Origin of the sequence: Kangiella spongicola (assembly GCF_003194565.2) — a bacterium.
GTDB lineage: Bacteria > Pseudomonadota > Gammaproteobacteria > Enterobacterales > Kangiellaceae > Kangiella > Kangiella spongicola.
In genome coordinates this window covers 402533-633218 of sequence record NZ_QICH01000002.1, presented here as the reverse complement: position 1 = coordinate 633218, position 230686 = coordinate 402533, and the positions used below count along the sequence as shown (strand labels likewise).

The window sequence follows — 230686 nt, the reverse complement described above, 5'->3', positions numbered from 1 at the left end:
AACTATGCAAAACGCCAGCAAGGTAATAAAGTATTTGCAGCTCAAAGTAGCTTCTTACCAATGAAGTTAAACATGGCGGGTGTAATCCCTGCTATTTTTGCTTCTAGTATCGTGTTATTCCCAGGCACACTGTTGTCATGGTTCGGTAACGCGGGCGAAGTTAATTGGTTAACTACTTTGTCGCAGAACTTACAACCTGGTAATCCGGTTTATATGTTGCTGTACGCAGCGGGTATTATCTTCTTTGCTTTCTTCTATACAGCATTGACGCAAAACCCACGTGATACAGCGGATAACTTAAAGAAATCCGGTGCGTTTATTCCAGGTATTCGTCCTGGCCAGCAAACAGCTAGCTATCTTGATAAAGTGACTACTAGACTTACGTTCTGGGGTGCTCTTTACATGACAGCCGTATGTTTGTTACCAGAGTTCCTGATTTTGCTATTTGAATATCCGTTCTACTTTGGTGGTACGTCGTTATTGATTATTGTAGTTGTCGCTATGGACTTCATGGCTCAAGTACAAGCTCATTTAATGTCGCAGCAATATGACTCGGTATTGAAGAAAGCAAATCTTAAAAAGCATGGCCCATCCGGTCGTGTTCGTCGCTAAGCATGTTGGAGTAACAAATGAAAGTTCGTGCTTCTGTTAAGAAAATGTGCCGTAACTGCAAAGTGATTCGTCGTCACGGCAGTGTTCGCGTTATCTGTGTTGACCCGCGCCATAAACAGCGTCAAGGTTAATTCGATAATTGTTTGATTTTTAGGCGTGAAGTGGCTAAAATAGCCGCCCTTTCACGCCTGCTTATTTAATTTAGGAGATATTGTTAAATGGCTCGTATAGCTGGTATTAACATTCCGGTACATAAGCATGCTGATGTCGCACTGACCGCTATCTATGGTATCGGTCGTCCTCGTGCACAGAAAATCTGTGCTGATGCAGGGGTTGAACCTACTGCAAAGATCAAAGATTTGAACGATGACCAAATTGAGAATCTACGAAACGAGGTGAGCAAATTTACTGTCGAAGGTGATTTGCGTCGCGAAATCAACATGAATATTAAACGTTTGATGGACTTGGGTTGTTTCCGAGGCATCCGTCACCGTCGTAACCTACCTTTGCGTGGGCAACGTACGAAGACAAATGCCCGCACCCGTAAAGGTCCTCGCAAACCGATTAAGAAATAGTTTGGTGGAACATAATGGCTAAAACACCTCGTACTAGTAAGAAAAAAGTTAAAAAGACCGTAGTTGATGGAATGGCGCATATCCATGCTTCATTTAATAACACCATCATTACGATCACAGACCGTCAAGGTAATGCTCTTTCATGGGCTACTTCTGGTGGTTCTGGCTTCCGTGGTTCACGTAAATCTACTCCTTTCGCTGCACAGGTAGCTGCTGATCGCGCTGCTCAAGTAGTAAAAGAAATGGGTATGAAGAATGTTGAAGTATTCGTTAAGGGTCCTGGACCAGGTCGTGAATCAGCGGTTCGCGCACTTAACGCTGCTGGCTTTAAAGTCACCAACATTACTGACGTGACACCTATTCCACACAATGGTTGTCGCCCGCCTAAAAAGCGTCGTGTGTAACAATAACGGGAGTTTATAATGGCTAGATATCTAGGTCCAAAACTTAAATTGTCACGTCGTGAAGGTGTCGATCTAGGACACAAATCAGGCGTTCGTGCAATTGAGACCAAATGTAAAATTGAAGTTGTTCCAGGTCAGCACGGTGCTCGTCGTAGCCGCCTATCTGACTACGGTCTACAGCTTCGCGAAAAGCAAAAAGTTCGTCGTATCTATGGTGTTCTTGAGCGTCAATTCCGTAACTACTATAAAGAAGCTGACCGTATCAAAGGTGCGACTGGTTCGAACTTGTTACGTCTTCTTGAGTCACGCTTAGACAACGTAGTTTACCGTATGGGTTATGCTTCAACTCGTGGCGAAGCTCGTCAACTTGTTAGTCACAAAGCAATCATGGTTAACGGTGAGTCGGTTAATATTCCTTCTTACACAGTTAAAGCTGGTGACGTTGTTTCTGTTCGTGAAAAATCACAGAAACAAGCACGTATCGTTGCAGCTCTTGAGTTAGCAGCACAGCGAGATAAGCCTGAGTGGATTGAAGTAGATGCTAAGAAAATGGAAGGTACGTACAAGCGTCTTCCAGAGCGTACAGAACTTGACGCTAGCATCAACGAAAACCTAATCGTAGAGCTTTACTCTAAGTAATTTTTAATCCTTGAGAGGGATAATATGTCAGCAACTGAATTTCTGACTCCGCGTCAAATTAAGGTCGAATCAGATCAGGGTACTAAAGCCCGCGTTATATTGGAGCCTTTCGAGCGTGGATTTGGACACACTTTGGGTAACTCACTGCGTCGCATCTTATTGTCTTCAATGCCAGGTGCCGCGGTGACAGAAGTAGAAATCGACGGCGTACTTCATGAATACTCAGCAATTGAGGGTGTTCAAGAAGACGTGATCGATATCCTTTTGAACTTAAAAGGGTTGGCAGTTCGCCTTGAAGATAAAGAAGAAGTTACTCTTACTTTACAGAAAAAAGGCGAAGGCGTCGTGACTGCTGCTGACATTGAAGAAGTTTCAGGTGCAGAAGTAGTGAACAAAGATCACTACATCGCTACTTTAAATAAAGGTGGCGCTTTAACCATGCGTATCAAAGTTGTTCTTGGTCGCGGTTATGAAGCATCAAATACTCGTAAGTTACCAGAAGGTGAAGATAAGCCGATTGGTGTTTTACAAGTAGACTCTTCTTTCAGCCCAATGAGAAAAGTATCTTACACCGTAGAGTCTGCGCGTGTAGAGCAGCGTACAAACTTGGATAAGTTAGTTCTTGATCTTGAAACTAACGGAACTATTGACCCTGAAGAAGCGATTCGCCGTAGTGCTACAATCCTTCAGCAGCAATTAGCAGCTTTCGTTGACTTAAAAGATGAAAAACAAGCTGAGCCAGAAAAAGAAGAGCCAGAAATCGATCCGATTCTATTACGTCCGGTTGATGATCTGGAGCTGACTGTACGTTCTGCAAACTGTTTGAAAACTGAGAATATCCATTACATTGGTGACTTAGTACAACGCACCGAAGTTGAGTTACTTAAGACTCCAAACCTCGGTAAGAAGTCTTTAACTGAAATCAAAGACGTTCTTGCTTCTCGTGGTTTGTCGCTAGGTATGCGTTTAGAAAACTGGCCTCCATCAAGCATCTTAGGCGAATAGTCTAACGCTTGACGTCAGTAACAAAATAAGCTGGATACTTTCTACTTTTCTAAAGTTATGAGTATCCAGTTTTTTTAATCGAAGTAATTATTGTTTGATGATTATTTCAGTAGGTAGGGAACCCGTTCTCTACATAACCATAAGCAATTTTGCTTAGTAAGCTTTCCTAGTACTACAGTAGGCTAGGATTAAATAGAGTGAGGACTCAATATGCGTCATCAAAAATCAGGTCGTAAATTAAACCGTAATAGCTCACACCGTAAAGCTATGTTCCGTAACATGACAGCGTCATTAATCGAGCATGAGCTTATTCGTACTACTTTGCCAAAAGCAAAAGAGTTACGTCGTATTGCTGAGCCATTAATTACTTTGGCGAAAAAGGACACTGTTGCTAACCGTCGTTTAGCCTTTGCACGTCTACGTGACAATGCTGCGGTAGCAAAACTTTTCACTGAGCTAGGTGTTCGTTATCAAGAACGTCCAGGTGGTTACCTTCGCATTTTGAAGTGTGGCAACCGTCCAGGCGATAACGCCCCTATGGCTTATGTTGAGCTAGTTGACCGTCCAATCGTTGAAGAAGATGACTTTGAAGTTGAAGAAACTGAAGAGTAATTTAGTTTCTTGATGGATTATAAAAAAGCCCGCTATGCGGGCTTTTTTATTGCTTGTTTTTTCTTTGTTCTGATTGTGGCACTGGCGCTTCGTAAGCCTTCTTTACAAACAAAATTGTAAAAAAAGCACCCATACCTATCATAAAGAGTATTACAATCGCACTCATTATACCGAACGAGCTAGAAAACAGTTCTTTTAATAGTTCCATAGTTGGACTCCTGCGTTTCAAGGGTACCACTATAGTCTAACTATGCTACCGGATATGTTCTTGATCCAGATCAGTTTTAATCGCTTATATCAGGGTTTCTGATGTGCAATATCTCTCCTTCAAAGTATTCTGGCTCGCTGGCATACCAGTCTAGTAACTCGCAGTCAGGGTATTTAGATAAGCATTGTTCAGATAAAGCATAAAAAGGCTCACGACCGGGATCGGCAATTACGATTTCTCTTACTCCTGCCTTGAATGCGCGGTTTACCAAGTTGTAGTGTATTTTGGATAACTTATCCCAGAAACACACATCTGCACCGATTATGATATTAAAATTGGCCAGTTGTTTTTTAGTTAACTTCTCGAAGCTGGCTTGTTTTGTGGTTACTTCTACTTCATTTAAGGCTGCTTGAACCTCTAAAAAGGGGAATACTTCGTTATCACGATCAACCCCAGTCACTTTAGCCGAAGCATGTTGTGCGCAAAAAATACTGGCTGGTCCCCATCCGCAACCGAGCTCTAGAACATTCTGTTCAAAGCCCAGAGTTTCGTTATGTAAAAAATAATCCATTAACAAATAACTACTGTTCCAGGTTTTATGGCCGTGAATTGACGGTGTGTAGTGTTTTTTGAGTTTTCGTACAAAGCGATGGTTATTTTGCAATAACAAGATGCCGTATGCCTGAAATATGTTTTTGTCTGGAAGCTCTTGAAGTAAAGGCATTATTTAGTTCCGGTGCGTTTGGTTTGTGCAGTTTAATCTTTGTTTCTCAATTTGTTAAGTTTTCGCCGTGCTTGATCTATATGCCAATCGTTTATTGACTTAGTGACTTTCGCGATTGCTATCGTCAATACTGAGAGGTCGTCAACTAGACCACCAGGCAGAATATCTGGTATAGCATCTATGGGCATTATGAAATAGCCTAGCGCTACAAGTATAATTGACTTTTCCTTGGCGGGTGTTGCCGGATCTTTAAAGCAGTAATATAGAATCAATACTTTTTCTAAAGCTTCTAAAGTCGCTTTTTTAGCAAATTTAGATATTTTGTGCCAAAAGCCTTTGTCAGAATAAAACCGACTGGCTTTTTGTAATTGAGGCTTTATCTGCTTTTTTGTGGTTTTCATTCTAATATACTGCTTTAACAGCTGTGAAATTGAAAGTGGGGTTAATGCTTTTTTACAAAGGTTTCGCATACTTGCTATAGTCTCAGCTAGGGCTTTGATGATTCACTCTTCTATTAGACTTATGAGGTGTATATGCATAGTCATGGTCACAGCCATGCTAATGATGATGAAAAGCATGAGCATCCGGTAGCCAGCCGTAAGCAGATGCTATGGGCGGTATTACTGACTGGCAGTTTTATGCTGGTAGAGGTTGTTGGCGGACTAATTTCTGGTTCATTGGCGTTACTGGCTGATGCGGGGCATATGCTGACGGATACCGCAGCCTTATTGTTAGCATTTTATGCAATAACATTAAGCACCAAGCCTGCGGATAATAAGCGAACTTTTGGTTACGGGCGCTTACAGGTTCTTGCTGCCTACACCAATGGTATCTTTTTGATCTTATTAACCGGCTGGATCCTCTGGGAAAGCATACAGCGATTTTATCAGCCAAACCCAATTCAAAGCATGACCATGTTAGTGGTCGCAATTCTTGGCTTAGTGGTCAACCTCATTGTCTTTAAAATTCTTCACAGCGCTAGCGACTCCAATATCAATGTTCGTAGTGCTTTGTTGCATGTTATCGGTGATTTATTGGGTTCGGTAGGGGCTATCGTTGCAGCACTCATTATTTGGCAGTGGGGTATTTTGTGGGTTGACCCCTTACTTTCGATTGTTGTCTCTATGTTAATTTTGCGTAGCGCTTACCGCATCATCAAGGATTCATCACACATTCTATTAGAAGGAAAGCCACAAGAAATGGATTCGCACCTGATCAGGCAGGATTTAATGGCCTTAGAAGGCATTGAAGATATTCATCATATCCACCTTTGGAGCATAAGCGAGCAAGAGCCTTTAATGACGTTTCATGCGGTAATTTCCAATGGTTTTGATAAAGATGTGATGATCGATAAGATGCTTGAACTACTTCAGCAAAAACATGGAATTACTCACGCGACTATTCAGGTTGAATCTACAAGCTGTGCAGAGGAGCTTAACCCTGTAGGTTGCGAGGAAAGGGCCTAGCTTTACTGAGTTGCGTAAGCTTATTTTTGTAAGTCAGACAAAAAGCGACGCTGTTTATCGATTCCGTCGAGTTTTCGTGCAAGTTTATGCTCTAGTTCTTGCAGGCTTTTTGAGTGTGGTGCGGCTTCTTTTACCAGCTGTTGTGCCTGGTTGGTATATTTAGAGAGAACTCTTGCCAGTTTTAACAGCTGCTGATGAGTGAAAAATTGGCCTTTACTGTATAGCGAGCGCTTTATGCTATTAAACATAGCGTCAGCTTCTTCGTCATGCTTAAAAAAGAAAGGAAGTTTTTGCCTTTTTATCCAACTAGAAATAGTAGCGTCTTTGTCTTGCGAATAAACAATAATAGTTGCTCGATCTGACATCAGGCTTTGTACCTTGCGCATCATCGGATAGCCTAAGGAGTTATTAAGGCTTACCACAACGATTTGTACAGACGGGCGAGAAAGGCGCAGAAAATTAAAGGCAACTTTATAGTCATCAACATAATCATACTTATAGCCGGCCTGCTCCAATTTTTCGGCAGTGTCTGCTAAGATGCGTGTACTGTCGTCGATTAACAAAATCGTGCTCATATAAATTGCCTAGGGCATAACCTGTAAAATTGTCTGATGAAAACGGTTTAATATTCTACGCTAGCAAATGGAACCCAATAGTTCCAATTTAAGCTATTAAATAGTTGATTCGGTGGCATTTTAGCATTGATCGAATCACGATAAATTCATTTACTCATAAAATCTTGTTAGAAAATGTGAAAGGATACGTTTTTGAAAATAAAAGTGTTAATAATACTGACAATCTGTGGCGCTTTGAGTTCATGCGCAACTTATAAACCGAGCAACGTCAATGACCTGTGTAATGTCCTTTCGGAAGCTAGCTGGTATGAATCCGCGCTAGATTCACAGAAAAAATGGGGAACTCCGATCCATGTGCAACTAGCGATTATGCACCAAGAGTCAAAATTTAACCGCACCATTCGCCCTGATATGGAATGGTTTCTCGGTATTATTCCCACTGGACGCCCTTCGAATGCATACGGTTATGCTCAAGCCTTAGAAGGAACGTGGGAAACCTACATTCGCTCTACCAAAAACTGGAACGCTAAACGTGATGAGTTTGATGATGCGATAGACTTTATTGGATGGTATACCTACCAATCACATAAGAAATTGGGTATTTCAAAGTGGGATGCTAAAGCCCAGTATTTAGCCTATCACGAGGGTTGGGGCGGTTATAAGCGTAAGACCTATGATAAGAAAGCGTGGCTGATAAAAGTTTCTGACAAGGTTAAAAGGCGCTCGCTAGAATATGCTCGACAATACAAAGGCTGTAGGGCGCAATTAGATGATAATATTCGCGGCTGGTTTTAAGTGATTAGCGCGTCAATAAGGACATAAAACCGACCTTGCAAAAGTGGTAGAATCAGCCTTATTTAGGGCGCATTTCGCTATCGGATCGGTTAGAATGAGCGCAACTATTTCATATAACATTAGAGGAATTTAGGTATGTTGGGTAATACGACCTCTTTAAGAGATTTTGACCCGGAATTAATGGCTTCTATTGATGCAGAAGAAAAGCGTCAGGAAGCACATATTGAGTTAATCGCGTCTGAGAATTACACCAGCAAGCGAGTCATGGAAGCGCAAGGTTCTGTGCTGACTAACAAGTATGCTGAAGGCTATCCTGACAAGCGCTATTATGGCGGTTGTGAGTATGTCGATGTTGCGGAAAAATTAGCAATTGAGCGTGTTAAAGAGTTGTTCGGTGCCGATTACGCAAACGTCCAGCCTCACTCAGGTTCGCAGGCAAACGCCGCTGTTTATATGGCATTAATCAAGCCGGGCGATACGATTTTAGGTATGAGCCTGAATGACGGCGGCCACCTAACTCATGGTTCTAAAGTGAGTTTCTCTGGCAAAATCTATAACTCAGTCGAGTATGGCGTTGACGACAAAGGTTATATCGATTACGAAGAAGTCGAGCGTTTGGCGCTTGAGCATAAGCCACAAATGATAGTCGCTGGTTTCTCAGCCTATTCGCGTGTTGCTGACTGGGCCAAATTCCGTGAGATTGCTGACAAAGTTGGCGCTTATTTGTTTGTAGATATGGCGCACGTTGCGGGCTTAATTGCAGCTGGCGAATACCCAAACCCACTTCCTCATGCTCACGTTGTAACCTCAACCACGCATAAAACATTAGCTGGCCCTCGTGGCGGCGTTATCTTGTCGAAAGGCAATCCTGATTTAGAGAAGAAACTAAACTCAGCAGTGTTCCCTGGTGGCCAGGGCGGTCCTTTGATGCACGTTATCGCAGCAAAGGCAGTGGCTTTTAAAGAAGCGTTAAGCGATGAATTTAAAGCGATGCAAAAGCAAGTTAAAGCCAACGCACAAGCAATGACAAAAGTGTTTGTCGAGCGTGGTGTAAACATTGTTTCTGGCGGCACAGATAACCACTTGTTCTTGGTCGACTTGATCAGCAAAGATATTACCGGCAAAGACGCAGAAGATGCTTTGGGTCGCGCCAATATTACTGTAAACAAGAACACAGTTCCGAACGAGCCACGTTCACCGTTTGTTACTAGTGGCTTACGTCTTGGTACGCCTGCAGTGACCACGCGTGGTTTTAAAGAAGCCGAAGTGACTGAGCTTGCTGGTTGGATTTGTGATATTCTTGACGACATCAACAATGAGCAGGTCATTAGCGACGTTAAAGCTAAAGTTATGGAATTAACGAAACGTTTCCCTGTATACAAGTAACCAAATAGGAAGGATTAACGGCCATGTATTGCCCATTCTGCGCTCACCCAGATACGAAAGTGATTGATTCGCGATTAGTTGCTGATGGAAGTCAGGTACGTCGCCGCCGTGAATGTTTATCGTGCGGCGAACGATACACGACGTTTGAAAGCGCAGAATTGGTCATGCCAAAAATCATCAAGTCGGACGGCACGCGAGAGCCGTTCGATGAGCTGAAGATGAGAACTGGCTTGGCTAAAGCCGTAGAAAAGCGTCCGGTTAGTGTTGAGGACCTTGAAGCGGCTATTAATAAAATCCTATCCAATCTCCGTGCGCTAGGGGAGCGAGAAGTTCCAGCGAGTGTGGTCGGAGAAGAAATCATGAAAGCATTGCGCGCTTTAGACGATGTTGCCTATGTGCGCTTTGCTTCTGTTTATCGTCGCTTCCAAGATGTTCAAGCGTTCCGAGAAGAGATTGATAAACTTCAAAGCGACAAGTAAAACTTGAGCCACTTTGAGGGCTGCTTGCTCACAAACTATGAGTTTTAATTCAAACGATGCGCGCTTTATGGCGCGAGCCATTCAACTAGCTCAAAAGGGCTGGTATACCACTCGTTCTAATCCACGAGTCGGTTGCGTGTTAGTACAGATAATCAATCAAGAAACACAAATCATTGGTGAAGGTTGGCATCAAAAGCCAGGCTTAGCCCACGCTGAAGTGAACGCCATCGACAATGCTCGCGAGAATGGTCACGAGGTTAAAGGCGCGACCGCTTATGTAACCTTAGAGCCGTGTTCGCATTTTGGTAAAACCCCACCCTGCGCACAAGGGCTTATCGATGCGGGTGTTTCAAGAGTGGTTTGTGCCATGACCGATCCGAATCCACAGGTTTCTGGGCGTGGTATGAAGATGTTGCGCGAGGCTGGTATTAGCGTTTCGAGCGGCTTGATGGAGCAAGAGGCAAAAAACTTAAATCTAGGCTTTATTAAACGAATGACCAAAGGCCTGCCGAGAGTTGTGGCGAAGACAGCGGTTAGTATCGACGGTCGTACGGCGATGGCAAGTGGCGAAAGTCAGTGGATCACGGGCCCCGAAGCCCGAGCTCAAGTGCAGCGTCTTCGCGCCCAAAGTGGTGCCGTTATAACGGGCTCAGGCACGGTACTGTTTGATAACCCGTCGATGAATGTTCGAAGTACAGAATTTACGGGTAATCCCTATTTTGAGCAGCCAATTCGGGTCATTATTGACTCGAAACATCAAATACAGCCGGATGCGTCGATTTTTAAAAGTGATGGCAAATGTTGGTTAGTCTCTGCATCGCAGCGCGAACTACAGATAAGTAACGACGCTAACGTTAATCTTGAGTTGCACCAAGTCGTAAAAAGTCAGGACGGTTTTGTTGATTTAGAAGCCGTATTGCGCGAACTGGGCAGTCACGGTGTGAATGATGTGCTGATAGAAGCTGGCAGTGAGCTACTAGGCGCGTTTTTGCAACGCAGCTTAGTCGATGAGCTTCAGGTATTTATGGCGCCTAAGTTACTAGGTAGCGCCGCAAGAGCGATGGCAAATTTGCCATTTGAGAGCATGAGTCAGGCAATTAATTTAGAGTTCAAGGATGTGCGACAAGTCGGACAGGACGTAAAGTTAACCTACAACCGAGTGGACTAAATTGTGTTTACTGGAATTATTGAAGCAACGGGTTTTATCGAAAGCATAGAGCACAAAGGTGGCGACGCGCGCTTTGTTTTTAACACGGGTAAATTGGCGCTAGACGATGTTGCGCTAGGCGATAGCATTGCCTGTAATGGCGTCTGCTTAACGGTAATTGAAAAGTTTAAGCAGGGTTTTGCCGCCGATGTGTCGGTTGAGACGATTGATGTCACCTGCATGAAGTTCTACTTACCTAAGCAAGTCGTAAACTTTGAGAAGGCTATGTTACCGACCACTCGCTTCGGTGGTCACATGGTTAGTGGTCATGTTGATGCGATTGGCGAGATAGTCTCGATCGAGGAAGCCGCGCGCTCTATTCAGTATAAAATCAAAGCGCCACAAGAAGTGTTAAAATATATCGCTATTAAAGGCTCGATAACGGTTGATGGCACAAGTTTAACCGTGAATGACCTTGAAAAAGACCAGTTCAGCCTTAACTTAGTACCACATACGTTACAGGAAACTATCGCCGATAGTTATGAGGTAGGGACGCAGGTTAATTTAGAAATTGACCTTATCGCGCGCTATCTTGAGCGCTTAATGCACGCAGACAAAGCCGAGTAGGCCAGGGTTATGAAGCTAAACACAATTGAAGAAATCATCGAAGATATTCGTCAGGGTAAAATGGTTGTCCTTATGGACGATGAAGACCGTGAGAATGAAGGTGACTTAGTTATGGCGGCCAGTCAGGTTCGCCCAGAAGATATTAACTTTATGGCGCGTTATGGCCGCGGTTTAATTTGTATGCCAATGACGCGTCAGCGTTGCGAGCAGATTAATTTACCGCTGATGTCAGCCAACAACGGTGCTAAGTTCAGTACAAACTTTACGGTATCTATTGAGGCGGCGGAAGGCGTGACAACCGGTATTTCAGCAGCCGATCGCGCGCGCACTGTGCAAGCAGCGGTAGCGCCGAACGCTAAGCCTGAAGATATCGTGCAGCCAGGCCATATTTTCCCGATTATGGCGCAAGAAGGTGGTGTTTTAAATCGTGCCGGTCACACCGAAGCGAGTTGTGATTTAGCGCGTTTAGCCGGTTTTGAGCCTGCGGCTGTGATCGTTGAAATCTTAAACGAAGATGGCACCATGGCACGTCGCCCAGACTTAGAAGTGTTTGCAAAAGAGCACGGCTTGAAGATGGGTACTATCGCTGACTTAATCGAGTACCGTACTGAGAAAGAGCATACGGTTGATAAAATCAGCGAATGTCACTGGCCAACAGAGCATGGTGACTTTAGGTTACATACCTTTAAAGACACCATTGATGAGCAAATCCACTTTGCTTTAGTAAAGGGTAAACCTTCTAAAGACAAGCCGACGTTAGTGCGTGTTCACTTAACCGACAGCCTTTCTGACTTACTTGAGTCGCAGCGTGGCAAAAGCAAAAGCTGGACGGTGAGTGAGTCGATCGAAAAGATCGCGGAAGAGGGCGAGGGAGTGCTTGTCTTGATCGCTAAGAAAGAGTCGAGCGAAGAATTACTCGAGCGAGTGCGCAAGTTTGAGCGGGAAGATCAGGGTGAAACCTTAACCCAAGAGCAACAGCGTAAAAAGAAACGTACGGTCGGTATCGGCTCGCAGATTTTAGTCAACCTTGGCGTAAAAGATATGCGTTTATTGAGCTCTGGAACGCAATATACGGCGTTAGGCGGCTATGGCTTAGAGATTGTTGAGCATATCACTCCCCAAAAGTAGCTAGAAAAATTGTCAAAAATTAGTGATTTGAGCACGGTTATAATACAATACGGCCTTATAACCGTGGTCAATTCAGCTTGATCCTCATTATCCTTCGTAAGAGCCCAGTGTCACATGAGCGACTTTAAATTAGACTTTACCAAGACTCAGTATCAAGGTGGCAAAATTGCTATCGTCCATGCGCGTTTTAACCAACCGATTATCGATATGATGATTGAAGGTGTGGAGCAAAAATTTGCAGAGCTTGGCGTGCCAGCAGAAAACGTCTCGCGTTATGATGTTGCAGGTGCTTATGAGCTTCCGTATGCGACGCAGCAGGTTGCGATGAATGGTAACTATGACGCTGTCATTGCGATTGGCGTAGTGATTCGCGGCGATACACCACACTTTGATTATGTGTGTGCCGAATCCAGCCGAGGTTTGATGGATGTTTCCATTAAACACAACTTGCCGGTGATTTTCGGCATCTTAACCGTCAATAATGATGAGCAGGCAGAAGAACGCGCTAACCCTAAAAAGATGAACAAGGGTGGTGAAGCCGCTGCGACTGCAATTGAAATGATTAATTTAACTCGTAAACTAGGTTCGTAAGACCCAAGCTAACTGAGAATAAGAGCGCTAAATATGGAACAAAATTTTAAACCAGCAGCACGTCGCAAAGCTCGTGAATACGCGATGCAGGCGATATATCAGTGGCAAATGACGGGTAACGCTTTGAACGAAATCGAAGCACAGTACCTAAGCACTATGAACAGCAAAAAAGTGGATATTGTTTACTTTCAAGAGTTGTTCAACGGTGTATTAACAGATCTTCATGATATTGATGAGGTTGTGGCACCAGCTATCGACCGCGAAATGGAGGATATCGATCCTGTTGAGCGAGCCATTATTCGCCTGTCAGGATTTGAGTTAAAACACCGCATTGATATCCCACGTCGAGTAGTGATCAATGAAGGTATTGAGTTAGCTAAGACTTTTGGCGCAACCGATGGACACAAGTTCATTAACGGTGTGCTCGATAAGATTAGTAAAACACTGCGTCCTCACGAATAAGTCGAGGAATGTAAGTTGAAACGGTATGGCCGAATTTGATCTGATTGAACGATACTTTACTTTCGAATACGACTTTTCCGAAGACTCGAAAGACACCTCGGCCAACTCACCTTCAGCAGAATCATCTAAAAAGCCCCACGTCGTCAAAGGTATTGGCGACGATTGCGCCATATTTGAAATCCCTAGTAAGTACCAATTAGTCACTTCCACCGACACCTTAGTCGATGGTGTGCACTTCTTTTCTGACTTACAGCCTGAACTTATAGCCCATAAAGCGCTCGCTGCTAATGTCAGCGATTTAGCCGCCATGGGAGCTAGGCCACTAGCATTTACGCTATCGATCAGCCTGCCCGACGTCAGCGAGGAATGGTTAGAAGGCTTTAGCACCGGAATAAAACGCGCCAGTGAGACTTTTAATATTCCGTTAGTGGGTGGTGATACTACTCAAGGCCCACTTAATATTAATATCACCGCTTACGGCACCGTAAAAAAAGGCCGCTTGCTCGAACGAGATAAAGCACAACTAGGCGATGATATTTGGGTAACGGGACACTTAGGTGAAGCGGCTGCTGCATTAGAGCTTAATCAGAAGGCTCTCGAAAACAAAGAAACACTTTCAACTAGTGAGCAAGTTTTATGGGATGCTTTAACCAAACCTAAGCCACCTTTGAAGTTTGCACGAAAGCTCACTAAGCTTTCTAGTTGTGGCCTCGATATTTCTGACGGGCTTGCTGCCGATGTGGGGCATATACTGAAGAAAAGTCGCTGTGGAGCCACGCTAAACGTCGAGTTATTGCCGGTGTCTGATGCTTTAAAAACAGTTGTCGGGAGCGAGCAGGCGCCTCAGTATGCACTAAACGGTGGTGACGACTATCAGCTCTGTTTTACCGCGCCACAAAATAACCGCGATAAAATAAACAAGCTCGCTGCGCGCCAGGGTGTAAAAGCCAGCCGAATTGGTACCATTACCGACAATGGGCTTAAAGTGTTACTTCATGGTAAGCCGTTTAAGAGTGAGCGTAAAAGTTGGCAACACTTTAACAGCGATAACTAAAAGGATATAAAAACTACAATGACAGTCCCACTGGCCAAAAAACAACTGATTAAACGCATGGTGTTTACCAACCCATTACACTTCCTATCCTTTGGCTTTGGTTCAGGTCTGATGCCAAAAGCACCAGGAACCTGGGGCACGGTTGTCGCCATTCCGGTTTGGTACGGATTATCCTTTTTAACCCTTCCTTACTATCTAGTCGCAACCCTAATGTTGTCGATTATAGGCATTGGGCTATGTCATTACACCGCCAAAAAACTCGGCGTTCACGACCACCCAGGAATCGTCTGGGACGAAATTTGTGGCTACCTCATCACCATGATAGCCATCCCCAGCACCTGGCAGTGGGCGCTCGCCGGCTTTGTTCTTTTCCGCTTCTTCGACATCCTTAAGCCTTGGCCGATTAAATGGCTCGACAAAAAGGTACATGGAGGATTTGGGATCATGGTGGATGATCTTTTGGCTGGTGTGTTTTCTTTGGGGGTTTTGTACTTGGCATTTTTTACTTTAAGTTAATATATTATTTCGTGACTGTTTCGCTTTTTTAGCGACCTACTTTTTCTTAGATGCGTAAGAAAAAGTAGGCAAAAAGAACCGCACCCCGATATTGAGGTTATTTTTCAAATAACTTCCTTCGCTCCACTCAAGCCACTTAACGCACCGTGAAATACAGCCCATCCATGGTCTGGATTTCACTATTTGAATCATCCACGATTCAAATTGCTATGCCTTTCATTCTGCTCAGCTCAATATAGGGGTATTTGGTGCAAGCCTGTTGGTATGTACTAGATAGTCGATAGTATTTAAGTCATTGAGGTCTATAGCTCCCCCCTTAAAGTTAGCCGAGTGAGGAAAAGTTATAGCGTAAATTAGGCATGGAGCCTAATTTAGCTAAGACGAAACATGGATGTTTCGTTTAGTGGCGCGTGAGTAACTTTTAAGAACGAGGGAAGTCCGAAGGACCTAACGTCTGGGGCGTGTTTCTCTTTGGTTACTTTCTCTTGCTCGTAGAAGAGAAAGTGACTCGCCGAGGGGCGAAAAAACAAAGTTAAACTTAGATTCCAAGATTCCAAGATTCCAAGATTCCAAGATTCCAAGATTCCAAGATTCCAAGATTCCAAGATTCCAAATTAAATTTGGAATGACACTAGCCAAGGTCGCTGGATCCCGTGGTTGAACCACGGGATGACGAGATAAAAGGAAGGTTAAGAAACAACCTTAACAATATCATCGGCTGTTAAGCCAATACGTTCCAGCAAATCCCCTGTACTTCCGTGTTCGATGAATCTATCGGGTAGCCCTAGGTTTCTGACTTTGATCTGAAGATCGTTGTTTAAAATAAACTCGTTGATTGCTGAGCCTGCGCCACCTTGGACGGCGTTTTCTTCAATCGTAATGAATAAGTCATGGCTGTCGGCTAGTTCACGAATGAGCTGTTCATCGAGCGGTTTTACAAAGCGCATATCGGCGACGGTGGCATCGATTTTTTCGGCGGCTTCTAGTGCTGTTTTGACCATTGAGCCAAAAGCTAATATAGCAACTTTCTCGCCTTGTTGTTTCGTACTTTCTTTAACGAGACGCCCTTTACCAATTTCAAACGCTGTAAAGTGTTTTTCTGGTTCGATGCCTGAGCCCATGCCACGTGGGTAGCGTACGGCAACAGGGCCTTCATATAAGTAGCCAGTGTATAAGCATTGGCGACATTCGTTTTCGTCGCTTGGCGCCATGATAACCATGTTCGGAATACAGCGCAGGTAGCTTAAGTCGAAGGCACCGTTATGCGTGGCGCCGTCGCCACCGACTAGTCCGCCACGGTCGACGGCAAATAAGACGTCGAGGTTTTGCAGTGCAACGTCGTGGATTAGCTGATCATAACCACGCTGTAAGAAGGTGGAGTAGATAGCACACACGGGTTTAAAGCCTTCGCAGGCGAGGCCGGCTGAGACAGTAACGGCGTGTTGCTCAGCAATACCAACATCGTGGTAACGCTCTGGGAATTCTTTAGAGAATCGAATTAAGTCTGAGCCTTCGCGCATTGCTGGCGTGATACCCATAACTCGCTCGTCCTGGGCGGCTATATCACACAAAAAGTCGCCAAAGATATTGGAGTAAGTTTTTGGCTTAACACCTTTCGGTAACTCGTCAATTTTCGGGTCGAAAATTGGTACGCCGTGATAAGCGATAGGATCGTTTTCTGCTGGCTCGTAACCTTTACCTTTACGCGTGACTACGTGTAAAAATTGCGGACCTTTAAGCGATTTAATATTGCTTAGAGTGCTCAGTAGCGTTGGTAAGTCATGACCATCAATAGGACCATTGTAGTTAAACCCTAGCTCTTCGAATAATGTACTTGGAAGCATCATGCCTTTCATGTGTTCTTCTGCACGGCTGACAAATTCAGACAAAGGCTTAATACCATGAAGCGCTTTTTTACCTGTCTCACGAACACGTTGATAAAAGCGTCCAGCCAAGAGTTTGGCTAGATAACGGTTCATGCCACCGACGTTTTCTGAAATCGACATTTCATTGTCGTTCAGGATTACCAGTAAGTTAGCATCGGTGTCAGCCGCGTGGTTCATTGCTTCGAAGGCCATTCCGCCAGTTAAAGCACCGTCACCAATCACGGCGACACACTGGCGGTTTTCGCCACTTTGTTTAGCCGCTAAAGCCATACCAAGTGCCGCGCTAATAGAAGTACTCGAGTGACCTACGGCAAAAGTGTCATACTCAGATTCGCTGCGTACTGGGAAGGGGTGTAGCCCGTCAGTTTGGCGAATGGTGTGTAATTGCTCACGGCGCTCTGTAAGCACTTTGTGCGGGTATGCTTGGTGACCTACGTCCCAAACGATACGGTCGTCTGGCGTATTGAATATGTAATGAAGCGCAACGGTTAACTCTACCGTGCCCAAACCTGCGGCGAAGTGGCCACCACACTGACTGATAGTATTAATAAGGTATTGTCGAAGCTCATTGGCCACGTCACCCAACTGACTTTTGTTGAGTTCTCTCAAGTCATGTGGGTTATTGATCTGCTTCAATAAAGGGTATAAATCAGTGCTCATAGGTTCGGTAGATCCGTTAGGATTTTCGATGGACAATAAATTTAGCCAAATCGGCCAATAACTGGGTATTGTAGGGTAACTCAGCCAAAGCTTGTAGCGCTAATTGTAACAAATCTGTCAGCTTTCGGCGGGAACCTTCTATTCCAAGCAACGCAGGGTAGGTGCTTTTATCTTTGGCCAGATCTGAGCCTTGAGGTTTTCCTAATGTTTCAGTGTCCGACTCGATATCAAGAATGTCGTCTTTAACTTGAAAAGCAAGCCCAATGGCATCGGCAAAATCATTCAATGCTTGGCGTTCTTTTTGTTTCAAGGGCCCAGCACACAAAGCTCCAAGCAGTACACTCGCTTTAATCAAAGCGCCGGTTTTCATGCGGTGCATGTTCTCTAACATGGCCAAATCGATAGCTTTTTGCGTTGACTCTAGGTCAATCGCTTGGCCGCCTCCCATGCCTTGTGAGCCGCTAGCTTCCGCTAAAATACGAATCATTTCAAGCTGTTGCGGTTGTGCTTGTGAGCTAAATTCAAACGACGATAATTCTTGAAAGGCTTGGGTATGGAGTGCGTCACCCGCCAAAATAGCCGTCGCTTCATTGAATTCAATGTGGCAAGTGGGTTTTCCACGGCGTAAATCATCATCGTCCATAGCCGGCAAATCGTCATGCACTAAAGAGTAGCAATGGATAAGCTCTACGGCCAACGCCGGCGCGTTGAGATCATCAATATTGGCTCCCAATGCTTCGCCAACGGCGTAAACTAAGATCGGACGAATACGTTTACCACCGTTTAATGCCCCGTAGCGCATCGCTTGGTGCAAGGTATGTGGCATCGTTTCGGGCTGTGGCAAGCGCGTTTCAAGAAGCTGTGCGACTTGGCTTTGCCACTGCTGCAAATGGTTCTCAATAGTCATGATGAAGATTATTCTTGCTCGGAGCTGTCGAAGTCTTGTTCTTCGCTCTTCATTGAGTCACTGCCCATCAAGATAGTGACTTTCTGCTCAGCTTCAGACAGTAATTGCTGACATTGGCGAGACAATTTAACCCCTTTTTCAAAGACTTTTAACGCATCTTCCAACGGCAATTCGCCCGACTCTAATTGATCAACAATAGACTCTAACTCGGTTAGTTGAGTTTCGAAGTTTGTTTTGGAAGATTGTTTTGTAGGCATAGGTCTTTTTATGAGGATTCATTAAGGGTGGCTATTGTCCTATATTGTAACAAAAAAGAAAAGCGACAGCGTCAATACACCAGTTGCTACAGTTAGCGCGGTTAGCTACTATGTCAGAATAGTCATGGAAAAATCATAATCATCAACAACTTAACCAACGTGCGTGGGGCCTTGCAATAGCTAATGAGTGGTAGCCAATATCAGATCAAAAATGACGGTGATGCTGGTCAGCTGAGGCTCTCGGGGCGCTGGACGATTAATTGCGACAGCCAAGTTGCTGATTCTATTCTTAATGATTTTAGGCAAGAGCCTTTTGGCACCATCGATGGCGGCTCTATTGAGGCGTGGGATAGCTCCTTAGTCAGCCTCTTATTGCGACTCGATCAAGAGGCGCAGCAGCGCGATCTTAGCTTAAAGTTTCAAGCTTTTCCGCAAGGTGTGCTCGAGCTTCTGAAATTGGCGCGAACCGTACCTGAACGCGAAGGCTCCGGCAAAAACAAAGAAGAACAATCATTTCTATCTTTTCTTGGCGATAAAGCGATTACGGATTATCGCGAAGCAATCAGTTTTTTCTGTTTTCTTGGTGAAAGCGTCAAAAGTTTTTATCGCTTGTTACGAGGGCGTGCACGTTTTCGAGCAACAGACTTAAGAGACATCTTATCCGATACTGGGCCAGAAGCCTTGCCTATTGTGACTTTGATCAGCGTTTTGGTAGGGATAATTTTGGCCTTTGTCGGCGCGGTGCAGTTAAAGCAATTTGGCGCTGAAATTTATGTCGCTGACTTGGTCGGTATCGCTATGGTACGTGAAATGGGCTGCATGATGACTGGCATTATCATGGCTGGTCGAACGGGCGCTGCCTTTGCCGCCAGAATCGGCACCATGCAAGTTAACGAAGAAATCGATGCCTATAGAACTTTGGGTATATCCCCAATGGACTTTCTTGTTCTGCCACGGATCATCGCATTGGTCATTATGATGCCGCTGTTATGTTTGTACGCCAATGTCCTTGGGATCCTCGGTGGTGCCGTGATAAGTATTGGCGCTATGGGCTTGAGCTTTACAGAATATTGGCAGCAAACCTTAAATGCTGTCGATATGACCGATATTAGCTTGGGGCTAATAAAGGCCTTTATATTTGGTATCGTGATTGCCATAACTGGCTGCATGAACGGTATGCACTCAGGGCGAAGCGCCTCGGCTGTGGGTGATGCTGCAACTTCTGCTGTAGTCGCTGGTGTGGTCTTTATCATTGTTATCGATGGGCTTTTTGCCATCATCACTAGCTTATTAGGGATTTAATAATGACCCAACCAACGGACAACAGCATTATTAAAGTCGAAGACTTAACCATGGCTTATGATAACTTTGTGGTGCAAAGGGATTTAACTTTCGATATCAAGCCACAGGATATTTTCATCATTATGGGGGGCAGTGGCTGCGGAAAAAGTACGCTATTGAAGCATTTTATTGGCTTAAAAGAGCCGGCAGCGGGACGCGTTTTGTTTCGAAGCGACGAGGCGATTGGCCAAGATGGTAGTGAGTACGTAGATTTTTGGCAGACCCAGGACTCAAAGCGCCAGGCGCTGATGCAACGCTGTGGGGTGTTATACCAAAGCGGTGCTTTGTGGAGCTCCATGACGCTTGCGGAAAATATCGCCTTGCCTTTAGGCGAGTTTACCGATTTATCACCGAGTGATATCAAACACTTAGCTTCGTTAAAGCTGGCTTTAGTCGGTTTAAGTGGTTTCGAAGATTATTACCCTTCGGAGATTAGTGGTGGCATGCGCAAACGTGCGGGGTTGGCTCGTGCGCTGGCGCTTGAGCCAGAGTTATTGTTTTTAGATGAACCTTCGGCAGGGCTCGATCCGATTAGCGCTCGCATGCTGGATGATCTAATATTACAGCTAAGAGATAATCTTGGCTGCACTTTTGTGGTGGTGACACATGAGCTCGCGAGTATTTTCGCCATAGGCAATAACTCGGTGTTTTTGGATGCTGACAGTAAAACAATGCTCACTACTGGCAACCCTAATGATTTGGTGAGCAACTGTGAAAGCGAGACTGTGCGAAACTTCCTAACTCGTGGTGAGGGTGGTTAGAAAACAATGACTAAAAAGGTGTTTACGTGAAGAGAGCTATAAAGGATGAGTAATAAATCTCAATCGACGGCAATCGGTGGCTTTGTTTTAGGCGCTATTGTTCTGCTTGTGGGCGCTATTGTGCTTTTTGCAAAGGCTCGATTTAATGAGCCTGTGAAAGAATTTGTGATGTTTTTCGATGGCTCTTTAGCCGGTCTCGACCAAGGCTCGCCAGTGGTTTATAAAGGCGTCAAAGTCGGCTCGGTCAAAAAAATAGAAGTGATTTCAGACCCCAATACTTTGGATATTTTTACACCTGTTTACGTCAATATCTACCCCGACAGCTTCAAGGGGCTTAATGATCACGATGAGAAGATAGAAAATATTACTGAGCGCATTGTCGAAAAGGGTTTAAAAGGCACCTTGGAAACGCAAAGTTTAGTCACAGGAAGAATGCGCATCGCTCTGGAATTCAGGCCCGACATCCCGATCAGAAAGCTTGGCGTAATTAAGGATATTCCTGAGTTTCCGACTGCCCCAAGCGCATTAAGTCTGTTTGCAGATGAAGTTTCAAAGCTACCACTGGCGGACGTTGCCAATAATATGAATACCTTGTTGGAAAACGCCAATAGCTTAATCTCAGAAACTGATTTACAGAGCAGTTTGAATAACTTCAACGCGACCATGATCCAATACCGACAGGTTGCGGATACCTTTAATAAGGAAATAAAACCAGTCGCAGCAGAGTTTAAACAAACCATGGACGAGTACCAAACACTGGCGCAAAGCTTAAATCAACGGGTACCTAAGTTAGTCACCAGTTTGGAGCGAAGCTTTAGCAGTTTAGAGCGGGTGCTTAACGACACCGAAAAATTGGTGAACTCAATCGAGCACTCCTATGGCCAAGATTCTGAACTGCAGTATCAGCTTAATCAAACCCTTGAAGAGCTTTCTAAAGCCGCACATTCGATTCGAGTATTGACGGATTATGTTGAAAGACACCCTGAGGCGTTAATTTACGGTAAGGATAAGCAATGAAGTATCTTTTGATTGGTTTGTTTATGGCACTTACGTTAGGCGGCTGCTCGACTCGCTCGCCAAGCGCTAATTTTTACTTACTGGAAAATGAATTTAGTGATGCTGAGAAAACGGGCAACTTGCGTGTCGGCCTAGGCCCGGTATCGGTGGCGGATTATTTACAGAAGCCTCAAATAGCGATTCGAACCAACTCAAGCCAAATCATCTTTTCGGAGTTTGACCGCTGGGCTTCAGACTTACGCGGCTTGATTATCAGCTCGTTACAGCATGACTTAGCGATCGAACTCAACACCAACAATGTATTTGAGTTCCCGTGGCGTAAATCTGATCAGGTTGAGGTGTCGATTCAGTTAGACATCAAGCGGCTCGACGCCAGTTTTGATGATTCTTCAGCTTTCCTTGAGGCCAAAGTGACCTTGAGCAGAAAGGATGGCCCATCGGTAGTACGCTCTTTTGCCTTGCGAGAGGCTCTCGAAGGGGATGGTTATGCTGCCGCGGTAACTGCTGAGCGTCTTCTTATAAAGCAGCTGGCGAAGAAAATAGCGCAGCTTATCCAACAACCCTAAGCTTGCTTTTTTACGCTCAAGCCCCACATTTAGCCTAATAGCTATCGCATTAGGCCTTAATTCTCGTTAAAATCGCTAGCTTGCGTTATACATTTGCCGATTCTTAGGCTAGCAAGCCTTTGAGCTTAGTTTAATCAACTTGATACTGTGTGAGCAATTCCAATATGTCAGAGACAAAATCAACGGAAAAAACCACTGAAAATTCAACGCCAACCAACTTTATCCGCAACAAGATCAACCAAGATCTGGCTGAGGGTAAAAACGATGGGCGAGTTCATACGCGTTTCCCGCCAGAGCCAAACGGTTATCTGCACGTCGGTCACGCCAAATCGATTTGTTTGAATTTTGGAATTGCCGAAGACTACCAAGCACCCTGTAATTTACGCTTTGACGATACAAACCCGGCCAAAGAAAGCGAAGAGTTCGCGCGTTCTATTCAAGAAGACGTCAGCTGGCTAGGCTTTGAATGGGAAGGTGAAATTCGTCATGCCTCGGATTATTTTGATGATTTGTATAATTTCGCTGAAGAGTTGATCAATAAGGGCTTGGCTTATGTTGATGAGCAGCCAGCGGAAGATATAGCTAAAAATCGTGGTAACTTCCAAACTCCAGGCAAAAACAGCCCTTATCGTGATCGTCCGACGGAAGAAAGCCTAGAGCTTTTCCGTAATATGAAGGCCGGCAAATATGCCGATGGGCAGATGGTCTTGCGCGCAAAGATCGACATGGCGCACCCGAATATGTTGATGCGTGATCCGGTTTTATACCGAATTCGTCGTTTACACCATATCCGCACAGGCGATAAGTGGTGCATCTACCCGATGTATGACTTTACGCATTGTATTTCTGACTCTATTGAGCACATTACTCACTCCTTGTGTACGCTCGAATTTGAAGTCAATCGACCGCTTTATGACTGGGTACTTGACAATATTTCGGCTCCATCGCGCCCACAACAAATTGAATTTTCACGACTTAACCTCGCTTACACTATCACTTCTAAGCGTAAACTGACTCAACTGGTTGAGGATGGCAAGGTTGATGGCTGGGATGATCCTCGTATGCCAACGATTGCGGGTATGCGCCGTCGCGGTTATACACCACAATCAATTCGTAATTTCTGTGCAGCGGTGGGTATAAGCAAGGTCAATAGTGTTACCGACATGACGCTTTTGGAAGATGCCGTGCGTAATGACTTAAACGATACGGTTGAACGTCGTATGGCGGTGTTAGATCCGATCAAGGTTGTTATCACCAACTACCCAGAAGACAAAGAAGAAATGTTAGAAGGCATGAACCATCCGAAGATTGAAGAGATGGGGACGCGTGAATTACCGTTTACGCGCGAGCTGTATATTGATCGTGCCGATTATCGCGAAAGCGCCAATAAAAAATATAAGCGTTTGGTTAAGGGTGGTGAAGTTCGCCTGCGTAATGCTTATGTTATCCGCGCCGATGAAGCGATTTTAGACGAGAACGGTGAAGTTAAAGAGCTTCATTGTACCTACGACCCAGATACTTTGGGTAAGAATCCTGAGGGGCGTAAGGTTCGTGGCGTGATCCATTGGGTGTCTGCGAAATACGCCAAAGAAGCGACAGTCCGCCTTTATGACCGTTTGTTTAATGTTCCAAACCCAGGAGCAATGGATGACTTTAACCAAGCACTTAACCCTGACTCGTTAAAAGTGATTAAGGCGATGGTAGAGCCGAGTGTGGCGGAAGCAGAGCCAGAGACACGATTCCAGTTTGAACGTGAAGGCTATTTCACTACCGATCGCTATGAGCACAATGCGGATAGTTTGATTCTGAATCGAACGGTTACGTTACGTGATTCTTGGAATGGTTAATTATAGGCTTCGTTGAATCCTACTAGCAAAATAGTTAAGCACAAAAAAGAAAGGCCACCCATATGAGGTGGCCTGATTCTTTTGACTAACAACTTTTAAGTAACAACTCTTTACATCAACTCTTTAAAAACAGTCCTACAACTTATCTATCACACGACATTTCCAATTGTAGAACTTCGGGCTAACAACTTATCTATTAAGTTAATAAACAACAAAGATTTTTAACAACAATTTTTTACAACAACAAAGAATATCTTATCTATTCACTAGGTTAGTCCACAGATTTTACAAATAGTTCAAACAAATCGTGAGAAATTTGGTTGGAACCTTGCTCAACTAGCGTTACTCTAAGATATACATCCCAACTTATTGATATTGCGAGTGATTATGAAACGATTGTTTAAATGGATATTGGGCATTGTTAGCACATTAATTGTCCTAATTTTAGCTTTAGGCATTGTCGCTGTGATTTTCTTCAATAGTGACGAGCTCAAAAATCAGTTAGTTAAGAAAGTCAAAACTGAAACCAGCGCAGACTTAGTCATTGAGCAGGAGTTGTCACTAAGCTTTTTCCCGTGGCTGCATATTGAAACGGGTGGTATCACCTTATCTCAACCACAAAGCTTTAAAAGCGATAAACACTTGATGAAAGTGGATCAAGTGGCGGCCAGTATCAAGCTAATGCCTTTATTTAGTGGCGACATTGAAGTTGGCGCAGTCGAGTTGTCTGGCGCTGAGTTAAATCTGCTTCGCGATAATCAGGGACGCTCTAATATAGAAGCTTTAGTTAATGCCAAGGAGTCAACGCCTTCTACTAAGACAAGCGATACAAAAGAAGCATCAGAATCCTCAAACTCAAAGCAAGGAAGTCTAAGTTTAGAAAGTTTGGTGCTGACAGATTTTACACTGAACCAATACGATTATTCTGAGAAGTTAAGCCAAAGTTTCCACTTGAACAAACTCGAAGTTAACGACTTTGCGCCAGGGTCGAGTACGCCGATTTCAGCAACAGGAACTTTGCAAGCAGATGGCGCTAAGACGGAGTGGGGGTTATCTGGCGATCTTTGGGTCGGTGCTGATTTCAAAAAGTTTAAAGTGAGCCAATTAGAGGCTGAACTTGAGGGGCTAAGCGAACAGTTAAAGGAAATTGCCTTAAGCGGAGATCTTGAGCTTAGTATGGCGGAGAAAACCACACAGCTTAGTCATCATGGCGTGGTTAGACTAAACGGTCAACCAATCAACATCCAGTTAAATGCTGGCTTCAGCTCTTTTAAAGACATCGATGTTAAGTTGAGCGCAAAGCGTTTAGAGCTTGAAGGATTGATGGCGGCGACAGCTAGCGAGGAAAAACCGAAACAGACTAAGCCACTCGATTTATCGCCAATTGCCGATTTCTTAAAGCGTGCACGGGTCAAAGGGCAGTTAGAGGTTGATGAACTTGTTTTGAAAAACGCGACTTTTAACAAAGTATCGGCGAACCTTAGAAATAAAGGCACTACGCTATTTCTCGATCCTTTTAAAGCGGATGCTTTTCAGGGGCATATGGAAACCATAGCCAGTATAAACTTTGTGGCTAAGCCTCTAGCCTTGTCAATACAGCCAGATTTTAACAATATTCAAATTGGCGATTTATTGGCGGCATTTTTTGAACTGGATAAGTTGTCAGGATTAGGCGAGCTTGACCTGAACATGAAAACCAAGGGGGCTGGCGTAAAAGAAATGCTTCAGAACCTTAGCGGTACAGGTAATTTACAATTAACGGACGGCGCCTTTAACGGAATTGATATTGAGAAACTCATCCAGTCTGGCTTGAGTTTGGAGTCGTTGAACAAGCAAAACTACAGTGGCAAAACCAGCTTTGCCAATTTGAGCAGTAATATTAAAGCCAATAAAGGATTAATCGAGCTACCGGACTTCAAACTTAACTCACCAGTATTTGATCTGGTGGGAAAAGCATCGACCAATGCTAATCAAGAAACCCTAGCGGGTAATTTCCAGCTATCCTTGAAAGGCAAGCTTAAAGAGCTGGTCGAGCAGAAATACCCAAAACTCCAAGGCAAAAAGTTACCTTTTGAGCTAAGGGGAACATGGGCGGAGCCAAAAGCGAGCATTGATATTGAAGCTTTGTTGAAGGCTGAGTATCAAGACAAAATCGACAAAAAGAAAGAAGAGCTTGAAGATAAGGCAAAAGATAAGTTGAAGGACAAGCTCGGCGATATTTTTAATCGTAAGAAATAACAACTAAACCTTTTTGCTACCGTTTGCATCAAAAGAGTAAATGGTAGCAATAATTGAGGTAAAACATGAACACAATGCAAAAGTGGGTTGGCCTTGTTTCAGCGGTAGCTATAGGTTTCGCTTCGTTAGCGCTTCAAGCTGATGAAACGAAAAGTTACTCTGAAACCTATGATTTTGCTGAGAATGGCAATATCAACTTAGGCAATATTAACGGTAGTATCGAGGTTACAGGCTGGGATAAGGATGAGATCGAGCTAAACTACACGGTTCGTGCTGATAGCGCTGATGATTTGGAAAACGTAAAAGTTGAGGTTAAGCATTCCAAGCAGGACCTTGATATAGAAGTCGACATAAGCTCCGGTGGCTTTATGAACTGGGGTGGCTCTTCCGGCGAAGTTTCTTTTGAGTTAAAAGTGCCTAGAGGTGTGAGCATCAACTCAATAGAGTCAGTCAACGGTAGCATCAATATTTCCGGTGTTTCTGGTGAGATAAAAGCTGAAACCGTGAACGGCAAAATCGTTATTGATAATGTTGCTAATGACGTTAAATTTGGCACCGTTAATGGCAATGTCAAAGTGTATGTGGATAAACTCAGTAGCTCAAGCCGTCTAAAAGGCGATACTGTGAACGGTGATATCGAAGTCTATTTACCTGAAAATGATGGTTTCGATCTCAAATCGGATACGGTCAATGGTGATCTTAGTAATGACTTCGGAATTGAGGTCGATGAAGGTCAGTATGTTGGCGCGGATATGAAAGGAAGTTACAAGAATGGCGGGGCGCGCCTAAAATTCGATACCGTAAATGGCGATATTGACGTCAACAAGAAGTAATGCTTCATCGCAAATATTCGATATAAATTAAAAAGCGGCTGTTTGGCCGCTTTTTTTTTGTGCATGCACCAAATAGATCATTAACGCTTATAATTTCTGCAAAATTACGGTATCAGAGCCCGGAAATTCGATGTCATAGTTGAATAAATTAGCTATCCAATAAAAAGTCTTTTCTGAGAAAAAGCAGATGTGCGTCTGATCATTTTTATAATGCCAGCGAGAAAAAGCCTCCAAGTTAGTCGGCCGTTTGGTCATAATGCCTAAGTAGCCACCAGAGCGCAGCAACGAGTCTAATAGCTCAAGCTCCTTTCTTGGTTGATTAAAGTGCTCTATGGCTTCAGTGGTGGTGATGAAATCGTATTTTTTTAGCAGAAGCTTTTCCTGCTTGTAGTAATAAATGTCGTAGTTATCTACCTTAAATCCTTGCGCTTCCAACATCGGTTTTATGGTTGGGCCTGATCCGCAGCCAAAGTCTAATCCATGGGCTTGTGGCGTAAGCTTTTGACTTAGCGGAATTAGAAGTTTGTTTAGAAAACCTCGATAACCCTCATCCTCAGGAGAGTTCTGATGTAAGTCATAGATCTCCTTTTCCACTTGGTTAGTGACGTGATATTGCTCTGGAACAAAGATTAACTGGCACACGCTACAGTTACGATAACTCCGCATTTTGTCTTCAAAATAATGGTGTGTATCTAAGGAATAGCAAAGAGGGCAAGCGATAGTCATGGTTTTAAGTTAAAATGGCCTAAAATTTTTATGATGTATTTAAATGTCTTTAGTTACTTTACAGCAAGTTGAGGTTGGCTACGGCGGGCCAGCACTCCTAAATAAGGTCGATTTCGCTATTGAACCTGGCGAACGTATCTGTATTATTGGCCGAAATGGGGTAGGTAAGTCAACGTTATTAAAGGTTGTTAACCGAGAAATCATTCCTGATGATGGCTCTCTGCGCTTCCAAGAAGGCGTAAAAGTAGCCAAACTTACCCAAGAAGTACCGTCCGATACTAAAGGAACAATCTTCCAAGTGGTGTCCTCGGGTTTAGGCCATGTCGGTGAATTATTATTAGAGTTCCGACAGCTCATCACAAACGCTGATGAAGCTTCTATGGAGAAGATGGCTCGAGTCCAGCAGAAAATTGAAGCTGAAGATGGCTGGGCGATGGATCAAAGAGTCCAATCAGTGATTAACCGTCTTGGCTTAGATGCGGATATTGAGTTTGAGGCCCTGTCAGGCGGCATGAAGCGTCGTGTTTTATTAGCTCAGGCTTTAGTTGAGCAGCCAGATGTCCTACTACTCGATGAGCCCACTAACCACCTGGATATCGAGTCGATTGAATGGTTGGAAGGTTTTCTAAAAGCCTATAAAGGCAGCATTCTATTTATTACTCACGATAGGCAATTCTTGAAAAGCTTAGCCACTCGAATCGTCGAAATTGATCGCGGTCAGCTGACTTCATGGCCGGGTGATTACGATAATTATTTACGTCGTAAAGAAGAGCGCCTAGCGGCTGAAGAAAAGCAGAACAGTGAATTCGATAAAAAATTAGCACAAGAAGAAGTTTGGATCCGCCAGGGTATTAAGGCTCGTCGCACCCGCAACGAAGGGCGAGTTAGACGCCTAGAAGCTGCACGAAAAGAGCACTCTGAGCGACGCAAACTTATCGGCAATGTTGATATGAAGGCGCAACAAGCCGAGCTTTCCGGTAAGAAGGTGATTGAAGCGACGGATATCAGTATGCGCTACCAAGGTCGCCAGCTGATAGATAATTTCTCTACACTTACCATGCGAGGCGATAAAGTCGGTATTATTGGTCCGAACGGCTGTGGTAAATCGACTTTAATCAAAATATTGCTGGGTAACCTAAGCCCAGATCAAGGAACTGTAAAACTAGGAACTAAGCTCGACATTGCTTATTTTGATCAGCACCGCGCACAGCTCGATGAAACGAAATCTGCGATGGATAACGTTTCAGAGGGTAAGGATATGATGATGATCAATGGCAAAGAGCGCCACGTCATCAGCTATATGCAGGACTTTTTATTTACGCCAGAGAGAGCTCGAGCGCCCATTACAGCTTTGTCAGGTGGTGAAAGAAACCGTTTATTGCTTGCTAAAATATTAGCCAAGCCAGCGAACCTGCTGATTCTCGATGAGCCTACTAACGATCTCGATATTGAAACCTTAGAGCTCCTCGAGGATATGCTTGAGAATTACACGGGTACTATGCTTCTTGTTTCCCATGACCGTGATTTTATTAATAATGTTGTGACGAGCTCTATTGTGTTTGAAGGCGATGGACAGGTTAATGAGTATGTCGGTGGCTATGATGATTGGTTACGCCAAAGAAAGGCAAAAGAGCCTAAAAAGTCCGCGACCCAGTCTTCAGACAAAGCGAAGCAAACGAGCGAAAAAACTCGCCGAAAAACTGCTAAGTTAAGTTATAAAGACCAGCGTGAACTGGATCAGTTACCAGCCAAGATAGCTGAGCTAGAGCAAAAAATAGAGCAAGTTCAAAACACTATGGCAGAACCAGATTTTTATCAGCAAGACCATGAAAAGGTAGCATCAGTTAGCGCAGAGTTAGACAGTTACGAGTCCGGGTTAGAGCAATTGTTTGAACGTTGGGAAGAGCTCGAAGCTATGAAGGAAGGGCTAGAATAATTTATTACGGCTCGATAACTATTTTGCTTGCAATGAAACATCGAACTTATAGTGATTATGTAAAGCGGTAACCTTATGTCTCAAGATGATTTTGATTTATTCAAGAAAGAACTTAGCGGTGTTAAACCGATAAAAAATGATCGGGTCAACCTCCATAAGCCGAATAATGAGCCATCCATATCGCAGCTTGCTAGGAAGGAAGCTGCGCTTGGACGCAAACCAAATCATGATCCTAACTATTTAAGCACAGATTTTATTGAGCCGGTTGAGCCGAATTCTTGGCTAGAGTATAAAAGTTCAGGCGTGCAGGATGGCGTTTACAAAAAATTGAGGTTGGGTAAGTATGATATCCAGGCCCACACTGATTTACATCGGCTAACCGTTAAAGAAGCGCGCGATGAGGTGTTTTATTTCATCAAAGGTTGCGTAAAGCGTGGTAAGCGAACTGTGCTGATTACTCATGGCAAAGGTGAGCGAAGTCAGCCCCAGGCTGTGTTGAAGAGTCATGTAAACCACTGGCTGCAACAACACGATTTAGTCATGGCTTTTCATAGCGCACAACAAAAGCACGGTGGCTTAGGTTCAGTTTATGTGTTGTTGAAGAAAAATGAACTGGAAAAGCAGCTTAATCGCGAAGCTTACAATAAAACGTTATAGGGGCGCTGATCATGGCAAGCAGGGAAAAACAAATAGTTGTCACCGCTAATAAGTCTTCAGGATTATGGCGTAAAACACGTAATTTATTGTTATTGCAAGTGAAGCTCTGGGTAGACGCGATTCGAGACTTCGCACTTATGCCGGTTGGTTTAATCTGTTACTTGCTCGATTTGGCGAGTGACAGTAACGATGAGCGCTATTGGAACAAGCTGATGAAGTGGGGGCGTAAAAGTGATCATCATATTAATTTGTTTCAGCACCAAAGCTTTGAGCAGAAGCGTTCCGTCACCATCGATGATGTCGCCGATATTGTCGAGGATGTTTTAAAAACCGACGTTAAGCAGTCGGAAAATACTCAGCAGTTGGTTGAAACGATTAAGCATCGAGTTAAAACACGCTTTACTCAAGATTGAGTTAAGGAAATCTATACCCCATGAATCTCCACAAAATTCTACTCTTCGGAGCTTTCTGCCTATCATCTGTTTCGCTGCAAGCTATTGAGCTGGCCGATACCGATCTTAAGCCAAACTCCAAGCAACACTCTAAGCCAGATAGAGTGCAATCGGTAGACGAGGTTGGCTCATTCGCAACCCTAACCCTTGAGAATGATTTGTTTGCCGGGAAAGACGGTGGTTATACCAACGGCATCGGCTATAGCTGGGGTTACGGCCCTTACACTGACTTTTCTGAAAGCAATGCGCCGAGCTGGCTAGTGGATATGGGAGAGTTCTTATTTATCGACGCCAGTGATGATAAAGAAAAAGCGGTTAGCTACAGTATCTTCCAAGGCATGCAAACGCCGGAAGATATTGAGTCTGAAGAGCTTATTGAAAACGACCTGCCCTATGCGGGGCTGTTAGGCTGGCGAGGAACGCTATATGCTTGGGATAATGACGTCGCCGATCAGTTTTCCTTAATCATGGGTATGGTTGGCCCCGCTTCCCTTGCAAAAGATACGCAAAAAGCCGTACATCACATTACCGGCTCGGACAAACCGCGAGGCTGGAAAAATCAATTACACAATGAGTTTGTGTTTAGTGTTACTGGGCAGCGCAGTTGGCGCTTCGCTATGGGCAATGGTGATGGAATGGGGATGGACTTTTTGACCTTTGCTAGTGCTAGCGCAGGAACCTATAACTCAGAAGTCGCTACGTCAGCCATGTTCCGTTATGGCTCTGGCTTGGAGCAATCCTTTCCTGCGGTGAGCATCTTGCCTGGTCGCGACATCAACCCCTTGGCAGGGGCGGAGAGTGAGCACTTTTATATGTTCTTTGGAGCTCAAGCACGTTATGCCTTCAATGATATATTTGTAGATGGCAACACTTTTAGAGACAGCCACTCAGTGACACTTAAAAACGAAGGCTTCATCCTTTCAACTGGCGCGGTCTGGAGCTGGCAACAGTGGGGCATGATATTCTCGCTAGCCGAAACCAGCTCAACGTTCGAGGAACGCCCTGGTAAAGCACGCTTCGGCTCCTTGAGTATTAACTATCGGTTCTAGATGAGATGGCTTCTCCTAGCCTAGACGGGTCTAAAAACATTAACTCTACTCGTGCGGGCTTGGGTATTCGATATCGACTATCCATAATTTTTTTGTTTCTTCGGGCAGCCTCACGATTACTTCATCGTCTAGCTGCTTGCCCAATAGTGCTCTAGCCATTGGTGAGTCAACGCTGATATAGGTTGGCTCTACGTCAAATTCATCGGAGCCGACGATACGGTAAACCGTTTCTTTGTCATTTTCATCAGCAACCGTCAATCGCGCGCCAAAATACACCTTGTCTTGATTGCTAGGGGTGTGCTCGATAACTTGCATCTCAGCCGTTCGTTTTTGCAAGTAACGCACACGGCGATCAATTTCTCGCAGTTGCTTTTTGCGATAAATATATTCTGCATTTTCGCTTCGGTCGCCTTCTGCGGCGGCCGCATTAATCGCGCGAGTGACTTCTGGGCGAAGGTTTTTCCATAGATGCGCTAGTTCGTTACGCAAGCGAACAGCCCCAGCGGCTGTAATCAAATTTGAGCGTTTCATGTTTCTAAATAACTAATTATCGTCGTCTTTATTTGGATTGGCTTCTAGTTGTTTATCGATATTGTCAATACGCTTATTCATCTCGTCTTCAACTGCTTTAGCTTTGTCGAGCTGACGCTTTTTATAATCGCTAAGCTCAGTGCGCTCCTCAGGCTCAGAATTACAGCCAGAGGCCAAAGCGATAGAAGTCGCCAATAATAGGTATGTTAAGTATTTCATGTGGATGCCTTTAATCATGCCGAATCCTATTATAGGAAGCTCTTCAGTTATCAACAATAGGTTCGGCGAAACTATTCAGGGCATTGTCTGCAGAACTTCCTATATTTCACAGCAAGATGTAACCTGCTGATATTTAAAGTGTTTAAAGAGGGGGGATTATGAGTTTTTAAGTATAAATACGCCTATAAGACTTGCGTATTAGCAGAGTTCCAAAAAAAAACATAAAAAAGCAGAAAACATTATGGTAATCATTCTCATTTAGATTTATAATCCCGCTCAAAACTTAAACCCAACAATTTTGTTAGGAAAAACACAATGAAACCTACATTTCGATTAAGCCTTCTAGCTTCTGCTATTATCGTAGGAATGACCTCAACCAGCTCTGTTCTTGCTGAAGAAAAAGCGAGCGATGATCTGGAAGTGATTACCATTATTGGTGATAGCTCAAACACTAAAAAAATCGCGGGCTCTGCACATATCGTGACTGAAGCTGAACTTGAGCAGTTTAAATACAGTGACGTTAATCGTGCTGTACGTCAGGTGCCAGGTGTTTATATCCAATTGGAAGATGGTTTAGGTTTACGTCCAAACATCGGTCTTCGTGGCACAGGTACTAGTCGTACTGGTCGCGTAAGCTTGATGGAAGACGGTGTTTTAATCGCGCCGGCGCCATATGCCGCATCTTCTGCATATTACTTCCCAACTTTTGATCGAATCACAGGCATCGAAGTCTTAAAAGGCCCTGCTAACATTAAGTATGGTCCCTTCACAGTGGGTGGTGCAGTAAACTTGATTTCACGTCAGATCCCACAAGACGGCGAAGGTCAGTTAAAGCTTGAGAAAGGCCAACATGAAGAACTACACGGTTACTTCTACTACGGCGATAGCTTTGATAACTTCGGTTATTTAGTTGAAGTTAACGACCATCAATCTGACGGTTTTAAAACGATCGATCGTATTGGCCAAGAAACAGGATTCGAAAAGGCAGATCAAGTTGTAAAGCTGCGTTTTAACACTGATACAGATGCAAATGTTTACCAACAGTTAGACATTAAATTGCAAAACTCTTATGAAGAGTCTGATCAGTCGTACATGGGCTTAACCGATGTGGATTTCGCTGCTAACCCTTACAGAATGTACGGTGTTTCAGCAGGTGATAACTTCAAAGGTAAGCACCAGCAAGTTGTCCTAAACTACTTTGCTGATCTGAACGATAACTTTGACCTAAACGTAACGGCATACCAGAACGATTTCGCACGTAACTGGTACAAAACGGGTAAATTCTACGTTGAAGATAACGCTAACCCAGGTAGCTACAACAGCGTAAGCTGGTCATCAGTGGTTGGCGAAATCAACTCTAACCGTGGCAGCGCCCTAGCAAACTACTACCAGTCAATTCTTAACGGTGGTAACAGTGGCAATGACCTAATCGACAAAGTAGACGGCAACCGTGCTTATTTAAGCGAAGGCGTTCAAGCTCGTTTGGACTGGAGCTTTATGACGGGTAGCGCTGATCACTTTGTACAGTTGGGCGTGCGCGTGCATGAAGATGAAGCCGATCGTTTCCAACGCCGTGGTTATTTCAAGCAAGAAAACGGTCAGTTAGTATCTGTTGACCCAGGTGTATGGGGCGATGCGGGCAACCGAATCGACTCTGCTGAAGCAACGTCATACTACTTAACTGACGTTATTACATGGGGCGACTGGACATTAACCCCAGGCGTTCGTTATGAAGACGTGGAGCTAAGACGCGATAACTGGGGCTCAGCGCCAGACCGCTCTGCGGCGGCTAGTGTGCGCACTAACAGCGTATCAGAAGTGCTTCCAGGCTTTGGTGCTGTGTGGGCAATTAACGATACTACTAGTGTTTTATTCGGCGCACACAAAGGTTTCGCACCTCCAGGAAGCAGCGCAAACGACAAACCTGAAGAAAGCTGGAACTACGAAATGGGCTTACGCTTCAGTGGCTCACAATACTCAAGCGAATTAATTGCCTTCTACAGCGATTATGAAAACTTGTTGGGCGAATGTACGCTAGCTAACAGCGGTTGTGACATCAACAATGAAGGCGACAAGTTCAACGGCGGTAAAGCTGAGGTTAAAGGTGTTGAGTTGCTTGTAAGCGGTGAGTTTGCTGAAAACTGGCCAGCGCGTTTAAGCTACACTTTCACAGACACTGAGTTCGGTAGTTCATTCGACAGCAACGTTTGGGGTTCGGTAGACGCGGGGCAGCCAATTCCATACATTCCTGAGAATCAAGCTCAATTATTGATGGGCTATGATAATCAGAAGTGGAGTGTTTTAACCAGCATCAACTACACTGACAGCGTTTGTACTAAGCCGGCGTGTGGTGAGTTCCAGCGTACAGAAGAAAGAACGATTGTTGATGTTTCTGGCGAAGTTCAAGCGAATGAGAACGTTGCATTCTACGCGACTATCGAGAACATCACAGACGAAGATACGATTGTCGCTCGCGAGCCTTATGGTGCGCGTCCAGACAAGCCAAGAACAGCGAAGATTGGTGTGAAATTATCATTCTAATCTGACCCTTGTGTCGAAAAGCCCGCTTGTTGCGGGCTTTTTTATGGATAGAAACTATATAACCCCATAAACCCAGAGCGAAAACACCTAGCTGAGAGGCTCTGTAAACGAGTTTAAAATGGTGTAAAATTAGCAGTATCAGTTGAGAAAACTAACGCTTATGAAACAAATTGATTGGTTTGAAGAATACTTAAAAGTTTTTGATCGCATTGAGAAGCGGTTAATTGAGTTAGATTTGTGGTCTGAAAAACGCCCGGCAGCAGAAGCTTTTGAAAGCACTATGCCGTTTTGTGTGGATACTTTAAAGCTCGAGCAGTGGATTCAGTTTATTTTCTTACCAAAAATGCGCCGCAGCGTAGAGCGTAACGAATTGCCGCCGGGTCCCGCTAAGCTCGCACCTATCGCGGAAGAAGCCTTTAAAGAAACCGAGGACGCAGAAAAGTTAATTAAAGCGATAGAGAAGTTTGACGAAGTGTCTCATCTGAGCCATTTGCATTAAGCCAAACACACTAAGTCGAGTGACGGCTTAGTGTTGTACTGGGTGACGTCATACAGAGCCGTTCGATGAAACGGTTAGCGAAAAAAATCTTCGGCATTAATGCCTTTTGTTGGCTTGGGGTTTACTTCTTGTAACGGATGTTCCCAAGCGTATTGTTTTAAATCCACTTTTCCTTTGACTACCTTAACCCCTTCTTTTTCGAGCAAAGACTGCTGAATGGCATAATGATCGCTATCTGGGGAGAAAGCAATTTTTCCGTTAGAGCCGATCACTCTTTGCCAAGGAAGGTTTTGTCTGTCTGGTGCCGCGCCGAGCGCTTTACTGACGTGTCTGGCGTGTCTTGGGTATCCTGCTAATTTAGCAATGTAGCCGTAACTCGTGACTTTGCCACAGGGGATTTTATTCACCCAGTAATACACTTGCTGGCGGAATTGCTCCATGTCGCTACTCATGCTGCTCTCTACTGCTCTGAAGGTCTCTGTTTAAAATCTTAACACAAGGTTTTTGCCAAGGGCGATAGCTAGGCGTATATTGGTATTTTTATAAAAGGTGAAAGGAGTTTTCATGCAGGATTTAATCAATATGGTTTTGGGGGCAAATAACAAAGGTGCTGTTGAGCAAATTGCCAACCAATTGAATCTAGATAAACAGCAAACGAGTAATGCGTTAGAGCAAGTTTTACCTGCCTTGCAACAGGGCATGAAGCAAAACGTCCAAAGTGAAGGTGGTTTATCATCACTTCTTGGCGCTTTATCCAGTAGCAAGAATCAGCAGTATGTCGATAACCCACAACAACTGGCTGAGCCACAAGCAGTGGACAATGGTAATGCGATTCTGGGGCACCTGCTTGGTAGTAAGGAAACCAGTCGCCAAGTAGCGGCACAGGCTGCCAGTAAAACGGGGCTTGATAGCGGTATTCTAAAGCAACTGCTACCGCTAGCGGCTAATATGTTTATGGGTTCATTAGCCAAGGAATCTAATACTGGCTCTAATCAGCAAGGTTTCTTACAAGGAATGCTAGACGCAGATAATGACGGCTCAGTGTTGGATGATGTCGCTGGTATGGCGAGTAAACTTTTTCGCTAGTCTTTCAAAGTAATACTAAGCCCTGCTTGCAGGGCTTTCTTTATGATTACAACATAATTTCGTGCTTTGAAATTAAACGGTAAAGACTGGTTCGTGAAATCCCCAAATCTTTGGCCGCCTGAGAATGGTTATAGCCAGCTTGGGCAATGGTTCTGACTACTATATCTTTTTCCACCCTATCTTTGGCGTCCTTTAGCGTCAGGGTGTGAAGGTGATTGTCGTTGGGTAGCTCAAGGTGACTTTCATTGATGATATCATCGTTGGCTAAAATAATTGCTCGTCGAATTCGGTTCATCAGCTCTCTAACGTTACCAGGCCAATGATATTGTTGCATGGCGCCAAATGCACACTGGGTAAAGGCTTTTGCTTCATTTTTCGGGCAAAAGTGGTCTAAGAAATATTGTGCCAAAGGCTTTATATCTTGATGACGTTCACTCAGTCTAGGCGCCTCAATTGTGGTTGTAGATAAAGCGTTATACAAAGCTTCGCTGAAAAGATTTTTTTGTACCAGCTGACGAAGATCACTACTGCTGGTTGCAATAATACGGCAGCTACTACTCGACGCCTTGTCTGAGCCTATGGGGTAAAAGATTTGCTGCTCGAGATATTGAGTTAAACTCGATTGAACGGATAGTGGAAGATCTTCTATATCCGTTAACAATAAAGAGCCCTGATGGCACTGCGTAATTTTTCCAATTTTGGCTTCGCAGTTGGGGTAAAGGCTTCCTTGTTCATGCCCAAATAGCTCTGAGTGAAGCAGAGACTCCGAAGCAGCACCGCAGCTTATGGTCTTGAAAGGACCGGTGGCAAACTGTGAGTTTTTGTGGAGCAAGCGACCGAAAAAGCTTTTGCCAGTGCCACAATCTCCAGTTATCAAAACGGACTCTTTCCCTCGTGCGACAACTGATATGCGGTTTCTTAGTTTTTCTGTTTCTTTAGAGTGTCCAATTAAGTCATCTCGGTTATTTTGAACTTTGTAATGCTCCAGCTTTTGACTTTGAAGTTGGGCCATGCCGAAGGCGTGACCTATGGTTGCCAGTAAGTAATCATAGCGAAGAGGTTGGCGATGATAGTCATAAAATAGGTGACTGAATAAAATGCTTGGGTGGGTCTCAAGCCACTCCTCGGAAGGAACTATCGCTATCCATTTAGTAATAATGTTTAGGCTGGAGAGAGTTTCTAGCTCTGAGGCGTCAGGGATTTGCTCTTGGTCAAAATAAATAATGACCACTTCAAAACGCTGCTGCTTAAACAGTTTTTTGAATTCCTTTAAGTTAGGTGCAATATGGACGCACCAACTCCTTGCTTCAAGCTTTTGTCGTAATGTCGTCGACACATCCCCGTAATCGAGGATTAATGTTGCGCGAGCCTGTCCGTTAGGCTCCAGTAAATGGTTCACTGCTGCCCCTCCTATATCACAAATCCATCTAGAGTCTTATGGGTTAAATCAGTACATCGAATTAACGGACTCTTAGTATTTAAAACTATCCTTTGCCTAAATCATGCCACAGCTGTGGCCGTTTGTGTATAGAGGAAGTGTATAAGTTATTGACACTTATACACTAATTAGCAGAAGTTATAAGATTTTCATTACAATATGCGGCTAAGAACGTCAGTGTTTTTGTCTTTATCAATGAAACGGTGCTTGAGCGAGCCTAAAACATGAAGCACTACGAGGCCGAGCAAAATGTAGGGCAAGATTCCATGTGCCGAAAGAGCTTTTTCTGAGTTATCCATGTTATCGGGGACAAATCCAGGCACTTCTATACCAAACCACTCCACAGGAAACCCGGCAAAGTCAGACATCAAATAGCCAGAAATAGGGACTAAAAGCATCAGCAGATACAGTAAGAAATGGGTCGTTTTGGTGAGTATTTTTTCCCATCCCGCCAATTCGCTCGGTAATTTTGGAATTGGGCTAAAGAAGCGCACCAAAAGGCGCAGGACAATTAGGGCTAATAAGCTGATGCCAATTGATTTATGGACTGGATAGATATCATATTTAGTTGGGTCTTCGTCAGGGAGCCCCGCCATATACCAGCCGACAGCAATCATGCCGAGAATTAAAAGCGCAATAAGCCAATGCAGAATTCGCATCAGCAATGTGTACTTGTTAGTGTTTGAGGCCATAGTTCTGACTCCGATTGCTTGAGTTAAAAAGCGCCAATATTTATTGCACCTTATAAACATTATTTCTTTTGTGCCAAAGGTGCTCCCATAGTCGTTGGCGCATAAGCTTTCATGTTGGCTTCCCACTCAATCGTGTCTTTAGGGAACAGTAAAATAACCGTTGAGCCAAGCTTAAAGCGACCCATTTCAGCACCTTTTTCTAATTGAATATCCTTGTCGTTGTAATCCCAAACTTTGATATCGTCGCGAGTCGGTGGCGTGATTGTGCCTTCCCAAACGGTTTCAATGCTGCCAACAATGGTCGCGCCGACGAGCACCATGGCCATAGGTCCGATTTCAGTATCGAACATAGCAACGACACGCTCATTACGAGCAAATAGGTTTGGTACATTTCGCGCTGTCAAAGGGTTCACGCTAAACAGTTTGCCAGGCACATGTAGCATTTTTGTTAGTTTGCCTGCCATCGGCATGTGAACACGGTGGTAATCTTTTGGTGATAAATAAATCGTCGCGAATTCGCCATCTTCAAAAGGCTTTGCTAACTCTGCATCGCCACCAAGCAGGGTCTTAGCGCTGTAACGATGACCTTTTGCTTGGAAAATAAAACCCTGCTCAACAGGGCCAAGCTGGCTCACTTTACCATCGGCTGGATTAACGATAACCTCGTCGCCTTCAGCAATAGGGCGCACGTCAGGCTTAAGGCTGCGCGTAAAAAAATCGTTGAAGGTTTCATAATCTTCAGGGTTTTCACGCTCGGCAATACTCATATCAATGCCGTATTTCTTAATAAACCACTTAGAGAAAGTGTTTTTAATAGTGGCATTTCTACTTTCCGCGATTTTGCCCATCAATAAAGACAAGCCGTGCTGCGGGATAAGGTACTGTAATAAGACTTTTAATTTATCAGCCATGTTGGTTTTGACCGTTACTATGGTAGTGGTTACTTTAATTGATTGAATTGTAACTTAAATATTGTATTCAGACTACGGGTAGTCTTTTTACCCTTTTCTTTGCTCGTCCAAAGAAAAGGGCTAAAAGAAAAGACGCCCCATGACGTTAGGCCCTTTGGGCTCTGCTTGTTCATAAATTATTGACATTTGATTAAACGAAATTGCTGAGATTAGTTTTGCACAAATCGTTCTATTTTTGATTCGTGACTCTGCGGGATCACCGTTGACACCTCAGGGACCTGCCGATAAGATTTGAAGCGTCCTCACTGAGGCGAACTATAAAAACTAAGAACCAATAAGGACAGAAACAGAAGTATGAATATTAGTCTAACTGTAGCAGTAAACTTTGTTTTAATATGGGTGTTAATCGCTACGTCTCTTGCTTACTTTCTTGGGAAATCAAGAGTTAAAGATTTGAAAGCAACGGTTATTTTGCATTTCTTCTTGGGCTTTTTTCCCCCGCTTAGCATGATTTGTTTGGCGATACTCGGCAGCAAAAAAGAAATTACTGCGTAACTTCTTTTTTGATGGCTTGGTTAAGCTTGTTAACTGAACTGCTGATCGTAATTCTGAATAAGGTGGTGATAGTTTTTCATGCGTGATGGTGCTATCTCACCATTTTTCGCCGCTTCAAGCACAGCGCAGCCAGGCTCTTTGATGTGCTTACAATCTCTAAATTTACAGTTCTCGGCAATTTTATAGATCTCGATAAAACCTTGTTGGATGTCATGGTCTTCAAGATGCCACAGGCCAAACTCACGAACTCCCGGCGAGTCGACAAGAAAGGTTTCTTGATCTAAGCGGTATAAACGCGAGGCGGTGGTGGTGTGTGTGCCTAAACCTGAATTTTCCGAAATATCGGCGGTGGCTACGTCTAAATCAGGGAATAGATATTTAATTAAGGTTGATTTACCAACCCCCGATTGCCCTGCTAATAACAACTGCTTTCCGCGAAGGTCTTCAACTAGCTGTTCAACTTTGTGGCCATGTTTAGCGCTAATAAAGTATATCGGGTAGCCGATGTCTTTATAGATCTGCAGGCGCTTCTGGATCTCGTCTTTTTCTTGCTCGTCAAGCAAGTCCCACTTGTTGAAAATCAACCAGACTGGAATATTGCTGGATTCGGCGGCCACTAAATAACGGTCTAGGAGCATTTCAGAAAAACCAAGTTCTGGTGCAAGCAAAAGTGCAATTAGGTCAATATTGGCGGCTACGGGTTTAATTCCGTGATGCGGGGTTGGGCGCTTCAGTAGGGATTTGCGTTCCTCAAAACGCACCAGTACGCCAGTATCGAGTTTATCTTGTCGCTGGAAAGTGGCTTTGTCGCCAACCACAGGCACTTCTTTGGCGCGTCTCAAAAAGCATCGAATGGTATTGAAGTCTTGATCAGCGATATCGACTTGCTGACCAAAACGACTAATGACGATGCCATGCTCTTCAGGACCGAGGCTGTCTCTCTCTATTGGTGCCGGCTCGATTGAATCTGCCGCTATTGAGGGAGTCTCAGCTTTAACCGGACTGTTCTTAGCATAGCTTCTTTTTCTCTGTTTGCTCTTTTGAGGAGTTTGCTTGCGTTTCTTTCCCAAAGTTTGGCCTTTTGCTGTGGTTGTGCGGCTATCGTTTAATCTTGGAAGTTCGGGCCAAACGAGCCATTATTGTCTAAGGCGTCGATGTGCGCGGCACAAATCAGATCGTTTAAGCATAAGCTGTTACCAGCATCATGAGTGGTGTAACGCACTAAGCAGTGACCATAGCTCACCTCTAGATCAGGGTGATGCGCTTGTTTGTTAGCGATCCAAGCTACAGCGTTCACAAACGCCATGGTGTGGTAGTAGTTTTTGAATTTAAACTTTCGTGATACTTCGCCTTTTTCAGCATCATAGTTCCACTCTGGAAGCTGCTCTTTTAACAAAGAATCGCGAGTGTCGTTATCCAGTGGTTTTTTTGAATCATCGTTATGTACGCACTGTTGAGTCGAAAGTTGCATTGATGCTACCTGCTCCATAATTACTCCAAAAATCGTTAAAGTTTGTGGCCAGCGCCACATGTGTTTAAATTATTGTCTATAATAACGTAACTAGCAGCATATTTTTAGCAAAACTCAAATAACAGGAGTGTTTTGTGGCACAAAGTGCGGATAATTTAATTTGGGTCGATCTTGAAATGACGGGATTGGATCCAGAAACCGATAAAGTCATCGAAATCGCGACTATTGTTACCGATAAAGATTTGAATATTTTAGCGGAAGGGCCGGTTATCGCGATTCATCAAGATGACGAGACTCTAGAGAACATGAACGAGTGGTGCGTGGTTCAGCACGGTAAGTCAGGACTTACTCAGCGCGTCAAAGACAGCACCATTGACGAAGCCGAAGCTTCAAGGCTCACCATCGAGTTTCTTAAAGACTGGGTGCCAGAAGGTAAATCACCAATGTGTGGCAATACAATCTGCCAAGATCGCCGTTTTATGGTGAAGCATATGCCAGAGCTAGAGCGTTATTTCCACTATCGCCATGTTGACGTCAGCACCTTAAAGGAACTGGCGCGTCGCTGGAAACCAAGTATTCTTCCTGGCTTTACTAAAAGTGCAACTCACCTAGCGCTGGACGATATTCGCGAGTCGATTGCGGAATGTGCTTATTATCGTGAGCACTTTATCGACCTAACTGAATCAAGTGCTGAATCGGACTAAAGAAACCTATGCAGCCCTTATTTTCTGTCGATAGCATTAAACGCATTGAACGTTCCTTCGTAAAACAGGAAGGCATCGAGCTCTATGAGTTAATGCAAAGGGCGGGGGCTAGTGCCTTTGAGCAAGCGAGACGACTGTGGCCACAAGCTAGTCACTGGATAATTGCTACTGGAGCTGGCAATAACGCAGGGGATGGGCTCGTAGTCGCGCGGCATGCGCTGTTGGCAGGCTTTGACGTGACGCTGGTTTCTTTAAAGCCCTACAGCGAATTTAAGGGCGATCCGCAAAAAGCATGGCAAGAGTTACTCTCGATAAAAAAAGATTCGCATCAAAGCTTTGACATCCTTGGCCTTGAACAAGCGCTCGATACGGACTTATCCAGTGCAGACTTAGTCGTTGATGCTCTGCTTGGGACTGGCGTAAAAGGCGAGTTAAAGGACGAGTACTGCCAGATTCTCAGTAAATTGAATTCTTTATCAAGTGCGAAAGTAGCGCTCGACATCCCCACAGGGATTTATGCGGATAGTGGGCTTTGCGCGACTAAAAACGGTCAAAATACCGTATTTCGAGCCGATGCGACAGTTAGCTTTGTGGCTTTGAAAACCGGCCAGCGTTTAAATCAGGCTTTGCAGTACCAAGGCGAACTTATACTCGAAACTTTGGGCGTACGCCATGCCTTAAGTTTCGGGGAAGAGCCTGAAGCTTATTGCAGTAATTTACAGCAGCTCAAAGAGAAGCTTCCTACTCGACATGACGTAGGTTCTAAGTTTGATTGTGGGCATGCGCTATTAATCGGCGGCGGTGCGCACTTGGGCGGTGCAGTCATTTTGGCCGCTAGCGCTGCTTTGAAGTCTGGTGCAGGGATGGTATCTGGCTGGATCCACCATTCTCAGCAAGTCGCTGGCTTGAGCGTGTGTCCAGAAATTATGTGGCGCGGTTACAACAGTCATACAGATTTTCAAGAGCTGGCAGATCTGAGTCGCTATCAGGCAGTAGGCTTCGGCCCTGGCTTAGGGCGAGATTCGACCGCGGAACAAATCTTCTTAGATGTGATAACTAAGCTGCAAACGACTGATATTCCATGTGTTTTGGACGCCGACGGTTTATACTGGCTATCTAAATATACGTCAGTGCCGTTGCCGGTACAAAGCGTATTGACGCCGCATGCGGGTGAAGCGTGCCGCCTATTGAATGCGCAAGAAGAAGACGTGTTTTCGACGGGGCGGATCGAGCCACAGTTAAGCGTGGATACAGCTTACGTCACGCAGAATCGCATTAAAGTTGCTCAAACACTGGCAAAAAAATATAGTGCTATCTGTGTGTTAAAAGGGGCGGGCACTGTTCTTAGCAATGGCGAAGAAACAATTGTTTTAGCCGGCGCCCATGCTGCAATGATGACCGCAGGCCTCGGCGATGTATTAACGGGCTTAATCACCAGCTTCATTGTCCAAGGAGCGAAACCTTTGGATGCGGCGTTGCTTGCGACGCAAATTCATTATGAAGCTGCGATCAGTGCTGCCGGCGAGCGCCGTCGAGGTGTAACCGCGAGCGAGGTCATAGAGGCAAGCTCGAAACTGATTAACCAACTCGATCAAGCTAATGATAGGCACTTTTAAATCTGTGCTTGTGGAGAATGTTAGATAAGAACTGGGAATCTTGAGTGGAAAATAAAACAAACGAACAACCGACGCTGAGTTTCTTGTTAGACGGAGAGCATGAGACCGTTGCCTTAGGGTTTGCTCTTTCCAAATTGTTGCCGAAATCATTCGTACTCTACCTCTATGGTGATCTGGGCGCGGGTAAAACCACCTTTGTGCGTGGTGTTTTACAAGGCTTGGGCCACCAAGGTGCAGTAAAAAGCCCAACTTATACCTTGGTAGAGCCGTATCAACTTCAGCAAAAAAGTGTCTACCATTTTGATCTTTATCGTCTGGCAGACCCCGAAGAGCTTGAGTATATTGGCATTCGTGAGTATCACGAAGACGATGCCTTATTAATCTTTGAGTGGCCGGACAAAGGGGCTGGAATGATTCCTGAGGCTGATCTTGTGATTGAGCTCGAGTATCAAGGATTAGGCCGCAAAGCTGAATTTACTTTTACCGATGAAGTGCTTGGGCAAGAAATTGCACAAAAAATGCGCCAAATAATCGGCTAACGCTAGCCAAACTACGTAAACTTGTGCCAAAATCAAATGGAGTCGTAACTGCAAAGTGACAATGATAAAAAAGCATCTGACGAAAACATTATTCGCCACAACCTTTTGTGCCACAGTATTGATGTCCAGTTTTGCAGCACAGGCTGCCGTCATCAAAAGCATGAGGTTTTGGCAATCCCCAGAATCGACCCGTGTGGTTTTTGATTTAACCTCTCCTGTCGAGCATGAGCTATCTGTCCTTAAAAATCCTGATCGAATTGTCGTTGATATCCCCGACTCTCGAGTTTCTGTAGATTTAAATCAGCTAGAGATTAAAAGTGACTTGGTCAAGCGAGTGCGCCAGAGCAAGCCGCCAAGAGAAGGGGTGTTGCGTTTGGTTTTGGATCTCAACAAAAGTGCTGTACCAAAAAGCTTTTCTCTAAAACCCTATCAAGAATACAGCGACCGCCTTGTCATCGACCTGTTAAATGAAAAGCGCGAAGCCATTAAACCACCTGAGTCAGCGGTTGGTTCGAATCGCGATATCGTGGTTGCGGTTGATGCCGGGCACGGTGGTGAAGACCCTGGCGCCCTAGGGCCTAGCGGAACACGAGAAAAAGATATTGTACTTAAGCTATCTAAAGAATTAGTCGACGCTATTAATGCTGTCGATGGCCTAAAAGCGGTTATGGTGCGAACTGGTGATTATTATATTCCACACCGCAAAAGAACCGATATTGCTCGCAAGAATCGCGCCGATTTATTCGTATCGGTTCATGCCGACGGCTTTAAAAGCCCGAAGGCGCGAGGTGCTTCGGTTTGGGTTCTGAACTTGTATGGTGCAAAGTCAGAAGTCGCGCGTTGGATGAAGTTGCAGGAAGAAAAGTCGGAACTCTTGGGCGGTGTTGATAGTACCGTTGTGTTATCTGAGTATGACAACTCTGTGCGCTCAGTGCTTTTGGACCTGCAGATGGAAAGCTCAATTGCAGAAAGCTTTAAAGTGGGCAGGAAGGTACACTCGGCCATGAAACGTGTGGCACCGAAAATGCACAAAAACTACGTAGAAGAGAACTCTTTGCTAGTGCTTAAAAATCCAGATATTCCTTCAATTTTGGTCGAGTCTGGTTTTATTTCTAACCCCACGGAAGAGCGACTGTTAAAGACTAGCAGTTATCGCAAAAAGCTCGCCAATTCGGTCAAAGACGGCATTGTTGAATATTTTAAAAGTCATGCCCCTGATGGCACAAAATTTGCTAATCTTTATCGTAAAAATATCTACCACGTAAAACGGGGCGACAGCCTCATTAAGGTCGCAAAGCGTTTTAATACAAGCGTCAGTGAAATTAAAAAAGCCAATAAAATGAACTCGAATACGGTGCGTATTGGGCAGAAGCTTGTTATTCCTAACTAGTGATCCATAATAGTTGTAGAAATTTTGGCTGACACCGCTCGAACTTAAGTTTGGTAGCAACACCGAACAATACTGTCCTAAGTGATTGATATGCAAATTAAAAAGCTTTCCCCATTATTAGCGAACCAGATTGCTGCCGGTGAGGTCGTCGAGCGACCTTCTTCGGTGGTGAAAGAGTTGCTGGAAAACGCAATAGATGCTGGGGCCAAGCGAATTCAAGTCGACATCGAACGCGGTGGTGCGCGATTAATCCGCATAACTGACGATGGTCACGGTATTGAGCGAGAGCAATTAGAGCTTGCCTTAGCGCGTCACGCCACCAGTAAAATAACTCAAACCGAAGACCTGAAAGCGATTCATACATTAGGCTTCCGCGGTGAGGCTTTAGCCAGTATCAGCTCTGTGGCAAAACTAACTCTAAGCTCTAAAGCTCAGTCAGCCAGCGACGACAGTGCAGGCTGGTCTGCCATAGCTCAGGGCCAAGATATGGCGGTAGAAATTCAGCCATGCCCGATGCCGATTGGCACCATTGTCGAAGTGCGCGATTTGTTTTTTAACACACCCGCCCGTCGTAAGTTTTTACGAGCGGAACGGACGGAATATGTGCATATTGAAGAAACCATGAAGCGGGTGGCTTTAGCTTCACCAACGGTAGCTTTTACCTTGAAACACAATGGTAAAGTCACTAAACGAATTCCAGCAGCGCAGTCCGATGAGCAACAAAAACAACGTATCGGTGCGATAGTGAGTAATAACTTTTTACGTCATGCCCTGCACCTAGATACTGCAATCGATCGCTTGCGCTTGTGGGGCTGGTTATCGAGCCCTGAACATCACCAGAATTCAAACTTGAGTCAGTATGTTTTTGTGAATGGCCGCGCCGTCCGTGATAGAACCTTAAATCATGCGATTAAACAGGCCTACCAAGAACTGTTGCCCGTGGGTCGTGTGCCTGCTTATGTTCTTTATTTAGAGCTCGATCCTGAGAAGGTGGATGTGAATGTTCATCCAACCAAGCATGAAGTGCGCTTTTCTGATGCGCGACAGGTGCATGACTTTATTTCTCGTGCTGTGGCGGAAGCTTTAGAGCCACAGACTGAAACACTTCTTGCTGATGATTTATTACAAGTCGAAGAAGTAGAAAGAGCCTATATTCCGCAAGATAACCATTTTAAAGATCAGCCTAAAGATGAGTATTATCATCCGCGTTTAGAGGGAGGAGTTTCGATTGATCAAGAGACTCCTTCGGTTTCGAGAACGCAGGTTCAGCGTGAGCGCCACTACAGCTCGTATGCACCTAAAACCGCAAGTTCTAAAGGCAATCACCAGCACGGCCAATATATCCAAGTGGCAGATCGCTTTTTGCTGCAGCCTATCGAACAAGGCGTTTTACTGCTTGATTTTAAAGCCTTTTGGCTTGATTACAGCGCACAGCTTATGCAACAAGAGTGGGCGAGTGAAGCGGTCAAAGTGAAGCCTTTATTGATCCCCGAGCGCTTGGGGATTCCGGTCGAAACTGTCGCGGAGTCGTATTTAGAGCTTTGGACTAAGCTTGGATTTGATCTGAATTTAACTGGCCCGAAATCAGTAGCGCTGCGAAAGATTCCTGCATCTTTGATGCATATTAATATCAAACAACTGACGCAACAGGTTTTGTACGAAACAGCGAGCGATTCGCACAATATTTCGCTAAAAGAAATGCAGTCGCTATTATTAGAAAAGCTAACACATCATTGGCAACCCGAGAGCAACCAGTCGTGGTTAGAACTGTTGAATCCGCATCCTTGGCAAGAGTCTCAGCATTGTCAATTATTGTCTGAGTCTGATTTAGCCAGGTGGCTCGTGTCAAAGCCAAACTCAGATACATTTTCTCAAACACAAATACACTCAGCTAACTCGAAGCATTAATTAGGTGAACAGTTTGTCATCTTCCACAAACACAAAACCCAAAGCCATATTTATCATGGGGCCCACTGCCTCGGGCAAAACAGATCTCGCTATTCGTTTGGTACAAGAGCATCAGTGCGACATCATCAGTGTCGATTCGGCCATGGTGTATAAGGGGTTAAATATAGGCTCGGCCAAACCGTCCGCAGAAGAGTTAGCGCTAGCGCCGCACCGTCTAATCGATATTTGTGATCCGTCGGAGCCTTATTCTGCGGCACAATTTCGAGAAGATGCGTTAGCAGAAATGGCGGATATAACCGCTAAAGGGAAGACGCCACTGCTAGTCGGCGGAACCATGCTTTATTATAAAGCGCTACTTGAAGGCATGAATAATTTACCCGACTCTGATCCTGCTATACGAAAACAGCTACAAGCACGTTTAGAGACTGAAGGTTTAACCAGTCTTCATCAAGAACTGTTACAACTTGATCCTGAATCGGCCAAGCGCATCCACGAAAATGATCCGCAAAGAACCCTGCGCGCGCTAGAGGTTTACTACATTACTGGTAAACCACTTTCTGTATTGCACCATGAGCAAAAGCAGGAAGAGTTCCCGTATGACGTTACGCAAATAGCTATAGCTCCTGAAAACCGTGCGTTTTTACATGCTCGAATTGAGAAGCGGTTCCAAATAATGATGGAACAAGGCTTGCTTGATGAAGTCAAAGCTTTATACCAGCGTGGTGACTTGAAGAGCGATTTACCAGCTATTCGTTCGGTAGGTTATCGACAAATGTGGCAACATTTAGAAGGTGAGTTGACGCTAGAGGAAGCGGTTGAGCGAGGCATTATTGCTACTCGTCAATTAGCTAAACGACAGTTTACTTGGCTAAGAAGTTGGCCAGATTTACACTGGGTTAACTCCGAACAGGGCGAATCTAAGATATATCAAGACGTGACGCAATTGTTAAAAATGAGTTAAATAAGGGCATATCCTATTGATATATCTCGATCTGCCTGATTAATTCATGTACACTTTGATTTGGAATTCGTTCCAAAAATGATTTGTAGTAGTACTAAAAAGAGTTGGCTTTAAAGGCGTTTTTTTGCATAAAAAAAGCTAATCCAATAAACATAAATTAATAATGACGGGAGAGTGAAATGTCAAAAGGGCAATCATTACAAGACCCTTTCTTAAACGCACTGAGACGTGAGAAAGTACCTGTATCGATTTATCTAGTTAACGGTATTAAATTACAAGGTCAGATCGAGTCATTCGATCAGTTTGTAATTTTACTGAAAAACACAGTTAGCCAGATGGTGTACAAGCACGCAATATCGACTGTGGTACCTATCCGTAACGTTCGTGGGCATTACCAGAATGAAAATGGTGGTCAACGTGACGACCAAGGTGGCCAAGGGGGTATGGGCGGTCCTAGCGGTGGCATGGGTGGTCCTATGTCTAGCGGTAGCGGCGGTGGTTACACTGGCGGCCCAATGGGTGGACTCTAAGCGACAAAAGTCTTAACTATCTGTTAAGATTCAAATCATCGACTCGCTGGTTTATTTCAGCGGGTCGGTCTACACTATTCACTATACATTTCATAAAAACTGCCGAATTTTGAGGTTGCCTATTGTTTGACCGTCACAGTGGTGGTGATGCCGCCATCTTGGTTCACATCGATTTCGATCAAGAATCAAATCAAGAAGATTTACACGAGTTTGTTGAATTAGCACGTTCTGCCGGTTTAGAAGTGATGGATATCATCACCGCTAAACGCCATTCACCTGATCCCAAGTACTTTATTGGTAAAGGTAAGATAGAGGAAATTCAGAGCGCTAAACAAGCAACAGACGCCAACGTCATTATTTTCAACCATAATCTCGCACCGTCTCAAGAACGCAACATCGAGAAAGTTGCCAAATGTCGGGTAATCGATCGCATCGGTCTTATTCTCGATATCTTCGCCCAGCGAGCCTTTACTTTTGAAGGTAAGCTTCAGGTTGAACTCGCCCAATTACGCCATTTATCAACTCGTCTAGTCCGAGGCTGGACTCACCTTGAGCGCCAAAAGGGTGGTATTGGTATGCGTGGCCCTGGTGAAACCCAGCTTGAAACCGATAGACGATTAGTGCGTGACCGCATCAAGCACATTGAAAAGCGCCTCGATAAAGTGGGTCGTCAACGTGAGCAAGGGCGTCGTTCGCGTAAAAGAGCAAATATTAAGACCGTTTCGATTGTCGGTTACACTAACGCTGGTAAGTCGACCCTATTCAACTTATTAACCGAGTCTAAAGTTTTGGCGGAAGACAAGCTGTTCGCCACCTTGGATCCGACCTTACGTCGGCTGGCTCTGCCACAAGGAAGCGACGTCATATTAGCCGACACGGTAGGTTTTATTCGCCACTTGCCACATGAACTGGTCGCTGCTTTCCGTGCAACCCTTGAAGAGTCTGTTGAAGCGGATATTTTATTGCACGTTATTGATGCAGCCAGTGAACGCCGTGACGAAAATATTGAGCAGGTAATAGAGGTACTGACTGATATTGGCGCTAACGAAATTCGCACTTTAGAAGTCTATAACAAAATTGATATGATAGACGGCGCTGAGCCGCGTATCGAGCGAGATGATGAAGGTATACCTATCCGCGTTTGGACTTCGGCAGTTAAAGAGCAAGGTATTGATTTATTGCTTGAGGCGCTCGAAGAGCTGGCTGAGGAAAAGCAGTTTTCAGCAAAGCTACAATTGCCGCCACAGGAAGGACGTTTGCGCGGCCTACTGTACGAGCTACAAGCCATTGAAAACGAAAGTGTTGCTGATAATGGCGATATGCTTCTGGAGATTCGCTTAGAGCAAGCAGACTGGGTTCGATTGGGGCGTCAGCTAGAAAAAGATTTGGAACAGTTTGTTCTCAGTTCGTGATATTATAAGCACAGAATATCAAAGAACGAATAACTAGGGCTTATAAGCCCTTGTTTTATTTGTGATTAACATTAAACGTAATTGGAGAAGTGTCTATGGCCTGGAATGAACCGGGTAATAACAATCAAGACCCATGGGGCAAAAAGCGCCCAAATAATAACAATGACATCGACGAAATGATCAAAAAGGCTGGTGAAAAAGTCAGCAGCATTTTTGGTGGTGGCAACAAAGGTGGTGGCGGTAGTATCGGCATTATCCTTGGATTGTTGATCGTCATTGCAGTCTATTTATTCAAGTCTGCTTATATCGTAAACGAAAAAGAACAAGCGTTAGTGCTAACTTTTGGTGAGCATACGCGTACCGATAGCGCGGGTTTGCACTTTGCTTTTGCGCCAATCCAACAGGTTTATTTTGTTGATGTTGAAAGTATTAAAGATATTGAGATAGAAGGCTTAATGTTGACCCAGGACGATAACGTGGCGACTGTTAAGGTTAAAGTCCAATATCGTGTGGGCGACGCTATGGCGTTCCAATTTAACGTTGAAGACCCGGTTGAAACATTAAAGCACGCTACTGAAGCTGCGCTACGTCAAGTAATTGGTCATACTAACCTGCGTGATGCGCGTACTGATGGTAAGCAGTTGGTTCGTTCGAACGTGGCGAAAGAATTAAACTCGATTCTTGAGCCATACCAGACGGGGATCGAAGTTTTCCGCGTAAACTTAATTGGTAACGTCGATGTTCCGCCATCGGTTAAGCCAGCTTTTGATGATGCGATTAAAGCAGAAGAAGATCAGCAAGCGTATCAAGATCAAGGTGAAGCATACCGCAGTAAGCAGATTCCTTTAGCGGAAGGTGATGCGCAAAAAGTGATTCAAAAAGCAAATGCTTATAAATCACGCATTACAGAAAAAGCTCACGGTGAAGTTGCACGATTTAAAGAGTTATTGCCAGAATATAATGCGGCTCCTGAAGTAACTCGTAAGCGTTTATACCTTGAAACCTTAGAGCAGGTTTTAAGCAAAACGTCTAAAGTGATGCTAGATACTGATGGTGGTAATAATATGACGTATATTCCGCTCGATAAAATTATGCAGCGTAGTAATGCGAAATCTTCACAGTCTAAAACTAACAATCAATAAAGGGGGCTAACGATGAATAAATTAATCAGTATTTTAGTGATCATAGTAGTTGGCCTTGCGGTATTCTGGACTTGTACTTTTAAAGTAAAAGAGTGGGAAACGGCGATTGTTCTACAGTTTGGTGACGTAAAGAAAAACGACGATGGCACAGCTAAAATATATGGCCGTGGCTTACATTTCCGTTGGCCGGTTGCTGATAAAGCCATCATTATGGATAAGCGTATCCAAACCTTTGATGGTGAAGCCGATAGAATATCGACTTCTGAGCAGAAAGACTTGATCGTAGACAGCTATATCAAGTGGAAAGTCTCAAACTTTGATAAGTTTTACCGTAAAACTAACGCTAACTTCCGTGCCGCAGAGCGTCTACTGGATAACACCGTAGAAAACACTTTGCGTGAAGAGTTCGGTCGTCGCACCAGAACCCAGGTGGTTTCAGGTGAGCGTGAAGAAGTAATGGGCTTAACCCTGGAAGAAGTAAAGAAAAGAGCGCCAGAGCTTGGTATCGAAGTTATTGATATTCGAGTTAAAACGATTAACTTGCCAACAGAGGTGAGTGAATCGATTTATAATCGTATGCGTACTGAGCGTTTACGTGTTGCCAACGAGCACCGCTCGGAAGGTGAGAAGGAAAAGCGTATTATCATCGCTCAAACCGATGCGGAAGTTCAGCGCATCTTGGCGGAAGCTGACCGTGAAGCGCGTGAAATTCGTGGTCAAGCCGATGCACAAGCGGCAAAAATCTACGCAGAAACCTATAACAAGAACCCTGAGTTCTATGCGTTCTTACGCAGTCTAGATGCATACCGTGAATCCTTTAAAGATTCAGGTGACATCTTAGTAATTAAGCCGGACAGCGAATTCTTTAAGTATTTTAAAGATGCTGAAGGTAGCAACTAATCTTTCGATTAGTACTAAGGCCAGCATAGCTGGCCTTTTTTATTGGTGTTTATTTAGGAAAACGGGAAAGATAAAATGTCTGAAGAATGGTTAATAGCCTTAGGTTTGGTGCTAGTTCTTGAAGGGTTGTTGCCAACACTCGCACCAAAATCCTGGAAAAAGATGGTCAGTGATATGGCGAGTCGTTCGGATGGGCAGCTGCGTGCTGTTGGTCTGGTGATGATGATCGTCGGGCTAGTCTGGGTATTTCTCGTAATCTAGTCGTTTGGATTCCTCAAATAACGTTAATAACACAAAATAACTTATTGATATCTTGTAGCAAATATTGAAGAGCAAAAACAGCTGGTGGAAATTTGACCTTTTTTAGAAAAAAAGGGGGATTTTCGACAGAGATAAAGGTAAAATGCGCGGTTTGGTGTCCCTGTTGGGACAACGAACTAATCATCTACAAAAGTAGGGTAAGAGTTTAGTAATGGCACAAAGTGTTGTGGTTTTAGGCACCCAATGGGGTGACGAAGGTAAAGGTAAAATTGTTGACTTATTGACTGAGAAGGCTGGTGCCGTAGTGCGCTACCAAGGCGGTCATAACGCGGGTCACACTTTAGTAATTCACGGAGAAAAAACCGTACTCCACTTAATTCCATCAGGTATTTTGAATGATGACGTGATGTGTTACATCGGTAACGGTGTGGTGCTTGCTCCTGATGCATTAAAGAAAGAAATGGACATGCTGAAAGAGCGCGGCGTTCCGGTTGAAGAGCGTTTACGAATCAGCGCCGCCTGCCCATTAATTCTGCCTTACCACGTAGCACTTGATGTTGCGCGTGAAGCGGCTCGCCATCCAGAAAAGAAAATTGGTACTACTGGTCGTGGTATCGGCCCTGCTTACGAAGACAAGGTTTCACGTCGCGGATTACGCGTAGAAGACTTGTTCGATGAAGAGCATTTAGAAGAAAAATTACGTGAAGTTATGGAATTACATAACTTTGCTTTAACTCAGTATTACAAAACTGATGCTATTGATTTCGACCAAACTTTAGCCTTATGTAAAGAGTATGCTGAGTGGTTAAAGCCAATGATTGCAGACGTTCCAGCGACTTTGGCAGATATGCGCCGTGATGGTCAGAAGTTGATGTTTGAAGGTGCGCAAGGCACGCTACTTGATATCGACCACGGTACTTATCCTTATGTGACTTCGTCAAACACAACCGCTGGTGGTGTTGCCACTGGTGCTGGTGTTGGTCCTCGTCATATTGATTACGTCTTAGGTATTACTAAAGCTTACACTACGCGTGTCGGTGGTGGTCCTTTCCCAACTGAATTGTTTGATGATGTGGGTGCTGGCCTAGCCAAGCGTGGTAATGAGTTTGGCGCAACCACTGGCCGAGCGCGTCGTTGTGGTTGGTTAGACGCGGTAGCTCTAAAACGCGCCGTGGACATCAACAGTGTTTCAGGTCTTTGCATGACTAAGCTTGACGTACTTGATGGCTTAGATACTGTAAAAATCGCGGTTAAATATAACTGCCCAGTTCGAGGCGAACTAGCCAACACACCAAACGGTGCTGAGGATTACGAAAAGCTGGTTGCTGAGTATATTGAGCTTCCTGGCTGGAGCGAAACAACTTTTGGTGCGAAATCGCTAGAAGAGTTACCAAAGAATGCGATCGACTTTATCGCCAAGGTTGAAGAGTTAGTTGGCGTACCAGTAGATATTATTTCTACAGGCCCAGATCGAGTAGAGACTATTATTAAGCGTCATCCTTTCGAAGCTTAATACAGATTTACTGCTAGACAATTAAAAGCGACTTTCGAGTCGCTTTTTTTGTGTCTGCTAAAAATGTATATTATCTGCTCAAATAAAAAACAAGGTATAAGGATATGACGCAGCCTTTAGCGGCAGAGTTTAAAACGTCACGACTGACTAGCTTGGATGTGCTTCGTGGTGTGGTGATTCTTGCCATCCTAATTATCAATATCAATTATTTCTCAACGCCGGATCTCATCCGCTATAACCCATTAGCTTTTGGTGACTTTAATGTGGCCGATAAGTGGGCTTGGTTTTTAGAGTATGCCCTAGTGAAGCAGCGCTTTATGACCTTGCTCGCTTTGTTATATGGCGTCGGTATCATGCTTTTCGTGGCGAAGTATAAGAAATTGGGCGTCAATCCTGCGAAGCCCTTTATCGCACGCTCGGTGTTATTAGTGGTGTTTGGCCTAGCGCATGCTTATTTGATCTGGGATGGTGACATCCTAGTTGCTTATGGATTGTGTGGCTTACTCGTTTTTTGGCTTAGAGGATTACCCGCAATTTGGTTGCTGATACTTGGCTTGTTGCTCGCCTTTGGTGCAGTTGCTCCTAGCATTTGGGATGCAGTGTTAGCGGTGCTACATCCACCAGAACCTCCTCAATACTGGCTGCCAATTAACGGCGCGGAGGCGCAACAGGCTGCGTTACAACAGTACCAAGGCTCCTGGTGGGATTTGACTCCTGAACGTGTTGTTAAGGCATGGCAGCGTCAATCCTCAGACTTCCTGTTGTTCACTTTGTGGCGTTGTTGTGGCTTGATGATGTTGGGTATGGGATTATGGAAATGGGGTGCCTTACAGTCGAATAAAGTATTAAAGCAACTGGCTACTTGGGGGCTCGCGCTGGGCTTAATGATTTCCTTAGGAGCGACTTGGAGCTTTGTTTCCTCAAATTTCGATTACGGCATTTTTGCTGGAATCAATAGCCTTGGTTTTTATATTGGTAGCATCGTCTTGGCGCTTGGTTATTTAGGCTTGATATTATGCTGGGGTAAGGGGAATTTCCTACAGCCATTACAAAACCTTTTAGCCAAAGTCGGACGAATGGCCTTCACGCTTTATATTATGCAGAGCGTTATCTGTGCGGTGATATTCTATGGCTATGGCTTTGACTTGTTTGGAAAAGTCAGTCGAAGTGAATTGTGGTTATACGTTATTGGAATTTGGGCTTTTCAGTTAGCGTTTGCCGCTGTATGGTTCAAATATTTTAAGCGAGGCCCGTTAGAAGCAATATGGCGCAAAGGCTACGAATGGGTCGCGAGGGATTAATTTCGTAATAGTAGAGAGTTATGACTGAAAATTACAGCAAAGAAAAAAATAGTGACAGTGAAGAACCTAGTTTGAAGCTGGGTATTTATGAGCATTTTAAAGGTCAGCGATATGAGGTTCTGAACCTAGCGAAGCATACTGAAACAGGGGAGTGGCTGGTGGTTTATCGGGCTCTTTATGGTGAGTATGGGATCTGGGCTCGGCCGCTTGATATGTTTGATGAGACAATTGTTAGAGATGGTAAAACCATCAAACGGTTTCAGTATCTTGACCACAGCTAGTTGTGGCTTGAATAGGTTGAAGTGAAGGATATCGCTTTTATGATTAATTATTTATATCGTTATTATAATAATTACACAATATAACTATCGTTAGTTTGTTGTTACAGTAGTTCATAGTAGACAGCCATGGAGGTATACATGGTGTTGTCCATGGATAACATGATTTAGAACAGAAGAGGACCGACTTATGAGCAAAGACGATAAAAAAACTGGCTGCCCTTTTATGACGCAAAGCAATGGAGCGCCGGTTGTTGATAATCAGAATTCGATGACCGCGGGACCAAGAGGGCCACTATTACTTCAGGACGCGTGGTTCTTAGAGAAGATGGCACACTTCGACCGTGAGGTTATTCCAGAGCGTAGAATGCATGCTAAAGGCTCTGGCGCCTACGGAACTTTTACCGTTACTGATGATATTACCAAATACACTAAAGCAAAGATTTTCTCTGAAGTCGGCAAGAAAACCGATGTTTTCGTACGTTTTTCGACAGTTGCCGGTGAACGCGGTGCGGCCGATGCGGAGCGTGACATCCGAGGCTTCGCCATTAAGTTTTATACCGAACAAGGCAACTGGGATCTTGTGGGCAATAACACGCCAGTCTTCTTCCTGCGCGACCCACTAAAGTTCCCAGATCTAAACCACGCAGTTAAACGTGATCCGCGCACTAACATGCGCTCTGCAAACACAAACTGGGACTTCTGGACTTTGCTTCCTGAAGCGCTTCACCAAGTAACTATCGTTATGAGTGACCGTGGTATCCCGAAAAGCTATCGCCACATGCACGGATTCGGTAGCCATACCTTTAGTTTCATAAGCCCAGATAACAAACGCTATTGGGTTAAGTTCCACTTTGAGACTCTACAAGGAATTGAAAACTTAACCGATCAAGAAGCTGAAGAGCTGGTGGGTAAAGATCGTGAATCGCACCAAAAAGATTTACTCGAGAGTATTGATAATGGCGATTTCCCACAGTGGAAAATGCGGGTTCAGATCATGCCCGAAGAAGATGCCGAAAAGTATCACATTCATCCGTTTGACCTAAGTAAAGTGTGGCCACACGGTGACTACCCGTTAATTGACGTGGGTGTGTTGGAGCTTAACCGTAACCCAGAAAACTATTTCGCAGAAGTTGAGCAAGCGGCCTTTAACCCTGCGCATGTGGTTCCTGGTATCGGTTTCTCACCTGACAAAATGCTGCAAGGTCGACTGTTCTCTTATGGTGACGCACAGCGTTATCGTCTAGGTGTGAATAATGCACACATTCCAGTGAATCAGCCGAAATGCCCAGTCAACAGTTATCATCGTGATGGCGCTATGCGCACGGATGGCAACTATGGCGCAACCAAAGCTTATAACCCAAACAGCTATGGTTTATGGGAAGAGCAGCCAGACTTTGCCGAGCCACCATTAAAAATTAATGGTGATGCTAAAAACTGGGACTTCCGTGAAGATGACGACGATTACTACAGCCAGCCAGGCGACTTGTTCCGCTTAATGTCGAAAGAGCAACAGCAAGTCTTGTTTGAGAATACAGCTCGTGCAATCAACGGCGCGGAAGAGCACATTAAAATTCGCCATGCGCAAAACTGTTACAAAGCCGATCCTGCTTATGGTGAAGGTGTTGCAAAAGTCATGGGTGTTGATTTAGAAAAAATTAAGTCCTAACGGCACTACAAAAAAGGGCTAGTAAATCTAGCCCTTTTTTATTATGGGTTTTAATCCGCGCGGCTCATAAACTTCTTTTCTTCGACATTTATTTTTACCTTTTCGCCAGTCGAAATGTATTCAGGAACTTGAATAATTAAACCTGTATCGAATTCTGCGGGTTTGGTTCGAGCGGTCGCCGAAGCACCTTTAATCGAAGGATCGGTTTGTTTAATGACCATTTCGACCGACTGAGGAAGCTCCAAGCCAACCACTTTGTCGTCAGCAGTAACGACTTTTAAGTCTTGGATGTCGTCAGTAATAAACAGCAACTCTTCTTCAATATCTTCGCGATTGAAGGTGTATTGGCTGTAATCTTCGCTATCCATGAAGATAACCGTATCGCCTTCTTCATAAGAATAAGTCGCAGGATGCTTGCTTAGGTCAACCAAAGTCAGCTGATCGTCACCTTTAAAAGTGTGCTCCACTTTAGAGCCCGCCTGCACATCAGTAAAACGCATTTTATACAAAGTCGCTGCGCCTCGTGCGCTTGGGCTGCTGACTTCGATATTCTTCACCACTAATAATTTACCGTTATATTCAACGGCCATGTTTCTTTTGATATCACTAGCTTTAGGCATCGTATAATCCCGGAGTTTTAAATTGAAACCATTCTATGGGGAATCTAGACTTTTTGGAATACTTAAATCTGGAGGAATGGCTTTTGATCCCCCTTGGGAGTTAGCTGAAAGCATTCAAGTTATAGCGTAAATTGGGCAGGGATAGCCCAATTTAGCCAAGACGAAACAGGATGTTTCGTTTGGTGGCGCGTCAATAACTTGAAAGATTGAGGGTAGCCCGAAGGGCCTAACGACTGGGGTGCCTTTCTTTTGGTTCCTTTTCTTGGGCAAGCAAGAAAAGGAACATTAAAAAACTACTAATATTGAGGAGTGCTGAGCCTACAGTGATTTCTTGAAGAATTCCGCTAAATCTTGCTTTAATTTAATCAAATCATGCTCACGCACATACATCATGTGGCCTGATTTGTAGTAATGCATATGAACATTGTCTTTAAGTTCTTTTGGTAGACCCATGTGTGAGAAGGTGTATTCTGTTGCAAAGAATGGCGTGGCGAAGTCGTAATAACCGTTACCGACATAAACTTGCATATCTGGGTTGCGTAACATGGCGCTTGTGAGCTTGTCGCTGATGTCGTTGCTCTGACGGTTGAACTCGTCGTAATTCCAGCTTTTAACACCGCCACCTAAAATATGGTACGGCAAGTCAGACTTGTAATTCAGCTCTTTAGAAAGATAGGTCATCAAGGTTTCTGTGTAAGTACCATGAATTGCCATATAACTTGGATCACGATAGCCACGTTTATTCATAGCGTCTAATTCTGGCGTTGTGAAACGACCGTCTAGGCGACCAATGGTTTCGCCTTCTTTGCGCTTTACGTTATGTAAAAAGTCATTCAAAGTAATGCGCAGGTTTTTCTCTAGCACCAGGTCTACAGAAAGGCCTGTGAAGTCAGCCACACGCTCGGCGATGGCTAGTTTGCGACGAGGCTCTAGGTTGTCACCTTGCAGTAAGGCCAGCGCATAGTCGTTCATGGCGAACTCTTTGGCCTGCTCGATGGAGCTTTCTAGGTCACTGCTTAAAGGCGCTTTAAGTTTGTTGTGATACCAAGCAGCAGCAGTATAACTCGGTAACATGGTGACTGGCGCTAGAATGCCGTTGCGATCACTAAAGTCATCAAGACGGAAGTCAAGCACGCTTGAAATCAGCATAATGCCATTAAAATAAACGCCGTGATTTTGCCCCATGTGGTAAGCAATACCAGCCGAGCGAGTGGTGCCGTAGCTTTCACCCGCTAAAAATTTAGGGGAGCTCCAGCGCTCGTTTCGCGTCATATAAAGACGAATAAACTCTGAAACGGAGCTAATATCTTCCCAAACACCGTGAAAATCTTTGTCAGTACCTTTGTCGTGCGCACGACTGTATCCAGTGCCTACTGGGTCGATAAAGACGATATCGGTGAGATCTAAAATTGAGTATTCGTTATCGATGTATTCGAAGGGGGGCTTTAAGGCAAAACCTTCTTTATCCATGACTACGCGCTTTGGGCCTAAAGCGCCCATGTGTAACCAAACAGAGGCAGAGCCTGGGCCGCCGTTGTAGGTAAAAGTGATAGGGCGTTTTTTCGGATCGGCGCCTTTTTTGGTGTAAGCAGTGAAGAAAATCGAACCGATAACTTCGTTTTTATCGTTGTATACAAAGGAGTTACCTGTAGTGGCGGTGTACTTTATAGTTTTGCCACCGACTTTAGTGGTGTGTTCAGTGACCACTGTTTTTTCTTCAGGATAAGGATTTGGTGTTGTATCTTTTTTCTCATCAGCCAAAGTGATTTGGCTAAAGGTTAGACTCACTGCGAGTAGCGCAGAGTAAGCAAGCTGTTTCATGGTGTCTCCCCAAAACATACATAATCGTGCAATAAAAGGTAAGACTACCAAGTTCGTCAGCGATAACAAAGTTAGAAGGAGTTTGCTGATGATTGAAATCGTAACAAGATGTAAAAGTGGGGCGAAGCAAGCGGATTTCACATGATAAGCACAAATAAGATCAGTGACTTAGCGAAAACTGGGGTTTTCAACTTTACTGCTCGCTCTAAAAAGAATTCAAAAGACTATCAAAATTATATTTACAGCGATTATTTTTAGGTGTAGATTTGCAAGGCTTTCTAGCGAAAAGGTCACTAAAGACCACCAATGACGATTAAGTAAATACTTAGGCTTTCACAGAAATGACATTAGTAACAAACTTACATTCAGCACAAGTTGCTACAGTACAGCAGCGACGTCGCAGCCGCATCCAATCGGCTGGGAAGAGCATCGTGTTGTCCAAATAATCGTCACACAACAGAATTTAAAACCCAGCCATCGGCTGGGTTTTTTTATGCACCTCTAAAATCTCCCCTCCGATGGCATGACTAACAGGAATTGCCATGAAACATTTTTTAAGTACCGAGCATTGGTCGCAAAGTGCTTTACAAGAAATGATCGACTTTGCAGTGGAGCTGAAGCAAAACAAGTTTCAGCCTCTGCTTAAGAATAAATCAGTAGCATTATTATTTTTTAACCCATCGTTACGAACTCGTACTAGCTTTGAACTCGGAGTGCATCAGCTTGGCGGGCAAGCCGTGGTATTACAGCCGGGAAAAGACGCTTGGCCTATTGAATTTGAGCTAGGCTCTGTGATGGATGGTGAAGCCGAGGAGCACATCAAGGAGGTAGCTCAAGTTCTGTCCGCATACTGCGATCTGATTGCAGTAAGAGCTTTCCCCAAGTTTGAAAACTGGCAAGACGACCGTCAGGATTTGTTGATTAAAAGTCTCGCCCAGTTCTCGACTGTGCCAGTGGTCAACATGGAAACTATTACCCACCCCTGCCAAGAGTTAGCGCATATTATGGCGCTACAAGAAAATCTTGGTGACCTAAAGGGTAAGAAATATTTACTCACTTGGACCTATCATCCAAAGCCCTTGAATACCGCGGTGGCAAACTCGTCTTTAATGATTGCCACTAAGTTTGGCATGGACGTGACTGTGCTTTGCCCGAATGAAGACTATTTATTGGATGAGCATTACATGCAGCTAGGGCAGAGCTACAGCGCACAACACGGAAACAAACTGACGATTTCCCATGATATCGACAGTGCTTATGAAGGGGTTGATGTTGTTTATGCCAAAAGTTGGGGAGCTCTGCCATATTTTGGGCAGTGGCAGAAGGAAAAGCCTATCAGAAATCAATACAAACACTTCATGGTTGACGAAAACAAGATGGCAAAAACCAATAATGCATTGTTTAGCCACTGCTTACCGCTGAGACGAAATATCAAAGCGACAGACGGCGTGGTCGATTCGAAAAACTGCATTGCGATTCAAGAAGCCGAAAACCGCCTGCATGTGCAGAAATCCATGATGAATACATTAATTAATCATTCTTAAGGTGAAAGTTGTGAGTAAAGAAAAAGTAGTTTTAGCATTTTCAGGTGGTTTGGATACGAGTTTTTGCGTGCCTTATTTGTTGGATCAAGGATTTGAAGTGCATACTCTATTTGTAAATACCGGTGGCATCAGCACTAAAAGTATCAACGACATCGAACAAACCGCGATGACATTAGGCGCGACAAAACATTGGACAGTCGATGGGCAAAAAGAGTTGTGGGACTCCATCATCAAGCCTTTGGTTTGGGGCGGGAGTCTTTATCAAGATCAATACCCAGTGTTATGCGCCGATCGTTATTTAATTGCGAAAGAAGCTGTTCAACTGTGCAAGAAACTTAAAACCCAATACGTTGCCCACGGCTGTACTGGCATGGGCAATGATCAAGTTCGTTTTGATCTATCGATAAAAGCTTTAAGTGACTTAGTCATTTTATCGCCAATCCGTGATATTCAAAAAAACGTCACAGACGTTAGGCAGTATGAAATTGACTACCTCAAAGAAAAAGGCCATCAAGTTTCAGCTGTTCATAAACAATACAGCGTAAATGAAAACCTGCTGGGCGTCACTGTATCTGGTGGTGCGATTGATAAGTGGCAAGCGCCAGAAGATAACACTTACATTATTACCAAGCAGCCGCATCAGGTCAGTAAAACTTCTGAAACAGTAAGCCTAGAGTTTGCCCAAGGCGAGCTAGTGAAACTTAACGGTGAATCGGTTGATGGCGTGAGTGCCATGCAGCAGTTGAATAGCCTGCTAGGCGACTACGGAATTGGTCGAGGCATTTATACTGGCGATACCATTATTGGCTTAAAAGGACGGATTGTTTTCGAGGCGCCGGCTTTAAAAGGACTGTTTGTGGCGCACAAAGCCTTAGAGGAAGTGGTATTGACCCAGCAGCAAAACCATTTCAAACCTATTTTAAGCAAAAAGTGGGTTGACCTTGTGTATCAAGGTTTTTACTTCGACCCACTAACGAACAATATTCAAGAGTTCCTTCAAAGCTCGCAGCAGAATGTCAGCGGTATGGTCGAATTAAAGCTTTCGCCAGGCCACTTAGAAGCGGTGGCTGTTTCTAGTCCTCACATGATTATCAATCAGGAAGTTGAGTATGCGCAAAAAGCAAACTGGGGCATAGAAGAAGCGACTGGCTTTATCAAACTGTTTGGACAAAGTACCGCCACTTGGTCGAGCGTTCAGCTGGCCAAAGGAGGTGCTTCATGACTGTTGCATGCAACAAAACTGAAGGATTAGCGACGCCAACAGTGCAACAGGTTAAAAAACATTTAGCCGCTTTGGTTAGTTTTGATACCAGCAATCCACCAAGGAACATTAAGGCCTCAGGGATTATCGAGTACCTACGGAGTCAGCTACCGGGTGCAACCGTTGAGGTGATGGATTATGGCAATGGCTCGATTAATATTTTGGCAACGAAAGGTCAGCCTCAATACTTGTTCAACTATCACATCGATACGGTTCCGGTAACCGACGGTTGGGACTCAGATCCTTTTACGCTGATAGAAAACGATAATAAGTTATACGGTTTAGGGGCTTGTGATATTAAAGGTGCGGCCGCCTGCATGTTGGCGTGTATTGAATGTGGCGCGGAAGATTATGCGGTTTTATTTTCGTCGGACGAAGAGCACGGTAACAGTTTATGTATTCGCTCTTTTTTGGAAAAGGAGCACGCTTATAAAGGAATCATTGTCGCCGAACCAACCCAAGGAAAAGCAGTTTTAGCACATCGTGGAATTATAACCGCTACGGCAAATTTTAACGCAGAAAGCGGCCATAGCTCTGAGCCCCGCGCCTTATCAGAAAACAGTAACCACCAAGCTGCCCAGTGGATGAGTAAAGCGATTGATTGGGCTAAGCATCAGTTGAGCGAGGGCTTCGAAGATCTTAAAGGCAGTTGTTTTAATATTGGTAAGCTTGAGGGCGGTATTAAGCCTAATATTATAGCTCCAAACACAGAGGTAAAGTTTGGCCTTAGACCTTTGCCTGGCTGTGATGTTGAGGGGACTTTAGTCGACCTGCTTGAGCAATCCGACCTTAGTCTGGAGCAAGTGACGGTTGGTTTTAAAGCACCTGCGCTACCTTCTAATAACGGTTATGAAAAAAACCTTCATTTGGCCACAGAGTTAGAGCTACCAATTGGCGGAGCCGTGAACTTTTGGACAGAGGCCGCACTTTTTTCAGAAGCCGGGTTTCCGGCGCTCGTCTTTGGTCCCGGCTCTATACAGCAAGCTCACACGGCCAATGAATGGGTTGAAATCAGTCAGTTGGAAGCTGTTCTGGCTGCTTATTGGAGGATGTTAACTCATGGCTAATTCAGTCAAAGACACCGTCTATAAGCTATTGACAGTAATCGATAGCGAAACCCAAATTAGAAAGTATTTGAAGCGCTTTTCCTCGGAGCAAGGCTTAAAGTTTGCGGTGATTAAAGTTGGCGGGAAAATCCTACAAGAAGAAATGCCAAAGCTTGTAGCATCGCTAACTTTCCTCAAGCAAGTAGGCCTAACTCCAATTATTGTTCACGGCGCTGGACCACAGCTAACCCAGCATCTAAACGATAAATCAATTAAGGTCGATTTTATCGAAGGCCAAAGAGTAACAAGCCCCGAAGTATTAAAAGCGGCGAGAGACGTTTTTATTGGCGAGAATCATAATTTAACCTCGCAACTCAAAGAAGCGGGTGTTGATGCCACACCTTTTTATTCGGGGATTTTCGAGTGTGAATTACAGCATGAAAATACGTTAGGTTTGGTCGGCACTATCACTGCCGTCGATAGCGAGCAGTTATTGAAAACGATCCGTAAGGGTAGGGTGCCTGTGGTGAGTCCGCTAGGTGAAACGGCTCAAGGTCAGATAGTAAATGTTAATGCAGACTCCGCTACTTTTAGTCTGGCGCAAGCGATCGAGCCCTACAAAATTATTTTCTTAACGGAAACCGGTGGCGTACTCGATGATAGCGGGGCTATTATGCCGAATATCAGTATTGTTAATGATTATCAGCATTTAATAAAACAGCCTTGGGTTCATTCAGGTATGAAGCTAAAGCTTGAGAAAATTAAGGAGATCTTAGAGGAGATGCCATCGGCGACTTCTGTGTCGATAACCAAGCCAGAGCATCTCGCAAAGGAGCTGTTTACCGATAAAGGCTCTGGGACGCTAGTCAACATGGGTGAAAAAGTCTTGGACGCTACTTCTTGGTCTGCTATCGACACTACAAAATTACGACATCTCATTGAGTCCTCTTTTCATAAGCGGCTTGATAATCGCTACTTCGATGAGGTTGAGCTTTATAAAGTGTATGTGACCGAATGCTATCGCGCCGCGGTGGTGTTAAGTCATGCCGAGGGTGTGCCATATTTGGATAAGTTTGTCGTCAGTGATGACGCCAAAGGTGCTGGTATTGGCAAGGCTTTATGGGAAAAAGTCACTAGGAAGAATCCTAAGCTATTTTGGCGTGCGGCACTTGATAATCCGATTAACAAGTTTTACGCCAATGTTGCCGATGGTTTTGTTAAAAGCGGTGAGTGGAAGGTTTACTGGCTTGGCATTAATGATTATGCACAAATCGCGCAGTGTGTTGAGTTTGCCTCGAATAAGCCAAAAACAGTGGTTCAGGAGTGTGTGGCATGAGCATTAAAACGGTTTTAATTGGAGCCCGGGGTTACGTCGGCGCTGAGCTTATCAGCATTATATCAAGGCACTCTAAGCTAGAGCTGATAGCCGCTAGCTCACGTGAGTTGGATGGTCAGCGTGTTAGTCAGTACTCCAAGTCGGAACTTTATTATCAGAATTTAAACCCACAGGAAGTCGTTGCCTTGTCGCCTGACTTGGTGATTTTGGCTTTACCGAATGGTTTGGCGAAAAGTTTTGTCGACCTTATTGATGATGAGTCCATATCCACGACTATTATCGATCTTAGCGCAGATTATCGTTTCGATCCCAACTGGCATTACGGGCTTCCAGAAGTGTATTCCCACAAAGTATCAAAGCGTATTAGTAACCCAGGCTGTTATGCCACGGCAATGCAACTGTGTGTGGCGCCAGTTCAAGACTTAGTTGCTGGAAGAATTAGCTGCTTTGGTATTTCGGGCTATAGCGGTGCCGGTACTTCGCCTTCGGATAAAAATAACCCAGAGCTATTACGGGACAACATCATGCCCTATAGCTTAGCCAACCATTTACATGAACAAGAAGTGACGCATCACTTAGGGCTAGATATCAAGTTTTCACCTCATGTTGCTCAGTATTTTAGAGGGATATGCCTAACCGCGCATATACCGCTAAAGAAGCCAACCTCTCTTTCTGAGGCATTTAAGGCGGTAGAGCACCGTTATGCTGAGCATTATAAAAAGAATGAACTTATCCAGTTCCAAGCCAAACCAGCGCAAATCTCGCAGGTTGTTAATCAATATGGCGCAGTGGTGGGCGGTCTAACCTTATCGGGCGATGGCTCGCACTTAGCGGTGACTTGCACGCTTGATAACTTATTAAAAGGTGCAGCCTCGCAAGCTGTGCAAAACATTAACCTTGCCTTTGAGTTGCCTCAGCTCGAAGGCTTATCGACACAGTAGGCGCTTACTATGACACAAGCTTTATGGAGTAAAGAGAGCTCCACCACTCAAACTGAGCTACAGAAGACAATTACTCATTTCATGTCAGGGGGCGATGTAATTCTTGATCGCGAATTAATGCTGTACGACATACAAGCGAGCTTGGCTCATGTGCAGGGCTTGCAACGAATTGGTGTTATTGGTGATGAAGAGTTAACCCAGATCACTACGGCACTCGCAGAGCTTACTGAGCAGTTTAAAAGCGGGGACTTTGTGTTGGACAGCCGCTTTGAAGATTGCCACTCAGCGATTGAATGGTTTTTGACACAGAAGCTTGGCGACGTTGGCAAAAAAGTCCATACGGGACGTAGCCGTAACGATCAAGTAGCTGTGGCGACGCGGCTCTATTGTCGTGAGGCTTTAGATGCATTGGCTAGTCATTGCCAACAGATCGGAAAAACCTGTTTAGAACTTGCAAAGAAGCATGAATATGATGTTTTACCCGGCTATACCCACCTGCAAAGAGCCGTTGTTTCTAGCTGGGGCATGTGGTTCGCTTCGTTTGCTGAGTCGTTTTGTGATAATGCTTACGACGCTAAGAATACCTATGAGCTAATCAACAGCAACCCTTTAGGAACTGCCGCGGGTTATGGCGTGAACTTAAAGCTTGATAGAGATTACACCACTGAAGCGCTTGGCTTTAATCGTAAACAAGTGAATCCAATATACGCGCAGAACAGCCGTGGCAAAATTGAACTGCAGGTATTGGGTAGCTTTAAAAATGCCCTGCTTGATATTCGCCGTATGGCTTGGGATTTGAGCCTATTTTCTACCGCCGAGTATGATTTTGTAACAGTGGGAAATGATTTTTGTACTGGCTCTTCCATCATGCCGAATAAGCACAACCCCGATGCCATAGAACTTATGCGGGCTGAATATTCAAGGTTAGTGGGTGCTTACAACGAAATAGAGTCTTTGCTGTCTTTACCTAGTGGCTATCAGCGTGATTTACAAAGTACCAAAGGTGCCTTGTTAAGAGGAGTGTCCTCGGCACAAATGTGTTTGGAGCTTGTTCCAGCCTTATTGAAAACCTTAGTGATAAATACGGATAAATGCGAAGCGGCGATTGATGCTTCTATGTTCGCCACTGACAAGGCTGTTGAGCTGGTGATTGAAGACGGCATGGTATTTAGAGACGCCTACCGACATATTAAGTATAATTACCAAGAATTAGAAAATAGAAAAGCCATCCACTCACTTAAAAAACGAGTGTCTCCAGGTGCTGCTGGAAACTTGTTTTTGAGTGAAATCGAAGGCCGACTTGTTGCACTTTCATAATTCTGTTTAGTTAGACTAAAACAAGAAATTTTGTCAAGTACATTTCTAATTAAAAAAACTAATACCAAGGTGTGGTCTGATAAGTTTCAGTTCGGTTGAACATCCTTTTTATGGCGTCTTTTATAGGCGGGGTGGAAAATCTTAAAAAGTTTAGCTGAATTTATGGAAAGCTTGACTCAGATCAAGTATCTTTAGCACTGTTTGCATATGATGCATGGTTAAAATTTTAGCGTGTAAAGTCTCTTATTTAAGGTGAGATCAATGAGTGAATTAAAAGAGCACAATTATAACTACAAGGTCGTTAGGCAATTTGCCGTAATGTCCGTAGTTTGGGGTATTGTTGGTATGGCGCTTGGTGTCTGGATCGCTGCGCAGCTGATGTTCCCTGCATTGAACTTTGACACTGCTTGGTTAAGTTTTGGTCGCTTAAGGCCATTGCATACCAACGCAGTAATTTTCGCATTTGGTGGCTGTGTCCTGATGGGAACATCATTTTATGCAGTACAACGAACAAGTTATGCTAGGCTAATTAGTGACAAGCTTGCTGCTTTTGTTTTTTGGGGATGGCAGGCTGTAATTATCGCTGCGATCATTACCCTACCTATGGGGCTAACATCCACTAAAGAATATGCCGAGCTTGAGTGGCCGATTGATATTCTCATAGCCATAGTTTGGATTGCTTACGCATGGGTTTTCTTCGGCACCATTGTGAAAAGAAAGGTAGCACACATCTATGTAGCTAACTGGTTTTATGGCGCTTTTATTATCACCATTGCTATTTTACACATCGTAAACAGCGCGGCTCTTCCAATTGACTGGACAAGCTTCAAATCTTACTCAGCTTACGCTGGCGCTATCGATGCTATGGTCCAGTGGTGGTACGGCCATAATGCTGTAGGTTTCTACTTAACGGCTGGTTTCCTAGGTATTATGTACTATTTCGTACCGAAGCAGGCCGAGCGTCCGGTTTACTCATATCGCCTATCGATTGTACACTTCTGGGCACTTATCGCAGTTTATATGTGGGCTGGCCCTCACCATCTTCACTACAGCTCGCTTCCTGACTGGGCTCAGTCAGCCGGTATGGTTTTCTCAATCATCCTATTAGCTCCGTCATGGGGGGGTATGATTAACGGTATCATGACGCTTTCTGGCGCATGGCATAAGTTGCGTACCGATCCTATTATTAAGTTCTTGATCGTGTCTCTATCTTTCTACGGTATGTCGACCTTCGAAGGTCCAATGATGGCGATTAAAACGGTAAACGCATTGTCACATAACACCGACTGGACTATTGGCCACGTACACGCGGGCGCTTTAGGTTGGGTAGCTATGGTTTCTATTGGTGCACTTTATGCGATGATTCCTTCCTTGTTTGGTAAAGAAAAAATGCACAGTATTAGCCTAATCAACGTGCACTTCTGGTTATCGACAATCGGCGTAGTTCTGTATATTGCTGCTATGTGGATTGCAGGGGTGACTCAGGGCTTGATGTGGAGAGCAACAAATTCTGACGGAACCTTGACTTATACCTTCGTGCAGGCGCTAGAAGCAACATATCCTTACTATGGTATTCGCTTATTTGGTGGCATTTTATTCTTAGCTGGTATGTTTGTAATGGCGTACAACGTCTTGAAAACAATTAAAAACCCAGGTAAGGCCGACACCAAAATCCCACAGCCAGTTCATTAGGAGTTAGTAATGAAACATGAAACGGTAGAAAAAAATATTGGTTTGATGGGTATCCTGATCATCGTTGCTATCAGCTTCGGTGGTCTGGCTGAAATCGTGCCATTATTCTTTATGAAAGATACGACTGAGCCGATGGCGACATTGAAGCCATACACGCCGGTTCAGTTGGAAGGTCGTGATATTTATATTCGTGAAGGTTGTCACGTATGTCACACGCAAATGGTTCGACCTTTCCGTGCAGAAACAGAGCGTTACGGTCACTACTCAGTAGCTGGTGAAGACGTTTATGAGCGTCCATTCCTATGGGGCTCTAAGCGTACTGGACCTGACTTGGCGCGTGTTGGTGGTCGTTACTCAGACGACTGGCACTACCGTCACTTAGTAGACCCACGTGAGCCAGTACCAGAATCGAATATGCCTGCTTTCCCTTGGCTAGCTGAAAGAGAGCTGACTGGTGAAAAAACAGCAGCAAAAATGGAAACGTTACGAAAACTTGGTGTTCCTTATACTGATGAGCAAATCGCGTCAGCAGAAGAGCAAGTTAAAGGAACTTTAGAGATTGATGCTTTGATTGAGTATTTACAATCGTTAGGACACGAGCACGCAACAGTTGATGCGCAAAACTCGGGTGAGTAACGATGGACATGAATCTATTTAGAGGCATCCTAACGGTCATATTGTTGGTATTGTTTGTTGGGCTTTGCATATGGATTTTTTCTAGAAAAAGAAAAAAGCAATATGACGATGCGGCCAAAATGGCATTAGATAGCCATCATTCAGATAAAAAGCAAGAGGTGAAGCGTGATGAGTGACTTTTGGAGTGGCTATATTATCGCAATTATTGTGATAAATATTGTTGGCTGTTTTCTACTACTGCATTTTACGCGTAAGAAAAAAGCAAGTGCTGATGAGAACGAAACAACTGGCCATGTTTATGACGGCATCGAAGAGTACGATAAACCAATGCCACGCTGGTGGTTAGTGATGTTTTACATCACGATTGTGTTCTCGATTGTGTATCTGATTTTATATCCAGGCTTGGGAAAATTCCAAGGCGTGCTGGGTTGGTCGAAAATCAGCCAGTATGAAGAAGAAATGGCAAAGGCTGATGAAAAGTATCTACCACTTTTCAAGAAGTACTCGTCGATGAGTATTGAAAGCTTGCAACAGGAGCCTGAGGCATTGGCCATGGGGCAATCAATCTTTGCAAACACTTGCTTCGGTTGTCACGGTGCAGATGCTCGTGGTGGTGTTGGCTTCCCAGATTTGACTGATAACGACTGGATTTATGGCGGTACTCCTGAAGACATCATCTATTCGATCACTGAGGGTCGAAACGGTGCGATGCCTGCTTGGGGTGAAACTCTAGGTGAACAGAAACTTTCAGCCGTTTTACACTATGTTTTAAGTGAAAATGAAGTAGAAAGAACACACCGCAAAGACTTGGTGGAAGAGGGTAAAGAAGTTTATCAAACATACTGCCAAGTGTGTCATAGCAATGACCTTAGCGGTAACCAGGAGTTAGGCGCGCCTAACCTGAAGGATGATATCTGGTTGCATGGTGGCTCAATTACCATGATTAAAGATACGATCCGTTATGGTGTAAACGCTAACATGCCGAAGCACAAAGATATTCTTGGAAAGGATAAAATCCATCTAGTAGCAGCTTATGTATACAGTTTGTCACAGGATGAAGAGTCTCAAGACGAACAGTAAGCTAAATGTGTAAGTAGTTGTAATTCAAGGTGAAGAAATGTCTGACGATAATTTTTACGTCATAGGTGATGAAAAAGATCTCTATGAAAAGCGTAAAAAGATTTTCCCGAAGAAAGTATCGGGTACCTTTAATACTCTTAGGGTATTATCCGTTTGGTTGTTGTTAGGACTGTATTACGTTTTACCTTGGGTTACATGGAATGATCAGCAAGCGGTTTTATTCGATCTACCTGCCCGTAAATTCCAAATATTTGGTTTAACTTACTGGCCCCAGGATTTTATATATCTTGCGATGCTGCTGATCATTGCCGCACTGGCACTCTTTTTCTTTACCGCCGTTGCGGGGCGTTTATGGTGTGGTTATGCCTGTCCTCAAACGGTTTGGACCGAAGCCTTCATTTGGATGGAACGCTTAGTTGAAGGTGATCGCAATAAGCAGGTTAAGCTGGAGAAAGAGCCTTGGAGCTTTAGAAAGGTTCGACTCCGAGCTACCAAGCATTTACTGTGGATAGTGTTTGCACTGTTCACAGGTTTCACTTTCGTCGGTTACTTCACTCCTATAAAAGAACTAACAGACTCTCTACAAACACTGTCATTTAGTGGTTGGGAGTGGTTCTGGATCCTTTTCTATAGCTTTGCTACTTGGGGCAACGCGGGCATGCTTCGAGAGCAAGTCTGTATCTATATGTGCCCTTACGCGCGTTTCCAAAGCGCCATGTTCGACAAAGACACGCTAATTATTGCTTACGACGAGAAACGTGGTGAGCAACGTGGCGGTCGTAAAAAGGACATGAGCAAAGAAGAGTATCAAGCTGAAGGCCTGGGTGATTGTATTGACTGTATGCAGTGTGTTCACGTTTGCCCGACTGGTATTGATATTCGAGACGGTCTGCAATATGAGTGTATTGCCTGTGCCGCCTGTATCGATGCTTGTGATGACGTGATGGAAAAGATGGGTTATGAAAAGAACCTCATTCGATATACCTCTGAAAACCATGACGCAGGTGGAAAGCTTAGACTGCTGAGGCCTAAAACTATCGGTTATGGCATTGCATTGCTTGCAATTACAACCTTATTTATCCTGTCGATTTGGTTCAGAACTCCTCTAGAGCTCGACATTATTAAAGACAGAAACCGACTATATGTGACTAACTCAGAAGGTTTCATCGTTAATATTTATAAATTACGTATTCTGAACAAAGACCAAGTTGGGCATACCTATACCATTAATGTCAGTGGTAATGAAAACCTTATTTATCAGGGGCCTAAGCAAGTAAGCCTACCTTCTGAGGGGATTCGTGAGGTTCCAGTTCGAGTGGCTTTAGATCCTTATTACCTAAAGGACTCAAGCTTTGAAGTAAACTTTACATTACAAGCGGTTGATAGTGAGTCGATAAAGGTCGTGCAAGATGCGAAGTTTATTGGCCCAGTTCAACGTAAGCGGAGACGATAAGTGTCAAACGTTAAACAAGAGAAGCCTTGGTATAAGCAGTTCTGGCCTTGGTTTGTAATAGCTATACCATTTACGTCAGTTATTACCGGCACTTCGCTATTGATTATCGCCAGCAATACGACTGACAGTATGGTGGTCGATGATTATTACAAAGATGGTCTAGCCATTAATGAGTCTTTGGCCAAAAAGAACAAAGCTAAAGAACTAGGAGTTTCTGCGACATTATCATTTGATAATCAGCGAGTGACTGTTGAAATTAGCGCCAATTCTGAAATTCAAGACAGTTTGTTTTTGGACTTTCAGCACGCGACTCTAGAAACAAAAGATTTTACTATGGCACTTAAGCAAGATGCTTCAGGGAAATATTATTCAGAATTAAACCATGATATTTCGGGGAAATGGTTTATTAACTTGCACCCTTACCAAAAGCAATGGGAAGTAGAAAAAAAAGTAACCTTGCCGAGTAGTCAAGAGGTGATCTTAGGTTATTAAATGAAGCAAAGTTATAAGTCGGAAACTTGTTTTCATTGCGAACTTCCAATACCTAAAGGGTTCGACAAAACGTTACAAGTTTCTGGCGAGGAAAGAGCCTTTTGTTGTGAGGGCTGTTTAGCTGTTGCTGATATGATTGTTCAAAACAGCCTCGAAGACTATTATAAATTCAGAACCGAATCAGGTGAAAAACCAGACGCTATTGTTGATCTCGAAAATGAGTTAAAAGCATTTGATCAAGCAGATGTTCAACAAGAGTTCATTGTCAGTCAAACCGATAATAATAACAACATTCTACTCTACGCTGACCAAATCCGATGCAGTGCCTGCGCTTGGTTATTAGAAAGAACTTTGAGTCGCTTGCAAGGCGTTAGCTCGATTCAAGTTAATGTATCAGCACAAGTCATCAGCCTCAGCTGGAATCCAGAAAGCATTAAACTTAGCCGAATTCTTAAGCAAGCGCATAAGATGGGCTATTCGGCGACACCCTACAAACAAGAAGAAGTATTACTTAAACAAAAGCAGATCCAGAAACAGTGGCTAAAGCGCTTAGGGCTTGCAGGCCTCGGCATGATGCAAGTGATGATGTTTGCGGTTGCGCTCTACTTAGGTGCTTTCAGTGGCATGAGCAGTGACTTCCAGTGGCTCATGCGAAGTGTCAGTTTTTTAGTTTCAACTCCAGTTCTACTTTATTCAGGCTATCCTTTCTATTCGAGTGCTTTTGCGGCGTTAAAGAATCGCCAGCTGAATATGGACGTACCGATTACCTTAGCTTTAATCGTAGCCTATTCAGCGAGTATGTGGGCGTTTTTTACGCATTCAGGCGAAGTCTATTTCGACTCGGTGACCATGTTTATATTCTTCTTATTAATTGGTCGTTATATTGAGTTTAGAGTTCGTCAAAGAGTCAGTGAGCGCGTCTATAAAGGCAATGTGAATAAAATTAATTATGCTGAAAAGTATGAGCCAGATACTGATAGCTACCGTGCCATCACAACCACTTTGGTACAAGAAGGGGATTTACTATTAGTTCGAGCAGGCAAGCAAGTGGCGGTCGATGGAACCTTGGTTTCTGATACAGCGGAGCTCGATGTTTCGATGCTTAATGGCGAGTTTATGCCTTCGACTCTAAGCAAGGGCCAGCAGGTTTTAGCAGGCAGTATAAATCATCATCAACCCTTTATGATGCAGGCTACCGCCAGCGACAAAGGTAGTTACTGGGACAAGCTATTGCAGCTACAAGAAGCCGCTTTGTTGGATAAGCCAAAAATTGCATTACTGGCAGATCAAATTGCGCGTTATTTCGTACTCGCTATTTTATGTATCGCTTCCTTGGTTGCGGCTTATTGGATCAGCGTCGGCTCTGATGATGCGCTTTGGATCACGCTTTCAGTCTTAGTGGTGAGTTGCCCTTGTGCTTTGTCATTAGCCACGCCTGTCGCCATGACGTGCTCAATTCTTTCCTTTAATAAGAATAATATCTTAATTAAAGGCCAAGACTTTTTGCAAAGCACCAACGAAGTCACTGATATTGTGTTTGATAAGACCGGAACTTTGACTCTCGGTAAGCTTTCCGTTGACACTATTGAGGTCTACTCTGAGCAGAGTAAAGACACAGTCTTAGCCTTGATTGCTGCGCTTGAGCACCGCTCGGAGCACCCAATTGCTAAAGCCTTTGCTAAATATCATTCCCCAGACGTAGAAATGGACAGCGTTAACTTTTTGCCTTTTAAAGGTGTAGAAGGAAGTCGAGCAGGCAAAAGCTACTATTTTGGAAACTCACAAAACGCAGCTAGCCAACAGCTGTTAGAGCAGTGTGGAGATGATGCGGATGCGTTGTATTTAACGGAAGATTCCAAGGTGATAGCTAGAGTCACTCTAAGCGATACCTTACGCGAAGAAGCTGACGAAGTTTGCCAGAACTTATCGAACAAAGGCTACACACTACATCTATTAAGTGGTGACCCTTCTAGCCAGGTACAAAACCTAGCTGAAAAAATTGGTTTTGAGCATTGGCAAAATGATGTTAAGCCTGAGGATAAGCTCGATTATATACAAAAGCTACAAGACCAACAGAAAAAAGTCTTAGTAGTTGGAGATGGTGTAAATGATGCGCCAATTATGGCTGCAGCAAACGCTTCGGTTGCTATGGCCGCTGCCGCAGATATTACCCGTACATCGGCAGACTGCTATTTGATGGCAGACAATTTGAGGAATGTTGAGTTTGCATTAACGCGTTCTAAAAAGACTCAAAGTGTGATTAAACAAAACCTAGCCTGGTCTTTGGGTTATAATTTTTCGATGATCCCGCTTGCGGCAATGGGCTATATTCCACCTTATATTGCCGCGATTGGTATGTCGCTCAGCTCTGTTGTGGTGGTGGTTAACTCCTTGAGGTTAAAAGAATAAATTTGGACGCTTTATATTTACTCATTCCAATCTCTATCTTCCTATTAGTGGTCGCTATTGCGATATTCTTTTGGGCAGTAAACTCGGATCAATATTCTGATTTGGACAAAGAAGCACATCGAATTTTATTTGATAGTGAGTCTAGTAAAGGGCCGACTAGTAAAGAGCCGTCTAATGAAGAAAAGAACGGTGATGACAAGTCGAGCGAAGAGGCTGCTAGCGATGGTGAGAAAATAGCAACTAAAAAGAAGGGCGCTCAAGATGACTGAACTCACTGTTATCTGGCTACCGGCTTTTATCATGGGCTTACTAGGCAGTGCACACTGCATGGGGATGTGTGGTGGCCTGACCGTGGCTTTAAGTTCCGGCTGTGAGCCATCTCGACAAGCTACTTTATCGCTAGTCTATCAGCTATTTCGAGTATGTAGCTACGCCATACTTGGCGGCATAACAGGTGCTCTAGGTGACGTTATGAGTCGCTGGACCGACTTTCCAGTATTAATGATAGCCGCTTCAGTTCTGCTCATCATGATGGGGCTGTATTTAATGGGGCGCTGGAGTTTGCTGACAGTGCTTGAAAAGCAGGGCGGTAAGCTGTGGAAATATGTGGCACCTGTGCAAAAGAAATTTCTACCCATTCGTAATTTTTCTCAAGCCGCATCGATCGGACTGTTATGGGGACTATTGCCCTGTGGTTTGGTTTACAGTGCCCTTGCGGTTTCTGCAGCAAGCGGTAGTGCTATTAACGGTGTCGTTACTATGCTGGCCTTTGGTTTAGGCACCTTGCCTGCGCTCTATATTACTGGGGTATTTGCGAAGCAGTTATTGCAATGGTTTAAAAAGCCTTGGCTGAGAACCACTATCGGTATTATCTTTATTGTATGGGGCTCCTATCAGATGTACACCACGTTGGTCCCAGCTAACGACATGGGCTCGCACCAACATCATCACCATCACCATTAATAAGGGATGAGTGCGCTATAGTTGATCTAGATCAATAGCCCAAAACGGCTTTAATCTAAGATCTTATTCATACTTCCTACAATAGGGTTTGTTATGAATAATCAAGTACACTGGGATAGAGCACTTATCGAGAAATACAGCATTTCAGGGCCACGATATACCTCTTATCCAACCGCACTACAGTTCGATGAAAGCTTCACAAGTTCCAACATGATAGAAGTCTTAAATTCGTCGGATAAGTCAAAGCCAATCTCACTTTATGTCCACATCCCTTTTTGTGAAAACATTTGCTATTACTGCGCTTGTAATAAAGTCATTACAAAAGATCGCTCTAAAGCAGCGCATTATATAGAAGCACTTCTGAAGGAAGCAGAGCAGATCGCGCCGTTATTAGCTGGTCGTTTAGTGACCCAAATGCACTGGGGCGGCGGCACACCTACGTTTTTGACTAACGAAGAAATTAAACAGGTCACCGATCGCTTAAAAGAATTATTTAAATTCTCCGAAAAGAGTGAGATTTCAATTGAAATTGATCCTCGTAGCATGGATAGAAAAACACTTCCGGCTTTGGCAAAACTTGGCTTTAATCGACTCAGTTTAGGCGTGCAGGACTTTAACCCTAAAGTACAAAAAGCAGTTAATAGAATCCAACCTTATGAGATGACACGAAAGGCACTACTCGACGCTCGCAAGTATGGTTTTGAGTCGATCAACGTGGATTTGATCTATGGTCTGCCTTTTCAGTCGGTTGAAACCTTTGAGGAAACAATTCGCCAGGTCATTGAAATGGCGCCAGATCGCTTGTCGGTTTTCAACTATGCACATTTACCGCATCGCTTTAAACCACAACGTAGAATAAATGCTGACGAGTTGCCGACTGCTAGTGAAAAAATTGCCATTTTAGAAATGACCATCAAGAAGTTGACTGAGGCTGGCTATGTTTATATTGGCATGGACCACTTTGCGCTTCCTCACGACGAGCTCACCTTGGCACAAGAAAACGGAGATTTGCACCGAAACTTTCAAGGCTATACCACAAATGCCGATTGTGACTTGATTGGTTTGGGCGTGTCGTCGATTAGTAAAGTGTCCGATAGCTATTATCAAAATGATCGCGATCTAAAAACTTATTATGCGCATATCGACAACAACGAGTATGCTACTTGGCGTGGTTATGAGCTTACTGAGGATGACAAGATTCGTCGCGACGTTATTATGCATTTAATCTGTCAGTTTAACCTTGAGTTTCGTACGGTAGAAAAGCGTTATGGCATCGTCTTTAGCGACTATTTCAAAGACGAACTCGATAGCTTCGATGACATCGTTAGTGACGGTTTAGCAGAAATAACTGCCGAGGGAATCCGGGTTAGCCAAGCAGGACGTTTGCTGATTCGAAATATATGTATGATTTTTGACCAGCATTTTAAACAGTTAAAATCGATGACTATATATTCTGCAGCTATTTAAATTATTAAATCTAAACGATATACTGTTATCGAATAAAGTTTTCTAAGGGGTGTGAATGTTACCTTCCATAAAGTGCCAAAGTTGCAGTATTAACCAACTTTGTTTGCCGGTTATGCTCGTGGAGTCTGAAATCGAGCACTTAGACAGCATTATTCAAAGAAAAAAACCGCTCAATAAAAATGAAATGCTATTTCGAGCGGGTGATGACTTTGAAGCTATATATGCGGTCCGTTCTGGTTGTATTAAGTCATATACCATTTCAGAGGACGGCGTAGAGCAAGTTACGGGCTTTCATTTGCCGGGGGAGATTATTGGTCTTGATGCAATTAGTCGCGAAATGCATCCGAGTATGGCTAAGGCAATTGAAACTTCATCTGTTTGCACTATTCCATACAGTAAACTAGAGATGCTTTCTGGAGAAATCCCTGGTTTAAGGCAGCAGTTGATAAGAGTGATGAGTAAAGAGATCCATGATGATCAGGAGCTCATGTTGTTGCTTAACAAAAAAAGTGCTGACGAGCGTTTAGCTGCATTTTTAATGAACTTATCCAGTCGCTTTGCGAGTAGAGGTCTTTCAAGAGACTGCTTTAATCTCACAATGACGCGTAATGATATGGCTAATTATTTAGGCTTGGCGGTCGAAACTGTCAGCCGTTTGTTTTCGAAGTTACAAGATAGGAAGTATATTTCAATAAAAGACAAAGAAATAACGATTGAGGATATGACGGGTTTGAGCAAATTAGCGGGGACCCGCTGTAACTAAAAATAAAGAGGAATCAGAATGAAAAATAGATTTAATATGTTGTATAACCCAGTTAAAACATGGCAAAACATAAAAAAAAGAAACTTCACGATTCCTCAGGTTTACTTTAGGCTTTTATTAGTAATGGCGCTGTTACCGCCATTGTTTGGCTTTATCGGTGCTGTTTATAGTGGTTGGAGAATTGGTGATGAACCACCAGTAAAACTCACTTGGGAGAGCGCACTAGGCATCGCAATAGTTGCTTATATCGCAATTTTACTCGCTGCTTACGTCTATTCTCGATTTATTCATTGGATGGCCAAAACTTATGGCTCTAAAGCAAGTTTGGCTGATTGTTTTGCGCTAGTCAGTTATTCGTGTATTCCCTTATTTCTTGTTAGTGTGTTTAGTGCTTATCCATTACTTTGGATGGATTTACTATTAACTTTACTTGCCATTGCGTATTCCGTTCGACTTCTATTTCTGGGAACACCAATTATGATGGATATTGACGAAGATAAAGCTTTTTTCTTCTCCAATTCTATTATTACGGTGGGCCTGGTGTTAGTGGTAGGCGGTTTGGCGATTAGCGTACTATTCTGGGCGAATGGCGTTGGCCCGATGTTTACTCGTTAATTTGAATATTGTTAATGAAACGCCTCTGCTGGCCAACCAGTAGAGGCGTTTTTACATCAGGATCTTTTACTCTTATCTATAATTTTAGTGGTAGAAACGCCGTCAATAAAATCTAAAATAATAACATCACCGCCATTTGCTAGGACACTTTCTGAGCCAGCAATTTCTTCGACCTTATAATCGCCGCCCTTGACTAAGACATCAGGAGCAAGAGCTTCAATCAATCGCTGTGGCGTGTCTTCGGTGAACTCAACGACCCAATCGACGCTTGCCAATTCTGCTAGAACAGTCATGCGCTGCTCGCTGGGGTTTATTGGTCGGCTTGGCCCTTTTAGCCTTTTGACGGAATCATCGCTATTAACGGCGACAATTAAGCGATCGCCAAGTTTGGCTGCTTGCTTCAAATATGAAACGTGCCCAGAGTGGAGAATATCGAAACAACCATTGGTCATTACAATTTTCTCGCCTGAGGCCTTTGCTTGGCGAATCAGTTGAATGATTTGTAGTTCGGTGAGCACACCTTTTTCAAGCGGTTGCTGCTGCAACATGGCATAGCTTAATTCTTGAGTGGTGACTGTTGCAGTGCCGAGCTTGCCAACCACTACTCCTGCAGCTAGATTGGCGATCTGTACAGCTTCTCGAAGTGTCGCGCCAGCGGCCATCGAACCAGCTAAAGTGGCTACCACTGTATCGCCAGCACCTGTAACGTCATAAACTTCGCGAGCTTGTGTCGGTTGCAAGTAAGGCTCCTGATTGGCACTAAATAGCGCCATACCTTTTTCGCTACGCGTTACCAATAAGCTGTCTATGCTAAGAGATTGACGGGTTTTCTTAGCAAGCTCTAAGAAAGATTCCTCAGAATCAGGTTTTCCTGCGATCGCTTCAAACTCTGATTGATTCGGGGTAATCAAAGTTGCTTGGCGGTATTTGCTAAAATCCGAGCCCTTAGGATCGACGATGATAGGTTTTCCGGCGACAAGAGCGGCCTGAATAATCGGTTGCGGATCGGATAAAGTGCCTTTGCCGTAGTCTGAAAGAACCACTACATCGTGTTGCTCGATAAGTTTTCGAATATGTTCGATGTCTAGGCCATTGCTAAGTGAGAAGTCTTTTTCAAAGTCGGCTCTGAGTAATTGCTGACTGCGGCTCATCACTCTAAGTTTAGTGATGGTTTGTTGATGTGTGCGCTTTTCAAAATGACAACGAACTTGCTGATGTTGCAGTATTTCTTCGAGGCTTTGTGCTGCTTCATCATCACCAGTAATACCGCATAGAGTGACATCACAACCGAGAATGGCAATGTTTAAAGCGACGTTGCCCGCTCCACCTGCGCGATCTTCGGTATTGTTCACATTAACCACGGGTACTGGGGCTTCTGGCGAAATACGGCCAGTATCGCCATACCAGTAGCGGTCGAGCATGATATCGCCTATAACTAATACACTGGAATTGTTAAATTTTGGAAGACTTAAATTCAAAATGTGTCTCTACGGCCTGTATTAAGGATATATTAATCATATCGCGTTACCCTATTTGATGTAAGACTTGAGAGATACTTTGTTAAATTTCAAATATTTTAAGGTAAACTCTTGTACATCATGTAACACAGAGGAGGTCAAGAATGAAGAATTTGATGGTACTTATGGTCATAGTTATCGCAACTCTAGTGCTGACAGCGTGCGCAGGTGCTCGAAAAGGTTACAGCGCAGAGCAATGTCGCCAGGCTGTTGATACTGCCTATAAAGAGTTAAACTTTGCTAAAAGCGAAGGCTTCGCAGGGACTGTGAATTACACCAAAGCTGCGAGTTTACTGACGGCAGCGAAAACTAACCAAACATTCGAAAGTTATGACGCCTGCGTTGATAATGCAGAAAAAGCTCGCTTTTATATTCGAGAGTCGAAAAAGGGCTAGTAACGTTAAAATGTTGTTAAATCATACTGAAAAGCGACCTAAGGGTCGCTTTTTTGTCTTATAATCAGTTTAAATCTATTTAGACTTGGTCAGCGAGGACGTTAATAGATACAATATAAAAAAATTAGGAATAATATATGCCAAAGAAACCCCATAAAGATCCACAAGCAGAATTAGAAGCACAGCGTTACGAAAACCCAATCGCAAGTCGACAGTTTATCTTATCCGTGCTGGAAAAGGCCGGTGAGCCTGTCTCTTTTGAAATCATTGCAAAACAATCAAAAATAACAAAGCCCGAACAAAAAAGAGCACTTGATAAACGCTTAAATGCGATGGAGCGTGACGGACAGTTGATCTGCAACCGTAAAGGTAAGTATTGCCTTGTAGACGCGACGGATCTGGTTCGAGGAAAAATATTAGCGCACAGAGATGGCTATGGTTACTTAGCCCTAGAGGAAGGTGGCGACGACTGGTATATCTCACCACGAGAAATGCACAGTGTGTTCCATGGTGACAAAGTTCTCGCCCGCGTTAAAAAAATTGATAAACGAGGACGAACTGAAGCAGGTATTGTCGAAATACTCGACGGTTCAACCAACCATATTGTTGGCCGGCTGTTTGAGGAAAGCGGGTTAGTCTTCGTATCCTCCGATGACCCTCGTATTTTACACGATCTGATTATTTCGCCCGATGATACGCTTGGTGCGGAGATAGGTCAGGTGGTGGTCGCAGAAATCGTACAGCGACCTAAAAAGAATCGCCATGCTCATGGTATTATTAAAGAGGTTTTAGGTGACCACTTATCTGCAGGCATGGAAATTGAAATTGCGATTCGTAATCATCAAATTCCGCATGAATGGCCAGAAGACGTTACCAATGAAGTGACTGAACTTCCAGTTGAAGTCACTGATAAAGACTGGGAAGGTCGTGTAGATTTAAGAAAGTTGCCACTTGTTACCATCGATGGCGCTGATGCTCGAGATTTCGATGATGCTGTCTATTGCGAAAAGCAAAAAGGTGGAGGCTGGAAGCTTTGGGTAGCGATTGCAGACGTTAGCCATTACGTTCAGCCCGGTTCAGCGCTAGATAAAGAAGCGATTGAGCGTGGTAACTCGGTCTATTTCCCTGAGTATGTTGTGCCGATGTTACCTGAAATATTATCCAACGGTCTTTGCTCGCTAAACCCTGATGTTGATCGTTTATGCATGGTTGCAGAGCTCGACTTGGATGCTTTAGGTAACGTTACTGACACAGACTTTTATCCAGCCGTAATGCACTCACACGCCCGTTTTACTTACGAAAAAGTGTGGGCGATTTTAGACGGCGATGAAGAGCTAAGAAAAGAGTACGCTCCGCGCGTTAAAGAACTCGAAGAGCTGTATGACTTATTCAAAGCTCGCTTAGCACTTAAAAATAAACGTGGTGCGATTGAGTTCGAAACCACCGAAACACAAATTATTTTTGATGAAAACCGCAAGATTGAAAATATTGTCGGGCGAACGCGAAATGATGCCCATAAGATCATTGAAGAATGTATGATCTGCGCTAACGTAGCCGCGGCAGAATTTATCGAAAAAAGTGATTTGCCAGGCATCTACAGAATCCATGAAGGCCCTTCGGAAGAACGTCTCGAAAAGTTTAGAGCATTCCTCGGCGAGCTTGGCATCTTCTTGTTCGGTGGTGATAAGCCTGAGCCAAAAGATTATCGCGAGTTACATGATGCGATTAAAGAGCGCCCGGATTATGAGTTGATTCAAACCATGATGTTGCGCTCGATGATGCAGGCGGTTTATAGCCCTGAAAACGAAGGTCACTTTGGTTTAGCGTTTGACTCTTATACGCACTTTACTTCACCTATCAGGCGTTACTCTGATTTGTTAGTGCATCGAATTATCAAGGCGCTTCTACAAAAAAGTAAGGTCACGGGCTCTGAGCGCGGCAAAGCCTACACTACCCAAGAATTAGTTTCCTATGCAGAGCATTGCTCCATGACCGAGCGTCGCGCTGATATGGCCACGAGAGATGTGGTCGACTGGTTGAAGTGCGAATATATGTTAACTCGTGTTGGCGAAGAATACTGGGGCACAGTGGCGACGGTCACCAGCTTTGGTATTTTCGTTGCACTGGATGAGCTATTTGTCGAAGGTTTGATTCACATTAGTGAACTTGGTGATGATTATTATCACTTTGACGCGACCAAGATGCGCTTAATTGGTGAACGCAAAGGGCAAAGCTTTAGAGTTGGTGATCGCGTAAAAATCAAGGTCGGAAAAGTTGATCTTGAACAGCGCAATATTGACTTTGAATTGCTTGAGCGTGAAAAAGTAAAACGTGAAGAAGTTAAAGGCTCTGAGCGCAGAAAGCTTTACGCTAAAGCCAAGAAGTCGGGCTCTGTTTCAAAAAAAGAAAAGTCAAAGAAAGATAGCAAGCCTAAAGGCAGAAGTGGTGCTAAGCCAGGCTATTCAAAAAGTACAAAGGGCAAAGGCTCAAAAAACACAAAGAAAAAACGCGGTAAAAGCGGTAAGAAAAACCGCGGTTAATTAACCCAAATTTGAAAGGTTTATATGTCTGAATTAGTGTATGGCGTTCATGCCGTTGAAGTATTGCTGAAACGTAATAGCGATAGTGTGCAACGATTATTTGTACAGCGAAACCGCCATGACCAGCGCGCTCATAAATTAGTAAAGCTGGCTCAATCTAAAAACATTCAAGTGATCCAAAAAGATCGAGAAGAGCTTGATGATATGACGAAGCAGCGCCACCAAGGTGTTATCGCGGAGTGCCATCAATTAAAAGCAAAACAGTTCCATGAGAAACACATTCCAGAGATTCTCGATTCGATAGATACGGAGCCGTTCATTCTGATTTTGGATGGCGTTACCGATCCTCACAATCTTGGTGCTTGCTTGCGTAGTGCCGATGCCGCGGGGGTTCATATGGTAATAGCGCCGAAGGATAACGCTGCCAGCATTACCGACGTGGTACGCAAAGTAGCTTGCGGTGCGGCAGAGTCAGTGCCATTTATTCCAGTGACAAACCTATCTCGCACCATGAAGCAATTACAAGAGCGTAATATTTGGATTGCGGGTACTGCCGGCGAAGCGGAGCAGGATATTTATCAAGCCAACCTAAAAGGTGGCTTGGCTATCGTCATGGGCGCCGAAGGCGATGGTATGCGTCGCTTAACTCGCGAAAATTGTGACTTCCTTATCAAAATTCCTATGGCTGGCGAGGTTTCTAGTTTGAACGTTTCGGTAGCAACAGGTGTCACACTGTTTGAAGCCGTAAGACAGAGACAGAAATAAAAATGAATCAGAAAGTTCTTTTAGGTTTGTTAGTTGTATCGTTAGGACTAAATACTTACCTATTGTTCCAAGTTGTCGGTAGTGATAGTAGCACTCTAGGGCAAGAGGCTATAGAAACACAGAACTATAGTCTTCAAACCGGAAATAAGCCAACTGATGATATAGATATTACCGAACACAGCGAACCTGTTTTAGAAAAATATATAGTTGCCGATGTCGATAAAGAAAAGCGTCAATTAGCAGAGAAAGTTGCGGAATTAGAGCAGGAGCTAGCTGAAATAAAAAGCTCGGAGACGACCTCGGCTGGTTTCTCAAACGACTTAGACTCAGAGTTCGCTAAAGAAGCTGCTGCTATGTCCGAGGACGTATTATCACGTTTTGAGTCCGAAGAAGAGGACTACACTTGGTCAAATGAAACCAAGGTTCAACTCGATCAACTTTTTGCTGAAAAGGGATTATTGTCTGATTTACAAATTAAAGATATGCAGTGCAAAGAAACAATCTGCAAGGTGAGTATCGCACCTTACGACGGGGCTTCGCAGGGACACTTACTTGGTGCTGCTATGAAGGTGACGCAGACTATTGTTAAGTCAGACAATAAAGCGCTATCCGGTATGCGCTCTATCTTTAATATCAATGATAGTAGCGGTCATGTCGAAATCTTTTTATATAACACTCATTAGGTTTTAGTGACTAAGGGCAGAGTCGAAATAGTTGTTCTTTTTAAATAAGGCACTTAAAGCTTCGTCTACGGTTACTGGGTAGAAAGAAACCGTATCATTAGCTTTTAGTTGAGCTAGTAAGCTAAGGTCAGCACTAATGACTTGCCCAACTCTTGGGTAGCCGCCGGTGGTTTGTCCGTCAGCTAGAATGACGATGGGATGACCGCTCGGTGGCAGTTGCACAGTACCTGAAACGATAGGCGCTGTGGTCATCGAGAGCTCTTGGGTTTGATTGAGGGTGTCTTTGTCAGACTCTAGCTTTAACGCCATCCGATTGCTATAGCTACTTACGCTATAGTCGTTTTCAACCAACGACTGTTTACTGGGCTCTGTTAATAGCTCGTATTCTCTACCTTGAGTAAATCGCACCACAAAGTGGTGTTGCTCTAAGCTATGGTGATGCTCCACTGAAAGTTCTTTGGGAGTCACGCGAGTCTCAGTGAAGTGCTCCGAATTTATAGCAATCTCATCACCATCCTCTAGTGCTCGGCCCTGATAACCACCAAAACCAGCGAGTAAATTCGTTGATAAACTACCCATCACCGCTTCTAAATTAATCTCACCTGCTATAGCAATGTATGCCCGTGCTCCAGATAGCAATTTCTCAAATGTTAATACATCGCCAGCTTTGAGGTGCAAGGTAGTGTTCATGGGGCAGGGTGAATCGTTAAGAGTGAGCTCAAAACTAGCGCCTGCTACTGCAACGGTATGATTCTCCATGAACTCTAAAGACGGTCCAACTTGTGTAACTTCTATGGTCGCATTCGATTTTGGATTACCTACAAGCCAGTTGGCAATTTGGTGGCTATATTCGTCGAGAGCGCCATTCCTAGAAACGCCATACTCCAAGTAATTTGGCCGCCCCAGATCTTGGATGGTACTTAAAACGCCAGCTTTTAACACTCTAATGCTCATAGCTATTAAACTCATCAAGGCTGATAGAAGTGAACTGAATCGTATCTAGAGGCTTGGCAATCGCAGGTTTATTCTTTGTGATGTCGAATATCCTCTTGGGGGTTTTACCAATAATATTCCAACCGCCAGGGCTATCGATAGGGTAAATTCCGGTTTGTTCGCCACCAATCGCCACTGAGCCTGCTTCAACTTTTGCTCTAGGATCGTCTCGTCGAGTACAGTGTAACTTTGGATTCAATCCTCCCAGATATAAGAATCCAGGTAAAAAACCAAGCATATAAACTGGGTATTGGTTTGCAGTATGAAGATTTACGACTTCCTTAACGGAGAGATTGGTTCTTTGTGCGACGTATTCTAAATCAGGCGCTAAAGAAGCGTCGTAACATACTGGGATGATGTGCTTTTCAGAGTCCGATGTTTCGACTGCTTTAGCTGAGCTTAGTAACTTTTCTATGGTTGAGCTTGTTTGTACTGGTTCCCACTCCAATGGTTTGAAAATGGCCAGTAAAGAGTTGTAAGCAGGAACAGTTTCAATAATACCAGTAAGTTGGGCTTGTTCGATATTTTGTTTACAACCTAATATAAAGCGCGTTAGTTCTAGACTGATTTCGCCTTTGAACTCGATAATTAAAGAGTTATCGCTGTTTATATTAACGCTATAATTAAACATTACATTCCTGAACGAATCTGTATGTTATGGTCTGTCAAACTTTGATGCAGTTGCTTGGCAATAGAGACTGCATTCGGGTTATCGCCATGCAGGCAAATCGAGTCAACCTTCATACTGAGCAACTGACCCGATGGCGTAGAGATTGGTTTACCTTGAGCAAACTTTAGAGCTTGCTGTAAGCTTTCTTCAAGAGTGCTATGTAACGCTTCTGGCTCCGTGCGTGGCACTAAAGTTTTATTCGATCGATAATTGCGATCCATAAAGCCTTCATTGATAAACTCAATACCAACCTTATGAGCAGCTTCCTTCATGGCCGAATCGGCTAACCCCATCAGCTTTATATTTCCTGACACTTGCGCCACGACTTCAGCAATCGTGGTAGCGAGGGATAAGTCCAAGGCGGCATCGTTATAGAGCGCGCCATGAGGTTTAACATGGAAAAGCTTGGCCCCATGTTGATTGCAACTTTCAGCAATTAAATCAATTTGCAGCCGTAAGGTTTTTATAAGCTCAAGCTCACCCAAGCTTATGGACTTTCGGCCAAAATTTTCTTTATCAGGATAGGAGGGGTGTGCGCCGATCGCTAAGTTGTGGGCCAAAGCATTATTAATTGAAGCATTGACGCTCGCTTGATTGCCTTCATGGCCGCCACAAGCAATATTGCAGGACGATATGTAAGGCATAATCTCGGCATCACGCGCCCAGCTTTCTGGCTTAGTGCTTTCACCAAGATCGCAATTAATATCAATGCTTCTATTCATACGGTTATTATAACAACTTGAAGGCAGATAGTAGACTCTTTGCGCCTAAAACGAACGAGACGATAACAACCAAGAAGCCCAACAAGTTTTGCCATAGATTGTTTTTATGTTGGCCTAAAAAGTTTTGGTTCATTGCCCACAACAAAAAGCTTGCAATGATCGGCAACAGTAAACCGTTAGCCACTTGAGCAAACCAAATGACTGAAACAGGTTTTAAGCCTAAAGATGACACGGCCACACCAACCACTAAAATGATCATCCAAATAGCGCGGAATTTATAACTTCTAAGATCTTCAGGGATATTTAACAAACCCGTTAAGGCATAAGCCGAAGCTAATGGGGCTGTGATCGCCGAAGAAATCCCCGAAGCAAATAATCCTAGCGCAATCATGTATTGTGCTAATTCGCCAAATGCAGGCTCAATACTTTTCGCCATATCTGCTGCGCTATTTATTTCCAATTGGCTGCCGAAGAATGCACTGGCAGCGGTCGAAACGATAGCAATAGAAATTAATCCACCAAGCGGAATCGAGACATAAATATCCTGTCGCGCTTTTTTCAGATCCGAGACAGTTTTCCACTTCTTTTTAGCGCTAGAAGAGTGTAAAAACAAATTATAAGGAACCACTGTGGTGCCGATTAAAGCAATCACGGTTAAGGTTGCAGAATCTGGAAGGCTTGGCACCAATAATCCCTCAAACAACTCACCTAAATCAGGCTTGGTTAAGACAAAGGTGACGAGAAAGGCAATACTCATCAACAAAACCACGGCGATTAACACCTTTTCGATTAGGCGATAGCTTCCGGTTAGAAGCACGAAGAAAGCAATGACACCGATAGTCAGCGCTGCTAAATCGATTCCTGCAATATCGGGATAGTCCCAAACCACTTCAACACCAAGCGTTGCGCCTGCAATATTGCCACCTTCATAAGCGGCATTACCGATAATAATGGCGCTAACCACTAAGATAATGGAAAGAGCTTTTAAGGCAGGATTCTTTATTAATTCACGAATAGACTGACCTAGCCCTTTTTGTCCGATGACGCCCAACCTTGCGGTCATCTCTTGCAGAATCATGGTGGCCAGAATTGAAAATAATAATGCCCAGAGTAAGCTAAAGCCGAAATTTGCCCCCGCTTTTGTGGCTACGGTGACGGTTCCAGGTCCAATAAATGCCGCAGCGACTAATGCTGCTGGGCCGATGGAAATTTTAGGTAGTTTCATAGACGTGTAGGGTGAATATTTTTTTATGAGACTACAGGGAAAATCTTTATACCGCAATGAGTTGTCTAGGGGTAAAAGATTAGATATAACTAGTTTCGGAAAAAATATAAAACAAGGAATTTGCAATGAAAAAGATCCTCGCCATAACTCTGCTTCTGTCTATTGGTTTAAATGTTTATCAATTTTTGGACCAAAAACAATTGAACAGTAAGCCTAAAACTTTAACTCCGTCAGCCGTCGAGACAAGTAAACCTCCTGTCGCAAAGGGTGCGGAAGGCGACCAAGACAAGACTATGCAGTTTGAGTCGCAACTGTCTGAACTGGAAGCTAAGATTAAAAACTTGAGAGCAATCAACTCCAGTCAACAAGCGAGAATTGAAGAGTTAGAAGAGCTTGTTGCCATGAATAATGAGCATCAAATAGCCTCAGAAAATAAATCCAAAAAAACGCCTTCTATCGGGCCATCTGAAGAAGAGGCCAAGAAAGCCATAGCAGAAAGAAATTCAGTTATAGAGACCTTTAAAGAGCAAGCCGTCGACGGGGACTGGTCTTATAAAGCTCAAGAAGAGTTAGCCGCAATTGTTAACAACTCTGAACTTTTATCAGAGATGAGTTTTAATGGTGTGGAGTGTAAGACAACGATTTGTCGCATGTCAGTGACGCCATTGCACGAAGGTACGGGTCATAAAGTCAATGCATTCTTTAGCATCTCGTCTGCCTTAAGAAAAACTGACTACACTAAATACTCCACTATGTCGGATAATATGGGCGACTCTAAAGAGGTTCATATCTATATTGTGCGTCCGCAAGAAGAAAGCTAGTTTATATATGTAACGTCCCTTGCTGTTTGCGCTTGAAGTGAACAGCAAGGGACACGATATATACGCATATTATAAAACCGGTATTTCCAGCTCTTCTGGCCAAACACTGAATTGGACTTGCCCAATATGCGCTTTCTGCAATAAAAACATCATCAGTCGAGACTGGCCAATACCGCCACCTATGGTTTGTGGCAAGTGACCAGCCATTAGTTGCTGATGCCACAGATAGTTGAGGCGATGCTCGCAATTGCGTATTTGTAGCTGTTGCAGCATAACATCAGGTGATACTCGAATACCCATGGATGACAGTTCAAAAGCATCTTCTAATACTGGGTTCCAGACTAATATGTCACCGTTTAATCCATAATAACCATCATCAGTTGGGCTACTCCAATCATCATAATCAGGGGCACGCCCGTCGTGAATGGTGCCGTCACTAAGTTCACCGCCAATTCCAATGATAAAAACGGCTCCATATTCTTTACAGACTCTATACTCACGCTGACTCGGTGATAAACCAGGGTATTGTTTCATCAGGTCTTCTGACTGGATGAAAGTAATCTCTGTAGGTAAGAGTGGCTCTCGTTGCATTGCGCTAGCGACAAGCTGATCCGTTGCTCGCATCGCCTTATATAATGTCTCTACCGTTTCTCTGAGATAGTCCAATGACGTTTCATCGGCACTCATGACTTTTTCCCAGTCCCACTGATCGACATATAAGGAGTGGCGTTCAGTAAGAGCTTCTTCATCAGGACGAATCGCACGCATTTGAGTAACGATCCCTGTGCCTATATCAAAGTCACTTCGAGCCAATAATTGACGTTTCCACTTAGCTAAGGACTGTACTATCTCTAGCGGACGGGACAGTGTCTGGCTTTGTACCGCTACCGGCTTCTCAACACCGTTGAGATCGTCTTGGATCCCATCGCCCTGAAAGGTAAGGATTGGCGCCTGAACTTCAAGCAGCGATAATTCCTTACTTAACTTTTCTAAGAAGAACGACTTGGCCTGTTGAATCAATCTTTGATCCTGGATAAAGGCCTCTTTTGCTAGCTTTTTCATGGTGGTCCTTAATTCGATAGATTAATACTTGTTAATTAATATTTTTATATTTAATTGATTTAAATATCTATATCTGTCTAACAATAAAGGTTTATTGCTATATTAAATCTAAAAAAGCATAATAAATTTTACTGTATGAATAATTTCGGGAAGGATTCTCATGAAAAATTATGAGATCGATAATTTGGATAAAAAAATTTTGGCTCAATTATTACAAGAAGCACGAACTCCCTATGCCAAAATTGCGGAAAGTTTGGGTGTTAGCGCAGGGACTATCCATGTCAGAATCGAGAAAATGCGCCAAGCTGGCGTTATTCAAGGGACAAAAGTCAAGATCGAGCCTAAAGCGCTTGGCTATGATGTCTGCTGTTTTGTTGGTGTTTTCTTGAAATCGGCAAAGGATTATCAACCAGTAAAAGAGCAGTTGATTCAGATCCCCGAAGTCATAGAGGCTTACTACACCACAGGTCAGTATAGTGTATTGCTAAAAGTCATCGCGCCAGATATCGATCGCTTTCAGCATATACTGATCAATAAACTGCAATCCATCGAACAAGTTCGCTCGACCGAGACTTTAATATCTCTGCAAAATCCAATTTACAGGGATATCGACGGTTTATTGGTGTGATGGACTGCTTTTACGCACTTTATCTACCAAATAGCCTATGAGTCAGTGTATTAGCGCCTAAATTGGTTGATCTTTAGCCATGAAATCCTTAAAATACGCGCCCTTGGTCAATCTCTGGCCAAGTTTTATGACAATCAGGTTTACTCCTTGTTGCTTATAGTTCCACTTCAAAGACGGGCTATAGGTGGCTGGAAACCGAAAGGAGACTTTAAATGAGACACTACGAAATCGTATTCTTGGTGCACCCAGATCAGTCTGATCAAGTTCCAGGCATGATCGAGCGTTACAGCAAGATGATCACTGATGCAGAAGGCACAGTTCACCGTCTAGAAGACTGGGGCCGTCGTCAGCTTGCATACCCTATCAATAAACTTCACAAAGCTCACTACGTTCTTATGAATGTTGAAGCGAATGGCGAAGTTATCGAAGAATTAGAAGATGCTTTCCGTTACAACGATGCCGTGTTACGTAACATGGTAATGCGTCGTAAAGAAGCCATCACAGAAGCTTCTCCAATGGCTAAGAAAGACGAAGCGCCTGCTCGTGACGAAAAGCCAGCTAAAGAAGAAGCTAAGAAAGAAGAATCAACTGAAGCTGCGGCTGAGTAATAAGGAGACATATCATGGCACGTTTTAACCGTCGTCGTAAGTTCTGCCGTTTCTCGGCTGAAGGTATAACTGAGATCGATTATAAAGATACAGCTATGCTAAAAAATTACATCACAGAAACTGGTAAAATTGTTCCTAGCCGTATTACCGGTACTAGCGCAAAATACCAACGTCAATTAGCTAGCGCTGTAAAGCGTGCGCGCTTCTTGGCTCTTTTGCCATACACTGATAGCCACGAATAAGCGGCATTTTGAGAGGGTATAACGATGAACGTCATTTTACTTGAAAAACGTCGCAACCTTGGTGATTTAGGTGATACGGTTACTGTAGCAGCTGGCTACGGACGTAACTTCCTTATCCCTACTGGTAAAGCAGTTCCTGCGACAAAAGAAAACATCAAACACTTCGAAGAGCGTCGTGCAGAACTAGAAGCGAAAGCTGCTGAAGTTCTAGCTGCTGCTCAAGCACGTGCTGACAAACTAGCTGGCCTAGAAGTTACTATCACAGCAAACGCTGGTGACGAAGGTAAACTTTTTGGTTCAGTAGGTACATCAGACATCGCGGAAGCGGTAGTTGCTGAAGGTGTTGAATTAGAAAAGAAAGAAGTACGTATGCCAGAAGGCGCTATCCGTCAAACAGGCGAGTACACTTTCGAAGTACATTTACACCCAGAAGTTGAAGCTAGCATCAAAGTTGTTGTTGTTGGCGAATACGACGAAGCTCAAGCTTAATTTAGAATTAAGCAAAAGAGTTAAGAGAAAGGCACCTTCGGGTGCCTTTTTTGTTTCTAGCATTTGAGCGTTGCCAAAACTTTATAACGATTTGCCGTGTCTTGGCTTAGCTCAAAAGCTAGAAAAGTTAATCTTGCGCTTTCTCAGAGAATTTTGCCTTGCCTTGATTTTGCTTATAAACCAGAAGGCTCGTCTTTGCGAGCGAACACAGTGAGCGCGGCAATCTCTAATATCATGACTTTCCAAAAGATTGCCACGTCGAGCCTCACACTCCTCGCAATCACGGCACTTTTTGCGAACTCTCCTTGAGCTTGCTTATAAGCCAGAAGTATCGTCTTTGCGAGCGAACATCGTGAGCGCGGCAATATGTAAGCTCAATACTTATCAATAGATTGCCACGTCGCGCTTCACACTCCTCGCAATGACGGCACTTTTTGCGGACTCGCCTTGATTTTACATATAAACGAGAAGGATTGTCTTTGCGAGCGAACATCGTGAGCGTGGCAATCTCTAGTCTCAAGACCTTTCAATAGATTGGCACGTCGAGCCTCACACTCCTCGCAATGACGGAGTTTTTGCGAACTCTCCTTGAGCTTGCTTATAACCCAGAAGGCTCGTCTTTGCGAGCGAACATCGTGAGCGCGTCAATCTCTAGTCTCAAGACCTTTTAATAGATTGCCACGTCGTGCTTCGCACTCCTCGCAATGACGGAGTTTGGGAAGTGTACAATACTCTTTTGTGCATTAGCTTTCTTCTAAAAGAGAAATGATGCCTTCGTGGATCCTCCAAATTCCCCGTTCGGTTTTAACATAAAAAGTTAATCCAGTTTGAAGGTTGTGAAAAACATGGGTTGGTGCAGGGAAATCAGAAACGATATGAGTGAGCATTACCCCTTTTGAATCGGCAGGGGCTTTTAACTTGATACAGCTTTTACTGTACGCTTCGTCAGATAAAATATCCTTACCATCAGCTGAAGTTATATACTGTTTATGACCACCAACGGGTATCACACCCGGCTCCTTAGTAGAGGTTAAAATATAAACCTGCCATCCATTTTCCATTGGCAAAACCACTGAATTGACGGTTGGTGAGCAAGCCTCCTTTATGCTAGCCCTAACAGTTGTTAATGCTGTTACCATGCTTTGTTCTTGCAGAGAGATATTTCTGTCAGGTGCTAACTGTAAAGTGGGGTTTTGAAAGTTTTTGTCAAAAATCACATCAGCAATTACATGTAAATTGCCTTCTATATCTTGGTAGAAAGATACTGTCGGTGCTTTAGGCTTATCTAAATGAACAATCCAACCCCTACCATTTTTTATTTGGCTAATATCAACAGCGTCAATGAGTATGTCAGTGGCTTGCCAGGCTAGCGAATCTTTAATCCAAATGAGTCTCCCAGTGTTCTCTATAAACTCTTTTTGAAAGAGATCTTCTGGGGTGTAGAAGATAGATAATTTACTACTAGAAGCTGAGTTAAGTTCAGAGCTTTTTTGTGACGTGGTGGAGCAAGAAGTTAAAAAGATACAAAATATTAAGAAAAGCGGCTTCATAATAATCCCTTATTTGTGTTTATGATAGTGGGCTATGGCAAGATTGATAGATAGTATTATTTATGAGTTACTTTATTATTGTCAATGGACTTGGAAGTAACCCCTTATTCTATAAACCTATCTGAAAGATCCTCTGTCGGAATCATACAGTAATCATGCTTCCCAAACAGCTTGTAACGGTTAAGAGCTATTCGGTTATAAACCCAGTCTCTAAATTTTAATGGAAAAACTCTAAATACACGAAGCCAAGGCCACGGTTTGTTCAGGTCTTTTATAACTTCGAAGAAGGCTTCTGAACGGTAATAGGGCGTGTCGTCTTTGAGTAAGACCATGGTCTGGTAATCTGTTGTGGGCATCCCTATGGACTTTAAAAGCTCCTGTCCTTTCGGGGACTGAACGGAGCAGAATTTGAAATAGGCGTTATGATCGCGTTTGATCACAAACGGTACCCACTTTGAGCATAAAACGCATTCGCCATCGAAAAGAATTACTGAATTCATGGCTCTATCATAACTGAAAAATAACTCGTGGAATAAATTAATTAAATCATGGGGAAGTGTTAGTATTGACGATAAGTAAATCGGAATAAAAAGAGTTTAGGCTCGCTTTATCAATGGCTTAGACTTATCCAGAACTTATCCACAGACTTATTGTATTGCCTAAAAACTGTTACTATATAGAATAGTTTTGAGTAGGCGAATTGGCTTTACTCGTATTGATCGTCCAACCATTATGATAATAGAAGCAAACCATGCTATCAGCGCAACAATCTGACAAGAGAATCAAAGACTTAAAAGTTCCTCCGCATTCAATTGAAGCAGAGCAATCAGTGCTTGGCGGCGTTATGATTGATAATGACCAGTGGGAAAAGGTCGAGGAGATCCTGCTGTCTACGGACTTTTACGTTAAAAATCATCGTGAAATCTTTAAGGCGATGGCTGAGCTTGCCAATATGGCAAAGCCGATGGATGTTATTACGCTATCTGAGCATTTGGAGCAGATGGGCGATACGGATATTGGTTTAGCTTACCTTGGTGAGCTTGCTCAAAATACGCCAACTGTCGCTAACATTCGCGCTTATGCTGAGATTGTCCGCGAAAAGGCGATTATGAGGCAGCTGATCTCCGCATCGAATGAAATCGCTGATGCGAGTTTTAATCCACAAGGCCGTGGCTTAGCGGAATTGTTGGATTTAGCAGAGCGTAAAGTTTTTGCGATTGCTGAGTCACGCGAAACGAGTGGCGAAGGGCCGAGCAAGGTTGAGGACATTCTTAAAGCGACGATTGAGCGTATTGAGGAAATCCAAAAAACCAAGGGTGGTGTTACCGGTCTTTCCACGGGCTTCACTGACTTAGATAAAATGACGTCGGGTTTGCAAAAAGCGGACTTAGTCATTATTGCGGCGCGTCCGTCGATGGGTAAAACCACGTTCGCTATGAATATTGTGGAAAACGCGGCTTTGGCCAGTGACCTTCCTGTGTTGGTATTCAGTCTTGAGATGCCGAGCGAATCGATTATTATGCGTTCGATTTCATCTTTAGGTCGCCTTGAGCAAAACAAGATCCGTGGTGGCCAAATCCAATCGAAGGAAGATTGGGATAAGTTTAACAGTGGTGTTTTACAGCTAAAGAACCACACGAAGTTAATGATTGATGACACCGCGGGTCTATCGCCTGCTGAGATGCGCTCGAGAGCTCGTCGTGTGGCGCGTGAACATGGTGGTATTGCGTTAATTATGGTGGATTACTTGCAGCTGATGCAGGTTCCTGGCATGAGCGATAACCGTACTCTTGAGGTGAGTGAAATTTCACGATCTCTAAAGGCGCTTGCGAAAGAGCTCGAAGTTCCTGTCATCGCATTATCACAGCTTAACCGCTCCTTGGAGCAACGAAGTGACCGTCGTCCAGTAATGTCGGATCTGCGTGAGTCGGGTGCGATTGAGCAGGATGCGGATCTGATTCTCTTTATCTATCGTGATGAGGTTTATAACCCAGAAACAGAGCGTAAGGGGATTGCTGAAATTAAAATTGGTAAACAGCGTAACGGTCCAATCGGATCGGTTGAGCTTAGTTTCCAAGGGCAATATTCACGCTTTGATAACTTAGCTCATAACGATTATGAGGCCATGGGTGAAGGCTTTTAAGGTTAGGGTTTAACGTATGCGCCCAACGAAAGCCGTCATCGACCTCGATGCACTGCGCCATAATTTCAAAACCGTTCAGCAAAAAGCTTCTGGCAGTCGTGTCATTGCAGTGGTCAAAGCAGATGCTTATGGTCATGGTTTGGCGCAAATCGCGAAAGCGCTTCCTGATGCTGAGATGTTTGCGGTGGCCACGCCACTAGAGGCTTACACTCTTCGCGATGCTGGAATCGAGCAGCCTATCTTGTTGCTCGAAGGTTTCTTTGAAGAAAAAGAACTACCTAGAATTGTAGAAAACGATTTGCACTTAGTGGTACACCATAGCCCGCAAATCGATGCCCTAAAGCGTCTTAAAACGGACAAAAAACTTAACATCTGGCTTAAAATTGATTCGGGCATGAATCGACTGGGTTTCAAGGTTGATGAGTTACCGCAAATTGAAAATGATTTAGCAGAAGTTGAGTGCATTAATAAGCCAGTTCGATTGATGTCGCATTTCGCGAGTGCGGACGATGTAGAAGATCCTTTTACTTCTAAGCAAATCCAAACCTTCCTAGAAAGCACTGAGCATTTAGTTGTCGAGCGTTCGATGGCTAATTCAGCAGGTATTCTAGAAGCGAAAAGTGCGCATTTCGACTGGGTGCGACCTGGCTTAATTCTTTACGGTTGCTCGCCAATGATCGATAGCATTGGCGCAGACTATGGCTTAAAGCCAGTGATGAATCTAGAGTCACAAATCATGGCGATTAAACACTTAAAGAAAGGTGAGTCTACAGGCTATGGGCGCCACTGGTTTGCGGAAAGAGATACTGTGATTGCACTTGTCGCTATAGGTTATGGCGATGGCTATCCGCGAAATGCAGAAAATGGCACACCGGTTTGGGTTAATGGCCGCACGGTTCCTTTGGTTGGGCGCGTTTCTATGGATATGTTAGCGGTAGAGTTAGGGCCTGAGCATAGCGAGAAAATTGGTGATAGAGTTGTGTTATGGGGAAAAGAGTTGCCTGCTGAAATTGTGGCAAAGCATGCAGGGACTATTCCATACACTTTGAGCTGCGGTGTCACAGGCCGCGTTCACTTTGTTTACCGAGGAGAGCTTTGATGTCCAAGCAGAAAACGTTATCGCTAACCACCCATGGACAAGGGCTGTATGAATTTACTCGTGAAGCAGAAACCTGGGTTAGTGAGCAGGCAGTCGAAACTGGCGTCTGTCACCTATTCGTCCGACACACTTCTTGTAGCCTGACGATACAGGAAAATGCCGATCCAAGTGCTAAAACGGATTTAGAAAACTGGCTCAATCGCTTAGTTCCAGAAAACGACCCACTTTACACCCATACCATGGAAGGCCCTGACGATATGCCTGCGCATATCAAGGCAATTCTCACCAATGTTTCCTTAAGCATCCCTATTGTCGGTGGCCGGCTAGCGCTTGGAACTTGGCAGGGACTTTACCTGTGGGAGCATCGTCATCAAAGCCATAGGCGCTCGGTTATTCTTCATATCAGTTCTTAAGAAAAATACCTTTTACTATGAATAAGCACCGTAAAAATTGGTTCGCTGTTATTGTTTCTATCGTGGTGATTTGGGGCTTCTACTGGCTGATTAAGTTATTGATTTTTAAATACCTTATCTAGCTTAGACATGAATATTTACAAAATCACGATCCTTGCTCTTTAATTTCACTTGTATCTACCCCCAAAGCCCCCATAATTAATACAGTTAATAGATATTTTACTGGAGATTTCGATGTTAAGAATTGGTTTGTTCTTATTAACCAACTTTGCAATTTTATTATTGGCAGGTGCTGTCCTTAGTTTCTTTGGCTTTGATAGCATCATGGCGCAAAACGGCGTTGATCTGAATTTAACAGCGCTACTTATTTGGTGTGCTGTAATCGGTTTCGCTGGCTCATTAATTTCATTGTTTGCCTCTAAGTGGATGGCAAAGAAATTTATGCACGTCAGAATGATTGACCAGCCGCGAAATGAAACCGAGCAATGGTTAGTGAACACCGTCGAAACTTTAGCTAAGGACGCGGGCGTTGGTATGCCAGAGTTGGGAATTTTCCCTTCGCCACAGTCTAACGCTTTCGCCACTGGTTGGAACAAAAACAAGTCGCTAGTAGCAGTCAGCGAAGGCTTGTTACAGCGCATGAATCGTGACGAAGTACGTGCCGTACTTGCTCACGAAATAGGCCATGTAGCTAATGGCGATATGGTGACCTTAACTTTAATCCAAGGCGTGGTGAACACCTTCGTATTGTTCTTCTCAAGAATCATTGGTCACTTCGTCGATCGAGTTATCTTAAAGAACGAAGAAGGCCACGGTATTGGTTACTTTATTTCAGTCATGATAGCGCAAATCGTGTTGACGATTTTAGCGAGCATGGTGGTGATGTGGTTCTCGCGACGCCGCGAATTCAGAGCCGACGAAGCCGGTGCACAGTTAGCAGGTTCAGCCGCTATGATTGGCGCTTTAGAAAAATTGAAGGCCGAATACGATATGCCATCTGACATGGGTGAAACTTTTACCGCCTTTGGTCTAAAGAATGGTCGAACAGGTTCTTTCCAAGAAAAATTTGGCCACTTGTTCATGTCGCACCCGCCGCTTGATGCGCGAATTGCTGCACTTCGAAACAAGTAATGCGCTCTCTAAGCTAAACAAAAAAAACGGGGCATCAGCCCCGTTTTTTATTTATATCTTAATCTTGGTAACGTTGGTATCGGCGAATTAAATCTTTAGTTTGGCTGACTTGGCGTTGCAAAGCATCGATGTCGTTATCCACATCTTCAAGCTCTAATTCTATTCTGTCTTTTTCCTGCTCGTCTTTCACACGACGCAACACTTCCGTTAATATCTCATGTTCTTTGTAAGCTTCGTCAAGCTCGATCTCAAGTCGCTCAAGACGCGAAAATAAGCCCTGGCTATAACCATCAAAATATACAGGGAACTGATGAGAACTACAGCTTAAGTTTGGTGAGCTGCCTCGAGAACCACGACTAAAACCATTGTCAGCAGTACAGTAACGTGCAAGTCCTTGTTGGCGTCCTGCTTCATAAGCCTCGCGGTCGAGTTGCACCCCATATTCAATACATGCCGATTCATGCTTAATAATATAGTCAGAATCACGGCCAGATTTACCGTCTTTATACCCAATTTGTTGCCAGTTTCCAGAAGCACACTCTGTTTCAGATAGGGTTGCACAGCCCGATAATAAGGTCAGTAACGCGAAGCCACCAAGAGTAATAATTGTTTTCATTGTCATCCTGTTATATTTCTATTATTTATAGCCTGAAAGGGTTTTATACCAGAGTTCTGTGAACAGAAACTGAAATTAGGGTCTGAGGGCAAAGGATCATATAATAGCGCCCAATTATTACCAATATTAAACATTATGAGCCAACCAGTCGACCGTAAAATTTGTATTGCCCCTATGCTTGATTGGACTGACCGCCATCAAAGACGCTTTATGCGCTGTATTACGAAGCATGCTGTTCTTTATACCGAGATGATAACGACAGGCGCTATTATCCACGGCGGAGAAGAGCGTCACCTCAAATACAACCAAGAAGAGCATCCGGTAGCCATTCAGCTTGGTGGTAGCGATCCTAAAGATTTAGCCCATTGCGCAAAAATCTGCGAAGACTATGGCTATGACGAGATTAACCTTAACGTCGGTTGCCCCAGCGATCGGGTGCAAAATGGTCGTTTCGGCGCTTGTCTGATGGCGGAGCCACAGCTAGTGGCGGACTGTATGGCGGCTATGTCAGACGTGGTTAACATCCCAACCACCGTCAAAACTCGAATTGGTATCGATGATATGGACTCCTATGGGCACTTGTATCAGTTTGTCGATACCGTAAAACAAGCAGGCGTGAAAACCTTTATTATTCATGCGCGCAAAGCCTGGCTGAGTGGCTTAAGTCCGAAAGAAAACCGCGAGATCCCGCCTTTAAAATACGACGTGGCCTATCAAGTTAAAAAGGATTTCCCTGATTTAGAAGTTATCGTTAATGGCGGCGTGACCACGCTAGATCAGGTGGATGACCATATGCAACATTTAGATGGCGCCATGATCGGACGTGAGGCTTACCATAACCCTTACTTCTTGGCTGAAGTGGACAACCGTTTCTATGGTCAAAATTACGATATTCCCAGTCGCATTGAAGTCGCCGAAGAATATTGCGACTATGTGCAAAGCCAACTGGAACAAGACGTTTACCTTGGCCATATGACACGCCATATTCTGGGCCTCTTTTTTGCCCAACCTAAGGGTAAATTATGGCGTAGATACTTAAGCGAAAATGCTTATAAAAAAGGCGCTGGGCTTGAAGTTATTGAAGAGGCGTTAAATTTATTTAGATAAAAAGAGAAGCAAGGATGAAAAAAGGACTGATTATAATACTCATAATTTTATTATCGTTGGTGGCTTGGCTTTACTTTAGCAAGGAGCCTGGAGCCCTAGTTATCGAGCCTAAATCTAAAAACGAAGAAAGCATTAAGCAAGACGCCGAAGCACCCTTGAGCTCTACGGTAGAAATTAAAAAGGAAGAAAAAGTAGAGCTTATTGATAGCAACAGTGAATCTAAAGAAAGCAAAGAAGACGAGTCTACGCTAACTTGCATGGAGCGCTATCGTGCGCAACCAGAATGGAAAGAAATTGAAGCTGTTATCAGTGCCATTTACATGAGTGGTGAGGAAGCGGCAGGGGAAGGAACTTATCAGCAAATCCCTATCGAAGCCGTTAAGTCATACGCGGACTCTGGTGATAGCAACGCTATGTTGCATTACGCATCTGAAACCATGTGGAGGTCTGCATTTGGAACATATCTAAACAAGATCAATCGCGACCCAAATGAAGATATGGAAAAGCTCAAACAGAAGGCCAAACTACACAAACCTGACTTGGAGGGCTTTTTCCACGGTGCAGATTACGCCTACCTAGCTGCGGTCGAGGGAAGGTACGGTGGTGTGATGGAAATTACTGCAATGTCTAGAGGGCTGCTTCATAGACTATCCCGTGATGAGGAAGCGTTGGATAAGTCTATGAAAGTTCTCATTAAAAGGCATGCTTATCTTGAGCTTTTGCAGAGCATTCACCAGAATGACAAAGAACTTCTGACTGTCTTTATACAGGAAAGTGAGTTTGAGAAAGACTTAGAAGTCGTCTTTAGAGGGGAAGAGCCAGAGCCCAGCCAGTTAGAGACAATCCAACGACAAATTAAACAACAGTCTCAGCAACTGCTCCAACAGTGGGAAGCTGATAGACGTCGCCTTGGCTATGAGCTTTATCCCGATCTCTGGCCAAAGAGGTTGGAAGAGTTTTTTGAAAAGATGGAGCAAGAGTGTGGGAACTAGTTTATGAGGACGTATAGTGTTTTAGCGTTACTTGTCATAAGCCTAATCCTTGCCGTAATTGGGTATATGACCTTGGGCGATGAGCATCCTGTAGAACCTAAGACTACTCACGATGCTGCAAAAGAAAAATCGGAACCTGCAAAGCTGGAGTCCAAACCCTCCGAAAACACTGCTGAGACAAATACCAGCCCACAAGCTGAATCTTCAGTTGATGGAGTCGAAGAGTGCCTAAACCAGCTGGGTTTGCGGGATGACTTTCTAAATGTGTATAAAAAACTAGAAGGTTTAGGAATGAGTAGCTCCCAACTGGCGGGTGTTGATGGTTATCAACAAGTGCCTTTAGAAAGCTTGCGCTCTTATGCTGACGCTAATGACTTAGATGCAATGTATCTCTACGGAGTTAATTTGTTATGGAAGTCTAGTCTGGGCTTTTATCTAAATGAAAACTATAGAGATCAATCATTAACCTCAGAACAATTTAGCGAGCAAGTAAGGAACCATGAGTTCAATAGAGAGCAATTTCAACGTGGTAAAAATTATGTTTATAAGGCCGCGGTTAAAGGGAAGTTGATAGGTTTGTTAGAGGTAGGCCTAATGCATAAAACGGCTAGCAAAAAGCTTGCTGAAACAGGTGTGAGCCAGTCTGAGTTAATCGAATTTCTTAGCGAAGGTTATGCATATCTAGAATTGGCTAAAGATGTTTATCAGAAGGACCCTCTGCTCATTCAAGAAGCTGGGCTTGAATGGCACACTATAGAAAAATTTATCAAGACAGCCATGCCGGATGCTGATATGAATGACGTCATGCCTTTAGTCGAAAGTAGTATCGAGAAGCACCTCCGTCGCTTAAAAAGACAATGGACCACAGATAGGAAATATTATGGCTTAGAAGTCTACCCAGATACCTTCACTGATGAAGAAGAGGCTTTATTCGAAAAAGCTCAGAGTAGTCATTGTTATGAGATTTAGGGCAGTGGAATGAAGAAAATCATTATAATTATAGGAGCACTCTTACTGCTCTTTTTGATGCTTTATTATCTGGCGTCGGACACTGGCAGCACCAATAAGAATAAGGTGGAGCTCAAAGCAAAGAGCCAATTTGATGAGAGAGAGTCTCGAGCTACAGAACAATCGGTGCAAGATGAACGCGTCGACGAAACCCAAGGGCTGCCCGCTAATCTTGGTGAAAAAGAACCTACTCTCGATTGTCATACGCGGTATCAAAAACATCCAAACTGGCAAGAAATTAGTGACATATATGAGTCATTTTATCTTTCCATGGGGGAAATGATGGGGGAGCATCATTATCAGCAGTTGCCTTTAGATGCTGTTAAGTCTTACGCCGATGCGGGTGATGTTGATGCTATGTTCCATTATGGCAGCGAGTTGATTTGGAAGGGAGGCTTCGGGATTTACTTTAATGAGTTAAATCGCGCTGAAACTTTAACACAGGAAGAGCGTAAGGAACGGATAAATAACCATCAGCCTAATTTACCTATGCTAGAGCAGGGAGCTGGGTATTTAGTTGATTCAGCTACTCAAGGAAAGCTCGGTGGATTAATCGAGTTGCAATTATTAAGCCATCACATTCTAAAGCGACAGATGTCCCGAGAAGACAATTATGAAAATACCAAACAAGCTTTAATGTTGAGTATGGCTTATGAAGCGCTATTAATGCAGGTTTTTATTAATGATGCCGACATGATGCAGGGCTTTCTGTTTGCTGATGACAGAGAGGAACTTATACAGCAGTTTCTCAAGGACTATCCGCAACAGGAGTTAGAGTCAATTGAGCAAGAAGCTAGTAAGATTAAGGAGCGACTCTTTGGTTATTGGCAAGATAAAAGAGAAAGCTTGGGCTTACCGATCTACCCAGACAAATTCCCACCTCACCTTGAGCAGCACGTTAAGGATAAAAGAAGGCTCTGTGACGGCTAAAACCCAAAAGTTGGTTATTTCTTGCACATTTGCATTGTTTTAGACTAAAGTAAACGAGTCTTAATTGCTCATTGGGGAGAGCTATGAAATTTCTAAAAAACTTCTTAATCGTCATTGCCGTACTAGCGATAGCGCTAGTGATTGTTGGCTTTTTCTTACCAAAAATGGTCCATGTGGAACGCTCAATAGTCATTAATGCCTCGCAAGATAAGGTGTTTCAACAAGTGAATTCTTTTGAGGATTACAACAGTTGGTCACCTTGGTACAAACTAGACCCTGAAGCGAAATACGAGTATTCAGGCCCTGATTCAGGCGTAGGTGCCATGATGTCTTGGGACAGTGAAGATTCACAGGTGGGGAGTGGCTCGCAAAAGATTATTGAAAGTCAGTATCCATCGTTAGTAAAGTCTGAACTACTTTTTGGTGAAGATCCAAACCCTGCCTATGCAACCTTTGTGTTGGAAGAACTGGGCCCTAAAGAGACCAAGGTTACATGGAGCTTTGATGCTGACTTTGGTGATAATATTATTGGACGTTACTTTGGACTTATGATGGATAGTATGCTTGGACCATCTTATGAAGAAGGCCTGGAGTCCTTAAAGGCTGAAATTGAAAAATAGCATTATAAACAAAAGGTTAGCCCTGCAATAAGCCAGGGCTTTTTTATGTCTGTAACGATTTTATAGAAAATGTTTCAATTTATGTATTTGCCTTTATTTTCATAATCAATCTGTATAATGAGCTGACCACTTAGGAGGAGAAGAAGAATGTTTAAACAGACAATCAACGCGCTAGTCGTCGCGGGTCTGGTGGGTTGTGCATCGTCACCATCAACAGACACAGCGGTAGCGGATGGAATCAACTTATTAGAAACGGTTGAACAAAAATCGGAACAACTGGTTATTCCTTACAAAAAGTTTCAGCTAGAGAATGGCTTAACGGTAATCTTGCATGAAGATAAGAGTGATCCTCTTGTTCATGTGGATGTTACTTATCACGTCGGCTCTGGTCGTGAAGAAATTGGCAAGTCAGGTTTTGCGCATTTCTTTGAACATATGATGTTCCAAGGATCGGAAAACGTTGCTGACGAACAGCATTTCAAAATTATTTCTGAAGCTGGCGGTACACTAAACGGTACCACTAACTCAGATCGTACAAATTACTTCGAGACGGCTCCGTCTAACCAGCTAGAAAAAATGTTGTGGTTAGAAGCTGATCGCATGGGCTTTTTATTGGATGCGGTCACTCAGAAGAAGTTTGAAGTTCAGCGTGAAACGGTTAAAAACGAACGTGGTCAACGTGTCGATAATCGTCCTTATGGTCGCTTAGGCGAGCGTGTTGCTGAAGCTATGTATCCAGAAGGTCATCCGTATTCTTGGCCTGTGATTGGTTATATGGAAGATCTAAATCGCGCTAACGTTAACGATGTGAAGAAATTCTTCCTTCGCTGGTATGGCCCTAACAATGCAACCTTAACGATCGGTGGTGACATCGACGAAGAGCAGACCTTAGCTTGGGTCAAGAAGTACTTCGGTTCAATTCCACGTGGCCCAGAAGTTAAAGATCCAACACCTGTAGAAGTCACTTTAGATAAAGACCGTTATATTTCTTTAGAAGATAACGTATCTTTGCCGCTACTTTATATGGCATACCCAACGGTTTACGCTCGTCACGAAGACGAGGCGCCATTGGATGTATTGGCTTCGATTCTTGGTCAAGGCCGTACGTCATTGCTCTATAAGAATCTAGACAAAGAAGGCATCGCGGTACAAAGTCGTGTGAGCCATGGTTGTCGTGAGCTTGCTTGTGAGTTTGTGCTACTGGCGTTACCAAATCCTATGTCGGGTAAAGGTTTGGCTGATATCGAATCTATTATTCGTGATAGTTTCAAGGAATTTGAGCAGCGCGGCGTAAAAGCTGATGATATTGAGCGAGTAAAGGCTAGTATCAAATCGCGTCTAATTTATGGCCTACAAAGTGTTTCAGGCAAAGTATCACAACTAGCGGCGTATCAAACATTCGAAGACGATCCAAACCTTATTCAGAAAGAGTTGGAGCGTTATGAGAACGTCACTGAAGAAGATGTGATGCGTGTTTATGAGCAATACCTAAAAGGTCAGCACGCGGTCATCATGAGCGTGGTACCAAAAGGTCAAAAAGGTATGGTCGCCCATAAAGATACATGGACACCAAGCGAGCGCAAGATCCCTGAGTACAAAGAAGTTACCGAAGCTGACTTAGATATTCGTGTAGCTGAAGATGATTTCGACCGTAGTGTGATGCCAGAAGCTGGTGATAATCCTACAATCAAGGTTCCTGAAATCTGGCGTACAGAACTCTCAAATGGCATCAAAGTGCTTGGCGCAGTCAATAAAGAAACGCCGACAACTGCGATTCGCTTGAGAGTTAAAACGGGTTCTTCGAACGATCCTCTAAACAAGCTTGGATTAGCAAGCATCACTGCAAGTATGCTGAATGAGTCGACCAACAACTACTCGAACGAAGAATTAAGTAACATCTTACAGAAGCTAGGTAGCTCGGTCTCGATCTCTTCTGGTGATACTTATACGCAGTTAACTATTTCGAGTTTGACTGAAAACTTAGACAAGACGCTACAAATCGCTAACGAGAAGTTACGTGAGCCTAAGTTTGATCCAGCTGACTTTAAGCGTGTAAAAGAGCAAACTATCGAAGGCATTAAAAGTGCAGCGAAACAGCCATCTGTAGTTGCTTCAAACGTATACCGTAAATTACTGTTTGGTGCGGACAATGCGTTTGCCTATGCTGACTCGGGGACTATCGAGTCGGTTAATAACATTACGCTTGATGATGTGAAGAAATTCTACAACGAATATTATTCACCAGCAGTTGCTTCTATTGTGGCAGTGTCTGATTTGGAAGAGTCAGAGCTTAGCACTAAACTAAAGCGCTTCAGCTCTTGGAACGGTGGTGATGTAGCACAAGTACCATTAAAGCCATTCCCAGAACTGCAAAAGGCTATCTATTTTGTTGATAAACCTGGAGCGGCTCAGTCTGAAATTCGTATTGGTAAGCGCTCATTACCTTACGATGCTACAGGTGAGTATTTCCGCGCAGGCTTAATGAACTACAACCTAGGTGGCGCTTTCAACAGTCGCATCAACATTAACCTACGTGAAGATAAAGGTTACACCTATGGTGCACGCTCTGGCTTTAGTGGCAATGAAAGATACGGCTCTTTCACTGCGTCAGCTGGTGTTAGAACCGACGTCACAGACAAGTCTATTATTGAGTTCTTAAAAGAAATCAAAACTTATAGCAACAGCGGTATGACCGAAGCTGAGTTAACCTTTATGAAAAACTCGCTAGGTCAGCGTGATGCTCGTGACTACGAAACACCACGTCAAAAGCTGGGCTTCCTAGGTCGCATTATGACTTATGATCTAGATGAAGACTTTGTTGATGAGCAAAACGATATCCTACAATCAATCGAACTTGACGAGTTGAACCAACTTGCTCAAGAACACTTAGAGCTTGATGAAATGATTATCGTGGTAGTGGGCGACAAAAAGTCGGTAATGCCAAGCTTAGAAAAATTAGGCTATGACATTATTGAAGTAGACGCTGAAGCGAATCGACTTTAAGTCGAATTGTAAAAAAGCGAAAGAAAAGGGCCTTAATTGGCCCTTTTTTTATATCCGTCATAGCACAATGGCTTCTTTTTGCTACAATTTATCCAAACAACATCAGGACCTTTCATTATGAGCTCTAATAAGCCAACAAAACTTTGGTGTATTTCAGCATTAATAACGTCAGCACTAGCTTCTAGCCCAAGCTTGGCAAAGTCAGAGGCAGAGGAAGCAAAAGAGGACTATGACGAGTGTGTGTTGCAGCGTATTGAAATTGCTGACGACAATACTACGATTGGTGATATTAAAAAGTACTGTGAATCACGTAGCGATTTAGCGATTTACCGTCCAAGCAAAGAGTTACTGTTCCCCGAAGAAGAAAGCAAAACGGTCGCTGATGAAGATGGTGAGGCTACAAAGGACGCAGAAAAAGGCTCTGCATTACTGAAAAAACGCCTGCGCATGGAGTATCGAGTTAGGGATAACCGATTTGCAATTATTCCGCACAAACCGAATTACTTATTGCCAGTAACCTTTAATCATTCACCGAACGAAGATAGTCTTGAGACTTCTGGTGATGAGCGCCAGGTAGATAAAGTTGAAGCTAAGTTCCAGGTTAGCTTCAAAACACCGTTTTGGGAGAAACCATTTGGCGACAATAGCTCTCTTTTCTTTGCGTATACAGGACAGTCCTACTGGCAGGCTTATAACAAAGATGTTTCCAGCCCATTCAGAGAAACCAATCATGAGCCTGAAATTTTTGCCGCTTGGGCTACCGATTGGAAACTTGGCGGCTGGCAGGTTCCATACTTCTCGTTGGGCGTGTCGCATCAGTCGAACGGTCGCTCAGGCCTAGGCTCACGAAGCTGGAACCGTATCTATACAGAGTTTGCGTTTGAGCAAGATCGCTGGGTATTGGCGTTTAAACCTTGGTGGCGAATTCCTGAAGAGCGAAAGGATGATCCCTTAGATCCTGATGGTGATGATAACCCTGATATTGATGATTACATGGGGTATTTTGAGCTATATTCAGCCTACCAGTGGGACCAGCATAACTTCGGAATTTTATTGCGTAACAACCTTCGTAGCGATAATAAAGGCGCATTCCAGTTTGATTGGACCTTCCCACTCGATGACGAAGGGAAGCTAAGAGGCTACGTGCAGTATTTTAATGGCTATGGTGAAAGTTTGATTGATTACGATAGACGAGTAAACCGACTTGGCGTGGGCTTTGTCTTAACCGATTGGTTATAAGTTTTGGAATACAAAACCGTAAATTGAAAGCGCTGTACGGCGCTTTTTTCATGGAAAAGTGAACTTGAATTATGGTTAAAAGGTGTACTGTGGTAGTTTAACCAAAAGATATTCAAGAATAAGGCACCATTATGAAGAAGCTATTATCAATTGCTATCGGATGTATGCTCGCAATTTGCGCGCCTAACCTAATGGCGCACAGCAATCAGCAAGCGGAAGTCACCATTAAAACCACACAGTTATCCGACGGTTTATACGTTTTGTTTGGGCAAGGTGGAAACATTGGCTTATCTGTTGGTGAGGATGGGGTGTATCTTATCGATGATCAGTATGCGCCTTTAACGGAAAAAATTAACAAGGCCATTGATGAAATTACCGAGCAGCCAGTCAAATTCGTGATCAATACCCATTGGCATGGCGACCACACTGGTGGTAATGAAAACTTTGGTAAAGCGGGGGCGACAATCGTTGCTCACGATAACGTCCGCAAAAGAATGAACAGTAAGCAGGTGATGGAGTTTTTTGGACGCCAGGTAGACGCTTCGCCTAAAGAGGCACTGCCAGTAATCACATTTGATAGCGAGCTAAGCCTGCACCTCAATAGCGACGAAATGCGCGTTTACCATGTCGCTAATGCCCACACAGACGGTGATGCGATTATCTACTTTGCCAAAGATAACGTGTTGCATATGGGCGATACCTATTTCAACATTGGCTACCCGTTTATCGATACTGGTAGTGGTGGCACCATTGATGGCTATCTTGCTGCTTTAGAGAAAGGATTGTCGTTAGCTGATGACAAGACTCAAATTATTCCGGGCCACGGCCCTATGGCGAGAAAAGCCGATATGGCGAAGTATTTAGCGATGCTGACTGAACTTCGCCAGGCGGTCGCCCAGTTAAAAGAGCAGGGGAAAAGTCTCGAAGAAACTATTGCGGCGAAGCCAAGCGCCAAGTTCGATAAAGACAATGGGCAGGCGTTTATTAAGCCTGATCAAATTGTCACTTTTATTTATAACAGCCTGTAATCGCTTTACTCAATATAAAAATCGAGGTTTAGCTCTTGGTTCAGAGTTGCCTCGATTTTATCGCCACGCTCGACAGCACCAACGCCCGATGGCGTTCCGGTAAAAATTAAATCTCCGGCTCTTAAAGTTACATGTTTCGAAAGCTCCGCGATGACCTCTGAAGGCGACCAAATCATATCGCTCAATTGTCCTTCTTGCTTAACCACTTGGTTCACCGATAAACGAATAATGCCATTATTAATTTCATCCAAGCTAGCGATAGGCTGGATTGATGAAATAGGGGCTGATTGATCGAAGCCTTTAGCTAAATCCCAAGGACGCCCCTTTTGTTTTGCTACGGCTTGCATATCGCGTTTAGTTAAATCGATACCGAGCGCATAACCGTAAATACCATCGGCGGCTTGATGTTCATCAGCTTCGATTAACTCCTTACTTATGGCAATAACGAGCTCAACTTCGTGGTGCAGCTCGGAAGTCATCGGTGGGTAGGCCAGAGATTTAGGCTCAACCACCAAACTGTCCGCAGGCTTAGAGAAAAAGAAGGGTAACTCACGCTCGTCATGGCCCATCTCTTGTGCGTGAGCGGCATAATTTCGACCCACACAATAGACTCGGCGAACTGGAAACGATAACTCGCTACCGAGAATAGGGATTAAAGGTGACTTGGGTTCTGGAAATAGAGTTGTCATGATAGGCATAGAGTTTGCTTATGGTTCAACGTACAATAACGACTTTGAAGCAATTTGCCAATGGAATTATTATGAATCGCTTAGGTATTTTAGCCGTTTTGAACAAGTCAGTTTTGCTTGTGTTGCTGAGCCTGATTTTAGTGGCCTGTGAGCAGCAAGCGCCGAAAGAAGGAATCGAAGTGAGCGATGCTTGGGTTCGAAAAATGCCACCAGGAGTGAGTAATACGGCAGCTTTCATGACCATTAAAAATCATACAGGGCAAGCCGTGACATTAACTGATGTCAGCATGGAGCAAGCAGGACACGTTATGATGCACGAAAGCAAGGTTGTTGACGGCATGGCAAAAATGGAGCACTTAGACGCTGTGGTGATCAATGATGAAGTGATATTTGAACCAGGCGCTAAGCACATTATGGTGATGGGCTTAGACATGTCGGATAATGCAAAAAGTTACAACATCAGGTTACATTTTGATAACCAACCGTCACTTGATGTTACTGCTCAAGTACGCGATGCTAATCAGTAGTATAAATCGTGAGGTTTAGGAAACAATTATGAATTTTGACGCACAACCAGAAGCAACCAAGAAGCGCAAAAAGTGGGTTTGGCTCACTACTGCCGGTGTGATATTGCTCATCTTAATGCTGGTGTTTACCTTTATCTGGAGCTCAGAGCCCGATCCAGTTGACCCTGATGTATTAATTCAAGAGTATAGTGGCGAGCCACCAGTGGGCTATGTCACAGTTGAAACGGTAGCGCGCGTTGCCGAAAGCTTGCTCAACAAAAGTGGTGGCTACCTAAGCAACGATATTATGCCACCAAGTGTTTTTATGGATAATATGCCGTCTTACGAATTTGGTGCCTTGGTACAAATTCGTGACATAGTCCAAGTGTTAAGAAACGATATAAGTCGTTCGCAGTCGCAGTCTCTAGAAGATAAGGCGCTAAAGTTCGCCGAGCCAGCGTTTAATATCCATCATAAGAAGTGGATGTTTCCAAGAGCTGAGCGCGAATATCAAAAAGGCGTGGATCTGTTAAGAGACTATCGTGACCGCCTAATGGACCCAGCCGATACTGAAACTCAGTTCTATGCTCGCGCAGATAACTTACGTTCTTGGCTATATCTGGTTAGTAAACGACTGGGTGGTCTCTCGCAGCGTTTAAGCGCCAGCGTTGGCCGAACTCGTATGAATACTGATTTAGCGAATGATCCATCTGCTCAACAGTCCACTGGGCAAGCACAGTTTGTCACGGTGAAAACACCCTGGATGGAGATTGATGACGTGTTTTGGGAAGCCAGAGGTTCGACATGGGCTTTGATTCAGTTCCTAAAAGCTGCTGAAAAAGACTTTGAGCGTGTATTACGTGATAAGAATGCACTGACTTCGTTCCGTCAAATTATCATGGAGCTAGAGGCGACTCAGGAAACTATCTGGAGCCCGATGATTGTAAACGGTAGCGAGTTTGGGTTTCTTGCTAACCACTCGCTAGTGATGTCGTCTTATATCTCCCGCGCGAATGCCGCCATAATCGATCTGATTGAGCTTCTAAAGCGTGGTTAATAAAGTAGCTGCTCATGATAGGTAATGTCTATCATGAGCATCTAATGAATCAATTTAACTTTCCCTAGCTAAAAGCCGATAATACAAAGGTACCAAAAACCTATTCCGGTTTTTAGACTTCTGCAACCACGCTTATACACCTAACGTATTGATTTTATAAGCTTTGTGGTAATTGACGAAAAGTTCACGTCAAAACAGTTAAAGTCACCCTACAGATAGTTTTTGTTATTCCCTGTTAGTTCGAATAGTAGTTTGCATGGACGCTCCTTGAGTCATGTTCTTCCCCTAATTTATTTAGAAATGACTCTTTTTTAGCCTCGCCCCCAAAGCGAGGCTTTTTTTTTGCTTTGCGTTTAAACCTTTTTACTGCAATCATCATCTAATAAGAAAACAGACCGCAGTAAGTACTTTGTTGGCAGTTGACGCTAAACCCTTACAGCCAGAATCGATTCTTGAGCTTGTAAAAAAAGCCCAGGAAGGTTCGGTTAGTGCGTTCGAAAACTTATACCGCCACCATGCCAACCATATATTTTTGTTGTGTTTACGCATGTCTGGCTGTAAGTCACACGCTGAAGATTTCATGCAGGAGACTTTTATAAAAGCCTGGCAGGCGCTATCCTCATTTAAAGGCGATAGCCAATTTTCAACATGGCTGCATCGAATTGCTGTGAATACAGTGCTCGCTGATAAACGAAAAAATAGTTTGGATCTGGTGCAAGATCATGATTGGGAACGTGAATTCGAACAAAGTCTAGCTGCTACCCACAGTGCTTCGCAGATGGATCTTGAAAAAGCGATCGCGCAGTTACCGGCACAGGCGCGGTATGTTTTAGTATTACATGATTTGATTGGAATGACCCATCAAGAAATCGGCCAGCAGCTAGACATTGCTTCAGGCACCAGTAAAGCGCATCTTAATCGAGCGCGCGGATTAATGAGAGAGTTGTTAGAGTAACCACAAGCAGGTATTTATGAGTAATGATAACGACTTATTGAAACAGCTTAATCAGCTACCAAGCGAGGCAAAAGCGCCAGATCGCTGGTCGCAGATTGAGCAGGCCATAGAGTTAGACAAAAAGACCAAGGACGATGCAGAGAGTGTTGCCAAGAAGAAACAACCTTGGTGGACCTACTCTGTAGCAGCTTGTGCCGTGCTAATTGCGGCTTTGTCACCTATATATCTAGGGCAGGATAAGAATTCAGATGAGCCACTAGTTGTTACAAAAACAGTTACTCAACAAGCGCAAATACCTAACTCATACTTATTAACCATAGGTAGCTTGCAGCAAGCAAACGCTTATTATTATGCACGCTTGGGTTATCAGATTAAGCAAGGCGAGCAAGTAGTTTCAGTAGAGACGCTCGACTCTTTAAAAAGCCTGCGCCAAGCACAGCAAGATTATCGTAAAGCGTTGGATAAGCAACCTCAAAGCGGACGAATTCAGGAACGTTTATTTTGGTTATATCAAAAAGAGCGTCAGTTATTGCGCCAATTAGTGGTTTAAGCTTCTGTATAAAAGCCTGGTACGATAAATAGCTACAAAAAAGCCCGCGGCATGATTTATGACGCGGGCTTTTTTATAGCTGAAATGCTTGAGCTATAACTTAGCTGTTTTTGTACATTTCGATGCTGTCTAGAATTTCTTTTTTGGCAGACTCAGCGCCTTCCCAGCCAGCAATCTTAACCCATTTACCTGGCTCAAGATCTTTATAGTGCTGGAAGAAGTGCTCGATTTGATTAAGAAGTAACTCTGGAAGCTCCTTAACGTCGTGAATTCCTTGGTACATAGTGCTTAGTTTACCAGTAGGAATAGCAACAACTTTAGCATCTTCGCCAGACTCGTCGGTCATTTTCAAAACACCAACTGGACGGCATGGAATCACACAGCCTGGAATTAGTGGGAATGGTGTTGGAACCAAAACGTCCACTGGGTCGCCGTCGGCAGACAAAGTTTGGTTTACATAACCATAGTTGGTTGGGTAGTGCATACAAGTCGCCATAAAGCGATCAACAAATACAGCGCCCGTGTCCTTGTCCACTTCATACTTAATAGGATCGCTGTGCGCAGGGATCTCGATAATTACATTAATTTCTTCTGGGACGTTTTTACCAGCAGGTACGTTATCCAAACTCATTACTTTACCTTTTATGCGTGTTAGTGCGTTGGGGCAGTAGCCCTAGAGGGCGCGTATTATAGCCGTCTTTTGAGACAAAATAAATTGGTTAGTAGACAATCATTTTGTCTATAAATTGTACAATCGCTAAAACTGCTATAGACTGAAGGCACTAAGAAAAAAATTCATATAACTTTCAATGAGATAAAAGTAAATGGGGGCTTTATGCAAGATATGCTATACCTGCCACCGGCACTAGGAGTGCTAGGACTAATAATCGCCTATATCATCTATGGCGTGGTAAAAAAGTATCCAGAAGGTGATAGTGCGATTAAAAAGATATCAGACGCTATCCACTCAGGTGCCATGACCTTTATGCACCGTGAATATAAAATGCTCGCAATTTTTGCGGGCATTTTGCTTATTATCCTATGGTTTTCTCCGCTCGGGCATAATACTGCCCTCGCTTTTGCCGTAGGTGCTATTTCGTCGGCCCTAGCGGGTTATATCGGTATGTACACCGCCACAAAAGCAAACGTTAGAACGACCACCGCGGCCCACAGTAAGGGCGCGGCGGAAGCGTTAAGCGTTGCCTTCTTTGGTGGCTCTATCATGGGGCTATGTGTCGCTTCCCTCGGTTTAATAGGCCTAGGTGCACTTTATTGGTACTTCGGCTCTGATCCAACTAGCGCACACTATATTCATGGCTTTGGTATGGGCGCTTCAAGCGTGGCTTTATTTAGCCGTGTCGGTGGTGGTATTTTCACCAAGTCAGCAGATGTCGGTGCGGACTTAGTGGGCAAGATCGAAGCTGGAATTCCAGAGGACGACCCACGAAACCCAGGCGTTATCGCGGACAATGTTGGTGATAATGTGGGTGATGTTGCTGGTATGGGTTCGGATATTTTTGAATCCTATTGTGGCTCCATGATCGCCTCGATTGCCATTGCGGCTACTTTAGTCAGTACCGACTTAGGCAGCAAGAATGCCTTAATGGCGGCGCCACTCGCGTTAGCGTCGGTGGGCCTTATCTGCTCAATTATTGGCATTATCATGGTCAAGTTGATGTCGAATAAGAGCCCTGAAGTTGCTTTGAGGGCGGGCACTATCGGCGCAGCGATCTTGTTTATTATTGCAGGCTATTTCCTACTGAGCTCAATGAGTATCTCGGTAAACGTTTGGCTTGCAGTACTGTGTGGTGCAGTGGGGGGCATCGTTATCGGCTTAGTCACTGAATATTACACCTCATCAAAACCAGTTCGTAAAATCGCAAAGTCCGGCGAAACGGGTTCAGCGACGGTAATGATTACAGGTCTTTCGGTGGGCATGCAGTCGGTGGTGTTACCGATATTAACGATTGCTGCAATAATCTACCTATCCACAGAATTAGCGGGCTTGTACGGCGTTGGCATAGCGGCTGTTGGCATGCTAGCGACTGTTGGTATCACTATGGCGATCGATGCGTATGGGCCAGTAGCAGACAACGCAGGCGGCATCGCTGAAATGGGGGGGCTTGGAGAAGATACGCGTAAGATTACTGACTCGCTCGATGAACTAGGCAATACCACCGCTGCGATTGGAAAAGGTTTTGCCATTGGTGCGGCGGCTCTAGCGGCTTTAGCGATTATTGCAGCTTTTGTAGAAACGCTACAGGCACATCGCGTCGAAGACTTTGTGTTGCACCTAGGTGACCCCACGGTTCTGATGGGGCTATTTATCGGTTGTGTTATTCCGTTTTTGATTGCAGCCATTACCATGACTGCGGTGGGCGATGCAGCTTTCGCCATGATCCATGAAATTCGCAGGCAGTTCCGCGAAATTCCAGGCTTACTGGAAGGTAATGCTGAGCCAGACACCACTAAGTGTGTCGATATTGCAACTACGGCAGCTTTGAAAAAGATGGTGCTGCCAGGTGTAATCGCAGTATCAGCGCCACCTCTAGTTGGCTTTTTGCTAGGTGCTGAGGCGCTAGGCGGTATGCTCGGCGGGGCTTTAGTCAGTGCGGTTGCTTTAGCGCTGATGATGGCGAACGCTGGTGGTGCTTGGGATAACGCCAAAAAGTATGTGGAAAAAGGTCATCATGGTGGTAAAGGTTCCGAAGCTCACTCGGCAACGGTGGTTGGTGATACCGTCGGCGATCCATTTAAAGACACCTCTGGCCCATCCATGAATATTCTGATTAATGTGATGGCGATCGTGTCTTTAGTGATTGCACCACTACTTTAAAAGTGTCTGGGTTCTGTCGCTCCAGTGGCGGAACCTAGCTGAATGCTTAACATCTGACCCTACCTCTATAAGGTACTTTCAATTAGCGGCTTTCCTGTGATTCTCAACCTAGGCTAATTTTGCTAAAGTATCGAGATTATTATTAATACAGTAACCAAAAAAATTACAGGAACAGGGAATGAATTGTAAGTACCATACACAGGATAAAGCACAGTGGTATTGTCATCAGTGCGACATATCGTTTTGCGTAAATTGTTGTGATATAAACCCAAGGGAAATCGCCCCCCGATGCCTCTTGTGCCGCACTCACCTCGAGTCTTATGGCGTAAGTGATAAAGTAACACCTTTTTGGAACAAGCTTTCTGAATTTAATAAATATCCTTGGCAAGAAAATGCCTCTAAGTTCTTGTTAACCTATATGGGAATTGCGTTTGTTATCGGACTGATAACGGATTTTATACCGTTAGTCATGATCCAGCTTCTCCTTTTATTAGCATTATACTCAATAGGGATAGGTTATGTTTTCACGGTATTAACACGAGGTGCTCGGGGTAACATGAATGCCCCGAGTTACGATGAAGCTCTGGTCTTCAATTCCGACTCGATGACCTTTAAGGTGATTTTATTATATATAGAGTTAATTGGACTCGGCTATATCGGCTACCTTATCTTCGGTGGTGGATTTATCTTACCGTATATAGCTATTCTATCATTCTGCTCACCGGCCATGCTGATAGTGTTAGCTATGGAAAAACACGTGAGCTCAGCGCTAAACCCGGCAAGGATTGCGAGCTGTATTCGAGCTGTGGGTTGGCCATACCTTTTGCTGTTTGGCTTTTCATTTTTGATCGATCTTGGGCTCGAGTTCGCACAAGGTCAGCTTCACTTCTGGCTGCCTCAAGCTATCGCCTACCCGTTACTGTTCGGCGTTTTGGCGTATTTTTATATCGTAAAATTCAGCATGTTCGGTTACGTTGCCTTCCAATATCATACTGAACTGGGTTATGGCATCGATGCCGAAAACTTGCTTGAAAATGATGACACCGGAGTCGTGAAGAGGTTAATGGCCAAAGCGGATGTTTATATCCAGGAAGGGCGCTTCGAGGACGCAGAGGATGTTTTATACGATTTAGCCAATGACAAAGCGCATACCGTAAAAGCCCTCGAGAGATTGGTCAGATTAAACATAGTGCGACGCAATCCTGTTGGCGTTGTCAAAGCCGCGAACAATTATTATAAAAACCCTAAGCTTGCAACTATTGGAGGCGATGCGCTAAGGCTCTACCTCGAAATCATTGGCTTTGAGGCTCGCTTCAAGCCGACGAACGCAGGAGCTAGAACTGTGCTGATTAACCATATGAAGCACAAGCGTTACGAAGAAGATGTTAATAAGCTAAGCGCCATTAATGAAAAGCTTCAAACCGACGTTAACTTACCTTGGCTCATGTTAGCGCGAGCGCGATTTGAGTCGGAGGTCATGAATAACGATACTTCAGCGCTTCAAATGCTTAACAAACTATTGAGCAAGTATCCTCGCGGTGGGCATCAAAGGGAAGCCGAGCAGCTGCGCCAGGTTTGTCAGTCGATGCAACAGAAGCTGCCTTCGGCTTAAACCGAAAGCAGAGTCATCAGTTATTTTATCTAATCTAGCAGAAAGCTTTAAGCGTCAGGTTTGCTTAAAGCTTTTTGCGCCTCGTCACCAATAAAAGTCCCTGAATGCTTTTTGCCTAAATAGGTAAACACTTTTTTATAGGTATGGTAATCGCCAGTTTGTTCACAACCAAGGCCAAACTTAAACAATAACTTGGGTGTTTTTTCATTAAAGTCGTAGTACTTAGCGACGAAGTTAATGATGGGTTTGGCTTGGTGCAGCTTGCCTTTTTTGACCAAGTTAGTGGCGTATTCGATTAAGGTATCGGCTGGTACCCGCTTAAGCCCTTTACCGTTAGCTACTATTTCATCAATCACTTTTTCGGCTAGCTGACTAAAACGATCATCATTAAGCGAACGTAACAATATCAAGTTACACAAGGTTTCAAACTGGTGTGAGTCTGGACTGATTTTTTCCAGCGCAAAAAGCTGGGTGTAATAATCAATCTGTGTCGGGTCCTTCTCGATAAGTTGTGAAAATAATAACCGTGCCTTATCGAAGTCTAGTTGCTGGAAAGCCAAGCACGCTTCTTCGTATTTAGCGCGAGTAGGATTATAGCGCTCTTGTTCTGGTTCACTACTGCTGGCAACGGCGAGCTGTTGGGGCTTAAGTAGATATTTGAAAATTAAAGCACAGATAAAACCAGCCACAAGTCCGCCAAAGTGTGCCATGTAAGCCACATTATCATCGCTAATATTGGACATAATATACTCCTTTGCCAAGAAGTAGACGAAGACTAGAGCGGCGGGCAGTTTGATATAGTCAAAAATCACAAAAAACCAATAAAAATAGCGAATATTGCGTAAGCCATACCAGCCGCAAAAGCCGCCCATCAGGCCAGCTATAGCACCAGATGCACCAACGAGCGGAACGAATTTATCCGTGGTGGTAAGAGCAAAGAACGTAACTGCAGCGAGCCCCGAAATGATATACAAACTCAAGGTTTTTCCACGACCGAGCAATAACTCTAAATTAAACCCAAAGAGAAACAAAAACAGCATATTACCGATTAAATGATCAATGCCACCATGCATAAACATATGAGTAAAAGCTGTGAAAATACTGGGTTCTGAAGGGTAGAACGCATAACTGTAAATGGACGTCTCGTCCAAGGTGTCGTTTACTTTCTGACGCTTCTGGCGCCAGTCGAGCGAGTAGCTGCTAAGCGTTGTAATGTGGTGAGTAAAGTGTTTATCTGCCAGAATGATCTGTATGAGGTATTCATCAGGAAGAAACTGATTGTTATGGATGGACTGATAAAGCTCTAACCGGTGTTCTTGGGCGTACTTCTCAAAAGCCTGCCTTTCTGTATCCAGTAACTCAGCTTCTACGTAATAGTCGCCTGCATCGGCAAAGGCTTGATTATCGTTACTCTGAAATGCCACAAAGGCAATGATATTCGCCAATATTAATAACACCGTTAAATAGGGCGGATTGGTTTTTGAAATAGCATTTTCAGCAGGTAGTAAAAGCATAGTAAGTGATCAGTCCTTCAATCGTTATTATGATGTTTGAGCTGTAATTATTCTGATTATAAAGCAATCATAATAATTTTAACCCCTTTTCTTTAGTGCCGCGTTTATATCACTGAGAAAACAATAAAGGGGTAATATGATGAGAATTATTATATCGGTAGTGAGTGCTTTGGTGGTGACTGCAGGGTTACTGTTTTTGATGAGTTTGCTGATTAAAGACGATAAGCCGACCGCTGTGGATGAGCCTCCAGTGGTAACCATAGACACAGTGACACTACCAAAGGAGGAGCCAATACCAGAGCCAGCTAAGGTTGAGCCACCCAAGCCGCCAGCTATAGAGCCGACACCAGAGCCATCAGGGGAGGTTATTGAAACCTCGGAAATTGACTCTGTAATCGAAGAGTGGTCATCTGTGGACCCTGAGGTTGAAACCTCATTACCGCGAGGTTTCGGTAAGCTTCCGCAAATGGCTTTTACCCAAGAATCAGAGGCCATGCCCTTGTATCGCACGCAACCTAATTATCCGGTTTCAGCACAACAGAAAGGCTTGGAAGGCTGGGTTTTGCTGAAGTACGACGTTGATACCAGTGGTACCTTATCGAATATAGCGGTTTTAAATTCCGAGCCTAAACGAATTTTCGATAGAGAGGCTATAAGAGCCCTAAAAAAGTGGAAGTTCAAGCCCGCTATGACCAATGGTCAGCCTATTTCAAGCGCAGGGCAAACAGTAAAGATTGAATTTAATATGGATCAGGACTGAAAGAACAATTGGAATTAACCTGTTAATTTTACATGAAAATAAAAAAGGCCTCTGTTGAGGCCTTTTTTTTAACAAATGAAACGATTAAATCTCGAAATTGGTTTTAACCTTTTTCTTGATGAGCTCGTTTTTAAGCTCCACGTATTGTGGTAAACCGTTTTTATACGAAGGGTAAGACTCACCAACAATCAGTGGCTGTAAATACTCGCGACACTCTTCGGTAATACCAAAGCCATTACGCGTGATGTACTTACGAGGCATTTTCTTTTCGACGTTAGCCACGTCTTCGAGCTTCGCTTCGCCAATCGTCCAGCTGTACTTTTTAGTGTTTTTACGAACGATAGTTGGCATAACCGCGTTCTTTCCAGCGTCAGCAAACTCTACTGCGGCTTGCCCCACTGCGTAGGCTTGCTCAACATCTGTCTCAGAGGCGATATGACGCGCGGCGCGTTGTAAGTAATCACACACTGCCCAGTGGTATTTATAACCTAACTCTTCTTTGATCATGTTTGCCACAACAGGAGCCACGCCGCCTAATTGCTTGTGGCCGAAGGCATCGACGGTTCCAGCGTCGGCCAAGAAAGTCCCGTCTTTATAAGCAGCACCTTCAGAAACAACAATCGCGCAATAGCCATGTTTCTTAACGGTACTTTGAACTTTCTTCAAGAACTTTTCTTTGTTGAACGCAATTTCAGGGAACAGAATTATGTGTGGCGCATCGCCTTCTTTTTCACAAGCTAAACCACCAGCGGCCGCAATCCAGCCCGCATGACGCCCCATCACTTCCATAACAAAGACTTTGGTCGAGCTTTCCGCCATGGATCTAACGTCGAAAGCTGCTTCACGAATCGACACTGCGACGTATTTAGCGACCGAGCCGAAGCCTGGGCTGTTGTCGGTAATCGGTAAATCGTTATCGACAGTTTTCGGAATACCGATACAAGTGATGGGGTAACCCATCTTCTCGCCAAGCTGTGATACTTTGTTGGCTGTGTCTTGCGAGTCGCCGCCACCGTTATAGAAGAAGTAGCGAATGTCATGTGCTTTGAATACTTCAATTAAACGCTCGTATTCGGCCTTGTTCTCTTCAAGGCTTTTCAACTTGTAGCGACAAGATCCGAAAGCACCAGAAGGCGTATATTTCAACGCAGCAATGTCTTTTTTCGACTCTTTGCTGGTATCAATAAGCTCCTCACGCAAAGCACCAATAATACCGTTACGACCAGCGTAAACCTTATTGATATTCATCGATTTGCGAGCAGTTTCAATCACACCGCAAGCAGTTGCGTTAATTACCGCAGTTACGCCACCAGATTGGGCGTAAAAAGCATTGTACTTCTTCTTTGGCATAGTATTTCCTTTGAAAACTTGTGCTATCGAGCTTTCTATTAGCTACTGCGCCTACTGTTTTGCTCGTGACGCGAATAGTTCAGCTCATCAACTGAAAGTGTCTTGTCAGGCCGAGAAGCCTACAAATTTGTGCCGATCTTACCGTATTTTGAGATTTCTTTCTTGAAAAGATGACGAAAAAAGATGCTTAGCTTATGATTGTCGACAAAGTATCATCAGAGAATTCATAATTACCCATGCATATTCACATTCTCGGTATCTGTGGCACCTTTATGGGTGGCATCGCGCTGCTGGCGAAACAGCAGGGAATTTCGGTCAGCGGTAGCGACCAAAACGTTTACCCGCCGATGAGTACCCAGCTTGAAGAGCAGGGCATTGAGTTGATTCAAGGCTTTGACCCTAAGCATATCCCTGAGCACACCGATTGTGTGGTGGTGGGTAATGCCATGTCGCGTGGCAACCCTTCTGTGGAGTATGTGCTGGAGCAGGGGTTAAATTACCGTTCAGGGCCACAGTGGTTGTCTGAGAATATCCTTAAAGATAAGTGGGTATTAGCAGCGTCAGGTACTCATGGAAAAACTACCACATCGAGTATGACCGCTTGGATCTTGGAGTATTCCAATCTTAACCCGGGTTTCTTAATCGGTGGCATCCCTGAGAACTTTGGTTTGTCGGCGCGTTTTACCGAATCGCCATTCTTCGTGGTTGAGGCTGATGAATACGATACGGCCTTTTTCGATAAGCGTTCTAAGTTTGTGCATTATCGTCCGCGCACTCTTATCATGAACAATCTTGAGTTTGATCATGCGGATATTTTCAAAGACATCGAAGCGATTAAAACTCAGTTTCATCATCTCCTCCGAATCGTACCCGGCAATGGCTTAGTGATTTATCCGCAGGAAGAGCACTACTTACAGCAAGTAGTCGAGATGGGCTTTTGGTCACAGAAAGAGCTGATTGGGCCTGAAGATGGCTGGCAATTTAAACTGCTCAAAGACGATGGTAGCCATTTCGAAGTGTTTTTCGCACAGCAAAAGCAGGGCGAAGTGAACTGGGAATTAATTGGCATGCACAACGTCATCAATGGCCTAGCGTCTATCGCAGCGGCGCGTCATGCGGGCGTTCCGGCGCACCATTGCTGTGATGCCTTGTCCGAATTTCGTAATGTAAAACGTCGTATGGAGCTTAAGGGCGAAGCGGGCGGTGTGGCAGTTTATGATGATTTTGCACATCACCCAACCGCTATCGAAACGACTCTAGCCGGTTTTAGGAAGAAGGTTGGCGATAAAACCATTATCGCGATCTTAGATTTACGCTCGGCGACTATGCGCTCGGGTATTCATAAAGACAGCTTAATTCCCACGCTAAAAGAAGCAGATCACGTCATTATCCATAAGCCCGCAGAGTTCGACTGGCAATTCCCTCAAAAGCAGCTTGAAAGACTGAGCAGCATCCAAATATTAGAAGACGTGGACGCGATTCTGCAAGCCACCGCAAAAATGGTACAATCAGGCGACCAAATCCTCGTCATGAGTAATGGCGGCTTTGGCGGAATTCACGACAAGCTATTGGAGCAACTCGCTTAACCATGAGCAATTATCAAAACCAGGCAATTACCTTAGCGATCACCGGTGCCTCTGGCGCACCGTATGCGCTAAAACTGTTGCAAGAATTGACTAAGCATTACGAGAAAGTTTACCTGATGCTGTCTGGAGCTGCGCGAGTGGTGTTAGCGACCGAATGCGAGATTAAGGTTAATAAATCGCCAAGCGTTATTGAGCAACAGTTGTGTGAACAATTATCGATTGAGGCTAGCAAAATAGTCGCGTTTTCTAACGATAACTGGATGTCGCCAGTTGCTAGTGGTTCGAGTGCGCCGAAGCAAATGATTGTGTGTCCTTGCAGTACTGGCACCTTAAGCGCGATAGCTAACGGCGCTTCAGACAATCTAATCGAGCGCGCAGCCGACGTGGTGATGAAGGAGCGTGGGCAGCTAATTTTAGTCCCGCGTGAAACACCTTTTAACACAATCCATTTAGAGAATATGACTCGTTTATCGCGAATGGGTGTTACCATTATGTCTGCTTCGCCCGGGTTTTATAACGCGCCGAAAACGATAGAGGACTTGGTAGACTTTATGGTGGCTCGAATTCTTGACCATCTCAATATCGAGCATAACCTCGGCCATCGCTGGGGATATAGCGGCAATTGATGACTTCACACTCTTTTATTAATTAATTGGAGTGATGAAAAAGCAAACCAAATAAATATGGTATTTAAATGACAAAAGCATTATCGATCAAAGATTTATATAAGACCTATGATAATGGAACCCAGGCTTTAAAGGGCATAAACCTTGAAGTTGAACAGGGTGATTTTTTTGCGCTACTGGGGCCAAATGGTGCGGGTAAATCCACTGCTATCGGCATCATCTGCTCATTGGTAAATAAAAGCTCAGGACAAGTTGAAGTCTTCGGGCATGACATTGATAAAAACCTTGCTGCTGCCAAAACGCAGCTTGGCCTAGTGCCACAAGAGTTTAACTTCAATATGTTTGAAGGGGTTGAGCAGATTATTGTTCAGCAGGCTGGTTATTATGGTATCTCGCGTAAAGAAGCAAAGAAACGCGCACAGCCATTGCTCGAACAGCTCGGTTTGTGGGATAAGCGTGACGCTCAGTCGCGTGAACTGTCGGGCGGTATGAAGCGTCGTTTGATGATTGCTCGTGGTTTGATTCATGAGCCTAAACTATTAATTCTTGACGAGCCGACGGCTGGAGTCGATATTGAGCTGCGCCGCTCCATGTGGGAGTTCATGCAAGAATTAAACCGTGAGAAGAAAACAACCATTGTTTTAACTACGCACTACCTCGAAGAAGCGGAAAGTTTGTGTCGCAATATTGCCATTATTAATCATGGTGAAATTGCTGAAAATACCAGCATGAAAGCGTTGCTTGCTAAGCTGGATCTGGAAACTTTTGTACTAGATACCACTGGACTACCTGCAACCATGCCCAAGATTAATGGTTACGACGTTCGCGTGCGCGATGAAACTTGTATCGAAGTGGACGTTCACAAAGGCGACGGCGTGAATGGTGTCTTTGAAGAATTAAGTAAGCAGGGTATTACGGTGCTGAGTATGCGCAACAAAGCAAACCGCCTTGAGGAATTATTTGTGCGTCTGGTCGAAAATCCACACGGGGAGGCGAAATCATGAATTTAGTCGCATTCCAAACTATTGTTATAAAAGAAATTACTCGCTGGACGCGCATTTGGACGCAAACATTATTGCCACCAGCCATCACAATGACTTTGTATTTCGTTATTTTTGGTAACCTAATCGGTTCACGAGTCGGTGAGATGGACGGTTTTGGTTATATGGAATATATCGTGCCAGGCCTCATTATGATGTCGGTCATCACTAATTCCTACGGTAATGTGGTGTCATCATTCTTTAGCTCGAAATATCAACGCTCGATAGAAGAAATGATGGTATCGCCCGTATCGAATTGGGTAATCTTGGCGGGCTATGTCGGTGGTGGTGTGCTTCGCGGCCTATTTACTGGCCTAATTGTCACAATCGTCGCGTCCTTCTTTGTCGACCTCCAGATCCATAACTTCTGGGTGGTGATAAGCGTGGTACTGCTAACATCAATTTTATTCGCCATCGGCGGTTTGATTAACGCGGTGTTCGCGAAAAAGTTTGATGATGTGGCCATTGTTCCGACCTTTATTTTAACGCCACTGACTTATCTTGGCGGTGTCTTTTACTCGATAAGCCTGCTACCAGAGTTCTGGCAAGGCGTCTCAAAGCTAAACCCAATTATTTATATGGTGAACGCTTTCCGTTTCGGCTTCTTAGGCAAATCAGATATCCAGATCGGAATTGCTTTCGCTATTATTTTGGTATTCATTGCTATATTGACTAGCTTTGCTATGTACCTACTAAACCGAGGTATTGGTTTGCGTGCCTAACACTCAGCAATCACAGAGCAAGACTAGTGTGCTCCCGATATTCCCACTACAACGTGTAGTGTTTCCGGATAGCGTGCTTCGATTACAAATCTTCGAACAGCGCTATCTGGACATGATTGCCCGCCAATTATCCAACAACCAAGGGTTTGGCGTTTGCCTTATTAAAAAAGGCAATGAAACAGGGGTAGCGGCGACTCCCTTCAAGCTAGGGACTTATGTTGAAATTGTTGATTTCGATCAAAAGCAAGATGGTATCTTATTGCTCACTTGTATCGGGCGCCAACGTTTTACCATCAATAGCCAAACGGTATTGCCTGATCGCCTGATCAGCGCAAACGTATCTTTTATTGATAATCTCGAAGACTCGCTCATCAGCGGCGAGCAAAATGAATTGATAAACCTGCTCGAAGATCTAACTCAGCACCCCCAAGTAGAAATCATCGAATCTCCTGAACGTTGGCAGTGTATGGACTTTGTGGTCGAACGACTGACCGAGTTTCTGCCCGTAAACGAATTCCAGAAGCAAGCAATCCTTGAAGAAAACGATCTAAAAACCCGAATAGCGATGCTGTATCAAATGTTGGCTTGGCTAAAGTAAAGACGATAGAGCGACGTATCTTTTTGGAAATATGTTAGGAAAGGTATTGGTACAGATAAGCAGCAATTATATTAAGGCAAAAAAAGAGCCCACCGTGTGGTGGGCTAATGGCTTGCGCATTGATAAACCTATCTATTTAATCGTTTGAATCTTGGGGAAGACAATGATTCTCAAACAATGACTATAGATTATCGTGGTTAATCCTCTTTGGCTAGAGGGTAAAATGTAAAATGTTAACTGTTGCACGTTCAGAAGTTATTGTTTTATATAAGAATGTAAAGAAAACTGACAGTTAATGCAGTGCTGACTTGTACCTAAAACCATATCTGCATTGGCATTTTCGTGATTAGTATAATTAATGCAAGTTTGGCTTGTTTGGTTTTTGAACAATGTTTTATAGGTTAACCAGAAAAGAAAAAGGCACCCTGAAGGTGCCTTTAATACTAAGTATTGTGGTACTCAACTAAACGATAGGACTAGTATCTTTATCGTAATCAACACCATCAACTTCAAAGCCGAACAGCTTAAAGAACTCATGCTGGTAGCCTTTATAGTCCGAGATCTCGTTGATGTTCTCGGTTGAAGCGATTTCCCAAAGGCGCTCGACTTCCTCTTGAATCTTGTCATCAAGCTCTTTCAAGTCCACGCGGAAGCGACGAGTATCGTCGTATACCGCATTGTCGCCGTACATTTGCTCAACGATAAGCTCACGAATCTGCTCGATAGGACCTTCGTGCACGCCATTATCCTTCATCACCTTATATAGTAATGAAATGTATAGCGGCATCACAGGGATCGCCGAGCTTGCCTGAGTCACCACTGCTTTTAAGACCGACACGTTGGCGCTGCCGTTGTACTTCTCTTGAAGCTTCTCGTGGATCGCGTGTGACGCACGATCGAGATCTTCTTTTGCTTTGCCGATCGTTGCGTGACCATAAATAGGCCATGTCAGCTTTTTACCGATGTAGGTGTAAGCCGTGGTTTTAACGCCATCAGCTAAAACGCCTGCTTCGTCTAGGGCTTTCATCCAAAGCTCCCAGTCTTCGCCACCCATAACCTTAATCGTGTTCTGAATATCTTCTTCAGTCGCCGGGTCGATAGAGATATCGTGTACCAAGCCTTTATCAGTGTTTAGTGTCTTTTCGGTAACAGCTTCGCCAATAGGCTTAAGAACCGACTTATAAACTTCGCCAGTCTCAGGATCTTGACGGCGTGGAGACGCTAGTGAGTAAACCACTAAATCGATCTTCCCCATTTCTTCTTTGATGATTTTGATGGCGTCTTCTTTCGCTTGGTGCGAAAAAGCATCGCCATTGATCGACTTATTCCAAAGCCCAGCTTCGTTCGCTGCAAGCTCGAAACCACGGTTGTTATACCAACCCGCCGTACCTGTTTTATTCTCGGTTGCTTCTTTTTCGAAGAATAAACCAAGCGTTTTAGCGCCATAACCGAACGCAGACACAATACGCGACGCCAGGCCGTAACCCGTCGAAGAACCAATCACCAAGACATTCTTAGGGCTATCTGCCGTAATTTCAGGCTTATTATTCTTAACATATTCAATCTGCTCATTAACGTGAGCGATACAACCCTGTGGGTGTGACGTAGTACAAACAAAACCACGTACTTTTGGCTTAATAATCATAAAAAACAACTCCAAACTAAAATATGGCGCTATTGTAACGCTTTTTTATGTTGAAGGGGTACTACCAGCTGATTTGGCAGGTTTTATAGGGTTACTTATCATTTTATCGAGAATTGTCAGGGGGATAGCTCGACTTGTCCTTCAAAATTGTTGCTCGGCTTAAACTCTGGTACTTTATGCTTAAATCTTGATAAGAATAATCATTATGAAAAAAGGCTCTGGCTGTTTAACGGTTTTTGGTGGTGTTTTTTTCTTGGCCGGTCTGGGGATATTTATCTGGGGCTTATTGTCCAGCTATGATGTCTGGCGTGCGCAAAGTTGGCAGCCGGTCGATGCCAAAATTACTAGTCTGGAGCTAGTGACATCGACTGGCGATAACAGCACTTCTTATGGCGTAAAAGGCTCTTACCAATATCTATATCAAGGTAATTCCTATCAGTCTAATCAAATCAATTTTTACCCTGGCACCGATAATATCGGTTCTTATCAGGAGGATTTATATAGGAAATTACAGCGCGCGAGAAACAATCAACAAAGTGTGACGGCGTATGTTAATCCTAACGAGCCGAGCGAGAGCGTGCTCGATCGAACCATGCGCTGGGGCATGTTAGGCTTTCAGTCGATCTTTTTGTTTGTGTTTGGTGGTGTCGGCTTAGGCATCATGTTGTGGTCTCGATGGGGTGCGAAAGCTTTACAAGAAGTTGGTGCTTTAAAAGAGTCTCACCCTGAAGAGCCTTGGTTATGGCGCAAAGAGTGGCAAGGACAATACTTTAAGAACACAACTAAAAACGCCTTCAAGTTTATAGCTTTCTTTGCCGTCATCTGGAACCTTATTTCGTTACCCGCAACCATCGCCGTCATCCATGAAGGAAATCTACTTAAAGAGCCATTAAAACTGCTGGTGTTTTTATTCCCTTTAGTGGGTCTGATTATGATTGGCGTTGCCGTGCTTTATTATTTGCGTGATAAAAAATACGGCGAATCGACAGTAGAGTTACAGCAGACTCCCCTCGCCATAGGCGGTAAAAGCTCGGGCTCGGTCATCATTAATGGCAATATCAATCAGCAAGAAGTCATGCTAACCCTGAGCTGTCAAAGAGTCGTCCGACGCCGTACCGGCAAAGAAACTCGAACCACGACCACGATCATTTGGCAGGATGATCAGCGTTTACAAGCCAAGCAGACTCAGCAGAATGAATACCGAGTTGACTTTAATGTCAAAATCCCCGAGGGATTACCTGAATCCAGCGGTAAAAACCCCAATAATAAAATTGAGTGGGTATTAAAAGTTGAGCAAAAGCAAAAAGGCCCAGATTTAAAATTAATGTTCGAGCTTCCTGCATTTGTGGTGGCGCATAGACTCGACGATGAGCCACTTACAGAAGATCTCTTTAGTCATGCCGACAACTTGCAAGAAACCGCGAAGGGTGGCGACTGGCGCTATCTGGGCATCGTCGAAAGCTATAACAACTATGGCAAAGAGTATTATTTCAAGCCTTTCAGGCATAAAGGATTGGGCATAGCGACGTTTCTATTTGGATTGATATTCACGGCTATTGGCGTTGGGATATTTATCGCTGATACTAGCTGGCTATTCCTTATTGCGTTTGGCGGAATTGGGCTTTTAGTGTTACTGATAGGCGTGAACGTGATGTTATTTAGAAGCAGAATTATCACCAGTTCAGGAGTTTTGCATTGCCGTAAAGGCGCCTTAATTCCAAAAACCTATCGTTTTAACACCGCCGAAATAGACGATATTGTTAGAGACAGCAACATGAGTTCAGGGGATAAGCGTTACTACCATGTCGCGGTGAAAACGACCGCCGGCAAAAAAGAAGTCATCGCCAAACACTTGTTAAACTCGAATGATGTGGATGATTTTATAGGGCAGCTCAAGTCAGATATTGGCTATCGTTAATAATTGAACTCAGTTTGTGTTAGCTTAGGCTTAGGTTCTAAGCGGGGTTTGTAACCTGCTCGTAGCAATGATGGTAAAGGAGCAATGTAATGCAGAAGAAAGTGACTTTTAAGACACGACAAGACTTTGAGTTATCAGGTGTTCTACACCTTCCTGACAATAAAGTGACTAAGGCTTATGCGTTATTTGCTCATTGCTTCACCTGTACCAAAAACATTAACTCCGCGGTCAATATCGCCAACGCTTTAGCCGACGAAGGGATCGCTACCTTGCGGTTCGACTTCACAGGGCTTGGCGCGAGCAAAGGTGAGTTCGCGGATACGAGCTTTACCACAAACGTCAATGATCTGATAGATGCGGCAAATTACCTCAGCGAAGAGCACGAAGCGCCACAAATTATCGTCGGGCACTCTTTGGGAGGCACCGCGATTTTAGCTGCTGCCAAAGAGATCCCTTCGGCAAAAGCAGTAGCCACCATTGGCTCGCCATCGACTCCTGAGCACGTTTTACACCAGCTTGAGCCTGAACTGAAAACCTTAGAAGAGCAGGGTGAAGCCACGATTAAATTGGCTGGGCGTCCTTTTACCTTTAAACAAGATTTCGTTGATGATGTGCGTAAACACACTATCGATATTCATGGTTTGCATAAAGCATTAATGGTGATGCACTCGCCAATCGACGACACAGTGCCGATTAAAGAAGCAGAAATTATCTACAAACAAGCATTGCACCCTAAAAGTTTTATCACGCTCGATAAAGCCGATCACCTTGTGAGCAAAACCGAAGACTCGATGTATGCTGGCCACGTGCTCGCTCGTTGGGCTACGCGTTATATAGACGTAAAAGAAGAGCCCAAAGTGCCTGCATCAAAGGGTAACGTGGTAGTAGCGGCTCAAACTAGCGAGGGCTTCCTGAACCGTATCAATGCCAATGGACACGAATTATTAGCTGACGAGCCCGAAAAAGTTGGCGGCACCAATCTTGGGCCAAGCCCCTATGACTTCTTGTCCACAGCACTTGGCACTTGTACTGCCATGACTTTAAATATGTATGCCCGCAGGAAAAAACTAGACGTTTCAAAAGTCATTGTTAACGTAAGCCATGATAAGGTTCATGCCGAAGACTGTGAGCAGTGCCAAGATAAAGATGGTGAGGGTAAAAGTGGCAAGATCGATAAATTCCACCGCAGTATTATTATCGAAGCGGATATTACCGAAGAACAGCGCCAAAGGATGCTGGAGATCGCAGACTTATGCCCGGTACATAAAACACTCCATAGCGAAACGATTATCGAGACTGAACTAAAGGAAAATGACCTCAAAGGAGAGTGATCTTAATGGGGAATTGGTGATTGTGTGATAAAAAAATTGATATTAATCAATAATCTATATATTCTCGTTGGTGTAAAACTGACGTGATAACTGGTCTAAAACAATAATTCTGCCAGCCAACCATAAACATAAATAACAATTTATTAATAACAGCGACTTTTAACTTCACACCATCGGGGATCCTATGAAACTGAAAACACTTTTTTGCGCATCTATAATTTCAACATTGCTAGTGGCTTGTGGCGGTACTGACCCTGAGTCTTTAGGTAAAGATCTTTTCGAAAAACTGCAAAGTGGCGATAAAGACTCGATTACTAACTTGAGCATTAATGAAGACGATTATTACTGGTTAATCTCTAAAACGAATGAAGCTAAAGCCTCCTCGAAAAGTCCAACACCATCAGAAGTAGAAAAGAAGGTTAAGAAAACCAAACGTAAAGTGACCAAGAACGTTGGTGATATTCTTTCTTATGGAAAAATGCACGGTGGCTGGGAAAATGCTTCTTTAGTGAGGGTTGAGGTGAAAGCTAAAGAAACCAAAGGCATCGAAGGCGCCGATATCTACCTACACGTAGAGATAAATGAAAAGCAATACCGAGTACTTTTTGATGACTTAGTTAATACTGACAGAGGCTGGGTCATGAGCGATAGCCCGAGATGGTTAGGATTATCTTACGACCCGCAGTTCGATAAGTTAATCGGCGAAAAACTTAGCGTTAAACCTAACAACGTATTTGTTAGCTGTAAAACACCGCTTAATGTAACGAGCCTGGATATATTGCTAAGAGGCAAAAATAATGATTCTGAGGTGTCAGAGTTTTTAAATAGCGGAAAATGCTCAACTAATAAATCGAGTTCAGCGGTTACCGTAACTATCGAAGAGCTTGGCGAGTACACGATGGATGCGAAGAGAAAGTTTGCTAACAATGAAGCTGAATTTCCTTTTGAGAAAATTAAAATAAGCTTTGAAATCGATGGCCAACAGAAAAGTGGTTGGACATACACCAGATGGCTTGCCAGTCAGGCGCAATAGAGTTTCAACTTAAAAAACAAAGCCGTACTTTAAGTGCGGCTTTTTTAATGGCTGAACCGTTGAATAACGCTTAATCTAATCCTTCTGATAAGAAGATATCGCTTTTACATAACTCCCGAGCTGTATATAATTCACCCAGATCGAAGATCTCGCTCTCAAGCATTCTATTCAGCAGTAAACTGCTTCAAATTGCACCAAAACCACTAGGATTTCATCATGAGTCACACCGCATTCTCAACGCTCAACTTACAACAAGAGCTAATCGCTAACCTGGCAGATTTAGGTTTCGAGGGGATGACGCCGATTCAGGCTGAAGCCTTGCCACACGTTCTAGAAGCTAAAGACGTCATCGCGCAAGCTAAAACCGGCTCGGGTAAAACAGCCGTGTTTGGTTTAGGTATCTTACAAAAGCTTGAGCCCAAGAACTTTGCGGTGCAATCGATGGTGATGTGTCCGACTCGTGAGCTCGCTGAGCAGGTGGCGGAAGAAATTCGACGTCTAGCGCGACCAATCGCAAACGTTAAGATACTGACACTATGCGGTGGAACGCCACTACGACCACAAGCCGACTCGTTAAAATACGGTGCCCATATTGTGGTCGGTACGCCGGGCCGAATTATGGACCATCTCGAAAAGCAAACCTTAGAGCTAGATCAAGTCTCGACTTTGGTGCTGGATGAAGCCGATAGAATGCTAGACATGGGCTTTGAAGACGCAATGGAAGCTATCGTCGCGGAAGTGCCGCGCGCACGCCAGACCATGCTATTTAGCGCAACCTACCCCAAAGAAATCCAGTCCATGGCTGACCATATTATGGTTGATCCAGTGACGGTAAAAATTAAAGAACAACACACCGGCTCGACAATCGCCCAAGACTTCTACCGCATCAGTGACGAAGGCGAACGTGATGTCGCGGTTCGTTTATTACTATTGAAACACCGCCCAGATTCAGCGGTGATTTTTTGTAACACTAAGCGTCATGTAAAAGACCTAACCCAATACCTTAAAAGCAATGGCTTTAGCGTGTTGGCGCTACATGGCGACCTTGACCAAAAGGAACGTGACCAAGCACTGGTTCGTTTCACCAACAACAGCGTTACGGTCATGGTTGCGACCGACGTCGCTGCTCGCGGTTTAGACATCGACGCGCTCGACTTAGTGATTAACTATCACATCGCTAGCGACCCAGAAATCCACGTTCACCGTATTGGCCGAACGGGCCGTGCGGGTAACAAAGGCCATGCCTGCTCGATAGTCATCGGCAAAGAAAAGCACAAAGTAAATCGTCTCGCTGAATACCTTGAGCAAGACATAGAGCCAATCGCCTTGCCCGATACAAAGCTGCTTAAAGAACCAACCTACAAAGCTCCAATGTCCACCATCCAGATTGATGGCGGAAAGAAGCAAAAGCTACGTCCAGGTGATATCCTAGGCGCTCTAACTGCGGATTACCGCATCGAAGGTAGTGACGTTGGCAAGATCCAAGTCGCCAATAGCTGGGCTTACGTCGCCGTAAAAAGTGATGTTTTAGAAACAGCACTACAGTTACTAAATAAAGGTAAGATGAAAGGTAAGAAGTTTAGAGCTAGAAAAATCTAGCCTAAAAAATTTGCGAATAAAGTTAACACTAAACAATCATGTTATCACTCCAACGTTGCCTTTATATCGTCATAGCCATCATCACGCTGGCCCTAGGCATCGTTGGCGTCTTTTTGCCAATCCTCCCAACCACACCATTTCTAATCATCACACTCTGGGCCGCCAGTAAAAGCTCCCCGCGCCTCGAAGCCTGGCTGATTAACCACAAAACATTCGGCCCACCGCTAAAAGCCTGGCGCACCCGCAAGGCCATCCCACGACTCGGCAAATGGCTCGCCTGCATCATGATGAGCATAAGCTGGTGCATCCTGCTCATAAAACAATCCCCACCCATACTGCTCGTCTCACTCGGCGCACTGTTCCTAGGCGTAGGAATTTATATCGTCACAAGACCGACAGCGTAATTCGAGGTCAAAGTCCTCCAATTCCTTTTCGGTAAAAGTAAAGAATGCTTAGGCTTAAAAAATGTGGTGGCTGGATAAAAAAGAGCCACTAAAAAGTGGCTCATGATTTGATTAATGCTAGAAATTTAAAGAGTAGGTTAAAGAAATAATATCTACGTCAGCATTATCTCCTAAAATCGTTTTAAACTCGTCAAAGCTAACTTCATAACGCTCGTATTCTAACTGTAAGTTATACTCATCATTGAGCCACTTAATACCAACGCTGTACATTGGGTCAAAACCTTTTTCTTCCGCTCTTCCATAGCTACCAGCTGAGTCAGTTACACGACCCTCAACATCCCATCTAGAAGCACCAAGCTTTCCAAAAACTGCAAAACTTTCTGAAACTGGCGCTGTACCAACTACGCCAAAGTGTACAGAGTTACCTTCAAGTTTCGCGCTAAGAGTGCTCGCAGGATCCGTTGCACGAGCTTCGCCTAAACTATTAAAACCACCTTCAAGGGCAATGTATTGGTTAAAGTTGTAACCACCGATTACTCGCAAAACTGTTTTCGTGTCTTCACAGTTTACAGTGCTAATTCCTGAAACTAAATCACAAGCATCGTTCTTAGCTTGACCAAATCCGAAGCCGAAATAACCACCCTCAGCCATGGATAGGCTTGGTAGGGCCAAAAGAGAAATAGATAATAAAGATGTTTTTAAAACTGTGTTCATCGTGAACTCCGTTAGTTATTGGTATATTTTCGGCGGCTATAGTAATTGAACTGAAAGTGTTAATCAATTCACAAAATTAACAATAGATAATTCACTACAAAACGCTTTATAGCCAATAAACGGTTTGCTACTCTGTGCTTAAAATAACTGATGAGAAACGGCATGTGTGGTTTCGTTGAGCTTTGTAAAAAGCCCGCCAAAAAAATCGAAAAGACATTGGATTTACAAGTGCCGCTAGAGCTTGGCAACTTCCGATGCTACCACCCGATCCAAATTATACATGCCAGCGATCAAGGCAATCAAATCACAAAAGCAATGTGGCAATTTCTGCTCGAACAAAAAGACGGACAGTGGAAGCCAAGCAAATACACATCTTTTAATAGTCGCTGGTACGAAGGGGAGGGTTTTAAACGATCTTTCACCAAAGCTTACCGAGAAACCCGCTGTATTATTCCTGCTAGTGGTTTCGTCGAAGGCATGAACAAAGTCTACCACCTACTAAAACCTGCGGATGAAAGCCCTATCTATTTTGGTGGCCTCTTTAAACAATGGGGCGACCCCGAAAATCCAGTCTACTCAGCATCCATGATCACCATCCCGCCACACAAAAAACTCGAGACAATTCATAAAAAAGCCATGCCACTGATGGTGCCTAAAAAAGATTTAGAGATGTGGCTAGACCCAAACTTCAAAAATACCGACGCCTTCACAGACCTAATGCAACCTAAAATACAACAGGATTTCGAAGCCGTAAAAATAAAAGGATGGGGCAACTTAGACGCAGATGGCGAAGCGTTTAGGATTGAAGCAGACTAGGGAGATGTACTCTGGCCTTATTTACAGCCCATGTCATAACGAGCCCGTTTAATCTATAAGCTGCCAACCCGCTACTGTGACCGCAGGGAATACCTTTAGGTAATCGCGGGATCCAGTGACTCAAAAAACAACTTGCTTTTTTCGTTTTCCCACGACGAACAATGCAATTGTGCATTAAATATACAGTTGCAAAAAAATGTGACGCAATATACATTGTCTCAGGGAAGAAAAAGGGAGAAGAAAGTGAAAATTAAATGGTTACTTGGAGCATTTCTATTTTTATTCACGTTTGCAGCAGACTGCCATAGCGGTAGATTAGATAAAAACGGCGGTCACAATTGCAGTAAGAAATCGCAAAAGAAAGGTTTATGCTATGGCAACCACAATTATCGGGGTGATGATATGGTTCATAGTTATGATAGTGAAAAGTGCACGCAAACAGCTAAAAAATATAAACATATGCTGAAAATAATAGCCACTTAAATCCAAAAGTAAAAAGTACTTTGAGTGCAAAGAAATCAAGTGGACTAAAAATATTTAAAATGTACTCTGCTCTAATTATTTTAGTTACGCTTGGGAGTGAAGTTGACTTAATTCATCAAGTCAAAGCTGAGTTAGATTTTATGGTAAATAAATCATGATAGAAAATAAAAGTCAGAGAATTGGTTGGAGAGCTCCTACAATAACTATAGCGGGAGTTCTCTTTGCTTGGGTACTTTGCTGGTATTTACTCAGCTCAAACCCCGAACGTGGAACATTTGGAGATATGTTCGGAGCTGTTAATTCGTTATTTTCTGGTCTAGCTTTCGCTGGCGTTATATTTGCAATTTTACTGCAAAAGTATGAACTGTCTTTACAGCGTCAAGAACTAACACTCACCCGAAATGAGCTTAAAGGCCAAAAAGAACAACTTGAGCTTCAAACGGCGGTATTAGAAAAACAAAATTTTGAAAATACATTTTTTCAGCTCCTTCGCCTTCATAACGAAATAACAGGAGATATAGACCTTCGCGTAAGCGGCACTCCGACAGCTGTAGGAAGAGACTGCTTTCAAGTCTTCTATGATCGATTAAAAAAAGATTGGGGGCGGATGAAACCAACGTCTGAATTGCTCGGCAAAAGCCCTGAGCATATTGAGACAGTTTATATTCACTTCTATAAAGCGCACCAGGCTGAGGTAGGACATTATTTTAGAAGTCTTTACAACATTATTAAACTAGTTGATGTTAGCACTGGAATAGATAAAAGGCTGTATTCTAATTTAGTGCGTGCTCAGCTATCTAGTTATGAGCTTTTACTTCTTTTCTACAACTGCTTAAGTAGTATGGGGGCTGAAAAATTTAAGCCCTTGATTGAAAAATATGCTTTATTGAAGACCTTGCCGGAAGAGTATTTAATGCGTGAAGAACATGCCTCATTGTATCAGAGTAGTGCTTATAGATAAGCTCCAGATGCAATTTATGAGGTCAGAGTTAAGCTTCTGACTGTTGGTGGGCTTATATAGAGTTCCTAATAACAAAAAGGCTTACAGATTTTCTCTGTAAGCCTTTTTTAATATGGTAGCTATGGGTGGACTTGAACCACCGACCCCAGCATTATGAATGCTGTGCTCTAACCAGCTGAGCTACATAGCCTTAATTCAGTGGCGCGTATTTTCGTGATTTCGGGCCATTATGTCAAGCCTTTCGGGTGAAAATAATTATATTTCTTTGGATTGAAGTTTAGCGGCTATCGGTTTGAGATTGCACCATGGCATTCCCTTTGGTCACCAACTCACTTCGTTCCTCGCAATGACGTAAAAAGTTGTTATACGTTGAAGCGGAAGTGCATAACATCGCCGTCTTTTACGATGTATTCTTTACCTTCTAAACGCCATTTACCGGCTTCTTTTGCGCCTGCTTCGCCGTTGCCAGCGATGTAGTCGTCATAAGCAACAACTTCGGCACGGATAAAGCCTTTTTCGAAGTCTGTATGGATGACGCCAGCGGCTTGTGGCGCTGTAGCGCCTACTTTAACCTGCCATGCGCGAACTTCTTTTACGCCTGCAGTAAAGTAGGTTTGTAGGTCTAGAAGGTTATAACCGGCGCGTATTACGCGGTTTAGGCCTGGTTCGTCTTGGCCTAGGTCTTCTAGGAAGTCGGCTTTGTCTTCGTCGTCTAGGGCGGCGATTTCAGACTCGATAGAAGCGCAGATAGGAACTACTTCAGCACCTTCTTCTTTGGCGAACTCACGTACTTGGTCGAGTAACGGATTGTTTTCAAAACCGTCTTCGCTAACGTTGGCGATGTACATGGTTGGTTTGATGGTGATTAGCTGGAAGCGACGCATCACTTTCATCTCATCCGCATCAAGATCTAAACTTCTAAGCGCCTTACCTTCGTCGAGACAAGCTTTGGCTTTCTCTAGCACGGCTAATTCTTCTTTAGCAGTTTTGTCGCCGCTTTTAGCGACTTTAGCCGTTTTTAGAATACGCTTTTCGACTGACTCAAGATCCGCTAACGCCAATTCGGTGTTAATGGTTTCGATATCAGCCAATGGATCGACTTTGCCATCAACGTGTACCACGTCATCGTTGTCGAAACAGCGAACAACATGGGCAATGGCGTGAGTTTCACGGATGTTGGCTAGGAACTTGTTACCTAGACCTTCGCCTTTAGATGCGCCCGCTACGAGGCCTGCGATATCGACGAATTCCATAGTCGCTGGCAATACTTTTTCTGGCTTTACGATAGCAGACAAAGCATCAAGGCGCGGGTCTGGGATTGGCACTACGCCAGTATTCGGTTCAATAGTACAGAAAGGGTAGTTGGCAGCATCGATTCCAGCATCTGTTAGTGCATTGAACAATGTTGATTTTCCAACGTTGGGCAAGCCCACGATTCCACAATTTAGTGCCATGTTACTTCTCTCTACGATTGATTAGTTTATTCAGCGCCAGTTTTTACGCTGTGTAGTCTTTGTACTGCGATATCCCAGTCACCGTTTAATAGGGTTGGGGTTTCGCGTACGGCTTCATCAATAGCTAAATTGATGGCGTTACGATCGTCGGGACTCGGTTTGCCGAGGACATAGCCAGTGACTTGGCTTTTGTGGCCTGGGTGGCCTATACCGACGCGTAAGCGTATAAATTCTTTATTGTTACCCAGTTTACTGATGGTGTCGCGCAGTCCGTTATGACCGCCGTGTCCGCCACCTTTTTTAAGCTTTAATGTTCCAGGAGCGATATCGAGCTCGTCGTGAGCTACTAGGATTTCTTCTGGAGCAATTTTATAAAAGTTAGCAACCGCTTGAACCGCTTTGCCGCTAAGGTTCATAAAAGTGGAGGGGATCAGTAATTTGATGTCTTCAGAGCCTATTAATCCCTTGGCAAAAAGGCCATGGAACTTACTTTCGACTTTGAAGGGGATATTGTAGGCGCGAGCTAGTTCTTCAACGTACCAGGCACCAGCATTATGACGGGTATCTTGATATTGTGAGCCTGGATTGGCCAGGCCCACAATTAACTTGATGCTAGACATTATGTAGTCTAACTAAAGCTTTCGGTTTGAACGAAGAATTAATCTTCGTTCTTTTCCTCTGAGTCGCCTGCGTCAGCTTTTTGCTCGCTAGCTGGAACTTCAGTTTCATCAACTTCAACGTCGTCATCAGACTCTTCAACCGCTGGCGGTAGCATGTTTACTACAGCTTGGTCGTGCTCTTCGATTTCACCGTGCATGAAGGCAGCAATTTGAACGCCTTCTGGTAACTCGACTTCGCTCAAGTGGATTGATTCGCCGATTTCTAAGTTGCTTAGGTCAACTTCGATGTACTCTGGAAGCTTACTTGGACGACATGAGATTTCAACAACTGTTAGAGGTTGAGTTACAACGCCACCAGACTTCTTACCAGGTGCTTTGTCTTCGTTGATTAAGTGTAGAGGAATGTTAGCCAACATATCTTCACCACGAACGATTCGTTTGAAATCAACGTGCATTAACTTAAGCTTGAATGGGTGACGCTGTAGGTCTGTAATTAGAACCTCTTCAGTTTCACCTTCAATGTTTAAGTTGATGATTGATGAATATGCTGCTTCATCGTCCAACATGTTGTTGATTTCATCGTGATCTAAAGTGATCGACTTAGCTTCTTCTTTACCGCCATATACGATGGCAGGGATTTTGTCTGCAAGACGACGTAGGCGGCGGCTCGCACCTTTCCCTATGTCGCTGCGTAATTCAGCTTTTAACGTAAAATCGCTCATTGTGTTTCTCCACAAGTTGAGTAAGTAAAAGGCTAAGCCTTGCGACCAAGCTTAACCACAAAATTTTGGACGCGAATTATACCGTATTGAAGAACTAAGAAGCTAGCTTAATTCCAAATAATTACTAGCATTTCGGGCTTTTTCGGGCAATATTCGCAGTTTCTAGGGATATATACAAAAATCCCGCCTTTAAAAAGCGGGATTTTGCGAATTTTGATTCAGCGCTTAAAAATTAAGGCTTAATCTAAAAACATGGTCGAAATGGATTCTTCAGTGTTTACACGACGAATCGACTCGCCTAATAGTGGCGCTAAGTCGAGCAGTTCGATGCGGCTGCATGAGACTGCGTCGTCATTCAGAGGAATCGTATTAGTCACGACCAGTGCATCTAAGTTTGAGTTGTTCAAATTGTCGATGGCTTTGCCTGATAGGACTGGGTGAGTGGCGTATGCAGATACGCTTGTCGCACCGTTGTCTTTCAGTGCTTGGGCTGCCTGGCAAAGGGTACCGGCAGTATCAACCATGTCATCGACGATGACACAATCGCGACCAGATACGTCACCGATAATATTCATCACGCCCACTTCATTCGCGCGCGGACGACGTTTATCGATAATCGCCAAGTCGGCATCGTTTAAACGCTTAGCAATCGCTCTTGCACGAACAACGCCGCCAACGTCTGGCGAAACAACCATGAGGTTTTTGCCTGACTGAGCTGCGATATGGTCGAGAAGAACTGGAGTAGCGTAAACGTTATCTACCGGAATGTTGAAGAAGCCCTGGATCTGATCGGCGTGTAAATCTACGGTTAACACGCGGTCAAAACCAACGCCACTAATCATGTCGGCGACAACTTTAGCACTGATTGGTACACGTGCTGAACGTACTCGACGATCTTGACGTGCATAACCAAAATAAGGAACAACCGCTGTGATACGCTTTGCTGACGCACGCTTAAGCGCGTCGGCCATAATGATCAACTCCATTAAGTTGTCATTGGTTGGCGCACAGGTTGATTGAATAATGAAAACGTCTTTACCACGAACATTTTCTAGGATCTCAACATTACATTCGCCATCGCTAAAGCTAGACGTGTGGATTTTTCCTAGAGGTACTTTTAAGTAGGTAGAGATGCGTTGAGCGAGATCAGGAGTGGCGTTGCCACTGAAAAGCATTAAATCTGACATCGGAAAGCCCTGTGTTTTGCCCCAAATTCACAAGCAGAGAGTTGATGTTAAAGCGTAAAGAAAAAATGGCAGGGGTAGCTGGATTTGAACCAACGAATGGCGGCATCAAAAGCCGCTGCCTTACCGCTTGGCGATACCCCTGCAATGTAGTACCTCAAATCAGCGGAGAAGTATTAATACCTCTTGCTGTTAAGGTTAGCCAGCGCTGCTTGCACAGTGCCGCTATTTTACGGACTTCTCGCTCATTGTCAAAGGTTAAGAACACACAACTTCCGGTTCCTGTCAGCGTCGCTTTTCCAAATTCTCCAAGAAACTCAAGGGCTTCCCGTACTTCTGGATAGAGCTCTGCGACAAGAGGCTCGAAGGCGTTGTAACCAAGTTCTAAACTTGCCTCTGTGCGAGTGGCGCGTAATTTAATCGGTTTATTGTCTCTTGTCAACGCCCTATGTGAAAAAATTTTCGAAGTGTTTATTTTTACATCAGGATAGACGATTAAATAGTGCTTTTCGGGCACTTCGGTGGCGCTTAAAATTTCACCAATACCTTCCGCCCAAGCGGTCTTTCCATTGACAAAAACAGGCACATCGGCGCCTAAGCTTTTGCCAATCTCGCAAAGTTGTTCGTTTTTTAGGCCAAGTGACCATAAATTATTCAACGCAACTAGGGTTGTCGCTGCGTCTGAGCTGCCACCGCCAAGACCAGCACCCGATGGTAATTTTTTTTCTAGTTTAATATCGGCGCCTTGGTGATGTTGCTTATAAGGCTCTAAAGAACGAGCGGCTTTAATGATAAGGTTATCGTCACTCGGTACTTCGTTATACTCGGACTGGAGCGTCACTTGTCCCGAATCGTTCGGCTTAATCCAGATTTCATCGCCATAATCCAACAATTGAAACAGGGTTTGCAATTCATGGTAACCGTCATCACGACGGCCAAGGATCCGCAGTTCGAGGTTTAATTTCGCAGGAGCAGGCCAGAAACTATAACCATCGCTATTTAAAGCGCCTGTAGCATGACTAAAGCTCATCCGTTATTCCTCGCTAGGGTTTGCTTTTGATGAGTCTGTTTCTGCAGAGATAATCTCCCATGAGCGAATCGATAGCACGATTTTATTGTCGCCTCGTTCGCCGTTTTTCTGCACGATGCGTATCTTTTTAGGCATTTTTAAGGCGAATGCTTTATCACCACGCGTTAATTCAGCTTCCTCGTAGCGCACATAATCGACCACATAGTCGAGGTATTTAATTTGTTGCAAGGTGCCATCGGCGTTAATTAATAAATCACTTTTATTAATCCCGGTGGGTAGGCCTTTGATCCAGTCTTGCATGAGTACGACAGGAATATCCCAACCGGATACGCTATATAGCAGTTGGCGCGCATCGATGCCTTGGTAGTGCTCATCGTCGCCGGTAGACAAAGAGCTAAGATGTGGCTCTACCTTTAAAATCATGTAGGTTTGACCAAAAGCGCCATACATACGGAAGGTAAAGTTGCTTGGCGCTTGCTGACGCCATAAGAAATTGGACGAGAAGCTATCGTCGGGGTGGGTGATGCCAATTCGGCCTTTGAGCTGGTGTGTCTCAAAAGTTTTTAGCAGCTTGTAGTGTTTTTGCCACAAGGGATCGTCCCACACGGTCGTCTGTTGTTTTACGGGTGCAGTTTGACAAGCGCTTAGGAGTAACAGGGTGAAACTTGTTATTAAGAGCGTTTTTATTGTTGTTAACTTCATGCGTTGTATCGGCCGTTGGTAGAAAATCGTTCAGTAGTTAGTTCGTTTCAACTGGGCGTTTGTCATGCCGAGCTTTTTAACTACTGAACCTAGGGATTGAGTATGTTTGCTTCGGGAAAACGTCGAAGCGTGCGCAAAATATACTGGTTATTTGGGTTCATTCGCAAGGCTTTTTGCCAAACTTGTATCGCTTGGCTTTGCAAGTTCATGGTCCACAAGACTTCGCCTAGGTGCGAAGCAATTTCAGGGCTCGCTTCTTGTTCATAGGCCATTTCGAGGTATTTCAGGGCTTTTTCATAGTTACCCAAGCGATAATGTACCCAGCCTAAAGAATCTTGGATCGCCACATTGTCCGGCTCTTTCTCATAGGCGCTTTCGATGAGCGTTTTGGCCTCATCAAGCGACCGATTGAGATCGGCTAATGTATAGCCGAGCGAGTTTTGGGCGTGAGAATGCTCAGGGTCGAGCTTCAGAACCTGGCGCAAGTCTCGCTCCATCGAGCTGTAATACTCAAGAGGTTCGGCGGCTAATGCCTTGTTATACAGCAAGTCGATATTGTTTGGAGTTTTCTCCACCGCAGATTCGAGTAGCTGGTAGGCGATTAAGTGGCTGTTACGCTTTTGCAAAAAGTGAGTACCAATAATGATGATGTCAGTACGCAACTGTGGGTTGGCGACATTATCGCTAAGCGTTTCAACCGACTGCCTAAATTCTTGCACTGATTGCGTTTGGTTTAAAAGCTGTAGCTTTAAGTAGTAAAGAAACGGTTTGTCGGGGCTGACCTGTAGCGCCGATTGAATACGGCGATCTGCCTGTTGGTAGTCGCCAGTCTGCGTCAGCATATTAATTTCAAACTCAAGCAGACGTTGTCTATCGTTTAGGCCAACCTTACGCTGGGCGTGGCGCAGGGTGTTTATTGCCTGCTGCATTAATTCATTCTCAGCATAAAGCTGAGCTAACTCAGTACGAGCGGTCATGTAATAACGACCCACAGGCACCATTTCATAGCAACTGTAGGCGCGGGCCAACTTGTTGATGCGTGCGGCAGAGTCAGCGCAATAATAACTGGTGATTTCTTTTTTGAAGCTTTGCTGTGCTAAGTGCCAAAAGCCCTGGTTGGCTTTTTTGTAGTTTTCTAAGGCGTAATGACTGCTGGCGATAAGAAACTGGGTTTGTTCATCATTGGGACGCTTGGCTAGCACTTGTTTTAAGGCTTTTAGCGCGGCAGGGTAGTTTTTTTGAGTATAAAGCAGTTCGCCTAGTTTGTAGGTTTGTTCAATGTCGAGAATTTTCTTGTCGATAATGGAGTTTAGATATTCTGCGCGCTGGTCGCTTGAACGTAAAGCGTAGGCTTCACCCTTTAGTTCTATGGCCGAGAGGAAGTTCGGTTTTTCATCAAGCGAATAGTCGAGCAGGCTTTGAATTCGCTCGTAATGCTGCTCAGGATTTGAAGACTTCAACAGTAAGTATGCTTCTGCCGTAGCGATATAAGGCGAGCTCGGGGATTCATTCAGCTCTTCGAAAAGGCTGATAAAGTCAGCTTCTTCTTGAAAACTTGCCATTTGGATAATTTCATACAGTTTCTCGTCCTGATGATCGGGCAAGAGTGGCATTAACTTCGCGAGATATTCTTTAGCGTCTTCAGTTTTGTTTTGTGCAAGGCTCGCGACTAGAGCGACTTTATAAGCATTTTTATCCTTGTTATCGGCTTCGAGCCATAAGGTCGTAGCGTCTAGCGCTGTGTCATAGTCACGCTCGAGCAAGGCTACCATGGCGGCTTTGGCTGATAGTTGCTTGCTGCCCGTTTGCTCGGCGGCATAGAAGAAATTACTTTGAGCTACGTCATAGAGTTTTTGCTTGTTAGCGATATCCGCCAGCAGAATACTGAAATAGAGCTGGCTGCGTTCTTCTACTGATAATTTGGCAACAGAAGGGTGCTCCTGCGGTTTTTGGGCACTGGATTCTGGGGCTGTTTCAACGGTTTTTGGCTGGTTGGTGGCGCAAGCGGCAAGCAATAAACAGCAGGTTGAAACGATTAGGGTTCTTAACAAGAAACTTCTATTCATCCGTATAGTATAAAATATTCCTATAAACGTTTTGTGAAAGCGCTCCACGAAGTTGCTAAAGAATTTCGAAAACGCTCCATCTTTGTACTTTATTCGTGTACTTACTCAAGAGTATCAGGAAAATATTAACAGTACAGTTGAAAAGCTGAGTTTTAACGAATTTTTATGATTAGCGGACACACTGAAGCAGTGTTATAATTCGCGCCATCTATCTGCCTCGGCAGAATTGCACCTTTTGTGAGTGACCTATTTTAATAGCTTTGCCTAACTTATGTCTTTGATTGTTCTGGGAATTAACCATAAAACAGCCTCTTTAGCCGTCCGTGAGAAGGTCGCTTTTGCTGATCATGAGTTAGGTCAAATCATGGCGGAAGTAAAAGAAAACACCGATGACTCAGAAGTTGCTTTATTATCAACCTGTAACCGTGTTGAGTTTTATGTCTCCAACGAGTCGAAGCAACACGAAGAGCTGAAAGCCAAGCTGTTGCAATGGTTAGAAGCTAAAAAGGGTGTTGGCGAAGAGTTGGAAGATGCCGTGTATTGCCACCAAGGCACTGATGCCGTGGGGCATCTAATGAAAGTGGCGAGCGGTTTGGATTCTATGGTCTTAGGCGAGCCACAGATCCTTGGCCAGCTAAAAGCCTGTTATCAAAAAGCTCGACGCGCAGGCACCGTGAACCAAGTTATGGAGCGCTTATTCCAAAAGACCTTTGCGGCGGCTAAGCGCGTGCGTCATGAGACTGAAATTGGCTCAAACCCTGTATCGGTCGCTTATGCCGCGGTTACTTTAGCGCGTCATATCTTTTCAGATTTTAGCGAGCTAACGGTATTGTTCGTTGGCGCTGGCGAGACTATCGAGTTAGCTGCGCGCCATCTTGAGCAAAACGGCGTTAAGCAAATGATTATGGCAAACCGTACTTTGGCTAATGCGCAAAAGCTTGCTGAAGAGTTTGAAGGCAAAGCGGTTGGTTTGGATGCTATCCCGCATTATTTACCGCAAGCGGATATCGTGATCAGCTCTACGGGTAGTATGTTACCGATTATTGGCAAAGGCATGGTTGAGTCTGCGCTAAAGGAGCGTCGCCGTAAGAGTATGTTCATGGTGGATTTGGCCGTTCCGCGTGATATCGAAAGTTCGGTGGCCAAGCTCGATGATGTATATCTGTATTCAGTGGACGATTTAGAGGGTGTGATTCAAGAGAATCTACAGGCGCGCCAAGAGGCGGCGGAAGAAGCCATCGTGATTTTGCAGGAGTTCGTGGGCGACTTTGAAAAGTGGCATGCGGGCCGTCAAAAACATGATACAGTGCGTGAGTTGCACCAAATGCATGGTGCAATAGCGCAGGCCGAACTGGAAAGAGCTAAGGCGCAACTGAAGAACGGTAATGACGCAGAAGCTGTGTTAGAGCACTTTTCACACCGTTTGACCAAAAAGTTTTTACACCAACCTTTAGTCTGGTTGCGTGAGGATGACGAAGAGCTGGATAGGCACGAAATTACCCGTGAACTGTTTCAGCTTGATAAAGCATCCGATGATTAAGTAAGCTAATCGAGGCTTATTCAGCGGTTTTATCGTATGCCGCCAACGAATTGTTTAACCACAACAGGAATTAAGAAATAGCATGTTGCAGGATTCTGTCAGTCAAAAACTAGAAGGTTTGGTTGATCGCCACGAAGAGCTTGAGGCTTTGTTGGGCGATCCAGAAATTATTTCTGATCAAAATAAATTCCGTGATTTATCAAAAGAATATTCGCAGCTTGAAGAAGTGGTCAAAGCCTTCCAGCAATATCAAGAAGCGGTGCAGAATCTGCAAAATGCAGAGGAAATGCTGAAAGACGATGATCCTGATATGCGTGAGATGGCGCAAGAGGAGCTAAAAGAGGCTAAAGCGACTATCGAAAGCTTGGAAATCGAGCTGCAAAAGTTATTGTTACCGCGCGATCCTAATGACGAGAAGAACACCTTCTTGGAAATTCGTGCCGGAACGGGTGGAGATGAAGCCGCTATCTTCGCTGGCGATTTATTCCGTATGTACAGTAAATACGCGGAAAAGAAGCGCTGGCAGGTTGAAGTGATCAGCGAAAGCCAAGGCGATCATGGTGGTTACAAAGAAATCATCTTGCGCATTGTAGGCGACATGGTTTATTCACACCTAAAGTTTGAATCGGGCGCGCACCGAGTGCAGCGTGTGCCAGACACTGAATCACAAGGTCGCATTCATACCTCGGCGTGTACCGTTGCGGTGATGCCGGAAGCGGATGAGATCGATGCTATTGATATTAATCCAGCGGATTTGAAGGTCGATACTTTCCGTGCTTCGGGTGCTGGTGGTCAGCACGTCAACAAAACTGACTCGGCAATCCGTATTACGCACTTGCCGACGGGCGTGGTGGTGGAATGTCAGGACGAACGTTCGCAGCATAAAAACCGCGCTAAAGCCATGTCTGTGTTGCAATCTCGACTGCAAGCGGCTGAAGAAGCGAAACATCAGTCTGAGCAGACTGAAATGCGTCGAAACCTTGTAGGCACCGGCGATCGCTCCGACCGAATTCGTACTTACAACTACCCACAAGGGCGTATGACTGACCATCGTATTAACTTAACCTTGTATAAGTTGGACGAGATTATGGAAGGCGATATTGATCAAATTCTAGAACCATTGGTACAAGAGCACCAAGCGGATCAACTAGCGGCGCTTTCTGGTCAATCGTAAACTAGTTTTGAAGGCTTAGCTTTTTGGCTAAGCCTTATTTGTACCAAAAGCTCGTATCAACAAATTCCTAAAAAAAGGTCAGCGGCCGTGAGCAAGACAGTTCAAGCAGCATTATCATGGGCTATAGCTAAATTAGAGGCGCCAGAGCTTGATGGAACAGAGCTTGATGTTTCAGCGAGCAAAATTGATACCCCCAAGCTTGATGCCGAACTACTGCTTGCTGATACTCTAGGGAAAAACCGCACTTGGCTGAAAACCTGGCCTGAAAAAGAACTATCCCAACAAGAACTCGACAGCTTTGAAGCGTTTATTATGCGCCGTAAAGCAGGTGAGCCGGTGGCTTATTTGTTGGGGAAACAGGACTTTTGGACTTTTACGCTAAAAGTCACCCCTGCAACCTTAATTCCACGTCCGGAAACTGAGCACCTGGTTGAGTTCGCTTTGAGCAATATTCCAACAAGCGAGTCTTTTCAAGTGATAGATCTGGGCACCGGAACTGGCGCTATAGCCTTAGCCATCGCTTCTGAGCGTCCACAAGCGACAGTCATTGGACTCGATATTAGCGAACAAGCGCTGAGTGTCGCCGAACACAATCGCCAACAGTTGAACATCAGTAATGTCGATTTTCAGCAGGGGCATTGGCTTCGAAATTGGTCTGGGCAAAAGCTCGATATGATAGTGAGCAACCCGCCTTATATTGATGCTGATGATGAGCACTTAAAGGATTTAACCTTTGAGCCAATCGGTGCGCTAGTGGCTGGCGACAATGGTTTAGCCGATATTGCGGAAATTACAGAGCAAGCGCAGCAGCACCTAAATCCGAGAGGCTGGCTGGTTTTCGAGCATGGTTTTGAGCAGGGACGAGCGGTTCGCGACATAATGCAGCAGCACGGCTTTACTGATGTGGGGACTATTGCGGATTATGCCGGATTAGAGCGGGTTACCGCCGGTAGAAAGGCGCTAGAGCAGGGCTGAACTAAATCAAATAAATCAGGTCTTTTAATAGGCTAAGTGTTAAAATTAGCGCTAAGTCGGCAATCTTAGAAAAAACTTTTCTATCATACGCTTTTAAGCTTGCCGAGATTAAGTAGTATTGTTAGAGTAACGCGATTGAGAAAATTCTCAAAAGCCTTGTCCTTGCTGGCGTTTAGCCCTTTTAGATTGACAATTATTTTAATGAAATTTGAGTAAAACAAGTTTTTAGCGGGAAACCTCCTCCGATGTTTAATAAATTACGTGGCCTTTTTTCTACCGACCTATCGATTGACTTAGGTACGGCAAATACTTTGATTTATGTTCGAGACCAAGGGATCGTTCTGGATGAACCTTCAGTTGTCGCTATTCGACAAGATCGCTCAGGCGGAGCTAAATCTATCGCTGCGGTCGGAGAGGCTGCGAAAAAAATGTTAGGTAGAACGCCTGGCAGTATCGTTGCAATCCGCCCAATGAAGGACGGCGTCATTGCTGACTTTGAAGTGACTGAGAAAATGTTGCAGCACTTTATTCGTAAAGTACATGACAACACATTCTTCCGTCCAAGCCCGCGCGTTTTGGTTTGTGTACCTTGTGGTTCAACGCAGGTTGAGCGTCGTGCCATTAAAGAATCAGCCCTAGGCGCTGGCGCACGCGATGTGTACTTAATCGAAGAGCCTGTTGCAGCAGCTGTTGGTGCTGGTTTGCCGGTTAACGAAGCGCGTGGTTCTATGGTGGTGGATATCGGTGGTGGTACTACTGAAATCGCTATCTTGTCATTGAACGGCGTGGTTTACTCAGATTCTGTGCGAATTGGTGGCGACCGTTTTGATGAAGCTATCATCGAATACATTCGTCGTAACTACGGCACAATCATTGGTGAAGCGACGGCTGAGCGCATTAAGCATGAAATCGGTACAGCGTATCCAGGCACTGAAGTTCGCGAATTAGACGTTCGTGGCCGTAACTTAGCGGAAGGTATTCCTAGAAGCTTCACGATTAACAGCAATGAAATTTTAGAAGCTCTACAAAACCCTCTTCACGGTATTGTTCGTGCGGTTAAAGCGGTACTTGAGCAGTCTCCACCAGAACTGGCGGCTGATATTTCAGAACGCGGTATGGTGCTGACGGGTGGTGGCGCGCTTATCCGTGATGTGGATAGATTGCTGATGGAAGAAACGGGCTTGCCAGTTATTGTCGCTGAAGATCCGTTAACTTGTGTTGCACGTGGTGGCGGTAAAGTTTTAGAAACTATCGATGAGCACGGTGGCGACTTGTTCTCAGACGACTAGTTTTAAAGATATAAGGACTTTAAAAAAGTCCATTAAAATCGGGCACTTAGATTGCCCGATTTTTGTATGAAAGCTCGAAATACTGCTAAACTACAACTTGTTTGTATTACATCATAAAAACAATACTCTTGCGGGAGGAGTAGGCTATTAAAAATCTATTCACTCGAGGCCCTTCTTTAGTACTACAGCTCATCTTGAGTCTGTTGGTCGCGTCCTTATTGATGGTACTTGATTATCGTTACGACTACTTAAGCAGTGCTCGTAAAGGTGTTTCCACCGCGCTTGCTCCAATTTACTATCTCGCCAATATTCCAAACGAAATCGCTTCGTGGGCTGACAACAATATCGTAAGCCGAAATGACCTTTTGGCGGAAAACCGTCAGTTAAAAGATGAGCTGCTGATTTTGAAAGCACAAAACCAACGTCTAATCGGTCTTGAGTCGGAAAATGCACGCTTGCGTTCCTTGCTCGGTTCTTCGCGAACTTTACGCGGAAAGCGTGTGATTGCAGAAGTATTAAATATCGATAGTAGCTTGTTTGCTAACGAACTCTTGCTTAATAAAGGCAGTATGGACGACGTATTCGTAGGTCAGCCAGTAGTTGATGCCGAAGGGATTATGGGGCAGGTTGTCGAGGTTTCGACCGCCACGTCTCGCATGATTTTATTAAACGACCAAAAGCACGCCATTCCAGTTCGAGTGGATCGTAATGGTGTTCGTGCGATTGCTCAGGGTAATGGTCAACTACTGTATCTACGCCATTTACCGAATACGATCGATATTAATGAAGGCGATATTTTATTAAGTTCTGGACTTGGCCAAAAATTCCCAGATGGCTATCCAGTGGCGAAAGTGATTTCGGTGACGCGCCAATCGGCACAGCCTTACGCTGAAATTTTGGCCGAACCTACGGCAAATATTAATCGCGCTAACCATGTGCTTTTATTATGGCCTTATCACGATCCGACAAAGCGCAAAGCTGAGCCTGATTCTGATGCTCCAAGCACTGATTCTCAAAACACTGATTCTCAAAACACTGATACTCCAAATAATAAAGACGTGACAGGAGGTTCCGATGCAAGCTAAAGGCAAACGTGGAACCTGGGTTATCATTCTCAGCTTAATTATCGCCCTTATTCTGACGGTCATTCCGTTACCTGATTCGTGGCAGCCGTTTAGGCCAGACTGGTTGTTTTTAGTTGTTTCCTACTGGGTAGTGGCACTACCACACCGTATCGGTTTGCTGTGGGCTTTTCTGTGGGGGCTGATATTCGATGCATTAATTGGCACAACGCTCGGCTTACACAGCTTTAGTTTGTGTTTGTTGGTATTTATCTTGCAGTTGAATTATTTGCGAATTCGTATTTACCCCATTTGGAAGCAAGCATTAACCATGGGCGGATTGAGCTTACTTTATTTAGCATTGGTATTGTGGCTATCACGAGTGACAGGAAGCCCTGAAAGCTCTTTGAGCTATTGGCTCTCAGCCGCCATTAACGCCTTACTGTGGCCATGGCTATTTATCCTTTTGCGCGACATCCGACGTTATTTTAAAGTTAATTAGGAGCTTTGTATGTCACAGCACACAACTATTTACTTAGCTTCAGGTTCGCCGCGTCGCCAAGAAATTTTGACCCAACTGGGTGTGGATTTTATTCAGATAGCGAATCATTTCGATGAAACTCACTTAGCCGGCGAGTCTGCTAAAGATTATGTGGAGCGGGTGGCGCGAGGCAAAGCTTTATCGGCAATGGAGTCTAGTGACTATACTGAAAGTCTGCCAGTGATGGGTGCCGATACAACGGTTGTTCATCAGGGGCAACCGCTCGGTAAGCCGGACGACCTGCAACATGCGGAACAATTATTAGAGCGTTTAAGCGGTCAGACGCATCACGTTTATTCCAGCGTGGTGCTCGCTTATGGCGATCAGCTATGGCAAAGCACTGTCGAAACCGAAGTGACCTTTGCTAAGCTGAGTAAAACCATTATCCAAAACTATTGTCGTACTAATGAGCCTATGGGCAAAGCTGGCGCTTATGCTATTCAAGGGTTGGGCGGGAGTTTAGTCGAAACGATTAACGGCAGCTATACAAATGTAGTGGGTTTGCCTTTATTTGAAACGCGCCAACTGTTAGAGCAAGCCAGTATTAAGCATGCGCTAGTATAAGGAGCTTAATAATATGCGCGATGAAATTTTAATTAACGTAACGCCCCAGGAAACACGTGCTTCTATCGTGGAGAATGGTGTGTTGCAGGAAGTGCATATTGAAAGGACTGAGAACCGCGGCATCGTTGGCAATATTTATAAAGGTGTTGTTAAACGTGTCATGCCCGGTATGCAGGCTGCGTTTGTTGATATTGGTCATGAAAAAGCGGCGTTTTTGCACCTAGCAGATATTGTGACGGATAAAGATGAAGGCAGTAAGCAAGCGGTTGAAGGATCGAAGCTGCTCGATAAACAGCAGTCACAAGAGACCGACATCACTTCGGTGTTACACGAAGGTCAGAAAATTATTGTTCAGGTCATTAAAGATCCAATTAGTAGCAAAGGCGCAAGGCTAACGACTCATATCACCATTCCATCTCGATACTTGGTACTGATGCCAGATACAGAGCATGTTGGCGTCTCACAGCGAATCGATGATCAGGTGGAGCGCATCCGTCTCAAAGAATTGTTAGAAGATCACGAAGAGCTAGACAACGGCTTTATCGTACGCACCGCAGCCGAAGGAGCGACTGAAAAAGAGCTGGTTCGTGACGCATTATTTTTAGCCAAGCTGTGGCGTGGTATCACGGAAAAGTCTAAGCAAGTAAAGGCACCGGGGATTATTCATAATGACTTGGGGCTTGAGCTGCGCATAATGCGAGACATCTTTGAAGATGATGTGGAGCGAGTTCGAATTGATAACGAAGCCGCGCTAGAAAGAGTACAAGCCTTTGTGAAAGAGTTCTTGCCGGAAATGCTAAGCCGTATTGAGTTATATCAAGGCGAGCGTCCTATTTTTGATTTATACAACGTGGAAGAAGAAATTAAGCGTGCGCTAGAGCGTAAAGTTCCGCTCAAGTCTGGTGGGTATTTAATTATCGATCAGACCGAAGCGATGACCACCGTTGATGTCAACACAGGGGCTTTCGTAGGTCATAAAAATCTTGAAGAAACCATTTTTAGAACTAATCTCGAAGCGGCGACGGCACTGGCGCGACAGTTAAGACTGCGCAATCTGGGTGGTATTATTATTGTCGATTTTATTGACATGAAAGAGGAAGAGCATAAGCGACAAGTATTGCGTACTTTAGAGCGAATTCTGGAAAAGGATCATGTCAAAACACAAATCACTGAAGTTTCTGCTCTAGGCTTGGTGGAAATGACTCGAAAGCGCTCTAGGGAAAGTTTAGAGCGTTTGCTGTGTGAGCCTTGTCAGCAATGCAATGGGCGCGGCTATGTTAAAACTGCGGTAACTGTGTGTTATGAAATTTTCCGCGAATTAAGCCGTGCTGCGAGAACATACGATGCGCAAAAATTCTTAGTATTAGCTAGCCAAGAAGTGGTGGACTGTTTGCTGGATGAAGAAGCAAGTAGTTTGGGAGATCTTGAGGTGGCTATAGATAAACCGATCAAGCTACAGGTTGAAAGTTTGTATTCGCCTGAGCAGTTTGATGTGGTTTTGATGTGATGTCTCATGGGTAATCTGGAAACTTGATGACTAAACGTTTAACTCGCATTTTGAGACGTTTTCTGACCGGCTTTTTGTGGCTGGTGTCAGTACTGGTCATCATTTTTGTGGTTTTACTTTCAATCGTAAAGTTGTCGCTTCCTTATTGGACCGAAGACAAGCAAGAAATGGTGGCGCTTGTTGAAGGGCAATTTGGCGGTACTTTTGATTACTCAGAACTAGAAGTCGATTGGTCGGAGTTTAAGCCAACAATTTTTATAAAGGACGCCTCTTGGAAAAAAACGGATGACTCCCTGAGTTACGGCTCGGAAAGTGCTCGTGTGGTGTTAAACTTTTGGGAAAGTTTATTCAAAGGCTACCTTGTTACCGAGTCAATCGAGCTGAATGACGCTACTGCTGAAATCAGTATTCCAGAGTCATCAACAGATACTGACACTTTTTCTCTGGATATTGATTTATTGCTCAAACGTTATCCTGAATTTATCAATCAAGAGCGAATTGATATTAATGGACTGACAGTAAATATTGTAAGAAATGAGCAGAGTAGAAAAGTACAGTTTAGTACAGTAACTTTCGAAAAACTCAAAGCGCAGCGCCAACTAGTTTTAGACTTTCAAAGTGACTTCTCCTCACAAACGAAGCTTATTATCGAATCACAAGGCAGGCCACTTAGCGACGGAAGTCAGCTTAAGGTTTATGGTTTGTTGCGTGACTTTGATGTAAGGGATAGTGCGCCATTTTTAAACCTGCCTGAAGACATACCTGTTGAACTCGCGGATACAGAGTTTTGGCTTGAGTATCAAGGCAAAGAGCCTATTTCTGGGCGACTGATATTTAAAGCGGAAAGCTCAAACTCCAAAGTGGCGCAGCTAGACGCCGAGATTCATTATCAAAAAACAGATAATACAGCAGCTTTTTCCAGTGACAAGTTTTATGTTGCTGAGCGTACTGCGTCTGATGAGCTTCTAGAATACGATAGCTCGTTTAAAGCAATACGCGAGGTTCAAGATGATCAGTCTATTCAGTGGGTTCTTGAGGCTGATAATACACCAATCGGTTATTTTTTTACGCTTTCCGCGCCATTTATACCAGCCGAGTTGCGAGAATTGCTATCAGAAATTGAGCCGGACGGAGAGCTTGTATCTTTAGATATCCGTGCTGTTCAAGACGAAGCTAAGCTAATTCCGAAAAGTGGTAGTGCGGAAATATCAAATTTTACCACTGTCGCTAGTCAATACGGTCCTCAGCTGTTTATGGATAGCATACGCATTGAGGAAGAAGACTCCGGTTGGCGCTTAACGGCAAAATCTAAGGACTCGCAACTATCTTGGCCTTCGGTATTTAAAGGCGACATCCCGATTGATGATTTCTCTTTGAACACTTGGGTAAGCGTGGAAGAAAAACCACTAATTAAAATTGATGAGTTTTCGTTAACCAACAGAGACGCTCAGGTTGCCGTTCATGGCAGCGTGCAGATTGAGGAAGAGGATGCTGTTATTTCGTTGTATGGCGAAACCAAGGATGTGGATATCGCTGCGCTAGAAAAGTACTGGCCTCGAAATAGTATGAGCGAAGAAGCTTTGCAGTATCTGGATCAGTCTTTGCTTAAAGGTAAAGTAGAGTTTGCACGATTGGTCTGGCGCGGTGGATACGAGGCTTTTCCTTATGAAGACAGCTCAGGAGTGTTTGATTTAAGGGCTAAAGTTCATGATGCCAGTCTTAAGTTTGATCCTGATTGGCCACAAGCAGATCAGCTTTCAGCTCAAGCTCACTTTAAGAATAATCAGCTTTTTTTGGCTTCAGACAAAGGGCAGATAAACGGCCATGATATAGGGCAAGCTAGTGGTGTTATAGATTCGGTGTTTACCGATGATACTTATTTAACGCTCGAAATTAACAACAAAGTTGGCTATGAGCTGTATAACTTTGTTTTTCAGAACTCGCCACTTCAAGAGTGGTTAGGCCCTGCGTTACTTGATCTCACTTTCAGCGGTAACTTGGAGCATCAACTCAAGCTTGAGGTTCCACTTAGCGACGATGATGCGGATGCAGCTATTGATGGCAAGGTGCTCTTTAATGGTGAAAATGTTCACCTTGATTCTTATGGGCTTGCTTTAGAGTCTTTAAACGGCGAACTGAACTATACCCAGCAGGGAGCTCACGGCAAAAGTTTAAAAGGTCGCTTCTGGCAGAGCCCAGTTTCGATTGATATTGCTGTCGGCGACTATGGCAAAGGCGATGACTTAGTTAATATTGATGCCATTTCGGACTTTAACTTAGCAAAAGCGGTCGCTTCATTTGACGTTCAACTGCCTATCTATGTCGAAGGCCAAAGCCAAGTAAACCTGCATTATCGACAAGACAGCGAAGGGGCTGAGTCCTTAATTGTAAGAAGTGATTTAAAAGGTACCGAGATTAATGGTCCTTCTTGGTTTAGCAAAAGTAAAGATGATGAAAGTTCTTTTTTATCAACGCTATACCGAAAAAATAATCGCATTCATGCGAGAACAATTTACCGCGATACGGTATCGTCACAACTCAGTTTTGATGTTGACTCGCCAGACGACATTAATGGCGTCATTGCTTTAGGGGATTTGGCGACTCACAGTATAGATGTGCCGGCTAGAGGCGTTGCCATTAGAGGCTTTTTTGCCGAGATCCATAGTGACGAATGGCTTAACAGTCTACAGGTGAAAAAAGGTGGAACATTCTTCTGGCCTAAATGGATCGATCATATCTCTATCAAAACCGCACTTTTTACTATCGCCGGGCAATCATTACATGATGTTGAATTGACCGACTCCTTATTGGCCGACGAAAGCGTTCGCTTTAATGTAAAAGCGGACGAAGGCTACGGTAATTTAACCTTGCATCAGGATGGTCGTAAGCACGTTACTGTTGAAAAACTTGATATCGAATTAGATGATTTTAGCCAACTGTCAGACTCAGAAGTAGATATTGAAAAGAGTTCGCTGGATAATTGGCAGATTGAGTGCCTAGCGTGCAAAATTAATGGTATTGATACCGGCAAGTTAACACTAGTGTCCAAGCTGGATAATGGTGCGGTAGTTGTGCAAGGCGACAGCCAAATTGAAGGGCAGCTTAAAGCTTATTTAGAAGGACGATGGCAGGGCGACTCAAGCCGAGTTGAGATCAACTTTGAAACTCTGGACACGGGGGCTTTATTAAAACGTTGGGGCTTTGGTGATGGTCTAAAAGACACTAAAGCAAATGGCAACGCTATTTTAGAATGGCCGGGCGGGTTTCATGATATCAGCATAGCGAATATCAGTGGTTCGATTGACCTAGAAACAGGCGAAGGTTCGGTTAAAGAACTGAGCGACCGTCAGGCAAGAGTTTTCAGCCTCTTTTCACTACAGAGTATTAGACGCCGACTTTCTTTAGATTTCAGTGATCTTTTTGAAGACGGTTTTTTCTATGACAAGATCAAAGGTGTGTTCACCATCAACAAAGGTGTGGTGCATAGTGATAATGTCTTTATTGATGGGGCTGCAGCTGATGTTAGAGTTAAGGGTACCACTAACCTGGTTAAGAAAACTGTCGATCAAAATGTTACGGTAGTTCCAAAGCTTGGCTCAAGTTTACCTGTGTTAGCTGGCTGGGCTATAGAGCCTACCACTGGCCTAATTATGCTGTTGGTTAATAAGTTGTTCGAGCCGGTGATCGATGTTGTAGTCAGTATCGAGTATAAAATTAGTGGCGATTTGAACAATCCTACAGTTATCGAATTAAACAAAAAATCTAAAGAAGTGCCTCTGCCTGAGGTTGAAGAGGAAGAGGTGCCTCAAGAGCCTCAGCTGGAGTCACAGCAAGAGTCAAAGCAGGAGTCAGAGGGGAACCTTGAAGATAGTTCTGAGCCTGATAAGGTGCTTGAAGCTGAGCTTAAGAAAGAACAAGAGCCTCAAGAAAACACGACTCAAGATGATGGTGAACACTAATGTCCAAAAGTAGTATCAATATTGGTTTAATCCAGATGTCGTCTTCCAGCGTGGTCGAGGATAATTTGAATAAAGCTGAAATGTTGATAAAGCAATCAGTCAGTGAGGGCGCTGAGATGGTTGTTTTGCCCGAAACTTTTGCCTTAATGGAAAAGTATAATGGACAGAAACTGGACTTTGTTGAGACACACCGACAAGGCCCGATACAGTCTTGGATGCAGCGAGTAGCAAGAGAAAACGAAGTGGCCTTGGTCGGAGGGACTATCGCCATCCAGTCGAGTAATGCCAAGAGGCCTTTTGCACGATGTTATGTGTGGGATAGCCAAGGTGAGCTCATCACTCATTACGATAAGATCCATATGTTTGATGTCGCCGTTAAGGAAGACGAGGTTTATTCCGAGTCAGATAATACGCTGGCTGGTGATGAAACTAAAACATTTGATTATCATGGTATTAAATTTGGTCTTTCGGTTTGTTATGACCTAAGGTTCCCTGAGCTTTATAGAAAGTATCAAGCGCAGTCGGTAGATGTTATCTTAGCGCCATCAGCGTTTACGAAAAAAACGGGCGAGGTTCACTGGCAATTGTTATTACAAGCACGAGCCGTGGAAAACCTATGCTTTGTGGCGGCTTCGAATCAAACAGGGTTGCATGATAATAAACGGAAAACTTACGGCCACAGTATGCTCATCGGCCCTTGGGGCGATGTGCTCGGAGCCCTCGGTGATGAAGAAGGCTATATCAACCACACCTTAGATATTGAACAAATCGATACCATCAAAAAGCGCTTCCCTGTTCATACACACAGACGACTTTAAAGCATATATTTAGGTAACTAATGACAACTATTATTGATCGCGTAGAGCAACATTTATTTAGAGAGTCTGATTTATCGGTAGCGACAATTTCGCAGGCTGTAGAGTCAATCAGCGGCTATCAGCAGGATTATGCCGATATTTTCTTGCAAGAAGTTGTTATGGAATATTGGCAATTAGAAGACGGATTGGTTAAAGACGCCAGTTTTAACCTTAACAAAGGCTTAGGTATTCGTAGCATTGATGGCGAAAAAACAGGTTTTGCCTACGCCAATCAGTTTGAATCAACGGCACTCAATAATGCTTTGTCAGCGGCGACAAGTATTAGCCGTGCTGGCCAGTCTAAAGCGGTCAGTTTTAATCAGATTGTACCAAGCCAAAGCTTGTATACCGAACACAGGGTATTAGGGGATGTTGAGCCTTCGCATAAGATTGCACTGCTTCGTCAGTTAGATGCAAAGGCCAGGCAGCTGGATGAGAAGGTTAAGCAGGTAATGGTTAGCTTATCAGCGGCAGACGAGCATATGCTGGTAGCAGCAATCGATGGCACCTTAGCCGCCGATATTCGTCCGATGATTCGCTTGAATGTCACAGTCGTCGCTGAGCACCAAGGGCGCCGTGAGCGCGGAAGCGCAGGGATGGGAGGGCGATATGATTGGCAGCACTTAATCAGCTTAGATCTTGAAAGCTTAGCATCACAAGCAGTACATCAAGCTGTGGTCAATCTTGAGGCAGTAGAAGCTCCTGCTGGCACCATGCCTGTGGTTTTAGGCAATGGTTGGCCGGGCGTGTTATTGCATGAAGCGATAGGGCATGGCCTGGAAGGGGATTTTAACCGGAAGGGCTCTTCAGCTTATGCTGGTCGAATTGGAGAAAAGGTGGCATCGGAACTCTGTACGGTGGTGGATGATGGTACTTTAGAAGGACAACGCGGTTCTTTAAATGTAGATGATGAAGGAACCCGTACTCAGTCTACGGTATTGATCGAAAACGGCGTATTAAAAGGTTATATGCAAGACAAACACAATGCGCGACTGATGGGGCAACAAGCGACAGGTAACGGTCGTCGTGAGTCTTATGCACACTTACCGATGCCACGTATGACTAATACGCTGATGTTAGCGGGACAGTCCAATCCAGAAGAGATTATTGCGAGCGTAAAAAAAGGCATTTACGCACCTAATTTTGCAGGTGGTCAGGTAGATATCACATCGGGTAACTTTGTGTTTAGCGCGAGCGAAGCTTATTTAATTGAGGACGGCAAATTAACGGCCCCGATTAAAGGCGCAACCTTGGCAGGGAATGGACCGGAAGTATTGAAGTATGTCAGTATGGTCGGTAATGATTCGCAACTGGACCCAGGAATTGGGGTTTGTGGTAAAGACGGGCAAAGCGTTCCCGTATGTGTTGGCCAGCCAACCTTAAAAGTCGATCAACTAACTGTGGGTGGAACGCAGGCGGGCTAACGTTAGCCGTCTGAAAACTCAGCGTTATCACGCAAGTAGCGGAATAACTCACGTTGGTTTTTTGGTGGTTTATCTAGCTCTTTTTCTTTTATAGCGTTTCGAACCAACTGACGTAAATGTTGGCGATCTAGGTTCGAAGCGACTTCTAATAACTCAAACACTCCTTTGTCGCCTTCATCAAGAAGGCGATTGCGCCAATGTTCACATAACTTTTCACGTTGAACTTCAAGCGTATGTAACTGATTATCAAGCACTAATTGTTGTTCAATCGCTTCAATGTCTTCGTTACGCAAGAGCTTGCCAATATACTTGATATGGCGCTTTAAACCGATATGGTGATTAATTTTAGGCACTTCTTTAAGCGCGTGCTTCAAAGTGTCTGAGATTGGTAGATTGTCCCATTGTTGCTTTGGAAGTTTAGCAAGCTTGTCACCTAAAGCCGTAAGCTCAAGCAATTCTTTCTTAACTTGAGATTTTGATTTCTCATTCAGATCTTCATGATGCTCAAAGTTGTCAGACATAGGTTAGCTACTAAAGTTACAATAATGGACGTGAGTTAGCGCTATGATAACGCTTTCATAAAGTGAGTGGTAGTTTTGTTGTTTAAAATAAATCCTGAATCACGGTTCTTATCAAGCCTAAAGGCTTTTATAATGAACCAAGTTTAAACGGTTAAGACGGAGTTAGGATTGTCGAAAGTTAATAGTAACCAGCTAACATTAACGCAAATCGCTAAGCAGCAAGAGCAAACCTCAGAGCTGATGCAAACTATTGCTCAAAAAGTGATTGAATCCGCCTCGCAAGCAGGTGCAAATCAAGCTGAGGTTTGGAGCTATAACACGATTGGTAATAGCCTAGAAGTGCGCAATAGCGAGCTCGAAACGCTGGAATTTAATCAAGACAGTCACTTAGGCATCAATGTTTACTTCAATCAGTCTAAAGGCACCGTTTCCATTAACGATCTTACCGAAACCGCGGCGCTACAAGGCTTAGAGGCTGCATGTAATATTGCTAAACACACCGAGCCAGACCCACATTCCGGTTTAGTTGATAAAGAGCGCATGGCGACAGACTTCAAAGATTTGTCGTTAGACCATCCTGATGATTTAACGGTCGAGGATATGCTGGAAGTGGCTAAGATCGCAGAGTCTACGGCGCTTCAAGCTGAGCATGTAAAACAGTCAGAAGGCGCTAATTTTTATAGCCACAGATCCTTGTCTTGCTATGCCAACAGTCACGGCTTTTTGGGGATGAATCGCACGACTCGATACAGCCTGTCTAACGTCTTAATTGGGCAGACTGACAAAGGAATGCTGCGAGACGGTTACTACACTTTAGGACGAGAGTATGGTGATTTACTGTCGCCAAGTGCGGTAGGACAAGAAGCTTCAAGACGTATAAAGCGAAAACTAACGCAGGGTTCATGCCCATCTGGCAACTATCCAGTGGTGTTTAGCCCAGAAGTTGCGCGTGGCCTTTGGTCTCATTTGTTGGGCGCATTAAAAGGTGGAGCCTTATATCAGCGCTCTTCGTTTATGTTGGATAAACTTGGGCAGCAGGTTTTGCCCCAAGGGATCAGCATTACTGAAGATCCGTTTCTATTAAAAGGTCTGGGTAGCTCTAACTTTGATAGCGATGGTGTTGCCACTCAGCAGCGAACCATTGTCGACGAAGGTGTACTAGACGGATACTTCTTAAGTGGCTACTCGGCTAGACGACTGGGTCTCGAAACAACCGGAAATGCTGGCGGTATCCATAATATCATTATTAAATCAGACAAAACCGCGCTGGATAAAATTCTCAAAGAATTAGGCACTGGCTTGTTAGTAACAGAAGTTATGGGGCAGGGCGTAAATATCGTGACTGGTAATTACTCTCGCGGTGCTAGTGGTTTCTGGTTCGAAAATGGTGAAATTAAGCACTATGTTCAGGAAATCACTATCGCTGGGAATTTAGAGAAAATGTTTCAATCCATCGTTGCATTAGGTGACGATATTGATAATCGTTCGAGTATTTTGACAGGCTCGGTTGCGATTGAGCAGATGACTATTGCGCGTTAAATTATGTGAACCAAGTGGTTAGACGGAGTTCTAGCCGCTTTTATCTCGTAAGAAATAGTATTAGCTTTTTATCAACCAAAGAAGTAGGTCGCAAGACCTAGTAGTGCGAAAAATCCAGCAACATCGGTTACGGTGGTTAAGACAACGCCACCAGCTATAGCCGGGTCGATGTTTAACTTTTTCAAGATAAGTGGAATACTGGCGCCGCTTAGAACACCAGTCACTAAATTAAACAACATGGCACCGCCAATAGTGATTGCGAGGTGCAAGTGGTTGATATCAGTGCCTTTATAATAAGCAAAAGCATAGACTAAGGAAGCTATTACTAACGCCCAAAGAACACCGTTAATGATACTGACCGCGAGTTCTTTTTTCAGTAAATAAGACTGGTTACCGTCGCTAATATGACCTAGCGACATTCCTCGAATAACCAGGGTTAAAGTCTGAGTCCCGGCAATTCCGCCCATGCTTGGTACGATGGGTAGCAATACTGCCAAAAGCGTGACTTTGCCAATAGTGCTTTCGAACAGGCCAATCACTAAAGCCGCTAGTATCACTGTAAGTAGGTTGATGCCTAACCAAATAGCTCTTTTTCGTGCAGTCACTAAAACTGGGCCGAAGGTATCTTCTAGCTCATCAAGACCAGCCATAGAGAGTAGCGAGTGGTCTGCTTCTTCACGGATTACATCTACCACGTCATCAATCGTAATACGTCCAAGCAAGCGACCTTCTTCATCGAGTACTGGCGCCGATACTAAGTCGTGACGCTCGAATATCTGTGCTACTTCTGTGTCTGGCATATCCACAGGAATGGTAAACATTTCTTCATCGACGATTTGTGTGATCGAGGTTTCTGGATCACAGGTCAGTATCGAACTGATGGGAACCGAGCCAATCAAAACATCTCGCGAGTTGACCACGTATAAGTGGTCAGTGTTGGGCGGCATGCTGCCACGAATACGCAAATAACGTAGCACGACCTCGACCGACACGCGTGGACGAATCATGATGGTGTCGATGTTCATCAAGCCGCCGGCGGTGTCCTCGGGATAGGTCAGTGCATGCTCGATTAGCGCACGGTTTTGCTCATCCAATAAGCGCAGCACTTGATTACTAACGTTATTAGAGAGATCTCCTAAGATATCAACAACATCATCGGTGTCTAAATCTGCTAGAGCGTTAGCCAGCTCTTGAGGTTGCATGTTTTCGATGAAGTTTTGTCGTATTTCATCGTTCAGATGTTGTAGTACATCGCCCTCACGCTCTTTGTCTAGTAGCTGCCATATAACATTACGAACACGTGGTGGTGTCGATTCGAGAAGGTGCGCGATATCTGCTGAGTGAAGTTCTTCTAAGAGGTTTCTAACAGGGATTAAATGCCCGCTATCGAGTGCGGAGTTTAGTAGCTGTAGCTGCTCTTGACGAGTCTGATTGTTTAGATTTTCAGCCATAGCCACCCTGTTAGTGATTGATTTTATTGCTTATTCTATCGCAGCCATATAACCCAGGCAACTTGTAAATCAGGTCGAGTGGCGCCGATAAAGCGAGTAAATGTAAGCCTTTGCAGGCAAATTTGTTATGGACATTAACGCTTAAAAAAAGCTAATTTTGATGTACAGAAATGGTTTCTCTGCACAACTGTTACAGCTTATTGAGTCTGCTGTGCTCTACGGAAATGTTCGGGTAATGATTTTTTAAGTATCGTCCCAAGGTTTCCACCATATAAACCGAGCGGTGGCGACCACCTGTGCAACCAATGGCGCAGGTAAAATAGCTACGGTCTTGCTTGCTAAACTCAGGAATCCAAGTGGTTAAGAACACCCGTAGTTGCCATGTGTACTCCATGACCAGTGAGCTAGAGGATAAATAATCCGCAATTTCCTGATCTTTCCCCGTGAAGTCGCGAAGTTCCTCTACCCAATAAGGGTTGGGTAGACATCTCACATCAAACACAAAGTCAGCATCCTTCGGCGCACCATGTTTAAAACCAAAAGAAACTAGACGTATATCCATTTGCGGTGCTTTATTGGTACTGACGCGCTCACGAACTCTTTCACGTAACTCGTGCGGTGTTAGCTCCGAGGTGTTGATAACTAGATCGGCTAAGCCACGAACTGGCGCTAACAGTTTATTTTCTTCATGGATGGCGTCGCGAAGCGAGTAGCCTTGATTAGTTAGAGGATGACGACGACGGGTTTCACTAAAACGTTTTAGTAGAATATTCTCGTCAGCATCTAAAAACAGAATTCTGGCATGTGGCGTGGCATTTTTAATTTTCTCCATTTCTTCGGAGAACTGCTCTAGATCCCTAGGGTTTCTAGCATCAACACTGATTGCAATAAGCTCGTTGTTTAAGATGTGATCATTAATAACATTTAAGGTCAGCCCCAACGGCAAGTTGTCTATACAGTAATAACCGGCGTCTTCGAGTGCTTTTAGAACAACCGATTTGCCCGACCCTGAGCGACCACTGACTATAACTAGCTTCACGAAGTTTCTTCCTTACTTTTGTTACTGAATTCTTTAAAGGCACTTTCAATGATATCAAATAATGCTTCGTTATTGTGAGCATTTCTGATTTGCGCACACAATGTTTTGTTACCGAAGGCCGCTTTAACTAAATCGACACCTTTAAGGTCTCTAAAGTCCAGTTCCTCGGGCACTAAAAGTGCGAAAATAATGTCGACATTTTCTTTATCTGAAGCAAAAAAATCGACGCCTTCTTGCAATGTAATCAATAGAGCAAGCGGCTTTTTACAAGACTCGAGTCGCGCATGGGGCAGAGCGATACCATTACCAATGGCTGTGCTGCCTAGTTGCTCGCGTTCTGTTAAAGCCTGTAGGATTTCGAAAGAGTTTATTTCTGGATGACTGTGGCTGAACTCATTGGCGACTAACTGCAGTGCTTTTTTACGGCTTGTAGCTTCCAGCCCAAGCTTGCAGCGGTCTGGAGCTAGCGTGTCTAAGATGTGCATTGTCTTATTGTCTTGTTCGCTCATAACATTTCTCTGCTGGTAGTTGAGCACCAGCTCCGCAGTATTATTCGTGACCAATGAGGCTGTTTATAGAATATTATAACAACGCTTGGCGAAAAAAAGCCTCAACATTATGGTTGAGGCTTAAATATTTTCACTCTTTGATGATTTCTGTTCATTCTGAGTGACTAAATTCTAACATGTTATCTCTTGTAATGATCTTGCTCATTCAATGAGTCTTAAGACGAAAGAGCTTGTATTGCTAGTGACGAGTCAGCTTTTCCTTATGCTTAATAACCTGTCTGTCTAATTTATCAATCAATAAATCAATCGCAGCATACATATCTTCTGATTCACTGTTGGCGAATATTTCAGCGCCATTGACATGGACGGTCGCTTCAGCAATTTGGCGGATTTTCTCAACACTTAAAACAACATAAACATTGTTAATCTGCTCAAAGTGTCTTTCAAGCTTGGAAAATTTCTCATCCACAAATTGTTTTAATGGTTCTGTGATTTCTAAATGACGCCCAGTTAGATTGATTTGCATAATAAACTTTCCTTCTATAATTAGATTAATAGTTGGTTGGGTAATGTGCTGAACAAGACAGCCGATTACATAGTCGTTCGTGGGAAGGTTCCACGCTCGCTAAAGAAAACTTGTTTAGAGTGGATTTGATTCGATGCGATAATTCACCTCCTTGAAAGAGTTGGAGACTACTGGATTGAAAAAGGGCAGCTTTTTGCTGGAATAATGAAACAATTGGATTCAGCAATGATGGTTGTTTTGAATTTAACCAAATATTAAGGGAATTGAATTTGAGGCGTTTTGTTCTAATCACGTAAGCCAGTCTTTTCCTTATGTTGCCCTTTAACTACCAAGTTACCTTGAGATTAGAGATCTTGCAAGGCTTATTATTAACTTGGGGACTGGCTTTGGAATTTCAATGATTAGGATCACATTCTGAAGTGTTCGCCTAGGTATCTCTGCCTTACAACTGGGTTTTCGAGGATGGTTTGAGGGTCGCCGTCGGCAATAATGTTACCACTATCAACGATATAGGCGTGTTCGCAGACATCAAGCGTTTCGCGGACATTATGGTCGGTGATTAAGACACCGAGCCCACGTTCTTTGAGTTGCATGATGATGCTTTTAATCTCAATAACTGAAATAGGATCTACGCCGGCGAAAGGCTCGTCTAGAAGTATAAACTTAGGGTCGTTAGCTAACGCTCTTGCGATTTCTACTCGGCGACGCTCGCCACCCGACAAGCTCATGCCTAGGCTAAGACGGATATGTTCGATATGAAACTCGGCTAATAACTGATCGAGCTTTTCTTCTCTTTGCTCATCGTTAAGGTCCTTTCGCAGCTGCAAAATAGCCATGATGTTGTCTTGTACTGAAAGCTTACGGAAGATTGATGCTTCTTGTGGCAAGTAGCCAATCCCTTTTTGCGCCCTAGCGTGCATGGCTGCGCCAGTAATATCCTCATCAGCGAGAAGTATTTGGCCCGCATCCGAAGGGACTAAACCAACAATCATGTAAAACGAAGTGGTTTTACCGGCACCGTTAGGGCCGAGTAGGCCAACAATAGAGCCTTGGTCAACTTTTAGCGAAACGCTTTCGACGACTTTGCGTGCTTTGTAGCTTTTAGCAAGGTTTTTGGCTTCGAGAGAACTCATTATTGATCATCCTCTGGCTGGATAGTCTCCACGGGCTCTGAAGTTTCTTGCTCGGACTGGTTGTTACTCTCTTTGACGCTTTTATCTGTATCACCTTCAGAAGTAGAACTTTGCTCTAGCGCTTTCTCTGTTTCGGTTTTTTCAGGCTGTGGTTCATCTTGCCAGAAAAACTCAGTAACTACTTGTTGCGAACCGTCTGAGCTTTGATCCGCAGAAATACGCTTAGTAGCGCCATCATAAGTGAGTAATGCCGCTGAGGTGTTTGACGAGCCTTGGCTTAAATTAACCGAGCCAACTAATTGAGTTTTGCGGTCTTTACCGTTCGAGCGCAAAGTATCTGCAACAGCGGTAATTTCAGTTTGATTGGGTTGCTTGAGAATAAACCGAGTAGGATTTCCGGTTAATACAAAACTAAAACCATCAGTAATGCGTTGGTTAGCTCGTAGCTTATTACCAGTAAGCGTTAATGTATCTTGTTGTGAGCTTTGTACAATTTGGATATCGCCATCGGCAGCCAATTCACCACTTTTTTGCTCGTAATTAATGCTCGGTGCTTCGATGTCCGTAGTTTCGCCGAGAGCATCAACGTAGTGGATTTTGACTGGGTTACCTTCGGCGGTAATTGTACCTGCGTCTTCCCCACGCTTAATTAATTTATCCGCGTGGATGGTCATTTGACCGTGCTCATAAACCACGTTGTTTTCATAAACAACGGTTGTCGTTTCTTGTGAAGCGTCTAAATAAGAGCTTTCAGCCTTTAAACGCGACTTTTCAAACTGTGCTGCTTGTGCCGTAAAGGAAGTGGCTAGCAGTGAGCTCAATAATAATGTAAGTGTAAGTTTTAGTATCTTCATAGTTCTTCAGAAACGACCTGAGATTTAAATTCAATAGTACTGTTGCGTAAGTCCGCATTCATGCCTTTAGCCGTTTGACGGAAAATACCATTGTTCAATTCAACGGCAGTATCGGTAAAGGCGGTTTGGGTCGTGAAATCGACTTTAAGCTTCGGCATGGTTAAGGTCATGCTAGGCTGCTGGTTTTTCGGAGTTAGTTTGATTTCAACATTACCTGCTAGTTCTAACTGTTCGCTGAGCTCGTTATTTGTCGCCGCATCAGCGGTGATTTGCCACGGCTTCTCGGTGGAAATCATTTCAAACTTTGGTGACTGCAAGCGCGTTATCATCAAGTCTTTAAAATGCGACGTTTTTTCGCTCGTGAACTTACGAGTGCGTTGCCCTGTAACATCAAATTCAATAGTAGAAGTGTTGACTAGATAATAGTCAGGATTGTTGTCTGCTTGAACAAAGTCAGGTTTTTGCTCGACAGATTTGTCCCACAGAAAGGCGACCACAAAAGTAGCTGGTAGTAATAACCATAATATGTGTCGGCCTCTCAAAAAGGTCATTAGGTGTACTCCTGAAGGTGCTTTTCAAGCAACCCCTTACTTTCAAGGATTAAGTCAATAATTTCGCGAACGGCACCAAAACCACCGTTACTCTGAGTTGTCCAGTCTGCATTTTGACGCACGAACCAGTGCCCATCCGCTACTGTAACACCTAGGCCTGAACGGCGCATTAATGGTAAGTCAGGCAGATCATCGCCAACATGGCAGACTTGGCTTGGCTCTACTGAGAGTTTTTCGCACAGCTCTTCATAGGCTGCAATTTTGTCCACTTGGCCTTGATAAATATGTTTTATCGATAACTCGCGGCATCGCTTTTCGACTATTTCCGAGCGACGGCCGGTAATAATGGCGACATGAATCTTATGCTGCATAAGGCTTTTTAGCCCGAAGCCATCTTTGATGTTGAAGGTTTTTAATTCCTCACCCTGATTGCCGATAATAACTTGGCCATTGCTTAAAACGCCATCGACATCGCAAATGAGCAGCTTGATCTCGCGTGCTTGTCGCAATAATTCTTTCGGATAGTGTGGCTTTTGCATATTAAACCACTCCTGCTTTTAATAAGTCATGCATGTGAACCGCACCTAAAGGTTTGTTCTTTTCATCGACAACGATTAGACAGGTGATGCTGTTTTGTTCCATTAGGCCAACGGCATCAACGGCTAAGGCATCGGCTGCAATCGTTTTACAGCCAGTGGTCATAACGTCTTCAATCGGCGTATCGACTTTAATGCCTTTTTCGAAAGCACGGCGCAAATCACCGTCGGTGAAAATACCGAGTAGGTATTTATCTTGGTTAAGTACGGCGGTCATACCAAGGCGCTTATCGGTCATCTCTAATAAAGCGTCTTTAACCGAGGTTTCTGGAGTTACCGCGGGGAAGTTCTCTGCGGTGTGCATTAGATCTTCGACTTGTAGCAACAGCTTTTTACCTAAGCTACCGCCTGGGTGCGATAAGGCAAAATCATCGGGCGTGAAGCCTTTGGCTTCTAGCAAGCTCACTGCGATGGCGTCGCCAAGAGCTAAAACAGCTGTGGTTGAGGCTGTAGGCGCTAAGTTATGTGGGCAAGCTTCTTGCTCAACTTTAACCGTGAGATGAATTTCACTGGCTTTGGCTAAGCTGGAATTAGGGTTGCTAGTGATACTAATTAACGGAATGGCGCGGCGCTTAATCACAGGGATAAGCGAGGTGACTTCATGGGTTTCGCCAGAGTTAGACAGCGCTATGACCACATCACGCTCTCCAATCATGCCCAGATCGCCGTGACTTGCTTCGGCTGGGTGTACAAAAAAGGCCGGAGTGCCTGTGCTCGCAAGTGTCGCCGCCATTTTGCCACCAATGTGGCCAGACTTGCCCATACCGATAACGACCACTTTACCTTGGCAATTCATTAGACGCTCACAAGCTGCGATAAAAGTATCGTTGAGCTGGTTTTTTAGCTGGTTAACCGCTTGGCTTTCTATCGTGATCACGCGCTCAGCGCTTTCAAGATAGCGTTGCTGAATAGAAGTGTGACTCAAATTAAGCTCCCTAACTCTTTGCTTATTATCAGTTTTTTGTGACTAAAGCACAAAGAACCGAACTATATAATACCCTAGGAAGACAGCAACTAAAATAGCGCCTTCGATGCGGTTGATTTTGCCGGGGCCTCTAAAACCGTAAGCCATTATGGCCATAGCGATGATAAGACCTAGCATTAGTGGGTAATCAATATGGAGAATATCTTTCTCAATCACCGGAGCTGCAATGGCGGCAGGGATACCCAGCACGCCGAGTAAGTTGAAAATATTCGAGCCGATGACGTTACCGATAGCAATTTCATGCTCATTTTTTAAGACGCTTGCCACCGAAGCTCCAAGCTCGGGTAAGCTAGTTCCTAGGGCAACAATAGTCAGGCCAATGACGGTTTCAGACACGCCAAATGCTAGCGCAATACCACTAGCTCCTTCGATTAACAGCTTAGAGCTACCGACCAGTAGGACTAGGCCAACGATAACCCAGAATATAGCTTTGCCGCTTGGCATCCCTTCAGGCAGCTCCTCAATCATTTCATCAACCATAGGGTCATGATTTTTACGCGACTGGATACCAACATGCACCAACCAGAAGAAATATAAGACGAGGCCTATCAGTAGGATGAAACCTTCGATATGGCTTAAACGCAGATCCCAGAAGAAGAAAAAGACAACTGCTGAGCTGATAAATAGAATCGGTATTTCTCGCTTTAATAAGCCGGAATTAATCATTAAGGGGCGAACTAAAGCGGTAATACCAAGAACTAGAGCAATGTTGGTGATGTTCGAACCTAGAGCGTTACCTATTGCAACTTCAGGGCCACATTCAGGCTTATCAGGCGCACAGGTCTTTAAGGAGTCCAGAATCGAGACGAAAATTTCAGGGGCCGATGAGCCTATGGCAACAATGGTGAGGCCGACGATTAATCGCGAAACACCAAAGTTTCGGGCAATCGCAGCGGCGCCGTCTGTAAAGCGATCTGCACTCCACATCAAGAGGGTGGTACCAATAATAATGTACGCAATATGTTCTAACATGAGGACCTTAAATGCTCTATTCTATTAACGATTATAGGGTTACTAAGCTGTTGAGTAACAGCGGCAAAGTGTAACGAAGCTTTGCTATTGAATTGCTCAGAAACTTTAATTTTGAGGGCGTCATTGTACAGGGGCGCATTAGGCTTGTCATGCTCTAGTTACAGTCGTAGCGAGCCCCTAAATCCCTATAATTCATAGTATTATTGAGCATGGCAAATGATGCAAGTGGCTACTGGTTTTGATAAATGTGGTTACTCCTAGTGTGTAATTCATGGATTTAAGGTAAAATCTGGGCACATTACAGTCACATTTGATAATTCTCAGGACAACTTCGGGCTTTAATTTGTCAAAGTCAGGGGCCATACTGTGGGTTAATCAGTCACAATCAGCAACTTTAAGAAGTCCAATGATAGAAGATATTAAGAAACTAATTGAGCAAGAAATCAATACCACTGAGCTACGCGTTGATGGCGATGGCAGTCACTTCCAGGTCATCGTGGTGAGCGAGCAATTCGAAGGACTGCGTGCAGTCAAAAAGCAACAGATGGTCTACGCCGCAGTGAACGAACACATTGCCAGCGGTGATATTCATGCTTTAACTATTAAAGCTTATACGCCGCAAGAGTGGGAAAAAGCCAAGCTTTTTGTCTAAGACTAGCACAATAATTTAAGGTTTACTGATGGATAAATTATTAATCAAAGACGCTGGTCCACTAGATGGTTCAGTAAAAATTTCAGGCGCGAAAAATGCAGCGCTTCCAATCTTGATGGGCAGCTTATTGGTTGATGGTGTGACTTCCATCGGAAACTTGCCACACTTGAATGACGTGACGACAACCTTGGAGTTGCTAGGACGACTTGGCGCGCAGCTGACAATTGACGATAAATTTAACGTCGATATTGATGCCTCGGATATCCATAGCCACGAAGCGCCGTACGACTTAGTTAAAACCATGCGTGCGTCAATTTTAGTGCTTGGGCCTTTAATTGCACGATATGGTCAGGCGGTGGTTTCTTTGCCGGGCGGCTGTGCCATCGGCGCACGTCCTGTGAACCTGCATATCGAAGGTATGCGTGAGATGGGCGCTGAAATTGAGGTTGAAGCGGGCTACGTCAAAGCTAAAGTTAATGGTCGCTTAAAAGGCGCTAAGATCTTCATGGACACCATCAGCGTTGGCGCAACCGAAAACTTAATCATGGCTGCGACTTTAGCCGATGGTGTTACAACCATTGAAAACGCAGCGCGTGAGCCAGAAGTTGTAGACTTGGTGAATTTCCTCAATGCCATGGGCGCGAAGATTAGCGGTGGTGGTACGTCAGTAATCACTATTGAAGGCGTCGAGAGGCTACACGGTGGTCAACACAATGTTCAGCCTGATCGCATCGAAACTGGCACTTATTTAGTAGCCGCCGCGATTACTCGTGGTCGTGTATTGTGTAAAAATACGGATCCTACCTTGTTAGACTCTGTATTGGCGAAGTTGGAAGAAGCTGGAGCTGAAATCAAAACTGGCGACGACTGGATTGAGCTAGACATGAAGGGCCAGCGTCCAAAAGCCGTCAACATCAAAACCGCTCCATACCCTGCATTTCCAACGGATATGCAGGCTCAGTTTTGTGCCTTGAACTCGGTGGCTGAAGGTACTGGGATTATCACGGAAACCATCTTCGAAAACCGCTTTATGCACGTTCTAGAAATGCAGCGCATGGGTGCTGAAATCGATATTGAAGGTAATACCGCGATTTGTCGTGGTGTCGAAAAACTGTCAGGTGCACAGGTAATGGCAACTGACCTTCGAGCCTCTGCAAGCCTAGTGCTTTCTGGTTTAGTCGCTGATGGTGAGACTTTAGTTGATCGGATTTACCATATTGACCGCGGCTATGAAACTATCGAAGAAAAGCTGCAAAACCTCGGTGCATCGATTAAACGAGTTGGCTAGTTTTGCTCTTATAAAACGGTTATAAATTAAAGGCGCTAACCTCAGGTTAAGCGCCTTTTTTAATGGTCAATGAAAACTTAGCGAGTTAGACACTTTTAACTAAGTCATTGAGAAGCCTGGCCTCTCTGTCCCAGTGTGATGGTTTGACTATGCTCAGTACCGTCACGCATATAATTAACCGTGACTTCTGCACCTGGTTCTAAGTTCCAGATTGCTGAAGTGAGGTCTACTGCGTTATAAATCGGTTTGTTATTCACTTCGGTGATGATATCAAGGGGCTTTAAACCAGCTTGCTCTGCTGGACCTTGAGCGGCGACTGCTGTGACCACAACGCCTTTACCAAAAGGTAACTGGTAAATGCGGTTTTGCAACTCTTGTCTTTGCTCGGCAGTGAGTCCTAACTCGTAACTAATGGAGTTTAGGTTTATGGTCATGTCACCACTTAAACCAAGCCAGCCGCGATGGACTTGGCCGTGTTTTTTTATTTGCTCAACAATGTGGCGAACGTTATTAGCCGATACGGCGTAGCTTTGATAGAGCTTTTCGCCTTGATTACTTAAAGTGCTGAGTGAGGTAATACCAATAAGCTCGCCGTTTGCATTAACTAAAGCGCCACCGGAATTACCTGGGCGTAGCGCCGCGTCCGTTTGGATATAGTGCGCAACGCGAGTAAAGAATTTCGCGCTTATGATGCCTTGAGTTACGGTTTGATGGAAGCCTAGGCTTGGGGTGCCAATCGCGAAGACCAGATCGCCCACTCGGCTTTGATCGTTTTCCGGAAGTGGCAGGAATTGTGGTGTTTCAGCATCTACTTTCAATAAAGCAATGTCCGATTCAATATCGCCACCAACAATATTAGCTTTTAGTTGCGCACCATTTTTTAATTCAACAATAACCGTGGCGGCCTTGTCCAAAACGTGCGCATTGGTAACGATATGGCCTTGTCCATCAATTATAACGCCCGAGCCGTCGGAGAGCACAGCGCAAGCGTTGGTATCTGGCGGTCTAGCTTCGAGCTCTGCGCAAGCGCCACTGTCGAGTGAAAACACTTTAGAGCGCACTTTAATGCTGACTACGGAGGGCGTAGTCTCGGCTAACATATCTGCATAACTGGCTTTTAAACCACTAGGTGCTTCTATACTAGCTTTTTGCGTGAGTTGTGGTTGATTTTCAGTCTGCTCGCTAGAGTTTTGTTGCTTGGAAAACTTTTCAGGCAAGAAAACGATAAATAGGGCTGCTATTCCCAAGCCTATTAAAAGGTATTTAATGATGAAGCCTATAGATTGCAGTAGTTTCATTGTTTATTCTATGCCTTAAGTGAGAGCGCTATCGATGGCGATTTCTTAATCTACAAGAGACGCTATCCCGCCAATAGAGGTGTTAAACCCTTACGCTTTTCTGTGCTTATTTTTTGTTATCTGACTCGCTTTCTTTGGGCTCATAGCCTGGTGCTGTCGGAGCTTCCGGTTCTTCACTTGCCAGATCGGCGAATTCAGACTGTGCGATATGGGGTTCGTTTGGATGATAGTTTTCATCAATATCATCCTCAGCCCAGTCTTTTGGTGGCGAGACTTCGATATCGAGGTCTGCTTGTGCCGTCTCTTTTACAACAGACTGGCTATTGTCCTTTGCAACTTCTTGCTCAGGATCGGAGTGTGAGTTCTCTTCTTTTATCGTTGTCTCTGTAGAATCATCAGTGTCACGGATAAAGCTTTCTTCTTCGTGGCTTGTGGTGGGGTCTTCGGCGGCGACTTTATCGGTGGTCAAATGCTCTTCAGAATCCAACACATTGGCGCCGTCTACGGCACTCGAAGACTCGCCAATATCGGAAGATAGGCCAGCAGCACCAACGGGTGCGGATAATTTAAGTTTAAAGTCTTTGTCGGATAATTTATTAGCGCCAGTGGCTAGGTGCTGATAGAGCGTTTTATATTCTTCAGTAAGGTTAGAGAAAAGTCGTGCAGTTTCATCAAAGTGTTCATTGACCCCCGATTTAAGCTCATTAAGCTCTTTGTCCTTTGATTCCAGCTCTTGGGTAAGTTCCTTTGAGCCAGTCGACAAGCCATGCCAGCGCCCCACGAAAAAGGCAACAACGGCAGCTAAAACAATAAGAATGATACTAAGAACGGCTGACATTCAAAATTTCCTTGTAAAGGTGTTAATGCATGCTGCATGTAAAAAGTGACTTGTAAAAAGTAAAGCACTTAATTGCAGGCGTTGATACTTTACGCTTATGATACACAAATTCTAAGATAAAGTACGAGTAGAATAATGACGCCTAACGCACGTTTTTTCACGATACTTGGAATTCTTTTTACTATTGTTTTTATTATATGCGCTATAAACCCCCACGATAGGGCGGACTGGGCGCTTGAGAATGTCCTGACAATACTCTTTATCGTAGCGCTTGTCTCGACTTACAAGTTCTTTCCTCTATCCAAAATTTCATACAGCTGTATTTTTATTTTCCTCTGCCTGCATGAAATAGGCTCTCATTATACCTACGCCAATGTGCCTTATAACGAGTGGACTAAAGCAGTGTTTGGCTCTGAGCTCAATAGTTGGTTTGGCTGGGAAAGGAATCACTTCGATCGATTAGTGCACTTTTTGTATGGTTTGCTGTTTGCCTATCCTATTCGTGAGGTTTTCATTCGAGTAGCTAACGTCAAAGGTTTTTGGGGCTACTTTTTACCGCTTGATTTAACCATGTCGAGCTCGATGCTTTTTGAGTTAATCGAGTGGGGCGCGGCTGAGTATTTTGGTGGTGATTTAGGGATAGCCTATTTAGGCACGCAAGGTGATGTTTGGGATGCGCATAAAGATATGGCGCTCGCTAGCATTGGCGCTTTGATCACCATGTTGGTGGTGGCAGCCATTAATGCCAAGTGGCAACGAGACTTTGCTCAAGAGTGGAACGAGTCACTAAGTGTAAAGCATAAACACCCTCTAGGTGAGAAAGATAAGATTTAAAATCAAGCTAACCGTTTGTTATTTAATAAAAAATTACGAATTCAATGTGTTTGCTGTGAGATTGATCACGAAAAAGCCGAATTCTATTAAAAAGTGTAAAAGGTGCCAAAATTTGGAGTCATTCGCTGGCTGTGGGTGCTTTTTTTTAATAGTCTGAAAGTCCACTTTAATTAACAAATAGGTGTTGATGATGAAAACACAACTAGCATTAACAACAATTTTCGCACTAGCATTTTCAGCAAGCGCAGCCGCGGTTGGTGTCAAAAGCCAAGTCGAGGTTGAGAAAAAGTTAGAGGTGCAAGAATCAACCAAACAAGCGATGGAAAAGTCTAAAGAGCAGCGTGAAGCTGCCAAGCAGCGCGCTGAAGAAGCTAAGGAAAGAGCTGAACGAGCAAAGCAACGTGCTGAAGAAGCAAAAGCTAAAGCGAAAATGAAATCAAAAAGTAAAGCGGAAATTTCTGAAGAAGAAATGGATGCACGCATTAAGGCTGACGTTAAAGCGGAGACTAATGCTGAAGTTGAGATGGAAGATGAGAAGTAATTAACGCTTTCATGGTGCTCTTTTGAAGAGCTTAGGGGTCCTTCGGGGCCCCTTTTTTATGGTTAACTCTTAGGAATCATTATGAGTATTTGGACTTGGTTCCATGCTAATGAAAAACATGCGAAAATAGCGCTACTAATCCTTAGCCATAGACTATTTTGAGCAAAGATAAATTTCTTATTGATGGAGCCGTTGGTGTCATTGAAGCGACCCTAGACGCTCCAGAGGCAGATGAACGTAATGCGATTGCAGTTTGTTGCCATCCTCATCCCGTGCATGGCGGTGCCATGACTAATAAAGTGATTTATACGGTGTCGCGAACTCTGGCGGCTTTAGGGATTCCTTCGGTGCGCTTTAATTTCAGAGGCGTTGGTGTTTCTGAAGGGGAGTATGATGAAGGGCGCGGTGAGCAGGATGACTTGATTAAAGTTATCGAGTGGGCGCGTCAAGAATACCCGAATCGACCTTTGTGGTTGGCCGGTTTTAGTTTCGGCTCTTGGATTGCGGCATTGCAAGCGAAACCCCAAAACGCTAAGCAGCTGATTTCTATTGCTCCACCGGTGAATCGCTTTAGCTTTGATGAGTTCGTTATCCCAGACTGCCCTTGGTTAACGGTAATGGGTGATGCCGATGAAGTGGTGGACCCCGATGCTGTGTTTAATTGGATTGATGAACTCGAGCCACAGCCTGAGCTCATAAAAATGGCTGGAGCTGGGCATTTCTTCCATGGTCGTTTAGTAGAGCTGAGAGAATCGCTTGAAGCCGCTCTTTCACCGAACTTACCGGAACTTATATAAATAATGACGCCGTTAGAGCACTATCATAAAGACCTTGAACAAGGTTTTACCAAAGATCCTGCGCAAGAAGAAGCGATTGAAGCTTTGCAAAAAGTGTATGACGATTTGATGCAGTCGCGCCCGCGTGACGGTTTTATGCAGAAGATTACTCGCTGGCTGTCCGGCGAAAGTCAGCCTGTTAAAGGGTTATACATGTGGGGCGGTGTTGGCCGTGGTAAAACCTACCTAATGGACACCTTTTTTAACGCTCTACCGATAAAAGCTAAAGTAAGGCTCCATTTCCACCGCTTTATGCATGAAGTTCATAATGAACTAAGAGCGCTTGCAGGTGAGAAAAACCCACTGGTTAAAATCGCAGATCAATTAGCTGATCGCGCTAAAATCATTTGCTTCGACGAATTTTTCGTCACCGATATTACCGATGCCATGATTTTAGGGGGCCTGTTTGAAGAGCTGTTTAAGCGTCATGTGGTTTTAGTGGCCACTTCAAATATTCCACCAGAGCGACTTTACTGGAATGGTCTACAGCGTGAACGATTCTTACCAGCGATTAAATTGATCGAGGAAAACTGCCAAATCCTAAACGTGGACGCTGGTATTGACTATCGCTTGCGTACGCTAGAGCAAGCTAATATCTATCATTACCCACTGGATCAGGCTGCTAACGACAATATGCAGCAGTATTTCAAGCAACTGTCAGCCACAGAAGGCCAAGACCACTGTAAGCTTAAAATAGAAGGGCGACTGATTGATGCAGTGAAACTATCGGATAGCTTGGTATGGTTTACTTTTGACGCTATTTGTAAAACAGAGCGTTCTGCTGCCGACTATATCGAGATTTCGCGTGGCTTCCACACCGTATTTGTCGGGCAAGTGCCGCAAATGGACGATTCGCTGAATGATGCAGCACGTCGCTTTATTGCGATGGTTGATGAGTTCTACGAGCGCCATGTGAACCTAATACTATCAGCCGAAGTACCGATGGAAGAGTTATATGTAGGGAAAGGGCTCGCTTTTGAATTTAAGCGAACTTTAAGTCGCTTACAGGAAATGCAAAGTACTGATTACTTGAGCTTAGAGCATTTAGCGTAAAGCATCGTACACGCCAAAGCCTAAATTACAGACATAATAAAACCGGCATATAGCCGGCTTGTATCATCTATTTGCTTATATGGATTCGGGAATTACTTTGCCATATCCTTTAGCTTTTTAAGAGGTCGTACTTTTACTGCTGTAGAAGCTGGTTTAGCTTTAAATGTCGTTTCTTCACCTGTAAATGGGTTAATGCCTTTACGTGCTTTGACCGCTGGTTTCTTTACCGTACTGATTTTTAATAGGCCTGGCAGTGTAAATTCACCAACTGAGCGCTTCTTAATATGACGCTCGATTACAATTCCTAGCTCGTCGATAACCGCCCCTACATCTTTTTTAGTCAGGCCTGTTTGTGCTGCGATTTCGTTTAAGATTTGGGTCTTGGTGAACTTCTCTTTGACTGCGGTAATCTTGCGAGTTTTATTATTTGCCATTTTTCCTTTGCCTCTTGGGTTGTTTGACTGTTAAAATAACGTCTTGTCTTGGCGAGCAATGCAAAATTGACTCTCCCAACGCAGTATTATTTATAGCGTTTACAGCCCCGTAAATAAAGTCTTTTTGAAAGGATTTGGTTGAAAATTCATAAATTTGCCCAAGACGAAACATAATTTTGGTAAATCCTTTGCCTGCCACTTGTAATATAGGGGCGGGTTCTGTATGATTTGCGCTCTTTTTTGTGGGACGCTGAGAGCTATTTTATATTAAGCCTCTCGTAATCGCTTATGACACTAGCGGCCCAAAAATGCGGGTGCAAATGGCTTTTTGGAGCTCAACGAATATGAAAACATTTAGTGCAAAGCCTGAATCTGTTAAACGCGACTGGTATGTCGTTGACGCAGAAGGTAAAACATTAGGTCGCTTGGCGACGGAAATTGCTCGCCGTTTAAAAGGCAAGCATAAAGCTGAATATACTCCTCACGTTGATACTGGCGATTACATCGTTGTTATCAATGCCGAGAAAGTTACTGTTACTGGTAACAAAGCGGAAGGGAAAATGTACTACCGTCACACTGGTTACCCTGGTGGTATCAAAGAGGCTAACTTCAGTAAACTTCAAGCTGAGAAGCCTGAAATGATTATTGAAAAAGCGGTTAAAGGTATGTTGCCTAAGAACCCTCTGGGTCGTGATATGTTCCGCAAATTGAAAGTTTACGCAGGCTCTGAGCATAATCACGCCGCTCAGCAACCTATTAAATTAGATATTTAAGGTAGAAGAGAATTATGGCTGAACAATATTACGGTACAGGTCGTCGTAAAAGCTCAACAGCTCGCGTATTCTTGCGTCCTGGTAGCGGTGAAATTACTGTAAACCAGAAGAGCTTAGACCAATACTTTGGTCGTGAGACTTCACGCATGGTAGTTCGTCAACCACTAGAGTTGACAGAGCTTCTAGAAAAATTCGATGTTTACGTTACTGTTTCTGGCGGTGGCGGTACTGGTCAAGCGGGTGCAATCCGCCACGGTATCACTCGTGCCTTAATGGAATATGACGAAGAACTTCGTACGCCACTACGTCAAGCGGGTTATGTTACTCGTGATGCACGTGCAGTTGAGCGTAAGAAAGTTGGTCTTCATAAAGCACGTAAACGTCCTCAGTTCTCTAAGCGTTAATCGTAACCTTAGTTACAGAACTATCGGATTACAAAACACCTGCCTTACGGCGGGTGTTTTTGTATCTGCTACTCACATATCTGATCCAGATCAGTTATCAGTATATTCCAATGTCACTTTGTGGTCAGACCACTTTGTAATGGGGTTGCTTTTCCTATAAGATATGCCACCAGTAATCTGCCACTTGTACCGTATGCTATATTTACGCGGTAGCGAGCAGCTTGTTTATCATTATGATTTTATCCCATTTGTTGCTTTGACAGGTGGGTTTTCTTCGTGGGGAGACTATTCGAATGAGTAATCAGGGCGTTAACAAAGGACGCAGGAATCTCCTGATCGGGGCTACTTCAGCAGTAGGCGCGGTTGGTGTGATTGGTGCGGCTGTACCTTTTGTACGTTCCTGGGCACCGAGTGCGAAAGCACAGTCAGCCGGTGCGCCAGTGGAGCAAGAATATAGCAAATTAGAAGTCGGACAACAGATCACTGTTGAATGGCGTGGTAAGCCTGTATGGATTATTCGCCGTGATAAGAAAATGCTAAACAGCATTTCTAAGAGTGAAGAAATCGTTGCCGATCCAAATTCTGAGGCCGATCAACAGCCTGAATATTGCAAAAATGAGTATCGTTCAATCGATCCTGAGTTTTTTGTCGCTGTGGGTATCTGTACTCACCTTGGTTGCTCTCCGAAGTTGTTTGCGGAGCCAGGCTCGCTAGAAAATGAATGGCTTGGTGGTTTCTACTGCCCATGTCACGGTTCTAAGTTTGACTTAGCTGGCCGCGTTTACGCCGGTGTACCAGCTAACGCTAATTTAGAAATCCCACCTTATACACTCGACACAACGAACAAAGTTATCGTTGTGGGCGAAGATGGAGGTGCCTAATGTTTAAGAGTTTTATGACATGGTTGGACGCACGCTTCCCTGCGACAAAGGTTTGGAACGAGCATCTAGCTGAATACTACGCACCAAAAAACTTCAACTTTTGGTATTTCTTCGGTTCATTAGCACTCTTAGTTCTAGTTAACCAACTATTAACCGGTATCTGGTTAACCATGTTCTATAGCCCTAGCGATCCATTCGCTTCGGTTGAGTACATCATGCGTGATGTCGACATGGGCTGGATTATCCGTTATCTACACTCGACCGGTGCTTCTGCCTTCTTCGTAGTCGTATACTTGCACATGTTCCGCGGTATTCTCTACGGTTCATACAAGAAACCACGAGAGCTAGTGTGGATTTTCGGTATGATCATTTTCGTATTGTTAATGGCTGAAGCTTTCATGGGCTACCTATTACCATGGGGTCAGATGTCGTTCTGGGGTGCGCAGGTAATTATCAACCTGTTTGGTACTATCCCGGTGGTTGGCCCAGATTTGGTTGAGTGGATCCGTGGTGACTTTACCTTGTCATTGGCGAGTTTGAACCGCTTCTTTGCGTTACACGTGGTAGCAGTACCTTTAGCTCTAGTGGCTATGGTCTTCTTACACATTGTGGCATTACACAAAGTAGGTTCTAACAACCCTGACGGTGTCGAGATTAAAGACAAGAAAGATGAAAACGGTATCCCACTAGACGGTATTCCTTTCCACCCGTATTACACGGTGAAAGATATTGTGGGCGTGGTTGTTTTCTTGATGATCTTCTTGAGCATTGTATTCTTCGCTCCAGACTTTGGCGGCTACTTCTTAGAGAAGCCAAACTTTGAGCCTGCGAACCCATTAAAAACTCCGCCACACATTGCCCCAGTTTGGTATTTCACACCATTCTATACAATGTTACGTGCGGTACCGCATCCATTCCTAGGTTTCCTAGTGATGGCATTAGCGATTGTTATCTTGTTCTTACTTCCTTGGCTTGATCGCCAGAAAGTGAAGTCGATTCGCTATCGTGGCCGCTCGTTCAAAATTTTATTAGCGCTGTTTGTAGTATCGTTTGTTATCTTAGGCTACTTAGGCGTGGTTCCGGTAACTCCTGCAAAAGCATTATTGGGTCGAATCTGTACGGCTTACTACTTCTTCTTCTTTATTGCTTTGTGGTTCTTACCTAAGTTCGAGAAAACAAAGCCAGTACCAGAGAGGGTAACAGACAAATGAAAAAGTTAATTTCAGCTATTTTATTCCTGCTACCCGTAACAGCTTTCGCTGCGGGTGGTGAAGTAACCTATCCAAACGATAAGGTTAACGTTAACTATGGTGATAAGGCGTCGTTGCAAAACGGTGCCAAGCTCTTCGTTAACTATTGCCAAGGCTGCCACTCAATGGAGTATGTGCGTTACTCTCGAGTTGCTCAGGATTTGGATCTTTCAGAAGAGGAAGCTCAGCTGTTAATCCTTGGTGAAGGCAAATTAGGCGATACTATGGATAAATCCATGGATCCTGACCTGGCTAAGAAGTGGTTTGGTGTAAACCCACTAGATCTGTCTATGGTTGCTCGTGTTCGCGGTAACGATTGGGTTTATAACTACCTTAGAGCTTTCTACATCGACAAGTCACGTCCGTTCGATGTGAACAACACTGTTTTCCCTGGTGTTGGTATGCCACACATTCTCGCTGACCTACAAGGTTTGCAAATGAAGAGCGACGAGCTTCTGGCAGTGGAAGAGATCATTTCAAGTGGTAAAGCCCGTATCGACGAGCTTAAAGCTACAGTGAAAGATAAAGAAGCGTCGGCTGGAGCGGTTGAAAAAGCGCAAGAAGCTATCGCTAAGCTTGAAAATGAAATTCATGAAGCGGAGCAAGAAATCGCCGAAATTTCACGTCAAGGCAAAATGTTTACAATTGTAGAAGAAGGCAGCATGACTCCAGAAGAGTATGATCATGCGGTTCGTGATCTGGTTGCTTTCATGGCGTATACCGCAAACCCTGTAAAACTAAAGAGTAAAGAAATTGGCCTTTGGTCGCTATTATTCTTGTTGATTTTATTGGTGTTAGCTTACTTCTTGAAGAAAGAGTTCTGGAAAGACATCAAGAAGAAATAAGTCGGTTTTGTGGGTCTCTCAACCTAGAGACCCTTACTGTTTAGGAGAAAAAACATGGCCGTAGTCGCCAAACGTTCGGTAATGACATTGTATTCTGGTAATGATGTATACAGCCATCAGGCGCGTATCGTCCTTGCCGAGAAAGGTGTTAATTATGAAGTAGTCGAAGTAACTGCTGATAAAGTTCCGGAAGACCTAATGGATTTAAATCCATATGGCTCGGTTCCTACGCTTATTGATCGTGACTTAGTGCTGTATGAAGCAAGTATCGTCATGGAATACCTTGATGAGCGCTTCCCGCATCCGCCACTTATGCCGGTATATCCAGTGACCCGTGGCCGTAGTCGTTTGATGATGCATCGTATCGAAAAAGAATGGTACAGCCAGTACGAAATTATCGTTAATGGTACTGAAGCAAAAGCGAAGAAAGCTCGTAAAGAGTTACAGGAAAGTATATTGGCATTATCACCAGTATTCGCGAGTAACCCTTACTTTATGAGCGAAGAGTTTTCGCTAGTAGATTGTGTCATCGCACCGCTTTTATGGCGTGCTGAGCAATTAGGAATTGAAATCAGTGGTCGCGGTAGCAAAGCGATCCACGAATATATGGAACGTATCTTTGAGCGCGAATCTTTCAAAGTCAGCTTGACTGAAGAAGAGCGTGAAATGAAATTAGGTCTCATATAATGGCGAGTTCCTCGCCATTACAACCTTATCTACTCATCGCTTATTACGAGTGGATGATAGATAACGGTTGGACGCCTCAGGTGCTTGTGGACTGCTCGCACAATGAGGTGAATGTTCCACAACAGTTTGCAAACGACGGCAAGATTGTTTTAAACATTGCGCCAGAAGCTGTGGCAAATTTTGAGCTTAATCATGATTTTCTAAGCTTTAGTGCTCGATTTTCAGGTAAATCACTCGACATTTATATTCCTATGAACTCAATCGTTGCCATTTACGCGCGCGAGAATGACCAGGGAATCATGTTCTCTCCAAATATGTATGGGGATGGAAGTGCTCCTAATTCGGGGGACGTCGATGGTGATGGGCCTGATGACGATCCACCAACACCACCTAAAGGAAGACCTAACCTGAAAGTGGTTAAGTAATTATTGGTTAAATAATAAGCCGTTTTATTTTTAGAAGCAGTTCATTACGAACTGCTTCTCATTTCTCAAGTATATCCCAGAATATTTTTTTAGCGTTTATATAATAGACCTTTCGTCAAAGCAAAGGACTAAAGGGATATATTTATGCTAAGACATGCAGTGGGTAAAAATGCAACTAATCATGCTTCGGATGTGAAAGTCATACAAACACTTCTAAACACTACTCATCGTAACTCTTCAAAAAAATTACTGACCGTAGACGGGCTTTATGGCAATAATACGGCTAGAGCTATAGAGGGTTTTCAGTCACGTTTTATGCGTAAACCGGATGGTGTTATCTCACCCTATAAAAACACCATTAAACGATTGTGCCCAACTATTTATAGCAACCCAACTGGCAAAGGTATTCGACGTATGGATCCTTATGGCAGTGGCGAGTACGGCGCCTCTAGAGGCCGCAGAACTCATGATGGCGTAGACTACAGCGCTCAGGCCGAGCAGAATGTTGTGGCGCCTATATCAGGCCGTGTATTAAGAATATCTTGGCCTTATGCTTCAGGTATTGACGCGAATGTTCTCGAAGGTGTAGAAATTGAAGCAAGCGACGGGACCCGCTGTTGGGTATGGTACATAAAGCCAAGTGTGAATATTATAAACCAAGTTGTTAAAGCCGGCGTAAGCGTTATCGGCAGAGCTAAAACATTGTCGAACCGTTATAGTAAAAATATTACAGATCATGTTCATGTGCGCATGCAGACGCGTTTCGGGTCTTCGGTTAACCCTTCAACTGTTATCAAATAAGAGTCTTAGTAGTAAGTACTCAAGAAAAGAGAGCATCGATAATGAAAACATTAATTAAAGTGATATCGATAGGCGTTGTTATCGCTATGACACAGTCCTGCAGTATTTTTGAGCAAAGTACGAGTCCGGTGAACGCTACGACAAGCGTGACTAAAGGTAGCTATATGTATGGTAGTGAAGTGAGCTCGTTTCAGCCATGCGGCACGGAGAAAGAGCTTTGGGTTATTGGTGATGAAACCATTACAGGTGAATTGCACAATGACTATATGGAGATGGTCGAAAAGCCCTATGAGCAGGTTTTTGTTCGCTTTAGAGGTCATCAACTGGAAAAGGCAAACGAAGGCTTTGCAGCGGATTATGATGGGCAATTTAAAGTGACTGAAGTGGTAACTATGCAAAAAGATGATATTTGCCAATAGCTCGGGATAAAATTAAAAAAGCCGAAACGTTTCACCTGGCGTTTCGGCTCTCTCTTATTTCAATGATTTCTTTGTCTGATAGTCTTTAGTTTATATACTCGAATATCTTTACGACTTTTTTGACGCCCGCTATATTTCTAGAAACGAGGGCCGCTTTGTCGCCTTCTTCGCGCGTCACCAGTCCCATCAAAAAGACTTCACCGTCTTCGGTAGTAACTTTGATGCGCTTAGAGTCCAACCCTTTCTCGGCGGCTAAGCTAGATTTCACTTTTGTAGTGATCCAGGCGTCTGACATGCCGCTGACTTCGTTTGGATCTTTAATGCGAAGCTCGTTAAACACTTTGCGTATTTCAGGGATACCACGGATCTCATTAGATACTTGAGCTTTAACTTTTTCGCTCGGAACTTGACCGTATATCAGCACATATAGGTTGTGGCTTTCTACGCCAATATAAGAAGGTTTGTTTTTTTCTTCTATGGCACTAGTTAGGGTGCCGACACGACGCTCTATACTATTGTCTTCAGCCAAGGTGCCAAAGGTTGTACAGCCTGGTAAGAAAAAAGCTGCGACGGCAGCTAGTGTTACTATGCGCAATGTTTGTTTTAATATCATGGTTATGCCTCAGTACCAAACAAGGTGTTATCAATATAATCACATAAAGCGTGAATCACGACTAAGTGAACTTCCTGTATTCTTGCGGTGGAGTTTGAGGGGACTCTTATTTCGACATCATTTTGTCCAACCAGTCCCGCCATTTCGCCACCGTCCTTGCCTGTTAAAGCGACGATTAGCATATCCTTACTGAGCGCAGTTTCCATGGCATTGATCACATTACGAGAATTACCGCTGGTGGAAAACGCTAACAAAATATCACCAGGTTGCCCAAGAGCTCTCAGCTGCTTTGAAAAGACTTCATTGTAGCTGTAATCATTCGATATTGAGGTCAATGTACCTGTGTCGGTGGTCAGCGCAATAGCAGGTAAGCTAGGACGTTCACGTTCGAAGCGGTTAAGCATTTCCGATGAAAAGTGCTGTGCGTCGCCAGCGGAGCCACCGTTACCGCAAGTTAAGATTTTGTTACCAGCTAATAAAGAATTAACCATAATTTGGCCGGCCTTGGCGATAGACTCAGGTAAAGAGTCAGCGGCCGCAATTTTGGTTTGAATACTTTCTGTAAATATATCGCGTATACGTTCTATCATGGATAGCCTGATTTGTATTACCAGCCTGGCAGTTGAAACGCATTTTTAAGCCAATCAGCCGATAAGGATTTATTGGTTAATGTTACGGAAACCACATCAAAACGACAATTAAGTTGTTGATATTTTTTTGCCTGTTGCAAAAAAAAGTGTGCCGTTTTGATGATTTTCTGCTGTTTAGCGTAATTCACGCTTTCTGCACCACTGCCATGGGAAGTGTTTGCTCGAAAGCGCACCTCAATAAACACAAGATAATCTCTATCCTGCATGATGAGATCTATCTCGCCATAACGAGAATAGAAATTGCGCTCAATAGTTTTAAGCCCTTTGCCTTGAAGATAACCTTCTACAAAGCGCTCAACCTTGTCACCTTTCGTCCTTGAAAGCATCACTTATCATCCTACGTCTTACAAAAATTTATTACACTTTAGGCTTTCTGTTAAAGCATCTTTTGACGCTCTAACCAGCTAAAGCTCTATTCGTTTTAATAGTCGCTATTAATGGACTGGTTTAAGGGGATTACCTTACCACCTTTAAACTTGCCCCAAGATAACTGGCGTACGAAACGACCGTAAGCGTCCATACTTAAATCACCAGATAGCCCCTGAATATGATATTGGCTGTCTTCTGTAAATTGCCGAAGCTCTGGAATGATTAAATAGGCATCATGACCCAAAGCGAAAAAGCGCGCCAAGCTGTTTGTAGAGTTTGGCACTAGCTGACTCATTTTACGGCGGCTGTCCCTAATCGATTCAGAAGAACCTAGCATCCAGGGAGCATCAGTAAAAGAAATCCCATCTAAATCATTGTCACGAGTAGGGCTAGTGCGACCTTCGTAGATGGTTGAGGTCGAGTAGACCGGTAAATTATAAGCATAATAGTAGTTAAGGTACGGTTTGATGATGCGTGCCTTGTCTACTTTTGAAATCATAAAGATAAAGTCGGCGGTGGCGGAGCCTTGACCACTGGCTTCGATCGGTACATTGAGAAAGTTTTGCAAATCTTTAGCGCGCTTCTCAGCCTGATCTGCGCCAAGCATGGCCATCACGGCTGCTTTAACATTTTGGTTGTGTGAAATGTTAGCAGTCTTGACGACAAAGCCACCGAGCTGTTCAAATTCATCAGTAAAAGCTTCTACCGCACGCTTACCCAGCGATGAGTCGGCATTAATGATAAATGCTCTATCTTGGCCCTGTTGGATTGCGTGACGCGCTATTTGACGTGCTTCATCTTCTATCGGTAAACCAAATTGAAAGAAGTTACTCGGCATGTAGCTTTGGTCCAAGCGATTCAAAACCAAGGTAGGGATTGGCAAGCTAGCTTGTGCCGCTAAATCGTCAATATTGGGTTTTAACAAAGGCCCGACGATAAAGTCGACGCCGTCTTCAAAAGCATTTTGATAAAGGGTTTGAATATCAATACCGTTAGTGTCATAAACCACAACATCAGCCGCTTCGCCAAGGCTTGCTTGCTCGTAATAGCTCGCCATAAAGCCGTCACGGATGAGCTTACCCACAGGAGCTAGTTTCCCGCTCATAGGAATCATTAAGCCTATTTTTTGTGGTGCGCTGGCGGTAAAGTCGAAGGAGCCGATTTCGCTTAAATCAATATAATCGTAAGCTGGGTGGTCTGGATAAATTTGCGACCACTCATCCATAGCAGTAGCCATATTATTGGCGTTACGCATAAAACGATGGCGGACAATGGCCATATCTAGCCAACCAAGCACATAATGCTCCGAGGCTCTCGAGCGTTTAAGTTCAATGGCACCTACCGGTGATTTCATGAGCTCCTGCCAAGCTTTATCTCGCTGCTGCTCTAAGTTGCCGTATTCTTCGAAAAGGTGATCTGCTTCTAGGCGCACAACCGCAGCGTCGGCTAAGCGATTATTGGCGACTAAACTATCGGCGAGTGTTGCTGCAAAGTGGGCCTGCCAGTCGAGGCTATGTTGTTGTGGGTTGCCAATCGACTGTAACGCACGAATAGACTCGAAAGGTTTATCCTGCGTTAATGCCACTTCACCGAGCAATAAATAATATGCATCGCGATCGTCTAGCGGTAACTCCGTGGGTTGGAAGCTTCGTAGCAAATTATAAGACTCTTCAGAGCTACCCATATTGTGGTAGGCGATAGCGGCTTGAAGTTTGAAAGGTGCTTGTGCCGTCCCTTGGTGTTGCTCAGCCTGTTGTAAGTAAAATTCTGGCGACTGTGCAACGCGATCACGGATCCTCTCGTCGCTAGACGATTGGCGTGGTTGCGTAGTGACACAAGAAACCAGTAATAAGCTAAAGATTGCTAATGATAGGTTCTTGTTGAAAGACTTTTTTGTCATAATTCCAATCTCAATAAAGAGTTAATGCTATTCTAAGCTTTAGGGCGCAACAAGGCAAAGTACCAATGACAGATTTGACAGATTCTCACAACAAAAATTCACCGCAAATCAACCAGTTCGACGAGAAGGGCTCCTTATACGTCGTAGCTACGCCGATTGGTAATATTGATGACCTATCTTTTCGTGCCATAAAGACCCTACAGCAGGTTAGCTTAATTCTTGCTGAAGATACGCGTCATAGCCAAAGGCTAATGACGCACTACGATATTCGAACCCAGATGATGTCTTTGCACGAGCACAATGAAGAGGCTCGAATCGAGCAGATTGCTAACAAACTGGATGATGGCCAGTCGGTGGCGCTGATTTCCGACGCTGGAACGCCGTTAATTAGCGATCCTGGGTTTAAGCTGGTGCGAGAACTGCGTCAGCGTGAATATGCCATTAGTCCAATCCCGGGCGCAAGCGCCTTAATTTGCGCCTTATCTGTGGCGGGCTTAGCTACTGATAGCTTTAGCTTCTGGGGATTCCTTCCCTCGAAAACCAATGCGCGAAAAGAGCGTTATAAAGAATTATCTGAGCACAAAGAAACGTTAGTATTTTACGAATCTTCGCACCGTATAGCTGATAGCTTAAATGACTTAGTTGATGTTTTTGGTGAGAGGCATGTTGTTATAGCGCGCGAATTAACCAAAAACTTTGAAACTATTCTGTCGGGTCCTGCGTCTATAGTACTAGAGCAGGTTAATAATGACTCAAACCAACAGAAAGGTGAGTTTGTTGTGATGGTCGAAGGCTTAAGCAAAGCAAATGAAGGTTTAAGCACAGAAGCAACATCCATTATGACGCAGCTGTTAACCGAATTACCGCCGAATAAAGCGGCCAAGCTGACCGCGCAAATTACAGGTGTTAAAAAGAAAGACCTGTATCAATGGGCGCTACAGCAGAAATCAGATTAAGCGGAGGTTTTATGAAGAGTTATCAACGAGTTATAGTGAGTGCTATCGGCGTGTTAGCGCTAAGCTGGGGAACTGCCAGTATGGCTAACTCAGATAAAGAGTCCAAGCAGTCACAAGCTGGTATTCAGGTTGAGTGGAGCGACTTTAACGATTATCGCGATGTCCGCGCCGCATCAGAGCCGAGAGGCACTTTCCACAAACGCGTCAAAAAGAGCTTTGAGAAGTTCTTCAAAGAATACAGTAATGAACTTCCCGAAGGTCAAATGCTGAGCATTAAGATCCTCGACTTAGACTTGGCTGGACATGTAGAGCTTGGTTCGACGCGTGATATTCGCGTGATGAAAGATATCCACTTCCCACGTATGGAATTTAGTTACATTCTAACTGATGACCAAGGAGCAGTATTGAAAGAAGGTGAAGCAAACCTCAAAGATATGAACTACTTACATCAAGATCGGGCTTGGAAGCGTGCTCGTTACAAAGAGGGCTTCTACTATGAAAAACGTATGTTCCGCGAGTGGTTTGAAGAGACATTAGGAAAAAGTTAATTTTCACTATACTGTTTTGCCCCGAAAAGGCAGGGAAACTAAGTTTTTCTTGCCTTTTTTTGTATGAAGACTAAACTTGCTGCAAAGCTGGCCAGACAGTCGCTGCCTATGTTTTATAGGGAGAGGAAAGTCCGGACTTCACAGAGCAGGGTGCCAGGTAACGCCTGGGCGGTGTAAACCGACGGCAAGTGCAGCAGAAAGAAGACCGCCGATGGATCTTAGTTCGCTAAGTTCACAGGTAAGGGCGAAAGGGTGCGGTAAGAGCGCACCGCGCTACTGGTAACAGTTAGCGGCAAGGTAAACCCCACCCGAAGCAAGACCAAATAGGGTTCCGTACGGCGTTGCTCGCGTTGGAACCGGGTAGGTTGCTGGAGCCATCGAGCGATTGATGGCCTAGACGAATGACTGTCCACGACAGAATCCGGCTTATCGGCCAGCTTTTCTTTTTATTTTAGTCCCCTCGTCATTGCGAGGAGCAGTCACAACAGCGACGTGGCAATCTCTGTTAAGCTTGTCATTCCAAACAGTGACTATAGGGAATACCTTTAGGTAATTTGGAGCCTAGGCTTATTGTTAGCAGTCTATTTCGCCACTCGGCGAGCCACTTTTTCTTGTGCGAGCAAGAAAAAGTGACCAAAAAGAAACACGCCCCGATATTGAGGTCATGTAAACATGACTACCTGTTCTATTTCCAAAATACTTAACGCACCAGAGTTTACAGCACATCCCTGTGCTGGAAACTCTTACCAAAATCATCCACGATTTTGGTTTGCTATATTTTGTAAATAGCACAGCTCAATATAAGGGGAAATTGGCGCAATCTTGTGCTTTTAGTGCCCCGTTAAAGTTAGCCGAGCAAAGAAAAGTTATAGCGTAAATTAGGCATGGAGCCTAATTTAGCTAAGAGGAATAGGTGACTGCAAGGAATCCCCGAAGGGGAGGTTTCGTTTAGCGGCGCGTAAGTAACATGGATGAGCGAGGGCAGTCCGAAGGACCTAACGATTTGGGGTGCCTTTTCTTTTGGTTCGTTTTTCCCTAAAGGGATTCCCTTCGGTCGCTTAGGCATGCAAAGAGAATGAACATGTAAATTAAATAACCGCTAAAGTAAGCCCGTAAACCGCTATCCCACAAGCAGTAGCGACGTTCATGGAGGAGTTGTGGCCGAGCATGGGGATGTGGATGGTGATGTCTGCTAGGTCTAGTAATTCTTTACTAACGCCTGTATTTTCCGAGCCTAAAATTAGGCAGACTTTCTGGTCGTTTTTTAATTGTAGTTCTTGTAGTGGAACGCTGTCGCTGGTGATTTCTAGGGCGATGATGGTGTAGTCGTTTTTCTTTAGTTTGTCTATTAGCTCAATTGGCGAGTCTATGGATTCATAAGGCACGTACTTTTCGGTGCTGCGCGAGGTTTTGCGGATTTTGTTATTAGGTGGCGTTGGGGTGTCGCCGGATAGGTAGATTTTTTCGACACCGAGTGCATCGCTGATGCGAAAAAGGCTACCGACGTTCATGGGCACTGTGATGTCGTGGGCTAATAAGCAAACAGTTCTGGTTTTAGATTCTTTTTGTGTTGATGAGAGCTGCTTTTGCGCGATGTGATCGGTGTGTTCTAGCTGACGATTTTTGCTCATGTTTTGTTTTTGTTTCTAGGCGTCACTATAGTTTGCCCGAGGCTTTATATTTTAGCAAAGAGCATTTTATGGGTTGGTAAAAATATAAGATAAAAATCAGCCAGCGCAATAACTATAGGGGGTAAATTGTTGCCGATTAAGGCTGCGCTGGCTGTAGCGCTGAATTAAAACTGGCAAAGAGATCTTTATCGAGTTTATGACTCTTCTTCGCCAACTTCTTCAGATTGGGTTGTGACTAGACCGCGAGTATGATCACCGTAGACCGGTTGTTCATTACGGAGCATATCCATCATGATTTGAAAGTCTTGACCATTAACGGAAACACTTTTTTCGCGGGAGTTGTCGTAATAGGTGAACCAGAAGTGACCACGGTTGCGGCTAGAATCCCACCAGCCTTGGTATTTATGGATTAGTTTTATCGCCATAATAAATTCCTTTTACTTGGTCTATCGTTCATTTCCCTTAAGGTTGGGTTATGTTGATAGGGAGTTGCACATCCAACACAACTCCCTATTTGATCAACATGCTCTTATCGAGCTTTCCCTTCCTTAGGACTCTTTCCATAGAGTGCTCATCCTGAGCTTAGTCCTTAATTGCCACATTCCTTGGCGTAATCTTCTTCCTTGTGCTCGCTTCCTTGTGAGCTCAGCCTGTCCTTTGGCTTAGTCATTATTAAACAATAAGCACTTTGGATTCTAAAGAGCTAAACGATGAAGCTTTTGTGAGACATTGACTATAATTAGGTTGCGTTTAGTCGTATTCTAGTTCATCGAAAAGTGGTGTTGGGCCGAAAACGTTGGACTGGGTGATGGTGGTAAAGAGCTCTAACGCCTTGATCCCTTTGCTCGAATTCCCCTTACTATTCAAACCAGGGCTCCATACCGCAATACTGTATTGATCGGGGTAAATAGCAACAATCCCGCCACCAACGCCACTTTTTCCTGGGAGCCCAACTTTAAAGGCAAACTCGCCAGCTTCATCATAAAAACCACAAAGCAACATGATGGCATTAATACGCTTGGTTTCTTGTGCGGTAAGTATGCGTTCATTATTTAGCGGGTTTTTTCCACTTCTGGCCAAGAACATAAAGGTTTGCGCCAGATCTTTACAGCTCATTTCAATCGAGCAGAGATGGAAGTACAAGTCTAGGACTTCATCAACGTCGTTTTCGATATTGCCATAAGACTTCATCAGGTTGATGTGGGCGTTGTTCTTAAAACCACATTCTTTTTCCGACTGGGCAGTTTCTTCACAGTAATCGATCGATGGATTACCAGAAAGCTTACGCACGAACTCGATAAATTCTTGATAAGGATTGTCGAGCTGACTCACTAAAATGTCGCAAACAACGATAGCACCGGCGTTGATGAGCGGATTTCTTGGGATACCTTGTTCGTACTCGAGCTGCACTAAAGAGTTAAATGGACTGCCCGACGGCTCGACGCCAACACGCCTCCATAAGTCAGTACCTACTAACTTGAAAGCGTAGACCAGTGAAAGAACCTTTGAAATACTCTGAATAGAAAAGTTTTCATGGATATCGCCATGATCATACTCATGACCTTCCTCGGTGACCAAATACATGCCAAATTTATTGGGGTTCGCTTTAGCTAGGGCAGGGATATAGGTTGCAACTTGCCCAATCTCGTCAAAGTCTCTGAGTTCTTCGCTAATTTGTTCAAAAATCTCTTTGTAATTCATAGCGTTAAGTTTTGATAAGCGATGCCATCAGTCTAAGCAACTCTAGCCTAGATTGCTAGGTATTGAGCTGTGAGACTTAGATTTTATACAAAAGACTACATTTCCTCCTGCTACTGGCTTTGAAACCATTATTAATAGCAATGAGAAAGGAGGCACAGGGAAAAGCGAGCTTCACTCTGTGAAATGTAAATTTATCCTCACTTTTGGTCAAAAATCGCCTATTTTTAGGCGAATCATCCAGCAGAAATGACTCTGCCCATCTTCTTAACTTAAAGTAGTTTCTAACTTATAACGCTAATTCAATGAAAAATCTCGCTTTTATTTTTTGCTGTTTGTTAGTGCTAACTAACTTCCTCTAAGTGATTGTCAAATAAGGACATTTTTCACATTTTCCATGCATATTTGCCTTGCAAAAAACACCTAAACTTCATATAGTGTAGAGAAGTGGAGAAAAGTGTCGCAAAGTGGATCGTAGAGGATCAGTGACGATCAAAACGATTTACTGAGCGTGGTAACAAACCATCATTACTGATGGCGAGCTTTAAAATAAGACCCTTGAAAGAGTCTTGCTAATACTCTCTCCTAGCAACTCTCTTTCAAGACTCTTACCTAAAGTAGCCCTTAATGATGCAACAGTCGAGTTAATCGGGGTTAAAGAAGCCAATGTTTAGAGGCGCAACAGCAATTAATATGGACGCGAAAGGTCGAATCGCCATTCCGGCGAAGTACCGTTCGCGTTTTCATGATGCTTGCGCTAACCAAATCGTGGTGACTATTGACCTGTTTGACCCGTGCTTATTGCTTTTCCCGCTTCCCCAATGGGAACAACTCGAAACCACTTTAGATACTTTTTCCAATACTGATCCTAATCAACGTCGTATTAAGCGTATGTTGCTCGGGCATGCTTCAGAGCATGAAATCGATGGCAACGGCCGCATTCTACTACCTCCTGTTCTTCGTGAATACGCACATCTTGAAAAAGAAGTGTTATTAGCGGGCCAAGGCAAAACCTTCCAGATCTGGAACGAAAGCAACTGGCACAAGAAGATTGAGGAAGATGTGGCTGCGTTAGGTGATGCTCCATTAGATACTGAAAATTTACCGGACCTGGCGTTTTAAGCATGAAATCAAAGCATGAAAAAGCTGCGCACGATTCGGTTCTACTAGATGAGGCAGTGGAGGCTCTGGTGATCAATCCTGACGGTATATACATCGACTGTACCTTTGGCCGTGGTGGCCATAGCCGAGCAGTCTTGTCTATGCTTTCGGACAAAGGCCGTTTAATGGCCTTTGATAAAGATCCACAAGCAATAAAAGAGGGACAAGCGTTAGAACAAGAAGACGCGCGATTTGAAATTATTCATGAAAGCTTTTCCCTTTTAGAACAAAAGGTTAGCGATAAAGGATTAGTTGGCAACATCGACGGAATTATGATGGATCTTGGGGTTTCATCGCCTCAGCTCGATCAAGCAGAGCGCGGCTTTAGCTTTATGCAAGACGGCCCGTTGGATATGCGTATGGACACGACGCGCGGACAAACGGCGGCAGAATGGATAGCACAAACCGATGAAGAAGACATGGTTTGGGCGTTTAAGACTTTTGGCGAAGAACGTTACGCCAAACGAATCGCGAGAGCGATCATTGAGAAGCGACAAAAAGCCCCTATTAGCCGCACTTTAGAATTAGCGGCCATTATAAAAGAGGCACATCCACGCTGGGAAAAGCATAAGCACCCAGCAACTCGCTGTTTTCAAGCAATTCGTATTGCGGTAAACCGCGAGTTGGATGACTTAAAAGATACTTTGGAGCAATCGCTTAATTGCTTGAAAGTCGGTGGCCGATTAGTCGCCATCAGTTTCCATTCGTTAGAAGATCGAATGGTCAAACGATTTATACAGAAGCAGGAAAAAGGCCAGGATTTTCCGCCTGGCTTACCGGTGACAGAGGACATGATAAATCGCCGGATGAAAAAAGTCGGCAAGTTCACCAAGGCAGGTGACCAAGAGTTAGAAAGAAATAACCGCGCGCGAAGCGCGGTTATGCGTGTAGCGGAGAAGATTTCTTGAGCGCAAGCAAAAATAGCTCCGCTAAGAAAAAGGTTAAAGAAACCAACAGCTTATGGCCTTTTTATAGTTTGATTGCAGTTTTTGGCCGACGCTTTGGTGTGATGTTGTTAGGCGTAGTCGTGGTCATTTCAGCGATTACAGTGGCCCACCAAACACACCAGTTACGCCAGGCAACGATAGAGTTTAAAAAGTTGCAAGACGAACAAACAGCGTTGGATTTGCAGTGGCAAAAACTGCGTTTAGAGCAAAGCGCTTTAGCCGATCACAGTCGAGTCGAGAAGCTGGCGCAGGAAAAACTGCAGATGAAACACACGGATACAGAAGACGAAATAATTATGAAGCCATCCCTACGGGGCAAAGAGTAGCGGCAAAAAGTAACGACAAAGAGAAATAAAGGCACGGTATATAAAGAGCATGAAAAAAGTTAGAAACCGTAAAGTGAAAACAGTACCACTATGCACATGGCGTTATTACGTCATGATCGTAGTATTGCTGTGCGGTTTCTTTGCTCTAATGGGGCGTGCGGCTTACCTACAAGTGGTTAATGCTGAAGATTTAGCCAAAGCTGGCGATTCTCGCTCCATGCGGGTGAAAGGTATTTCTAGCCACCGTGGTCTGATTGTTGATCGTAATGGTGTTGAGCTAGCGCGCTCAGTACCTTCTGAGTCAATCACGCTAGATATAAAGCGCTTACTTGAAACGCCGAATATTCTACAAAGCAAAGAGTGGAAAGCGTTCGCGGCAGCACTAAAACGAGACGAAGACGAATTAAACCAATGGGTTATGAATCGCTCGCAACGTCGTGACGTATGGTTGGAGCGCCAAGTTGACCCTAATGTCGCCTTGTACATTAAACGCTTAGATATTAACGGCGTGAATTTTAAAACCGAGTATCGCCGTTATTACCCAAGCGCAGAAGTCACAGCGCACGTCGTTGGCTTTACCGGCGTTGATGACAAAGGCTTAGAAGGCGTCGAGAAAGCATTCGATACATTCTTAACAGGTAAGCCTGGCAAAGAAAAAGTTGTCGTAGATCTATACCGTCGCGTAGTCGAAGAGCGCGGTGTCTTAGCGCAAGCGGAGCAAGGAAACGATCTACAACTTAGTATTGATTCACGAATCCAAGCGGCAGCTTATAAAGAATTAAAGAGTGCGGTTTTATCGAATGGCGCCAAAGGTGGTTCTGTAGTGGTACTGGATGTCGATACTGGTGAAGTGTTGGCAATGGCTAGTCAGCCGTCATTTAACCCTAACCGCTCAGACAGTCGATTGCCAGAATTAACGCGCAACCGTTCGATTACTGACATGTTCGAGCCGGGCTCAACTGTTAAACCATTAACTGTAGTCAGCGGCTTAACCAGCGGTAAGTTTAACGTTAACTCGACCATTGATACTTCGCCAGGGCGCATGTTCTTAGATTATGCCTATGTTCGAGACCACCGTAACTACGGTGTTTTAACGCTTGATGGCATTATAAAAAAATCCAGCAACATGGGTGTGGCGAAAATTGCGTTAGAGCTTAGCGATGAAGAGTTCTTGAGCACTTTATACAGTGTCGGTTTTGGCGTCGAGACTGGCCTTGGAATTCAGGGTGAAGCAGATGGTAAGTTGATGCCCAGACCGAACTGGTCACGTCATGAAAAAGCCACATGGTCATACGGCTACGGCTTTATGGTGACGCCTATTCAGCTAGCGCAGGCCTATTCAATTTTGGGCTCTGGCGGCATTAAACGTAATCCAACATTGCTAAAGCGTGCACAAGGCGAAGAAATTCCTGGTGAGCGTGTGATTGAGCCAGAAATTGCAACTGCCGTGGTGGCAATGATGGAGCAAGTCACGCAAAAAGGTGGTACCGGTACACGCGCTCGTGTTGATGGTTATCGCGTTGCTGGTAAAACCGGTACCTCGCGTAAAGCAGTACGTGGCGGTTATGGCGATGAATATGTGACTTATTTTGCCGGATTAGTGCCAGCAACTGATCCAAAGTTTGCCATCGTGGTGATGGTCGATGAGCCTGCGGGCGATAGCTATTACGGCGGTACAGTATCAGCGCCAGTGTTCGCTAAAGTCGCAGATACAGCTTTGCACTTATTAAACGTCGCTCCTGATGGTGAGCTGAAACAACCAGCCATAGCCACTGTGACAGCTGGCGTGGGACAGCGAGGGGGCAATCATGACTAATGCCAAAGCGAATAGCTTTAAGGCTCAAGCGCTGTCAAAAGTATTGAAAAAAGTTATCAGTAAAGAGCAACTTGGTGAGCTCGGCTCAATCGAAGTTACAAATGTGAGTTTAGACAGTCGAGCAATCACAGACGGCTCGCTCTTCATTGCATATCCAGGTTTAGCGACCGATGGCCGCGCTTATATGACCCAAGCTGTAAAAGCTGGCGCAGCGGTGATAGTTGCAGAAAAAAATGGTTTGGAAGAGTTTGTTGAAAGCGGTGGTGATGTATCGATCTTAAAAGGCATCCCACTTATTGCAGTGACAGATTTAGTGCAAGCCAGTGGCGATATTGCAGCACGTTTTTACGGTAACCCTACACGAAAAATGTCTGTAACAGGCATAACGGGAACTAACGGTAAAACCAGTTGTTGCTATTTATTAGCGCAGGCGTTGGAGTTTTTGAACTACCCTACATTAATGCTAAGCACCATCGGTAACGGCAACCCGACTGCTTTGAAGGCGACGACTAACACCACGCCAGACCCAGTTTCGTTGCAGCGTATTTGCGGCGAGTACCTGCAGCAGAAAAATCATTACATGACGATGGAAGTTTCTTCCCATGGTTTGCAGCAAGGTCGCATTAACGGTGTTGAATTTAGCGTTGTAGTATTCACCAATTTGTCGGTTGATCACCTTGATTATCACGGTGATATGGAGTCTTACTTCCAAGCCAAGCGCGAGTTGTTCCTGAAAAAAGATTTGAAAGCTGCGGTGATAAACGCTGACGATGAATACGGTCGTCGTTTATTACAAGACGATGCTATTAAATGCAAAAAGATTGCTTATAGCCAGGCGGGTCAAAACTCTGAGCTTAATATCGAAAACTGGATTACAAGTGATCAGGTTGAACTGAGCTTGAATGGCTTAAAGGCAGATTTACACACGCCTTGGGGCAGCGCCAAGTTACACTCAGAGTTACTTGGGCAGTTTAACTTATCGAATTTAATGGCTGTCGCTGGCGCTTTAGGTGCGATGCTTGGCGATAGTAACAAGTGGATTGTGGCGCTAAACTCGGCACGCTCGGTTCCAGGCAGAATGCATCAGTTCAACGCCGACGGTAAAGCCACAGTTGTTGTGGATTATGCGCATACCCCTGATGCACTCGAAAAAGCGATCCAAGCATTGAAAGCACATTGTGATGAAGGCGACGTTTGGGCAATTTTCGGCTGCGGTGGCGATCGTGATAGCTCTAAGCGCGCCATCATGGGCAAGGTAGCGGAAGCTACCGCAGATAAAGTGATTATTACTGACGATAATCCGCGCACCGAAGAGCGCGACGAGATTGTTAGCATGATTCGCCAAGGCATGACAAATCAAGAGACGCCGTACATTAGCAGTCGTTTCGAAGCTATTAAATATGCACTTGAGCACGCCAAGCCACAGGACATGATCTTAGTCGCAGGTAAAGGTCACGAAGATTACCAGGTCATCGGCACTGAAAAAATTGATTATAGCGATCTTGAGTCAGTGAAAGCTTTGATGGAGGACTTAGTATGATTCCGTTGAAGTTATCTGCTATTGCAGAGTTCTGTGCTGGAGAGTTAGTCGGTGCTGACTTAACCATTGAAAAGGTACTAACAGACAGTCGCGCAGACTGTACTGGCGCTTTGTTTATTGCTCTGGTTGGCGAGCGCTTCGATGCTCATGAGTTTATTGATGTAGCGGAGAAACAAGGCGCCGCAGCTTTAATGGTCAGCAAAAAAGTAGAATCGGCTCTACCGCAAATCATTGTTGAAGATACAGAAAAATCCTTAGGCCAGTTAGCGCGCTTAGTGCGTCAAGAAGTAAACCCAAAAGTGGTGGGAATTACTGGTAGCGCAGGCAAGACAACGGTAAAAGAGTTAGTCGCATCGATTTTACGCATAAAAAGCTCTGATAATAAGGAGAGTGTTCTAGCGACTAAAGGCAACTTTAATAATCATATTGGTGTGCCGCTGACACTCTTAGAGCTAACAAAAGAGCACGAATATGCAGTGATTGAAATGGGCGCGAATCACCAAGGTGAGATTGCCTATTGTGCGAGTCTGGCTATGCCTGACGTCAGTGTGATTAATAATGTGGAACCTGCTCACCTCGAAGGCTTCGGCTCGATCGAAGGCGTAGCAAAAGCAAAATCAGAGATTTATCAAGCACTTGATGCCAATGGCACGGCAATCATTAACCTAGATTGTGAGTTCGCTTCACAGTGGCAGGAAGAGTTTATTGACTGTCATAAAGTTACAGTGTCTCGCCATAAAGATGCCCACTTTAGCGCTAATAATGTGCACCTAAACTCAGCAGGGTTGGTGACATTTGAATTGATTAAAAGACATCTTACGGGTAAAGAAAGCGCCACAATTAGCTTACAACTGGCTGGCTTCCACAATGTATCTAACGCTTTAGTTGCAGCTGCAATTTGCAGTCAACTTGATGTGGATATAGAAACCATTAAGCGTGGTCTAGAAGAAGCTGGCGCAGTGAAAGGCCGATTAAACCTAATCGCGGGACAGCAAGGCACTCTGATTATTGATGACACTTATAACGCTAGCGTTGGCTCTGTCAAAGCTGCCATCGACGTTTTGGTTAATAAAGCGGGTGAGCATGTATTTGTCTTTGGTGATATGGGGGAGCTTGGAACTGAGAGCGCTCATTACCATAAAGAAATAGGGCAATACGCCAAGGACAAAGGGGTTTCGAAACTTTATGCGACCGGTAAAGAAGTCGCACATACCGTTGAGGCATTCGGTCAAGGCGCAAAATATTTCGCAGATAAAGAGGCGTTGATTGCAACCTTGCTGAGTGAAATAAACTCAACACAAATAATTTTAGTAAAAGGCTCGCGCAGTGCTCGCATGGAACAGGTAGTACAAGCGTTACAAGAGTCACAACAAACAGAAAAGAGGGGAGGTTAACCATGCTAACCTGGTTGGCAGAATATCTATCACAATTTTACTCAGGCTTTAACGTATTCCAATACTTAACCTTTAGATCGATATTGAGTGTGTTAACGGCACTGGGTATTTCGTTGATAGTAGGACCTCCAATGATTCGTCGCTTGAGCACCTATCAGATAGGTCAAACTGTTCGTGACGATGGCCCAAAAACACACTTGAGCAAAGCGGGCACGCCGACTATGGGCGGTGCCTTGATTATCGTTGCGATTGTCTTGGCATGTTTGCTTTGGGGCGAGTTAGAAAATCGCTACTTGTGGGTTTGTTTAGTCGCAATTGTAGGCTTCGGTTTAATTGGTCTTGCTGACGATTACATCAAGTTAGTACGCAAAGATCCAAAAGGCTTAATCGCTCGTTGGAAGTATTTATGGCAGTCGTTGATTGGTGCAGGTATCGCCATTTATTTATTCTACACGGCCAGCCCCCAGGAAACTCAGCTACTAATTCCATTCGTTAAGGACGTGATGCCGCAATTAGGTTTGATGTTTATCTTCATGACCTATTTCGTGATTGTCGGCACCAGTAATGCGGTCAACTTAACTGATGGGTTAGATGGCCTGGCGATTTTACCGACAGTTCTAGTAGCCGGTGGCTTAGGTATCTTCGCATACCTTACGGGTAACCAGGTCTTCTCAGAATACCTCTCGATTCCTTATATCCAAGGCGTAGGTGAGTTGGTGATTTTCTGTGCTGCAATTGTTGGCGCAGGCTTAGGATTCTTATGGTTTAACACTTACCCAGCGCAAGTCTTCATGGGCGACGTGGGGGCGTTAGGTTTAGGCGCCGCGCTTGGCACTATTGCCGTGCTGGTTCGTCAGGAGTTAGTGCTATTTATTATGGGTGGTGTGTTCGTTATCGAGACGGTTTCGGTCATTTTACAAGTTGGCTCTTACAAGCTAACCGGTAAGCGTATCTTCCGCATGGCACCGTTACATCATCATTATGAATTAAAAGGCTGGCCAGAGCCTCGAGTAATTGTTCGTTTCTGGATTATATCGTTGATTCTTGTGTTGATTGGTTTGGCAACACTGAAGATTCGTTAAAAAAAAGCTAAGAAAAGGTATTTAAAGTTAATGCACGTAATTGAACAAAAAAATCGTTTGATTCTCGGTCTTGGACAGACTGGGCTTTCGGTTGCGCGCTATTTAGCTGAAAACAATCAGCCTTTTGATGTCATGGATACACGCGCAGAAGCACCGGGTGCCGACCAATTAGCGGCTATTAAAAGCGATGCTTTAATTCCTTGGGATGGCAAAAAGATGCTGGGTTATGAGCAACTAGTTGTTAGTCCGGGGATTGCGGTAACTCACCCAGACATTGCTGAAGCTCAAGAATATGGCGTAGAGATTGTTGGCGACATTGAGCTCTTTGCGAAGGCCAATCGTTTGCCGGTTATCGCTATCACGGGTTCAAACGGTAAAAGCACAGTCACAGAGCTGGTCGGTGAATTACTTAAGGCAAGCGGCTTAAAGGCGCTAGTTGGTGGCAATATAGGGCTCCCAGCTTTGGACTTGTTGAAAAACACATGTGATGACGCAGTAGTGGTGTTGGAGCTATCGAGTTTTCAATTAGAAACCACACACTCGCTAATGCCAGTGGCGGCGACAATTCTAAATGTGTGTGAAGATCACCTGGATCGTTACGCAGATTACAAGGCTTATGTCGAAGCGAAGCAACGTATTTTTGAAAATGCCGAGAGCATTATCGAAAACACAGAAGATGAGCTAACACAGCCAGAAAGCACTAAAGCGAAGCGTTTGTCTTTTGGTTTTACTGAAGCGAGCGATTGGCAGGTCGATGTTAATTCGGGTGAGTTGCGACGTGGTCAACGAGTCGTACTAAAACTGCAAGAACTGACTCTACAAGGCGCTCATAACGCCCTGAATGTTGCAGCGGCATTTGCACTACTAGAAGCGGCTGGTGTGGTTATTGATGATGCCGTGGTTGCTTGTGCTAAAGAATACAGTGGTATGCCACATCGCAGTCAGTTAGTCGCTGTTAAAAATGGCGTGACCTTTATTAACGATTCTAAGGCGACAAATGTTGGTGCAACCGTGGCAGCAATTAATAGCTTCGCACCGCAATTTGATCAAAGAATCATTCTTATCGCTGGCGGTGATGCTAAAGGCGCTGACTTATCGAGCCTAGAAGAGAGCATTCGAAGCCATGTGAAAAAAGTGGTGTGCTTTGGTAAAGATGGCGCAGATATTGCCAAACTCGATTCCACTAAGTCTGTACTGGTAGCAAATCTGAACGAAGCCATTGAGCAGGCTGTTGCCTTTAGTGAATCAGGGGATTGTGTATTGCTATCACCAGCTTGTGCCAGTTGGGATATGTTCAAAAATTATATTGAGCGTGGTGAGCAGTTTGAAAAACAGGTGGGAGCTTTATGATGAATATTACTCAAGCTTTACGCCTAGGTGATTTTGTAGAGCAGTTAAAGCTCTCCGATCCGCGCACACGCTTAGATCCATGGTTATTAGGTCCTGTCATCATATTGCTAGCTATTGGTGTGGTGATGGTAGCGTCGAGCTCAATGCCTTACGCCGAAGATCACATGAACGGTAACGAGTATCACTTTTTGGTGAGACATTGTATTTACTTAGCCATAGCCATTGTCGCTTCAGTGTGCGCGCTACAGTTAGATACGCGCTTCTGGCAAGAAAAAGGGCCGATACTGTTATTGATAGGGATTTTGTTACTAGTCGCGGTGTTAATTGTCGGCCGCGAAGTAAACGGTAGTAAGCGTTGGATTGGATTGGGTCCATTAACCTTACAACCTGCTGAGTTAATGAAGTTCTTTATTGTGATTTATCTAGCGGGTTATTTGGTGCGCCGAAGCGACGAGCTACAAACGCAAATTCGTGGTTTCATTAAACCATTAGTCGTTATTGGTCTGGTCGTTGCGTTCTTATTACTACAACCTGACTTCGGTTCATCGGTGGTAATCGTTGCTACAGCTTTAGCCATGATGTTCTTAGCTGGCGCCCGCTTGTGGCAGTTCATTACATTGACTGCATTTGTCGGCATCGTCATGGGGCTCGTTGCTTGGCAAGAACCTTATCGAATGAAGCGTTTAACCAGTTTCTTAGATCCTTGGGCTGATCAGTTTGGTAGTGGTTATCAATTAGTGCAGTCGCTAATTGCCTTTGGCCGTGGCGATTGGTTTGGAGCTGGTTTAGGAAATAGCGTACAGAAACTGTCGTATTTACCAGAAGCTCATACCGACTTCGTATTTGCAGTATTTGCCGAAGAGTTCGGATTTATCGGTGTTGCTTTAGTGATTTTCTTGTTCGCTATAATTTTTATGAAGAGCTTACATATCGGCCGCCGTGCTCTAAAAATGGAGCATTACTTTGCCGCCTATATGTCTTATGGTTTTGGCTTTTGGTTGAGTTTACAAGCACTGATAAATATTGGCGTGGCCAGTGGTTCGCTGCCAACAAAAGGCTTAACGCTACCCTTTATTAGTTACGGTGGTAACTCGTTAATTGTGAGTTGTGTTGCCATGGCGGTGTTATTGCGAGTTGACTTTGAAGTTCGTCGCAAAGAGCACGAGTATTCAGCAGCGAAAAAGTCTTATCGTGGCAAAAGCCAGGGGGAGGCGTAATGAGTCAATCTGTGGAACAAAAAACAATGCCAAAAAAATCAGTTAATAAAACTATCTTGCTGATGGCTGGTGGCACTGGTGGTCATATTTTCCCTGCGTTAGCGGTTGGCAAAGAGTTACAACAGCAAGGCTGGAAGTTGCACTGGTTAGGTTCAGAAGGTGGCTTGGAAGAAGAGTTAGTTCCTAAGCACAACATTAAAATGACGTTGCTACCGGTAAAAGGTATTCGCAAGAAAGGCTTGTCATCGATTATTAAAGCGCCGTTTCAGTTACTAAAAAGTATTTGGTTGGCTCGTAAAACGATTAAGAAAATTCAACCAGACGTTGCCCTAGGGATGGGTGGTTTCGCGAGTGGCCCAGGTGGCATTGCCTCAAAACTGTGTGGCGTGCCATTAGTATTGCATGAACAAAATGCTATTGCTGGAATGACGAATCAACAACTTAATCGCTTTAGCAACATTACATTGCAGGCTTACCCGGGAGCTTTTGTAGAAACTGCAAAGTTAACGACTGTGGGTAATCCAGTACGAACAGACCTCATGAATCTTATGTCGGTAAAAGAGCGCATCAAAATAGAAGAAGGCTCGATTAAGATTTTAGTTATTGGTGGCAGTCGTGGCGCATTGGTCTTAAACCAAAAAATTCCAGCCATGCTCGATATCATTAATGATGGTTTAAAAATTAAGGTTCGCCATCAATGCGGCGGTGGCAATTTAGGTGATGTAGCTGCGCGCTATAAAGAATTAGAGAATGACTTAGTCGAACATGATGTAACTGAGTTTATTGATGATATGGCAGCTGCTTACGAATGGGCGGATTTAGTGATTTGCCGAGCAGGCGCCTTAACTGTTGCTGAAATAGCTATGGCTGGCGCTGCTGCAATCTTTGTGCCGTATCCGCATGCTGTTGATGATCACCAGACGCATAATGCGCGTTACTTAGCGAATCAAGGTGGCGCCATTATTATTCAGCAACATGATTTAGACGTAGAAAAATTGGCTGAACTAATTACCGCTTTAGCCAATGACAAAAGCCGAATAATTGAAATGGCTACAATTGCTAAAAGTCTGGCTAAACCGCAGGCAACGGAACAAGTTGCAGAGTACTGTAAACGTGCGGCGGTTGGGCAGTTTGAGATTATGAACACAACGAAACACAACGAAGAAGGGACAGTTGTAAAAGACGAAGCTACCTCTAATGGAGCTACGGAGAATACTAATGAAACAAAATAGTACACAACAAGTTGTCCCAGAAATGCGACGCATTAAGCGAATTCATTTTGTTGGAATTGGCGGTGCTGGTATGAGCGGTATCGCTGAGGTGTTACTGAATTTGGGCTATAGCGTAAGTGGTTCTGATTTACGTCAAAGCCATGTGACTGACCGTCTTAAAAGTTTGGGAGCGGAGATATTCCTAGGCCATAGAAGCAACAATATTTTAGATGTGGATGTGGTGGTTTGCTCGACAGCAATCCCGAAGCAAAATCCAGAAATCGAAGCAGCCAGAGAGCGCCGTGTACCAATTGTACGTCGCGCCGAAATGTTGGCTGAATTGATGCGCTTTAGACACGGCATCGCGGTAGCTGGAACTCACGGTAAAACCACAACTACAAGCTTACTAGCCAGTATTTATGCAGAAGGTGGCTACGATCCTACTTTTGTTATCGGTGGCTTACTAAATAGCGCTGGATCAAATGCCAAGCTAGGAAAAAGTCGCTACTTTATTGCGGAAGCTGACGAAAGTGATGCCTCGTTTTTACACTTACAACCGATGGTTTCTGTGGTTACGAATATCGAAGCTGACCACATGGATACTTACGGCGGTGACTTTAAAAACCTAGAAAGTAACTTTCTAGAGTTTTTACATAACCTGCCGTTCTATGGTTTGGCAGTGTTGTGTGTCGATGATGAAACTGTGTGTGACTTGGTACCTCGTTTATCGCGCCCAACGGTGACTTACGGTTTAAGTAAAAAAGCTGACGTGCGAGCGATAGATTTTGAACAACGTGGCACTAAGAGTTTCTTTAAAGTGGTGCGTCGAGATTGCGTCGGGCAGCTGGATATCGAACTGAATTTACCAGGTGTGCACAACGTACAAAATGCATTAGCTGCGATTGCAGTAGCGACTGAGGATGGTGTCAGTGACATTGCTATCCAGAAAGCGCTGAAAGAATTCGAAGGTATCGGTCGTCGTTTTCAGATGTATGGTGATTTTGAAGTAGGCACCAGAAAAATTACATTAGTGGATGATTATGGTCATCACCCGAGCGAAGTCAACGCTACTATTAAGGCGTTGCGCAAAAGCTGGCCTGAACGCCGTTTAGTCATGGTCTATCAACCACACCGTTATTCTCGTACACGTGATTTGTATGAGGATTTCTGTAGCGTGCTGAACGAAGTTGATGAGCTCTTAATGCTTGAAGTTTATTCTGCGGGCGAAGAGCCAATTCCGGCAGCCGATAGCCGAGCTCTGTGTCGCAGTATTCGTCAGCGCGGAAAGATTGAGCCAATATTTGTTGAGTCGATTGATGAGTTACCTGAAGCCTTACACCACGTCTTAGAAGACGGCGATGTGTTAGTTACACAAGGGGCGGGCAATGTAGGTTCGCTTGCACCGAAGTGGGTTGAAGCTGATTTAGATTTTGAAAGTTTGATTAAGAAGGACGAGCAATGAGTTTGAATAAAGCCATTACTGATCCAAAAGACTACGGCAAAGTTGCTGTGGTTTATGGTGGCTTTTCTGCTGAGCGTGAGATCTCGTTGATTTCAGGTAATGCCGTCCACAAAGCGCTGATAGATGCGGGCGTTGATGCACACAAAGTCGATCCAAAAGAAGACGGACTTAACGCTATCACTGAACAAGGCTTTCACCGCGTTTGGAATGCACTACACGGTCGCGGTGGCGAAGATGGAGTGATTCAAGGTTTCTTAGAGTTAAACAATATTAGCTATACCGGCAGCGGCGTAATGGCATCAGCCATCACCATGGATAAGTTGCGTACAAAGCTATTATGGAGTGCACAAAACTTACCTGTTGCTAAGCATCGCATGGTGCGCACGGGAGAGCTGGCGCTTGACGAAGCTCAAGATTTATTAAGCGAGCTTAACGGGTGCGTCATGGTTAAACCGATTCGAGAAGGCTCGAGTGTTGGCATGGCACGTGCTGACAGCCCTGAGCTTTTGCAGCAAGCAGTTGCTGAGGCGAGTAAGTTTGATGACGAAATCATGTTGGAGCAGTGGATTAAGGGCGAAGAGTACACGGTTGCGATTTTAAATGGCAAAGCGTTACCGAGTATCCGCGTCATGACGCCACACACGTTTTATGATTTTAAAGCGAAATACAACAGTAAAACGACTGAATACCACTGCCCAAGCGGTTTGTCAGCAAACGAAGAAGCCGAGCTTGCAGTTATAAGCGAGAAAGCTTTTAGGTCTTTAGATTGCTTTGGCTGGGGGCGCGTCGACTTTATGCGTGACACTACAACCAGCGAGTGGTTATTGCTTGAGGTGAATACGGTGCCAGGCATGACAGAGTCATCGCTTGTACCAAAAGCTGCCAAAGTAAAGGGCATTAGTTTTAAAGAGTTGGTGCTGAAGGTTTTAGATACCAGCGTGGCGCGAGATAGTGCTTTGTTCTCAGAGTTTAAATCTGAGAAAGGAGAGTAAGTAGATATGGCGAAAATGGCAACGCGTAGCGACAAAAAAGAACGCTCATTCGAAGGCTTGGCTAAGCCTTTGAAGTGGGTGGCTGGATTGTTGGCGGGCTCAATCGTTGCCATAGCGCTAGTGTTCGCGGGAATTTGGGTATTCAGTGTTAATACTGACAATGTATTTCCGATTAATAAAGTTGAGCTCACTAACCATCAGTTCACCGATGCTGTTGGTGTTTATAAGGTTTTACGCTCAATCGAAGACCGTGGCTTTTTCACCATGGAGATGGAGCCAGCTGAAAAGCAGCTAGTAGAGTTACCTTGGGTTAAAGCGGTCCAGATTCGAAAGGTTTGGCCCGACACATTACAGGTTTCGGTGGTAGAGCATGAACCAATGGCCTACTGGGGTGAGCAAGGTGTGGTATCGACTGAAGGTGAGGTTTTTTACCCAACTAAGTTGCCACAGCATAACTGGGTGAAATTATCTGGCCCGGATGTGATGGCAAAAGATTTAACGGAATTATTACAGTTGTACCAAGAGCAACTCTTACAAAAAGATATGGTTATTGAAAAAATGGAACTCAGTCAGCGCGGAGCGATTAATTTAGTGCTGACCGATGGATTAGAAGTCAAGCTTGGGAATGTACACGTGGAAGAGCGCATTGAACGCTTCCTGCAATACATTGACAGTGTAAAAGAACAAAAGGAAGCCACTTTGGCATACGTTGATCTGCGCTACCAAAATGGTATGGCGGCGCGATGGAATCAAAATAAAGCGTCAGTTATTAGTGACGGAGGCAGTAGATAAAGCTATGTCGAAATCAGTCGATAAACGATTAATTGTGGGGCTAGACATTGGAACATCCAAAGTGGTGGCCATTGTTGGAGAAGTAGGTGCCGACGATACCGTAGATATTATTGGTATTGGCTCACACCCTTCAAGAGGCATGAAAAAAGGCGTGGTGGTCAATATAGAATCAACGGTGGCTTCGATCCAACGAGCGGTTGAGGAAGCTGAGTTGATGGCTGGGTGTCAGATCCATTCGGTCTACACCGGTATCGCTGGCAGTCACATCAAAAGCCTAAACTCGCACGGTATCGTGGCGATTAAGGATAACGAAGTTGCGCAAAGCGATGTTGACCGTGTGATTGATGCGGCTAAAGCGGTGGCGATTCCTGCTGATCAAAAAATCATGCACGTATTGCCGCAAGAGTTTGTGATTGATAACCAAGAAGGCATTCGTGAGCCAATTGGTATGTCTGGCGTTCGTTTAGAAGCCAAAGTACATATGGTCACTGGCGCAGTCAGCGCGGCGCAGAACATAACGAAGTGTGTTGCGCGTTGCGGCTTAGAAACTGAGGACGTAATTTTAGAGCAACTAGCGTCGAGTTATTCGGTGCTTACCGAAGACGAAAAAGAGCTTGGTGTTTGTTTAATTGACATCGGCGGCGGTACCACTGATATCGCAATATTTACTGGCGGCGCAATCCGTCATACCTCGGTTATCCCGATTGCAGGAGATCAGGTTACTAACGATATCGCAGTGGCGCTACGCACGCCGACACAGCACGCGGAAGACATTAAAGTGAAATACGCTTGTGCTTTACGCCAGCTAACGAATCTTGAAGAGACCATCGAGGTTCCAGGAGTTGGTGAGCGTCAGCCACGCCGTGTGTCACGTCAAATTTTAGCGGAAGTTGTTGAGCCGCGTTACAGCGAATTATTTGAACTGGTGCAGGCGGAAATTCGTCGCAGTGGTTTTGAGAATTTAATAGCTTCGGGCATGGTCATTACAGGCGGTGGCTCGAAGATGGAAGGGTTGATGGAGCTGGCGGAAGAAGTTTTCCACATGCCAGTTCGTCAAGGTATGCCACAGCACATTAAAGGCTTAGTGGATGTGGTGCGCAACCCAATTTATGCAACGGGAGTTGGCCTATTAATTTACGGTAAGCAAGACATAGGTCATCACCGTGATAGAAATGTAACTGGCTTTAATGGGCTCTGGGAGCGCATGAAAAGTTGGTTCGGTGGATTTTAATCATTCGACTTTCGGATGATTAAAGTAGAGGAATCACTTAATTCCATGCTTAACACACATTTATATAAGCAATTAAGTGAACAATTGGCTAAACAATCGAAGGGGATATAGTTATGCCTAATATGTTTGAACTAGTAGATAACTGCCAGAACAGCGCAGTCATTAAAGTAATCGGAGTTGGTGGCGGTGGTGGTAACGCCGTGGAGCACATGGTGCGCGCTAACATCGATGGTGTTGAATTCATTTGTGCTAATACAGATGCGCAGGCGCTCGAGTCATCGACGGCTAAAACGACGCTACAAATTGGTCAAAACATTACTCGCGGGCTAGGTGCGGGCGCTAATCCTGATGTTGGTCGTCAGGCTGCTCTAGAAGATCGTGAGCGTATCATGGAGTCGCTACAAGGCTCAGACATGGTATTCATTACAGCCGGCATGGGCGGTGGTACCGGGACTGGTGCTGCTCCTGTAATTGCTGAAATTGCTAAAGAGATGGGGATCTTAACGGTAGCCGTGGTCACTAAGCCGTTTAAGTTCGAGCGCAAAAAGCGTATGAAACTTGCGGAAGCTGGCATTGACGAATTGCGTAATGCAGTGGACTCGTTAATTATCATTCCTAACGATAAGCTGGTTGCTCAGTTCGCAGGTTTGCGTCTGACCGAAGCCTTTGCTTCAGCAAACTCAGTATTGCACGGCGCGGTTCAAGGTATCGCTGAGCTAATCACATGCCCAGGTTTAATCAACGTTGACTTTGCAGACGTTCGTACAGTAATGGCTGAGCAAGGCCAAGCAATGATGGGTACTGGTATCGCATCAGGCGAAGGTCGTGCACAAGTTGCCGCTGACATGGCTGTGGCGAGTCCATTGCTAGAAGACGTCGACCTTTCTGGCGCACGTGGTATTTTGGTTAATGTCACTGCGAACGAAGAGTTCACAATTGATGAGTTCTCGGAAGTTTGTGAAGTTATCGAAGACATTGCTCACGAAGATGCCATCGTTGTTGTTGGTACAGCCATTGATGATTCAATGGGCGATGAAATGCGCGTCACTGTAGTTGCGACTGGTTTGGGACAAGAAGCGGGTATGCGCCTTGTGTCAGATAACAAAGAGCAGCAGGTGCGTAAGCCAAGTGGTGAATTAGACTTTAATAAGCTTGATGTTCCACCAGCAGCGCGCAAGCAAGCGGGTGTTGATGACTCGGAAACCGCGCAAAAGATGGCGGTTGGAAGTGATGTTGATAACTTCCTAGACATCCCTGCGTTTTTAAGAAAACAGGCGGATTAATAACGAGTCATAGAACAGTTGAACAGTGACTATGGAGAGGTATGCAAGTTTATTGCAATGATATGTTCTGATATTGAGAACTAAACGCAGAAGTTGCGTTCATAGAATTAAGGAGGCCATCCCTTCGAGCCTCCTTAGTTTTCCTTACTTTGCATTCAGTGTGGATTAAGGAGTCAGGCGACAAAATTAGGGAAATGTGAGAATTTGTGTGGAAGACTAATTCAAACAAATGTTCAAAAAACGTTCAAAAAATGTTCAAACCACAGATATATTGTGGTAATATGCGCTAAAATTATGCCGTCTTCCACCCTAAATTCTTGAAATATCAAGAAGTTGGAGAAACACCGAATGATACGACAACGTACGTTGAAAACAACCATTCGCGCCACTGGCGTAGGTTTGCACACTGGAGATAAAGTGTATTTAACCCTACGACCAGCTCCAGTGGATACAGGGATTGTGTTCCGTCGCGTTGATCTAGACCCAATTGTAGAAATTGATGCAAAACCAGAAAACGTTGGAGATACCACGCTTTCCACCTGCTTGGTGAAAGACGATGTGCGTATTTCGACCGTTGAACACCTACTCTCAGCGATGGCTGGCTTAGGCTTGGATAATGCTTATATTGATGTCTCAGCACCTGAAGTTCCTATTATGGACGGCAGTGCGAGCCCATTCGTATTCTTATTGCAATCTGCTGGTGTTACCGAGCAGAATGCACCTAAAAAATTCATTAAAATCAAGAAGAAAGTTACCGTAGAAGACGGCGACAAAAAAGCAACGTTTGAGCCTTTTGATGGCTTCAAAGTTGCCTTTACGATTGATTTTGATCACCCAGTATTTAAGAAAAGTAGCCAAACATCGGTTATCGACTTTTCTACCACATCGTTTGTGAAAGAAGTCAGTCGTGCCCGTACTTTTGGCTTTATGAAAGATATTGAGTTTTTACGAGCAAACAACTTAGCGTTAGGTGGAAGCCAAGATAACGCGATTGTGATGGATGATTTTCGGGTTTTAAATGAAGATGGTCTACGTTACGATGACGAGTTCGTGAAACACAAAATATTAGACGCGATTGGTGACTTGTTCTTGTTAGGCCATAGCCTAATCGGTTCATTCATTGGCTATAAGTCAGGCCATGCTTTAAATAACCAGTTAATTCGTACCCTTATGGCGGATGAATCAACTTGGGAGCTGGCGACTTATGAAGATGCAAAAGCTGCACCAATTTCGTATATTATGAACCCTGCGTTGTCAGTATAAAAGACAAGCAAATAATAAGTGACGCAGGAGTAAGAAGCGTTTTATCTGGATTGACTCGGTTTAATTTTTATTTGAATATTAGCCAGTGAATAATGGCCTGCTTGACGTAAGCCGGCCAATAAATCCGATGTGATATAACGAAGGCGTGTGCCCCAAACTGCGGATTCAGCAGTAATAATTAGGCTTGTTTGATTGTATTCCGATACACTGCAGTGCCCTTTTAACTCCTCGGGCAGGAGTTTTTGTACGCTTTCGTTTATAGATTTTAGGCTATTGGATTGCTTCAATAGGCTTTGTAACTTGCCAGCTGGCTTGTTCAAAATGTCTGCCACGGATTTGGCACGAGAGGGACGCTTCATATGCTCAAGGTTTTGGGCTAAGTTGGTGTTAGTTTACTATTGTAAGCCGACAGAGTTTAAATTGTCATCTTTATCGGAGCAGTAAACCGTTAAAGTTTGTAAGGATTTGATTCTTATAAATAAATGACTGTGTATTTTTGGTTAATTATGCGTATTACGATTATTAAAAGCGATCAGAAAGGAATCAAAGCTTTAGAGTTAGGAAAGACAAAGTTAGCAATGACAGTTGCACTGAGTATGTTGAGCATATTTGTGATTGTGGGCGCTACTTTCTACACCACTAAGTGGGTCTTGCAACAAGACTTGGTTAGTGAAACTGCCATTCAAAAATGGCAAATGGAGCTCACTCAGCAAAAAGAAGAGCTGGAAAGAGCTAAAAAAGAATCTGAAGATAAGGTACAGGCCTTGTCTAGTCGCCTAGCATCAATGCAGGCACATATCCTACGCCTAGATGCTACAGGTGCCCGTCTAGCAGAAGAAGCTGGAATCAGTGATGAATTTGGTTTTGGTGCTGCGCCTGCTATGGGTGGTCCGTCTGAAGACGAGTCTACTGACAAAGCGAGCTATCATGACGTATTATCTTCACTAGATAGTATTCAAAACTCGATTGAAGCTAAAGAGCAGCAATTATTTGCGCTAGAGTCTTTATTGCTTGATAAAAACATCAGCGCAGAGCAAAAAATTACTGGTCGTCCGGTTAAAACTGGCTGGTTATCATCGCCTTACGGCTACCGCTCAGATCCTTTTTCAGGCAAGCGCGCTTGGCATGCGGGTATCGATTTTTCTGCGCTAGCAGGCTCCGATGTTGTTGCAACCGCTGCTGGCGTTGTAACAACTGTTGAGCGTAAAGCAGGCTACGGTATCTTTGTTGAAGTTAGTCATGGCGACGGTTACACCACTCGTTACGGCCATAATAAAACCGTAGTCGTGAAAAAAGGTGATCTCGTTAAAAAAGGCCAAGTTATTGCTAAGGTAGGAAGTACTGGTCGCTCCACCGGGCCACACGTTCACTATGAAGTGACTCGCAACGGCAAGCGTGTAAACCCTTGGCGCTACCTTAAAGAGTCGTAATGACGAAATAGTCGTAAGACTTTTACTAATCCCTAAAGCCGAGCTCTTAGCTCGGCTTTTCGTTATTGTTGCTCGAGTACAACACCTTCCCCAAAGAACCTAAGCGCTTACGACTAAGCAGGCCAACTGTTCTACAATGGTGCACGGCTCGGAAAGGTTAATATGGGTTAGACCATTGAAATATCCTTCTAAAGCCCCAATTTGTTGCATGTACTCACCAGAAAATCCCGATCAGGCGTTTACAGCTTCTGTAATATCGGTACAATCGAGTGCTTAATCATAATTCCCTAAGCAATTGTTGCGTTAAAACGAATAGCCTGTTGCCTAAAAAATAGACAGCAATTGTTTAATAACTTGATAGAAGAACTAATAGCATGAGTTTTCTTAGCAAAATTTTCGGTAGTCGAAATCAGCGTATTATCAAACGATTCAGTAAAGTGGTTGAGCAGATCAATCAGCTTGAGCCTGAATTCGAAGCATTAAGTGACGAAGAAGTAAAAAACAAAACGTCAGAGTTTAAATCAAGACTAGAAAAAGGTGAAACGCTAGACAACCTATTGCCAGAAGCTTTTGCTGCTGTTCGTGAGGCCAGTAAGCGTACGCTCGGTATGCGCCACTTTGATGTGCAGCTTATCGGTGGTATGACGCTTCACCAAGGTAAGATTGGTGAAATGCGAACGGGTGAGGGTAAAACACTTGTCGCAACTCTGCCGGTTTACCTTAACGCTTTAACTGGGCAAGGCGTCCATGTGATTACTGTTAACGACTACCTCGCTCAGCGTGATGCCGAGTGGATGACACCAGTCTATAATTTCCTTGGCATGTCAGTAGGTGTGATACTTTCTGGGCAGTCGCATGAGCAAAAACAAGCAGCTTACGCCGCCGATATCACTTACGGTACTAATAACGAATACGGTTTCGATTATCTACGCGATAACATGGCTTTTGAAAAAGAGCAGCGTGTTCAGCGCGAACTAAATTTTGCCGTTATCGATGAGGTCGACTCGATTCTGATTGATGAAGCTCGTACCCCACTTATCATTTCAGGACAGGCTGAAGATAGCTCGGAAATGTACCGCGCTATAAACCAGTTAATCCCAAAGCTTACGGTTCAAGAAAAAGAATCTGAAGAAGGTGTCGAAGACACTGGTGATTACACCATCGATGAAAAAGGTAAGCAGGCAAACTTAACGGAATTAGGACAAGAGCGCGTAGAAGAATTACTACGTCAATCGGGCTTACTACCAGAAGGTCAAAGCCTATACAGCCCAGCAAGCATAATGCTGTTGCACCATGTAAATGCTGCGTTGCGTGCTCACACTTTATTCAAAAAAGACGTCGACTATGTGGTTAAAGACAATGAAGTCGTTATTGTTGATGAGCACACGGGCCGTACTATGCCAGGTCGACGTTGGTCAGATGGCTTGCACCAAGCGGTTGAAGCTAAAGAAGGCGTTAATATTCAAAATGAAAACCAAACGCTTGCTTCGATTACGTTCCAGAATTATTTCCGTCTTTACAATAAACTGTCTGGTATGACGGGTACCGCCGATACGGAAGCTACTGAATTACACATGATTTACGGCCTTGAGGTTGTGGTTATCCCAACGAATAAGCCAATGCAACGTCAGGACTTGCCGGATCTGATTTATCTGAGTAAAGAAGAAAAGTATGCGGCGATCATTGAGGAAATTAAACACTTACAATCGAAAGGCCAACCGATTCTAGTGGGTACCGTTTCGATTGAGTCATCAGAATTAATTTCGAAGGCGCTAAAAAAAGCCAAGGTTAAACACCAGGTCTTGAACGCTAAGTTCCACGCTAAAGAGGCTGATATTATCGCTCAAGCAGGACGTGCTGGCTCAGTCACTATCGCCACTAACATGGCGGGACGTGGTACTGATATCGTATTAGGCGGTAATCTACAGTCCGATATCGATGCACTTGGTGAAAACCCAAGTGAAGCTCAGATCGCCAAGGTGAAAGAAGAATGGCAGAAGCGCCATGACGAAGTTCTAGCTGCTGGTGGTTTAGCCATCATCGGTACTGAGCGCCATGAATCACGCCGTATTGATAACCAGCTTCGTGGTCGTGCTGGTCGTCAGGGTGACCCAGGTCTTAGCCGTTTCTATCTATCGCTAGAAGATGACTTAATGCGAATCTTCGCTTCTGAGCGTCTAGGTATGATGATGCAACGTCTTGGTTGGGAAGAAGGCGAAGCGCTCGAACACAAAATGGTTTCGCGCGCTATTGAGAATGCGCAGCGTAAAGTTGAGCAGCGTAACTTTGATATGCGCAAAAACCTGCTTGAGTATGATGATGTGGCGAACGATCAGCGTCGCGTGATTTATGAGCAGCGTAATGAATTGATGGAGTCTGACGATATCCAAGACACTATCGAAGATATGCGTTATGACGTGGTACAAGACGTGATCAGCCAATATGTGCCACCACAGTCTATTGAAGAAATGTGGGATATCAAAGGTCTTGAGCAGCGCCTTGAGCAAGATTTTGCCATCGAGTTGCCAGTGCAAAAATGGCTAGATGAAGACGATAAATTTGCCGAAGAAGAAATTCGTGAAAAGGTGTATAACGAAATCCAGGCGGCTTACGCTGAAAAAGAAGCGGCGCTACCTGAGCCAAGTATGATGCGACAGCTTGAGAAACAAGTCATGTTGCAACACTTGGATATGCACTGGAAAGAACATTTGGGCAATATGGATCACCTGCGCCAAAGTATTCACCTTAGAAGTTACGCACAGAAAAACCCGAAGCAAGAGTACAAGCGTGAAGCTTTTGAACTCTTCTCTGGTTTGTTGGATAACTTGAAGCACGATGTAGTGACAGTGTTGTCTAAAGTTAAATTCCGTTTGCCGGAAGAAGTTGAAGCTATGGAGCGTCCGCAGCAAGATGCTTCAAAGATGAACACACAGCATGACTCTGCGTCTGCTTTACCGCAAGATCAGCAAAGTGACACACAGCGCCAAGCTGAAACCTTTGTGCGCGAACAGCCAAAAGTAGGGCGTAACGAACCTTGCCCATGTGGCTCTGGCAAGAAGTTTAAGCACTGTCACGGTAAAGCTTCTTAACTTCTAAAAGCAATGAAAACAGTTAATGTCGCGGTCGCAGTAATAAAAATTGCCGACCGCGTCCTTATCGCCAAAAGAGCTAATCATCAGCACCAAGGAGGCTTGTGGGAGTTTCCTGGTGGCAAGATTGAAGAGGGTGAAGAACTTCTAAATGCGCTACAAAGAGAGTGCCACGAAGAGCTTGATATCCTCCCAATATCAATTACTCCTCTTACAACAATTCACCATCAATATCCCGATAAGTCTGTATCACTACATGTCTGCCTAGTCAGAGACTACCTCGGCGTTCCCTTCGGCAAAGAAGGCCAGCCAATAACTTGGGCGCATCAAACCGAATTAAATAATTTCCAGTTCCCCGCGGCCAATTTAGAAATCCTTAGCCTTTTATAACTCTTTATCAGTTACACGCACTACCGTCATTCGGGCCATCATATCCCAGTCTTTGCGAGTGATTACAATGAGCATGCAGTTCCGCACCTCGTCATTACGATCGAGCATAGTGAGCGCGGAAATCCACAATCATCGTCATTGCGAGCGAACATAGTGAGCGCGGCAATCCTCAACTCTCGTCATTGCGAGCGACTAAAGGAGCGCGGCAAACCACAACCTCGTCATTGCGAGCGACGAAAGGAGCGCGGCAATCTCATAAAAGCGCCTGTGGCCTATAAAGAGTGCAGAACGTATTCATTAAGCGAGATTAGCTCGTCGTTGGAGGCATCATATACTTATCGCTGAGAACATAGGAGATAGACACTCCAACACCAACCGGCGTCGTTGCGAGGCCGTTAGGCCGCGGCAATCTCGCTTTTAATTATCAATGGTAAGACTGAACTAATCAGCTGGAAAAGATCAGCGACAATCGGAACTTCTTTAAAAAAAGAATATTAATGGACCGATTCAATCAAAACTAAACCTAATGCAGATTTGCAAACTGTGAATACAAACACTGAATGCCAACAACCTCAGCATTATAGTAACGCCTGCCTTTGCCGTATGAATTACAAAATGGAGTAACAATGCTACAAGGATACGTCTATATCTTAACCAACAAGGCTAAAACAGTACTCTACACTGGAGTCACCAGCGACTTAATTCAAAGAGTCCACCAACACAAACAGAAACGTAGTAGCGGCTTTTCCAGCAAATATAATTGTAATCTTCTTGTCTATTACGAAGTTATTGACGGTATCGAAGCAGCCATACAGCGGGAAAAACAAATTAAAGCTGGCTCACGCGCCAACAAAGAAAAACTTATCAATAGTATTAATCCAAGTTGGAAAGACCTGTATTACAGCTTAACTTAAGGCAACCTCACCGTCATTGTGGGGGGCTGTAAGCGTGGTGGCTAGAATACTTATGCAGTTATCGCGAGCGAATATAGTGAGCGTGGCAATCCTCAACCATCGTCATTGCGAGCGACGTAGGAGCGCGGAAATCTCATGAAGGTTCCTGTGACCTATTAAGGAGCACAGAACGTATTAATAAAGCGAGATTACCACGTCGTGCTTTGCACTCCTCGTAATGACGAAATGAGCGCCGTTGCTAGCGTAGGTGCTGAGCGTAGCAATCCTCAACCATCGTCATTGCGAGCGACGAAAGGAGCGCGGTAATAGCTCCTGCATTGCACTAACTCCTGCATCTGACCTGCACGGATGCAGAGAATGCAATAGCAATGCAGTCGTCGTAATGACGAGTTGGTGTCGCGGTGGAGCTTTCAGACCTCGGCAATCCACAATCATCGTCATTGCGAGCGACGAAAGGAGCGCGGCAATCCCTTGAAGGCGGCTGTGACCTATTAATGTGCACAGAGCGAATTAATAAAGCGAGATTACCACGTCGTGCTTTGCACTCCTCGTAATGACGAGATAGGGGGCCGAGCCCCCAGCCCACGGCTGTCCTATCCTTCGTCTTTGCGAGGCCTTTAGGCCCCGGCAATCTCGCTCTTAATACCAAACCACAAAGCAATTACCCTTAGTTATCTTTTAGCTTAGCCAACTCCTCAACAGTATGAGGATCTAACTGTTGCCCAGCAATCTTATGCCCTTCGTTTGCCCACTCACCCAAATCTATCAACTTGCAGCGTTTACTGCAAAAGGGTTTATATTCGCTGGAATCATTCCAAGCAACTGACTTAGAACAGGTAGGGCACTTAACAATCATCGTTTTTGACATAGTTATGAAAAGGTTAAATAGAATGACGACAGGATACTGATTGAATCGAAAAAGATCGAGTAACACAAAAAGAGTTTTTAACTGTAAACTTTTCCTTGCCAATGTTTGAATCTGAACATATGCTGTAAAAGCTCTGTAAATCAATAGTTTAATTAAATGTCATAACATTTAATTGAATTAACAGACATAACTGGACATAAAAGCACACTTCTTAAGTGACAAAAAATGTCAGTAGCATTACGTTTTGGTTGTAATTCAAACAAAAACCGTATGTTTCTCGATGCGATTTTGCATATAAGTGTGATTTAAGTCATTGTTTTAGTTGGATGTCGAAATATTTTACAATCGTATATTGCTATCCTGCTTTACCAAAGTTATATTGATTAACAGAATTTGTTCACATATATCATGTTTACAATTCTAAGATAGTAAACGGTTTTTAGAGCTACGCTTAATAGACCTTTGAGGGAAAGCAAAGCTATAAAAACGATATATGTAAACACAGTTCCAAACGATTTTATTGAAATGTATAGGAGAGAGTCTCATGCAAATGAAAAAACAAGCGGGTTTTACCCTTATTGAATTAATGATCGTAATCGCGATCATCGGTATTTTGGCAGCAGTAGCTATTCCAGCTTACCAAGATTATGTAGCACGTTCGCAAGTAGCTGAAGGCATGGCAACAGCTGGAGCTGTTAAAACTGGCCTTACAGAATATTATACTGCACAGGGTAGCTTCCCTCCTGCGGGACAGTTTGATGTAACAGATGGTGGACGCTATACAGCTAGCGCTACACATGATGCCGCGGGTCAAATAACTGTAACTTTAAGAGGTGCTGCGCCAGTAAATACATCTGTACAAGGCTTTTCGTTTACATTGACTCCAAATGTTAACGCAAACAATGTAATAGATAATTGGACCTGTGCAACCGGCGGTGCTGCAAAGTACTTACCAGCTGGCTGTCAATAATCTGAAAGAAAAAAGCAGCTTCTAGCTGCTTTTTTTTATTGTCATGATACAGTTTAGATTTGGAAAAGGTTTTACTTTAATTGAGCTTATGATAGTAATTGCTATCATAGGAATTCTAGCGGCAATTGCTATACCTGCCTATCAAGATTACACAGCAAAAGCACAAGTAAGTGAAGGAATTGCATCCGCAGGGCAAGTAAAAGTTGGTATTACTGAGTTTTATACAACCAAGGGTTTAATGCCACCTGCTAATCAATATAATATAAACGGAGGTAGGTATACCTCAACAGTGTCACATAATGGAATGGGTGTGATTAGAATACAGTTAAAAAATGCATCTCCCGTAACATCAAACATACGTTCTTTAATCATTTTCTTATCACCAACTGTGAATAATGGCATGATAGTGGGGTGGACGTGTAATACAGCTAACTTATCAAACAAGAAATATTTGCCGTCCGGTTGCCAATAAATTTAAGTAATAAAGAGTGTTAATTCTATGGCGTTAATAGAAACGGGTTTAACGGGCTTAGCCCATATGCTAGTTGCTGAAGGCCTAATCTCAAAAGACAAAGTTAAAGAAGCTATTGAAAAAGCTAAAGAAGAAAAGATTGGGTTAATTGACTGGCTGGTAAATGCTGGCTGGGTAAAAGGAGCTGATGCGGTCAAAGCCCAAGGCGTTAACTTTGGTGCGCCTTACTTCGATGCTAATGCGATTAATCCCGATAATTTACCTAAAGATATTATCGACCTTAAAATGATGCGCAAGCATCGGGTAATTCCCCTTTATATGCGAGGTAGTCGTCTGTTTGTTGGTGTAGCCGATGCAACAAATCTTAAAAGCTTAGAAGAAATTCGTTTTCAAACAAACTGCTCTGTTGAGGCCGTTTTAGTAGAACCTTCGAAACTAGACTCCCTCGTTGACAAGCTCATCGATGAAAAGGAAAGCGAGTCTTTATCAGATTTTGATGACGCGGATCTTGATAATATTGATCTTGATGCCGTTGATGAAAGTCAGGCGGGTGATGTGGACGAAGGGGCTGAACGCGACGATGCTCCCGTTGTTAAGTTCGTAAAAAAGATGTTGGTTGATGCCATTCGAAAAGGCGCATCGGATTTACACTTTGAGCCTTATGAAAAAAAGTATCGGGTACGCTTTCGCATCGATGGCTTGCTACATGAGGTTGCTAGTCCCCCAATTCAGCTCTCCTCCCGTATTTCTGCTCGTTTAAAAGTTTTATCGAATCTAGATATCTCAGAGCGCCGTGTTCCGCAAGATGGTCGTGTAAAGTTAAAGTTATCTAAAACTAAAGCCATCGATTTTCGTGTAAACACTCTGCCAACCTTATTTGGCGAAAAAATTGTAATGCGTATTTTGGACCCCACAAGTGCTATGTTGGGTGTCGATGCTTTAGGCTTTGAAACGCAACAGAAAAAATACTTTATGGAAGCGATAAGCAAGCCGCAAGGGATGGTGCTGGTAACAGGTCCTACAGGTTCGGGTAAAACTGTAACGCTTTATACAGGCGTTAATATTTTAAATGATGAACATAAAAATATTTCTACCGCAGAAGACCCTGTTGAAATTAACTTGGCAGGGGTTAACCAGGTTAACGTTAATGTTAAAGCGGGTTTGACATTCGCCTCGGCGCTTCGGGCATTCTTACGTCAGGATCCGGATATTGTACTGGTTGGTGAGATTCGAGATTTAGAAACAGCTGAAATCGCTATTAAAGCCTCTCAAACAGGCCACTTAGTGTTATCTACGCTGCATACTAACTCTGCTCCTGAAACGTTAACTCGCTTAGTGAATATGGGGGTAGCGCCCTTTAATATTGCGACCACAGTTAATTTGGTGGTGGCTCAGCGATTAGCAAGAAGGCTGTGTGAGCATTGTAAAAAACCATCACAATTGCCTAACGAAGCCTTATTAGAGGAAGGTTTTACTAAAGAAGAGCTGAACGAGCTCACAGTTTATGAGCCTGTTGGTTGCGATAAGTGTACATTAGGCTATAAAGGTCGTGTGGGTTTATTCCAAGTCATGCCTGTATCTGACGCAATGGGCCGAATTATCATGGAGGGTGGTAATGCGATTGATATTGCCGATCAGGCGAGAAAAGAAGATATCCCAGATTTACGACGCACTGGATTAAACAAAGTTAAATTAGGGGCTACCAGCTTAGAAGAAGTAAATCGCGTAACTCAAGAGTAATAGGAACTAGGTACAATAAGTTACTGTTTTTATTATTTATTGAGTAATTACGCCTTTATTTGCTATATTGGTAGGACTATGAGCGATAGGGTACAGCAAGATGGCGACTGCAGTTAGAAAAAGAAAAACTTCACCAAAAAAGAAGAAGCAAAAAGTCTTTCAGTATAAAGGGGTCAATAAGCAAGGGCAGAAAGTTAAAGGCTCCATGCCTGCAATTGATGCCGATGAAGTAAAAGTTGCCTTAAGAAAACAGGGCATTACACCTAAATCAGTTAATGCCGACTTGTTTGCCTCTATTGGTGGTGGTAAGAAGCCTATAAAACCAGCCGATATTGCCGTGTTTTTACGACAGCTAGCAACCATGATGAAAGCCGGTGTACCTTTAGTTCAGTCGTTCGATATTATCGGTAAGGGCCATGAAAACGCTAGTGTTCAAGATCTAGTAATGAATATTAAAGAGGATGTCGAAGCTGGTAACCCTTTTGCTACGGCGCTACGTAGTCATCCCAAACAATTTGATGAGCTTGTCTGTGACCTTATTCATGCAGGTGAGCAATCGGGAACGCTGGAGCAAATGCTAGACAGAATCGCAACTTACAAAGAAAAATCGGAAGCATTAAAATCTAAGATAAAGAAAGCAATGATGTACCCTGCTGCTGTTGTTGTTGTTGCTTTAGCAGTAACTGCCGTTTTATTAATTTATGTAGTCCCTATGTTTGCCGAGTTATTTATTGGTGCTGGAGCAGATCTTCCGGCTTTCACCCAGCTCGTTATAAATATGTCTGAAAACGCTCAAGAATATTGGTGGCTCTATTTAATTGTGATAGTAGGAAGTGTTTTCGGTTTTTCATACTTGAATACCAATTCGACCAAGTTTAGAGAAGTCAAGGACCGTTTTTTATTAAAAATACCAGTGTTTGGTCCTTTGGTTCAGAAAGCATCCGTTGCTCGATATGCTCGCACCCTGGCGACTACATTCGCGGCAGGCGTGCCGTTAGTAGATGCCTTGGACTCTGCTGCCGGCGCATCGGGAAATACTGTTTATAAAAATGCAATTCAAAGTATTAAGGAAGATGTAACAAGCGGGCTACAGATTAATATGGCGATGACCTCAACAGGTGTTTTCCCAAATATGGTGAATCAAATGGTTGCAATTGGTGAAGAGTCGGGTGCTGTCGATACCATGCTTTCTAAAGTTGCCGATATATACGAGGGTGAAGTTGATGATGCTGTGGACGGAATTAGCTCATTGATTGAGCCATTCGTCATTGTATTCTTAGGTGTTGTAGTGGGTGGTCTTGTTGTTGCAATGTACTTACCTATCTTCCAGTTAGGTAATGCATTCTAAGCAAGTAAGTTTCCAATATTAAATAAGAATAAATATGATTGAATTATTATCTAGCAACCTGCCTTTATTGGCAGGTTTTGTTTTTATACTGGGTTTGCTTTTCGGTAGTTTTTTTAATGTAGTTATTCATCGCTTGCCCAAAATGCTTCAACGAGAATGGCAAGCGACAGCTACGGAAATACTCAAAGAGGCTGACTGTACAATAAGTTGCCCTGAAACTAAGCAAGATGAGAAATACAACCTAGTTTCGCCACGCTCGGCTTGTCCAAAATGTGGGCATAAGATTACGGCATTAGAAAATATTCCAGTAATTAGTTGGTTATTTCTTAGAGGGAAATGTCGCTCCTGTAAAACACCAATTTCATTTCGTTATCCATTTGTAGAGCTCTTGACCGCTATAACATTTGCTACCTGCGCCTATTACTTTGGTTTCAGTTGGTTATTGGTATTTGCCATTATCTTCACTAGCTTTTTAATCGTCGGCAGTTTTATCGACTATGATCATAAAATCCTTCCTGATCAGCTTACTTTACCTTTAGTCTGGCTTGGTTTGAGTTCTTACCTATTTATCAAACCTGACGCTTTGCAGCTTAGCTTTGCTTCTAGTTTAGAGTCGGCTGTGATAGGTGCCTTATGTGGTTACTTAGTGCTATGGTCTATTTATTGGCTATTTAAGCTGATTACAGGCAAAGAAGGTATGGGGCATGGTGATTTTAAGTTATTAGCAGCTATTGGGGCTTTTGTTGGCGTAAAAATGCTGCCATTAGTTATTATCTTGTCTACAGTTACGGGCGCTGTGCTAGGTATTATTTCTATGATAGTGACCAAGAAAGGCCGTGATCACACGATTCCTTTCGGACCTTTCTTAGCAATCGCAGGCTGGATCACCTTGATCTGGGGTGAGCCTTTGACGCAGCTTTATATGAGCTGGTTGCAGCCATAGTTCTAAAAGCGAGATTGCCGCGGCCTAAAGGCCTCGCAACGACGGTGGTTGGGGGGTGCGGTGTTTAGTTCATACTTCGTAATGACATATAGCTCGTCATTACGAGGAGTGCGAAGCACGACGTGGTAATCTCGCTTTATTAATACGTTCTGTGCTGTTTAATAGGCCACAGGCGCCTTCATGAGATTGCCACGCTCCTTCGTCGCTCGCAATGACGGCAGTGCGTCATTACGACGACTGCAGGGCAAGCAATGCTTCCGGCATTGCTATTACGTTCCCTACATCCATGCAGGTCAGATACAGGAGTTAGAGCAATGTAGGAGCTATTGCCGAGGAGTATGAAGGACGACGTGGTAATCTCTAAACATTCTTCTCTAAAAGCTAGATTGCCGCGGCCCAAAGGCCTCGCAACGACGTTGGTGAGGCTCGGCTTTAATGTTTCGCAGCAATAATGATTGGGATTGATGTGCTCGGTTACTTTGCTCGCAATTACGGGTATATAGTAGCTCACAATGAGGGAAGTAGCCGCTTGGAATGACCACATTGCAAGAAAGTATATTTGAGAGTTGTATTTCAGTAAGCTAACCAGTTTCTTTCTTTTATAATTATCCCCTTAAAGCTAGAATACCTTTTTTACCCTACTAGGATCTTCATGACACTTCATATTGTTTTAACAGGCGGTATAGCCAGCGGGAAGTCCGCTGTTAGTGGTTTTTTCGAGGAGCTAGACGTTAGGGTCATTGATGCTGATATTATTGCAAGAGAAGTTGTGGAGCCAGGGGCATCAGGTTTAAATCAAATTATTGAGCATTTTGGCGAGTCGGTTCTTTTAGACAATGGAAGCCTTGACCGACAGGCACTTAGAGAAATTGTTTTTAATGACGAAACAAAGCGACAGTGGCTGAATGGATTGCTTCATCCTATGATTCGCAATAGGATGGCGGAGCTTAGAAGTGATGCTGAAAAGTGTGATGAGCTCTACACCGTTAGTGTTATTCCTTTATATTTTGAAACCATTCATGGAACTACAGAAGCACAGAGCTATCACAGGGTATTGGTGGTTGATAGTAGCCAAGAAAATCAGTTAGAGCGTTTGATGAAAAGAGATGGTGGTAATTTGCAACTGGCACAGTCCTTAATGTCCAGTCAGGCTACACGACAACAACGGTTATCAATAGCCGATGACATTATAAAAAATGAGTCAGATTTGCATTCATTAAAACAACAAGTTATAAGTTTAGACAGTCATTATCGTGATTTAGCAAGGAATCAGCGGCATGAGCAAGACGGTTGAGACAATACTGTACGAGCACCCTTTAAGTGAGCAGGTCCGAACATACTTAAGATTGGAGCAACTTTTTGTAACTCAGCTTCATTTACGTGAGCAAGACTCTACCGCTTGCCACGTCAGTGCGCTGAGGAATCTTTGGGAGATCTTAGATTGTCTTGACCGTGGTGACATTAAAGGAGAGATCATCAAGGAGCTGGAGACTCAAAGAGCTTACTTCCAGCAGTTACAGGAAAGTCCATACATTGATGATTTCAAGCTAAAACGTTTCTTAGAACAGCTAGACCAATTACTAGAGTGGGTCGGCGGGTACAGCGGAAAGTTTGGTGCGCGTTTGCGTTCTATTCGCTTCATAGACATGCTTAAAAACCGAATTCGAATGCCTGGCGGAACTTGTAGTTTTGACTTGCCGGAACTGCATCAATTCTTAAACCGTCCTTTTGAAGAGCGCCTCGACAGTTTAAAAAGTTGGTTTTCACACCTAGAAGGCTTGGCCCAATGTATCAAAATTCTCTTAAGACTATTCCGTGAAAATGGTGAGTACCAAGTCGTACAAAGCAAAAAAGGTGTGTTTCAGTCAAGCTTGTCGAATAAAGGAAACCCACAGCTGTTGCGAGTAAGGTTGCCTAAAGAGTCGACTTATTTTCCTGAAATTAGTGGCTCGAAGCACTACTTTAGTATCCGTTTTATGGAGCAGGTAGAGGATGAAATTAGGCCAGTAGCCGATGATATTTCCTTTGAACTAGCTATCTGTTGAGGTTGCGGCTAAAGCGGTCGTATTCTTTATATCTTTCCTTGTGATGTTAAAAGCGAGATTGCCGCGGCCTAATGGCCTCGCAACGACGAATAGTGCGTCATTACGAGGGAGTGTAACGACCGAAGCAATCTCTTAACATCCTTCCTGAAGAGCGAGATTGCCGAGGCCTAAAGGCATCGCAACGACGAATAGTGCGTCATTACGAGGAGTCCGAAGGACGACGTGGTAATCCCTATTCGTTAACTGTGAAAGTTGACTTTGTGTTGGATTACTTTGAGGGGTATGTTGCTTAGTCGTTATGGTCTTTTTGCAAGAATTAGTGCACGGGCGCCTATATGAGATTGCCGCGCTCAGTTCCTTCGCTCGCAATGACGAGATGGGGTTAAGGTGTTGCTACGCGCTTCATGTAGCTCGCAATGACGAGAAAGGGTGAGGGCTCCGCGGCCTAAAGGCCTCGCAACGACGCAAAATGATAATGAGGTCCTTAGTTCCTTCGCGCGCAACGACGTTGGTTGGTATTGAGGTAGTTGGTCCCTATTTAGCAATGACGGAGACTTGCTCCGGCCTCACTTACCTACATTTCTAGACGAAGCGATAAGTCGATGGCTTTCACGTGTTTAGTTAGGGCACCTACCGATATAAAATCAACTCCGGTTTCGGCAATATCACGCAAGGTTTCGATAGTGACGTTGCCTGAGGCTTCGATTTTAGCGGTGTGAGAGTGTACTTGGTTAATGGCGACGCCCGTTCGCAGTTCATCAACGCTAAAGTTATCCAGCATTATGACGTCAGCGCCAGCATCTAGTGCCTCGTCTAACTGTGCAAAATTTTCGACTTCGACTTCGACAAGGGTAGTAGGATGGTTTTGTCGAGCGATAGAGACAGCATTTTTAATCGAGCCGGTCGAGATGATGTGATTCTCTTTTATCAAAAAAGCATCGTAAAGGCCCATTCGGTGGTTTCTACCGCCACCACAATATACCGCGTACTTCTGCGCTAAACGCATCAAAGGGATGGTTTTACGAGTATCTAGGAGCTGACAGTCCGTTCCTTTGAGTTCACGCACGTAACGAGCCGTAATGGTTGCTGTGCCCGATAGTGTTTGTAGGAAGTTCATTGCGCTACGTTCGGCAGTCAATACATTTCGCGCGTTACCTACGATTTCACAAAGAGTGTCGTTGGCCGAAACTTTGTCGCCATCTTTACATTTCCAATCGAGTTTAATGCTAGGGTCAAGCGCCTTAAAAACACCATTAAACCATTCTATGCCACAAATCACGGCGTCTTCTCGTGTGATTAATCGGCCCTTGGCAACTTTATCCTGCTCGATGAGTTCTGCTGTCACATCGACTCCATCGATTCCATCAAGATCTTCTTCAAGCGCTTTTTTAACTTGGAATTCAATGGTTTGTTGTAACTTGGCCTGATAAGGAATATCGATCATTTTGTGTTCCGTAAGAAGATTGATGAGTTTAGGTCGTACACTATTTGTGATTAATCTGTGCTATTGTAATCTCAAAAAAGTAGTTTAGGAATAGCATGAACACTTCGGAGCTCAATTTTTGTTTGAATTTACACACCGGAATCATAGAAGGCGCCCGCTTATCTGACTGTTGTCACTTCGATGATCGTGAATCCGAGGAGATTGATTTGTTGGTTGTTCACAACATTAGCCTTCCGCCAAAGGAGTTTGGTGGGCCCTATATTGATCAGTTCTTTGGCGGTGAGTTGAATCCTGATGATCATCCATTCTTTGAAGAAATTGCTGATATACGTGTTTCGAGCCACTTGTTGATTCGACGAACTGGTGAGGTTGTTCAATATGTTCCATTGCATAAGCGAGCGTGGCACGCTGGGTTGTCTAGTTATCAGGGACGAGAGAAGTGTAATGATTTTTCCATTGGGATAGAGTTGGAAGGGGCTGACGATATTCCTTACGAAGAAGAGCAGTATCAATCCTTAGCAAAACTGACGGCGTTATTATTAAAAGCTTATCCCAATATGTCCCGCGACAGGATCACAGGGCACTCAGATATCGCCCCTGGGAGGAAAACTGATCCAGGGCCAGCTTTTGATTGGGGCTATTATCGTAGTCTCTTGACAAGAACTTGAGCAAGCCTTGGGCTATCCACCATGAGCTTTAGAAACGTGTTTAACTTTTCAGGCTTATGGTATAACTATTAATATTGAGTGATTCAACCAAATCTTGGAACTAAGTATGGCGTTATTAGCACTAGTCATTGCAATTTTAATCGAGCGTTATTATCACGGTAACCAGTCCGCGGCGCGGGATAAATTAAGTAGTGATAACTGGTATTTTTCATATTTAAGATTTTGCGACAAATCCTTTGCTGGGAAGAACTGGTACCAAGGTTGGTTAAAAGACTTTATTGAAGCAGTGCTACCAGTGCTACTAGTGTTTGTATTTTTCAAGTTATTCGACGATGGCTTTGTTGCATCGTTTATTGTGTTGGCCTTAATGGTTTTAATTTTGGTGCACACCTTTGGGCCACAGCTTCCAAGCAAGCAACTAGAAGGCTATTTTAAAGCTATAGAAAACGGTGAGCGACAAGCTGCATACGAATATGCCATGGCTTTTACAGGGAAAGAGTCAGAGAACGAAGAGGCGATGGTAAAAGATGTTACCGAGTCGATTTTCTACAAAGTTGAGAGTCAATATTTTAGCGTCGCCATCTGGTTCGTATTATTAGGTCCCGCTGGCGCACTACTTTACCGAATGCTACTTTGGCAAGAACAAGAAGACAGACTCGGTGCGTTAGGTAGTAAGCTTCACTATGCGATGGAGTGGGTGGCCTTTAGAATTTCAGCGCTGACTTACTTGTTAGCTGGTGATATGGCAAGTGGTATAGAGCGCAGCAAAGCACAGTTTTTTGATTTAGATGTTAGTGGCAGAGTTCTGCTGAACGCGGTTGCTACAGCCAGTATGGGGTTAGGCGTTGATGCTACAGAAAGTCCCTGTGCCGCCAACCGCTGTGCTATCAGCCTATCGCAACGCTCTGGTGTGATTTTATTTGCGCTAGTGGCTGTAGCCTCATTTCTGGGATGGAGTTTCGTGTAAAGTAATTAACGCATGTTAATTAAAAATCGTTTTTGCTTATGGTCAGACCAGAGATGAGTTTTCGCCCATAAAACGGCAAAACGGTATCTTTTTACCGCTTTTTTGACTAAGATATTGGCTTTATGAATTCTAGCATTGCTATTTAACACTTGTTAAATAAATGCGTTTGGCTGTCATAAGGCGATAATTATGTCAAAAGATAGGTCTGAAAACGATGTAACAAACAACGCGCTAGTTACAGACGTGGATCCGATAGAAACTCAAGAATGGATCGACGCACTAGACGCGGTTATGGCAGAAGAGGGTGTAGAACGCGCACACTTCTTACTTGAAAAACTTGTCGCTAAAGCACGTCGTGCTGGCGCAAACTTGCCATTCGATTTAACCACAGCGTATCTTAATACGATCCCACCATCACAAGAAGCTCATATGCCTGGCGATCAGGAAATGGAACGACGTTTGCGTGCCATTATTCGCTGGAACGCCATTGCAATTGTCTTGCAAGCTTCGAACAAAAAGTTAGAGCTTGGTGGCCACTTATCCAGCTTCGCTTCGAGCGCAACTTTGTACGATGTAGGTTTTAACCACTTCTTCAAAGGTAATGACGAAGATAAAGGCGATTTGATTTATTACCAAGGCCACTCTTCGCCGGGTATTTATGCACGCGCTTTCTTGGAAGGCCGTATCAGTGAAGAACAGATGAGCAACTTCCGTCAAGAGGTTGATGGCAAAGGTCTTTCGTCCTACCCACATCCGTGGCTTATGCCTGACTTTTGGCAGTTCCCGACAGTTTCGATGGGCTTAGGTCCAATCCAAGCAATTTACCAAGCACGATTCTTAAAGTATTTAGAAAACCGTGGCTTAGCGGATACTAAAGGCCGTAAGGTATGGGCTTTCCTTGGTGATGGTGAGATGGACGAGCCAGAATCGATGGGTGCTATTAGTTTAGCCGGACGTGAAAAGCTTGATAACCTGATCTTTGTTGTTAACTGTAACTTGCAGCGCCTCGATGGTCCTGTTCGTGGTAACGGTAAAATTATCCAAGAACTTGAAGGCGAATTCCGTGGTAACGGCTGGAATGTATTGAAAGTCATCTGGGGTCGTTATTGGGACCCACTTATTGCTCGTGATACTGAAGGTCGTTTACGCAAAGTGAT

General features: G+C 44.1%; 230 protein-coding genes, 2 tRNA genes and 1 other RNA gene (2 of these 233 cut by a window edge). 167 read left to right on the top strand and 66 right to left on the bottom strand.

Features of this window, described 5'->3' with window-relative positions; all coding sequences use genetic code 11:
* The 7 genes from secY to rplQ all read left to right on the top strand — a co-directional run.
* A protein-coding gene (secY, locus tag DL796_RS08640; protein ID WP_110201290.1) for a preprotein translocase subunit SecY crosses the window boundary here: on the top strand, positions 1-612 show its 3' portion. It extends 720 nt beyond the left edge of the window; 612 of the gene's 1332 nt are visible here — the last part of the coding sequence; its start codon lies beyond the left edge, outside the window; the stop codon is at positions 610-612.
* A 17-nt stretch (positions 613-629) separates the two neighbouring features.
* Positions 630-743 (top strand): 50S ribosomal protein L36, encoded by a 114-nt coding sequence (gene rpmJ, locus DL796_RS08635; protein WP_046561862.1) that lies wholly within the window; start codon positions 630-632, stop codon positions 741-743.
* 87 nt (positions 744-830) lie between these two features.
* A complete protein-coding gene (rpsM, locus tag DL796_RS08630; protein ID WP_110201289.1) occupies positions 831-1187 on the top strand; it encodes a 30S ribosomal protein S13 in 357 nt (118 codons plus the stop codon).
* A 14-nt stretch (positions 1188-1201) separates the two neighbouring features.
* Complete coding sequence (gene rpsK, locus DL796_RS08625) at positions 1202-1591, top strand: 30S ribosomal protein S11 (protein WP_110201288.1); 390 nt, start codon at positions 1202-1204, stop codon at positions 1589-1591.
* 18 nt (positions 1592-1609) lie between these two features.
* A complete protein-coding gene (gene rpsD, locus DL796_RS08620) occupies positions 1610-2230 on the top strand; it encodes a 30S ribosomal protein S4 (RefSeq protein WP_110201287.1) in 621 nt (206 codons plus the stop codon).
* A gap of 24 nt (positions 2231-2254) precedes the next feature.
* Positions 2255-3235 carry a DNA-directed RNA polymerase subunit alpha gene (locus DL796_RS08615; RefSeq protein WP_110201286.1) on the top strand — a complete coding sequence of 327 codons (981 nt, stop codon included), beginning with the start codon at positions 2255-2257 and terminating at the stop codon, positions 3233-3235.
* A 210-nt stretch (positions 3236-3445) separates the two neighbouring features.
* Positions 3446-3847, top strand: coding sequence for a 50S ribosomal protein L17 (gene rplQ, locus DL796_RS08610; protein WP_110201285.1), 402 nt, complete (start codon positions 3446-3448; stop codon positions 3845-3847).
* A gap of 46 nt (positions 3848-3893) precedes the next feature.
* Here rplQ and DL796_RS08605 read toward each other — a convergent pair whose 3' ends face one another.
* The 3 genes from DL796_RS08605 to DL796_RS08595 form a co-directional block, all read right to left on the bottom strand.
* Entirely contained in the window at positions 3894-4055 is a 162-nt protein-coding gene (locus tag DL796_RS08605) for a DUF3149 domain-containing protein (RefSeq protein WP_110201284.1), read from the bottom strand.
* A gap of 76 nt (positions 4056-4131) precedes the next feature.
* Positions 4132-4779, bottom strand: a complete 648-nt coding sequence (locus DL796_RS08600; protein WP_110201283.1) for a class I SAM-dependent methyltransferase — start codon at positions 4777-4779, stop codon at positions 4132-4134.
* 32 nt (positions 4780-4811) lie between these two features.
* Complete coding sequence (locus DL796_RS08595; RefSeq protein ID WP_170114238.1) at positions 4812-5180, bottom strand: YkvA family protein; 369 nt, start codon at positions 5178-5180, stop codon at positions 4812-4814.
* Positions 5181-5312: 132 nt separating this feature from the next.
* Between DL796_RS08595 and DL796_RS08590 the strand changes: the two genes are divergently transcribed.
* Positions 5313-6245: a cation diffusion facilitator family transporter gene (locus DL796_RS08590; RefSeq protein ID WP_110201281.1), complete on the top strand. Its 933-nt coding sequence runs from the start codon at positions 5313-5315 to the stop codon at positions 6243-6245.
* Between the two features lie 20 nt (positions 6246-6265).
* Here the strand turns inward: DL796_RS08590 and DL796_RS08585 are convergent, their stop codons facing one another.
* Positions 6266-6820, bottom strand: a complete 555-nt coding sequence (locus DL796_RS08585; RefSeq protein ID WP_110201280.1) for a response regulator — start codon at positions 6818-6820, stop codon at positions 6266-6268.
* 192 nt (positions 6821-7012) lie between these two features.
* Here DL796_RS08585 and DL796_RS08580 point away from each other — a divergent pair, with 192 nt between their 5' ends.
* From DL796_RS08580 to DL796_RS08535, 10 genes are all read left to right on the top strand, one after another.
* A complete protein-coding gene (locus DL796_RS08580) occupies positions 7013-7615 on the top strand; it encodes a transglycosylase SLT domain-containing protein (RefSeq protein WP_110201279.1) in 603 nt (200 codons plus the stop codon).
* A gap of 135 nt (positions 7616-7750) precedes the next feature.
* Entirely contained in the window at positions 7751-9001 is a 1251-nt protein-coding gene (gene glyA / locus DL796_RS08575; protein WP_110201278.1) for a serine hydroxymethyltransferase, read from the top strand.
* Between the two features lie 23 nt (positions 9002-9024).
* Positions 9025-9480: a transcriptional regulator NrdR gene (nrdR, locus tag DL796_RS08570; RefSeq protein ID WP_110201277.1), complete on the top strand. Its 456-nt coding sequence runs from the start codon at positions 9025-9027 to the stop codon at positions 9478-9480.
* A gap of 37 nt (positions 9481-9517) precedes the next feature.
* The gene (gene ribD, locus DL796_RS08565; RefSeq protein WP_110201276.1) at positions 9518-10648 is read left to right on the top strand and encodes a bifunctional diaminohydroxyphosphoribosylaminopyrimidine deaminase/5-amino-6-(5-phosphoribosylamino)uracil reductase RibD; all 1131 of its coding nucleotides are present in this window, start codon (positions 9518-9520) and stop codon (positions 10646-10648) included.
* A gap of 3 nt (positions 10649-10651) precedes the next feature.
* Complete coding sequence (locus tag DL796_RS08560; protein ID WP_110201275.1) at positions 10652-11254, top strand: riboflavin synthase; 603 nt, start codon at positions 10652-10654, stop codon at positions 11252-11254.
* 9 nt (positions 11255-11263) lie between these two features.
* Entirely contained in the window at positions 11264-12382 is a 1119-nt protein-coding gene (gene ribBA / locus DL796_RS08555) for a bifunctional 3,4-dihydroxy-2-butanone-4-phosphate synthase/GTP cyclohydrolase II (RefSeq protein ID WP_110201274.1), read from the top strand.
* 114 nt (positions 12383-12496) lie between these two features.
* Positions 12497-12973: a 6,7-dimethyl-8-ribityllumazine synthase gene (ribH, locus tag DL796_RS08550; RefSeq protein ID WP_110201273.1), complete on the top strand. Its 477-nt coding sequence runs from the start codon at positions 12497-12499 to the stop codon at positions 12971-12973.
* 33 nt (positions 12974-13006) lie between these two features.
* Positions 13007-13435 (top strand): transcription antitermination factor NusB, encoded by a 429-nt coding sequence (gene nusB, locus DL796_RS08545; RefSeq protein ID WP_110201272.1) that lies wholly within the window; start codon positions 13007-13009, stop codon positions 13433-13435.
* Positions 13436-13460: 25 nt separating this feature from the next.
* Complete coding sequence (gene thiL, locus DL796_RS08540) at positions 13461-14489, top strand: thiamine-phosphate kinase (protein ID WP_110201271.1); 1029 nt, start codon at positions 13461-13463, stop codon at positions 14487-14489.
* Positions 14490-14507: 18 nt separating this feature from the next.
* The gene (locus DL796_RS08535; protein WP_110201270.1) at positions 14508-15005 is read left to right on the top strand and encodes a phosphatidylglycerophosphatase A family protein; all 498 of its coding nucleotides are present in this window, start codon (positions 14508-14510) and stop codon (positions 15003-15005) included.
* A gap of 689 nt (positions 15006-15694) precedes the next feature.
* Here DL796_RS08535 and dxs read toward each other — a convergent pair.
* The 3 genes from dxs to xseB are packed head-to-tail and all read right to left on the bottom strand — an operon-like array spanning position 15695 to position 18715.
* Positions 15695-17551 carry a 1-deoxy-D-xylulose-5-phosphate synthase gene (gene dxs, locus DL796_RS08530; RefSeq protein ID WP_110201269.1) on the bottom strand — a complete coding sequence of 619 codons (1857 nt, stop codon included), beginning with the start codon at positions 17549-17551 and terminating at the stop codon, positions 15695-15697.
* A gap of 16 nt (positions 17552-17567) precedes the next feature.
* Positions 17568-18458: a (2E,6E)-farnesyl diphosphate synthase gene (ispA, locus tag DL796_RS08525; RefSeq protein ID WP_110201268.1), complete on the bottom strand. Its 891-nt coding sequence runs from the start codon at positions 18456-18458 to the stop codon at positions 17568-17570.
* 8 nt (positions 18459-18466) lie between these two features.
* Positions 18467-18715, bottom strand: coding sequence for an exodeoxyribonuclease VII small subunit (gene xseB / locus DL796_RS08520; protein WP_110201267.1), 249 nt, complete (start codon positions 18713-18715; stop codon positions 18467-18469).
* A gap of 183 nt (positions 18716-18898) precedes the next feature.
* On the opposite strand from xseB, the gene DL796_RS08515 reads away from it, so the two are divergent.
* The 7 genes from DL796_RS08515 (at position 18899) to DL796_RS08485 (ending at position 27318) form a co-directional block, all read left to right on the top strand.
* The gene (locus DL796_RS08515; protein WP_110201266.1) at positions 18899-20017 is read left to right on the top strand and encodes an MlaE family ABC transporter permease; all 1119 of its coding nucleotides are present in this window, start codon (positions 18899-18901) and stop codon (positions 20015-20017) included.
* A 2-nt stretch (positions 20018-20019) separates the two neighbouring features.
* Positions 20020-20817, top strand: a complete 798-nt coding sequence (locus DL796_RS08510; RefSeq protein ID WP_196597982.1) for an ABC transporter ATP-binding protein — start codon at positions 20020-20022, stop codon at positions 20815-20817.
* Positions 20818-20862: 45 nt separating this feature from the next.
* Positions 20863-21834: an MlaD family protein gene (locus DL796_RS08505; RefSeq protein ID WP_110201265.1), complete on the top strand. Its 972-nt coding sequence runs from the start codon at positions 20863-20865 to the stop codon at positions 21832-21834.
* Positions 21831-22400, top strand: a complete 570-nt coding sequence (locus DL796_RS08500) for a PqiC family protein (protein WP_110201264.1) — start codon at positions 21831-21833, stop codon at positions 22398-22400. Before DL796_RS08505 ends, DL796_RS08500 begins: the two co-directional genes overlap by 4 nt.
* Before the next feature lie 164 nt (positions 22401-22564).
* Entirely contained in the window at positions 22565-24247 is a 1683-nt protein-coding gene (locus tag DL796_RS08495) for a glutamine--tRNA ligase/YqeY domain fusion protein (protein WP_110201263.1), read from the top strand.
* A gap of 387 nt (positions 24248-24634) precedes the next feature.
* The gene (locus DL796_RS08490) at positions 24635-26485 is read left to right on the top strand and encodes an AsmA family protein (protein WP_110201262.1); all 1851 of its coding nucleotides are present in this window, start codon (positions 24635-24637) and stop codon (positions 26483-26485) included.
* A 65-nt stretch (positions 26486-26550) separates the two neighbouring features.
* Positions 26551-27318, top strand: coding sequence for a DUF4097 family beta strand repeat-containing protein (locus DL796_RS08485; RefSeq protein ID WP_227593027.1), 768 nt, complete (start codon positions 26551-26553; stop codon positions 27316-27318).
* 87 nt (positions 27319-27405) lie between these two features.
* On the opposite strand, the gene DL796_RS08480 is transcribed toward DL796_RS08485, so the two are convergent.
* Positions 27406-27984, bottom strand: coding sequence for a class I SAM-dependent methyltransferase (locus DL796_RS08480; protein WP_227593026.1), 579 nt, complete (start codon positions 27982-27984; stop codon positions 27406-27408).
* A gap of 103 nt (positions 27985-28087) precedes the next feature.
* Here DL796_RS08480 and uup point away from each other — a divergent pair, with 103 nt between their 5' ends.
* The 4 genes from uup to DL796_RS08460 all read left to right on the top strand — a co-directional run bounded on the left by uup (position 28088) and on the right by DL796_RS08460 (position 32138).
* Positions 28088-29980, top strand: coding sequence for an ATP-binding cassette ATPase Uup (gene uup, locus DL796_RS08475; protein WP_110201261.1), 1893 nt, complete (start codon positions 28088-28090; stop codon positions 29978-29980).
* A 75-nt stretch (positions 29981-30055) separates the two neighbouring features.
* Positions 30056-30637, top strand: coding sequence for a DNA endonuclease SmrA (gene smrA, locus DL796_RS08470; RefSeq protein WP_110201260.1), 582 nt, complete (start codon positions 30056-30058; stop codon positions 30635-30637).
* 11 nt (positions 30638-30648) lie between these two features.
* Entirely contained in the window at positions 30649-31050 is a 402-nt protein-coding gene (locus DL796_RS08465; RefSeq protein ID WP_110201259.1) for a hypothetical protein, read from the top strand.
* A 20-nt stretch (positions 31051-31070) separates the two neighbouring features.
* Entirely contained in the window at positions 31071-32138 is a 1068-nt protein-coding gene (locus DL796_RS08460; protein ID WP_110201258.1) for a lipid A deacylase LpxR family protein, read from the top strand.
* A 45-nt stretch (positions 32139-32183) separates the two neighbouring features.
* Here DL796_RS08460 and greB read toward each other — a convergent pair whose 3' ends face one another.
* The gene (gene greB, locus DL796_RS08455; protein ID WP_110201257.1) at positions 32184-32669 is read right to left on the bottom strand and encodes a transcription elongation factor GreB; all 486 of its coding nucleotides are present in this window, start codon (positions 32667-32669) and stop codon (positions 32184-32186) included.
* 12 nt (positions 32670-32681) lie between these two features.
* Positions 32682-32906 carry a hypothetical protein gene (locus DL796_RS08450; protein WP_110201256.1) on the bottom strand — a complete coding sequence of 75 codons (225 nt, stop codon included), beginning with the start codon at positions 32904-32906 and terminating at the stop codon, positions 32682-32684.
* 297 nt (positions 32907-33203) lie between these two features.
* Here DL796_RS08450 and DL796_RS08445 point away from each other — a divergent pair, with 297 nt between their 5' ends.
* Both DL796_RS08445 and DL796_RS08440 read left to right on the top strand, forming a co-directional pair.
* Entirely contained in the window at positions 33204-35429 is a 2226-nt protein-coding gene (locus DL796_RS08445; RefSeq protein ID WP_110201255.1) for a TonB-dependent receptor family protein, read from the top strand.
* 160 nt (positions 35430-35589) lie between these two features.
* On the top strand, positions 35590-35928 hold the full coding sequence (locus tag DL796_RS08440; RefSeq protein ID WP_110201254.1) for a YqcC family protein: 339 nt from the start codon (positions 35590-35592) through the stop codon (positions 35926-35928).
* Between the two features lie 74 nt (positions 35929-36002).
* Here the strand turns inward: DL796_RS08440 and DL796_RS08435 are convergent, their stop codons facing one another.
* A complete protein-coding gene (locus DL796_RS08435; protein WP_227593025.1) occupies positions 36003-36380 on the bottom strand; it encodes an MGMT family protein in 378 nt (125 codons plus the stop codon).
* Between the two features lie 112 nt (positions 36381-36492).
* Between DL796_RS08435 and DL796_RS08430 the strand changes: the two genes are divergently transcribed.
* Positions 36493-37014 carry a DUF937 domain-containing protein gene (locus DL796_RS08430; protein ID WP_110201253.1) on the top strand — a complete coding sequence of 174 codons (522 nt, stop codon included), beginning with the start codon at positions 36493-36495 and terminating at the stop codon, positions 37012-37014.
* Positions 37015-37060: 46 nt separating this feature from the next.
* On the opposite strand, the gene DL796_RS08425 is transcribed toward DL796_RS08430, so the two are convergent.
* The 3 genes from DL796_RS08425 to asd all read right to left on the bottom strand — a co-directional run bounded on the left by DL796_RS08425 (position 37061) and on the right by asd (position 40055).
* Positions 37061-38413: a sigma-54-dependent transcriptional regulator gene (locus DL796_RS08425; RefSeq protein WP_110201252.1), complete on the bottom strand. Its 1353-nt coding sequence runs from the start codon at positions 38411-38413 to the stop codon at positions 37061-37063.
* A gap of 191 nt (positions 38414-38604) precedes the next feature.
* The gene (locus DL796_RS08420; RefSeq protein WP_110201251.1) at positions 38605-39144 is read right to left on the bottom strand and encodes a cytochrome b; all 540 of its coding nucleotides are present in this window, start codon (positions 39142-39144) and stop codon (positions 38605-38607) included.
* A 59-nt stretch (positions 39145-39203) separates the two neighbouring features.
* Positions 39204-40055 (bottom strand): archaetidylserine decarboxylase, encoded by an 852-nt coding sequence (asd, locus tag DL796_RS08415; RefSeq protein WP_110201250.1) that lies wholly within the window; start codon positions 40053-40055, stop codon positions 39204-39206.
* Positions 40056-40409: 354 nt separating this feature from the next.
* Between asd and DL796_RS08410 the strand changes: the two genes are divergently transcribed.
* A complete protein-coding gene (locus tag DL796_RS08410) occupies positions 40410-40610 on the top strand; it encodes a hypothetical protein (protein WP_110201249.1) in 201 nt (66 codons plus the stop codon).
* A gap of 29 nt (positions 40611-40639) precedes the next feature.
* On the opposite strand, the gene rsgA is transcribed toward DL796_RS08410, so the two are convergent.
* Both rsgA and DL796_RS08400 read right to left on the bottom strand, forming a co-directional pair.
* Positions 40640-41680 carry a small ribosomal subunit biogenesis GTPase RsgA gene (rsgA, locus tag DL796_RS08405; protein ID WP_227593024.1) on the bottom strand — a complete coding sequence of 347 codons (1041 nt, stop codon included), beginning with the start codon at positions 41678-41680 and terminating at the stop codon, positions 40640-40642.
* Between the two features lie 35 nt (positions 41681-41715).
* Positions 41716-42099, bottom strand: a complete 384-nt coding sequence (locus DL796_RS08400) for a 4a-hydroxytetrahydrobiopterin dehydratase (RefSeq protein ID WP_227593022.1) — start codon at positions 42097-42099, stop codon at positions 41716-41718.
* 116 nt (positions 42100-42215) lie between these two features.
* On the opposite strand from DL796_RS08400, the gene orn reads away from it, so the two are divergent.
* The 15 genes from orn to DL796_RS08325 all read left to right on the top strand — a co-directional run bounded on the left by orn (position 42216) and on the right by DL796_RS08325 (position 58205).
* Positions 42216-42785 carry an oligoribonuclease gene (orn, locus tag DL796_RS08395; RefSeq protein WP_110201248.1) on the top strand — a complete coding sequence of 190 codons (570 nt, stop codon included), beginning with the start codon at positions 42216-42218 and terminating at the stop codon, positions 42783-42785.
* An 8-nt stretch (positions 42786-42793) separates the two neighbouring features.
* A complete protein-coding gene (locus DL796_RS08390; protein WP_110201247.1) occupies positions 42794-44401 on the top strand; it encodes an NAD(P)H-hydrate dehydratase in 1608 nt (535 codons plus the stop codon).
* Positions 44402-44445: 44 nt separating this feature from the next.
* Positions 44446-44940: a tRNA (adenosine(37)-N6)-threonylcarbamoyltransferase complex ATPase subunit type 1 TsaE gene (gene tsaE, locus DL796_RS08385; protein WP_227593020.1), complete on the top strand. Its 495-nt coding sequence runs from the start codon at positions 44446-44448 to the stop codon at positions 44938-44940.
* Positions 44941-45001: 61 nt separating this feature from the next.
* Positions 45002-46330, top strand: a complete 1329-nt coding sequence (locus DL796_RS08380) for an N-acetylmuramoyl-L-alanine amidase (protein WP_110201246.1) — start codon at positions 45002-45004, stop codon at positions 46328-46330.
* A gap of 90 nt (positions 46331-46420) precedes the next feature.
* Positions 46421-48238 carry a DNA mismatch repair endonuclease MutL gene (gene mutL / locus DL796_RS08375; RefSeq protein WP_110201245.1) on the top strand — a complete coding sequence of 606 codons (1818 nt, stop codon included), beginning with the start codon at positions 46421-46423 and terminating at the stop codon, positions 48236-48238.
* 55 nt (positions 48239-48293) lie between these two features.
* Positions 48294-49199 carry a tRNA (adenosine(37)-N6)-dimethylallyltransferase MiaA gene (gene miaA, locus DL796_RS08370; RefSeq protein WP_110201244.1) on the top strand — a complete coding sequence of 302 codons (906 nt, stop codon included), beginning with the start codon at positions 48294-48296 and terminating at the stop codon, positions 49197-49199.
* A 179-nt stretch (positions 49200-49378) separates the two neighbouring features.
* On the top strand, positions 49379-49729 hold the full coding sequence (hfq, locus tag DL796_RS08365; RefSeq protein ID WP_110201243.1) for an RNA chaperone Hfq: 351 nt from the start codon (positions 49379-49381) through the stop codon (positions 49727-49729).
* Positions 49730-49851: 122 nt separating this feature from the next.
* Entirely contained in the window at positions 49852-51141 is a 1290-nt protein-coding gene (hflX, locus tag DL796_RS08360) for a ribosome rescue GTPase HflX (RefSeq protein WP_110201242.1), read from the top strand.
* 95 nt (positions 51142-51236) lie between these two features.
* A complete protein-coding gene (gene hflK, locus DL796_RS08355; protein WP_110201241.1) occupies positions 51237-52283 on the top strand; it encodes an FtsH protease activity modulator HflK in 1047 nt (348 codons plus the stop codon).
* A 12-nt stretch (positions 52284-52295) separates the two neighbouring features.
* Positions 52296-53183 (top strand): protease modulator HflC, encoded by an 888-nt coding sequence (gene hflC, locus DL796_RS08350; RefSeq protein WP_110201240.1) that lies wholly within the window; start codon positions 52296-52298, stop codon positions 53181-53183.
* Between the two features lie 75 nt (positions 53184-53258).
* Positions 53259-53444: a DUF2065 domain-containing protein gene (locus DL796_RS08345; protein WP_110201239.1), complete on the top strand. Its 186-nt coding sequence runs from the start codon at positions 53259-53261 to the stop codon at positions 53442-53444.
* 211 nt (positions 53445-53655) lie between these two features.
* Positions 53656-54957 (top strand): adenylosuccinate synthase, encoded by a 1302-nt coding sequence (locus DL796_RS08340; RefSeq protein WP_110201238.1) that lies wholly within the window; start codon positions 53656-53658, stop codon positions 54955-54957.
* 104 nt (positions 54958-55061) lie between these two features.
* Positions 55062-56258 carry a DUF418 domain-containing protein gene (locus tag DL796_RS08335; protein ID WP_110201237.1) on the top strand — a complete coding sequence of 399 codons (1197 nt, stop codon included), beginning with the start codon at positions 55062-55064 and terminating at the stop codon, positions 56256-56258.
* A 20-nt stretch (positions 56259-56278) separates the two neighbouring features.
* On the top strand, positions 56279-56539 hold the full coding sequence (locus DL796_RS08330) for a DUF1653 domain-containing protein (protein ID WP_110201236.1): 261 nt from the start codon (positions 56279-56281) through the stop codon (positions 56537-56539).
* A 223-nt stretch (positions 56540-56762) separates the two neighbouring features.
* Complete coding sequence (locus tag DL796_RS08325) at positions 56763-58205, top strand: catalase (protein ID WP_110201365.1); 1443 nt, start codon at positions 56763-56765, stop codon at positions 58203-58205.
* A 50-nt stretch (positions 58206-58255) separates the two neighbouring features.
* Here the strand turns inward: DL796_RS08325 and efpL are convergent, their stop codons facing one another.
* Together efpL and DL796_RS08315 are read right to left on the bottom strand one after the other, a co-directional pair.
* Positions 58256-58825 (bottom strand): elongation factor P-like protein EfpL, encoded by a 570-nt coding sequence (gene efpL, locus DL796_RS08320; protein ID WP_110201235.1) that lies wholly within the window; start codon positions 58823-58825, stop codon positions 58256-58258.
* 318 nt (positions 58826-59143) lie between these two features.
* Positions 59144-60646: a S10 family peptidase gene (locus DL796_RS08315; protein WP_110201234.1), complete on the bottom strand. Its 1503-nt coding sequence runs from the start codon at positions 60644-60646 to the stop codon at positions 59144-59146.
* A gap of 536 nt (positions 60647-61182) precedes the next feature.
* Here DL796_RS08315 and DL796_RS08310 point away from each other — a divergent pair.
* From DL796_RS08310 to DL796_RS08225, 18 genes are all read left to right on the top strand, one after another.
* The gene (locus DL796_RS08310) at positions 61183-62190 is read left to right on the top strand and encodes an N-acetylornithine carbamoyltransferase (RefSeq protein ID WP_110201233.1); all 1008 of its coding nucleotides are present in this window, start codon (positions 61183-61185) and stop codon (positions 62188-62190) included.
* A 10-nt stretch (positions 62191-62200) separates the two neighbouring features.
* Positions 62201-63412 carry an argininosuccinate synthase gene (locus DL796_RS08305; RefSeq protein ID WP_110201232.1) on the top strand — a complete coding sequence of 404 codons (1212 nt, stop codon included), beginning with the start codon at positions 62201-62203 and terminating at the stop codon, positions 63410-63412.
* On the top strand, positions 63409-64518 hold the full coding sequence (locus DL796_RS08300; RefSeq protein ID WP_110201231.1) for an acetylornithine deacetylase: 1110 nt from the start codon (positions 63409-63411) through the stop codon (positions 64516-64518). Before DL796_RS08305 ends, DL796_RS08300 begins: the two co-directional genes overlap by 4 nt.
* On the top strand, positions 64511-65833 hold the full coding sequence (locus DL796_RS08295) for an acetylglutamate kinase (protein WP_110201230.1): 1323 nt from the start codon (positions 64511-64513) through the stop codon (positions 65831-65833). The genes DL796_RS08300 and DL796_RS08295 overlap by 8 nt, the downstream gene beginning before the upstream one ends.
* Entirely contained in the window at positions 65830-66774 is a 945-nt protein-coding gene (gene argC, locus DL796_RS08290; RefSeq protein WP_110201229.1) for an N-acetyl-gamma-glutamyl-phosphate reductase, read from the top strand. The genes DL796_RS08295 and argC overlap by 4 nt, the downstream gene beginning before the upstream one ends.
* Positions 66775-66783: 9 nt before the next feature.
* Positions 66784-68091 (top strand): argininosuccinate lyase, encoded by a 1308-nt coding sequence (gene argH / locus DL796_RS08285; protein WP_110201228.1) that lies wholly within the window; start codon positions 66784-66786, stop codon positions 68089-68091.
* A 261-nt stretch (positions 68092-68352) separates the two neighbouring features.
* Positions 68353-69783: a cytochrome-c oxidase, cbb3-type subunit I gene (gene ccoN, locus DL796_RS08280; RefSeq protein WP_110201227.1), complete on the top strand. Its 1431-nt coding sequence runs from the start codon at positions 68353-68355 to the stop codon at positions 69781-69783.
* Positions 69784-69792: 9 nt separating this feature from the next.
* Entirely contained in the window at positions 69793-70419 is a 627-nt protein-coding gene (ccoO, locus tag DL796_RS08275) for a cytochrome-c oxidase, cbb3-type subunit II (protein WP_110201226.1), read from the top strand.
* A 2-nt stretch (positions 70420-70421) separates the two neighbouring features.
* Positions 70422-70595 carry a cbb3-type cytochrome oxidase subunit 3 gene (locus DL796_RS08270; RefSeq protein ID WP_110201225.1) on the top strand — a complete coding sequence of 58 codons (174 nt, stop codon included), beginning with the start codon at positions 70422-70424 and terminating at the stop codon, positions 70593-70595.
* Complete coding sequence (gene ccoP / locus DL796_RS08265; RefSeq protein WP_110201224.1) at positions 70588-71499, top strand: cytochrome-c oxidase, cbb3-type subunit III; 912 nt, start codon at positions 70588-70590, stop codon at positions 71497-71499. Before DL796_RS08270 ends, ccoP begins: the two co-directional genes overlap by 8 nt.
* Before the next feature lie 37 nt (positions 71500-71536).
* Positions 71537-72952 carry a cytochrome c oxidase accessory protein CcoG gene (gene ccoG, locus DL796_RS08260; RefSeq protein WP_110201223.1) on the top strand — a complete coding sequence of 472 codons (1416 nt, stop codon included), beginning with the start codon at positions 71537-71539 and terminating at the stop codon, positions 72950-72952.
* Positions 72953-73444 carry a FixH family protein gene (locus DL796_RS08255; protein ID WP_110201222.1) on the top strand — a complete coding sequence of 164 codons (492 nt, stop codon included), beginning with the start codon at positions 72953-72955 and terminating at the stop codon, positions 73442-73444.
* Positions 73445-75853 (top strand): heavy metal translocating P-type ATPase, encoded by a 2409-nt coding sequence (locus DL796_RS08250; RefSeq protein WP_110201221.1) that lies wholly within the window; start codon positions 73445-73447, stop codon positions 75851-75853. It abuts the gene before it with no gap.
* A gap of 2 nt (positions 75854-75855) precedes the next feature.
* Positions 75856-76122, top strand: a complete 267-nt coding sequence (ccoS, locus tag DL796_RS08245; RefSeq protein ID WP_110201220.1) for a cbb3-type cytochrome oxidase assembly protein CcoS — start codon at positions 75856-75858, stop codon at positions 76120-76122.
* Positions 76115-76816 (top strand): sulfite exporter TauE/SafE family protein, encoded by a 702-nt coding sequence (locus DL796_RS08240; RefSeq protein WP_110201219.1) that lies wholly within the window; start codon positions 76115-76117, stop codon positions 76814-76816. The genes ccoS and DL796_RS08240 overlap by 8 nt, the downstream gene beginning before the upstream one ends.
* 93 nt (positions 76817-76909) lie before the next feature.
* Positions 76910-78283, top strand: a complete 1374-nt coding sequence (gene hemN, locus DL796_RS08235) for an oxygen-independent coproporphyrinogen III oxidase (protein ID WP_110201218.1) — start codon at positions 76910-76912, stop codon at positions 78281-78283.
* Between the two features lie 55 nt (positions 78284-78338).
* Complete coding sequence (gene fnr / locus DL796_RS08230; protein ID WP_110201217.1) at positions 78339-79046, top strand: fumarate/nitrate reduction transcriptional regulator Fnr; 708 nt, start codon at positions 78339-78341, stop codon at positions 79044-79046.
* Between the two features lie 18 nt (positions 79047-79064).
* On the top strand, positions 79065-79661 hold the full coding sequence (locus tag DL796_RS08225) for a Yip1 family protein (RefSeq protein ID WP_110201216.1): 597 nt from the start codon (positions 79065-79067) through the stop codon (positions 79659-79661).
* Positions 79662-79717: 56 nt separating this feature from the next.
* Here the strand turns inward: DL796_RS08225 and hldE are convergent, their stop codons facing one another.
* The gene (gene hldE / locus DL796_RS08220; RefSeq protein WP_110201215.1) at positions 79718-81139 is read right to left on the bottom strand and encodes a bifunctional D-glycero-beta-D-manno-heptose-7-phosphate kinase/D-glycero-beta-D-manno-heptose 1-phosphate adenylyltransferase HldE; all 1422 of its coding nucleotides are present in this window, start codon (positions 81137-81139) and stop codon (positions 79718-79720) included.
* Between the two features lie 152 nt (positions 81140-81291).
* Here hldE and DL796_RS08215 point away from each other — a divergent pair, with 152 nt between their 5' ends.
* The 4 genes from DL796_RS08215 to DL796_RS08200 all read left to right on the top strand — a co-directional run bounded on the left by DL796_RS08215 (position 81292) and on the right by DL796_RS08200 (position 85561).
* Positions 81292-81573 (top strand): hypothetical protein, encoded by a 282-nt coding sequence (locus DL796_RS08215; RefSeq protein ID WP_406946424.1) that lies wholly within the window; start codon positions 81292-81294, stop codon positions 81571-81573.
* Between the two features lie 137 nt (positions 81574-81710).
* Positions 81711-84113, top strand: a complete 2403-nt coding sequence (gene rnr, locus DL796_RS08210) for a ribonuclease R (protein ID WP_110201213.1) — start codon at positions 81711-81713, stop codon at positions 84111-84113.
* A gap of 24 nt (positions 84114-84137) precedes the next feature.
* Entirely contained in the window at positions 84138-84878 is a 741-nt protein-coding gene (gene rlmB, locus DL796_RS08205; RefSeq protein ID WP_110201212.1) for a 23S rRNA (guanosine(2251)-2'-O)-methyltransferase RlmB, read from the top strand.
* Between the two features lie 2 nt (positions 84879-84880).
* Positions 84881-85561 carry a hypothetical protein gene (locus tag DL796_RS08200; RefSeq protein WP_110201211.1) on the top strand — a complete coding sequence of 227 codons (681 nt, stop codon included), beginning with the start codon at positions 84881-84883 and terminating at the stop codon, positions 85559-85561.
* 3 nt (positions 85562-85564) lie between these two features.
* Here DL796_RS08200 and DL796_RS08195 read toward each other — a convergent pair whose 3' ends face one another.
* The 4 genes from DL796_RS08195 to DL796_RS08180 are packed head-to-tail and all read right to left on the bottom strand — an operon-like array spanning position 85565 to position 89171.
* Positions 85565-86515, bottom strand: coding sequence for a 5-oxoprolinase subunit C family protein (locus tag DL796_RS08195; RefSeq protein WP_170114237.1), 951 nt, complete (start codon positions 86513-86515; stop codon positions 85565-85567).
* On the bottom strand, positions 86505-87185 hold the full coding sequence (gene pxpB / locus DL796_RS08190) for a 5-oxoprolinase subunit PxpB (RefSeq protein WP_110201209.1): 681 nt from the start codon (positions 87183-87185) through the stop codon (positions 86505-86507). Before pxpB ends, DL796_RS08195 begins: the two co-directional genes overlap by 11 nt.
* Positions 87185-87946: a 5-oxoprolinase subunit PxpA gene (gene pxpA / locus DL796_RS08185; RefSeq protein ID WP_110201208.1), complete on the bottom strand. Its 762-nt coding sequence runs from the start codon at positions 87944-87946 to the stop codon at positions 87185-87187. Before pxpA ends, pxpB begins: the two co-directional genes overlap by 1 nt.
* 7 nt (positions 87947-87953) lie before the next feature.
* Positions 87954-89171, bottom strand: a complete 1218-nt coding sequence (locus DL796_RS08180; protein ID WP_110201207.1) for an Nramp family divalent metal transporter — start codon at positions 89169-89171, stop codon at positions 87954-87956.
* Between the two features lie 125 nt (positions 89172-89296).
* Here DL796_RS08180 and DL796_RS08175 point away from each other — a divergent pair, with 125 nt between their 5' ends.
* Positions 89297-89992, top strand: coding sequence for a hypothetical protein (locus DL796_RS08175; RefSeq protein WP_110201206.1), 696 nt, complete (start codon positions 89297-89299; stop codon positions 89990-89992).
* Between the two features lie 69 nt (positions 89993-90061).
* Here DL796_RS08175 and asnA read toward each other — a convergent pair whose 3' ends face one another.
* Positions 90062-91054 (bottom strand): aspartate--ammonia ligase, encoded by a 993-nt coding sequence (asnA, locus tag DL796_RS08170; RefSeq protein WP_110201205.1) that lies wholly within the window; start codon positions 91052-91054, stop codon positions 90062-90064.
* A 160-nt stretch (positions 91055-91214) separates the two neighbouring features.
* Between asnA and asnC the strand changes: the two genes are divergently transcribed.
* The 4 genes from asnC to rplI all read left to right on the top strand — a co-directional run bounded on the left by asnC (position 91215) and on the right by rplI (position 93021).
* Positions 91215-91682 (top strand): transcriptional regulator AsnC, encoded by a 468-nt coding sequence (gene asnC / locus DL796_RS08165; RefSeq protein WP_110201204.1) that lies wholly within the window; start codon positions 91215-91217, stop codon positions 91680-91682.
* A 212-nt stretch (positions 91683-91894) separates the two neighbouring features.
* Positions 91895-92290, top strand: coding sequence for a 30S ribosomal protein S6 (gene rpsF / locus DL796_RS08160; RefSeq protein WP_110201203.1), 396 nt, complete (start codon positions 91895-91897; stop codon positions 92288-92290).
* Between the two features lie 14 nt (positions 92291-92304).
* Positions 92305-92532, top strand: coding sequence for a 30S ribosomal protein S18 (rpsR, locus tag DL796_RS08155; RefSeq protein WP_068993015.1), 228 nt, complete (start codon positions 92305-92307; stop codon positions 92530-92532).
* Positions 92533-92556: 24 nt separating this feature from the next.
* Positions 92557-93021, top strand: a complete 465-nt coding sequence (rplI, locus tag DL796_RS08150; protein ID WP_110201202.1) for a 50S ribosomal protein L9 — start codon at positions 92557-92559, stop codon at positions 93019-93021.
* A 743-nt stretch (positions 93022-93764) separates the two neighbouring features.
* On the opposite strand, the gene DL796_RS08145 is transcribed toward rplI, so the two are convergent.
* Both DL796_RS08145 and DL796_RS08140 read right to left on the bottom strand, forming a co-directional pair.
* On the bottom strand, positions 93765-94571 hold the full coding sequence (locus DL796_RS08145; protein ID WP_110201201.1) for a hypothetical protein: 807 nt from the start codon (positions 94569-94571) through the stop codon (positions 93765-93767).
* Between the two features lie 104 nt (positions 94572-94675).
* A complete protein-coding gene (locus tag DL796_RS08140; RefSeq protein ID WP_110201200.1) occupies positions 94676-95071 on the bottom strand; it encodes a thiol-disulfide oxidoreductase DCC family protein in 396 nt (131 codons plus the stop codon).
* Positions 95072-95322: 251 nt separating this feature from the next.
* Between DL796_RS08140 and dnaB the strand changes: the two genes are divergently transcribed.
* From dnaB to htpX, 4 genes are all read left to right on the top strand, one after another.
* Positions 95323-96714, top strand: a complete 1392-nt coding sequence (gene dnaB, locus DL796_RS08135) for a replicative DNA helicase (protein ID WP_110201199.1) — start codon at positions 95323-95325, stop codon at positions 96712-96714.
* A 16-nt stretch (positions 96715-96730) separates the two neighbouring features.
* The gene (gene alr / locus DL796_RS08130; RefSeq protein WP_110201198.1) at positions 96731-97813 is read left to right on the top strand and encodes an alanine racemase; all 1083 of its coding nucleotides are present in this window, start codon (positions 96731-96733) and stop codon (positions 97811-97813) included.
* Complete coding sequence (locus DL796_RS08125) at positions 97813-98226, top strand: secondary thiamine-phosphate synthase enzyme YjbQ (protein WP_110201197.1); 414 nt, start codon at positions 97813-97815, stop codon at positions 98224-98226. The genes alr and DL796_RS08125 overlap by 1 nt, the downstream gene beginning before the upstream one ends.
* 234 nt (positions 98227-98460) lie before the next feature.
* Entirely contained in the window at positions 98461-99357 is an 897-nt protein-coding gene (gene htpX / locus DL796_RS08120) for a protease HtpX (RefSeq protein ID WP_110201196.1), read from the top strand.
* 58 nt (positions 99358-99415) lie between these two features.
* On the opposite strand, the gene DL796_RS08115 is transcribed toward htpX, so the two are convergent.
* Positions 99416-99973: a DUF2799 domain-containing protein gene (locus DL796_RS08115; protein WP_227593019.1), complete on the bottom strand. Its 558-nt coding sequence runs from the start codon at positions 99971-99973 to the stop codon at positions 99416-99418.
* 135 nt (positions 99974-100108) lie between these two features.
* Between DL796_RS08115 and dusA the strand changes: the two genes are divergently transcribed.
* From dusA to DL796_RS08075, 8 genes are all read left to right on the top strand, one after another.
* Positions 100109-101080, top strand: coding sequence for a tRNA dihydrouridine(20/20a) synthase DusA (dusA, locus tag DL796_RS08110; protein WP_110201194.1), 972 nt, complete (start codon positions 100109-100111; stop codon positions 101078-101080).
* A gap of 14 nt (positions 101081-101094) precedes the next feature.
* Positions 101095-102072 carry a hypothetical protein gene (locus tag DL796_RS08105; protein ID WP_110201193.1) on the top strand — a complete coding sequence of 326 codons (978 nt, stop codon included), beginning with the start codon at positions 101095-101097 and terminating at the stop codon, positions 102070-102072.
* Between the two features lie 3 nt (positions 102073-102075).
* Positions 102076-103041, top strand: coding sequence for a hypothetical protein (locus DL796_RS08100; RefSeq protein WP_146205083.1), 966 nt, complete (start codon positions 102076-102078; stop codon positions 103039-103041).
* Positions 103042-103050: 9 nt separating this feature from the next.
* Entirely contained in the window at positions 103051-104010 is a 960-nt protein-coding gene (locus tag DL796_RS08095) for a hypothetical protein (protein WP_146205082.1), read from the top strand.
* Between the two features lie 83 nt (positions 104011-104093).
* Positions 104094-104630 carry an SRPBCC family protein gene (locus DL796_RS08090; protein ID WP_110201190.1) on the top strand — a complete coding sequence of 179 codons (537 nt, stop codon included), beginning with the start codon at positions 104094-104096 and terminating at the stop codon, positions 104628-104630.
* Positions 104631-104777: 147 nt separating this feature from the next.
* Entirely contained in the window at positions 104778-107633 is a 2856-nt protein-coding gene (locus DL796_RS08085; RefSeq protein WP_110201189.1) for a M16 family metallopeptidase, read from the top strand.
* A gap of 117 nt (positions 107634-107750) precedes the next feature.
* Positions 107751-108872: a phospholipase A gene (locus tag DL796_RS08080; protein ID WP_110201188.1), complete on the top strand. Its 1122-nt coding sequence runs from the start codon at positions 107751-107753 to the stop codon at positions 108870-108872.
* Between the two features lie 131 nt (positions 108873-109003).
* The gene (locus DL796_RS08075) at positions 109004-109900 is read left to right on the top strand and encodes an MBL fold metallo-hydrolase (RefSeq protein WP_227593018.1); all 897 of its coding nucleotides are present in this window, start codon (positions 109004-109006) and stop codon (positions 109898-109900) included.
* Between the two features lie 5 nt (positions 109901-109905).
* On the opposite strand, the gene DL796_RS08070 is transcribed toward DL796_RS08075, so the two are convergent.
* On the bottom strand, positions 109906-110589 hold the full coding sequence (locus DL796_RS08070; RefSeq protein ID WP_110201363.1) for a fumarylacetoacetate hydrolase family protein: 684 nt from the start codon (positions 110587-110589) through the stop codon (positions 109906-109908).
* Positions 110590-110609: 20 nt separating this feature from the next.
* Between DL796_RS08070 and DL796_RS08065 the strand changes: the two genes are divergently transcribed.
* From DL796_RS08065 to DL796_RS08050, 4 genes are all read left to right on the top strand, one after another.
* Entirely contained in the window at positions 110610-111116 is a 507-nt protein-coding gene (locus DL796_RS08065) for a copper chaperone PCu(A)C (protein WP_227593016.1), read from the top strand.
* A 28-nt stretch (positions 111117-111144) separates the two neighbouring features.
* Positions 111145-112152, top strand: a complete 1008-nt coding sequence (locus tag DL796_RS08060) for a DUF2333 family protein (RefSeq protein ID WP_110201187.1) — start codon at positions 111145-111147, stop codon at positions 112150-112152.
* A gap of 412 nt (positions 112153-112564) precedes the next feature.
* Positions 112565-113107 carry an RNA polymerase sigma factor gene (locus tag DL796_RS08055; RefSeq protein WP_110201186.1) on the top strand — a complete coding sequence of 181 codons (543 nt, stop codon included), beginning with the start codon at positions 112565-112567 and terminating at the stop codon, positions 113105-113107.
* A 16-nt stretch (positions 113108-113123) separates the two neighbouring features.
* The gene (locus DL796_RS08050) at positions 113124-113657 is read left to right on the top strand and encodes a hypothetical protein (RefSeq protein WP_110201185.1); all 534 of its coding nucleotides are present in this window, start codon (positions 113124-113126) and stop codon (positions 113655-113657) included.
* 100 nt (positions 113658-113757) lie between these two features.
* Here DL796_RS08050 and ppa read toward each other — a convergent pair whose 3' ends face one another.
* Positions 113758-114288, bottom strand: a complete 531-nt coding sequence (ppa, locus tag DL796_RS08045) for an inorganic diphosphatase (protein ID WP_110201184.1) — start codon at positions 114286-114288, stop codon at positions 113758-113760.
* 204 nt (positions 114289-114492) lie between these two features.
* Here ppa and DL796_RS08040 point away from each other — a divergent pair, with 204 nt between their 5' ends.
* Entirely contained in the window at positions 114493-116493 is a 2001-nt protein-coding gene (locus tag DL796_RS08040; RefSeq protein ID WP_110201183.1) for a sodium-translocating pyrophosphatase, read from the top strand.
* Positions 116494-117049: 556 nt separating this feature from the next.
* Entirely contained in the window at positions 117050-118105 is a 1056-nt protein-coding gene (locus DL796_RS08035; RefSeq protein ID WP_227593015.1) for a hypothetical protein, read from the top strand.
* 47 nt (positions 118106-118152) lie between these two features.
* On the opposite strand, the gene DL796_RS08030 is transcribed toward DL796_RS08035, so the two are convergent.
* Positions 118153-119619, bottom strand: coding sequence for a rhomboid family intramembrane serine protease (locus tag DL796_RS08030; protein ID WP_110201181.1), 1467 nt, complete (start codon positions 119617-119619; stop codon positions 118153-118155).
* 136 nt (positions 119620-119755) lie between these two features.
* Between DL796_RS08030 and DL796_RS08025 the strand changes: the two genes are divergently transcribed.
* Positions 119756-120379, top strand: a complete 624-nt coding sequence (locus DL796_RS08025) for an energy transducer TonB (protein ID WP_146205081.1) — start codon at positions 119756-119758, stop codon at positions 120377-120379.
* An 84-nt stretch (positions 120380-120463) separates the two neighbouring features.
* Here DL796_RS08025 and DL796_RS08020 read toward each other — a convergent pair whose 3' ends face one another.
* A complete protein-coding gene (locus DL796_RS08020; protein ID WP_110201179.1) occupies positions 120464-121729 on the bottom strand; it encodes a 6-phosphofructokinase in 1266 nt (421 codons plus the stop codon).
* A 236-nt stretch (positions 121730-121965) separates the two neighbouring features.
* On the opposite strand from DL796_RS08020, the gene mpl reads away from it, so the two are divergent.
* The 5 genes from mpl (at position 121966) to DL796_RS07995 (ending at position 126301) form a co-directional block, all read left to right on the top strand.
* A complete protein-coding gene (gene mpl, locus DL796_RS08015) occupies positions 121966-123315 on the top strand; it encodes a UDP-N-acetylmuramate:L-alanyl-gamma-D-glutamyl-meso-diaminopimelate ligase (RefSeq protein ID WP_110201178.1) in 1350 nt (449 codons plus the stop codon).
* 2 nt (positions 123316-123317) lie between these two features.
* Positions 123318-123941: a flavin prenyltransferase UbiX gene (locus tag DL796_RS08010; protein WP_110201177.1), complete on the top strand. Its 624-nt coding sequence runs from the start codon at positions 123318-123320 to the stop codon at positions 123939-123941.
* Positions 123942-124009: 68 nt separating this feature from the next.
* Entirely contained in the window at positions 124010-124945 is a 936-nt protein-coding gene (locus tag DL796_RS08005) for an ABC transporter ATP-binding protein (protein WP_110201176.1), read from the top strand.
* Positions 124942-125703 (top strand): ABC transporter permease, encoded by a 762-nt coding sequence (locus DL796_RS08000; RefSeq protein ID WP_110201175.1) that lies wholly within the window; start codon positions 124942-124944, stop codon positions 125701-125703. The genes DL796_RS08005 and DL796_RS08000 overlap by 4 nt, the downstream gene beginning before the upstream one ends.
* Before the next feature lie 28 nt (positions 125704-125731).
* Complete coding sequence (locus tag DL796_RS07995; RefSeq protein ID WP_227593014.1) at positions 125732-126301, top strand: LON peptidase substrate-binding domain-containing protein; 570 nt, start codon at positions 125732-125734, stop codon at positions 126299-126301.
* Positions 126302-126764: 463 nt separating this feature from the next.
* Here the strand turns inward: DL796_RS07995 and fabV are convergent, their stop codons facing one another.
* Positions 126765-127946 (bottom strand): enoyl-ACP reductase FabV, encoded by a 1182-nt coding sequence (fabV, locus tag DL796_RS07990; protein WP_110201173.1) that lies wholly within the window; start codon positions 127944-127946, stop codon positions 126765-126767.
* A gap of 205 nt (positions 127947-128151) precedes the next feature.
* On the opposite strand from fabV, the gene DL796_RS07985 reads away from it, so the two are divergent.
* From DL796_RS07985 to DL796_RS07965, 5 genes are all read left to right on the top strand, one after another.
* A complete protein-coding gene (locus DL796_RS07985) occupies positions 128152-129864 on the top strand; it encodes a DUF3592 domain-containing protein (RefSeq protein ID WP_110201172.1) in 1713 nt (570 codons plus the stop codon).
* A gap of 89 nt (positions 129865-129953) precedes the next feature.
* Complete coding sequence (locus DL796_RS07980) at positions 129954-131195, top strand: bifunctional alpha/beta hydrolase/OsmC family protein (RefSeq protein WP_110201171.1); 1242 nt, start codon at positions 129954-129956, stop codon at positions 131193-131195.
* A 184-nt stretch (positions 131196-131379) separates the two neighbouring features.
* Positions 131380-132228, top strand: coding sequence for a hypothetical protein (locus tag DL796_RS07975; protein WP_110201170.1), 849 nt, complete (start codon positions 131380-131382; stop codon positions 132226-132228).
* A gap of 216 nt (positions 132229-132444) precedes the next feature.
* Entirely contained in the window at positions 132445-133827 is a 1383-nt protein-coding gene (gene dbpA, locus DL796_RS07970) for an ATP-dependent RNA helicase DbpA (protein WP_110201169.1), read from the top strand.
* A 38-nt stretch (positions 133828-133865) separates the two neighbouring features.
* Entirely contained in the window at positions 133866-134231 is a 366-nt protein-coding gene (locus tag DL796_RS07965) for a YbaN family protein (RefSeq protein WP_110201168.1), read from the top strand.
* A 117-nt stretch (positions 134232-134348) separates the two neighbouring features.
* On the opposite strand, the gene DL796_RS07960 is transcribed toward DL796_RS07965, so the two are convergent.
* Entirely contained in the window at positions 134349-134945 is a 597-nt protein-coding gene (locus DL796_RS07960; RefSeq protein WP_110201167.1) for an outer membrane beta-barrel protein, read from the bottom strand.
* 150 nt (positions 134946-135095) lie between these two features.
* Here DL796_RS07960 and DL796_RS07955 point away from each other — a divergent pair, with 150 nt between their 5' ends.
* The 3 genes from DL796_RS07955 to DL796_RS07945 all read left to right on the top strand — a co-directional run bounded on the left by DL796_RS07955 (position 135096) and on the right by DL796_RS07945 (position 137205).
* Positions 135096-135761, top strand: a complete 666-nt coding sequence (locus tag DL796_RS07955; RefSeq protein ID WP_110201166.1) for an SOS response-associated peptidase family protein — start codon at positions 135096-135098, stop codon at positions 135759-135761.
* Positions 135762-136004: 243 nt separating this feature from the next.
* Complete coding sequence (locus DL796_RS07950; protein WP_196597977.1) at positions 136005-136244, top strand: hypothetical protein; 240 nt, start codon at positions 136005-136007, stop codon at positions 136242-136244.
* A 154-nt stretch (positions 136245-136398) separates the two neighbouring features.
* Complete coding sequence (locus DL796_RS07945) at positions 136399-137205, top strand: putative phage abortive infection protein (protein ID WP_110201165.1); 807 nt, start codon at positions 136399-136401, stop codon at positions 137203-137205.
* A gap of 113 nt (positions 137206-137318) precedes the next feature.
* On the opposite strand, the gene DL796_RS07940 is transcribed toward DL796_RS07945, so the two are convergent.
* From DL796_RS07940 to DL796_RS07900, 9 genes are all read right to left on the bottom strand, one after another.
* Positions 137319-137395, bottom strand: a tRNA-Met gene (locus tag DL796_RS07940).
* 172 nt (positions 137396-137567) lie between these two features.
* Positions 137568-138659, bottom strand: coding sequence for a redox-regulated ATPase YchF (gene ychF / locus DL796_RS07935; RefSeq protein WP_110201164.1), 1092 nt, complete (start codon positions 138657-138659; stop codon positions 137568-137570).
* 26 nt (positions 138660-138685) lie between these two features.
* Positions 138686-139279 (bottom strand): aminoacyl-tRNA hydrolase, encoded by a 594-nt coding sequence (gene pth / locus DL796_RS07930; protein WP_110201163.1) that lies wholly within the window; start codon positions 139277-139279, stop codon positions 138686-138688.
* A gap of 38 nt (positions 139280-139317) precedes the next feature.
* Entirely contained in the window at positions 139318-140001 is a 684-nt protein-coding gene (locus DL796_RS07925) for a 50S ribosomal protein L25/general stress protein Ctc (RefSeq protein ID WP_110201162.1), read from the bottom strand.
* A 239-nt stretch (positions 140002-140240) separates the two neighbouring features.
* Entirely contained in the window at positions 140241-141188 is a 948-nt protein-coding gene (locus DL796_RS07920; RefSeq protein ID WP_110201161.1) for a ribose-phosphate pyrophosphokinase, read from the bottom strand.
* 66 nt (positions 141189-141254) lie between these two features.
* Positions 141255-141329, bottom strand: a tRNA-Gln gene (locus tag DL796_RS07915).
* Positions 141330-141342: 13 nt separating this feature from the next.
* Positions 141343-142215 (bottom strand): 4-(cytidine 5'-diphospho)-2-C-methyl-D-erythritol kinase, encoded by an 873-nt coding sequence (gene ispE, locus DL796_RS07910; RefSeq protein ID WP_110201160.1) that lies wholly within the window; start codon positions 142213-142215, stop codon positions 141343-141345.
* A 3-nt stretch (positions 142216-142218) separates the two neighbouring features.
* Positions 142219-142917, bottom strand: coding sequence for a lipoprotein insertase outer membrane protein LolB (lolB, locus tag DL796_RS07905; RefSeq protein ID WP_110201159.1), 699 nt, complete (start codon positions 142915-142917; stop codon positions 142219-142221).
* An 89-nt stretch (positions 142918-143006) separates the two neighbouring features.
* A complete protein-coding gene (locus tag DL796_RS07900) occupies positions 143007-144983 on the bottom strand; it encodes a tetratricopeptide repeat protein (RefSeq protein WP_110201158.1) in 1977 nt (658 codons plus the stop codon).
* Positions 144984-145254: 271 nt separating this feature from the next.
* Between DL796_RS07900 and hemA the strand changes: the two genes are divergently transcribed.
* The 11 genes from hemA (at position 145255) to tldD (ending at position 159874) form a co-directional block, all read left to right on the top strand.
* On the top strand, positions 145255-146523 hold the full coding sequence (hemA, locus tag DL796_RS07895) for a glutamyl-tRNA reductase (protein ID WP_110201157.1): 1269 nt from the start codon (positions 145255-145257) through the stop codon (positions 146521-146523).
* A gap of 85 nt (positions 146524-146608) precedes the next feature.
* Positions 146609-147697 carry a peptide chain release factor 1 gene (prfA, locus tag DL796_RS07890; protein ID WP_110201361.1) on the top strand — a complete coding sequence of 363 codons (1089 nt, stop codon included), beginning with the start codon at positions 146609-146611 and terminating at the stop codon, positions 147695-147697.
* A gap of 87 nt (positions 147698-147784) precedes the next feature.
* The gene (prmC, locus tag DL796_RS07885) at positions 147785-148672 is read left to right on the top strand and encodes a peptide chain release factor N(5)-glutamine methyltransferase (protein ID WP_110201156.1); all 888 of its coding nucleotides are present in this window, start codon (positions 147785-147787) and stop codon (positions 148670-148672) included.
* 245 nt (positions 148673-148917) lie between these two features.
* A complete protein-coding gene (locus DL796_RS07880) occupies positions 148918-149961 on the top strand; it encodes a rod shape-determining protein (RefSeq protein ID WP_110201155.1) in 1044 nt (347 codons plus the stop codon).
* Between the two features lie 146 nt (positions 149962-150107).
* Complete coding sequence (gene mreC / locus DL796_RS07875) at positions 150108-151046, top strand: rod shape-determining protein MreC (RefSeq protein WP_110201154.1); 939 nt, start codon at positions 150108-150110, stop codon at positions 151044-151046.
* On the top strand, positions 151036-151524 hold the full coding sequence (gene mreD / locus DL796_RS07870) for a rod shape-determining protein MreD (protein WP_110201153.1): 489 nt from the start codon (positions 151036-151038) through the stop codon (positions 151522-151524). The genes mreC and mreD overlap by 11 nt, the downstream gene beginning before the upstream one ends.
* Before the next feature lie 9 nt (positions 151525-151533).
* Positions 151534-152127 (top strand): Maf family protein, encoded by a 594-nt coding sequence (locus tag DL796_RS07865; RefSeq protein WP_110201152.1) that lies wholly within the window; start codon positions 151534-151536, stop codon positions 152125-152127.
* A 13-nt stretch (positions 152128-152140) separates the two neighbouring features.
* Positions 152141-153634 (top strand): ribonuclease G, encoded by a 1494-nt coding sequence (rng, locus tag DL796_RS07860; RefSeq protein WP_110201151.1) that lies wholly within the window; start codon positions 152141-152143, stop codon positions 153632-153634.
* A gap of 26 nt (positions 153635-153660) precedes the next feature.
* Positions 153661-157593 (top strand): YhdP family protein, encoded by a 3933-nt coding sequence (locus DL796_RS07855; protein ID WP_110201150.1) that lies wholly within the window; start codon positions 153661-153663, stop codon positions 157591-157593.
* A complete protein-coding gene (locus DL796_RS07850; protein ID WP_110201149.1) occupies positions 157593-158411 on the top strand; it encodes a carbon-nitrogen hydrolase family protein in 819 nt (272 codons plus the stop codon). The genes DL796_RS07855 and DL796_RS07850 overlap by 1 nt, the downstream gene beginning before the upstream one ends.
* 20 nt (positions 158412-158431) lie before the next feature.
* Positions 158432-159874 (top strand): metalloprotease TldD, encoded by a 1443-nt coding sequence (tldD, locus tag DL796_RS07845; RefSeq protein ID WP_110201148.1) that lies wholly within the window; start codon positions 158432-158434, stop codon positions 159872-159874.
* A gap of 2 nt (positions 159875-159876) precedes the next feature.
* Here tldD and yjgA read toward each other — a convergent pair whose 3' ends face one another.
* Complete coding sequence (gene yjgA, locus DL796_RS07840; RefSeq protein ID WP_110201147.1) at positions 159877-160395, bottom strand: ribosome biogenesis factor YjgA; 519 nt, start codon at positions 160393-160395, stop codon at positions 159877-159879.
* A gap of 168 nt (positions 160396-160563) precedes the next feature.
* Here yjgA and pmbA point away from each other — a divergent pair, with 168 nt between their 5' ends.
* Positions 160564-161934, top strand: coding sequence for a metalloprotease PmbA (gene pmbA, locus DL796_RS07835; RefSeq protein WP_227593012.1), 1371 nt, complete (start codon positions 160564-160566; stop codon positions 161932-161934).
* Between the two features lie 71 nt (positions 161935-162005).
* On the opposite strand, the gene mgtE is transcribed toward pmbA, so the two are convergent.
* The 10 genes from mgtE to DL796_RS07785 all read right to left on the bottom strand — a co-directional run bounded on the left by mgtE (position 162006) and on the right by DL796_RS07785 (position 170550).
* Positions 162006-163385 (bottom strand): magnesium transporter, encoded by a 1380-nt coding sequence (mgtE, locus tag DL796_RS07830; protein ID WP_110201146.1) that lies wholly within the window; start codon positions 163383-163385, stop codon positions 162006-162008.
* A gap of 190 nt (positions 163386-163575) precedes the next feature.
* Positions 163576-164424, bottom strand: coding sequence for an RNase adapter RapZ (gene rapZ, locus DL796_RS07825; protein ID WP_110201145.1), 849 nt, complete (start codon positions 164422-164424; stop codon positions 163576-163578).
* Entirely contained in the window at positions 164421-164933 is a 513-nt protein-coding gene (locus tag DL796_RS07820) for a PTS sugar transporter subunit IIA (RefSeq protein ID WP_110201144.1), read from the bottom strand. The genes rapZ and DL796_RS07820 overlap by 4 nt, the downstream gene beginning before the upstream one ends.
* A 238-nt stretch (positions 164934-165171) precedes the next feature.
* Positions 165172-165459: a ribosome hibernation promoting factor gene (gene hpf, locus DL796_RS07815; RefSeq protein WP_110201143.1), complete on the bottom strand. Its 288-nt coding sequence runs from the start codon at positions 165457-165459 to the stop codon at positions 165172-165174.
* Between the two features lie 407 nt (positions 165460-165866).
* Entirely contained in the window at positions 165867-166592 is a 726-nt protein-coding gene (lptB, locus tag DL796_RS07810; RefSeq protein ID WP_110201142.1) for an LPS export ABC transporter ATP-binding protein, read from the bottom strand.
* Positions 166592-167446: an LptA/OstA family protein gene (locus tag DL796_RS07805; protein ID WP_110201141.1), complete on the bottom strand. Its 855-nt coding sequence runs from the start codon at positions 167444-167446 to the stop codon at positions 166592-166594. Before DL796_RS07805 ends, lptB begins: the two co-directional genes overlap by 1 nt.
* Positions 167443-167997, bottom strand: coding sequence for an LPS export ABC transporter periplasmic protein LptC (gene lptC, locus DL796_RS07800; RefSeq protein ID WP_110201140.1), 555 nt, complete (start codon positions 167995-167997; stop codon positions 167443-167445). Before lptC ends, DL796_RS07805 begins: the two co-directional genes overlap by 4 nt.
* The gene (kdsC, locus tag DL796_RS07795; RefSeq protein WP_110201139.1) at positions 167997-168536 is read right to left on the bottom strand and encodes a 3-deoxy-manno-octulosonate-8-phosphatase KdsC; all 540 of its coding nucleotides are present in this window, start codon (positions 168534-168536) and stop codon (positions 167997-167999) included. The genes lptC and kdsC overlap by 1 nt, the downstream gene beginning before the upstream one ends.
* A 1-nt stretch (position 168537) precedes the next feature.
* Positions 168538-169518 carry a KpsF/GutQ family sugar-phosphate isomerase gene (locus tag DL796_RS07790; protein ID WP_110201138.1) on the bottom strand — a complete coding sequence of 327 codons (981 nt, stop codon included), beginning with the start codon at positions 169516-169518 and terminating at the stop codon, positions 168538-168540.
* A gap of 42 nt (positions 169519-169560) precedes the next feature.
* Positions 169561-170550, bottom strand: a complete 990-nt coding sequence (locus DL796_RS07785; protein ID WP_110201137.1) for a calcium/sodium antiporter — start codon at positions 170548-170550, stop codon at positions 169561-169563.
* Between the two features lie 406 nt (positions 170551-170956).
* Between DL796_RS07785 and DL796_RS07780 the strand changes: the two genes are divergently transcribed.
* Together DL796_RS07780 and murA are read left to right on the top strand one after the other, a co-directional pair.
* Positions 170957-171202, top strand: coding sequence for a BolA family protein (locus tag DL796_RS07780; RefSeq protein ID WP_110201136.1), 246 nt, complete (start codon positions 170957-170959; stop codon positions 171200-171202).
* Between the two features lie 28 nt (positions 171203-171230).
* Positions 171231-172490 (top strand): UDP-N-acetylglucosamine 1-carboxyvinyltransferase, encoded by a 1260-nt coding sequence (gene murA, locus DL796_RS07775; RefSeq protein WP_110201135.1) that lies wholly within the window; start codon positions 171231-171233, stop codon positions 172488-172490.
* Between the two features lie 104 nt (positions 172491-172594).
* Here the strand turns inward: murA and DL796_RS07770 are convergent, their stop codons facing one another.
* Together DL796_RS07770 and DL796_RS07765 are read right to left on the bottom strand one after the other, a co-directional pair.
* Entirely contained in the window at positions 172595-173788 is a 1194-nt protein-coding gene (locus tag DL796_RS07770) for a S1C family serine protease (protein WP_110201134.1), read from the bottom strand.
* A 106-nt stretch (positions 173789-173894) separates the two neighbouring features.
* The gene (locus DL796_RS07765) at positions 173895-174626 is read right to left on the bottom strand and encodes a ZapG family protein (protein ID WP_110201133.1); all 732 of its coding nucleotides are present in this window, start codon (positions 174624-174626) and stop codon (positions 173895-173897) included.
* Between the two features lie 135 nt (positions 174627-174761).
* On the opposite strand from DL796_RS07765, the gene DL796_RS07760 reads away from it, so the two are divergent.
* From DL796_RS07760 to zapE, 4 genes are all read left to right on the top strand, one after another.
* A complete protein-coding gene (locus tag DL796_RS07760; protein WP_110201132.1) occupies positions 174762-175460 on the top strand; it encodes a DUF2238 domain-containing protein in 699 nt (232 codons plus the stop codon).
* Between the two features lie 187 nt (positions 175461-175647).
* A complete protein-coding gene (locus DL796_RS07755; protein WP_170114235.1) occupies positions 175648-176001 on the top strand; it encodes a hypothetical protein in 354 nt (117 codons plus the stop codon).
* Between the two features lie 158 nt (positions 176002-176159).
* On the top strand, positions 176160-176798 hold the full coding sequence (locus DL796_RS07750; protein ID WP_196597976.1) for an alpha/beta hydrolase: 639 nt from the start codon (positions 176160-176162) through the stop codon (positions 176796-176798).
* A 3-nt stretch (positions 176799-176801) separates the two neighbouring features.
* Positions 176802-177890 (top strand): cell division protein ZapE, encoded by a 1089-nt coding sequence (gene zapE / locus DL796_RS07745; RefSeq protein WP_196597975.1) that lies wholly within the window; start codon positions 176802-176804, stop codon positions 177888-177890.
* Positions 177891-177982: 92 nt separating this feature from the next.
* On the opposite strand, the gene DL796_RS07740 is transcribed toward zapE, so the two are convergent.
* Positions 177983-178324: an HU family DNA-binding protein gene (locus DL796_RS07740; protein ID WP_110201130.1), complete on the bottom strand. Its 342-nt coding sequence runs from the start codon at positions 178322-178324 to the stop codon at positions 177983-177985.
* A 344-nt stretch (positions 178325-178668) separates the two neighbouring features.
* On the opposite strand from DL796_RS07740, the gene rplM reads away from it, so the two are divergent.
* From rplM to DL796_RS07695, 9 genes are all read left to right on the top strand, one after another.
* On the top strand, positions 178669-179097 hold the full coding sequence (rplM, locus tag DL796_RS07735) for a 50S ribosomal protein L13 (RefSeq protein WP_110201128.1): 429 nt from the start codon (positions 178669-178671) through the stop codon (positions 179095-179097).
* 14 nt (positions 179098-179111) lie between these two features.
* Positions 179112-179501 (top strand): 30S ribosomal protein S9, encoded by a 390-nt coding sequence (gene rpsI, locus DL796_RS07730; protein ID WP_110201127.1) that lies wholly within the window; start codon positions 179112-179114, stop codon positions 179499-179501.
* Between the two features lie 293 nt (positions 179502-179794).
* A complete protein-coding gene (gene petA / locus DL796_RS07725) occupies positions 179795-180382 on the top strand; it encodes a ubiquinol-cytochrome c reductase iron-sulfur subunit (protein WP_110201126.1) in 588 nt (195 codons plus the stop codon).
* Positions 180382-181593, top strand: coding sequence for a cytochrome b (locus DL796_RS07720; protein ID WP_110201125.1), 1212 nt, complete (start codon positions 180382-180384; stop codon positions 181591-181593). The genes petA and DL796_RS07720 overlap by 1 nt, the downstream gene beginning before the upstream one ends.
* On the top strand, positions 181590-182477 hold the full coding sequence (locus tag DL796_RS07715) for a cytochrome c1 (protein WP_110201124.1): 888 nt from the start codon (positions 181590-181592) through the stop codon (positions 182475-182477). Before DL796_RS07720 ends, DL796_RS07715 begins: the two co-directional genes overlap by 4 nt.
* Positions 182478-182531: 54 nt before the next feature.
* Positions 182532-183164, top strand: a complete 633-nt coding sequence (gene sspA, locus DL796_RS07710; RefSeq protein WP_110201123.1) for a stringent starvation protein SspA — start codon at positions 182532-182534, stop codon at positions 183162-183164.
* Complete coding sequence (locus tag DL796_RS07705) at positions 183164-183589, top strand: ClpXP protease specificity-enhancing factor (RefSeq protein ID WP_110201122.1); 426 nt, start codon at positions 183164-183166, stop codon at positions 183587-183589. Before sspA ends, DL796_RS07705 begins: the two co-directional genes overlap by 1 nt.
* Positions 183590-183733: 144 nt before the next feature.
* The gene (locus DL796_RS07700; RefSeq protein ID WP_110201121.1) at positions 183734-184390 is read left to right on the top strand and encodes a peptidoglycan-binding protein; all 657 of its coding nucleotides are present in this window, start codon (positions 183734-183736) and stop codon (positions 184388-184390) included.
* Between the two features lie 41 nt (positions 184391-184431).
* The gene (locus DL796_RS07695) at positions 184432-184809 is read left to right on the top strand and encodes a hypothetical protein (protein ID WP_110201120.1); all 378 of its coding nucleotides are present in this window, start codon (positions 184432-184434) and stop codon (positions 184807-184809) included.
* Positions 184810-184894: 85 nt separating this feature from the next.
* Here the strand turns inward: DL796_RS07695 and DL796_RS07690 are convergent, their stop codons facing one another.
* The 4 genes from DL796_RS07690 to DL796_RS07675 form a co-directional block, all read right to left on the bottom strand.
* Positions 184895-185422 (bottom strand): BON domain-containing protein, encoded by a 528-nt coding sequence (locus DL796_RS07690; protein ID WP_110201119.1) that lies wholly within the window; start codon positions 185420-185422, stop codon positions 184895-184897.
* A 2-nt stretch (positions 185423-185424) separates the two neighbouring features.
* Positions 185425-186012, bottom strand: a complete 588-nt coding sequence (locus DL796_RS07685) for a phosphoheptose isomerase (RefSeq protein ID WP_110201118.1) — start codon at positions 186010-186012, stop codon at positions 185425-185427.
* Between the two features lie 17 nt (positions 186013-186029).
* On the bottom strand, positions 186030-186398 hold the full coding sequence (locus tag DL796_RS07680) for a YraN family protein (protein WP_110201117.1): 369 nt from the start codon (positions 186396-186398) through the stop codon (positions 186030-186032).
* Between the two features lie 95 nt (positions 186399-186493).
* Complete coding sequence (locus DL796_RS07675) at positions 186494-188341, bottom strand: penicillin-binding protein activator (protein ID WP_110201116.1); 1848 nt, start codon at positions 188339-188341, stop codon at positions 186494-186496.
* Positions 188342-188406: 65 nt separating this feature from the next.
* On the opposite strand from DL796_RS07675, the gene rsmI reads away from it, so the two are divergent.
* From rsmI to rnpB, 3 genes are all read left to right on the top strand, one after another.
* On the top strand, positions 188407-189297 hold the full coding sequence (gene rsmI, locus DL796_RS07670) for a 16S rRNA (cytidine(1402)-2'-O)-methyltransferase (protein ID WP_110201115.1): 891 nt from the start codon (positions 188407-188409) through the stop codon (positions 189295-189297).
* A gap of 11 nt (positions 189298-189308) precedes the next feature.
* The gene (locus DL796_RS07665; protein WP_170114234.1) at positions 189309-189845 is read left to right on the top strand and encodes a DUF3016 domain-containing protein; all 537 of its coding nucleotides are present in this window, start codon (positions 189309-189311) and stop codon (positions 189843-189845) included.
* An 83-nt stretch (positions 189846-189928) separates the two neighbouring features.
* Positions 189929-190290, top strand: an RNA gene (gene rnpB, locus DL796_RS07660) — RNase P RNA component class A.
* A gap of 643 nt (positions 190291-190933) precedes the next feature.
* On the opposite strand, the gene DL796_RS07655 is transcribed toward rnpB, so the two are convergent.
* The 3 genes from DL796_RS07655 to DL796_RS07645 all read right to left on the bottom strand — a co-directional run bounded on the left by DL796_RS07655 (position 190934) and on the right by DL796_RS07645 (position 193177).
* The gene (locus tag DL796_RS07655) at positions 190934-191476 is read right to left on the bottom strand and encodes a TrmH family RNA methyltransferase (RefSeq protein WP_110201113.1); all 543 of its coding nucleotides are present in this window, start codon (positions 191474-191476) and stop codon (positions 190934-190936) included.
* Between the two features lie 194 nt (positions 191477-191670).
* The gene (locus tag DL796_RS07650; RefSeq protein WP_110201112.1) at positions 191671-191901 is read right to left on the bottom strand and encodes a hypothetical protein; all 231 of its coding nucleotides are present in this window, start codon (positions 191899-191901) and stop codon (positions 191671-191673) included.
* 325 nt (positions 191902-192226) lie between these two features.
* Positions 192227-193177, bottom strand: a complete 951-nt coding sequence (locus DL796_RS07645) for a glutaminase (protein WP_110201111.1) — start codon at positions 193175-193177, stop codon at positions 192227-192229.
* Positions 193178-193840: 663 nt separating this feature from the next.
* On the opposite strand from DL796_RS07645, the gene mraZ reads away from it, so the two are divergent.
* The 16 genes from mraZ (at position 193841) to lpxC (ending at position 212241) form a co-directional block, all read left to right on the top strand.
* Positions 193841-194296, top strand: a complete 456-nt coding sequence (mraZ, locus tag DL796_RS07640) for a division/cell wall cluster transcriptional repressor MraZ (protein WP_110201110.1) — start codon at positions 193841-193843, stop codon at positions 194294-194296.
* A 2-nt stretch (positions 194297-194298) separates the two neighbouring features.
* Entirely contained in the window at positions 194299-195243 is a 945-nt protein-coding gene (rsmH, locus tag DL796_RS07635; RefSeq protein WP_110201109.1) for a 16S rRNA (cytosine(1402)-N(4))-methyltransferase RsmH, read from the top strand.
* The gene (ftsL, locus tag DL796_RS07630; protein WP_227593011.1) at positions 195240-195608 is read left to right on the top strand and encodes a cell division protein FtsL; all 369 of its coding nucleotides are present in this window, start codon (positions 195240-195242) and stop codon (positions 195606-195608) included. The genes rsmH and ftsL overlap by 4 nt, the downstream gene beginning before the upstream one ends.
* Positions 195609-195657: 49 nt before the next feature.
* Positions 195658-197424: a peptidoglycan D,D-transpeptidase FtsI family protein gene (locus DL796_RS07625; protein WP_110201108.1), complete on the top strand. Its 1767-nt coding sequence runs from the start codon at positions 195658-195660 to the stop codon at positions 197422-197424.
* Positions 197417-198964, top strand: coding sequence for a UDP-N-acetylmuramoyl-L-alanyl-D-glutamate--2,6-diaminopimelate ligase (locus DL796_RS07620; protein WP_110201107.1), 1548 nt, complete (start codon positions 197417-197419; stop codon positions 198962-198964). Before DL796_RS07625 ends, DL796_RS07620 begins: the two co-directional genes overlap by 8 nt.
* Positions 198961-200358 carry a UDP-N-acetylmuramoyl-tripeptide--D-alanyl-D-alanine ligase gene (locus DL796_RS07615; protein WP_110201106.1) on the top strand — a complete coding sequence of 466 codons (1398 nt, stop codon included), beginning with the start codon at positions 198961-198963 and terminating at the stop codon, positions 200356-200358. The genes DL796_RS07620 and DL796_RS07615 overlap by 4 nt, the downstream gene beginning before the upstream one ends.
* A 2-nt stretch (positions 200359-200360) precedes the next feature.
* A complete protein-coding gene (mraY, locus tag DL796_RS07610) occupies positions 200361-201440 on the top strand; it encodes a phospho-N-acetylmuramoyl-pentapeptide-transferase (RefSeq protein WP_110201105.1) in 1080 nt (359 codons plus the stop codon).
* A gap of 30 nt (positions 201441-201470) precedes the next feature.
* Positions 201471-202790: a UDP-N-acetylmuramoyl-L-alanine--D-glutamate ligase gene (gene murD, locus DL796_RS07605; protein ID WP_110201104.1), complete on the top strand. Its 1320-nt coding sequence runs from the start codon at positions 201471-201473 to the stop codon at positions 202788-202790.
* A complete protein-coding gene (gene ftsW, locus DL796_RS07600) occupies positions 202787-204007 on the top strand; it encodes a putative lipid II flippase FtsW (RefSeq protein ID WP_110201103.1) in 1221 nt (406 codons plus the stop codon). Before murD ends, ftsW begins: the two co-directional genes overlap by 4 nt.
* Positions 204007-205239 (top strand): undecaprenyldiphospho-muramoylpentapeptide beta-N-acetylglucosaminyltransferase, encoded by a 1233-nt coding sequence (gene murG, locus DL796_RS07595; protein WP_227593010.1) that lies wholly within the window; start codon positions 204007-204009, stop codon positions 205237-205239. The genes ftsW and murG overlap by 1 nt, the downstream gene beginning before the upstream one ends.
* Positions 205226-206680: a UDP-N-acetylmuramate--L-alanine ligase gene (murC, locus tag DL796_RS07590; protein ID WP_110201102.1), complete on the top strand. Its 1455-nt coding sequence runs from the start codon at positions 205226-205228 to the stop codon at positions 206678-206680. The genes murG and murC overlap by 14 nt, the downstream gene beginning before the upstream one ends.
* A complete protein-coding gene (locus DL796_RS07585; RefSeq protein WP_110201101.1) occupies positions 206677-207672 on the top strand; it encodes a D-alanine--D-alanine ligase in 996 nt (331 codons plus the stop codon). The genes murC and DL796_RS07585 overlap by 4 nt, the downstream gene beginning before the upstream one ends.
* Positions 207673-207678: 6 nt before the next feature.
* A complete protein-coding gene (locus tag DL796_RS07580; RefSeq protein ID WP_110201100.1) occupies positions 207679-208464 on the top strand; it encodes a cell division protein FtsQ/DivIB in 786 nt (261 codons plus the stop codon).
* A gap of 4 nt (positions 208465-208468) precedes the next feature.
* Positions 208469-209695: a cell division protein FtsA gene (gene ftsA / locus DL796_RS07575; RefSeq protein WP_110201357.1), complete on the top strand. Its 1227-nt coding sequence runs from the start codon at positions 208469-208471 to the stop codon at positions 209693-209695.
* 113 nt (positions 209696-209808) lie between these two features.
* Complete coding sequence (gene ftsZ / locus DL796_RS07570) at positions 209809-210978, top strand: cell division protein FtsZ (protein WP_110201099.1); 1170 nt, start codon at positions 209809-209811, stop codon at positions 210976-210978.
* Positions 210979-211326: 348 nt separating this feature from the next.
* A complete protein-coding gene (gene lpxC, locus DL796_RS07565) occupies positions 211327-212241 on the top strand; it encodes a UDP-3-O-acyl-N-acetylglucosamine deacetylase (protein WP_110201098.1) in 915 nt (304 codons plus the stop codon).
* Positions 212242-212282: 41 nt separating this feature from the next.
* On the opposite strand, the gene DL796_RS07560 is transcribed toward lpxC, so the two are convergent.
* Entirely contained in the window at positions 212283-212600 is a 318-nt protein-coding gene (locus tag DL796_RS07560) for a DciA family protein (RefSeq protein WP_110201097.1), read from the bottom strand.
* A 129-nt stretch (positions 212601-212729) separates the two neighbouring features.
* Between DL796_RS07560 and DL796_RS07555 the strand changes: the two genes are divergently transcribed.
* The 4 genes from DL796_RS07555 to DL796_RS07540 all read left to right on the top strand — a co-directional run bounded on the left by DL796_RS07555 (position 212730) and on the right by DL796_RS07540 (position 218064).
* Complete coding sequence (locus DL796_RS07555; protein ID WP_227593009.1) at positions 212730-213671, top strand: M23 family metallopeptidase; 942 nt, start codon at positions 212730-212732, stop codon at positions 213669-213671.
* A gap of 374 nt (positions 213672-214045) precedes the next feature.
* Entirely contained in the window at positions 214046-216760 is a 2715-nt protein-coding gene (secA, locus tag DL796_RS07550; RefSeq protein WP_110201096.1) for a preprotein translocase subunit SecA, read from the top strand.
* 12 nt (positions 216761-216772) lie between these two features.
* Positions 216773-217150 (top strand): 8-oxo-dGTP diphosphatase MutT, encoded by a 378-nt coding sequence (gene mutT, locus DL796_RS07545; protein WP_110201095.1) that lies wholly within the window; start codon positions 216773-216775, stop codon positions 217148-217150.
* 626 nt (positions 217151-217776) lie between these two features.
* Positions 217777-218064 (top strand): GIY-YIG nuclease family protein, encoded by a 288-nt coding sequence (locus tag DL796_RS07540; protein WP_110201094.1) that lies wholly within the window; start codon positions 217777-217779, stop codon positions 218062-218064.
* Between the two features lie 667 nt (positions 218065-218731).
* On the opposite strand, the gene yacG is transcribed toward DL796_RS07540, so the two are convergent.
* Positions 218732-218932 (bottom strand): DNA gyrase inhibitor YacG, encoded by a 201-nt coding sequence (gene yacG / locus DL796_RS07535; RefSeq protein WP_110201355.1) that lies wholly within the window; start codon positions 218930-218932, stop codon positions 218732-218734.
* Positions 218933-219476: 544 nt separating this feature from the next.
* On the opposite strand from yacG, the gene DL796_RS07530 reads away from it, so the two are divergent.
* The 7 genes from DL796_RS07530 (at position 219477) to zapD (ending at position 226450) form a co-directional block, all read left to right on the top strand.
* Positions 219477-219902, top strand: a complete 426-nt coding sequence (locus tag DL796_RS07530) for a pilin (protein WP_320158220.1) — start codon at positions 219477-219479, stop codon at positions 219900-219902.
* 43 nt (positions 219903-219945) lie between these two features.
* On the top strand, positions 219946-220374 hold the full coding sequence (locus tag DL796_RS07525; protein ID WP_110201093.1) for a pilin: 429 nt from the start codon (positions 219946-219948) through the stop codon (positions 220372-220374).
* A 27-nt stretch (positions 220375-220401) separates the two neighbouring features.
* Positions 220402-222114, top strand: a complete 1713-nt coding sequence (gene pilB, locus DL796_RS07520; protein ID WP_110201092.1) for a type IV-A pilus assembly ATPase PilB — start codon at positions 220402-220404, stop codon at positions 222112-222114.
* Between the two features lie 100 nt (positions 222115-222214).
* Positions 222215-223462, top strand: a complete 1248-nt coding sequence (locus DL796_RS07515; RefSeq protein WP_110201091.1) for a type II secretion system F family protein — start codon at positions 222215-222217, stop codon at positions 223460-223462.
* Between the two features lie 34 nt (positions 223463-223496).
* A complete protein-coding gene (locus DL796_RS07510; protein WP_110201090.1) occupies positions 223497-224405 on the top strand; it encodes a prepilin peptidase in 909 nt (302 codons plus the stop codon).
* Positions 224406-225057: 652 nt separating this feature from the next.
* The gene (coaE, locus tag DL796_RS07505) at positions 225058-225699 is read left to right on the top strand and encodes a dephospho-CoA kinase (RefSeq protein WP_110201089.1); all 642 of its coding nucleotides are present in this window, start codon (positions 225058-225060) and stop codon (positions 225697-225699) included.
* Positions 225683-226450 (top strand): cell division protein ZapD, encoded by a 768-nt coding sequence (zapD, locus tag DL796_RS07500; protein WP_110201088.1) that lies wholly within the window; start codon positions 225683-225685, stop codon positions 226448-226450. The genes coaE and zapD overlap by 17 nt, the downstream gene beginning before the upstream one ends.
* Before the next feature lie 574 nt (positions 226451-227024).
* Here zapD and nadC read toward each other — a convergent pair.
* Positions 227025-227894, bottom strand: a complete 870-nt coding sequence (gene nadC, locus DL796_RS07495; RefSeq protein WP_110201087.1) for a carboxylating nicotinate-nucleotide diphosphorylase — start codon at positions 227892-227894, stop codon at positions 227025-227027.
* 122 nt (positions 227895-228016) lie between these two features.
* Here nadC and ampD point away from each other — a divergent pair, with 122 nt between their 5' ends.
* From ampD to aceE, 3 genes are all read left to right on the top strand, one after another.
* Positions 228017-228562 carry a 1,6-anhydro-N-acetylmuramyl-L-alanine amidase AmpD gene (gene ampD, locus DL796_RS07490; RefSeq protein ID WP_406946423.1) on the top strand — a complete coding sequence of 182 codons (546 nt, stop codon included), beginning with the start codon at positions 228017-228019 and terminating at the stop codon, positions 228560-228562.
* 106 nt (positions 228563-228668) lie between these two features.
* Positions 228669-229529: a regulatory signaling modulator protein AmpE gene (gene ampE, locus DL796_RS07485; RefSeq protein WP_110201085.1), complete on the top strand. Its 861-nt coding sequence runs from the start codon at positions 228669-228671 to the stop codon at positions 229527-229529.
* A 189-nt stretch (positions 229530-229718) separates the two neighbouring features.
* Positions 229719-230686 carry the 5' end (the start) of a pyruvate dehydrogenase (acetyl-transferring), homodimeric type gene (gene aceE / locus DL796_RS07480; RefSeq protein ID WP_110201084.1) on the top strand. The gene runs 1726 nt beyond the window's last position, so 968 of the gene's 2694 nt are visible here — the first part of the coding sequence; its start codon is at positions 229719-229721; the stop codon falls past the right edge of the window.

Bases quoted from the DNA above. Each gene is read 5' to 3' on its own strand.
- asd (WP_110201250.1), bottom strand. From the start codon at position 40,055: ATGGCTGATAAATTAAAAGTCTTATTACAGTACCTTATCCCGCAGCAC.
- asnA (WP_110201205.1), bottom strand. From the start codon at position 91,054: ATGAAAAAGCTAGCAAAAGAGGCCTTTATCCAGGATCAAAGATTGATT.
- DL796_RS07755 (WP_170114235.1), top strand. From the start codon at position 175,648: ATGATGAAAACACAACTAGCATTAACAACAATTTTCGCACTAGCATTT.
- DL796_RS07880 (WP_110201155.1), top strand. From the start codon at position 148,918: ATGTTTAATAAATTACGTGGCCTTTTTTCTACCGACCTATCGATTGAC.
- dbpA (WP_110201169.1), top strand. From the start codon at position 132,445: ATGAGTCACACCGCATTCTCAACGCTCAACTTACAACAAGAGCTAATC.
- ftsZ (WP_110201099.1), top strand. From the start codon at position 209,809: ATGCCTAATATGTTTGAACTAGTAGATAACTGCCAGAACAGCGCAGTC.
- DL796_RS07965 (WP_110201168.1), top strand. From the start codon at position 133,866: ATGTTATCACTCCAACGTTGCCTTTATATCGTCATAGCCATCATCACG.
- DL796_RS07780 (WP_110201136.1), top strand. From the start codon at position 170,957: ATGATAGAAGATATTAAGAAACTAATTGAGCAAGAAATCAATACCACT.
- DL796_RS07700 (WP_110201121.1), top strand. From the start codon at position 183,734: ATGCTAAGACATGCAGTGGGTAAAAATGCAACTAATCATGCTTCGGAT.
- rpmJ (WP_046561862.1), top strand. From the start codon at position 630: ATGAAAGTTCGTGCTTCTGTTAAGAAAATGTGCCGTAACTGCAAAGTG.
- DL796_RS08505 (WP_110201265.1), top strand. From the start codon at position 20,863: ATGAGTAATAAATCTCAATCGACGGCAATCGGTGGCTTTGTTTTAGGC.
- ftsW (WP_110201103.1), top strand. From the start codon at position 202,787: ATGATGAATATTACTCAAGCTTTACGCCTAGGTGATTTTGTAGAGCAG.
- lpxC (WP_110201098.1), top strand. From the start codon at position 211,327: ATGATACGACAACGTACGTTGAAAACAACCATTCGCGCCACTGGCGTA.
- DL796_RS08090 (WP_110201190.1), top strand. From the start codon at position 104,094: ATGAAATTTCTAAAAAACTTCTTAATCGTCATTGCCGTACTAGCGATA.
- petA (WP_110201126.1), top strand. From the start codon at position 179,795: ATGAGTAATCAGGGCGTTAACAAAGGACGCAGGAATCTCCTGATCGGG.
- hemN (WP_110201218.1), top strand. From the start codon at position 76,910: ATGAATAATCAAGTACACTGGGATAGAGCACTTATCGAGAAATACAGC.
- DL796_RS08225 (WP_110201216.1), top strand. From the start codon at position 79,065: ATGAAAAATAGATTTAATATGTTGTATAACCCAGTTAAAACATGGCAA.
- DL796_RS07695 (WP_110201120.1), top strand. From the start codon at position 184,432: ATGAAAACATTAATTAAAGTGATATCGATAGGCGTTGTTATCGCTATG.
- DL796_RS08495 (WP_110201263.1), top strand. From the start codon at position 22,565: ATGTCAGAGACAAAATCAACGGAAAAAACCACTGAAAATTCAACGCCA.
- DL796_RS07705 (WP_110201122.1), top strand. From the start codon at position 183,164: ATGGCGAGTTCCTCGCCATTACAACCTTATCTACTCATCGCTTATTAC.
- dusA (WP_110201194.1), top strand. From the start codon at position 100,109: ATGAGCCAACCAGTCGACCGTAAAATTTGTATTGCCCCTATGCTTGAT.
- uup (WP_110201261.1), top strand. From the start codon at position 28,088: ATGTCTTTAGTTACTTTACAGCAAGTTGAGGTTGGCTACGGCGGGCCA.
- zapE (WP_196597975.1), top strand. From the start codon at position 176,802: ATGACGCCGTTAGAGCACTATCATAAAGACCTTGAACAAGGTTTTACC.
- DL796_RS07785 (WP_110201137.1), bottom strand. From the start codon at position 170,550: ATGTTAGAACATATTGCGTACATTATTATTGGTACCACCCTCTTGATG.
- DL796_RS08500 (WP_110201264.1), top strand. From the start codon at position 21,831: ATGAAGTATCTTTTGATTGGTTTGTTTATGGCACTTACGTTAGGCGGC.
- DL796_RS08040 (WP_110201183.1), top strand. From the start codon at position 114,493: ATGCAAGATATGCTATACCTGCCACCGGCACTAGGAGTGCTAGGACTA.
- glyA (WP_110201278.1), top strand. From the start codon at position 7,751: ATGTTGGGTAATACGACCTCTTTAAGAGATTTTGACCCGGAATTAATG.
- DL796_RS08075 (WP_227593018.1), top strand. From the start codon at position 109,004: ATGAAGAAGCTATTATCAATTGCTATCGGATGTATGCTCGCAATTTGC.
- pth (WP_110201163.1), bottom strand. From the start codon at position 139,279: ATGTCTAGCATCAAGTTAATTGTGGGCCTGGCCAATCCAGGCTCACAA.
- dnaB (WP_110201199.1), top strand. From the start codon at position 95,323: ATGCTATCAGCGCAACAATCTGACAAGAGAATCAAAGACTTAAAAGTT.
- DL796_RS08270 (WP_110201225.1), top strand. From the start codon at position 70,422: ATGGACATGAATCTATTTAGAGGCATCCTAACGGTCATATTGTTGGTA.
- DL796_RS08460 (WP_110201258.1), top strand. From the start codon at position 31,071: ATGAATCTCCACAAAATTCTACTCTTCGGAGCTTTCTGCCTATCATCT.
- DL796_RS07715 (WP_110201124.1), top strand. From the start codon at position 181,590: ATGAAAAAGTTAATTTCAGCTATTTTATTCCTGCTACCCGTAACAGCT.
- DL796_RS07655 (WP_110201113.1), bottom strand. From the start codon at position 191,476: ATGAGCAAAAATCGTCAGCTAGAACACACCGATCACATCGCGCAAAAG.
- DL796_RS08465 (WP_110201259.1), top strand. From the start codon at position 30,649: ATGGCAAGCAGGGAAAAACAAATAGTTGTCACCGCTAATAAGTCTTCA.
- DL796_RS07510 (WP_110201090.1), top strand. From the start codon at position 223,497: ATGATTGAATTATTATCTAGCAACCTGCCTTTATTGGCAGGTTTTGTT.
- DL796_RS07900 (WP_110201158.1), bottom strand. From the start codon at position 144,983: ATGAATAGAAGTTTCTTGTTAAGAACCCTAATCGTTTCAACCTGCTGT.
- rpsM (WP_110201289.1), top strand. From the start codon at position 831: ATGGCTCGTATAGCTGGTATTAACATTCCGGTACATAAGCATGCTGAT.
- DL796_RS08430 (WP_110201253.1), top strand. From the start codon at position 36,493: ATGCAGGATTTAATCAATATGGTTTTGGGGGCAAATAACAAAGGTGCT.
- mutL (WP_110201245.1), top strand. From the start codon at position 46,421: ATGCAAATTAAAAAGCTTTCCCCATTATTAGCGAACCAGATTGCTGCC.
- lolB (WP_110201159.1), bottom strand. From the start codon at position 142,917: ATGAAGTTAACAACAATAAAAACGCTCTTAATAACAAGTTTCACCCTG.
- DL796_RS08345 (WP_110201239.1), top strand. From the start codon at position 53,259: ATGTCTGAAGAATGGTTAATAGCCTTAGGTTTGGTGCTAGTTCTTGAA.
- DL796_RS07980 (WP_110201171.1), top strand. From the start codon at position 129,954: ATGCAGAAGAAAGTGACTTTTAAGACACGACAAGACTTTGAGTTATCA.
- DL796_RS07760 (WP_110201132.1), top strand. From the start codon at position 174,762: ATGACGCCTAACGCACGTTTTTTCACGATACTTGGAATTCTTTTTACT.
- DL796_RS08240 (WP_110201219.1), top strand. From the start codon at position 76,115: ATGACTGAACTCACTGTTATCTGGCTACCGGCTTTTATCATGGGCTTA.
- hfq (WP_110201243.1), top strand. From the start codon at position 49,379: ATGTCAAAAGGGCAATCATTACAAGACCCTTTCTTAAACGCACTGAGA.
- DL796_RS08080 (WP_110201188.1), top strand. From the start codon at position 107,751: ATGAGCTCTAATAAGCCAACAAAACTTTGGTGTATTTCAGCATTAATA.
- pxpA (WP_110201208.1), bottom strand. From the start codon at position 87,946: ATGAATAGAAGCATTGATATTAATTGCGATCTTGGTGAAAGCACTAAG.
- htpX (WP_110201196.1), top strand. From the start codon at position 98,461: ATGTTAAGAATTGGTTTGTTCTTATTAACCAACTTTGCAATTTTATTA.
- DL796_RS08595 (WP_170114238.1), bottom strand. From the start codon at position 5,180: ATGAAAACCACAAAAAAGCAGATAAAGCCTCAATTACAAAAAGCCAGT.
- ispE (WP_110201160.1), bottom strand. From the start codon at position 142,215: ATGAGCTTTAGTCATGCTACAGGCGCTTTAAATAGCGATGGTTATAGT.
- DL796_RS08605 (WP_110201284.1), bottom strand. From the start codon at position 4,055: ATGGAACTATTAAAAGAACTGTTTTCTAGCTCGTTCGGTATAATGAGT.
- coaE (WP_110201089.1), top strand. From the start codon at position 225,058: ATGACACTTCATATTGTTTTAACAGGCGGTATAGCCAGCGGGAAGTCC.
- ychF (WP_110201164.1), bottom strand. From the start codon at position 138,659: ATGGCACTAAATTGTGGAATCGTGGGCTTGCCCAACGTTGGAAAATCA.
- rplI (WP_110201202.1), top strand. From the start codon at position 92,557: ATGAACGTCATTTTACTTGAAAAACGTCGCAACCTTGGTGATTTAGGT.
- DL796_RS07850 (WP_110201149.1), top strand. From the start codon at position 157,593: ATGTCCAAAAGTAGTATCAATATTGGTTTAATCCAGATGTCGTCTTCC.
- DL796_RS07920 (WP_110201161.1), bottom strand. From the start codon at position 141,188: ATGTCAGATTTAATGCTTTTCAGTGGCAACGCCACTCCTGATCTCGCT.
- zapD (WP_110201088.1), top strand. From the start codon at position 225,683: ATGAGCAAGACGGTTGAGACAATACTGTACGAGCACCCTTTAAGTGAG.
- DL796_RS08035 (WP_227593015.1), top strand. From the start codon at position 117,050: ATGAATGCCCCGAGTTACGATGAAGCTCTGGTCTTCAATTCCGACTCG.
- DL796_RS08420 (WP_110201251.1), bottom strand. From the start codon at position 39,144: ATGGCCTCAAACACTAACAAGTACACATTGCTGATGCGAATTCTGCAT.
- fabV (WP_110201173.1), bottom strand. From the start codon at position 127,946: ATGATTATTAAGCCAAAAGTACGTGGTTTTGTTTGTACTACGTCACAC.
- DL796_RS08300 (WP_110201231.1), top strand. From the start codon at position 63,409: ATGACTGTTGCATGCAACAAAACTGAAGGATTAGCGACGCCAACAGTG.
- efpL (WP_110201235.1), bottom strand. From the start codon at position 58,825: ATGCCTAAAGCTAGTGATATCAAAAGAAACATGGCCGTTGAATATAAC.
- DL796_RS08340 (WP_110201238.1), top strand. From the start codon at position 53,656: ATGGCACAAAGTGTTGTGGTTTTAGGCACCCAATGGGGTGACGAAGGT.
- DL796_RS07740 (WP_110201130.1), bottom strand. From the start codon at position 178,324: ATGGCAAATAATAAAACTCGCAAGATTACCGCAGTCAAAGAGAAGTTC.
- DL796_RS08485 (WP_227593027.1), top strand. From the start codon at position 26,551: ATGAACACAATGCAAAAGTGGGTTGGCCTTGTTTCAGCGGTAGCTATA.
- DL796_RS08100 (WP_146205083.1), top strand. From the start codon at position 102,076: ATGAGGACGTATAGTGTTTTAGCGTTACTTGTCATAAGCCTAATCCTT.
- alr (WP_110201198.1), top strand. From the start codon at position 96,731: ATGCGCCCAACGAAAGCCGTCATCGACCTCGATGCACTGCGCCATAAT.
- sspA (WP_110201123.1), top strand. From the start codon at position 182,532: ATGGCCGTAGTCGCCAAACGTTCGGTAATGACATTGTATTCTGGTAAT.
- ppa (WP_110201184.1), bottom strand. From the start codon at position 114,288: ATGAGTTTGGATAACGTACCTGCTGGTAAAAACGTCCCAGAAGAAATT.
- DL796_RS07525 (WP_110201093.1), top strand. From the start codon at position 219,946: ATGATACAGTTTAGATTTGGAAAAGGTTTTACTTTAATTGAGCTTATG.
- DL796_RS07665 (WP_170114234.1), top strand. From the start codon at position 189,309: ATGAAGAGTTATCAACGAGTTATAGTGAGTGCTATCGGCGTGTTAGCG.
- DL796_RS08535 (WP_110201270.1), top strand. From the start codon at position 14,508: ATGACAGTCCCACTGGCCAAAAAACAACTGATTAAACGCATGGTGTTT.
- DL796_RS07560 (WP_110201097.1), bottom strand. From the start codon at position 212,600: ATGAAGCGTCCCTCTCGTGCCAAATCCGTGGCAGACATTTTGAACAAG.
- smrA (WP_110201260.1), top strand. From the start codon at position 30,056: ATGTCTCAAGATGATTTTGATTTATTCAAGAAAGAACTTAGCGGTGTT.
- DL796_RS08490 (WP_110201262.1), top strand. From the start codon at position 24,635: ATGAAACGATTGTTTAAATGGATATTGGGCATTGTTAGCACATTAATT.
- DL796_RS08510 (WP_196597982.1), top strand. From the start codon at position 20,020: ATGACCCAACCAACGGACAACAGCATTATTAAAGTCGAAGACTTAACC.
- murA (WP_110201135.1), top strand. From the start codon at position 171,231: ATGGATAAATTATTAATCAAAGACGCTGGTCCACTAGATGGTTCAGTA.
- DL796_RS07690 (WP_110201119.1), bottom strand. From the start codon at position 185,422: ATGATATTAAAACAAACATTGCGCATAGTAACACTAGCTGCCGTCGCA.
- dxs (WP_110201269.1), bottom strand. From the start codon at position 17,551: ATGAGCACTGATTTATACCCTTTATTGAAGCAGATCAATAACCCACAT.
- DL796_RS08585 (WP_110201280.1), bottom strand. From the start codon at position 6,820: ATGAGCACGATTTTGTTAATCGACGACAGTACACGCATCTTAGCAGAC.
- ribD (WP_110201276.1), top strand. From the start codon at position 9,518: ATGAGTTTTAATTCAAACGATGCGCGCTTTATGGCGCGAGCCATTCAA.
- DL796_RS08180 (WP_110201207.1), bottom strand. From the start codon at position 89,171: ATGAAACTACCTAAAATTTCCATCGGCCCAGCAGCATTAGTCGCTGCG.
- DL796_RS07585 (WP_110201101.1), top strand. From the start codon at position 206,677: ATGAGTTTGAATAAAGCCATTACTGATCCAAAAGACTACGGCAAAGTT.
- DL796_RS08025 (WP_146205081.1), top strand. From the start codon at position 119,756: ATGATGAGAATTATTATATCGGTAGTGAGTGCTTTGGTGGTGACTGCA.
- DL796_RS08390 (WP_110201247.1), top strand. From the start codon at position 42,794: ATGCAGCCCTTATTTTCTGTCGATAGCATTAAACGCATTGAACGTTCC.
- DL796_RS07805 (WP_110201141.1), bottom strand. From the start codon at position 167,446: ATGAAGATACTAAAACTTACACTTACATTATTATTGAGCTCACTGCTA.
- DL796_RS07615 (WP_110201106.1), top strand. From the start codon at position 198,961: ATGATTCCGTTGAAGTTATCTGCTATTGCAGAGTTCTGTGCTGGAGAG.
- DL796_RS07855 (WP_110201150.1), top strand. From the start codon at position 153,661: ATGACTAAACGTTTAACTCGCATTTTGAGACGTTTTCTGACCGGCTTT.
- DL796_RS08410 (WP_110201249.1), top strand. From the start codon at position 40,410: ATGAATATTAGTCTAACTGTAGCAGTAAACTTTGTTTTAATATGGGTG.
- DL796_RS07770 (WP_110201134.1), bottom strand. From the start codon at position 173,788: ATGAAACTACTGCAATCTATAGGCTTCATCATTAAATACCTTTTAATA.
- mutT (WP_110201095.1), top strand. From the start codon at position 216,773: ATGAAAACAGTTAATGTCGCGGTCGCAGTAATAAAAATTGCCGACCGC.
- DL796_RS07580 (WP_110201100.1), top strand. From the start codon at position 207,679: ATGGCGAAAATGGCAACGCGTAGCGACAAAAAAGAACGCTCATTCGAA.
- murG (WP_227593010.1), top strand. From the start codon at position 204,007: ATGAGTCAATCTGTGGAACAAAAAACAATGCCAAAAAAATCAGTTAAT.
- DL796_RS07625 (WP_110201108.1), top strand. From the start codon at position 195,658: ATGAAAAAAGTTAGAAACCGTAAAGTGAAAACAGTACCACTATGCACA.
- argH (WP_110201228.1), top strand. From the start codon at position 66,784: ATGACACAAGCTTTATGGAGTAAAGAGAGCTCCACCACTCAAACTGAG.
- asnC (WP_110201204.1), top strand. From the start codon at position 91,215: ATGAAAAATTATGAGATCGATAATTTGGATAAAAAAATTTTGGCTCAA.
- DL796_RS08175 (WP_110201206.1), top strand. From the start codon at position 89,297: ATGAAAAAGATCCTCGCCATAACTCTGCTTCTGTCTATTGGTTTAAAT.
- ribBA (WP_110201274.1), top strand. From the start codon at position 11,264: ATGAAGCTAAACACAATTGAAGAAATCATCGAAGATATTCGTCAGGGT.
- ccoP (WP_110201224.1), top strand. From the start codon at position 70,588: ATGAGTGACTTTTGGAGTGGCTATATTATCGCAATTATTGTGATAAAT.
- argC (WP_110201229.1), top strand. From the start codon at position 65,830: ATGAGCATTAAAACGGTTTTAATTGGAGCCCGGGGTTACGTCGGCGCT.
- hflK (WP_110201241.1), top strand. From the start codon at position 51,237: ATGGCCTGGAATGAACCGGGTAATAACAATCAAGACCCATGGGGCAAA.
- rpsI (WP_110201127.1), top strand. From the start codon at position 179,112: ATGGCTGAACAATATTACGGTACAGGTCGTCGTAAAAGCTCAACAGCT.
- tldD (WP_110201148.1), top strand. From the start codon at position 158,432: ATGACAACTATTATTGATCGCGTAGAGCAACATTTATTTAGAGAGTCT.
- lptB (WP_110201142.1), bottom strand. From the start codon at position 166,592: ATGAGTTCTCTCGAAGCCAAAAACCTTGCTAAAAGCTACAAAGCACGC.
- DL796_RS08065 (WP_227593016.1), top strand. From the start codon at position 110,610: ATGGTTCAACGTACAATAACGACTTTGAAGCAATTTGCCAATGGAATT.
- DL796_RS07515 (WP_110201091.1), top strand. From the start codon at position 222,215: ATGGCGACTGCAGTTAGAAAAAGAAAAACTTCACCAAAAAAGAAGAAG.
- DL796_RS08450 (WP_110201256.1), bottom strand. From the start codon at position 32,906: ATGATTAAAGGCATCCACATGAAATACTTAACATACCTATTATTGGCG.
- DL796_RS08105 (WP_110201193.1), top strand. From the start codon at position 101,095: ATGAAAAAAGGACTGATTATAATACTCATAATTTTATTATCGTTGGTG.
- rlmB (WP_110201212.1), top strand. From the start codon at position 84,138: ATGTCTGAATTAGTGTATGGCGTTCATGCCGTTGAAGTATTGCTGAAA.
- lptC (WP_110201140.1), bottom strand. From the start codon at position 167,997: ATGACCTTTTTGAGAGGCCGACACATATTATGGTTATTACTACCAGCT.
- DL796_RS08325 (WP_110201365.1), top strand. From the start codon at position 56,763: ATGACGCAAAGCAATGGAGCGCCGGTTGTTGATAATCAGAATTCGATG.
- DL796_RS07530 (WP_320158220.1), top strand. From the start codon at position 219,477: ATGCAAATGAAAAAACAAGCGGGTTTTACCCTTATTGAATTAATGATC.
- pxpB (WP_110201209.1), bottom strand. From the start codon at position 87,185: ATGTTTAATTATAGCGTTAATATAAACAGCGATAACTCTTTAATTATC.
- hflC (WP_110201240.1), top strand. From the start codon at position 52,296: ATGAATAAATTAATCAGTATTTTAGTGATCATAGTAGTTGGCCTTGCG.
- DL796_RS08590 (WP_110201281.1), top strand. From the start codon at position 5,313: ATGCATAGTCATGGTCACAGCCATGCTAATGATGATGAAAAGCATGAG.
- rsmH (WP_110201109.1), top strand. From the start codon at position 194,299: ATGAAATCAAAGCATGAAAAAGCTGCGCACGATTCGGTTCTACTAGAT.
- hemA (WP_110201157.1), top strand. From the start codon at position 145,255: ATGTCTTTGATTGTTCTGGGAATTAACCATAAAACAGCCTCTTTAGCC.
- rplQ (WP_110201285.1), top strand. From the start codon at position 3,446: ATGCGTCATCAAAAATCAGGTCGTAAATTAAACCGTAATAGCTCACAC.
- DL796_RS08480 (WP_227593026.1), bottom strand. From the start codon at position 27,984: ATGCGGAGTTATCGTAACTGTAGCGTGTGCCAGTTAATCTTTGTTCCA.
- mraZ (WP_110201110.1), top strand. From the start codon at position 193,841: ATGTTTAGAGGCGCAACAGCAATTAATATGGACGCGAAAGGTCGAATC.
- rpsF (WP_110201203.1), top strand. From the start codon at position 91,895: ATGAGACACTACGAAATCGTATTCTTGGTGCACCCAGATCAGTCTGAT.
- pilB (WP_110201092.1), top strand. From the start codon at position 220,402: ATGGCGTTAATAGAAACGGGTTTAACGGGCTTAGCCCATATGCTAGTT.
- DL796_RS08060 (WP_110201187.1), top strand. From the start codon at position 111,145: ATGAATTTTGACGCACAACCAGAAGCAACCAAGAAGCGCAAAAAGTGG.
- DL796_RS08315 (WP_110201234.1), bottom strand. From the start codon at position 60,646: ATGAAACAGCTTGCTTACTCTGCGCTACTCGCAGTGAGTCTAACCTTT.
- mpl (WP_110201178.1), top strand. From the start codon at position 121,966: ATGCATATTCACATTCTCGGTATCTGTGGCACCTTTATGGGTGGCATC.
- DL796_RS08140 (WP_110201200.1), bottom strand. From the start codon at position 95,071: ATGAATTCAGTAATTCTTTTCGATGGCGAATGCGTTTTATGCTCAAAG.
- DL796_RS08295 (WP_110201230.1), top strand. From the start codon at position 64,511: ATGGCTAATTCAGTCAAAGACACCGTCTATAAGCTATTGACAGTAATC.
- DL796_RS08335 (WP_110201237.1), top strand. From the start codon at position 55,062: ATGACGCAGCCTTTAGCGGCAGAGTTTAAAACGTCACGACTGACTAGC.
- DL796_RS08030 (WP_110201181.1), bottom strand. From the start codon at position 119,619: ATGCTTTTACTACCTGCTGAAAATGCTATTTCAAAAACCAATCCGCCC.
- DL796_RS08330 (WP_110201236.1), top strand. From the start codon at position 56,279: ATGACTGAAAATTACAGCAAAGAAAAAAATAGTGACAGTGAAGAACCT.
- miaA (WP_110201244.1), top strand. From the start codon at position 48,294: ATGGGGCCCACTGCCTCGGGCAAAACAGATCTCGCTATTCGTTTGGTA.
- DL796_RS07820 (WP_110201144.1), bottom strand. From the start codon at position 164,933: ATGAGCGAACAAGACAATAAGACAATGCACATCTTAGACACGCTAGCT.
- DL796_RS07540 (WP_110201094.1), top strand. From the start codon at position 217,777: ATGCTACAAGGATACGTCTATATCTTAACCAACAAGGCTAAAACAGTA.
- ampE (WP_110201085.1), top strand. From the start codon at position 228,669: ATGGCGTTATTAGCACTAGTCATTGCAATTTTAATCGAGCGTTATTAT.
- murC (WP_110201102.1), top strand. From the start codon at position 205,226: ATGAAACAAAATAGTACACAACAAGTTGTCCCAGAAATGCGACGCATT.
- DL796_RS08020 (WP_110201179.1), bottom strand. From the start codon at position 121,729: ATGCCAAAGAAGAAGTACAATGCTTTTTACGCCCAATCTGGTGGCGTA.
- ribH (WP_110201273.1), top strand. From the start codon at position 12,497: ATGAGCGACTTTAAATTAGACTTTACCAAGACTCAGTATCAAGGTGGC.
- nusB (WP_110201272.1), top strand. From the start codon at position 13,007: ATGGAACAAAATTTTAAACCAGCAGCACGTCGCAAAGCTCGTGAATAC.
- DL796_RS07680 (WP_110201117.1), bottom strand. From the start codon at position 186,398: ATGCTTTCAAGGACGAAAGGTGACAAGGTTGAGCGCTTTGTAGAAGGT.
- DL796_RS08195 (WP_170114237.1), bottom strand. From the start codon at position 86,515: ATGAGCATTAGAGTGTTAAAAGCTGGCGTTTTAAGTACCATCCAAGAT.
- DL796_RS07645 (WP_110201111.1), bottom strand. From the start codon at position 193,177: ATGAATTACAAAGAGATTTTTGAACAAATTAGCGAAGAACTCAGAGAC.
- DL796_RS08440 (WP_110201254.1), top strand. From the start codon at position 35,590: ATGAAACAAATTGATTGGTTTGAAGAATACTTAAAAGTTTTTGATCGC.
- DL796_RS08400 (WP_227593022.1), bottom strand. From the start codon at position 42,099: ATGGAGCAGGTAGCATCAATGCAACTTTCGACTCAACAGTGCGTACAT.
- fnr (WP_110201217.1), top strand. From the start codon at position 78,339: ATGTTACCTTCCATAAAGTGCCAAAGTTGCAGTATTAACCAACTTTGT.
- rpsD (WP_110201287.1), top strand. From the start codon at position 1,610: ATGGCTAGATATCTAGGTCCAAAACTTAAATTGTCACGTCGTGAAGGT.
- rplM (WP_110201128.1), top strand. From the start codon at position 178,669: ATGAAAACATTTAGTGCAAAGCCTGAATCTGTTAAACGCGACTGGTAT.
- DL796_RS07985 (WP_110201172.1), top strand. From the start codon at position 128,152: ATGAAAAAAGGCTCTGGCTGTTTAACGGTTTTTGGTGGTGTTTTTTTC.
- DL796_RS07650 (WP_110201112.1), bottom strand. From the start codon at position 191,901: ATGGCGATAAAACTAATCCATAAATACCAAGGCTGGTGGGATTCTAGC.
- DL796_RS07955 (WP_110201166.1), top strand. From the start codon at position 135,096: ATGAGAAACGGCATGTGTGGTTTCGTTGAGCTTTGTAAAAAGCCCGCC.
- DL796_RS07620 (WP_110201107.1), top strand. From the start codon at position 197,417: ATGACTAATGCCAAAGCGAATAGCTTTAAGGCTCAAGCGCTGTCAAAA.
- DL796_RS07685 (WP_110201118.1), bottom strand. From the start codon at position 186,012: ATGATAGAACGTATACGCGATATATTTACAGAAAGTATTCAAACCAAA.
- rsmI (WP_110201115.1), top strand. From the start codon at position 188,407: ATGACAGATTTGACAGATTCTCACAACAAAAATTCACCGCAAATCAAC.
- DL796_RS07765 (WP_110201133.1), bottom strand. From the start codon at position 174,626: ATGTCAGCCGTTCTTAGTATCATTCTTATTGTTTTAGCTGCCGTTGTT.
- DL796_RS07975 (WP_110201170.1), top strand. From the start codon at position 131,380: ATGAAACTGAAAACACTTTTTTGCGCATCTATAATTTCAACATTGCTA.
- xseB (WP_110201267.1), bottom strand. From the start codon at position 18,715: ATGCCTACAAAACAATCTTCCAAAACAAACTTCGAAACTCAACTAACC.
- rpsK (WP_110201288.1), top strand. From the start codon at position 1,202: ATGGCTAAAACACCTCGTACTAGTAAGAAAAAAGTTAAAAAGACCGTA.
- ccoN (WP_110201227.1), top strand. From the start codon at position 68,353: ATGAGTGAATTAAAAGAGCACAATTATAACTACAAGGTCGTTAGGCAA.
- DL796_RS07720 (WP_110201125.1), top strand. From the start codon at position 180,382: ATGTTTAAGAGTTTTATGACATGGTTGGACGCACGCTTCCCTGCGACA.
- DL796_RS08115 (WP_227593019.1), bottom strand. From the start codon at position 99,973: ATGAAAACAATTATTACTCTTGGTGGCTTCGCGTTACTGACCTTATTA.
- DL796_RS08600 (WP_110201283.1), bottom strand. From the start codon at position 4,779: ATGCCTTTACTTCAAGAGCTTCCAGACAAAAACATATTTCAGGCATAC.
- thiL (WP_110201271.1), top strand. From the start codon at position 13,461: ATGGCCGAATTTGATCTGATTGAACGATACTTTACTTTCGAATACGAC.
- yacG (WP_110201355.1), bottom strand. From the start codon at position 218,932: ATGTCAAAAACGATGATTGTTAAGTGCCCTACCTGTTCTAAGTCAGTT.
- rnr (WP_110201213.1), top strand. From the start codon at position 81,711: ATGCCAAAGAAACCCCATAAAGATCCACAAGCAGAATTAGAAGCACAG.
- mgtE (WP_110201146.1), bottom strand. From the start codon at position 163,385: ATGGCTGAAAATCTAAACAATCAGACTCGTCAAGAGCAGCTACAGCTA.
- DL796_RS07945 (WP_110201165.1), top strand. From the start codon at position 136,399: ATGATAGAAAATAAAAGTCAGAGAATTGGTTGGAGAGCTCCTACAATA.
- DL796_RS08615 (WP_110201286.1), top strand. From the start codon at position 2,255: ATGTCAGCAACTGAATTTCTGACTCCGCGTCAAATTAAGGTCGAATCA.
- DL796_RS08380 (WP_110201246.1), top strand. From the start codon at position 45,002: ATGATAAAAAAGCATCTGACGAAAACATTATTCGCCACAACCTTTTGT.
- ccoG (WP_110201223.1), top strand. From the start codon at position 71,537: ATGTCTGACGATAATTTTTACGTCATAGGTGATGAAAAAGATCTCTAT.
- ccoO (WP_110201226.1), top strand. From the start codon at position 69,793: ATGAAACATGAAACGGTAGAAAAAAATATTGGTTTGATGGGTATCCTG.
- DL796_RS08010 (WP_110201177.1), top strand. From the start codon at position 123,318: ATGAGCAATTATCAAAACCAGGCAATTACCTTAGCGATCACCGGTGCC.
- mreD (WP_110201153.1), top strand. From the start codon at position 151,036: ATGCAAGCTAAAGGCAAACGTGGAACCTGGGTTATCATTCTCAGCTTA.
- DL796_RS08005 (WP_110201176.1), top strand. From the start codon at position 124,010: ATGACAAAAGCATTATCGATCAAAGATTTATATAAGACCTATGATAAT.
- rng (WP_110201151.1), top strand. From the start codon at position 152,141: ATGCGCGATGAAATTTTAATTAACGTAACGCCCCAGGAAACACGTGCT.
- kdsC (WP_110201139.1), bottom strand. From the start codon at position 168,536: ATGCAAAAGCCACACTATCCGAAAGAATTATTGCGACAAGCACGCGAG.
- DL796_RS08200 (WP_110201211.1), top strand. From the start codon at position 84,881: ATGAATCAGAAAGTTCTTTTAGGTTTGTTAGTTGTATCGTTAGGACTA.
- DL796_RS07865 (WP_110201152.1), top strand. From the start codon at position 151,534: ATGTCACAGCACACAACTATTTACTTAGCTTCAGGTTCGCCGCGTCGC.
- ftsA (WP_110201357.1), top strand. From the start codon at position 208,469: ATGTCGAAATCAGTCGATAAACGATTAATTGTGGGGCTAGACATTGGA.
- mraY (WP_110201105.1), top strand. From the start codon at position 200,361: ATGCTAACCTGGTTGGCAGAATATCTATCACAATTTTACTCAGGCTTT.
- yjgA (WP_110201147.1), bottom strand. From the start codon at position 160,395: ATGTCTGACAACTTTGAGCATCATGAAGATCTGAATGAGAAATCAAAA.
- DL796_RS08435 (WP_227593025.1), bottom strand. From the start codon at position 36,380: ATGAGTAGCGACATGGAGCAATTCCGCCAGCAAGTGTATTACTGGGTG.
- DL796_RS07675 (WP_110201116.1), bottom strand. From the start codon at position 188,341: ATGACAAAAAAGTCTTTCAACAAGAACCTATCATTAGCAATCTTTAGC.
- nadC (WP_110201087.1), bottom strand. From the start codon at position 227,894: ATGATCGATATTCCTTATCAGGCCAAGTTACAACAAACCATTGAATTC.
- DL796_RS08085 (WP_110201189.1), top strand. From the start codon at position 104,778: ATGTTTAAACAGACAATCAACGCGCTAGTCGTCGCGGGTCTGGTGGGT.
- secA (WP_110201096.1), top strand. From the start codon at position 214,046: ATGAGTTTTCTTAGCAAAATTTTCGGTAGTCGAAATCAGCGTATTATC.
- nrdR (WP_110201277.1), top strand. From the start codon at position 9,025: ATGTATTGCCCATTCTGCGCTCACCCAGATACGAAAGTGATTGATTCG.
- DL796_RS08095 (WP_146205082.1), top strand. From the start codon at position 103,051: ATGAAGAAAATCATTATAATTATAGGAGCACTCTTACTGCTCTTTTTG.
- DL796_RS07925 (WP_110201162.1), bottom strand. From the start codon at position 140,001: ATGAGCGATTTTACGTTAAAAGCTGAATTACGCAGCGACATAGGGAAA.
- murD (WP_110201104.1), top strand. From the start codon at position 201,471: ATGCACGTAATTGAACAAAAAAATCGTTTGATTCTCGGTCTTGGACAG.
- DL796_RS08250 (WP_110201221.1), top strand. From the start codon at position 73,445: ATGAAGCAAAGTTATAAGTCGGAAACTTGTTTTCATTGCGAACTTCCA.
- rpsR (WP_068993015.1), top strand. From the start codon at position 92,305: ATGGCACGTTTTAACCGTCGTCGTAAGTTCTGCCGTTTCTCGGCTGAA.
- DL796_RS08000 (WP_110201175.1), top strand. From the start codon at position 124,942: ATGAATTTAGTCGCATTCCAAACTATTGTTATAAAAGAAATTACTCGC.
- DL796_RS08145 (WP_110201201.1), bottom strand. From the start codon at position 94,571: ATGAAGCCGCTTTTCTTAATATTTTGTATCTTTTTAACTTCTTGCTCC.
- DL796_RS07960 (WP_110201167.1), bottom strand. From the start codon at position 134,945: ATGAACACAGTTTTAAAAACATCTTTATTATCTATTTCTCTTTTGGCC.
- greB (WP_110201257.1), bottom strand. From the start codon at position 32,669: ATGAAACGCTCAAATTTGATTACAGCCGCTGGGGCTGTTCGCTTGCGT.
- hpf (WP_110201143.1), bottom strand. From the start codon at position 165,459: ATGCAAATCAATCTAACTGGGCGTCATTTAGAAATCACAGAACCATTA.
- DL796_RS08050 (WP_110201185.1), top strand. From the start codon at position 113,124: ATGAGTAATGATAACGACTTATTGAAACAGCTTAATCAGCTACCAAGC.
- DL796_RS08445 (WP_110201255.1), top strand. From the start codon at position 33,204: ATGAAACCTACATTTCGATTAAGCCTTCTAGCTTCTGCTATTATCGTA.
- DL796_RS08125 (WP_110201197.1), top strand. From the start codon at position 97,813: ATGTCCAAGCAGAAAACGTTATCGCTAACCACCCATGGACAAGGGCTG.
- DL796_RS08070 (WP_110201363.1), bottom strand. From the start codon at position 110,589: ATGACAACTCTATTTCCAGAACCCAAGTCACCTTTAATCCCTATTCTC.
- DL796_RS08515 (WP_110201266.1), top strand. From the start codon at position 18,899: ATGAGTGGTAGCCAATATCAGATCAAAAATGACGGTGATGCTGGTCAG.
- ispA (WP_110201268.1), bottom strand. From the start codon at position 18,458: ATGACTATTGAGAACCATTTGCAGCAGTGGCAAAGCCAAGTCGCACAG.